239 protein-coding genes, 3 pseudogenes, 3 riboswitches and 1 other annotated feature (2 of these 246 cut by a window edge) are annotated in these 230,686 nt (G+C 36.1%); of the genes and pseudogenes, 190 read left to right on the forward strand and 52 right to left on the reverse strand.

The genetic code is table 11. The features are described 5' to 3' along the window. The 3 genes in view from nagA to EUC40_RS06795 are tightly spaced (at most 4 nt apart) and all read left to right on the forward strand, a layout consistent with a single transcriptional unit that may run on beyond the window. Positions 1–92, forward strand: partial view of an N-acetylglucosamine-6-phosphate deacetylase gene (nagA, locus tag EUC40_RS06785; protein ID WP_071713170.1) — the end only. 1,051 nt of this gene lie to the left of the window's left edge; the window shows 92 of its 1,143 coding nt (coding positions 1,052–1,143); its start codon lies off the left edge, out of view; it ends in the stop codon at positions 90–92. A 4-nt stretch (positions 93–96) separates the two neighbouring features. Then, positions 97–885: a glucosamine-6-phosphate deaminase gene (gene nagB, locus EUC40_RS06790; protein ID WP_001024203.1), complete on the forward strand. Its 789-nt coding sequence runs from the start codon at positions 97–99 to the stop codon at positions 883–885. Next, a complete protein-coding gene (locus EUC40_RS06795) occupies positions 815–1,546 on the forward strand; it encodes a GntR family transcriptional regulator (protein WP_071713118.1) in 732 nt (243 codons plus the stop codon). Before nagB ends, EUC40_RS06795 begins: the two co-directional genes overlap by 71 nt. A 73-nt stretch (positions 1,547–1,619) precedes the next feature. On the opposite strand, the gene EUC40_RS06800 is transcribed toward EUC40_RS06795, so the two are convergent. Next, positions 1,620–2,426 carry a Cof-type HAD-IIB family hydrolase gene (locus tag EUC40_RS06800; protein WP_071713119.1) on the reverse strand — a complete coding sequence of 269 codons (807 nt, stop codon included), beginning with the start codon at positions 2,424–2,426 and terminating at the stop codon, positions 1,620–1,622. A 165-nt stretch (positions 2,427–2,591) separates the two neighbouring features. Between EUC40_RS06800 and glcT the strand changes: the two genes are divergently transcribed. From glcT to ptsP, 4 genes are all read left to right on the forward strand, one after another. Beyond that, complete coding sequence (gene glcT / locus EUC40_RS06805) at positions 2,592–3,440, forward strand: glucose PTS transporter transcription antiterminator GlcT (protein ID WP_156574195.1); 849 nt, start codon at positions 2,592–2,594, stop codon at positions 3,438–3,440. A gap of 339 nt (positions 3,441–3,779) precedes the next feature. Next, positions 3,780–5,843, forward strand: a complete 2,064-nt coding sequence (ptsG, locus tag EUC40_RS06810) for a PTS glucose transporter subunit IIABC (protein ID WP_071713121.1) — start codon at positions 3,780–3,782, stop codon at positions 5,841–5,843. Between the two features lie 135 nt (positions 5,844–5,978). Beyond that, positions 5,979–6,242 (forward strand): phosphocarrier protein HPr, encoded by a 264-nt coding sequence (ptsH, locus tag EUC40_RS06815; RefSeq protein WP_000411080.1) that lies wholly within the window; start codon positions 5,979–5,981, stop codon positions 6,240–6,242. After that, complete coding sequence (gene ptsP, locus EUC40_RS06820) at positions 6,242–7,954, forward strand: phosphoenolpyruvate--protein phosphotransferase (protein ID WP_000174216.1); 1,713 nt, start codon at positions 6,242–6,244, stop codon at positions 7,952–7,954. The genes ptsH and ptsP overlap by 1 nt, the downstream gene beginning before the upstream one ends. A 97-nt stretch (positions 7,955–8,051) precedes the next feature. On the opposite strand, the gene EUC40_RS06825 is transcribed toward ptsP, so the two are convergent. The 3 genes from EUC40_RS06825 to EUC40_RS06835 form a co-directional block, all read right to left on the reverse strand. Continuing rightward, a complete protein-coding gene (locus EUC40_RS06825; protein WP_071713122.1) occupies positions 8,052–8,414 on the reverse strand; it encodes a DUF3915 domain-containing protein in 363 nt (120 codons plus the stop codon). A 193-nt stretch (positions 8,415–8,607) separates the two neighbouring features. After that, positions 8,608–8,826 (reverse strand): hypothetical protein, encoded by a 219-nt coding sequence (locus EUC40_RS06830; RefSeq protein WP_000100490.1) that lies wholly within the window; start codon positions 8,824–8,826, stop codon positions 8,608–8,610. Positions 8,827–9,144: 318 nt separating this feature from the next. After that, positions 9,145–9,762, reverse strand: a complete 618-nt coding sequence (locus EUC40_RS06835; protein ID WP_071713123.1) for a nitroreductase family protein — start codon at positions 9,760–9,762, stop codon at positions 9,145–9,147. Positions 9,763–10,065: 303 nt separating this feature from the next. Here EUC40_RS06835 and EUC40_RS06840 point away from each other — a divergent pair, with 303 nt between their 5' ends. The 4 genes from EUC40_RS06840 (at position 10,066) to EUC40_RS06855 (ending at position 13,802) form a co-directional block, all read left to right on the forward strand. After that, entirely contained in the window at positions 10,066–11,358 is a 1,293-nt protein-coding gene (locus EUC40_RS06840; RefSeq protein WP_156576918.1) for a GGDEF domain-containing protein, read from the forward strand. An 89-nt stretch (positions 11,359–11,447) separates the two neighbouring features. Next, positions 11,448–12,581 (forward strand): serine hydrolase domain-containing protein, encoded by a 1,134-nt coding sequence (locus EUC40_RS06845; protein WP_156574197.1) that lies wholly within the window; start codon positions 11,448–11,450, stop codon positions 12,579–12,581. A 4-nt stretch (positions 12,582–12,585) separates the two neighbouring features. Then, complete coding sequence (locus EUC40_RS06850) at positions 12,586–13,464, forward strand: NAD(P)-dependent oxidoreductase (protein WP_071713126.1); 879 nt, start codon at positions 12,586–12,588, stop codon at positions 13,462–13,464. Between the two features lie 5 nt (positions 13,465–13,469). Further along, a complete protein-coding gene (locus EUC40_RS06855; RefSeq protein WP_156574199.1) occupies positions 13,470–13,802 on the forward strand; it encodes a DUF3909 family protein in 333 nt (110 codons plus the stop codon). Positions 13,803–13,853: 51 nt separating this feature from the next. Here EUC40_RS06855 and EUC40_RS06860 read toward each other — a convergent pair whose 3' ends face one another. The 6 genes from EUC40_RS06860 to EUC40_RS06885 form a co-directional block, all read right to left on the reverse strand. Beyond that, entirely contained in the window at positions 13,854–14,129 is a 276-nt protein-coding gene (locus EUC40_RS06860; RefSeq protein WP_000025444.1) for a hypothetical protein, read from the reverse strand. Positions 14,130–14,424: 295 nt separating this feature from the next. Then, the gene (locus tag EUC40_RS06865) at positions 14,425–14,937 is read right to left on the reverse strand and encodes a 1,2-dihydroxy-3-keto-5-methylthiopentene dioxygenase (protein ID WP_000057320.1); all 513 of its coding nucleotides are present in this window, start codon (positions 14,935–14,937) and stop codon (positions 14,425–14,427) included. Then, positions 14,915–15,553 (reverse strand): methylthioribulose 1-phosphate dehydratase, encoded by a 639-nt coding sequence (locus EUC40_RS06870; protein ID WP_071713128.1) that lies wholly within the window; start codon positions 15,551–15,553, stop codon positions 14,915–14,917. Before EUC40_RS06870 ends, EUC40_RS06865 begins: the two co-directional genes overlap by 23 nt. After that, positions 15,550–16,209, reverse strand: a complete 660-nt coding sequence (locus tag EUC40_RS06875) for a 2-hydroxy-3-keto-5-methylthiopentenyl-1-phosphate phosphatase (protein ID WP_071713129.1) — start codon at positions 16,207–16,209, stop codon at positions 15,550–15,552. The genes EUC40_RS06870 and EUC40_RS06875 overlap by 4 nt, the downstream gene beginning before the upstream one ends. Continuing rightward, on the reverse strand, positions 16,206–17,450 hold the full coding sequence (gene mtnW / locus EUC40_RS06880) for a 2,3-diketo-5-methylthiopentyl-1-phosphate enolase (RefSeq protein ID WP_156574201.1): 1,245 nt from the start codon (positions 17,448–17,450) through the stop codon (positions 16,206–16,208). The genes EUC40_RS06875 and mtnW overlap by 4 nt, the downstream gene beginning before the upstream one ends. A gap of 64 nt (positions 17,451–17,514) precedes the next feature. Continuing rightward, a riboswitch (SAM riboswitch) is annotated at positions 17,515–17,620 on the reverse strand. Positions 17,621–17,672: 52 nt separating this feature from the next. Continuing rightward, positions 17,673–18,863 carry a pyridoxal phosphate-dependent aminotransferase gene (locus EUC40_RS06885; RefSeq protein WP_156574203.1) on the reverse strand — a complete coding sequence of 397 codons (1,191 nt, stop codon included), beginning with the start codon at positions 18,861–18,863 and terminating at the stop codon, positions 17,673–17,675. Positions 18,864–18,877: 14 nt separating this feature from the next. Between EUC40_RS06885 and EUC40_RS06890 the strand changes: the two genes are divergently transcribed. The 4 genes from EUC40_RS06890 to EUC40_RS06905 all read left to right on the forward strand — a co-directional run bounded on the left by EUC40_RS06890 (position 18,878) and on the right by EUC40_RS06905 (position 22,518). Further along, complete coding sequence (locus EUC40_RS06890; RefSeq protein ID WP_156576919.1) at positions 18,878–19,741, forward strand: carbon-nitrogen family hydrolase; 864 nt, start codon at positions 18,878–18,880, stop codon at positions 19,739–19,741. Between the two features lie 71 nt (positions 19,742–19,812). After that, a riboswitch (SAM riboswitch) is annotated at positions 19,813–19,957 on the forward strand. Between the two features lie 91 nt (positions 19,958–20,048). Next, on the forward strand, positions 20,049–21,230 hold the full coding sequence (gene mtnK / locus EUC40_RS06895; RefSeq protein ID WP_156574205.1) for an S-methyl-5-thioribose kinase: 1,182 nt from the start codon (positions 20,049–20,051) through the stop codon (positions 21,228–21,230). Continuing rightward, entirely contained in the window at positions 21,227–22,288 is a 1,062-nt protein-coding gene (gene mtnA / locus EUC40_RS06900) for an S-methyl-5-thioribose-1-phosphate isomerase (RefSeq protein WP_156574207.1), read from the forward strand. Before mtnK ends, mtnA begins: the two co-directional genes overlap by 4 nt. Before the next feature lie 68 nt (positions 22,289–22,356). Next, positions 22,357–22,518 (forward strand): YvrJ family protein, encoded by a 162-nt coding sequence (locus EUC40_RS06905; RefSeq protein WP_000393325.1) that lies wholly within the window; start codon positions 22,357–22,359, stop codon positions 22,516–22,518. A 30-nt stretch (positions 22,519–22,548) separates the two neighbouring features. On the opposite strand, the gene EUC40_RS06910 is transcribed toward EUC40_RS06905, so the two are convergent. Next, positions 22,549–23,325: a 3-hydroxybutyrate dehydrogenase gene (locus tag EUC40_RS06910; RefSeq protein WP_071713134.1), complete on the reverse strand. Its 777-nt coding sequence runs from the start codon at positions 23,323–23,325 to the stop codon at positions 22,549–22,551. Between the two features lie 194 nt (positions 23,326–23,519). Here EUC40_RS06910 and EUC40_RS06915 point away from each other — a divergent pair, with 194 nt between their 5' ends. The 4 genes and pseudogenes from EUC40_RS06915 to EUC40_RS27170 all read left to right on the forward strand — a co-directional run. After that, a complete protein-coding gene (locus tag EUC40_RS06915) occupies positions 23,520–23,852 on the forward strand; it encodes a PadR family transcriptional regulator (RefSeq protein WP_156574209.1) in 333 nt (110 codons plus the stop codon). Beyond that, entirely contained in the window at positions 23,852–24,619 is a 768-nt protein-coding gene (locus EUC40_RS06920) for a DUF1129 domain-containing protein (protein ID WP_156574211.1), read from the forward strand. Before EUC40_RS06915 ends, EUC40_RS06920 begins: the two co-directional genes overlap by 1 nt. Positions 24,620–24,632: 13 nt before the next feature. After that, a complete protein-coding gene (locus EUC40_RS06925) occupies positions 24,633–25,394 on the forward strand; it encodes a DUF1129 domain-containing protein (protein ID WP_071713136.1) in 762 nt (253 codons plus the stop codon). Positions 25,395–25,426: 32 nt separating this feature from the next. Next, a pseudogene (locus EUC40_RS27170) lies at positions 25,427–25,555 on the forward strand (DNA-binding protein); the annotation flags it as partial. A gap of 8 nt (positions 25,556–25,563) precedes the next feature. Here the strand turns inward: EUC40_RS27170 and EUC40_RS06930 are convergent. Further along, complete coding sequence (locus tag EUC40_RS06930; RefSeq protein ID WP_071713137.1) at positions 25,564–26,181, reverse strand: ImmA/IrrE family metallo-endopeptidase; 618 nt, start codon at positions 26,179–26,181, stop codon at positions 25,564–25,566. Positions 26,182–26,358: 177 nt separating this feature from the next. Between EUC40_RS06930 and EUC40_RS06935 the strand changes: the two genes are divergently transcribed. The 3 genes from EUC40_RS06935 to EUC40_RS06945 all read left to right on the forward strand — a co-directional run bounded on the left by EUC40_RS06935 (position 26,359) and on the right by EUC40_RS06945 (position 28,527). Next, positions 26,359–26,652, forward strand: a complete 294-nt coding sequence (locus EUC40_RS06935) for a DUF3928 family protein (protein ID WP_016111246.1) — start codon at positions 26,359–26,361, stop codon at positions 26,650–26,652. A 110-nt stretch (positions 26,653–26,762) separates the two neighbouring features. After that, a complete protein-coding gene (locus EUC40_RS06940) occupies positions 26,763–27,212 on the forward strand; it encodes an NUDIX hydrolase (RefSeq protein WP_071713138.1) in 450 nt (149 codons plus the stop codon). A 139-nt stretch (positions 27,213–27,351) separates the two neighbouring features. After that, positions 27,352–28,527, forward strand: a complete 1,176-nt coding sequence (locus tag EUC40_RS06945) for an acetyl-CoA C-acetyltransferase (protein ID WP_071713139.1) — start codon at positions 27,352–27,354, stop codon at positions 28,525–28,527. A gap of 30 nt (positions 28,528–28,557) precedes the next feature. Here the strand turns inward: EUC40_RS06945 and EUC40_RS06950 are convergent, their stop codons facing one another. Together EUC40_RS06950 and EUC40_RS06955 are read right to left on the reverse strand one after the other, a co-directional pair. Then, positions 28,558–29,310, reverse strand: coding sequence for an AAA family ATPase (locus tag EUC40_RS06950; protein WP_156574213.1), 753 nt, complete (start codon positions 29,308–29,310; stop codon positions 28,558–28,560). A 10-nt stretch (positions 29,311–29,320) separates the two neighbouring features. Next, the gene (locus EUC40_RS06955) at positions 29,321–29,590 is read right to left on the reverse strand and encodes a hypothetical protein (RefSeq protein ID WP_156574215.1); all 270 of its coding nucleotides are present in this window, start codon (positions 29,588–29,590) and stop codon (positions 29,321–29,323) included. Positions 29,591–29,737: 147 nt separating this feature from the next. Between EUC40_RS06955 and EUC40_RS06960 the strand changes: the two genes are divergently transcribed. Beyond that, positions 29,738–30,466: a DUF4184 family protein gene (locus tag EUC40_RS06960; protein ID WP_156574217.1), complete on the forward strand. Its 729-nt coding sequence runs from the start codon at positions 29,738–29,740 to the stop codon at positions 30,464–30,466. Positions 30,467–30,502: 36 nt separating this feature from the next. Continuing rightward, complete coding sequence (locus EUC40_RS06965; RefSeq protein WP_156574219.1) at positions 30,503–31,267, forward strand: hypothetical protein; 765 nt, start codon at positions 30,503–30,505, stop codon at positions 31,265–31,267. Positions 31,268–31,311: 44 nt separating this feature from the next. Here EUC40_RS06965 and EUC40_RS06970 read toward each other — a convergent pair whose 3' ends face one another. Then, the gene (locus tag EUC40_RS06970) at positions 31,312–31,743 is read right to left on the reverse strand and encodes a DUF3997 domain-containing protein (RefSeq protein WP_000758767.1); all 432 of its coding nucleotides are present in this window, start codon (positions 31,741–31,743) and stop codon (positions 31,312–31,314) included. 131 nt (positions 31,744–31,874) lie between these two features. On the opposite strand from EUC40_RS06970, the gene EUC40_RS06975 reads away from it, so the two are divergent. From EUC40_RS06975 to EUC40_RS06985, 3 genes are all read left to right on the forward strand, one after another. Beyond that, positions 31,875–32,330 (forward strand): RDD family protein, encoded by a 456-nt coding sequence (locus EUC40_RS06975; RefSeq protein WP_071713144.1) that lies wholly within the window; start codon positions 31,875–31,877, stop codon positions 32,328–32,330. Between the two features lie 175 nt (positions 32,331–32,505). After that, positions 32,506–32,604 carry a flagellar motor protein gene (locus EUC40_RS06980; protein WP_097904514.1) on the forward strand — a complete coding sequence of 33 codons (99 nt, stop codon included), beginning with the start codon at positions 32,506–32,508 and terminating at the stop codon, positions 32,602–32,604. Between the two features lie 64 nt (positions 32,605–32,668). Further along, positions 32,669–33,178, forward strand: coding sequence for an SDR family NAD(P)-dependent oxidoreductase (locus EUC40_RS06985; protein WP_071713145.1), 510 nt, complete (start codon positions 32,669–32,671; stop codon positions 33,176–33,178). Between the two features lie 66 nt (positions 33,179–33,244). Here the strand turns inward: EUC40_RS06985 and EUC40_RS06990 are convergent, their stop codons facing one another. Next, a complete protein-coding gene (locus tag EUC40_RS06990) occupies positions 33,245–34,345 on the reverse strand; it encodes an ABC transporter ATP-binding protein (RefSeq protein ID WP_156574221.1) in 1,101 nt (366 codons plus the stop codon). A gap of 263 nt (positions 34,346–34,608) precedes the next feature. On the opposite strand from EUC40_RS06990, the gene malL reads away from it, so the two are divergent. Continuing rightward, positions 34,609–36,285, forward strand: a complete 1,677-nt coding sequence (gene malL, locus EUC40_RS06995; RefSeq protein ID WP_156574223.1) for an oligo-1,6-glucosidase — start codon at positions 34,609–34,611, stop codon at positions 36,283–36,285. A gap of 40 nt (positions 36,286–36,325) precedes the next feature. On the opposite strand, the gene EUC40_RS07000 is transcribed toward malL, so the two are convergent. Beyond that, on the reverse strand, positions 36,326–38,086 hold the full coding sequence (locus tag EUC40_RS07000; RefSeq protein WP_156574225.1) for an alpha-glycosidase: 1,761 nt from the start codon (positions 38,084–38,086) through the stop codon (positions 36,326–36,328). A gap of 323 nt (positions 38,087–38,409) precedes the next feature. On the opposite strand from EUC40_RS07000, the gene EUC40_RS07005 reads away from it, so the two are divergent. From EUC40_RS07005 to malR, 4 genes are all read left to right on the forward strand, one after another. Next, positions 38,410–39,669: an extracellular solute-binding protein gene (locus EUC40_RS07005; protein WP_071713148.1), complete on the forward strand. Its 1,260-nt coding sequence runs from the start codon at positions 38,410–38,412 to the stop codon at positions 39,667–39,669. 64 nt (positions 39,670–39,733) lie between these two features. Continuing rightward, positions 39,734–41,035 (forward strand): maltosaccharide ABC transporter permease MalC, encoded by a 1,302-nt coding sequence (gene malC / locus EUC40_RS07010; protein WP_071713149.1) that lies wholly within the window; start codon positions 39,734–39,736, stop codon positions 41,033–41,035. Next, a complete protein-coding gene (malD, locus tag EUC40_RS07015) occupies positions 41,036–41,878 on the forward strand; it encodes a maltosaccharide ABC transporter permease MalD (protein ID WP_001022602.1) in 843 nt (280 codons plus the stop codon). Positions 41,879–42,158: 280 nt separating this feature from the next. Then, positions 42,159–43,190 (forward strand): maltose operon transcriptional repressor MalR, encoded by a 1,032-nt coding sequence (gene malR / locus EUC40_RS07020; protein ID WP_156574227.1) that lies wholly within the window; start codon positions 42,159–42,161, stop codon positions 43,188–43,190. A gap of 4 nt (positions 43,191–43,194) precedes the next feature. On the opposite strand, the gene EUC40_RS07025 is transcribed toward malR, so the two are convergent. Together EUC40_RS07025 and EUC40_RS07030 are read right to left on the reverse strand one after the other, a co-directional pair. Next, positions 43,195–44,358, reverse strand: a complete 1,164-nt coding sequence (locus tag EUC40_RS07025) for an aminotransferase A (protein WP_000434551.1) — start codon at positions 44,356–44,358, stop codon at positions 43,195–43,197. Between the two features lie 121 nt (positions 44,359–44,479). After that, positions 44,480–44,680: a hypothetical protein gene (locus EUC40_RS07030; RefSeq protein WP_000929277.1), complete on the reverse strand. Its 201-nt coding sequence runs from the start codon at positions 44,678–44,680 to the stop codon at positions 44,480–44,482. Between the two features lie 310 nt (positions 44,681–44,990). Here EUC40_RS07030 and kinB point away from each other — a divergent pair, with 310 nt between their 5' ends. Further along, positions 44,991–46,265, forward strand: coding sequence for a sporulation sensor histidine kinase KinB (gene kinB, locus EUC40_RS07035; RefSeq protein WP_071713151.1), 1,275 nt, complete (start codon positions 44,991–44,993; stop codon positions 46,263–46,265). Between the two features lie 43 nt (positions 46,266–46,308). On the opposite strand, the gene EUC40_RS07040 is transcribed toward kinB, so the two are convergent. Beyond that, a complete protein-coding gene (locus tag EUC40_RS07040; protein WP_156574229.1) occupies positions 46,309–47,058 on the reverse strand; it encodes a DUF3967 domain-containing protein in 750 nt (249 codons plus the stop codon). A 236-nt stretch (positions 47,059–47,294) separates the two neighbouring features. On the opposite strand from EUC40_RS07040, the gene nucA reads away from it, so the two are divergent. Then, on the forward strand, positions 47,295–47,729 hold the full coding sequence (nucA, locus tag EUC40_RS07045; protein WP_071713153.1) for a DNA-entry nuclease: 435 nt from the start codon (positions 47,295–47,297) through the stop codon (positions 47,727–47,729). A 35-nt stretch (positions 47,730–47,764) separates the two neighbouring features. Then, the gene (gene comJ, locus EUC40_RS07050) at positions 47,765–48,154 is read left to right on the forward strand and encodes a competence protein ComJ (RefSeq protein WP_000424011.1); all 390 of its coding nucleotides are present in this window, start codon (positions 47,765–47,767) and stop codon (positions 48,152–48,154) included. A 38-nt stretch (positions 48,155–48,192) separates the two neighbouring features. On the opposite strand, the gene metE is transcribed toward comJ, so the two are convergent. The 3 genes from metE to EUC40_RS07065 form a co-directional block, all read right to left on the reverse strand. Beyond that, on the reverse strand, positions 48,193–50,481 hold the full coding sequence (gene metE, locus EUC40_RS07055) for a 5-methyltetrahydropteroyltriglutamate--homocysteine S-methyltransferase (protein WP_071713155.1): 2,289 nt from the start codon (positions 50,479–50,481) through the stop codon (positions 48,193–48,195). Between the two features lie 131 nt (positions 50,482–50,612). After that, a riboswitch (cobalamin riboswitch) is annotated at positions 50,613–50,800 on the reverse strand. Positions 50,801–51,003: 203 nt separating this feature from the next. After that, positions 51,004–51,561, reverse strand: coding sequence for a PadR family transcriptional regulator (locus EUC40_RS07060; protein WP_000062056.1), 558 nt, complete (start codon positions 51,559–51,561; stop codon positions 51,004–51,006). A 154-nt stretch (positions 51,562–51,715) separates the two neighbouring features. Next, positions 51,716–53,257 (reverse strand): MDR family MFS transporter, encoded by a 1,542-nt coding sequence (locus tag EUC40_RS07065; RefSeq protein ID WP_156574231.1) that lies wholly within the window; start codon positions 53,255–53,257, stop codon positions 51,716–51,718. A gap of 431 nt (positions 53,258–53,688) precedes the next feature. On the opposite strand from EUC40_RS07065, the gene EUC40_RS07070 reads away from it, so the two are divergent. Continuing rightward, positions 53,689–54,189 (forward strand): hypothetical protein, encoded by a 501-nt coding sequence (locus EUC40_RS07070; protein WP_000707102.1) that lies wholly within the window; start codon positions 53,689–53,691, stop codon positions 54,187–54,189. Between the two features lie 31 nt (positions 54,190–54,220). Here the strand turns inward: EUC40_RS07070 and EUC40_RS07075 are convergent, their stop codons facing one another. Beyond that, positions 54,221–54,454 carry an SPP1 phage holin family protein gene (locus EUC40_RS07075; protein ID WP_071713158.1) on the reverse strand — a complete coding sequence of 78 codons (234 nt, stop codon included), beginning with the start codon at positions 54,452–54,454 and terminating at the stop codon, positions 54,221–54,223. Positions 54,455–54,618: 164 nt separating this feature from the next. On the opposite strand from EUC40_RS07075, the gene EUC40_RS07080 reads away from it, so the two are divergent. Beyond that, a complete protein-coding gene (locus EUC40_RS07080; RefSeq protein ID WP_156574233.1) occupies positions 54,619–55,272 on the forward strand; it encodes a diguanylate cyclase domain-containing protein in 654 nt (217 codons plus the stop codon). A 653-nt stretch (positions 55,273–55,925) separates the two neighbouring features. Further along, a complete protein-coding gene (locus EUC40_RS07085; protein WP_156574235.1) occupies positions 55,926–56,588 on the forward strand; it encodes a YkyA family protein in 663 nt (220 codons plus the stop codon). Between the two features lie 31 nt (positions 56,589–56,619). Here the strand turns inward: EUC40_RS07085 and EUC40_RS07090 are convergent, their stop codons facing one another. Continuing rightward, a complete protein-coding gene (locus tag EUC40_RS07090; protein WP_000804868.1) occupies positions 56,620–57,078 on the reverse strand; it encodes a YkyB family protein in 459 nt (152 codons plus the stop codon). A gap of 167 nt (positions 57,079–57,245) precedes the next feature. Here EUC40_RS07090 and EUC40_RS07095 point away from each other — a divergent pair, with 167 nt between their 5' ends. Together EUC40_RS07095 and EUC40_RS07100 are read left to right on the forward strand one after the other, a co-directional pair. Continuing rightward, a complete protein-coding gene (locus tag EUC40_RS07095) occupies positions 57,246–58,793 on the forward strand; it encodes a Ppx/GppA family phosphatase (RefSeq protein WP_244322182.1) in 1,548 nt (515 codons plus the stop codon). A 105-nt stretch (positions 58,794–58,898) separates the two neighbouring features. Further along, positions 58,899–61,007, forward strand: a complete 2,109-nt coding sequence (locus tag EUC40_RS07100; RefSeq protein ID WP_156574239.1) for a polyphosphate kinase — start codon at positions 58,899–58,901, stop codon at positions 61,005–61,007. Between the two features lie 166 nt (positions 61,008–61,173). Here the strand turns inward: EUC40_RS07100 and EUC40_RS07105 are convergent, their stop codons facing one another. Together EUC40_RS07105 and EUC40_RS07110 are read right to left on the reverse strand one after the other, a co-directional pair. Further along, positions 61,174–61,401 carry a hypothetical protein gene (locus EUC40_RS07105; RefSeq protein ID WP_156574241.1) on the reverse strand — a complete coding sequence of 76 codons (228 nt, stop codon included), beginning with the start codon at positions 61,399–61,401 and terminating at the stop codon, positions 61,174–61,176. 97 nt (positions 61,402–61,498) lie between these two features. Beyond that, on the reverse strand, positions 61,499–62,356 hold the full coding sequence (locus EUC40_RS07110) for a metallophosphoesterase (RefSeq protein WP_098662734.1): 858 nt from the start codon (positions 62,354–62,356) through the stop codon (positions 61,499–61,501). 245 nt (positions 62,357–62,601) lie between these two features. Here EUC40_RS07110 and fadH point away from each other — a divergent pair, with 245 nt between their 5' ends. The 4 genes from fadH (at position 62,602) to EUC40_RS07125 (ending at position 65,511) form a co-directional block, all read left to right on the forward strand. Further along, positions 62,602–63,366: a 2,4-dienoyl-CoA reductase gene (fadH, locus tag EUC40_RS07115; RefSeq protein WP_000660911.1), complete on the forward strand. Its 765-nt coding sequence runs from the start codon at positions 62,602–62,604 to the stop codon at positions 63,364–63,366. 255 nt (positions 63,367–63,621) lie between these two features. After that, on the forward strand, positions 63,622–64,839 hold the full coding sequence (locus EUC40_RS07120) for an EAL domain-containing protein (RefSeq protein ID WP_071713163.1): 1,218 nt from the start codon (positions 63,622–63,624) through the stop codon (positions 64,837–64,839). Continuing rightward, the gene (locus EUC40_RS26895; protein ID WP_000544074.1) at positions 64,839–64,967 is read left to right on the forward strand and encodes a hypothetical protein; all 129 of its coding nucleotides are present in this window, start codon (positions 64,839–64,841) and stop codon (positions 64,965–64,967) included. The genes EUC40_RS07120 and EUC40_RS26895 overlap by 1 nt, the downstream gene beginning before the upstream one ends. Positions 64,968–65,022: 55 nt before the next feature. Next, positions 65,023–65,511 (forward strand): DUF3993 domain-containing protein, encoded by a 489-nt coding sequence (locus EUC40_RS07125; RefSeq protein WP_001233799.1) that lies wholly within the window; start codon positions 65,023–65,025, stop codon positions 65,509–65,511. A gap of 26 nt (positions 65,512–65,537) precedes the next feature. On the opposite strand, the gene EUC40_RS07130 is transcribed toward EUC40_RS07125, so the two are convergent. Further along, positions 65,538–65,774: a glutaredoxin family protein gene (locus EUC40_RS07130; protein WP_000717876.1), complete on the reverse strand. Its 237-nt coding sequence runs from the start codon at positions 65,772–65,774 to the stop codon at positions 65,538–65,540. A gap of 233 nt (positions 65,775–66,007) precedes the next feature. On the opposite strand from EUC40_RS07130, the gene EUC40_RS07135 reads away from it, so the two are divergent. The 10 genes from EUC40_RS07135 (at position 66,008) to EUC40_RS07175 (ending at position 73,065) form a co-directional block, all read left to right on the forward strand. Then, positions 66,008–66,244 carry a YkuJ family protein gene (locus tag EUC40_RS07135; protein WP_000055151.1) on the forward strand — a complete coding sequence of 79 codons (237 nt, stop codon included), beginning with the start codon at positions 66,008–66,010 and terminating at the stop codon, positions 66,242–66,244. Between the two features lie 215 nt (positions 66,245–66,459). Then, positions 66,460–66,609, forward strand: coding sequence for a hypothetical protein (locus tag EUC40_RS26900; RefSeq protein ID WP_000440535.1), 150 nt, complete (start codon positions 66,460–66,462; stop codon positions 66,607–66,609). A 74-nt stretch (positions 66,610–66,683) separates the two neighbouring features. After that, the gene (locus EUC40_RS07140) at positions 66,684–67,202 is read left to right on the forward strand and encodes a ribonuclease H-like YkuK family protein (RefSeq protein ID WP_000348523.1); all 519 of its coding nucleotides are present in this window, start codon (positions 66,684–66,686) and stop codon (positions 67,200–67,202) included. A gap of 118 nt (positions 67,203–67,320) precedes the next feature. Continuing rightward, the gene (abbA, locus tag EUC40_RS07145; RefSeq protein ID WP_071713164.1) at positions 67,321–67,512 is read left to right on the forward strand and encodes an antirepressor AbbA; all 192 of its coding nucleotides are present in this window, start codon (positions 67,321–67,323) and stop codon (positions 67,510–67,512) included. A 169-nt stretch (positions 67,513–67,681) separates the two neighbouring features. Further along, positions 67,682–68,125 (forward strand): cyclic-di-AMP-binding protein CbpB, encoded by a 444-nt coding sequence (gene cbpB, locus EUC40_RS07150; protein ID WP_000623574.1) that lies wholly within the window; start codon positions 67,682–67,684, stop codon positions 68,123–68,125. A 175-nt stretch (positions 68,126–68,300) separates the two neighbouring features. Continuing rightward, positions 68,301–69,185 carry a transcriptional regulator CcpC gene (locus tag EUC40_RS07155; protein ID WP_002019148.1) on the forward strand — a complete coding sequence of 295 codons (885 nt, stop codon included), beginning with the start codon at positions 68,301–68,303 and terminating at the stop codon, positions 69,183–69,185. 71 nt (positions 69,186–69,256) lie between these two features. Beyond that, positions 69,257–69,979, forward strand: coding sequence for a 2,3,4,5-tetrahydropyridine-2,6-dicarboxylate N-acetyltransferase (gene dapD / locus EUC40_RS07160; protein ID WP_000783241.1), 723 nt, complete (start codon positions 69,257–69,259; stop codon positions 69,977–69,979). Positions 69,980–70,041: 62 nt separating this feature from the next. Further along, complete coding sequence (locus EUC40_RS07165; RefSeq protein WP_071713165.1) at positions 70,042–71,172, forward strand: N-acetyldiaminopimelate deacetylase; 1,131 nt, start codon at positions 70,042–70,044, stop codon at positions 71,170–71,172. Positions 71,173–71,449: 277 nt separating this feature from the next. Then, on the forward strand, positions 71,450–72,316 hold the full coding sequence (locus EUC40_RS07170; RefSeq protein ID WP_098662732.1) for a cytochrome C oxidase assembly protein: 867 nt from the start codon (positions 71,450–71,452) through the stop codon (positions 72,314–72,316). Positions 72,317–72,399: 83 nt separating this feature from the next. Then, a complete protein-coding gene (locus EUC40_RS07175; protein WP_001290442.1) occupies positions 72,400–73,065 on the forward strand; it encodes a potassium channel family protein in 666 nt (221 codons plus the stop codon). Positions 73,066–73,103: 38 nt separating this feature from the next. Here EUC40_RS07175 and rnjA read toward each other — a convergent pair whose 3' ends face one another. Together rnjA and EUC40_RS07185 are read right to left on the reverse strand one after the other, a co-directional pair. Then, complete coding sequence (rnjA, locus tag EUC40_RS07180; RefSeq protein ID WP_000670370.1) at positions 73,104–74,771, reverse strand: ribonuclease J1; 1,668 nt, start codon at positions 74,769–74,771, stop codon at positions 73,104–73,106. Positions 74,772–74,775: 4 nt separating this feature from the next. Then, entirely contained in the window at positions 74,776–74,988 is a 213-nt protein-coding gene (locus EUC40_RS07185; RefSeq protein ID WP_000576441.1) for a DNA-dependent RNA polymerase subunit epsilon, read from the reverse strand. 545 nt (positions 74,989–75,533) lie between these two features. On the opposite strand from EUC40_RS07185, the gene EUC40_RS07190 reads away from it, so the two are divergent. Next, complete coding sequence (locus EUC40_RS07190) at positions 75,534–76,307, forward strand: Cof-type HAD-IIB family hydrolase (protein ID WP_000998287.1); 774 nt, start codon at positions 75,534–75,536, stop codon at positions 76,305–76,307. A gap of 214 nt (positions 76,308–76,521) precedes the next feature. Here the strand turns inward: EUC40_RS07190 and def (EUC40_RS07195) are convergent, their stop codons facing one another. Together def (EUC40_RS07195) and EUC40_RS07200 are read right to left on the reverse strand one after the other, a co-directional pair. After that, entirely contained in the window at positions 76,522–77,076 is a 555-nt protein-coding gene (gene def / locus EUC40_RS07195; protein WP_151624439.1) for a peptide deformylase, read from the reverse strand. Between the two features lie 166 nt (positions 77,077–77,242). Further along, complete coding sequence (locus EUC40_RS07200; protein ID WP_000274562.1) at positions 77,243–77,389, reverse strand: YjcZ family sporulation protein; 147 nt, start codon at positions 77,387–77,389, stop codon at positions 77,243–77,245. A gap of 513 nt (positions 77,390–77,902) precedes the next feature. Between EUC40_RS07200 and pdhA the strand changes: the two genes are divergently transcribed. From pdhA to EUC40_RS07225, 5 genes are all read left to right on the forward strand, one after another. Then, on the forward strand, positions 77,903–79,018 hold the full coding sequence (pdhA, locus tag EUC40_RS07205) for a pyruvate dehydrogenase E1 component subunit alpha (protein ID WP_000536893.1): 1,116 nt from the start codon (positions 77,903–77,905) through the stop codon (positions 79,016–79,018). Positions 79,019–79,021: 3 nt separating this feature from the next. After that, positions 79,022–79,999, forward strand: coding sequence for a pyruvate dehydrogenase complex E1 component subunit beta (gene pdhB / locus EUC40_RS07210; RefSeq protein WP_000068165.1), 978 nt, complete (start codon positions 79,022–79,024; stop codon positions 79,997–79,999). A gap of 93 nt (positions 80,000–80,092) precedes the next feature. Further along, positions 80,093–81,382, forward strand: a complete 1,290-nt coding sequence (gene pdhC, locus EUC40_RS07215; protein ID WP_000863413.1) for a pyruvate dehydrogenase complex dihydrolipoyllysine-residue acetyltransferase — start codon at positions 80,093–80,095, stop codon at positions 81,380–81,382. Between the two features lie 5 nt (positions 81,383–81,387). Then, the gene (lpdA, locus tag EUC40_RS07220) at positions 81,388–82,800 is read left to right on the forward strand and encodes a dihydrolipoyl dehydrogenase (RefSeq protein WP_000260106.1); all 1,413 of its coding nucleotides are present in this window, start codon (positions 81,388–81,390) and stop codon (positions 82,798–82,800) included. A 408-nt stretch (positions 82,801–83,208) separates the two neighbouring features. Further along, complete coding sequence (locus EUC40_RS07225) at positions 83,209–83,436, forward strand: hypothetical protein (RefSeq protein ID WP_000858996.1); 228 nt, start codon at positions 83,209–83,211, stop codon at positions 83,434–83,436. A 1-nt stretch (position 83,437) separates the two neighbouring features. Here the strand turns inward: EUC40_RS07225 and EUC40_RS07230 are convergent, their stop codons facing one another. Further along, entirely contained in the window at positions 83,438–83,830 is a 393-nt protein-coding gene (locus EUC40_RS07230; RefSeq protein WP_001163320.1) for a DUF1885 family protein, read from the reverse strand. A gap of 133 nt (positions 83,831–83,963) precedes the next feature. Here EUC40_RS07230 and EUC40_RS07235 point away from each other — a divergent pair, with 133 nt between their 5' ends. The 4 genes from EUC40_RS07235 (at position 83,964) to EUC40_RS07250 (ending at position 84,946) form a co-directional block, all read left to right on the forward strand. Further along, positions 83,964–84,260 carry a DUF3055 domain-containing protein gene (locus tag EUC40_RS07235; protein ID WP_000462035.1) on the forward strand — a complete coding sequence of 99 codons (297 nt, stop codon included), beginning with the start codon at positions 83,964–83,966 and terminating at the stop codon, positions 84,258–84,260. A 195-nt stretch (positions 84,261–84,455) separates the two neighbouring features. After that, on the forward strand, positions 84,456–84,584 hold the full coding sequence (locus EUC40_RS07240) for a GapA-binding peptide SR1P (protein WP_000536778.1): 129 nt from the start codon (positions 84,456–84,458) through the stop codon (positions 84,582–84,584). 59 nt (positions 84,585–84,643) lie between these two features. After that, positions 84,644–84,772, forward strand: coding sequence for a GapA-binding peptide SR1P (locus tag EUC40_RS07245; protein WP_000536789.1), 129 nt, complete (start codon positions 84,644–84,646; stop codon positions 84,770–84,772). A 45-nt stretch (positions 84,773–84,817) separates the two neighbouring features. After that, positions 84,818–84,946: a GapA-binding peptide SR1P gene (locus tag EUC40_RS07250; protein WP_000536786.1), complete on the forward strand. Its 129-nt coding sequence runs from the start codon at positions 84,818–84,820 to the stop codon at positions 84,944–84,946. A 37-nt stretch (positions 84,947–84,983) separates the two neighbouring features. On the opposite strand, the gene EUC40_RS07255 is transcribed toward EUC40_RS07250, so the two are convergent. Together EUC40_RS07255 and speA are read right to left on the reverse strand one after the other, a co-directional pair. After that, positions 84,984–85,814: a protein-glutamine gamma-glutamyltransferase gene (locus EUC40_RS07255; RefSeq protein WP_151624433.1), complete on the reverse strand. Its 831-nt coding sequence runs from the start codon at positions 85,812–85,814 to the stop codon at positions 84,984–84,986. A gap of 486 nt (positions 85,815–86,300) precedes the next feature. Continuing rightward, positions 86,301–87,773 carry an arginine decarboxylase gene (gene speA, locus EUC40_RS07260; RefSeq protein ID WP_000084893.1) on the reverse strand — a complete coding sequence of 491 codons (1,473 nt, stop codon included), beginning with the start codon at positions 87,771–87,773 and terminating at the stop codon, positions 86,301–86,303. A 368-nt stretch (positions 87,774–88,141) separates the two neighbouring features. Between speA and EUC40_RS07265 the strand changes: the two genes are divergently transcribed. After that, on the forward strand, positions 88,142–88,411 hold the full coding sequence (locus EUC40_RS07265; protein ID WP_000456542.1) for a UPF0223 family protein: 270 nt from the start codon (positions 88,142–88,144) through the stop codon (positions 88,409–88,411). Positions 88,412–88,492: 81 nt separating this feature from the next. On the opposite strand, the gene EUC40_RS07270 is transcribed toward EUC40_RS07265, so the two are convergent. Then, a complete protein-coding gene (locus EUC40_RS07270; protein ID WP_000175086.1) occupies positions 88,493–89,119 on the reverse strand; it encodes a YktB family protein in 627 nt (208 codons plus the stop codon). Between the two features lie 206 nt (positions 89,120–89,325). Here EUC40_RS07270 and EUC40_RS07275 point away from each other — a divergent pair, with 206 nt between their 5' ends. Both EUC40_RS07275 and EUC40_RS07280 read left to right on the forward strand, forming a co-directional pair. Further along, positions 89,326–89,514 carry a hypothetical protein gene (locus EUC40_RS07275; protein ID WP_001250164.1) on the forward strand — a complete coding sequence of 63 codons (189 nt, stop codon included), beginning with the start codon at positions 89,326–89,328 and terminating at the stop codon, positions 89,512–89,514. 88 nt (positions 89,515–89,602) lie between these two features. Beyond that, on the forward strand, positions 89,603–90,394 hold the full coding sequence (locus EUC40_RS07280; RefSeq protein WP_156574243.1) for an inositol monophosphatase family protein: 792 nt from the start codon (positions 89,603–89,605) through the stop codon (positions 90,392–90,394). A gap of 45 nt (positions 90,395–90,439) precedes the next feature. Here EUC40_RS07280 and EUC40_RS07285 read toward each other — a convergent pair whose 3' ends face one another. Beyond that, on the reverse strand, positions 90,440–90,619 hold the full coding sequence (locus tag EUC40_RS07285) for a DUF5325 family protein (RefSeq protein ID WP_000400129.1): 180 nt from the start codon (positions 90,617–90,619) through the stop codon (positions 90,440–90,442). Between the two features lie 140 nt (positions 90,620–90,759). Between EUC40_RS07285 and typA the strand changes: the two genes are divergently transcribed. The 3 genes and pseudogenes from typA (at position 90,760) to EUC40_RS07300 (ending at position 93,346) form a co-directional block, all read left to right on the forward strand. Further along, positions 90,760–92,604 (forward strand): translational GTPase TypA, encoded by a 1,845-nt coding sequence (typA, locus tag EUC40_RS07290; protein WP_000914755.1) that lies wholly within the window; start codon positions 90,760–90,762, stop codon positions 92,602–92,604. Between the two features lie 150 nt (positions 92,605–92,754). After that, positions 92,755–93,055: pseudogene (locus EUC40_RS07295) on the forward strand (YlaH-like family protein). A gap of 15 nt (positions 93,056–93,070) precedes the next feature. Next, the gene (locus EUC40_RS07300; RefSeq protein WP_001258131.1) at positions 93,071–93,346 is read left to right on the forward strand and encodes a hypothetical protein; all 276 of its coding nucleotides are present in this window, start codon (positions 93,071–93,073) and stop codon (positions 93,344–93,346) included. Between the two features lie 35 nt (positions 93,347–93,381). Here EUC40_RS07300 and EUC40_RS07305 read toward each other — a convergent pair whose 3' ends face one another. Next, the gene (locus EUC40_RS07305) at positions 93,382–93,582 is read right to left on the reverse strand and encodes a YlaI family protein (RefSeq protein ID WP_001995040.1); all 201 of its coding nucleotides are present in this window, start codon (positions 93,580–93,582) and stop codon (positions 93,382–93,384) included. A gap of 145 nt (positions 93,583–93,727) precedes the next feature. Here EUC40_RS07305 and EUC40_RS07310 point away from each other — a divergent pair, with 145 nt between their 5' ends. Together EUC40_RS07310 and EUC40_RS07315 are read left to right on the forward strand one after the other, a co-directional pair. Then, positions 93,728–94,183, forward strand: a complete 456-nt coding sequence (locus EUC40_RS07310) for a pyridoxamine 5'-phosphate oxidase family protein (RefSeq protein WP_000024585.1) — start codon at positions 93,728–93,730, stop codon at positions 94,181–94,183. A gap of 246 nt (positions 94,184–94,429) precedes the next feature. Further along, the gene (locus EUC40_RS07315; protein WP_000358078.1) at positions 94,430–95,758 is read left to right on the forward strand and encodes a PhoH family protein; all 1,329 of its coding nucleotides are present in this window, start codon (positions 94,430–94,432) and stop codon (positions 95,756–95,758) included. Positions 95,759–95,795: 37 nt separating this feature from the next. On the opposite strand, the gene EUC40_RS07320 is transcribed toward EUC40_RS07315, so the two are convergent. Next, entirely contained in the window at positions 95,796–96,293 is a 498-nt protein-coding gene (locus EUC40_RS07320; RefSeq protein ID WP_001289787.1) for a molybdopterin-binding protein, read from the reverse strand. Positions 96,294–96,448: 155 nt separating this feature from the next. Between EUC40_RS07320 and EUC40_RS07325 the strand changes: the two genes are divergently transcribed. The 3 genes from EUC40_RS07325 to pyc all read left to right on the forward strand — a co-directional run bounded on the left by EUC40_RS07325 (position 96,449) and on the right by pyc (position 101,823). Beyond that, the gene (locus EUC40_RS07325) at positions 96,449–96,736 is read left to right on the forward strand and encodes an Fpa/YlaN family protein (protein WP_000135694.1); all 288 of its coding nucleotides are present in this window, start codon (positions 96,449–96,451) and stop codon (positions 96,734–96,736) included. Positions 96,737–96,861: 125 nt separating this feature from the next. Further along, positions 96,862–98,043: a putative lipid II flippase FtsW gene (gene ftsW, locus EUC40_RS07330; protein WP_156574245.1), complete on the forward strand. Its 1,182-nt coding sequence runs from the start codon at positions 96,862–96,864 to the stop codon at positions 98,041–98,043. Positions 98,044–98,376: 333 nt separating this feature from the next. Further along, a complete protein-coding gene (pyc, locus tag EUC40_RS07335) occupies positions 98,377–101,823 on the forward strand; it encodes a pyruvate carboxylase (protein ID WP_156574247.1) in 3,447 nt (1,148 codons plus the stop codon). A gap of 80 nt (positions 101,824–101,903) precedes the next feature. Here pyc and ctaA read toward each other — a convergent pair whose 3' ends face one another. Beyond that, positions 101,904–102,836, reverse strand: a complete 933-nt coding sequence (gene ctaA, locus EUC40_RS07340) for a heme A synthase (RefSeq protein WP_071713177.1) — start codon at positions 102,834–102,836, stop codon at positions 101,904–101,906. A 498-nt stretch (positions 102,837–103,334) separates the two neighbouring features. Between ctaA and ctaB the strand changes: the two genes are divergently transcribed. The 6 genes from ctaB to ctaG all read left to right on the forward strand — a co-directional run bounded on the left by ctaB (position 103,335) and on the right by ctaG (position 109,252). Further along, complete coding sequence (gene ctaB, locus EUC40_RS07345; RefSeq protein WP_001015062.1) at positions 103,335–104,258, forward strand: protoheme IX farnesyltransferase; 924 nt, start codon at positions 103,335–103,337, stop codon at positions 104,256–104,258. Between the two features lie 93 nt (positions 104,259–104,351). Further along, positions 104,352–105,401 (forward strand): cytochrome c oxidase subunit II, encoded by a 1,050-nt coding sequence (gene coxB / locus EUC40_RS07350; RefSeq protein WP_156574250.1) that lies wholly within the window; start codon positions 104,352–104,354, stop codon positions 105,399–105,401. Positions 105,402–105,461: 60 nt separating this feature from the next. Then, entirely contained in the window at positions 105,462–107,297 is a 1,836-nt protein-coding gene (gene ctaD / locus EUC40_RS07355) for a cytochrome c oxidase subunit I (RefSeq protein ID WP_187130300.1), read from the forward strand. Beyond that, complete coding sequence (gene ctaE, locus EUC40_RS07360; RefSeq protein WP_000557856.1) at positions 107,297–107,920, forward strand: cytochrome c oxidase subunit III; 624 nt, start codon at positions 107,297–107,299, stop codon at positions 107,918–107,920. Before ctaD ends, ctaE begins: the two co-directional genes overlap by 1 nt. A 3-nt stretch (positions 107,921–107,923) precedes the next feature. Continuing rightward, positions 107,924–108,256 (forward strand): cytochrome c oxidase subunit IVB, encoded by a 333-nt coding sequence (gene ctaF, locus EUC40_RS07365; RefSeq protein ID WP_000985701.1) that lies wholly within the window; start codon positions 107,924–107,926, stop codon positions 108,254–108,256. Positions 108,257–108,346: 90 nt separating this feature from the next. After that, complete coding sequence (gene ctaG, locus EUC40_RS07370; RefSeq protein ID WP_156574254.1) at positions 108,347–109,252, forward strand: cytochrome c oxidase assembly factor CtaG; 906 nt, start codon at positions 108,347–108,349, stop codon at positions 109,250–109,252. A gap of 89 nt (positions 109,253–109,341) precedes the next feature. On the opposite strand, the gene EUC40_RS07375 is transcribed toward ctaG, so the two are convergent. Then, positions 109,342–109,707, reverse strand: a complete 366-nt coding sequence (locus EUC40_RS07375; protein ID WP_071713180.1) for a YugN family protein — start codon at positions 109,705–109,707, stop codon at positions 109,342–109,344. Positions 109,708–109,912: 205 nt separating this feature from the next. On the opposite strand from EUC40_RS07375, the gene EUC40_RS07380 reads away from it, so the two are divergent. The 6 genes from EUC40_RS07380 to EUC40_RS07405 all read left to right on the forward strand — a co-directional run bounded on the left by EUC40_RS07380 (position 109,913) and on the right by EUC40_RS07405 (position 113,455). Beyond that, entirely contained in the window at positions 109,913–110,947 is a 1,035-nt protein-coding gene (locus tag EUC40_RS07380) for a CAP domain-containing protein (protein ID WP_071713181.1), read from the forward strand. Positions 110,948–111,144: 197 nt separating this feature from the next. After that, positions 111,145–111,588 carry a YlbD family protein gene (ylbD, locus tag EUC40_RS07385; protein WP_071713182.1) on the forward strand — a complete coding sequence of 148 codons (444 nt, stop codon included), beginning with the start codon at positions 111,145–111,147 and terminating at the stop codon, positions 111,586–111,588. Between the two features lie 11 nt (positions 111,589–111,599). After that, the gene (locus EUC40_RS07390; protein ID WP_001255876.1) at positions 111,600–111,845 is read left to right on the forward strand and encodes a YlbE-like family protein; all 246 of its coding nucleotides are present in this window, start codon (positions 111,600–111,602) and stop codon (positions 111,843–111,845) included. 76 nt (positions 111,846–111,921) lie between these two features. Beyond that, positions 111,922–112,494: a histidine phosphatase family protein gene (locus EUC40_RS07395; RefSeq protein ID WP_000134954.1), complete on the forward strand. Its 573-nt coding sequence runs from the start codon at positions 111,922–111,924 to the stop codon at positions 112,492–112,494. A 114-nt stretch (positions 112,495–112,608) separates the two neighbouring features. Then, entirely contained in the window at positions 112,609–113,061 is a 453-nt protein-coding gene (locus EUC40_RS07400; RefSeq protein WP_000634352.1) for a YlbF/YmcA family competence regulator, read from the forward strand. Between the two features lie 127 nt (positions 113,062–113,188). After that, entirely contained in the window at positions 113,189–113,455 is a 267-nt protein-coding gene (locus tag EUC40_RS07405) for a YlbG family protein (RefSeq protein WP_002093356.1), read from the forward strand. Between the two features lie 55 nt (positions 113,456–113,510). On the opposite strand, the gene EUC40_RS07410 is transcribed toward EUC40_RS07405, so the two are convergent. After that, positions 113,511–113,900, reverse strand: coding sequence for a DUF7147 family protein (locus EUC40_RS07410; RefSeq protein WP_156574256.1), 390 nt, complete (start codon positions 113,898–113,900; stop codon positions 113,511–113,513). Positions 113,901–114,348: 448 nt separating this feature from the next. Here EUC40_RS07410 and rsmD point away from each other — a divergent pair, with 448 nt between their 5' ends. Then, positions 114,349–114,915, forward strand: coding sequence for a 16S rRNA (guanine(966)-N(2))-methyltransferase RsmD (rsmD, locus tag EUC40_RS07420; protein WP_071713185.1), 567 nt, complete (start codon positions 114,349–114,351; stop codon positions 114,913–114,915). After that, positions 114,912–115,403 (forward strand): pantetheine-phosphate adenylyltransferase, encoded by a 492-nt coding sequence (coaD, locus tag EUC40_RS07425; RefSeq protein WP_000200601.1) that lies wholly within the window; start codon positions 114,912–114,914, stop codon positions 115,401–115,403. The genes rsmD and coaD overlap by 4 nt, the downstream gene beginning before the upstream one ends. Here the strand turns inward: coaD and ylbJ are convergent. Further along, positions 115,395–116,624 (reverse strand): sporulation integral membrane protein YlbJ, encoded by a 1,230-nt coding sequence (gene ylbJ / locus EUC40_RS07430; protein ID WP_156574260.1) that lies wholly within the window; start codon positions 116,622–116,624, stop codon positions 115,395–115,397. The two genes, coaD and ylbJ, sit on opposite strands and share 9 nt — an antisense overlap. 113 nt (positions 116,625–116,737) lie before the next feature. On the opposite strand from ylbJ, the gene EUC40_RS07435 reads away from it, so the two are divergent. Beyond that, a complete protein-coding gene (locus tag EUC40_RS07435; RefSeq protein ID WP_000662600.1) occupies positions 116,738–117,529 on the forward strand; it encodes a patatin-like phospholipase family protein in 792 nt (263 codons plus the stop codon). Then, the gene (locus tag EUC40_RS07440; protein ID WP_156574262.1) at positions 117,522–118,547 is read left to right on the forward strand and encodes a SepM family pheromone-processing serine protease; all 1,026 of its coding nucleotides are present in this window, start codon (positions 117,522–117,524) and stop codon (positions 118,545–118,547) included. Before EUC40_RS07435 ends, EUC40_RS07440 begins: the two co-directional genes overlap by 8 nt. A gap of 26 nt (positions 118,548–118,573) precedes the next feature. Here the strand turns inward: EUC40_RS07440 and EUC40_RS07445 are convergent, their stop codons facing one another. Continuing rightward, positions 118,574–119,755, reverse strand: a complete 1,182-nt coding sequence (locus tag EUC40_RS07445; protein WP_244322183.1) for a nucleotidyltransferase — start codon at positions 119,753–119,755, stop codon at positions 118,574–118,576. Between the two features lie 213 nt (positions 119,756–119,968). Between EUC40_RS07445 and EUC40_RS07450 the strand changes: the two genes are divergently transcribed. The 3 genes from EUC40_RS07450 (at position 119,969) to EUC40_RS07460 (ending at position 121,340) form a co-directional block, all read left to right on the forward strand. Then, positions 119,969–120,469, forward strand: a complete 501-nt coding sequence (locus tag EUC40_RS07450) for a YceD family protein (RefSeq protein WP_000872143.1) — start codon at positions 119,969–119,971, stop codon at positions 120,467–120,469. 61 nt (positions 120,470–120,530) lie between these two features. After that, positions 120,531–120,704 carry a 50S ribosomal protein L32 gene (gene rpmF / locus EUC40_RS07455; RefSeq protein ID WP_001984764.1) on the forward strand — a complete coding sequence of 58 codons (174 nt, stop codon included), beginning with the start codon at positions 120,531–120,533 and terminating at the stop codon, positions 120,702–120,704. Between the two features lie 129 nt (positions 120,705–120,833). Continuing rightward, the gene (locus EUC40_RS07460) at positions 120,834–121,340 is read left to right on the forward strand and encodes an RsfA family transcriptional regulator (RefSeq protein ID WP_000246477.1); all 507 of its coding nucleotides are present in this window, start codon (positions 120,834–120,836) and stop codon (positions 121,338–121,340) included. 33 nt (positions 121,341–121,373) lie between these two features. Here EUC40_RS07460 and EUC40_RS07465 read toward each other — a convergent pair whose 3' ends face one another. Beyond that, positions 121,374–121,847, reverse strand: coding sequence for an N-acetyltransferase (locus EUC40_RS07465; protein WP_000506705.1), 474 nt, complete (start codon positions 121,845–121,847; stop codon positions 121,374–121,376). A 299-nt stretch (positions 121,848–122,146) separates the two neighbouring features. Here EUC40_RS07465 and panE point away from each other — a divergent pair, with 299 nt between their 5' ends. The 39 genes from panE (at position 122,147) to pyrE (ending at position 165,791) form a co-directional block, all read left to right on the forward strand. After that, a complete protein-coding gene (gene panE, locus EUC40_RS07470; protein ID WP_156574267.1) occupies positions 122,147–123,037 on the forward strand; it encodes a 2-dehydropantoate 2-reductase in 891 nt (296 codons plus the stop codon). A 79-nt stretch (positions 123,038–123,116) separates the two neighbouring features. Continuing rightward, the gene (gene bshC, locus EUC40_RS07475; RefSeq protein WP_156574269.1) at positions 123,117–124,733 is read left to right on the forward strand and encodes a bacillithiol biosynthesis cysteine-adding enzyme BshC; all 1,617 of its coding nucleotides are present in this window, start codon (positions 123,117–123,119) and stop codon (positions 124,731–124,733) included. 368 nt (positions 124,734–125,101) lie between these two features. Continuing rightward, positions 125,102–126,034: a 16S rRNA (cytosine(1402)-N(4))-methyltransferase RsmH gene (gene rsmH / locus EUC40_RS07480; RefSeq protein WP_071713190.1), complete on the forward strand. Its 933-nt coding sequence runs from the start codon at positions 125,102–125,104 to the stop codon at positions 126,032–126,034. A 15-nt stretch (positions 126,035–126,049) separates the two neighbouring features. After that, entirely contained in the window at positions 126,050–126,412 is a 363-nt protein-coding gene (ftsL, locus tag EUC40_RS07485; protein WP_000067084.1) for a cell division protein FtsL, read from the forward strand. A gap of 21 nt (positions 126,413–126,433) precedes the next feature. Then, positions 126,434–128,584, forward strand: a complete 2,151-nt coding sequence (locus EUC40_RS07490; RefSeq protein WP_455424246.1) for a penicillin-binding protein — start codon at positions 126,434–126,436, stop codon at positions 128,582–128,584. Positions 128,585–128,665: 81 nt separating this feature from the next. Then, on the forward strand, positions 128,666–130,582 hold the full coding sequence (locus EUC40_RS07495; protein WP_001266242.1) for a stage V sporulation protein D: 1,917 nt from the start codon (positions 128,666–128,668) through the stop codon (positions 130,580–130,582). 207 nt (positions 130,583–130,789) lie between these two features. After that, entirely contained in the window at positions 130,790–132,265 is a 1,476-nt protein-coding gene (murE, locus tag EUC40_RS07500; RefSeq protein ID WP_071713192.1) for a UDP-N-acetylmuramoyl-L-alanyl-D-glutamate--2,6-diaminopimelate ligase, read from the forward strand. A 22-nt stretch (positions 132,266–132,287) separates the two neighbouring features. Then, the gene (gene mraY / locus EUC40_RS07505; protein WP_071713193.1) at positions 132,288–133,262 is read left to right on the forward strand and encodes a phospho-N-acetylmuramoyl-pentapeptide-transferase; all 975 of its coding nucleotides are present in this window, start codon (positions 132,288–132,290) and stop codon (positions 133,260–133,262) included. Beyond that, on the forward strand, positions 133,263–134,615 hold the full coding sequence (gene murD / locus EUC40_RS07510) for a UDP-N-acetylmuramoyl-L-alanine--D-glutamate ligase (protein ID WP_071713194.1): 1,353 nt from the start codon (positions 133,263–133,265) through the stop codon (positions 134,613–134,615). A 90-nt stretch (positions 134,616–134,705) separates the two neighbouring features. Further along, positions 134,706–135,797 carry a stage V sporulation protein E gene (spoVE, locus tag EUC40_RS07515; protein ID WP_000749496.1) on the forward strand — a complete coding sequence of 364 codons (1,092 nt, stop codon included), beginning with the start codon at positions 134,706–134,708 and terminating at the stop codon, positions 135,795–135,797. Positions 135,798–135,900: 103 nt separating this feature from the next. Continuing rightward, the gene (gene murG / locus EUC40_RS07520; protein WP_156574273.1) at positions 135,901–136,995 is read left to right on the forward strand and encodes an undecaprenyldiphospho-muramoylpentapeptide beta-N-acetylglucosaminyltransferase; all 1,095 of its coding nucleotides are present in this window, start codon (positions 135,901–135,903) and stop codon (positions 136,993–136,995) included. 61 nt (positions 136,996–137,056) lie between these two features. After that, entirely contained in the window at positions 137,057–137,962 is a 906-nt protein-coding gene (gene murB / locus EUC40_RS07525) for a UDP-N-acetylmuramate dehydrogenase (protein WP_071713195.1), read from the forward strand. A 98-nt stretch (positions 137,963–138,060) separates the two neighbouring features. Further along, complete coding sequence (gene divIB / locus EUC40_RS07530; protein ID WP_000798220.1) at positions 138,061–138,837, forward strand: cell division protein DivIB; 777 nt, start codon at positions 138,061–138,063, stop codon at positions 138,835–138,837. 399 nt (positions 138,838–139,236) lie between these two features. Continuing rightward, entirely contained in the window at positions 139,237–140,538 is a 1,302-nt protein-coding gene (gene ftsA, locus EUC40_RS07535; protein WP_097904423.1) for a cell division protein FtsA, read from the forward strand. 39 nt (positions 140,539–140,577) lie between these two features. After that, complete coding sequence (gene ftsZ / locus EUC40_RS07540) at positions 140,578–141,729, forward strand: cell division protein FtsZ (RefSeq protein ID WP_000888989.1); 1,152 nt, start codon at positions 140,578–140,580, stop codon at positions 141,727–141,729. Between the two features lie 347 nt (positions 141,730–142,076). Further along, complete coding sequence (gene spoIIGA, locus EUC40_RS07545) at positions 142,077–142,994, forward strand: sigma-E processing peptidase SpoIIGA (RefSeq protein WP_156574276.1); 918 nt, start codon at positions 142,077–142,079, stop codon at positions 142,992–142,994. Positions 142,995–143,013: 19 nt separating this feature from the next. Next, on the forward strand, positions 143,014–143,733 hold the full coding sequence (gene sigE / locus EUC40_RS07550) for an RNA polymerase sporulation sigma factor SigE (protein WP_000976947.1): 720 nt from the start codon (positions 143,014–143,016) through the stop codon (positions 143,731–143,733). A 157-nt stretch (positions 143,734–143,890) separates the two neighbouring features. Then, positions 143,891–144,670, forward strand: a complete 780-nt coding sequence (gene sigG / locus EUC40_RS07555; protein WP_000197755.1) for an RNA polymerase sporulation sigma factor SigG — start codon at positions 143,891–143,893, stop codon at positions 144,668–144,670. Between the two features lie 151 nt (positions 144,671–144,821). Further along, positions 144,822–145,106: a YlmC/YmxH family sporulation protein gene (locus EUC40_RS07560; RefSeq protein WP_151624387.1), complete on the forward strand. Its 285-nt coding sequence runs from the start codon at positions 144,822–144,824 to the stop codon at positions 145,104–145,106. A 117-nt stretch (positions 145,107–145,223) separates the two neighbouring features. Next, positions 145,224–146,042 (forward strand): peptidoglycan editing factor PgeF, encoded by an 819-nt coding sequence (gene pgeF, locus EUC40_RS07565; protein WP_156574278.1) that lies wholly within the window; start codon positions 145,224–145,226, stop codon positions 146,040–146,042. Continuing rightward, positions 146,039–146,713, forward strand: coding sequence for a YggS family pyridoxal phosphate-dependent enzyme (locus EUC40_RS07570; protein ID WP_156574280.1), 675 nt, complete (start codon positions 146,039–146,041; stop codon positions 146,711–146,713). Before pgeF ends, EUC40_RS07570 begins: the two co-directional genes overlap by 4 nt. 19 nt (positions 146,714–146,732) lie before the next feature. Further along, positions 146,733–147,203, forward strand: a complete 471-nt coding sequence (locus EUC40_RS07575; RefSeq protein ID WP_000119137.1) for a cell division protein SepF — start codon at positions 146,733–146,735, stop codon at positions 147,201–147,203. Positions 147,204–147,209: 6 nt separating this feature from the next. Beyond that, positions 147,210–147,473, forward strand: a complete 264-nt coding sequence (locus EUC40_RS07580; protein WP_000214325.1) for a YggT family protein — start codon at positions 147,210–147,212, stop codon at positions 147,471–147,473. A 15-nt stretch (positions 147,474–147,488) separates the two neighbouring features. Continuing rightward, positions 147,489–148,256, forward strand: coding sequence for a YlmH family RNA-binding protein (locus EUC40_RS07585; RefSeq protein ID WP_156574282.1), 768 nt, complete (start codon positions 147,489–147,491; stop codon positions 148,254–148,256). 89 nt (positions 148,257–148,345) lie between these two features. Further along, on the forward strand, positions 148,346–148,852 hold the full coding sequence (gene divIVA / locus EUC40_RS07590) for a septum site-determining protein DivIVA (protein ID WP_001131611.1): 507 nt from the start codon (positions 148,346–148,348) through the stop codon (positions 148,850–148,852). 51 nt (positions 148,853–148,903) lie between these two features. Next, positions 148,904–149,127, forward strand: a binding site (T-box leader). 71 nt (positions 149,128–149,198) lie between these two features. Next, positions 149,199–151,964 carry an isoleucine--tRNA ligase gene (ileS2, locus tag EUC40_RS07595; protein ID WP_156574284.1) on the forward strand — a complete coding sequence of 922 codons (2,766 nt, stop codon included), beginning with the start codon at positions 149,199–149,201 and terminating at the stop codon, positions 151,962–151,964. A 155-nt stretch (positions 151,965–152,119) separates the two neighbouring features. Next, a complete protein-coding gene (locus EUC40_RS07600; RefSeq protein WP_001002953.1) occupies positions 152,120–152,449 on the forward strand; it encodes a TraR/DksA C4-type zinc finger protein in 330 nt (109 codons plus the stop codon). Between the two features lie 124 nt (positions 152,450–152,573). Further along, a complete protein-coding gene (gene lspA / locus EUC40_RS07605) occupies positions 152,574–153,032 on the forward strand; it encodes a lipoprotein signal peptidase LspA (RefSeq protein ID WP_000642182.1) in 459 nt (152 codons plus the stop codon). A gap of 4 nt (positions 153,033–153,036) precedes the next feature. Further along, positions 153,037–153,945 carry an RluA family pseudouridine synthase gene (locus tag EUC40_RS07610; RefSeq protein WP_071713205.1) on the forward strand — a complete coding sequence of 303 codons (909 nt, stop codon included), beginning with the start codon at positions 153,037–153,039 and terminating at the stop codon, positions 153,943–153,945. Between the two features lie 203 nt (positions 153,946–154,148). Next, positions 154,149–154,691, forward strand: coding sequence for a bifunctional pyrimidine operon transcriptional regulator/uracil phosphoribosyltransferase (gene pyrR / locus EUC40_RS07615; RefSeq protein ID WP_001156489.1), 543 nt, complete (start codon positions 154,149–154,151; stop codon positions 154,689–154,691). Between the two features lie 145 nt (positions 154,692–154,836). Beyond that, the gene (uraA, locus tag EUC40_RS07620) at positions 154,837–156,129 is read left to right on the forward strand and encodes a uracil permease (protein ID WP_071713206.1); all 1,293 of its coding nucleotides are present in this window, start codon (positions 154,837–154,839) and stop codon (positions 156,127–156,129) included. 148 nt (positions 156,130–156,277) lie between these two features. Then, a complete protein-coding gene (gene pyrB / locus EUC40_RS07625) occupies positions 156,278–157,192 on the forward strand; it encodes an aspartate carbamoyltransferase (RefSeq protein ID WP_000018850.1) in 915 nt (304 codons plus the stop codon). Then, a complete protein-coding gene (pyrC, locus tag EUC40_RS07630) occupies positions 157,176–158,462 on the forward strand; it encodes a dihydroorotase (RefSeq protein ID WP_071713208.1) in 1,287 nt (428 codons plus the stop codon). The genes pyrB and pyrC overlap by 17 nt, the downstream gene beginning before the upstream one ends. Further along, positions 158,459–159,556, forward strand: a complete 1,098-nt coding sequence (locus tag EUC40_RS07635; RefSeq protein ID WP_000828670.1) for a carbamoyl phosphate synthase small subunit — start codon at positions 158,459–158,461, stop codon at positions 159,554–159,556. The genes pyrC and EUC40_RS07635 overlap by 4 nt, the downstream gene beginning before the upstream one ends. After that, positions 159,541–162,759, forward strand: a complete 3,219-nt coding sequence (gene carB, locus EUC40_RS07640) for a carbamoyl-phosphate synthase large subunit (RefSeq protein ID WP_071713209.1) — start codon at positions 159,541–159,543, stop codon at positions 162,757–162,759. Before EUC40_RS07635 ends, carB begins: the two co-directional genes overlap by 16 nt. Next, positions 162,756–163,535, forward strand: a complete 780-nt coding sequence (pyrK, locus tag EUC40_RS07645; protein WP_000983359.1) for a dihydroorotate oxidase B electron transfer subunit — start codon at positions 162,756–162,758, stop codon at positions 163,533–163,535. Before carB ends, pyrK begins: the two co-directional genes overlap by 4 nt. Next, positions 163,532–164,461: a dihydroorotate oxidase B catalytic subunit gene (gene pyrD / locus EUC40_RS07650; RefSeq protein ID WP_001081057.1), complete on the forward strand. Its 930-nt coding sequence runs from the start codon at positions 163,532–163,534 to the stop codon at positions 164,459–164,461. Before pyrK ends, pyrD begins: the two co-directional genes overlap by 4 nt. Further along, the gene (gene pyrF, locus EUC40_RS07655; protein ID WP_000083493.1) at positions 164,446–165,162 is read left to right on the forward strand and encodes an orotidine-5'-phosphate decarboxylase; all 717 of its coding nucleotides are present in this window, start codon (positions 164,446–164,448) and stop codon (positions 165,160–165,162) included. Before pyrD ends, pyrF begins: the two co-directional genes overlap by 16 nt. Further along, positions 165,159–165,791, forward strand: coding sequence for an orotate phosphoribosyltransferase (gene pyrE, locus EUC40_RS07660; RefSeq protein WP_000711449.1), 633 nt, complete (start codon positions 165,159–165,161; stop codon positions 165,789–165,791). Before pyrF ends, pyrE begins: the two co-directional genes overlap by 4 nt. A gap of 38 nt (positions 165,792–165,829) precedes the next feature. Here pyrE and EUC40_RS07665 read toward each other — a convergent pair whose 3' ends face one another. From EUC40_RS07665 to EUC40_RS07675, 3 genes are all read right to left on the reverse strand, one after another. Further along, the gene (locus EUC40_RS07665; RefSeq protein ID WP_156574286.1) at positions 165,830–166,507 is read right to left on the reverse strand and encodes an HAD family hydrolase; all 678 of its coding nucleotides are present in this window, start codon (positions 166,505–166,507) and stop codon (positions 165,830–165,832) included. A gap of 22 nt (positions 166,508–166,529) precedes the next feature. Continuing rightward, positions 166,530–166,784, reverse strand: coding sequence for a YbeF family protein (locus EUC40_RS07670; protein WP_156574288.1), 255 nt, complete (start codon positions 166,782–166,784; stop codon positions 166,530–166,532). A gap of 167 nt (positions 166,785–166,951) precedes the next feature. Beyond that, positions 166,952–168,337: a hypothetical protein gene (locus EUC40_RS07675; RefSeq protein ID WP_156574290.1), complete on the reverse strand. Its 1,386-nt coding sequence runs from the start codon at positions 168,335–168,337 to the stop codon at positions 166,952–166,954. 181 nt (positions 168,338–168,518) lie between these two features. On the opposite strand from EUC40_RS07675, the pseudogene EUC40_RS07680 reads away from it, so the two are divergent. Further along, positions 168,519–168,884 (forward strand): annotated as a pseudogene (locus EUC40_RS07680) (YoqO family protein); the annotation flags it as partial. 34 nt (positions 168,885–168,918) lie between these two features. Here the strand turns inward: EUC40_RS07680 and EUC40_RS07685 are convergent. The 3 genes from EUC40_RS07685 to EUC40_RS07695 form a co-directional block, all read right to left on the reverse strand. Next, complete coding sequence (locus EUC40_RS07685; RefSeq protein WP_156574292.1) at positions 168,919–169,443, reverse strand: DinB family protein; 525 nt, start codon at positions 169,441–169,443, stop codon at positions 168,919–168,921. Between the two features lie 84 nt (positions 169,444–169,527). Beyond that, the gene (locus EUC40_RS07690) at positions 169,528–170,598 is read right to left on the reverse strand and encodes a M24 family metallopeptidase (protein WP_071713215.1); all 1,071 of its coding nucleotides are present in this window, start codon (positions 170,596–170,598) and stop codon (positions 169,528–169,530) included. A gap of 328 nt (positions 170,599–170,926) precedes the next feature. Next, the gene (locus EUC40_RS07695; protein WP_156574294.1) at positions 170,927–172,636 is read right to left on the reverse strand and encodes an Rqc2 family fibronectin-binding protein; all 1,710 of its coding nucleotides are present in this window, start codon (positions 172,634–172,636) and stop codon (positions 170,927–170,929) included. Between the two features lie 105 nt (positions 172,637–172,741). Here EUC40_RS07695 and EUC40_RS07700 point away from each other — a divergent pair, with 105 nt between their 5' ends. The 17 genes from EUC40_RS07700 to spoVM all read left to right on the forward strand — a co-directional run bounded on the left by EUC40_RS07700 (position 172,742) and on the right by spoVM (position 190,732). Further along, positions 172,742–175,465, forward strand: coding sequence for a calcium-translocating P-type ATPase, SERCA-type (locus EUC40_RS07700; RefSeq protein WP_156574296.1), 2,724 nt, complete (start codon positions 172,742–172,744; stop codon positions 175,463–175,465). Positions 175,466–175,564: 99 nt separating this feature from the next. Further along, a complete protein-coding gene (locus EUC40_RS07705) occupies positions 175,565–176,440 on the forward strand; it encodes a YicC/YloC family endoribonuclease (protein ID WP_156574298.1) in 876 nt (291 codons plus the stop codon). A gap of 67 nt (positions 176,441–176,507) precedes the next feature. Then, on the forward strand, positions 176,508–176,771 hold the full coding sequence (gene remA, locus EUC40_RS07710) for an extracellular matrix/biofilm regulator RemA (RefSeq protein ID WP_001251456.1): 264 nt from the start codon (positions 176,508–176,510) through the stop codon (positions 176,769–176,771). A 13-nt stretch (positions 176,772–176,784) separates the two neighbouring features. Further along, positions 176,785–177,402: a guanylate kinase gene (gene gmk / locus EUC40_RS07715; RefSeq protein ID WP_002019101.1), complete on the forward strand. Its 618-nt coding sequence runs from the start codon at positions 176,785–176,787 to the stop codon at positions 177,400–177,402. A 2-nt stretch (positions 177,403–177,404) separates the two neighbouring features. Beyond that, entirely contained in the window at positions 177,405–177,617 is a 213-nt protein-coding gene (gene rpoZ / locus EUC40_RS07720) for a DNA-directed RNA polymerase subunit omega (protein ID WP_000933966.1), read from the forward strand. A 171-nt stretch (positions 177,618–177,788) separates the two neighbouring features. Continuing rightward, complete coding sequence (gene coaBC / locus EUC40_RS07725) at positions 177,789–178,994, forward strand: bifunctional phosphopantothenoylcysteine decarboxylase/phosphopantothenate--cysteine ligase CoaBC (protein WP_000911763.1); 1,206 nt, start codon at positions 177,789–177,791, stop codon at positions 178,992–178,994. Further along, positions 178,991–181,396: a primosomal protein N' gene (priA, locus tag EUC40_RS07730; RefSeq protein WP_156574300.1), complete on the forward strand. Its 2,406-nt coding sequence runs from the start codon at positions 178,991–178,993 to the stop codon at positions 181,394–181,396. Before coaBC ends, priA begins: the two co-directional genes overlap by 4 nt. Before the next feature lie 11 nt (positions 181,397–181,407). After that, positions 181,408–181,878, forward strand: coding sequence for a peptide deformylase (gene def / locus EUC40_RS07735; protein ID WP_000279467.1), 471 nt, complete (start codon positions 181,408–181,410; stop codon positions 181,876–181,878). Positions 181,879–181,900: 22 nt separating this feature from the next. Next, on the forward strand, positions 181,901–182,845 hold the full coding sequence (fmt, locus tag EUC40_RS07740) for a methionyl-tRNA formyltransferase (protein WP_000978791.1): 945 nt from the start codon (positions 181,901–181,903) through the stop codon (positions 182,843–182,845). Then, positions 182,842–184,176, forward strand: coding sequence for a 16S rRNA (cytosine(967)-C(5))-methyltransferase RsmB (rsmB, locus tag EUC40_RS07745; protein ID WP_071713219.1), 1,335 nt, complete (start codon positions 182,842–182,844; stop codon positions 184,174–184,176). The genes fmt and rsmB overlap by 4 nt, the downstream gene beginning before the upstream one ends. 4 nt (positions 184,177–184,180) lie before the next feature. Further along, positions 184,181–185,269, forward strand: coding sequence for a dual-specificity RNA methyltransferase RlmN (rlmN, locus tag EUC40_RS07750; protein WP_000450551.1), 1,089 nt, complete (start codon positions 184,181–184,183; stop codon positions 185,267–185,269). Positions 185,270–185,273: 4 nt separating this feature from the next. Continuing rightward, complete coding sequence (locus EUC40_RS07755; protein WP_000648687.1) at positions 185,274–186,026, forward strand: Stp1/IreP family PP2C-type Ser/Thr phosphatase; 753 nt, start codon at positions 185,274–185,276, stop codon at positions 186,024–186,026. An 8-nt stretch (positions 186,027–186,034) separates the two neighbouring features. After that, a complete protein-coding gene (gene prkC / locus EUC40_RS07760) occupies positions 186,035–188,008 on the forward strand; it encodes a serine/threonine protein kinase PrkC (protein ID WP_071713220.1) in 1,974 nt (657 codons plus the stop codon). A gap of 269 nt (positions 188,009–188,277) precedes the next feature. After that, positions 188,278–189,159, forward strand: a complete 882-nt coding sequence (gene rsgA, locus EUC40_RS07765; protein WP_156574302.1) for a ribosome small subunit-dependent GTPase A — start codon at positions 188,278–188,280, stop codon at positions 189,157–189,159. A 2-nt stretch (positions 189,160–189,161) separates the two neighbouring features. Continuing rightward, entirely contained in the window at positions 189,162–189,806 is a 645-nt protein-coding gene (gene rpe, locus EUC40_RS07770) for a ribulose-phosphate 3-epimerase (RefSeq protein ID WP_071713222.1), read from the forward strand. 98 nt (positions 189,807–189,904) lie between these two features. Continuing rightward, a complete protein-coding gene (locus EUC40_RS07775; RefSeq protein ID WP_156574304.1) occupies positions 189,905–190,585 on the forward strand; it encodes a thiamine diphosphokinase in 681 nt (226 codons plus the stop codon). A 66-nt stretch (positions 190,586–190,651) separates the two neighbouring features. Further along, positions 190,652–190,732 carry a stage V sporulation protein SpoVM gene (gene spoVM / locus EUC40_RS07780; RefSeq protein ID WP_001213599.1) on the forward strand — a complete coding sequence of 27 codons (81 nt, stop codon included), beginning with the start codon at positions 190,652–190,654 and terminating at the stop codon, positions 190,730–190,732. Between the two features lie 73 nt (positions 190,733–190,805). Here spoVM and rpmB read toward each other — a convergent pair whose 3' ends face one another. Next, on the reverse strand, positions 190,806–190,994 hold the full coding sequence (rpmB, locus tag EUC40_RS07785; protein WP_000124776.1) for a 50S ribosomal protein L28: 189 nt from the start codon (positions 190,992–190,994) through the stop codon (positions 190,806–190,808). Between the two features lie 375 nt (positions 190,995–191,369). On the opposite strand from rpmB, the gene EUC40_RS07790 reads away from it, so the two are divergent. The 39 genes from EUC40_RS07790 to EUC40_RS07980 all read left to right on the forward strand — a co-directional run. After that, positions 191,370–191,732 carry an Asp23/Gls24 family envelope stress response protein gene (locus tag EUC40_RS07790; protein WP_000021109.1) on the forward strand — a complete coding sequence of 121 codons (363 nt, stop codon included), beginning with the start codon at positions 191,370–191,372 and terminating at the stop codon, positions 191,730–191,732. A 22-nt stretch (positions 191,733–191,754) separates the two neighbouring features. Beyond that, positions 191,755–193,431, forward strand: a complete 1,677-nt coding sequence (locus EUC40_RS07795; RefSeq protein WP_071713224.1) for a DAK2 domain-containing protein — start codon at positions 191,755–191,757, stop codon at positions 193,429–193,431. 291 nt (positions 193,432–193,722) lie between these two features. Then, entirely contained in the window at positions 193,723–195,771 is a 2,049-nt protein-coding gene (gene recG / locus EUC40_RS07800; RefSeq protein WP_071713225.1) for an ATP-dependent DNA helicase RecG, read from the forward strand. An 88-nt stretch (positions 195,772–195,859) separates the two neighbouring features. Next, positions 195,860–196,453, forward strand: coding sequence for a transcription factor FapR (gene fapR / locus EUC40_RS07805; RefSeq protein ID WP_000747352.1), 594 nt, complete (start codon positions 195,860–195,862; stop codon positions 196,451–196,453). Next, positions 196,450–197,442, forward strand: coding sequence for a phosphate acyltransferase PlsX (gene plsX, locus EUC40_RS07810; protein ID WP_000684089.1), 993 nt, complete (start codon positions 196,450–196,452; stop codon positions 197,440–197,442). Before fapR ends, plsX begins: the two co-directional genes overlap by 4 nt. Before the next feature lie 14 nt (positions 197,443–197,456). After that, entirely contained in the window at positions 197,457–198,401 is a 945-nt protein-coding gene (fabD, locus tag EUC40_RS07815; protein WP_088230135.1) for an ACP S-malonyltransferase, read from the forward strand. Beyond that, positions 198,401–199,141, forward strand: coding sequence for a 3-oxoacyl-[acyl-carrier-protein] reductase (gene fabG, locus EUC40_RS07820; RefSeq protein WP_071713227.1), 741 nt, complete (start codon positions 198,401–198,403; stop codon positions 199,139–199,141). Before fabD ends, fabG begins: the two co-directional genes overlap by 1 nt. A 69-nt stretch (positions 199,142–199,210) precedes the next feature. Beyond that, entirely contained in the window at positions 199,211–199,444 is a 234-nt protein-coding gene (gene acpP, locus EUC40_RS07825; RefSeq protein WP_000786062.1) for an acyl carrier protein, read from the forward strand. 58 nt (positions 199,445–199,502) lie between these two features. Next, the gene (gene rncS / locus EUC40_RS07830; RefSeq protein WP_001146870.1) at positions 199,503–200,240 is read left to right on the forward strand and encodes a ribonuclease III; all 738 of its coding nucleotides are present in this window, start codon (positions 199,503–199,505) and stop codon (positions 200,238–200,240) included. Positions 200,241–200,387: 147 nt separating this feature from the next. Further along, a complete protein-coding gene (smc, locus tag EUC40_RS07835) occupies positions 200,388–203,957 on the forward strand; it encodes a chromosome segregation protein SMC (protein WP_071713228.1) in 3,570 nt (1,189 codons plus the stop codon). A gap of 14 nt (positions 203,958–203,971) precedes the next feature. Further along, positions 203,972–204,961, forward strand: a complete 990-nt coding sequence (gene ftsY, locus EUC40_RS07840; protein WP_000007653.1) for a signal recognition particle-docking protein FtsY — start codon at positions 203,972–203,974, stop codon at positions 204,959–204,961. 133 nt (positions 204,962–205,094) lie between these two features. Continuing rightward, the gene (locus tag EUC40_RS07845; protein ID WP_000891061.1) at positions 205,095–205,427 is read left to right on the forward strand and encodes a putative DNA-binding protein; all 333 of its coding nucleotides are present in this window, start codon (positions 205,095–205,097) and stop codon (positions 205,425–205,427) included. Positions 205,428–205,439: 12 nt separating this feature from the next. Continuing rightward, positions 205,440–206,789: a signal recognition particle protein gene (gene ffh, locus EUC40_RS07850; protein ID WP_000863460.1), complete on the forward strand. Its 1,350-nt coding sequence runs from the start codon at positions 205,440–205,442 to the stop codon at positions 206,787–206,789. 100 nt (positions 206,790–206,889) lie between these two features. Further along, complete coding sequence (rpsP, locus tag EUC40_RS07855; protein WP_000268750.1) at positions 206,890–207,162, forward strand: 30S ribosomal protein S16; 273 nt, start codon at positions 206,890–206,892, stop codon at positions 207,160–207,162. Positions 207,163–207,176: 14 nt separating this feature from the next. Then, complete coding sequence (locus EUC40_RS07860; RefSeq protein ID WP_000737393.1) at positions 207,177–207,404, forward strand: KH domain-containing protein; 228 nt, start codon at positions 207,177–207,179, stop codon at positions 207,402–207,404. 120 nt (positions 207,405–207,524) lie between these two features. Beyond that, positions 207,525–208,040 carry a ribosome maturation factor RimM gene (gene rimM / locus EUC40_RS07865; RefSeq protein WP_156574306.1) on the forward strand — a complete coding sequence of 172 codons (516 nt, stop codon included), beginning with the start codon at positions 207,525–207,527 and terminating at the stop codon, positions 208,038–208,040. Further along, entirely contained in the window at positions 208,040–208,774 is a 735-nt protein-coding gene (gene trmD / locus EUC40_RS07870; RefSeq protein ID WP_071713229.1) for a tRNA (guanosine(37)-N1)-methyltransferase TrmD, read from the forward strand. The genes rimM and trmD overlap by 1 nt, the downstream gene beginning before the upstream one ends. Positions 208,775–208,920: 146 nt before the next feature. Continuing rightward, positions 208,921–209,265, forward strand: a complete 345-nt coding sequence (rplS, locus tag EUC40_RS07875; protein WP_001186515.1) for a 50S ribosomal protein L19 — start codon at positions 208,921–208,923, stop codon at positions 209,263–209,265. 101 nt (positions 209,266–209,366) lie between these two features. Further along, positions 209,367–209,918 carry a signal peptidase I gene (gene lepB, locus EUC40_RS07880; protein ID WP_071713230.1) on the forward strand — a complete coding sequence of 184 codons (552 nt, stop codon included), beginning with the start codon at positions 209,367–209,369 and terminating at the stop codon, positions 209,916–209,918. Positions 209,919–209,943: 25 nt separating this feature from the next. Beyond that, positions 209,944–210,834, forward strand: coding sequence for a ribosome biogenesis GTPase YlqF (gene ylqF / locus EUC40_RS07885; RefSeq protein WP_000236694.1), 891 nt, complete (start codon positions 209,944–209,946; stop codon positions 210,832–210,834). 55 nt (positions 210,835–210,889) lie between these two features. Further along, complete coding sequence (locus EUC40_RS07890) at positions 210,890–211,663, forward strand: ribonuclease HII (RefSeq protein WP_156574308.1); 774 nt, start codon at positions 210,890–210,892, stop codon at positions 211,661–211,663. A 193-nt stretch (positions 211,664–211,856) separates the two neighbouring features. After that, positions 211,857–213,017: an ADP-forming succinate--CoA ligase subunit beta gene (gene sucC, locus EUC40_RS07895; RefSeq protein ID WP_001020788.1), complete on the forward strand. Its 1,161-nt coding sequence runs from the start codon at positions 211,857–211,859 to the stop codon at positions 213,015–213,017. Between the two features lie 19 nt (positions 213,018–213,036). Next, positions 213,037–213,939 carry a succinate--CoA ligase subunit alpha gene (gene sucD / locus EUC40_RS07900; RefSeq protein WP_000115179.1) on the forward strand — a complete coding sequence of 301 codons (903 nt, stop codon included), beginning with the start codon at positions 213,037–213,039 and terminating at the stop codon, positions 213,937–213,939. A gap of 87 nt (positions 213,940–214,026) precedes the next feature. Further along, complete coding sequence (gene dprA, locus EUC40_RS07905) at positions 214,027–214,896, forward strand: DNA-processing protein DprA (protein WP_156574310.1); 870 nt, start codon at positions 214,027–214,029, stop codon at positions 214,894–214,896. Positions 214,897–215,040: 144 nt separating this feature from the next. Then, entirely contained in the window at positions 215,041–217,119 is a 2,079-nt protein-coding gene (gene topA / locus EUC40_RS07910; protein ID WP_071713233.1) for a type I DNA topoisomerase, read from the forward strand. A gap of 50 nt (positions 217,120–217,169) precedes the next feature. Beyond that, positions 217,170–218,474 (forward strand): FADH(2)-oxidizing methylenetetrahydrofolate--tRNA-(uracil(54)-C(5))-methyltransferase TrmFO, encoded by a 1,305-nt coding sequence (trmFO, locus tag EUC40_RS07915; protein WP_000213004.1) that lies wholly within the window; start codon positions 217,170–217,172, stop codon positions 218,472–218,474. Positions 218,475–218,539: 65 nt separating this feature from the next. Further along, positions 218,540–219,439 carry a tyrosine recombinase XerC gene (xerC, locus tag EUC40_RS07920; protein WP_071713234.1) on the forward strand — a complete coding sequence of 300 codons (900 nt, stop codon included), beginning with the start codon at positions 218,540–218,542 and terminating at the stop codon, positions 219,437–219,439. A 42-nt stretch (positions 219,440–219,481) separates the two neighbouring features. Beyond that, on the forward strand, positions 219,482–220,024 hold the full coding sequence (gene hslV, locus EUC40_RS07925; RefSeq protein ID WP_000526272.1) for an ATP-dependent protease proteolytic subunit HslV: 543 nt from the start codon (positions 219,482–219,484) through the stop codon (positions 220,022–220,024). Positions 220,025–220,046: 22 nt separating this feature from the next. Continuing rightward, complete coding sequence (gene hslU, locus EUC40_RS07930) at positions 220,047–221,438, forward strand: ATP-dependent protease ATPase subunit HslU (protein ID WP_071713235.1); 1,392 nt, start codon at positions 220,047–220,049, stop codon at positions 221,436–221,438. Positions 221,439–221,515: 77 nt separating this feature from the next. Beyond that, complete coding sequence (gene codY / locus EUC40_RS07935) at positions 221,516–222,295, forward strand: GTP-sensing pleiotropic transcriptional regulator CodY (RefSeq protein ID WP_000421290.1); 780 nt, start codon at positions 221,516–221,518, stop codon at positions 222,293–222,295. A 349-nt stretch (positions 222,296–222,644) separates the two neighbouring features. After that, entirely contained in the window at positions 222,645–223,346 is a 702-nt protein-coding gene (gene rpsB, locus EUC40_RS07940) for a 30S ribosomal protein S2 (RefSeq protein WP_000111485.1), read from the forward strand. Between the two features lie 103 nt (positions 223,347–223,449). Then, positions 223,450–224,337, forward strand: coding sequence for a translation elongation factor Ts (tsf, locus tag EUC40_RS07945; RefSeq protein WP_001018582.1), 888 nt, complete (start codon positions 223,450–223,452; stop codon positions 224,335–224,337). A gap of 66 nt (positions 224,338–224,403) precedes the next feature. Continuing rightward, positions 224,404–225,126 carry a UMP kinase gene (pyrH, locus tag EUC40_RS07950; protein ID WP_000042664.1) on the forward strand — a complete coding sequence of 241 codons (723 nt, stop codon included), beginning with the start codon at positions 224,404–224,406 and terminating at the stop codon, positions 225,124–225,126. Between the two features lie 2 nt (positions 225,127–225,128). Beyond that, the gene (gene frr, locus EUC40_RS07955) at positions 225,129–225,686 is read left to right on the forward strand and encodes a ribosome recycling factor (protein ID WP_000531503.1); all 558 of its coding nucleotides are present in this window, start codon (positions 225,129–225,131) and stop codon (positions 225,684–225,686) included. 85 nt (positions 225,687–225,771) lie between these two features. Next, complete coding sequence (gene uppS / locus EUC40_RS07960; protein WP_000971299.1) at positions 225,772–226,548, forward strand: undecaprenyl pyrophosphate synthase; 777 nt, start codon at positions 225,772–225,774, stop codon at positions 226,546–226,548. A 17-nt stretch (positions 226,549–226,565) separates the two neighbouring features. Then, on the forward strand, positions 226,566–227,357 hold the full coding sequence (gene cdsA / locus EUC40_RS07965) for a phosphatidate cytidylyltransferase (protein WP_000813585.1): 792 nt from the start codon (positions 226,566–226,568) through the stop codon (positions 227,355–227,357). Positions 227,358–227,380: 23 nt separating this feature from the next. Beyond that, positions 227,381–228,523 (forward strand): 1-deoxy-D-xylulose-5-phosphate reductoisomerase, encoded by a 1,143-nt coding sequence (gene dxr, locus EUC40_RS07970; protein WP_000790362.1) that lies wholly within the window; start codon positions 227,381–227,383, stop codon positions 228,521–228,523. 16 nt (positions 228,524–228,539) lie between these two features. Continuing rightward, the gene (gene rseP / locus EUC40_RS07975) at positions 228,540–229,796 is read left to right on the forward strand and encodes an RIP metalloprotease RseP (RefSeq protein WP_001090247.1); all 1,257 of its coding nucleotides are present in this window, start codon (positions 228,540–228,542) and stop codon (positions 229,794–229,796) included. Between the two features lie 109 nt (positions 229,797–229,905). Then, positions 229,906–230,686, forward strand: partial view of a proline--tRNA ligase gene (locus EUC40_RS07980; protein WP_071713237.1) — the 5' end (the start) only. Its footprint extends 920 nt past the window's final position; only the first 781 of its 1,701 coding nucleotides appear in the window; its start codon is at positions 229,906–229,908; its stop codon lies beyond the right edge, outside the window.

Below are 230,686 nucleotides of genomic sequence, written 5' to 3' on the forward strand. Positions count from 1 at the left end.
TAGGAAAAGATGCAGACTTTGTTGTGATGAATGAAGATTTACATGTATATGATACGGTTCGTTTAGGAATTCATATGAAGGAAGGGAAGTAATTAAATGAATATTCTTGTTGTAAAAACTCCAGAAGAATTAGCAGAAGCAGGTTATAAATTAATTGAAGAAGTTGTAAAAACAAAAGAAAATCCAACATTAGGAATGGCTACAGGAAGCTCTCCATTAGGTATTTATGCAGAAATGCGAAAAAATAAACTTGATACAAGCCATACAACCACTGTAAACTTAGATGAGTACGTAAATTTACCACATGAAGATAAAAACAGCTATCACTATTTCATGCAAGAACAGTTGTTTGATCATCTTCCATTTAAACAAACTTATGTACCAAACGGGATGGCAAGTGATTTAGAGGAAGAGTGCAAACGTTACGAGAGCATTCTAGCTGCTAACCCAGTTGACCTACAGATTCTTGGAATCGGTGAAAACGGTCACATCGGATTTAACGAGCCAGGAACATCGTTTAATTCTCCAACGAACATTGTTGAATTAACAGAATCTACACGCCAAGCAAACCTTCGTTTCTTCGAAAAAGAAGAAGATGTGCCAACTCATGCGATTACAATGGGAATCGGAAGTATTATGAAAGCGAAACAAATTCTACTTGTTGCTATGGGTTCTAAAAAGGCGGAAGCTGTTAAAGAGTTATTACAAGGCGAATATAATGAAGCGTGTCCTGCTACAGTTTTACAACGTCATCCGAATGTAACCGTAATTGCTGATCAAGAAGCTCTATCTTTATGCAGTGAGGCGATTGCTGATGAACATCGACAAGTATTCACCATTTCCGATCTATTATCAGATTCAAGAGTGGGTGAAACAGCTAATTGAGGACGGCGAATGGAAGCCGGGAGATAAAATCCCATCTGAGAATGAACTTTGTGATAAGTTCGAAGTGAGTCGTATGACAATCAGACAGGCGATTAATAATTTAGTGGAACAAGGCTATTTATATCGGAAGCGTGGAATTGGAACGTTTGTCCAACTTCCGAAAGTAGAGCAAAAATTGCAAGGAATGACGGGATTCACAGAAGATATGATTTCTCGCGGGATGAACCCAAGTAGTCAATTACTTAGTTTCCGCCTAGTTCCAGCTACTGCGAAAATAGCAGACCGGCTTAGAATACAGGAGGGAGAATCGGTTTATGAAGTAAGGCGTATTCGCTTAGCTGATGATGAGCCGATTGCTTTTGAGACGACATATTTGTCGCCAGCTCTTGTAAAGGATATTAACGAAGAAATATTGCAACAATCTTTATATGAACATTTAGAGAAAAAACTGGGCTTTAAGCTTGTTAGCGCTACTCAATCAATTGAAGCTTCAATTGCAACGGATAGTGAAGCAGAACATCTGCATATTCCTAAAAAGGCGCCTGTACTTGTAATGCGTCAATGGTCATATTCAGAAGGTGAGATACCGTTAGAGTATGTGAAATGTATTTATCGTGGGGATCGTTATAAATTTATTACAAACATCGCACGTAACAAATAATATATTTCAGTTTGTGAAGTACAGTAAATTTAAAATTGTTAAACATGTAAAGAAATAAAAATACGACTCATCCTTATAAGGAGTGAGTCGTATTTTTATTATGAGCAATCACGTGGTTAACGGCATCTTTAACCGCATCTACTACATAGTGAGCGTGTTTTTTTACTGCGTCATCTGCTTGAGACATAGCAAAACTGTGAGGAGTTAAAGAAAACATTGGAATATCATTATAAGAATCGCCTATGCAAGCAACTTCCTCTGGTTGTAATTGAAATTCTTTTAATAAAACAGAAATAGCAGAACCTTTACTAATATTTGGTGGCATTACATCTAAACATTGTTCTGCGGAAATGAACGTACTAACTTTTCCATGGAATTTTTCATCAATCTTTTTCTGAAGGAGTTGTAAGCTTTCTTTTGTTCCTCCAACAGAAATTTTATTTGGAAAAATTGTATCATCTATTTTCTGTAATAAATTAGGTTCTTCAACAGAAGTCATAGTTACTTGTTGTTCAAGTTCATGAATAAACGGTGTTTTTTCTTCAATGTAATAATTATGCTCATCACTTACATAACGGAAATAAGGATCTTCATTTGTCATTGCTAGCAAATCAGGTAAAATACTCGAATCGAATGTTGCAGATAATAGTTGCTTATTTTCGTACGTATATACGAAAACACCATTTACACTAATGCGATGGAAATTTGTATTTACAGCTTGCATTAAATTTGCAATTTCATTATCAAGTCGGCCAGAAGCGAAACAAAGAATCACATTTTGCTCAGCTAGACTACGAAGTGCAACGATATCTTGCTCGTCAATTAGCCCTCCGTGTTGCATCATTGTACCATCGATATCACTCACAAACATTTTTATCATATTGCGGTCTCCTTTCTATGTACAGTTGCCCTTACATTATACGCATCATGTACAAACATGTCTAAAAAATGAATTTTTATTAAATGGTAGATGTTTTACATTGACGACAAATAAGAATGTTCTGTAACATAAAAGCAGGCTATTTAAGTACGAGGGTGGTGTTATATGAGTAATTATCTAGAAATTAAAAAAGTTTTAAATAACAATGTTATCATTGCTAGCCATCCCGAACACGAGGAAGTAGTGGTGATTGGTAAAGGGATTGGCTTTGGGAAAAAAGCGAAAGATCTATTGGAGCAAGAACAAATTGAAAAAATGTTTGTTTTAAAAAATGAACGTGATCGTGAACAATATAAATTGTTAGTACCGCATGTGAGTGAAAAATTAATTGAACTAATGAACGACATTATGTTTTATATTCAAGAAAAGGCAAAGTCGCCATTAAATGAACATATTCACATCGCTTTAACAGATCATATTTCTTTTGCGATTAAGCGGTTAAAACAAGGACTCACAATTGATAATCCTTTTTTAGTTGAAACGAAAATGCTATATCCAGAGGAATATGAAATCGCTGAAGGTGTTGTAGACCTTTTAAATTCTCGTTTGCAAATTACATTGCCAGAAGGAGAAATTGGTTTTATTGCACTTCATATTTACAGTTCACTTACAAATTCAGATTTATCTTCAGTTAATCAAAACTCTCGTCTCATTGCACAGCTTGTATCTTTAATTGAGACAAACTTACAAATTACATTAGATCAAGAAAGTATTCATTATTTACGCCTTATTCGTCATTTGCAATATGCTATTGAACGAGTGAAAAAAGGGGAAAAGGTAGAGGAGTCACAAAGTTTTGCAGATTTATTAAAAGCAGAATATCCAATCTGTTATAATTTAGCTTGGAAGCTAGTTAAGGTCATGCAAAAAGAATTACGACTGCCTGTATATGAAGCAGAGAGTATATACTTAACGATGCACTTGCAACGATTAGTGAAAGTGGAGCATGTGTAAAAAGACATATATTCTTGTCTAAAATGAAAACGTTAGAAAAAATCATTGAATCGCTTACAATAGTTATGTATAATAACTATTGCAAAGTTATACAATTTTCGACAAACACATTAAGGTGAGTAACGAAAACGTTTGCCTTAATTATAGTGAAATTATACGTAAACCTATTTTTGACACGTGTTACTGATTCGATCAGGCATGAGTGGAGAAAAGTAAGGAATGTAAGCTAGAGAAAGGGATATACTACCCTTTGTATAGCTATCGTTCTATCTTTTTTTCCTCATGCCTTTTTGGCGTTTGTCGAAAAGTATCAATATAGATAAGAGAGGAAGGGTTTCCATGTTTAAGAAGATCTTTGGTGTTCTTCAAAAAGTCGGAAAAGCGCTTATGCTTCCAGTAGCGATTTTACCGGCAGCAGGTATTTTACTTGGATTTGGTAATGCGTTTCAAAATCCACAGTTAACAAATGTTATTCCTGCTTTAAAAGCAGATTGGTTCGTAATGGTTGCCAAAATTATGGAACAATCTGGTGATATTATTTTCGCTAACCTTGCATTATTATTCGCAGTTGGGGTAGCAATTGGTTTAGCTGGTGGAGACGGAGTAGCAGGTTTAGCAGCGTTCGTCGGCTACTTAATTATGAACAAAACGATGAGTGTGTTCTTAGAAGTAGATAAGTTAGTGAAAGTAACAAGTTCTGGAGCAGATCCAGTGAAGATTGGATTTGCCGATCCTGCATATGCCAATGTATTAGGAATTCCAACACTGCAAACAGGAGTATTTGGTGGTATTATCGTCGGTATAGTAGCGGCATATTGTTACAATAAATACTTCAATATTGAATTACCATCATACTTAGGTTTCTTTGCAGGTAAGCGTTTCGTACCGATCGCAACTGCAACATTCTCATTAGTAGTCGGTATTATCATGTGTTTCGTTTGGCCATACATTCAAGGTGGCTTAAATACGTTCTCACATCAAATGATTGATGCAAATAGAACGTTAGCAGCATTTATTTTCGGTTTAATTGAACGTTCATTAATTCCATTTGGACTACATCACATTTTCTATTCACCATTCTGGTTCGAATTCGGTCAGTATACAAATGCAGCTGGCGAATTAATCCGTGGTGACCAAAAAATCTTTATGGCACAGTTAAAAGATGGTGTAGAATTAACAGCAGGTACATTTACAACTGGTAAGTATCCGTTCATGATGTTCGGTCTTCCAGCAGCAGCTTTAGCAATGTACCATGAAGCACGTCCAGAAAACAAAAAATTAGCAGCTGGTATTTTAGGTTCTGCTGCATTAACATCTTTCTTAACAGGTATTACAGAGCCACTTGAATTTTCATTCTTATTCGTAGCACCAGTACTATTCGGAATTCACGCGGTATTCGCTGGTCTATCATTTATGACAATGCAAATTTTAGGTGTTAAAATTGGTATGACATTCTCTGGTGGTTTAATCGACTTTATGTTATTCGGTGTACTACCAGGCCGTACAGCATGGTGGTGGGTAATTATTGTTGGTCTTGTACTAGCAGTTATTTACTACTTCGGATTCCGCTTTGCAATCCGTAAATGGGATTTAAAAACACCTGGTCGTGAAGTAGCAAATGCAAATGACGGCGCAGGAAAAACAGAAGCTGGTGAACTTCCTCGTGAAGTATTAGTGGCACTTGGTGGTAAAGAAAACATTGCTTCTTTAGACGCTTGTATTACTCGTTTACGTGTTCAAGTTAACGAACAAAAGAATGTAAACAAAGATCGTTTAAAAGAGCTTGGAGCAGCTGGTGTACTTGAAGTTGGAAATAACATTCAAGCAATCTTTGGACCGAAATCTGACACATTAAAATCACAAATTCATGATATTATGTCAGGTCGTACACCTCATGTTGAAAAAGAAGAGCCTGTAAAAGTAGAGGAAGCTCCTCAAAAAGTTGATGAAAACGAAACAATCGTTTCACCAATTGAAGGAAAAATCTTACCGATTACAGAAGTACCTGATCAAGTATTCTCAGGAAAAATGATGGGAGACGGATTCGCAATTGAACCAACGGAAGGAACAGTAGTTTCTCCAGTTAACGGTGAGATTGTTAACGTATTCCCTACAAAGCATGCGATTGGTATTCAATCTGAAGGCGGAAAAGAAATTTTAATCCACTTCGGTATTGATACTGTAAAATTAAATGGTGAAGGTTTTGAAGCACTTGTAGCACAAGGTGATAAAGTGAAACAAGGACAACCATTATTAAAAGTGGATCTTGCATTTGTAAAAGAAAATGCACCATCTATCATTACACCTATTGTCTTTACGAATTTAGAACAAGGACAACAAGTTGAATTGAAAAAAGATGGAAATGTTAAGAAGGGCGAAAACGCTATTATTGACATTCAGTAGGAATTTGACGCAAAATGTTTATAATTATAATAGGCGATGTGGTTGACCGAACATCGCCTATTATATACAATAGATGATGTAGTACTCACGTCTATACAACTAAAAAAATACGTAATTTAAAGGAGATAAATTATCATGGAAAAAATCTTTAAAGTAACTAGCGACTCAGGAATTCATGCTCGTCCAGCAACTCTACTTGTAAACACTGCAAGCAAATTTGGTTCTGACATTAACTTAGAGTATAACGGAAAGAACGTTAACTTAAAATCAATCATGGGCGTTATGTCTTTAGGCATTCAACAAAACGCAGAAATTAAAATCACTGCAAATGGTGATGATGCAGCTCAAGCACTAGCAGCTATCGAAGAAACTATGAAAAACGAAGGATTAGGAGAATAATGACTCTTAACATTCAAGGGATCGCTGCATCAAGTGGGATTGCGATTGCAAAGGCTTTCAGACTTGAGAATCCTGAATTTAACATTGAAAAGAAATCAATTACAAACGAAGCTGCAGAAATTGCACGCTTAGACGCTGCGCTTGAGAAAGCAAAAACTGAATTAGAAGCTATTAAGGACCACGCTTTTGCTGAGCTAGGTGCTGATAAAGCTGCGATCTTTGAAGCACATTTATTAGTGTTAAATGATCCAGAATTAGTAAACCCAGTAAAAGATAAAGTAAATAGTGAAAAAGTAAATGCTGAATTTGCAATGGATGAAGTTGCATCAATGTTCATTTCTATGTTTGAGAACATGGATAACGAATATATGAAAGAACGTGCTGCGGACATTCGTGACGTAACAAAACGCGTTCTTGCACATTTACTAGGAATTAACTTCTCAAATCCTGGTACAATTTCTGAAGAAGTAATCATTATTGCTGAAGATTTAACACCATCTGATACAGCTCAGTTAAACCGTAAGTATGCAAAAGGTTTCACAACTGATATCGGTGGACGTACATCTCACTCTGCAATTATGGCTCGTTCTATGGAAATTCCTGCTGTTGTTGGTACGAAAGTTGTTATGGAGAAAATCCAAAACGGCGATATCGTTATCATTGACGGTTTAGATGGAGAAGTAATTGTAAACCCATCTGAAGAAACTCTTCGTTCTTTTGAAGAAAAGAAAGCGAAATTTGAAGAGCAAAAAACTGAATGGGCTAAATTAAAAGACCAAGCTACTGTAACAAGCGATGGACATCACGTTGAGCTTGTTGCAAATATCGGAACACCAAATGATGTACAAGGTATTATCGATAATGGCGGAGAAGGCGTTGGTTTATACCGTACAGAATTCTTATACATGGGCCGTGACAATCTTCCAACAGAAGAAGAACAGTTCGAAGCGTATAAAGCAGTTCTTGAAGGTGTAAAAGAAGGTCAACCAGTCGTTGTTCGTACACTTGACATCGGTGGAGATAAAGAGCTTCCATACTTACATTTACCAAAAGAAATGAACCCATTCTTAGGATACCGTGCAATTCGCTTATGTCTTGATGAGCAAGATGTGTTCCGTACACAACTTCGTGCATTACTTCGTGCTAGCGTATACGGTAACTTAAAAATTATGTTCCCAATGATTGCAACTCTTGATGAGTTCCGTCAAGCGAAAGCAATCTTATTAGAAGAGAAAGCGAAACTTGTAGAAGCGGGTACTACTGTTTCTGATTCTATTGAAGTTGGTATGATGGTTGAAATCCCAGCTTCAGCAGTATTAGCGGATCAATTCGCAAAAGAAGTTGATTTCTTCTCTATCGGAACGAATGATTTAATCCAGTATACAATGGCTGCAGACCGTATGAACGAACAAGTATCTTACTTATACCAACCATATAACCCATCAATTTTACGTCTTGTAAAAATGGTTATCGATGCTGCTCATAAAGAAGGCAAATGGGCTGGTATGTGTGGTGAGATGGCGGGAGATTCACTTGCTATCCCATTATTATTAGGATTAGGTTTAGATGAGTTCAGTATGAGTGCAACATCTATTCTTCCTGCAAGAACACAACTAAGCAAGTTGTCAAAAGCAGAAATGGAAACATTAGCAGAAAAAGCATTAATGATGTCAACTGCTGAAGAAGTTGTTGAACTAGTTAAAAGCATATAATCAATAAAAAAACCTGAGTCGATTTGAAATCGGTCTCAGGTTTTTTCTATGAGAAAAGTAAATCTTATTTTCTTACTATAGAGGATAAGGGACAGAATTAGATAGCGATAGCAACGATGTCAGTTGGGCATACACGTAAAATACCAGTAAAAGTATTTCGATTTTGGTTGTTCTTATCGTCTTTATTGTTATCTTTGTTATCGTTATTACGAGCTAAAGCAGAGAAAAGAGCAACACCGTTAGCGAAACCTTCAAAAATTACATTGTTGAAAGTGCCGTTACCTCTAATGCTTAAAAGAGAAAGCTCTGTTCCAACTGAAATGCTAGCAAGTACGTTACATACAGCTGGTTGTTGTGGTCTAACTACTTCTTTCTCTTTCTCTTTCTCATGATGTCTGCACTCTCTTTCATGATGATGACAGTCTCTAAAGTTATCACAGCATCCAAATGATCCAAACATAATCCTCATCACCCCCTTCACACTTATAATCTATGTAAGTTCGGTAGTGAGTGACTGGACAGAGAGTGGAATTTTTTCTAGGGTATTTTCTCATTTTAAAAGACTAGCTGGGTATTTAGTACGGAATGATGTTTAAAATAGGACAAATATCATAAAAAAAGTGTAAAGACCACCAAAATGAATGAATTAGTCTTTACACTTTTTTGCTTTTATATAAAACGATAATATATACAGGAAGAGCTAACAGTAATGGTGCAATGGATCGAGCAGTATGTTTTTCTGCTTCTAATTGGAACGCTTCTTCTTTTGGGAATTGTAACACTGATATGTTTGCAGCATCGCCAATAAAATATAGAAGTAGTACAGTCACTATGTAACTTAAAAGTGCGATAAAGCTTCCGTATGAACTCAATGAAAATCCCTCTCTTGTTATCTATTTGTTATCATTGTATCATAATTGTAACAAAAACACACGGTTATATTTCATTGTTTTAACAAATTTCGACATGAAACGCCATATATGTATATAAGAATGGCGTAAGTTTTACTGTTTCTATATGTGTAGATGCTGAATAATCCATATTAATATTACGGATGTGTAACAGAATATAAAAAAACGAAGGTAATGAAATTACCTTCGTTTTTATCCCGCTATTTGTTGGGAGATAACTGTCCGATTAGTGAAGGCTAATAATTAGTAGGGAACCCCACTGATTAAAGTTTCACTTTATTATTTCGCCCATTCACTCACTTGTTCTACGCTCATTCGTGGGGCAGGATGGCCTTTTAAAGTTGATTCACCAATTGTAATAAGCATAATTGGTACGTATCGAGATGAAACATTGAATTCTTCTGTAAGTGCTTGAGGATTGAACCCACCAATAGCACAAGTATCCCAGCCAGTTGCTTTAGCTGCAAGCATAAGTTGCATTGCTGCTAAAGATGCGTTTGAAAAGGCAGCATCTCTTGGGAATTGTTCACGAGCATATGCAGATTCAATATTATTAGCTAAACGTTCTTTTGCTTCTTCTTTCATAAACCCTTGTTCTACAATTGGACCATATACTGGTTCAACATTTTTATAAGCTTCTAAATCACCTAAAATGGCAACTACTGCAGAAGCATCAAGAATTTGTTGTTGGTTATAAGCAACTGGGTGCAATCGTTTTTGTACATCTTCGCCTTGGAAAACGAGGAATTTCCAGTGTTGTAAATTCCAAGCAGAAGGTGCTTGGGCAGCTGCTTTTAAAATTTCGTGTAACTCTGAAGATGAAATTTCTTTTTCAGGATTGAATGCACGTGTAGATGTGCGTTCATATAGAACGTTAAAAAAGTTGTCGTTTGTCATTATATATCCTCCGAATTATATATCAAATATATTCTACTTACATTTTGTAAGTTATCGAACTTAAGAATATAATATCTGTATTTTAATTGTCAAGTTTTAAAGGGTAAGCTAGGGCATTCATACAAACGATACAATTCCAATAATCATACACTAAAAAAGGAATTTGTAGAGTCAAAAAAGAAAAGAGAACATTCTCAATTAGCTTGTTAACGTGTATCCCTCATTAATTAATATGTTTGGTATTATAAAATATTTGTGAGGAATTCAGTAGAACAAGATATATGAAGTGAGTGAAGACTAGTGATGAACATACTACATTTTTTATTAGAGAATACGGTTTTCCAAAATGTATTACAAGATCTTCAGTTAAATGTCCTTTATATAGAAAATGGGTGCACACATCAACAAACGATAGAAAATATCCATCCAAAATGTATGTTTATAGCAAATAGTTTTGAAGAAGGAGAAGTATTGTTTCATAAGACTAGGCCGCATATTGTAATTATGTATGTAACGGATTTTTCTCAAATAAAATATATAAAGAATATGTATAATCCGCATAGTACATTCATTGTCATTTGGGATCAACAGATAACAAGCGAGTTTGCAGAGGTGCTTACGTTAGGAATACGTAATATCGTGATAGCCCCTGTGACTCCACAAATGGTGTTAGAGGAAGTAAATAAGAGTTTGTATCAGCTTTCTTTAGTACGACAAGTAAGTTTGCAACAAGAACTACTTCAAACGATGTTTGATTTTCAAAATGACCTATTATTCATAGTAGAAGACGATGAGATTGTTGATTGTAATACGAATTTTTTAGCATTTTTCGGATATGAAAATTTGTTTGCCTATCGTGAGCAACATTTAGTATTTGCTGAACATTTTATTAGAGAAAATGGATACTATTCGACGACTCATGATATAACATGGCTAGATGATACATTATCATATGATAGAAGAATTAAGATGTCCAATTATGAAGGGATCGTATCAACTTTTTTATTACGTGCGACACCATTGCCAGAAGATTTATCGAGATTTATTGTAAAGTGTACAGAGATTACAGAATTAGATGAAATCTATCAAGAACAAGAAAGGCTTGCTATGATAGATTCGTTAACAGAAATTTATAATCGTTTGAAATTCCAACAAATACTAGAGGCAGAATGGGATAATGCGATGCGTAACAATGAAAACATAGCACTTATTTTATTTGATATAGATAATTTTAAAAAAGTAAATGACACGTATGGTCATGATTTTGGTGATTTAGCATTAATTCAGCTTGCAGAGCTTATGAAATCTAAAGTGGAGCATCAACATGTATTTGCAAGGTGGGGTGGCGAAGAATTTATTATATTAGTGACAGATACAGTAGAAAAAGAAGCATTTCAAGTTGCGGAGTCACTACGATTTTTCATTGAAACAAAGCAATTCTCTGGAATTTCGAAATTAACAGCGAGTTTTGGAGTTGCGTTATATGAAAAAGGGATTACAAAGGAAGAATTAATGCAAAGAGCGGATATTGCATTATATGAAGCGAAAAAAAATGGAAAAAATCAAGTATGTGTGTATAGAAAAGAAAAAATGTAATTTTTCGCAACAAATTGTTGCGATTTTTTTTTATTGTTTGATAATAGAATATGGGGGCACTTTGAACGAAGGAATTATGGAGGAACAACATGATAAAAAAAATAATGATAATGGCCTCACTGTCTGCTGTAGTTTGTGGTGGAGTATACTATTTTCTCTATAATCCCAATATAAAGGAAAGCACTTTATTAACCACTAAGGTGAATCCTACTATTGAATCAGAAGTACAAGAGAATATAGAAGAAAAAGAACAACAAATTGATTATGCCAGTATATCTCAAAAGTTAGATCAGTATTTAATAGGAAAGCAATTTAATGGAACAGTTTTAGTAACTGATAAAGAGCGTGTTATATTGAATAAAGGATATGGATATGCTGATATTCAAAATAAAATACAGAATACGCCTCAAACAAAATATCGTATCGGTTCTATTACGAAAACAGTTGTTGCTACATCTATTTTACAGCTGCAGGAACAAGGAAAGTTAAATATTCAAGATAATGTAAACAAATATATACCTTCTTTTCCAGCAGATAAAAATATCACTTTATATCATTTGTTAACGCACACATCAGGTTTACCAGAAAAAGGGGAAGGGAAAGTGAATGCGTCTTCCCGTATAAACTTAGTAAATTGGATTGGAAGTCAAAAATTAGCGTTTCAGCCAGGGGAGGGTTGGAGATATACAGATTATAATTATATGGTGCTTGCCTATATTATAGAAAGCATATCAAAAAAAACTTTAGGAGATTACATAAAAGAAAATATATTTACTAAAGCCGAAATGCATGAATCTGGTATGGGAAATACGACTCCAGGTGATCAGCATTTTACTAAAGGGTATGTAAAGAAAGACAATGTACTTGAACCTGCACAAAAATTATCAATGGATTGGTTATATGGTTGTGGTGAGATGTATACGACAGTTGGAGATATGAAGAAATTAGACGAAGCGATTATAAATGGGAAACTTCTCTCTGAACAAAGTATACAAGCGATGTTTTCACCTTCAGCAGAACGGAAATATGCATTTAGCTTTTATATATATCCGGATTATTTTCATAATCATGGTGTACTATCTGGTTGGAATACTTTCAATAATTTTAATAAAGAAAAAGGGACTTTTGTTATTTTATTTTCAAATGTGAAAAATAGTATGGATGATGATTTTAATAAAGAGTTTCGGAAGATGGTAAGTGATTTATTAGAGCAAAGGGGATAAGAATATGGAAAACAAAATTTTATCAATAGGTTTTATCGGTATTGGTGTAATGGGAAAAAGTATGGTTCATCATTTAATGCAAGAAGGTCATACAGTATATGTATACAATAGAACAAAAGCGAAGACAGATTCTTTAGTGCAAGATGGTGCTAATTGGTGTGATACACCGAAAGAGTTAGTGAAGCAAGTTGATGTTGTAATGACTATGGTTGGATATCCACATGATGTAGAAGAAGTATATTTTGGGATAGATGGAATTTTAGAGAATGCAAATGAAGGCACGATAGCAATTGATTTTACAACATCTACTCCAACATTGGCAAAACGTATCAATGAAGTTGGTAAAAGAAAGAATGTATATACACTGGATGCACCTGTATCTGGAGGAGATGTTGGTGCTAAAGAGGCTAGACTCGCAATTATGGTCGGTGGAGAGAAAGAAATATATGATAGATGTTTACCATTATTTGAAAAACTAGGAACAAATATTCAGTTGCAAGGGCCAGCTGGTAGTGGACAACATACAAAAATGTGTAATCAAATTGCGATTGCTTCTAACATGATAGGAGTATGTGAGGCTGTTGCTTACGCGAAAAGGGCTGGACTAGATCCAGATAAAGTATTAGAGAGCATTTCAACGGGTGCAGCAGGTAGTTGGTCATTAAGTAATTTAGCTCCTCGCATGTTAAAGGGAGATTTTGAACCAGGATTTTATGTGAAACATTTTATGAAAGATATGAAGATTGCTTTAGATGAGGCTGAAAAATTACAATTACCAGTACCAGGTTTAAGCTTGGCGAAGGAATTGTATGATGAGTTAATTAAAGATGGAGAAGAGGATAGTGGAACACAAGTGTTATACAAAAAATACATCAGGGGGTAAACAAGATGGACCTTCAAAAGTTTGACGAAATTATTGATACTGTGCAGCGAACAACTTGTGTGCCGATTAATGATAAGCAAAAAGAAGCTTTTAAACAAAAATATGATTTTGAACCAAATTTCGAATATGGAAGAGATGAGAAGAGCCATTATGTTATACGAACTTCGAAAAAGATGTTAGAGGAAATGGAGTTTTATTTGGCACTGAAATATGATCGGGATGGTATTTCCCTTTATATGCATGCTGAGATTGAAGGGACATGTTATGTATCCGTTAGCTATAGTGAAGATGCACTTCATTTACAAGAATTATTTCAATTCCTAGAAGAAAATAAATAAAAGTCCTCATTTGAGGACTTTTATTTATTTAGATATATTTAATTTTTATCATTATAAGTTGGAAGCCCGGCGGCATCGCTCAATCGGGAATGGAATCACTTGCGCGAGGTGATTAGGACCAAATTGTTTTGTACGAGCATGGCGTAATATATAAAATGCACACAGAATTGAAACAGGAATAGCTCCGAATAAACCAAAAAATAAAGCGCTTACACAAGATGCCACAAAACCTAAAACGCCAACTTCTAATTCTTCCATAATAGCTCCTAAAATAACAGGAATAGCTCCGCATGAAACTCCTAGTATAAGTGCGATAAGTATACTCATGATTATCCCCCTCTGTTTGCAATATTATTTTCCTTATTAGTAATTGTAGTATATCACACATAAAACAGAATTTTCAGAAAAAGTTCAAAAAAAGTTCAATAAATGTTCGAAAAGTGTTAAAAAATCGAAGAGGGTAATTCCACCTTAAAAAGGAAAGAAAGAGATTTTTGAGTGAATAAAAAATCAGACTTATTTCAAAAAATGAAATAAGTCTGTTCTATAGGAGGATGTATATATGTAGAGTGAATAAAAGGTTGGAAAAGGGGGTCCATGTCCTTTTATTCAACTAGCTACCTTAATAGATTGGAACCCAGCCTTCAGTTGTAACAAAAATACGGATAGCTACAACTTGGCGATCATCTTGCAAGGTAAAATAATGTCTTGCATTTTCAGGAACAGAGATTAGATCGCCTGGCTCAAGTTCAACGTCAAAGAATATCCCATCTTTGCCTTCAATAGCAAAGATGCCATGACCACTGACAATAAAGCGGACTTCATCATCAGTATGATGGTGTTCTTTTTGGAAATTAATTAACAATTCGTCAAGGTTGGGTGTACTACTTGAAAGTGAAATTACATCATGTGCTTTATAACCTCGACGCGCTGAAACATCAGCGATTTCTTTTGAAAACACTGCTAATATTTCAGCTTTGTTTTCATCTGTTAACGAATAATTTTCATTTAAATGAGTAGGAAGTTTAGAAATATTCCATTTCTCATATAAAACGCCTTCTTCTTGTAGAAATTTTGATACTTCCACCTCATTTTCAATGCGAGTATTTACTTCATGAATACGAATTTGCGCCATTAGAAACGCCTCCTTGAATTGATAATAGTTTTATATGAAATTGGAATAAAAACTCATAAGCTTCTAATCTTTTCTTTGCATCAAAGCTATCTCGACCCCATACGGTAATACCATGATTACGGATTAATACTGCTCCCGAATCTCCTTGTATATGCTTTCGGAAATTTTCTCCGAGCGTTGGGATATGGGCATGGTTTTCGATAATAGGAATGTGAATTGTTGCACCTTCTTCCCAAATATCAAGGGCTTTAATAATTTCTTGATTTTGAAGTGTGACTGCATCACTATATAAATTTGTGATGACATTGTTATCAGTTGTATGAACATGAAGTACGCACCCGGCATTCGTATTGTTATAAATATGTGTATGCAATATTGTTTCTGCTGAAGGGCGTAATTCGGTATCTAATACGGGAACCCCTAGATGATCTACTAACAGAAAATCATCTGGAGTAGTTTTTGTTTTGTCTTTACCGCTTGCGGTAATAAGAAAAGTAAGTGGCTCATGACTAACTTTTATAGAAATATTCCCACTTGTTGCTGGAAACCAATTTCGTGTTGTTAACTCTTTTTTAATCTCGCTTAAGTCATACCATTGACGAAAAAGTTGTTTCATAATTTCACCTCCAACAAATGTTTTAATTCAGCTAGAACATCGTGAAATGTTCCAAAGGGTGTATAAGCAATATGATTTTCTTCACACTTTGTAATAAGGAAGTCGCGAGCAAACACTTTATCAGCTTGTTTCGCTGCTTGTAAATCAGTAATAGAATCTCCAATTACAATGTGAAAATCATTTGTATCACTTAATTTACGGATTAGTGACGATTTACATAACCCGCAATGGTTTTGACAATGCTCATCACAAGGATGAGGCCAATTAACTGTAATAAATTCTGCTGAAAAGTCTGTTTCATTACAGTAAATTTGCTCTTTTGGAATGATCCCTTGTAAGAGTGGATAGACGAAAAAATCCATCCCACCTGATATAACGTAAAAAGAAATATTATTTTCATTTACAAATTGTATAAATTCATGAAATCCAGTACGAATTTCGGCAGTTTCTATTAAAAACTGAATTATTTCATTCTGCAAATTAGTAGGTAGCAATTGAAATAATTGAGAAACACCTTCTTGAATAGTAAGCTCTTGTGATAAAATTCTATTCTTTACTTCTTCTGCTTCTGGTGGTGCGAATTTTTCCATAATGGACATGATATTATCGTTATTTGTAATCGTACCATCGAAATCACAAAACACTTGAATACTCATAATTTCACCTCATGTGAGGGATTTCCCCATATTTGTAGTGCGCTATGCAAATTTATGTCGTCTACTTCATGGAGTGGTTTTCCTTGCAAAGTAGCTTCAATTGCAGTACGGAATGCTATCCCGCCGCCTTGCGCTCCATTTGGATGTCCGTGTATCCCGCCGCCAGCATTAATAACAACATCTTTACCAAAATCCCGTAGAATAAAGGGAACGAAACCAGGATGAATGCCAGCAGACGGAACAGAAAAACTCTTCTTGAAAAATGCATCATCTTCAGTTAAATGTTTTGAGATGGCAAGAGCTTCTTCTTTTTCTAGCGCAACACTTCCATATGGAGATGGGAATAATGAAAAATCAGCCCCAGCATAACGAAGCAGCTTTCCAAGTAATAATGGAGATGAGATTCCATATAACTGTGAGGCTGAATAAGCACCACTTACAGCAGGGTGTGCCATAATAGGAACTGAAATTTCATCATCTTCTGCAAGTGATTGCAGTACATCTAGTCCATAAGCGAATGCGTTAAATAATAGAATATCAGCCCCAGCTTGCACTGCGCGTTTCGCATTTTCTTTTAAGTCAAAAGTTCGTCCTGTTAAATTTACGGCATATAGCGTTTTATGGCCGTATGTTTCATATACGGATTGTAAAACTTCTTTTCCAGATACAATTCGCTTCGTTAGTGGTGTTAATGCATTCTCAAATAAAATTTCATCATCTTTTACGATATCCACACCACCACTTGCTTGATCACGTAATTGAGTTTTTAAATATCCAATATTTCGCCCAATCATGCCTTTAAAAATACTCATTAAAAGAGGACGGTCATACACTTGTAAAAGGTTTCGAATACCATCTATACCGAACTTAGGACCAGGAAAATGCTTTTTTAACTCATCTGAAAAAGTTAAATCAATCAATTTCACTTCACCATCAAGTGATAGTTTTCCGAATGTAGTTGTTAAAATCGCTGGTAAGTCTGGACTGAAATTTAATAACGGGTATTCGATTTTAATAACCCCGCGTTTTACTTTTTTACCTAGATACGAATTGATATGTTCTTGTTCATCTAATTCCTCAACATGAATGACATTGCCTTTATGCTGCTTTAATTGTTCTTGTAATAAGTGTGGCAAATGAGTCCAAGAGCCAATTGTTAAACCGAGTGCAATTTGCTCAGCTTTTTTTTCTAAGTTATGTGAACCATCATGGATTAAATACGTCGCTATTATTCCGCTCATTGTTATAACCTCCTAGTTAAATAAAAAAACCTCTCAGCTAAGGAGAGGTTTTTTTACAACCAGCTCCTTATCTGTCAGCATAATGCTGCGAGAATTAGCACCGTGTCTACGATTGTAGATCGGTTGCCGGGTTTCGTCGGGCTCGTCCCTCCACCTGCTCTTGATAAGAAGTATTTAGAAATGTTTAAATTTTTAAGATAACTGAATTTTGTCAGATATTTTTTATGTTGTCAATGGCTTTTTGAAAAAATTTAATTTATCAATTCGATTAATGGCTTCTCGTAATCTATCTTCTGTATGCAAGAGACCAACGCGGACATACCCTTCGCCGTGCTCGCCAAACCCAATACCAGGAGCAACTGCGACGTGTGCTTTTTCTAGTAAAATATCAGAAAATTGCTCAGATGTGTAACCTTCTGGTACAGGAAGCCATGCAAAGAATGATCCGGTTGGAATATCTACATTCCAACCAATTGAGTGACAAGCTGAAATAAGAGCGTTTCTCCGGGATTCGTAACTATTTACAAGATCTACTACACAAGACTGTGAACTTAATAGTGCTTCACGAGCAGCATCTTGAACTGCACCAAAAATACTAACATACATATGATCTTGTAATAAGTTAATTGTTTCGATAACACTTTCATTCCCTACTGCAAAAGCAATACGCCATCCAGCCATATTGAAAGTTTTTGATAAAGTATAAATTTCAATTCCTGTATCTTTGGCACCGTCTGCTTGTAAGAAACTAACCGGCTTTTGATCATCAAACCCAATAGCGCCGTAAGCAAAATCATGAACAACTAATATATTATGTTTATTAGCAAAATGAATGGTTTCATCAAAAAAATCTTTTGATGCAGTAGCACCAGTAGGATTGTTTGGATAGTTTAAAAACATTAACTTTGCACGCTCAGCGATAGTATCATCAATTTTCGTGTAATCTGGTAAAAATTTATTTTCTGCAATAAGCGGCATTGTTTTAAATTGTGCTTTTGCTAAAGCAACTCCTGATAAATAATCTGGATAGCCTGGATCTGGAACGAGAATAGTATCACCAGGGTTTGTAAAACACATTGGTAATTCTACTAATCCAGCCTTTCCACCAAACAAAATAGCAACTTCAGTTTTTGGATTTACTACTACATCATATTCACGTTGATAGAATGTTGCCACGGCTTCTTTTAAGCTCTCGTGTCCGCGAAATGGCGGATATTTATGATGAATGGTCTTTTCTGCAGCATCTTGTAAAGCTTTTACGATATGCTGCGGGGTTGGTTGATCTGGATTACCTTGACCTAGATTAATAACATCGTGACCAGCTGCAACGACCTTGTTAACTTTTGCAACAAGTGAAGCGAAAAATTGTGTAGGCAATGATGTTACTATCTCAGAAGGTTGAAATAATTTCATACTTTCCACCTCTTTTGAAAGTTGTTACAATTCTAGTGACAAATGATATAATCTTTCCAGTATTTTGTAAAGAAAAAAATGAGAATGGGGCTGACAAAATGAAAGTCGCATGTATTCAAATGGATATTGTCTTTGGAGATGTAGAAAAAAATATTGAAAACGCTAAAAATAAAATAAGTGAAGCGATGAAGGAAAGACCAGATGTTATCGTCTTACCAGAACTATGGACGACAGGATATGATTTAACGAGACTTTCTGAAATTGCAGATAAGGACGGAGTAGAAACGAAAGAAACGTTGAAAAAATGGTCGAAACAATATGGGGTACATATTGTTGGTGGTTCCATAGCGAAGCAAACAGAACAAGGTGTTACAAATACAATGTATGTTGTAAACAAAGAAGGAGATCTAGTCAATGAATATAGTAAAGTGCATTTATTTCAGCTGATGGATGAACATAAATATTTAGTCGCTGGAAATAGTACAGGCGAATTTAAGCTAGATGATGTAGAATGCGCCGGCACAATTTGTTATGATATTCGTTTTCCAGAGTGGATGCGCGTTCATACTGTTCGAGGGGCAGAAGTTTTATTTGTTGTAGCAGAATGGCCATTAGTACGTTTAGCACATTGGCGCTTGCTGCTGCAAGCAAGAGCAGTTGAAAACCAATGTTATGTTGTTGCGTGTAATCGGGCAGGAAAAGATCCGAATAATGAATTTGCAGGTCATTCTTTAATTGTGGATCCTTGGGGTGAAGTTGTGGTAGAGGCAAATCAAGAGGAATCCATTTTGTTTGGAGAGCTTACATTCGAGAAAATTCAAGAGGTTCGTAAAGGGATTCCAGTTTTTGCGGATCGTCGTCCAGAATTATATAAATAAAATATTGACAAGTGATTTTTATTCTTGGTATAGTCTTCAACATAAAGTTAAAAATTCAAAAAATTATACAACTCTTATCAAGAGCAGGTGGAGGGATTTGGCCCGATGAAGCCCAGCAACCGACCGTAATACCATTGTGAAATGGGGCGTATATTTACGACGCCAAAAGGCACGGTGCTAATTCCAGCAGAAAGTATACTTTCTGGTAGATAAGAGGGGAGAAGATAAACTTCAAACCTCTTTCTTTGTGGAAAGAGGTTTTTCTTATGCTAGAAAAACCTCTGAATTAAAAAAGGGGGAGAAAACGATGGGATATTATTCATTAACAGAAGTAACTGCTGTACAATATGCGAAAGAACATGGCTATTTTGAAAAGAAAGCGAATGTAGTTTGTCATGAAATTGGAGATGGAAATTTAAATTACGTGTTCAAATTAGATGATGGAGTGAAGTCGATTATAATAAAACAAGCGTTGCCATATGCGAAAGTAGTTGGTGAGAGCTGGCCATTGTCTATAAAAAGAGCAACGATTGAAAGTAAGGCACTGCAAATTTTTGCGAAGTATGTGCCTGAATATGTGCCGGTAGTGTATAGTCATGATGAAGAATTAGCGGTAACAGTCATAGAAGATTTATCACGGCTAACAATTACAAGAAAAGGATTAATAGATGGAGAGGAGTATCCACTTTTATCCCAACATATTGGTCGTTTTCTAGCAAATGTTTTGTTTTATACTTCAGATTTCGGGTTAGAGTCAGAAGAAAAAAGGATACTAGAAGGTGCATTTGTAAATCCAGACCTTTGTAAAATTACAGAAGATTTAGTGTTTACAGATCCGTTTGGCCATTACGATACAAATGATTATGAGCCGGAGTTACAACTAACTGTTGATGAACTTTGGAGTGATAAAACTTTAAAACTAAAAGTAGCGCAATATAAATATAAATTTTTAACGAGAAAAGAAGCGCTTATTCATGGTGATTTACATACTGGTAGTATTTTTTCATCACCTTCTGAGACGAAAGTGATTGATCCAGAATTTGCAACATACGGTCCATTTGGATTTGACATTGGTCAATTTATTGCAAATTTATTAGTAAATGCTCTATCTAGAGAAGAAGAAAAGAGAAGTGTACTATTTTTCCATATAGAAAAGACATGGAGTTATTTTGTAGAAACTTTTACGAAGTTATGGATTGGAGAAGGCGTAGAAGCATATACGAAAGAAAAACAGTGGATACCGATTATTTTGCAAAATATCTTTACTGATGCTGTCGGATTTGCAGGATGTGAGATTATCCGAAGAACAATTGGCTTAGCACATGTAGCTGATTTAGATGAAATAGCAAATAAAGAAACGAGAATTCAAGCTAAGAAACAAGCGCTATCCTTAGGTAAAGAACTAATAAAATATGAATCTAAGAGCGCTGATATTCAACTGTTTCGAACATTATTTCAGCAGACAGTTTCTGGAGGAGTAAAAGCATGAGTACAATTGTTACTATTCCGAGATCTGTCAGTTGGAAAGGTGATGCAATTGCAGTATTAAATCAAACAAAGTTGCCGCATAGCACAGAATACAAAACGTTAACGACGATTGAAGAGGTTTGGAAAAGTATTGTAATGCTAGAAGTACGCGGAGCACCTGCAATTGGAATTGTAGCTGCATTTGGCTTGGCGCTTGCATCAAAAAAATATAACACTATGCATTTGGAAGAATTTCAAAAGAAATTTAATAGAGATTGTAATTATTTAGGAACATCACGCCCGACGGCAGTGAATTTATTTTGGGCAATCGATCGTATGAGAGAATCTATTCGAGAGATTACTACAATAAAAGAAGCGCAAAAAATATTAGAAGAAGAAGCACTTCTCATTCAGCAAGAAGATGAAGCGGTATGCCGGAGCATTGGGGAATATGCGTTAACATGTTTTACAGACGGTGATAACATTTTAACAATTTGTAACGCTGGAAGTATCGCAACTGCTAGATATGGTACTGCATTAGCACCGTTTTATATTGGGAAAGAAAAAGGTGTACGTTTACATGCGTATGCGTGTGAAACGAGACCCGTTTTACAAGGTGGACGTTTAACGACTTGGGAGTTGAAGCAAGCGGAAATTGATGTAACGCTTATTACAGATAATACGGCAGCTCATGCAATCCGTACGAAAGAAATTAATGCGATTATCGTAGGAGCAGATCGAATTGTGGCAAATGGAGATACCGCAAATAAAATCGGAACAATGAATTTAGCTATATTAGCAAAGTATTTCGATATCCCATTTTATGTTGCAGCTCCGTTATCTACATTTGATATTAAGAAAGAAACTGGAACTGAAATTGTTATTGAAGAGAGAGATGAAACAGAAGTTACGAAAATCTTTGGGAAACAAGTAGCACCAATTGGAGTTGATGTTTATAATCCTGCATTTGATGTAACGCCGAATGAATTAATTACAGGTATTATTACTGAGAAAGGTATTATACGTGGAGATTATAAGAGAGAAATTGCATCATTGTTTGAAAAACAAGCTAATATATAATAGCTTGTTTTTTTTATGCCTAAATTGACTAGTCTCTCTTATTTATATAATGAAAGGGGGAGAAAAAGATGGAAGAGTGGATCAAGATGATAGGTAATGTAGGGTTTCCGATTGTTGTAACATTATATTTACTCCATCGAATTGAAAGTAAATTAGATGGGATAACTGTTGCAATAGAGAAACTGCCACAGCAATTACTAAAGTACGACGATCCTCGTGATAAAAAATAAAGTTTGCTCTTCGTGAGCAAACTTTATTTTTTATTGAGCAGTATAACCACCATCGATAACGACAGCTTGGCCAGTTATACCTTTAGCTTTTTCGCTCGCTAAGAATATAGCATAATCAGCAATTTCTTGTACTTGTAATAAGCGTTTTTGTGGTACAAGTGGATAAATAACATCTTCTAAAACATTTTCAAGTGGTACATTTCGTGTAGTAGCTAAGTCTTGTAGTTGATTACGTACAAGAGGGGTATCGACATAACCAGGGCAAAGGGCATTTACAGTAATACCATCGGTAGCACCTTCTAAAGCTGCCACTTTTGTTAATCCAATTACACCATGTTTGGCGCTATTGTAGGCGGATTTTCCTGCAAATCCAACAAGGCCATTAATGGAAGCAACATTAATAATTCGGCCATACTTTTGCTTTTTCATAATCGGAAAGGCATGTTTAATGGCGATAAATGGAGCGATTTGCATGATTTTAATGAGTAGCTCGAATTTTTCGGTTGGAAACTCTTCAATCGGTGAAACATGTTGCATTCCTGCGTTGTTAATTAATATGTCTAATGAACCGAAATGAGTAACTGTTTGAGAAATTGCTGCTGCAATTTCTTCCTCAGATGTAACATCACATTTTAAACCAATTGCTTGAAATCCCTCTTTTTGTAATTTTTCAGCAGCTTCTTTCGCACGCTCTTCAAGTCGGTCACTAATAACAACTTTTGCGCCTTCTTTTGCAAAAGCATTCCCCATTTCATAACCAATACCACTCGCGGCACCTGTTAAAAAGACAACTCGATTTGTAACCATGACGAAAAACATCCCTTCATAATAAAGTTTGCATATTGCTCTATTTAGAGAGGATATAATAAAATTCCTGCAAACATTTGGAAAAATATCGTTAGCTATCTTGTTTTGCAAAATAGTCTCTGCTATACTATGTTGTAAAGCAAGATACTTACGCTTATCTATCTTGTAAAACAAGGTAGCAGGAGGATTTTAATATGTCGACAAGTCAAATGCTGAAAGGAATTCTAGAAGGGTGCTTACTTGCTATTATTTCTGAAGGTGAAATATACGGTTATGAAATGAGTGAAAAGCTAGCGAAGCATGGCTTTACAATGGCGAGTGAGGGAAGTATTTATCCGTTATTGATACGTATGCAAAAGGAAGGATTAATAACAAGTGTAATGAAGGAATCTCCATCTGGCCCAAAGCGAAAATACTATACATTAACAGAAAAAGGCGAAGAAGCACTAAATGAATTTATGGATCGCTGGGAAGCGATGCAAAGTAGTGTAGAGCGTCTACTTGAGGGGAAGGGGAGAAGAAAATAATGCTATCAAATGAAGCACGAAAGTTTTTATTAGATATGAGATTATTTTTGGCGGCAAAGAGCGTGAAAGAAAGTGATATTGAAAATTTTATAGAAGATGCAGAACTCCATTTAATTGAGGGGGAGAGTGATGGGAAAAGCGTAGAAGAAATTTTCGGAAGCTCACCGAAAGAATATGCAAATGAACTTGTAAAAGTAATGGAAAGAGATAGACAAGAAACGTGGAAGCAAATTGGCTTTACGGTAATGAATATCGTATCGTTTTGGATCATTGCTTCTATCTTAATAGTGAATAACGGATTATTACAGATGTCGCTTATTCAGTGCGTTGGGTATAGTTTGTCATTGATTTTGGTTGTTATGGGTCCTAATTTTCTACTTCGCAAAATGACCTTCGTAACAAGTTTTACAAAAACATGGTTTTCTATGTGGTTTTTAGTTATGATCGCGCCAATGTTTTTAATGGGGGTTGTTACGATATTAGATGTGATCTATCCTACCAAAATGTTTACATTCACCGAGTTGCAAAGTTATATGTTAGCTGGTGGGATTTTTGGTATCACAGTAGCTATAAATATGTATTTTGAAGGGTGGTTTAAAAACTTATATTTAATTATTCCACTTTCTATAATGTTCATATTTAAAGCATTTACATCGGAAGATCTTATGCCAATGCTATTTCAAATTATATGTTTATACGGAAGTTTATTTATTTTAATTTTTATTGAAATTATGATGAAGACGAATAGAAGAGAAACGGTTAAATAAGGGAGGGGTTATAATGAAGGTTTCTAAAGAAGGCGAAAAGTTTTTAATCGATACGAAAGTGTATTTAATAACAAAAGGGATTAAAGAAGAAGATGTGGATGCCTTTTTAGAAGATGCAGAACTTCATTTAATAGAAGGTGAGAAAGAAGGAAAGACGGTAAAGGATATATTTGGTGATTCACCAAAAGAGTATGCGGAAGAGTTGGCGAAAGAGATGGAGAAGGATAAAAGCGGGAGTATAAAGAGCATTTTAGGAATGATAATTGGGATAGGTGGATATTGGTTACTTACAAATATTTTATTTGAAAGTCCTAATCATGAATTTGTATTAACGAATGTGCAGTTGATTGGATATCCAATTGTATTAATGGTTACTGTTGCAGGAATTATATTTGCTTTTAAAATGTCATCATTTAAGAGCAAAATAAAAGAATTTAGCATTATTTATGTAGCAGCTTTGCTACCGATTTTATTACTAGTATTATTAATGTTTATGAATAAATGGTACGGGACACCTGTATTACAATTAACTACTATGCAAAGTTATATATTAGCTGGAACTATCTTAATTGTGCTGTTAGTTGCTGAAGCATTTATACTTGGATGGATTGGAATATTAGCTGTTATCATACCGCTATTAATTATGTTTGTATTTAAGGAATTAGGGAAACAAAACCCATATTGGGGAATGCTAGAGCCTTTACTTCTGTATGGAAGTTTATATGTATTAATGCGATGGTCTTTCAAAAATGAAGAACGAAAAAGTGTAAACTAGGAGTTCCATAGAAAAAGGCTGCCTTGAATATACAAAAATTATTTCCAAAGAAATACTATATTTTGATTTTTAGAAGGATTACATTTATGTTTAGTTGGTTATTTGTATTTCTAGCAGCCGGGAATGGGTTTATTGATTTAATAAGGTGTTTTAAACAGTAACATGACAGTTACTGTTTTTTTCTTTGTAATAAAGAGCTTTGTAAAGAGAGTGCTTTTTGTTCGTTCGTTAATAGGGACTGAATATGGACATTTTCAGGGCGAGGTACGATCGGATACATAAGATTTGCTGGAGAAGGGTGGTGCTCCGAACCGGTTGGAGAATGAGGATCTGCGTGAGTAAGTTTTCCGTGAACACGTCTTGTAAATAAAATATGACCGATTTCGTGAGCGAGCGTATATATATTTTTCATAGGAGCAGCTGAATTTGTTAAAACGATATAACCAGTAAGTTGCTGTTGTTTTGCTAAAGAGTAAGCACAGGCAATTACTGCTGTTTCTTTGAAATAATCACTGCCAATATAACAAATGTAAAGGTCGCATTCAGGAGCTTCATTTACACACGTTTGGAAAAAGGATGCTAATTTTTCCTGACTTTGAATAGAATTTTTATAACTAATTTCACGGTCAGAAAAACGGAAAAGTTCATTTAAAATAATTACTTCTTTAATTTGAAAAGTAATCGGATGCCAAACTGATTCTGCAACTGCTAAATCTTTTGCAATGCGGTCATCAGAAATATCGGCGCCTGGAGTAATGCAAATACATATATTGACGTATGGATCCATAAGGAACACCTCAACTGAAAAAATTCTTCCTATAATATATGTGTGAAAAAGGTGCTATGTATGGATAAATGCCTTCTTTATTACATGAATATATAGATGACAAGTCGAAAAAAATTCATAGTTCGATAACATGGTGTGGTCGCCTTTTTGATATAGTAAAGGAAAGGGGGAGAATATATGTATACATTAAAAATCGTTTCAGACAGAGAAGCGCTATATCAATTTGCGAGTTATGTAAGAGTTGTACAAGGGATTGAAGATGTATATGTAGAGGTGGGAGAACCTTTATATGAACATCCATTAATGAAGTTTTATGTACATATTAAGCTGAAGGAAACATATGAGCAGCATAAAGCGTTACAGGAAATAGCAAGATTAGTAGAGTTGGGTCGTTTTACATATGTCCATTATCGTAATGATGAAATTGAGGAAGCTTTTGAAGCTGTAAAATATGAAAGTTTTAAGAAATAAAAGATGAAAAAAGGGGGCAAAAGCTTCCTTTTTTTTCTTTAAAATTACATCAACAAAAGGAGAGAAATTTTGTTATGATAAGGGAGGGTGAGGAAAGGAGAGTTTACATATTGGGGTATATTGAAGATTTACGCAAAGTCGTTGGTACAAGGCCGCTTATTCTAGTAGGGTCAGCAATTATTATATTAAATGATAATCAAGAAGTATTGCTTCAATATCGTTCAGATACATATGATTGGGGTGTGCCCGGTGGAGCGATGGAGCTTGGAGAAACGACAGAAGAAACTGCTCGTAGAGAACTATTCGAGGAAACGGGACTAACTGCAAAAATAATGCAATTTCTGGGTGTCTTATCAGGAAAGGAAGTATATTTCCGTTATCCAAATGGGGATGAAATTTTTAATGTCATTCATCTGTATCAGGGGCATCATGTGAGTGGTGAATTGAAGCTCGATCATGAAGGGTTACAACTTCAATATTTTCCAGTAGATAAGTTACCAAAATTGAATGAAACGACAGAGAAAATTTTACAAAAGTTTTTATATGCATTAACAGAATAGAAGGTTAATTCCTTCTATTTTTATTATATTAAATATTTTGATTTTTTAGTATGTTTATAGTATGATAGTTGTAGACATACATCTTATGGAATTTCACCTAAAAACTGACTAGTGTACATAAGAGAGGGGCAAGTTTAAAATGCATAATGTTGTTATTACAGCTGCAGTTCGTTCGCCAATTGGAACTTTTGGGGGAGCGCTAAAAAATGTAACGCCAGTAGAATTAGCTGTTCCTGTACTTCAGGAAGCTGTAAAACGAGGCGGGGTAGAACCACATGAAGTTGATGAAGTAATTTTAGGTCATTGTATTCAAAGAACTGATGAAGCAAATACGGCGAGAACGGCTGCATTAGCGGCAGGATTTCCTGACACAGTTACGGGGTATACAATCCAACGCCAATGTTCTTCAGGTATGCAAGCAATTATGTCAGCTGCAATGCAAATTCAATTAGGTGTAAGTGATATTGTTGTTGCAGGTGGAGTAGAAGCGATGAGTTCGAGCCCTTATGCATTAAAACAGCACCGCTGGGGACAACGTCTACAACACGGAGAAATTCGTGATACGGTGTGGGAAATATTAGAAGATCCATTGCATCATATTATGATGGGTGAAACAGCGGAAAATTTAGTTGAACAATATGAAATTACAAGAGAGGAACAAGATGAAGTTGCGCTTCGTAGTCACACACTAGCACTACAAGCAATCGAGTCTGGATACTTTGACGATCAAATTGTTCCTATTACAATAAAAGAGCGTAGAAAAGAAGTTGTATTTTCGAAAGATGAACATCCACGTGCAGATATTACAGCGGAAAAATTAGCAGGATTAAAACCAGCATTCCGTAAAGATGGATCTGTAACTGCAGGAAATGCATCTGGCCTGAATGACGGAAGTGCAGTTCTAGTATTAATGAGCGAAGAAAAAGCGAAAGAAAAAGGCTTACAACCGTTAGCTAGAATTGTTGGATATTCAGTAGCTGGAGTAGACCCGAAAATTATGGGTATTGGACCAGCACCAGCAATCCGAAAAGGCTTAGAAAAAGTAGATTGGTCATTAGAAGATGCAGATTTACTTGAAATTAATGAAGCTTTCGCAGCACAATATTTAGCTGTAGAAAAAGAATTAGGTTTAGATCGTGAGAAAGTGAATGTAAACGGTAGTGGTGTAGGACTTGGGCATCCAATTGGTTGTACAGGAGCTCGTATTACGGTAAGTTTAATTCACGAATTAAAGCGACGCGGCTTAGAAAAAGGAATTGCTTCTCTATGCGTCGGCGGCGGTATTGGGGTAGCATTATTTATAGAAGCACTATAAAAAAGAGGCAGCAATCGCTGCTTCTTTTTTTTACGATTCAAATAGATGATGGAATAATCGATTACGATTTTCAAAGAAAAGTTTCGTCGTTTGATAATGCTCGGTTTCTTCTAATCTGGATTCGTGAATCCCCTCTTGTGTTAAAGAGTATATAGTGGATTCAGGGTAAGCCATTAAAATAGGAGAATGCGTCGCAATAACAAATTGTGAACCTTGTTCCGCTAGCTCATGCATTCGAATGAGCATGGAAAGTTGTCTCATTGGTGATAGAGCGGCCTCAGGCTCATCTAAAATGTATAAGCCTTGTCCTGAAAAACGATTCATAAATAATGAGAAGAACGATTCACCGTGTGATTGTTTGTGTAATGAGATACCACCATAGGAATCAATAACTGGATTTCCACGTGCTTCTGGAGCAGCATCTATTTCATCAATATAAGAAGCGACGTTATAAAATGATTCAGCGCGAAGAAAGAAACCGTCGTTGGGTGTATTGAAACTTTTGGAAATTCGAAGGTATTCATGTAAAGATGAGTGTGAATCGTTTGTGCTAAAGCGGAAGTTTTTTGTTCCGCCTTCTGCATTAAAACCTAAAGCGATTGCAATTGCTTCAAGTAATGTTGATTTACCCGTTCCGTTTTCGCCAATAATGAATGTTACATTTGGATGGAAAGCTAGTGATTGTAATGTTCGGATAGCGGGTAAGCAGTAAGGATATGCGGAAAAACTAGGGATATTTTCTTTTTTTAATGTGACATTTTTTAAAAAGGGTACGTCAATCAATATATAAACCTCAATTCATAACGGATTTTGATTCTAACAAAGCAGCAAATACAAGGCTGAGACAACTTGCTAATAGTATTGTATACTGAAGTGCGCCAAAACCGAGACCTTCCCAACCGAAAGAAGTCTTCGTCCACATAAAAATGAAAAGAAAGCTCATAAAGCCAACGAGAGTGGGCGTATATTTTATAATCTTTAAATGCTTCCATAGAAAAAATCCAATGTATGTACTTAAAAACAAGGTAAACAGAATAAGAAAAAAGACAAGTGTTAATGACACGTGAGCCCCTCCTTATTTTCTGAATATTTATGTGGATTATAACATGTAAACTATCATATTCCAATGTGAAAATAAATATTGCATGAAGAGCAATTCTCTCGTTATGATAGATGGTATTCTATTGAAAATATGAAAAGGAGTAAGCATATGCCGTTTACATTCGCACATCCAGCAGCGGTGCTTCCTTTTGCGAAAAAGCATTCTACATATATTTCAGTAACTGCTCTTATATTAGGTAGTATGGCGCCTGATTTTGAATATTTTTTACATTTTAGACCGTATGGTGTTCTTGGGCATACATGGCTTGGTTTTTTATATTTAAATATGCCGCTTGTCTTTTTGTTTGCATACATATATCATCACATTTTAAAAAAGCCTTTTATAACACATTTACCTAAGCCATTTGCTGGTTACTATATATATGCAGTTGATGATAGATGGGTACTTCATACGTGGAAAGGTTTTTTTGTATTTTGCTATTCCGCATTATTTGGTATGCTCACACATGTAGTTTGGGATGCGTTTACTCATAAGACAGGCTATTTTGTTATGAAAATACCATTGTTGCAACGAGAATTGCATAGTATCCCAGTTTATAAATATATGCAGCATGGGAGTACATGTATTGGTTTTCTATTACTAGTATGCGTATTTGGGAAGTATAAAAATGAAATGGGGAAAGATCTTATTGTAGCTTCGGAAAAAAGAAAGTATTGGATTTCAGTAATTGTTGTGGCAGCTATTATATTTATTGTGCACGCGTTAGTAGATCCCTATTTTCATATTTTCCAAATTGGAGGTATAATAGTATCTGGACTGACAAGTTCATTTTGTGGACTTCTCATTGTTTCTATAGTTTACAAAGCAAGGGACTAATTTATATTCATGAATGATAGCGTTAGGAGAAATTAAATGATGAAAGCATGGAAAAGTATTTTTGTTTTATGTAGTTTTCTTCTTATGTTAAGTGGTTGCTTCCATCAAGAAGAAAAGAAAGCTGAACCCAAGAAGAAAGAAGCTATTCCTGAAACGAAAGAATATGGTGGACGTGAGCTAAACAAAGTAGGACAAAAAGTGAAAGAAACAGGATGGGGTACTTTCAAGTTAGAACAGATGCATTCTGTTAATCAAACATTTGAAGTAGCGCCCATGAAAATTCACGTGCAAGATGTGAAAGTAATCTCTTTATCACAGATGAGTGACGATGCAAAAAATACGTTGAAAGCATATACGGCATTAACTCCTGAAGAAGTAAAGCGTAGATTAGGCGATAAAGTAAGTCAAGATGATGCAGAATTATATGCATCGCTAAGTGGAACAGAGATTAGTGATACGATTCGTTACGTTGAGATTACATATAAAGTGGAAAATAGCGGGAATAAAAATATGCAATTTTTCTCTATGAATGATGTTACGATTAATGATAAACAACATTTTAAAGTAGCGACGCAAAACTTTTTATATGATGAAGATACGCTCGTTGGTACAAAAAATGTATCTAGAGAAGACTATAAGCCTGGTGAAACAAGAGATGGAATTATCGGTTTAATACTTGATGATGGAAAAGAAAAGGTGAAGGATGTTAAGTTTACAACGGATGATTTAATTGCAGGAGATACAGAGACACAGGATGTTGTTAAAGAATCACAAACTTTTACTATCTCACTTTCTGAGTAAGTTTTTTTTCAAAATGTAAGTAAAAACAGTCAGCATTCAAAACATTATGCTGACTGTTTTTTTATTTCTTTTATGTATGAATCTACATTTTGAAAAGGTACCTTAATTTTAAACGCATCTTTTTGTTCGTTAAATTGTTTTTCATTATAGGGACCAAAACGCTTATTGTGTTTTACGTCAATAATCCAATAATGTTCACTTTTTTTATTTGCAATCGCCCCATCAGGATTATTTGGATCGGACTTTTCCTCAGTTTGTTTTGCAATAATGTATTTATCATCCCAACCAATGTCTGTAATTTTTGCAGGGATGTATTGTGTGGCATATACAGCATCTTGCGTCGGGAAAAGCTCAAAGGCATTTGCAGAAGTACGTATGAGTTCGTATTCATCGTTAATCGTATAAGTTAAGTGGCTTGTATTCCCTGCACAACCAGCTAATAGGAAGGCGAAGAATAGGATTATCCATTTTTTCAATATGGGAACCTCCTTTACAATGCTGTTGTAACACATTGTACAAGAAAAGTAAGAGAAACGCTAGTTTACAATGTTTTTTAGAAGTGGTACGATGAAACGGGTAAAAAAGGATATGAAGGAGTCGACATAAAATGAAGTTAAAGATGCATCGTCCAGCGCTTGTAATGAATCGCATAGGTGCTTCCCTAATTGACATGTTTTTAATCTCGGTTATGTATGGTGCAGTAGTAGCTGTTATGACCGGAAACTATAGTGCTATTTTTAATCGTTTTAATATAAGTTTTGGTGACTACAAATATGATCTTACAGTAGTTTTCATATTGATGGCCCTATATTTTATTTTGTTACCTTTTATTTGGAATGGTACTACACTTGGTAAAAAAATAACGAGAACAAAATTAATTTCATTGACGAGTGAAAAGTTAACGCTACAAACATTAATTATACGATTTTTTGTATTGTTATTACCAAACATATTGCTACTTGGAATTCCGATATTATGTAACGTATATATGATGTTATTCCGTAAAGATAATTGTGGTTTTCAGGATTTAATTACAAAAACGAAAGTGATAAGTCTTGTATAGTAAAAAGAGACCTTTTATGTATAAAAAGGTCTCTTTTTACTATACAAATATATTTTAAAGGATATATTTGTAAGGAAAAGTTAATCCATATCATTTTTGATTTTAATAGATTGAAAATTAAGAAAATGTTATAATGATTAAAATAATATCTTTATATAATAAGGGGGAAATTGAAATGACTGGAGGTAGCATAATCTTTTGGGGGATTTTAATTTTCATCGGTTTAGTTTTCGATCAGCGTAATAGTAAGAAAAAAGAAGGAGTAAAAAAGTAATCGCTTACAAATGAATAAGCAACTTTTCTTGCTTGCAGACTAATCTCATAAAGCAGTATACTGAATGACGGTAAGACTTAAAGAAGGGGTAATGAAAATGAAGCTTGCAGGAAAAGTTGCCATCGTAACTGGCGGTGGCATCGGTATTGGACGTAATACAGCTCTTTTGTTGGCTAAACAAGGCGCAAAGGTAATTGTGACGGACATTGATCAAGAAAGTGGACAAGCAACAGTGGAGGAAATTACGAATCTAGGCGGAGAAGCACTTTTTGTATCCTATGATATGGAAAAGCAAGGAGATTGGCAACGTGTAATCAGCATTACTTTGAATGCATTCAGTCGCATTGATATGCTTTTTCAAAATGCTGGTTTATATAAAATAGATTCTATATTTTCACGCCAACAAGAGAACGATTCCAATGTACTTTGTATTAATGACGTATGGATAGAGATAAAACAATTAACGTCATCTTTTATGAAACAGCAAGAAGAAGTGGTGCTGAGTGACTTACCGATTTTCGGTATTATTGGCACGAAAGGACAATCATTTCATACAGTAGAAGCCCTCGTATAATAATGAAAACCGCCCTCAATATATGTGGACGGTTTTTTTGTATGTTATATTGTAGAAAATTATTTTTTAACGAATACGTTGTTCGGTTTGGCTATCAAAGAAATGCGCTTTATTCATATCAAATGCTAGTTTAATTTGGTCACCAGGTGAGAATGTATGTCTTGCATCAACACGTGCTGCAAAATCTTGATTTCCAAGTTTCATATATAAAATAGATTCAGCACCTAACAATTCAGCAACTTCGATTTTTGTTGTAAAGGCAGTAGATTGTGAAGCTTCTAAAAACAATAGTTCATCATGAATATCTTCAGGACGAATACCTAAAACAATGTCTTTATTTATATAGCCTTGTTCACGTAACATCTTCATTTTTCCTTCAGTTACTTTGACCTTTATTGCATTGTCTATAACGAAATCGGTTTCAGTTAATTTACCACGGAAGAAATTCATCGCTGGAGAGCCGATAAATCCGCCAACAAAAATGTTTTCAGGTGTTTCATATACTTCTTTTGGAGTACCGATTTGTTGAATCTTTCCGTCTTTCATAACCACAAGACGAGAAGCCATTGTCATTGCTTCAGTTTGATCATGCGTTACATAAATTGTTGTCGTTCCAAGGCGGTGGTGTAACTTAGAAATTTCTGAGCGCATTGCAACACGGAGTTTTGCATCTAAGTTAGATAAAGGCTCATCCATTAAGAAAACTTTCGCATCTCGAACAATCGCTCTACCTAATGCAACACGTTGACGTTGGCCACCTGATAATGCTTTCGGTTTTCTATCTAAATATTGTTCAAGCCCTAAAATTCGTGCTGCATCTTTCACACGACGATCGATTTCATCTTTTGGTATTTTTCGAAGTTTTAATCCAAATGCCATATTATCATATACACTCATATGTGGATAAAGGGCATAGTTTTGGAAGACCATTGCGATATCACGATCTTTTGGAGGAACATCATTCATTAGCTTACCATCAATTGAAAATTCTCCTTTTGAAATATCTTCAAGTCCAGCTACCATTCGTAAAGTAGTAGATTTTCCGCATCCAGAAGGACCAACAAATACGATAAACTCTTTATCTTGAATGTGTAAATTAAAATCTGTTACAGCTGTTACGTTATTATCATATATTTTATAAATGTTTTCTAATTTCAGTTCTGCCATGGTATTTCCCCCTAGAAATAATTATGCAAACGTTTTCTTTGAATTCATTATAAACTAATAGATTCAAAAAATAAATAAAAAAATAAAACGTTTTCATTTATTCGAGTAATATTAGTAGTTTTCTCATTATTTCTTAGGAAAAGAAGAATAAAAATTGTAAGCGCTATTTTAAATTAGGATAGAATCTGTTATCATTCATTAATGAAAACGTTTGCGCCTTGAGAAGAATAAAGATTATAATATAGATGAAATGGGGTAGCGTAATGGAAAAACAATGGTGGAAAGAAAGTGTAGTATATCAAATTTATCCTCGCAGCTTTATGGATAGTAACGGTGATGGTATAGGTGATCTTCGTGGTATTATTTCAAAGCTAGATTATTTAAAAGAATTAGGAATTAATGTAATTTGGTTGTCGCCGGTTTATGAATCTCCAAATGATGATAATGGTTATGATATAAGTGATTACTGTAAAATAATGAATGAGTTCGGAACAATGGAAGATTGGGATGAGCTATTACATGAAATGCATGAACGTAATATGAAACTTATGATGGACTTAGTTGTTAATCATACTTCTGATGAACATAATTGGTTTATTGAATCACGTAAATCAAAAGATAATAAATATAGAGATTACTATATGTGGCGTCCTGGAAAAGATGGGAAAGAGCCGAATAACTGGGGAGCAGCTTTTAGTGGATCTGCATGGCAATATGATGAAATAACAGATGAATATTATTTACATCTGTTTTCTAAAAAACAACCAGATTTAAATTGGGATAATGAAGAAGTAAGACAAGATGTTTATGAAATGATGAAGTTTTGGTTAGAAAAAGGAATTGATGGATTCCGTATGGATGTTATTAATTTCATTTCTAAAGAAGAAGGTTTACCAACTGTTGAAACGGATGAAGAAGGGTATGTTTCAGGACATAAGCATTTTATGAACGGCCCAAATATTCATAAATATTTGCATGAAATGAATGAAGAAGTATTGTCTCATTATGATATTATGACAGTTGGTGAGATGCCAGGTGTAACAACGGAAGAAGCCAAATTGTATACAGGGGAAGACCGTAAAGAATTACAAATGGTATTCCAATTTGAACATATGGATTTAGATTCAGGAGAAGGCGGGAAATGGGATGTAAAACCATGTTCACTTCTTACTTTAAAAGAGAATCTAACAAAGTGGCAAAAAGCATTAGAGCATACAGGATGGAATAGCCTTTATTGGAATAACCATGATCAGCCTCGTGTTGTATCCCGTTTTGGTAATGATGGAATGTACCGCATTGAATCAGCAAAAATGTTAGCGACGGTGCTTCATATGATGAAGGGAACACCATATATTTATCAAGGAGAAGAAATCGGAATGACGAACGTTCGATTTGAATCAATTGATGAATATCGAGATATTGAAACGTTAAATATGTACAATGAAAAAGTGGTCGACCGTGGTGAAGATAAAGAAAAAGTAATGGAATCTATTTATATAAAAGGCCGAGATAACGCTAGAACTCCAATGCAGTGGGATGGTAAGAAACATGCTGGATTTACAACAGGTGAACCATGGCTTGCGGTAAACCCTAATTACAAAGAGATTAATGTGGAGCATGCAATACAAGATGAAAACTCAATTTTTTATTACTATAAAAAATTAATTGAGCTACGTAAAAATAATGAGATTATTGTGTATGGATCATATGATTTAATATTAGAAAATAATCCATCTATTTTTGCGTATGTAAGAACATATGGAGCCGAAAAACTTCTTGTTATTGCAAACTTTACTGCGGATGAAAGTGTATTTAAATTGCCTGAGGATATTAGTTATAGTGAAGTAGAGTTATTAATACACAATTACGACGCGGAAAGCGAATCGATAGATAATATTACATTACGCCCATATGAAGCGATGGTATTTAAATTAAAATAAGAAAAATCCTTATGCCACATCTTGGCATAAGGATTTTTTATTACCATTTTAAGATTGAGAATCCATATGGGGGAAGTGTAACTTGTAATACACTTGCTTCCGCTGAAAATTCTTCTTTTGTATATATATTGACTATTTTCTTCCCTGTAATATGAATAGGGAGTGAAGTTGTAACTTCATCATTAGTAGGATTTAAAACGAAGAAGATAGTTTCATCTTCATATGTTTTCGTATAGGAAATATAATTATGTTCATCATTTGCTTCGATGAATTGGAAAGTACCATGTCCACCAAATGCTTTATATTGCTTTCGTAATGAAATTAATGTTTGTATATGTGTAAATAATAGATGATCTTGTTCTTTCGTATCCCAAATCATACATTTGCGGCAATCTGGGTCCATACCGCCATCCATACCAATTTCGTCTCCATAATAAATACAAGGAGAGCCGATGAAAGAAAGATGGAATACATAAAGTAACTTTAACTTATTTTTATCTCCGTTACACGTTGTCAATATTCTTGGTGTATCATGACTGTCTAATAAATGAAACGCTGCTTCATTTACATTCATAGAGTAGGAATGTAGAGATTCTGTAATTTGTTTCATAAATTCATTTGCCTTAATCGAATCGTTAGCAAAGTAAGACAGTAGAGCGTTTGTAACAGGGTAGCTCATTACAGCGTCAAATTGATCTCCTTGGAGCCATGGAAGTGCATCGTGCCAAATTTCTCCTAAAATATATACGTCAGGGTTTAATGCTTTTATCTCACTTCGAAATTCTCTCCAAAAGCTGTGGTCGACTTCATTTGCTACATCAAGGCGCCAACCGTCTATATTAAATTCTCTTACCCAATAACGCCCTACTTCAAGTAAGTATTCTTTTACATCAGGGTGTGCTGTGTTTAATTTCGGCATATACGGTGTAAACGCGAAAGTATCATAATTAGGAAGTGGTTCGGTAATAATCGGGAATTCATGAATGTGGAACCACTCTTTATAAGCAGAATTATCTCCGTTTTCGAGTACGTCTTGGAATTTATCGAAAAAGTATCCGCTATGATTAAATACAGCATCAAGCATTACTTTTATACCGTGTGTATGACATGCCTGAACGAGTTCTTTGAATGTTTCTTTTGTGCCAAATTGCGGATCGATTTCCATGTAGTCAATTGTGTCATATTTATGGTTTGAATGTGCTTTGAAAATAGGTGTGAAATATATTCCTGAAATGCCAAGCTTAACAAGGTAATCAAGGTTTTGAATAATACCAGCAAAATCTCCACCGAAAAAATTAGTTGGAGTCGGTTCAGCGTTGCCCCAAGGAAGGGTATTTTCTGGATTTAGTGTACGATCGCCATTCGCGAACCGTTCTGGGAAGATTTGATACCAAACAGTATCTTTAATCCAGGAAGGTGCTTGAAATACATCATTTGCATGAATGAATGGAAAACAGAAAAAGTTACCAACGTCATCATTTGGAATACTGGAAAAAAATCCTCGCTCTGCATAAATAAGCGTTTCTGTCTCCATTTTTAATTCAAATCCATAACGTAAGCGCTTAAATTTCGGCTCGATGGAAATGGACCAATAATCAAACAATGCAGTAGAACCAGTTTTTTTCATCGGTGTACTGGATGTAATCCACTTCCCGTCTTTCCATTCATAAGGATCACCGTAAATAAGAGTGGAGCTTTGAAGATCGTCTTTTTTAGTACGTATTCGGATGTGAATCGTTTTTTCATCGTAAGCGTATGCATAATTATCTTTTGGCCTATGATAAACGGCTTCTTTAAGCATATAGAAAATCCCCCTTTAATATCTCCATGCATATTGTTCCCTTAAGTATAATAATAAAGTCTATGTTGCAAACGATTGCTTTTTGCATAGCTTTAATATTGCTTATAAGAGTAGTATTCATTTTATATAAAGTCAATGTATAAAGCGTATAGTAATAATATTTTTAAATTAATATTTGCAAAATGAATAAAAGAATGTATAATGATAGACAAATAGCGCAAACGTTTTCATAGATTGATATATCGTTTGCGCTTCTATTAAACTATTCAATGCAAACGTTTTCAATTATTAAGGTACATATACAACTTAGGGAGGTTTTTGGGATGAAGAAAGCATTATCATTATTAACAGTTTCAGCATTATCAATTGGTATGTTATCTGCATGTGGACCGAAAGATTCAGGGAAAAAAGAAGAAAGTAAAGCAAAGAAAGATTACGATCTTCTCGTTTGGGAAGATGATAAAAAAGGTGTTGGTTTAGAACCAGCAGTGAAAAGCTTTGAGGAAAAATATAAAGTAAAAGTAAAAGTTGTTGAAATGCAAATGACAGATCAAGTGAAGAAGTTACGCCTTGATGGACCAGCGGGGACTGGACCAGATGTTGTAACATTGCCACATGATCAAATCGGAAACGCAGTAACAGAAGGTTTACTTTCTGAAGTGAAAGCTGATGATGCTGTAAAGAGTAAATTTACTGACTCATCAATAGCAGCACAGACATATAACGGAAAATTATATGGTTTACCAAAAGCAATTGAGACACCAATCTTTATTTACAATAAAAAATTAATGCCAAAAGCACCAGAAACGATGGACGAGCTGTTTAACTTCTCAAAAGAATTTACGAAGGATGGCAAGTACGGATTTTTAACACTAGGAGATAACTTCTACTTTGCGAATGCATTTATGGCAGGTATGGGTGGTTATGTGTTTGGTGAAAAAGATGGAAAGCCAAATGCAAGTGATGTTGGATTAAATAATAGCGGAGCAGTACAAGGGGCGGAATACCTTCAAAAATGGTACAAAGAAAAGTTATTCCCGAAAGGTATTATTGGTGAATCTGGTGGACCTGCTGCTGATGGACTATTTAACGAAGGAAAAGCAGCATCTATCATGAACGGTCCGTGGGCGTTCCAAGCAATGGAAAAGAACGGAATTGATTATGGTGTTGCTCCAATGCCGAAATTACCAAATGGTCAACCAATGAAAACGTTTGTTGGGGTTAAAGGATGGCATGTAACAAGTTTCTCTAAACAAAATGATTTAGCTACAAAGTTCACTGAATGGGTAACGAATGAAGAAAACGCAAAAATTCGATTTGAGAAAACAAAAGAAATTCCTCCAGTAAAATCAGTAATGGAAGATCCAATTATTAAAGATAATGAAGCTGCAAAAGCAGTTGCAACGCAATCTGAAAATGGAATTCCAATGCCAAACATTCCAGAAATGCAAGAAGTATGGAAACCAGCTGGAGATGCGCTTCAATTAGTTGTTACGGAGAAAGAGGCACCAAAAGCAGCACTTGATAATGCAGTGAAGCAAATTAAAGGTAATATTGAGGCAAATCATAGTAAGCAAAAATAAGGTGAAATTCGTGCCTCTAACATGAGAGGCACGAATTCTCTCCCAGAAAAAAGGGGGAAGGAACATGCAAACATCTATGGAACCAGCAAACGGCTTAAATGGTTCAAAGCATAGGAAAATGGCAACCATGTTATCAATCATTCCAGGCATGGGCCAAATGTATAATAAACAATTTGTAAAAGGTCTTATTTTTCTAGTATTAACAGGTTCATTTATTGTAGCCTTTGCTGATTTATTAAATATGGGATTATGGGGAATTGTAACGCTTGGTACAGAAGTTCCACGTGACCATTCTGTCTTTCTATTAGTAGAAGGAATCTTGGCACTCATCGTCATCGTGTTTGGACTTGGAATATATGCATTTAATTTATATGATGCATACCAAAACGGAAAGAAACGTGATATAGGAACACCGTTAAACTCTGTAAAAGAGCAATACCGTAATTTACTAGATCAAGGTTTTCCATATTTAATGGTTTCACCAGGTTTTCTATTACTTATCTTTGTAGTTGTATTTCCAATCATCTTCGTAATTTTAATTGGATTTACGAACTATGATTTATATCATTCTCCTCCAGCTAAATTAGTAGATTGGGTAGGGTTTAAAAACTTTATTGATATCTTTACATTACCGATGTGGAGAGAGACGTTTTTAAGTGTATTTTCTTGGACTGTCATTTGGACATTCGTTGCAACGACATTACAAGTTGCGCTTGGTATTTTCTTAGCGATTATCGTAAACCAGCCTGGTATTAAAGGAAAGGCGATCATTCGAACGATTTTCATTTTACCGTGGGCGGTTCCGGCATTCGTATCTATTCTTGTTTTCTCTGGTATGTTTAATGAAACATTTGGAGCAATTAACAATCAAGTATTAGCTTTATTTGGAATTGAAAAGATCGCTTGGATGACAGATCCATTTTGGGCGAAGATTGCTTTAATTATGATTCAAACATGGCTTGGATTCCCATTCGTCTTTGCAATGACGACAGGTATACTGCAATCGATTCCAGGAGAATTATATGAAGCAGCTACAGTAGATGGAGCTACAGCTTGGCAACAATTCCGTAAAATTACATTGCCACTTGTTTTATATGCAACAGCACCAATATTAATTACGCAATATACGTTTAACTTTAATAACTTTAGTATCATCTATCTATTTAACGGCGGAGGTCCTGCTGTAGCTGGACAAGACGCAGGTGGAACAGATATTTTAATTTCATGGATTTATAAGTTAACGATGACTTCGGCGCAGTACGGTAAAGCAGCAGCTCTTACAATGATATTATCGTTAATCGTTATTACAGTTGCGTTATGGCAATTTAAGAGAACAAAATCATTCCAAGAAGAGGATATGATGTAAATGAATATTAAAAGACAAAAGATGTTACGTCTCTCATTAAGTTATCTCGTTATTTTCATAATGTGTGCCATCATTTTCTATCCATTATTATGGATTATTGGCTCATCGTTTAATCCGGGTGATAGTTTATCAGGATCAAGTATTATTCCGCAAAATGCAACGTTAGATCATTATCGTAAGTTGTTAGATTTAGAGAATAGTAATTATTTACTATGGTATAAAAACACATTAAAAGTAAGTGTTTTAACGATGATTTTCTCAGTGTTAGCAATTAGTTTTACTGCTTATGCATTTTCGAGATACCGTTTTGTTGGAAGAAAAAATGGTTTATTAACATTTTTAATTCTGCAAATGATTCCAAACTTTGCAGCGTTAATCGCTTTATACGTATTAGCACAGTTAACAGGATTAATTGATACGCACCTTGCATTAATTTTAATTTATGTGGGCGGGGCAATCCCGATGAATACATGGCTTATGAAAGGATATTTTGATACGATTCCGAAAGAATTGGATGAATCAGCTCGTATGGATGGGGCAGGACATTTCCGTATTTTTTGGCAAATCATTATGCCACTTGCAAAGCCAATCGTAGCAGTTGTAGCGTTATTCACTTTTATCGGTCCATTTACAGATTTCATTTTAGCGAGTATTATTTTGCGCACACCAGAAAATTATACTTTAGCAGTTGGTCTATATGAAATGGTAGCGAAGAAATTTGGTAATGAATTTACAACGTTCGCAGCGGGTTCAGTATTAATTGCAATCCCAATTTCAATTTTATTCCTATCACTACAAAAATACTTTATCTCTGGTTTAACTGCTGGGGGTACGAAAGGATGAAAAATGGGACATTACGTCCCATTTTTCTTTTCATCTCCCTATAAAAAGTTTTATAGGGAGATGAAAAGAGATTTGACATCACATGTGAAAAGAAGTGAAATAAATAGTATATTATAGTATAGGAAAAAAGAGCTATATCCCTTACAATACATGGAGAGGGAGAATATGATAGGTTTTGCAAGATAGAATCAATGAAAGTTTATGACTTCTCCTATTACTTGCAACGGGTGCAAGATGAAAATATATATAATGGCAGAGAAGTGAAAGGAGGGGGATTTTTATGACAGTTACAATTAAAGATGTGGCGAAGAAGGCGAATGTAGCACCATCTACCGTTTCTCGTGTAATTGCTGATAATCCAAGTATAAGTGAAAAAACAAAGCGTCGTGTTCGGAAAGTAATGAGTGAACTAGGGTATCATCCAAATTTAAACGCAAGAAACCTAGCTAACCAAACAACGAAAACACTTGGGCTTGTTATGCCAAGTTCTGCAAGTAAAGCTTTTCAAAATCCGTTTTTCCCAGAAGTTATAAGAGGAATTAGTTCATTTGCACATGTAGAAGGGTATGCGCTTTATATGTCGACAGGTGAAACGGAAGATGAAATTTTTAATGGTGTTGTAAAGATGGTACAGGGACGCCAAATTGGTGGCATTATTCTTTTATATTCAAGAGAGAATGATCGGATCATTCAATATTTGCATAAACAAAATTTCCCGTTCGTATTAATTGGGAAACCATATGATCGTAAAGAAGAAATTACATATGTAGATAATGATAATTATACTGCTGCCAGAGAAGTGGCAGAATATTTAATTTCATTAGGGCATAAGCAAATTGCGTTCATTGGTGGGGGATCAGATTTACTTGTAACGAGAGATCGTTTGGCTGGTATGAGTGATGCTTTAAAACTAGCAGACATTGTATTACCGAAAGAATATATTTTACATTTTGATTTCTCAAGGGAAAGTGGTCAACAAGCGGTCGAGGAATTAATGGGACTGAAGCAACCGCCGACGGCGATTATGGCGACGGACGATTTAATTGGATTAGGTGTGTTAAGTGCTCTTTCTAAAAAAGGATTCGTTGTACCGAAGGATGTTTCTATTGTAAGCTTTAATAATGCTTTATTATCAGAAATTGCGAGCCCTCCACTTTCGACAGTTGATGTGAATATATATCAGCTAGGATATGAAGCAGCAAAAGCTTTAGTTGATAAAGTAGAGAATGCTGAATCAACTGCAAAATGTATCATTATTCCGCATAAATTACTGAAGCGTCAAACTTGTGATCAGTATGCAACAAAAAGCTAAGAGTTTAACTCTTAGCTTTTTGTTGTAGAAAGGCCTCTAATCGATCGCAGCCTTCTTTTAAAGTTTCGATACTATATGCATAGGACAAGCGAATGTAGCCTTCACCATATTCAGAAAATGCTGTTCCAGGAACGACGGCTAGCCCAGCTTCTTTTACAAGGTCAAGCGCAAAATCGAATGATGAAGTTGTTAGATGGCCAACATAGGGGAATAAGTAAAATGCACCTGTTGGCTTTTCAACCTTTAATCCCATTTGAATGAGTCTGTTATATACGTAATCACGGCGTTTTTTGTACTGATGGCGCATCATTTTTGGTGCATCTTTAGCAGCTGTTAATGCTTCGATTGCAGCATATTGAGCGATTGAAGTCGCGCACGTTACATTGTATTGATGAACTTTTAAAATGTGCCCAGCTAAATAGTTTGGCGCGAATAGAAGGCCGATGCGCCAGCCGGTCATAGAATGGGATTTTGATAAACCGTTAATAACAATGGTTTTCTCGCGCATTTCTGGGAAATGAGCAATAGATGTATGCTTTTGTCCATATACAAGTTCGCTATAAATTTCATCAGAAAGGACGAAAATATTTTTATCTTTTAAAACATCTACAATATCTTTTAGTTCTTCTTTTGATAATGTTACACCAGTTGGGTTAGAAGGATACGGCAAAACAACACATCTTGTTTTGTCTGTAATAGCATTTTCTAGTGCTTCGGCAGTTAAACGGAAGCCGGTTTCACGAACATCTATAAAAATAGGCGTTGCACCACATAATCGAATAATGGGCTCGTATCCTGGATAAATAGGGGCAGGTAAAATTACTTCCGTCCCTGGTTCTAAAATTGTTCGGAACGCAACATCAATTGCTTCACTAGCACCGATTGTAACGATGGTTTCGTTTTCAGGTGAATAATGTAAATCGTAGTTATCTTGTAAGAAGCTACAAGCTGCCTTGCGTAATTCTAGTAACCCAGCGTTATGTGTATAGCTTGTATAATTTTCTGTAATGGCCCGTTTTGCCGCTTCTTTTACGAGAGAAGGTGTAGGAAAATCAGGTTGCCCAATTGTTAAAGAGATAAGATTATCATAGTTTTGAATCAGATTAGAGAATTGACGGATTCCAGAAATTTGGATATCCTTCACTCTAGGATTAATGAATTGTTCCATTGTATCTCCCTTTCTTCCGTTTGAAAATTAAGTTCATTTTATCATATTTTTTATGATTACGCTTTGTATATGTTATGTAGAAAGGGAGAGAAAAGAGAAAAAAGCCGCTGTAAGCGACTTTTTAATATCCGTATTCCCAATCTATTTCATCTTCATTCCAAAGCACAGAGGATACTTTGCCAAGGTGAACAACTGATTCGTTCACAGCACATGTGCAATTTTCATCTCCTGCTTTATGCTGTAACTCTTCATATACTGATTTTTCAACATTTTCTAGAACAACCAAATTTTCTTCTTTTAAAACAAGCGTAGTACCCGCCATATTTATCTTCCTCCTACTAAAGTAATGATCACTTATTTGTAAACATAGATAGTATGGATTATATGCTGTATTTTGCTATAGTTGTCCGTATCATGAAGTATTTTTATATTTTCTTTGTAATCCGTATTCATTGTATACTGCCCGAAGGAAATTTGGTACAGGGTTTACAATCATTTCGAAAATCTGTAACAATTATTATGTGCTGTTAACAAAGAATTAACAAATATGTTAAGAAAAATCAAAATTTTAAAACAAATCAACTTATAAAATGATATAATCATATCAAAATACATATAGGGGATGAGAGGCTATGGAGCTTATCCGTGATTTAATGATTCAAATTGCCATCATTATATTACCGTTATTTTTATATGAAGCTATTCGTTTAAATCGTTATCAAGAAATGCCTCCGAAGCCGAACCGCTACTTTATTATGTTTTTATCTAGCGTGACACTTGTTCTTTCCATGACATACTCTATTTGTTTTGGCAACGTTTGCGGGTATAACTTTCATCCAATCCCAATTGTTAGTGGTTTTTTATATGGTGGGATTGTTGGTTTAATTCCAGCCATTATTTTTGTTGCATATGAATGGGTACTAAAGGGAATGAATATTCTCCCGGTCGTAGAAGTTATGTTTCTATCGATAGTGCCATTATTCTTATCCAAGAAGTGGTCTCTTTTTTCAAGAGACAAGAAGCTAATTTTAGCATTTATGATTTCATCATTTTACGTACTTGTATCTTTATTATTTGGTATGGTGAATGTACTGTTAGAGACAGGTTTTACACCATATGTTTCTCAACTATATAACGGATTTATATTTGCTTCGCTTATTATGGTTATGACTATGGTATTTCAAGTGTACTTAACGGAATATTTAAATGAAAACGCATTATTACGTACAGAGATGCAAAAATCGGAAAAGCTTAATATTGTTAGTGAGTTAGCAGCAAGTGTTGCACATGAAGTTCGAAATCCGCTCACTGTTGTCCGTGGATTTATCCAATTGTTAGAAAGCACAGAAGATGTGAAGAATAAGGATTATATGCGTCTCGTGTTAGCTGAATTGGATCGGGCGGAGCAAATTATTTCAGATTATTTGAATTTAGCAAGGCCGCAAATTGAGAAAAAAGAACATATTTGTTTATCCGCGCAATTAATAGAAATGACCACCCTTATGTCATCATTTGCAGCGATGCAAGGTGTATATTTACAAGTTGAGATTTCTGAGAGCCTTTATACGATCGGTGATAAGACAAAATTGAAACAAGCTATTATGAATGTTGTTAAAAATGGTATTGAAGCAATTCAAGGAAATAAAGGATATTTAAAGGTAACGGCTATTCAAAAAGATGAAACAATTGTAATAAGAGTTAAAGATAGTGGTGTTGGAATGACAAAAGAACAGTTAGCAAGACTTGGACAACCATATTATTCTTTAAAAGAAAAAGGGACAGGATTAGGACTTATGGTAACATTTAGTATTTTACAAGCGCATAATGGTACACTGGAATATAAAAGCGAAAGTGGAAAGGGAACTGAAGCGATTATTATATTGCCAGCTGTAAGAAATAAGGAATAAAAGTTACCGATGGAAGGTAACTTTTTATTTTATATAGGAAATTTTATTCATTTGTTTTTTCTTGTTTTGTTCGGCTAAATAAACTTTTAAATGATTGAAAGAAACTTTGTTCTTTTGATGCGGCGACTAATCTTTTTGTCTCTTGAATTTCACGGATAACTTGCATAAGTTGTGCATCGCGGTTGCTGTCTTTATTATAAATTTGATTTACTAGTTTGTTCATTTTTTCTTCTTGTTTGGATTCACGTTTATACATATGATTCATTAATAAGTCCATCTTTTCTTTTTGAAGTTCATCTGTTTGAGCGGCATGATCAACTAATTCTTGTAACATTTTTTCTTGAGAACCTTCTTTTACATAAACTTGTTGCATCAATTCATCTAACTTTTCATCTTTCAAACGATTTTGTGTAATAAGGGTAGAATTTTGATGAATAATTGCTTCATTTAATTGAGCGAGCATTTCTAGTTTTAACATGAATTCTTCAAAGTTACGCCCATCTTCTTTTTCTGTTGATTGTACTTCTTGTTTCTCTTGAATAATAGGTACCGGTGGAGCTTCTTTCTCTTTTAAAATAATAGGTATTGTTTCTGAAATATCTTCTTGTAATGTAGCGGCTCTTTCATGTATAGATTTTAATAGTTTTAAATCAGCCAATTTATAAATACGAGCATCAGCTGTTTTGGAAATCATATAACCATGTTCCTCTAACAGTTGACTATATTTGCGGACTATATGTTTTGGGATGCCTGTTTTATTCGTGACATCTTTCGTTTTATAGGTAGCTTCCATGATATTTCCTCCCCAAAAAGTATCGTATATATCATTTCAATCTTTTATGATGACTTCCTTTGAAAAAGAATGTCGGAAGGTTATTAGTTTTCTACAGCATTAGTGAAAAGATGAAGAAAAATGAGAGTTTTTGGCGGAATAGCGAAGAAGAGCTAAGATAATGTCTGAAAACATATACAGGAGAAGTTTGTTATAATAACTGAGGAAAAGAAACTGGTAGAATCACGGAGGTATACATGAAGCAATTAAAAGGTATTATCATTTCAATTATTGCAATTCTTTCTATTGTAGTAGCGGTTTATGAAGTACTTGTTCCAGAGGAAACAAGTATCAAAAAAACAAATGCGTATGATCAAGTTCTAGAATTTCCGAAAGAGCGATATCCAGAGACAGGGAAACATATTACGAATGCTATAAAAGAAGGACATTCAGAAGTTTGTACAATTGACCGCGGTGGTGCTGCAGATAGAAGAAAATTATCGTTAGCACCATATCCATCAAAAAAAGGGTATGACCGCGATGAATGGCCAATGGCAATGTGTAAAGAGGGCGGCAAAGGAGCCCATATTGAATATATAAGTCCAGCAGATAACCGTGGAGCAGGTTCTTGGGTAGGAAATAAGTTAGATAAATACCCAGATGGTACGCGTGTGAAATTTGACGTGAAGTAGCAGTTGCATATTTCATAATGAAGGAGAAGGGAACTATGGAGTTAACAATTTCTTATTCGCAATTAATGTTGATGAACTATGACGGTGATCAGCCTTACGTTGACTGGACGGATGCTGATTTTGAAAGAGGTTATGCGAAGGCGGATGGAGCTGTTATTTTTGAGGCACTCTCTGATTATACTTGTGAAGTAAAAGTGACCCCAGGGAAACATATTGAGAAAGAAGAAGTGATTAGAACGGTTACAGTTCCTTTTTCAGTTGAAAATGAATGTATCGTTGTAACAAGTATTCTTTCAAATAAATTTCAAATCCCTATTCCAAATGGTGAGTATACAGTTGTATTACAGGCAACGCCTCTTGAAGAACCAACGGATGATGAATTATATAAAATACAATACGAATTCTTTTTTGAAAGTAAAGAATAAAAAATGGGTTATCCTGAGAAAAGGATAACCCATTTTTGTTATGCGTTTGTTTTTAACAAGGAACGAGCATCTTTTGCTGCTTGCACCATGTGCTCTAAAGCCGGAATAACTTCTTCTGTTCTTCTCGTTTTTAAACCGCAGTCAGGATTAATCCAGAAATATTTAGGATCGCATACTTCTAAAGATTGTTCTACGATTTTATACATTTCATCTTTACTCGGTACACGTGGGCTATGAATATCATATACACCTAGACCGATGCCTTTTTCATATGTTGTATGTTTTAATGTATCAATAAATTCACCGTGACTTCTTGATGTTTCGATAGAAATCACATCTGCATCTAATGCGCGAATCGCATCAACAATATCTTCAAAGTTACTGTAACACATATGCGTATGAATTTGTGTTTCATTTGCTACAGAAGAAGTTGCTAAAAGGAAGGATTGTACTGCCCATGTAATATAAGCGTCCCAATCTTTTTCTTTTAGTGGCATTCCTTCACGAAGTGCTGGCTCATCGACTTGAATTACTCGAATTCCGGAAGATTCAAGTAGTTCAATTTCATGACGAAGAGCTAATGCAATTTGATACGAAACTTCTTTTCTTGGAATGTCATTTCGAACGAAGGACCAATTTAAAATCGTAACAGGTCCAGTTAACATTCCTTTTACAACTTTCTCTGTTAAGCTTTGTGCATAAACAGTTTCCTTAATAGTCATTCCATTAATAAAGGCTACATCACCATAAATAACAGGTGGTTTTACGCAGCGGGAACCATATGATTGTACCCAACCGTTTTTAGTGAATGAGAAACCAGCAAGGCGCTCACCAAAATATTCGACCATGTCAGTTCTTTCAAATTCACCATGTACAAGGACATCAAGACCAATTTCTTCTTGGTAACGAATCCATTTTTCTGTCTCTTTTTCAATAAATTGTTCATATTGTTCATTTGAAATAATACCGTTACGCCATTCTTTTCGCGTTTGACGAACTTCAGTTGTTTGCGGGAAGCTACCGATAGTCGTTGTTGGTAACAATGGTAACTTCAGGGCAACTTGTTGTAATTCGTATCGTTTTTCAAATGGAAGAGGACGTGAAAAATCTTCTTCTTTTAGTGCTGTTCTTGCTGCTTTGACATCTTCTCGGTTACGTGCAGCAGATGAACGAATTGTATGATGTACGTTTCGATATGTTTCCAACTCATTACTAATGCTTTCTGTACCTTGAGTCAGAGCGGAATGGATAAGAACTAACTCTTCTAATTTTTGATTTGCAAATGCCAACGCATCAAATAGCTCAGTCGATAAGTGAGTTTCTTCTGTTTTATCGATTGGTGTATGCAATAAGCTACAAGAAGGCTGAACGATGAAATCTTTCGTTAGGACTTGTTTTTGTAACGTTGTAAATAACGTAAGAACTTCATCAAGATCAGCTCTCCAAATGTTACGGCCATCTATACAACCAACAGCTAAAGTTTTATCAGCTGGGAATCCATATTTTGAAATAGCATTTAGATTACCTTCTTTACCATGAACGAAATCTAATCCAATACCTGATACTGGGAATGTAATAATTTCTTCATAGTTTTCTTCTACACTATCAAAATATGTTTGTAAAAGAAGAGTCGCATTTGGAACTTCTTTACGAATAGCTTCATAAATTTCTTTTGCTTGTTGAACTTCTTCTTTCGTTAAAGAAGCGAAAATCGGTTCATCAACTTGAATGATTTGTGCACCTGCTGCATGTAGTTCTGAAAGAAGTTGTACGTACGGTGCAACTAATTGTTTTAAAATAGTAGCAAATTGATCTTGTTTATAACCTTTTGCTAATTTTAAGAAAGTATATGGACCTAAAATAACAGGCTTTCCATCTACACCTAATTCTTGTTTTGCCTCTTCGTATAAGCGAAGTGGACGATTGTCTTTTAATGAGATTTTTAATCCCTCTTCATATTCTGGAACTATATAATGATAGTTTGTGTTAAACCATTTTGTCATTTCAGAAGCGACATGATCTTTAGACCCACGTGCCATTGCAAAATATACATCAAGATAAGATGTAAACTCAGAAAAACGTGATGGGATAAATCCTAACATATAAGCAGTATCCAGAACGTGATCATAATATGTAAAATCGCCGATTGGAATTAGTTCAATTCCTTTTTCTTGCTGTACTTTTACGTGCTGAAGGCGAATTTCTTTCATTGTTGTTAAAAATTGTTCTTCATTGATTTTATTGGACCAAAAAGCTTCTAGTGTTTTTTTCCACTCACGCTGTAGTCCAATACGTGGATAACCTAAGTTACTTGTTTGAATAGCCATTTTATTAAATTCCTCCCTAATTGAAAGTAAGCATTTCCGTTTACTAGGAAATACTTATAACAAAAAGCATAAAGGCATAGAAAAATAAGCCTTCCTTTTTGTTTAACACCTCATCATCATCCGTGAATCTATCAGTGTTGTTAAAATAGGCAGGTCTCCTGACTTATGCTTCCTATAATTTCTTTCACCTTCCCGTTTTCACAGTGGCAACAAAAAGAAATCTCGGCATTTACAGTGGCGGGACCGTGTTGGAGTTTCACCAATCTTCCCTTTTAAACACGAAACGAAATGTTCGTGTACCTATTTTCCTTTTGAAAGGAATTTAACAAGCGATATGATATTGAAACAAATTCTAACACAATTTTTGGAATTTTGTCTACTGTTTTAAAATAAGAAAATTTCAAAGTTTTTATTTCTTATTATTTTAAATATTCTAAAATTAAACGAGGTAAATGGAGGTATAAAAATTGAAATGAAATTTGGATTAAGCCTATAAAGAAGAAGCAAATCTTCTTTATAGGCTTAACTTCTATCTATATCAATTTCTGAAAGGCGTCCTGCAATCGCATCTGTAAGGAGGGTGTTTAACCATTGCAATTCAACTGTAATATGTTCAATAACGCTTTGCAAAATATAGCGCTGTGCACGTGGGATGTGTCCTTTGCTACTATCATATATAGTTTGCATGTTATGTAAATATTGAATGGTATCATTTTTCTTTTTTTCTAAGATAGGAACTAACTCTTGGTCATCACCAAATTGAGCGAAAGAGAGTGCTGAATAAATCGGTTTATATATTTGGTTTTTGGCTTCGAATTGTTTTAATAGTAACGTATGAAATAACTGTTTACCCGTTTCTGTTATATGAAAGATTGTTTTATCTGGTCTATTCGTATCTCGAACAATAGTTGTAATACGAATTGCATCTTGTTTTTCTAATTGCTCGAAGGCGTAGTAGAGTGAACCTTTTGCATATTTAATATAACAATCCATTTGTCTTTCTTTCATTATATGCTGCACTTCATATGGATGTTTATCCCCCTCGAGCAGCAAGCCGAGAATGACTAATTTCATACTCATGCTGTCTCAACTCCTATATAGAAACTTTATTACTTTTTGTAAAGGCTACTAACCAGTGGGTGTGAAAAAAACGGCTGATTAAAGTTTTATTTGTATACATATTATAAACGGCATATCCTTTTACATAAAGGATATGCCGTTACTTTTTTCTAGACTAACTTACTTGTTTTTGTTTTTGTTTCGTTTTTGGTCCTGTAAAGAGGCGTTCATTTCCCATTAGTAAAATACAAATAATACTTAGTACAGCTGGGATAAGCGCCCAGAAGAATGTACTTGCAATGGATGTAGCGAGCGCTTCTTTAATGCCAGTTAATATTTCAGCTGGTATTTTATCGGTAGCACCTGGCGATAATAAGAAGCTTGTGTCGCCACCCTTTGGGGCTAATTTTGCTAGTTCAGCAGGGAACACAGTGTTTAGTTTATCTGTAAAAATATGATTTTGAATTGTGCCGAAAATCGTTACACCAAGAGTCATGCCGAGTGAACGGAAGAATGAATTTGTTGATGTAGCAGAACCACGGTCTCTCATTTCTAATTTGTGGATAGAAGACATACTTAAAACTGAAAACGAGAAACCAACACCAATTCCAGCGAGAACCATAAATAGCGTTACGAGTACACGTGGTGTGTCCATTGTTAAAGTACTTAGTAAATAAATACCAAGAACGAAGAAAACTCCAGATGCCATCATAATGTTACGATAACTTGTTCGAGAAGCTAACTGTCCGCCAGTTTGACTTCCAATTACAGAGCCAACCATCATAGGTGTTAAAATTAATCCAGCATTTGAGGCTGAACCACCGAGAACACCTTGAACGAAGATAGGAATATACACGGTACAGATGATAAAAGCGGCACCGTAGAAAAAGGCAACGCCTTGGCTAGCTGCGAATAAAGGTTTTTTAAATAAATGGAAAGAAATGATAGGCTCAGTCGCTTTTCGTTCTACGAAGAAGAAAATAATAAGCATAACAACAACAGTAGTAAATAAACCGATAATTACAGTGGAATCCCATGCATATTCTTTACCACCAAGTTCTAATGCAAACATTAAGCAAACGATACTAACGACAAGTGTAATAGCACCAGCCCAGTCAATTTTTTGTTTTCTAAATTCTAGAGATTCGCTGTAGTATTTAGTAATGAAGAAGAAGGAGATAAGCCCTAATGGAATATTAATATAGAAGACCCAATGCCAACTTATATAGTCTGTAATATAAGCACCTAATAAAGGTCCAAATACACTAGATGTTCCAAAAACGGCACCGAATAATCCTGTCATTTTCCCGCGTTTTTCAGGTGGGAATATGTCGTACATAATTGTAAAAGCGATAGGCATAAGAGCACCACCACCAATACCTTGAATAGCTCTATAAATACTTAGTTGCTCAATACTTGAAGCTGTCCCGCAAAGTGCAGAGCCGAATAAGAATAGAATAAGTCCACCAATATAAAAGCGTTTCCGTCCGTACATGTCAGAAAGTTTTCCGAAAATCGGCATCCCTGCCATTGTTGCCACCATGTATGCCGATGTAACCCAAACGAACTTATCAAATCCACCTAGGTCCCCGACAATCGTTGCCATTGCTGTCGCAACGATTGTATTATCCATTGCTGCCATTAAAATACCAAGTAGTAAACCAGCAACAACAAATTTTGTATGGTTGGATTCTTTTTTTGATAGTTGTGTTTCCAAATATAACCCTCCTTTAATAATAAGTAAACTACATTAAGTTTTGAATGTAGCACATAAAAATCTAAAGTATAGTCTCTCCTGAATCCTCTTACATAAGTACATTGCCATGCATAAAGAATATTATAGTCAAATTTGACTAAAAGGCAAACTTTTTCTTCCGTCAAAATATTTTTTGTATGGGCAGAAAAAGAGAGGCAATACTTAATATTGTTGTAAAGTCAATGAAGGAAATTGTAAAAAAATATTTTAGTAAGAAGACCCTCTGTTAACAGAGGAAAAATGGTTTTTTCTTTATATTGTCGAATAGGATAAAAGGAAGAGAAATATTAAATATCCTTTGTAACAAATTTTGATAATTTTGGTAGTTTATTGTGTAGGAGGCGGAATAAGGTTGTATGGATGATACATCTGAAATGAGGTGAATATATATTATGAAAATATGGGAACGAATTTCGGATCAAAGAAGATGTTCGATACCGCTACAACCAGTATTGTGGATTGATGGTTCAAAGAAGGAAAACGAATTTCCTAATGTAGCAGTAACATTACAAATTCGTAGTATGTATAAAGAAAAATTTTCATATGAACTGACCTATGATGTAAATGACATACTTATTATTCAAATTGTAGTTGAAAATAAAGGACTTGAAATGATTTCGCGAGTTGTTGTAAGTCATATGATTCGAGATTATTTTGTATATATTCCAAATTCCTTAAAGGTTGATAAGGGGATGAGTGAGTTTTTATTCCAGCTCGTAAGGTGGCGAATCGATAATTTATTACCGAATGAGAAGGTGGAATTAATTTGTAAAATAAAAGCAAACAAAGCTACAGCTCTCAAAAATGCATTCTTTCAGGCTACATACACATTTCAATATGAAGGAGTATCGTATGGCCCACTGCAAACGAATGAAGTTGTTGTGCGCCAATGACGAAAAGGAACCTATGTGAAAGGTTCCTTTTTTAGTGAAGGTTGTGTTTTTTGAGTATTTTCTTTTGTTCCATACCTTTTTTTCCTACATAGTTATTTTTATAGCAAAAGTATAGAATAAATAAAAATGAAACAACATTGACAATAGCGTCGATTTGATCGTTGGTAATAAAGTTGAATCCGAAAGAGGTAAATAGTAATTTTAATGATAACAGAAACCCTGCTAGTAAACGCATAGCATCTAATAGATTGTCCTTTTGTAGCATATAGGCCACTCCTTTCTAATAACGATATATAGTATATATATGAAATAGAATAGGGAAGGTATACAAGATTAAGTGGAAATGTACACCTAATATGTACATTTTTTATTTTGTAGAAAAACATTATTGTTATAGAAACATATATTGGTATAGAAGGGAGGAAAAGTATGAAACATAAAGGGAAAATTAGTGGATTATTACTTGGGAATACAGTGGCAGTTACAGAATGGATTGCACTTCAGGATGTAATTACAAAACTGGATTCGCGATCATTTTATACCGTCTTTATTATTTATATATTGCAAATGATACTAAGTTGTTATTTTGGATATTGGTACGATAAAAGAGCGAGTGGGCGTCTGAATACGGAAGTAGGAGGCATGGCAAGCAACGATTTTGTTGTTGATTTTTTTGGGAAAGTAGCTGCTTTATCTGAACGGGATTCTCGAAATATTACAGTGTATATTCTTTCTATCAAAGGATGGGATGAATTAAAAGACACTGTACAAGAAAAAAAATTGGAAGCATTGGTACAAAAATTGGAGTGTACCATTGTAAAGACGATTCGGAAAGGTGATGTTGTTACGAAGTGGGATGAAAATAAGTATGTGATTGTAGCGATTGATAATGGTCACGAAAAATCAACAATAACAAATCGATTGATGGAAAATATTGAAAGCGAAATTGAAAATGACTTACTCAGTGTGACGCTATTATTTGGAGCTGCTAGCTATCCAGTAGAAGGGAAAACTTTTGAAGAATTGTTAAGAAAGGCGCAAAATCAATTGTATCATTATAGAAATTTACAAGGAAATGAGTGAAACTTTGATTTAAAGAAGTATGATATAAAGAAGTTTTGATTGTAACATTTTTTTGACTTTTATTACAAAAAGAACTTTTCTTGTAATAAAAGTCTTTAAAAATATATGAAATAAGCATATAATTATAATGGATGTGTCAATGCATTTTGCACAATGTGTTTCATTTTAAAAGTGTAGAGGAAAGCATGCTCTACACTTTTCCTTTTTAGGAAATAAAAAGAATATTTGTAAGTTGTTGCGATGTAGCATTTGTACTGTGTAAAATGAACAGAAGGATTATTTGATAGAAAACGGGAAAGGGAATGATAGAATGATAGACGTGAGAGACCAACGATCATCTTTTATCAGGTGAATTATTACTGTTGTTCTTCAAATTATTATAAGTATGATGAATTTCGTTGTACTTACATGTAATACATAGTGTAATGAGTTTTTAAAAGTACAAAGTAAATTGTTACTTAAAGATGGATAAGAAGCTGCTAGATATTTCAAAGAGAATGACATGAAACGTAATTTCAAGTAATACATGTGTACAAACATTATAAACAATACCAATGATCTTTGTAAAAAAGATGCGAGTGTGAAGTGTATAACAGAGTACATACATTTCATAGTTCTTTTACACGATGATCGTTTATTAGTAGGAGGAAAAGATGTTGAAATATAGTAAATTAGCAATTGTAACTGCATTATCAATGATTTTACTAGCCGGTTGTTTCGGACCGAAACCAGAAGAGGAATTATATGTTGCATTTGAAAATGCTGCAAAGCAAGAAAAAACAATGTTTGAAGATGCAAAAAAACTTGAGACTTTAGAAAAAGAAGGACAAGAGCTATATAACCAGATTGTTCAAGAGGGAAAAGATAATAATCAGGCCGTTAAGGAAAAGCTGAATCAAGCAGTGAAAAATACAGCTGAAAGAGAAAAAGTGCTTACAAAAGAAAAAGAGGCTTTAAATAAAGCACAAGAAGAAGTGAAATCTGCTGATAAGTATGTGAAGAAGATTGAAGATAAGAAATTGAAAGATCAAGCGGATAAAGTGAAAAATACGTATGAAAAACGACATGATTCATTTAACAAGATGTATGACAGCTATAATAAATCTTTAAAACAAGAAAAAGAATTATATACAATGTTACAAGATAAGGGTGCAAAATTAAAAGATATTAGTGAGAAAGTAAAGACTGTAAATCAATCTTATAAAGATATTGAATTAGAAAAAGATAAGTTTAATGGATTTACAAAATCTTACAACGAAGAAAAAATAGCTTTTTATAAAGAAGCAAATATTAAAATTAAAGAAGAAAAAAAATAAAACAGTTTGGCCTTGCGTAGGCCAAACTGTTTTATTTTTTTGTATAGGTACGGCTATACCATGGAACAGGTTCACTTAATTTTTTTTCTTGTTTTAGTGCTTCAGGACCAATATAATCTTGAAGTGTTTTTTTTGCTACTGTTAAAGATAAGGTTGTTTTCGGGTTTCGATAGGAGGATTCAAGATGACCAAGATGTGGTAGGATTCGAAAATCTTCTTTCGTAGGAGGGATATGGAAAAAATAATCGCCTAAACGTATAAGAACATCAGATTGTTGTTGGCTAAAACGTGGATTTCTAGAAAAATGTAGTCCTTCTTTAATCGCTTTTTTTTCAGTAATTAAACGTTCTAAAGCCGTCTTTTTTAACCAGTATAAATATTTAGGATTAGTTGCAGCTTTAGCATGACGATTCACAACGAAAATAGATTGAGCTAGTCGATTAATAGAATGTTGGTTTTGTAATTGAGATTGTGGTTGTGAAGGTTTCATATTGAATCTCCTTTCAATTTTTCATTATTATACCATAAATAAATAGGTTTTTATTATATGCAAAAAGTGATTGTATATATTTTCAATATTAAAGCAATATTGTTACAAAAAACAACTATTTTGTATAATAGTAATAGAATGTGTTTTAGAAATTTGATAATGAAAGAGTGAGAAGTTTGAAAGAAATATTAAAACAACAGTATGCCATTATAGATATTGGATCCAATACAATGCGTTTAGTTATTTATGAAAAGCAAAACGGGGGTTTTTATAAAGAGATAGAAAATACGAAAGTTGTTGCTCGGTTAAGGAATTACTTAGTCGACGGTGTGCTCATTGAAGAAGGAATAGAAGTATTGTTACAAACATTATTTCAATTTCAAGAAAGTACGCGATTCCATCAGTTGCATCATGTGCTTTGTGTTGCAACAGCAACAATTAGACAGGCTGAGAATCAATATGAAATTAAAAAACTTGTTGAGGGACAAACAGACTTCACTCTTAGAGTGTTATCAGAATATGAAGAAGCACGTTACGGCTATTTAGCAGTTATGAATTCAACTTCATTCACTGAAGGAATTACAGTAGATATTGGTGGGGGGAGTACTGAAGTTACATATTTCCGAAACAGAGAGATTTTAGAGTACCATAGTTTTCCTTTTGGGGCACTGTCTTTAAAGCAACACTTTATTAAAGGGGATATTCCTACTGAAGATGAGCTAGAGAAGATTCAAACGTATTTAGAATATCAATTTCAGACATTACCGTGGTTAATCAATAAAAAATTGCCTCTTATTGCAATTGGCGGTAGTGCAAGAAATATGGTGAAAATCCATCAAAATTTAAGTTGTTACCCTATAGCAGGATTACATTTATACAAAATGAAGGAAGAAGATATTAAAAATGTAAAAGATGAATTGGAGAAACTATCGTTCGTAGAACTACAAAAGTTGGAAGGTTTAGCAAAAGATAGAGCGGATACAATTGTACCAGCGGTCGAGGTATTCCATACACTTGTTAATGTTATAGAGGCACCAGCATTTGTATTAAGTAGAAAGGGATTAAGAGAAGGTGTTTTCTATGAAGAATTAACGAAAGATTTAGGGATTTCATACTATCCAAACGTAGTTGAAGAAAATTTACATTTACTATCACATGAGTATGAGATGGACATGGAGTTTGTTATTCAACTCATTAAACATGGAAGAATGATTTGTCAACAGATTGAAGGAGTAGGTCTTATTTCCATGTCAGAAAAAGACTGGGAAGTATTCCATCAAGCAGCGAAAGTATTTAATATAGGAAAATACATAGACGATGAAGCGAGCCGTTTACATACGTTTTATTTGTTAGCGAATAAAACGATTGACGGCATGATGCATAAAGATCGAGTGAGATTAGCGCTTATTGCATCTTATAAATCAAAAATGTTATTTAAACAACATTTATCTCCATTTGAAGGTTGGTTTGATAAAGGTGAACAAAAAAAGATTCGTCTATTAGGAGCTGTTTTACAGTTTTCAGCTGCGTTAAATGTAAGACAAAGGTTGCTTGTTGATACGATATTTATAACAGAAAACAAAGAAGGACTAACATTTAGAATTTTATGTGAGGAATCGGCATTAGCAGAAAAAGTGCAAGCTGAAAAGCAAAAAAAGCAGCTAGAACGAGTGTTGAAAACGAACATTAATTTATTATTTGAAGTAAAACGTTAAGTTGTACGGATGTCTTTACAAAAAATTTACACTTTGTAATATTGTAATTTGCTAAAATGAAAGTAACTAAATTATAGTAAAAAAGTTTCAGGGGAAGTGAAGAGAATGGAATTGTTAAAGGGGAATATAGTAAATTTAAATGATACAGCTTATTACAACAATCGTGAGTTAAGTTGGCTAGCATTTAATGAACGTGTATTACAAGAAGCGCAAGATGAAAATAATCCGCTCTTGGAAAGGTTAAAGTTTATTAGTATTTTCAGTTCGAATTTAGATGAATTTTTTATGGTACGCGTAGCAGGATTGAAAGATCAAGTGAGTGCGGGTTTTAATCAACCAGAAAATAAAGCAGGATTAACACCGAAAAAGCAGTTAAATAAAATTGCAATAAAAGCGCATGAACTAATGACTATTCAATATAACACGTTTAAAAATTATGTATTGCCAGCACTTGAATTAGAAGGAATCGAGCGTTTAACATTCCATGATTTGACGAAAGAGCAGAGAGAATTTATAGAAGAGTACTTTGATGAGCAAATTTTCCCAGTGTTAACTCCTGTAGCTATCGATGCATATCGTCCATTTCCAATGTTACTAAACAAAAGTTTGAACTTAGCGACTATTTTATATGATGAGAAGCAAGTGGAGGAAGAAAACCGTACGAAACTAGGGATTGTACAAGTACCTTCATTACTTGAACGCTTCATATTTTTACCGAGTGAAGGTCAAAAACATAAATTTATTTTATTAGAAGATGTCATTAGTGGTTTTACACATAAATTATTCACTGGGTATAAAGTGTCACCTGTTACTCGCTTCCGTATTACACGAAATGCGGATTTAACAATTCATGAAGAAGGTGCACGCGATTTATTGAAAGTCATTGAAAAAGAATTGAAAAAGCGTAAATGGGGAGCTGCTGTTCGTTTAGAGGTTGGCAAAGAACATATTGATGAAAGAGTATTGGCGTTATTGTATGAGGTGTTGGAAGTAAGAGATGAAGATGTATACATGATGGATGGACCGTTAGATTTAACATGTTTATTCTCTTTATATAAAAAATTAGCACCTTTATATGAACATCTCGTTTATCCGGCTCTTATTCCGCAACCACCTCAAGATTTAGGTGATGAAGAGGATGTATTTGAAAAAGCAATCGAGCATGATATTTTATTGCACCATCCTTTCGAATCGTTTCAGCCAGTTGTTGATTTTGTTCGTGATGCGGCAGAAGATGCCAATGTACTTGCAATCAAACAAACACTATATCGTGTAAGTGGTGATTCTCCAATTATTCAGGCGCTAAAGGTAGCGGCTGAAAAAGGAAAACAAGTGACGGTGTTGGTCGAATTAAAGGCAAGGTTTGATGAAGAAAATAATGTTCATTGGGCAAAAGAATTGGAACAGGCAGGATGTCATGTTATTTACGGTGTAAGTCACCTGAAAACACATAGTAAAATTACGCTAGTTGTACGAAGAAAAAACGGAAAAATCGAAAGGTTCGTACATCTTGGAACTGGAAATTATAATGATGCAACAGCGAAGCTATATACTGATTTTGGCTATATTACATCACGAAAAGATTTTGGAGTCGATGCAACAAATTTCTTTAATTATTTGAGCGGTTATACAACGAAACCGCATTTTCATCATTTATCGGTTGCACCATTTGATATAAGAGAGCAATTTATGGATTTAATAGATGAAGAAATTCGTTATCATAGGCAATATGGAAATGGCTATATTATTGCTAAGATGAATTCATTAACAGATAAACCATTAATAAAAAAAATGTATGAAGCATCACAAGCGGGAGTAAAGGTAGAGCTTATCGTTCGAGGAACATGTTGCCTAAGGCCTGGTATTCCAAATGTAAGTGAAAATATTCGTGTAGTTAGTGTTGTGGGCAGATATTTAGAACATAGCCGTATTTACTATTTCCATCATAATGGAGAGGAGAAAATATATTTATCTTCAGCTGATTGGATGACACGTAATATGGAGAAAAGAGTAGAAATATCCTTCCCAATTTTAGATATTGAAATGAAAGCAAGAATTAAGGCGATTTTACAGCTTACTTTAGCTGATAATGTGAAAACGCGTGAACAAAATAAAGACGGTGATTACTATTATATTATTAATGGTAGTACTGAAGAAATTGATAGCCAAGTGAAGTTGTTTAAGATGGCATATCAAAATACAGACGCTGAATAATGAGAACAAATGAAAAAACCTCTTGTAAAAGAGGTTTTTTCATTTGTTCTCTACTTATTATACGTTCTCAAAATAGAAGAATGAGTAGAGAGAATAGTTTTTATTGTAAGCATGTAAATGGATTGGCTAAGAGAGAAAATACCATTGGTAGAATTGTTGTAGTACATTAATAATAGTATGGTGATTGGCAAGGTCCACCGTAACAAGGATAAGGTGCTGGTGGTGGGTAAGGTGGTGGATAAAACGGTCTAGGGCCGAAAGCCAATGCGCCGCCGAGCAATCCACCAGCAATTCCAGCTAGAAAGGGGACGCCAAAAAACGGAAAGAAGCGTGAGTCGCCTACTGGACCAATAGGTGCTGAACGGACTGGGATTGGCTGATAATATGGATACATGAACAAACCTCCTTTATTGGACTCACTTTTATCATATGGTAAACGAAACATGGATGAGCGCGTACAAGAAAGGATATGTAAGAAAATAGGCGAATTGTTACGAATGTTGTAGTGTGAAGATCGTAATTTCAGGTTTTGACATAAATCTAAATGGAACGCGAGTTCTCCCTAAGCCGCGATTAACATAGAGAGTTAAATCTTGAATTGCATAGAAACCTTCAATATAGTGTTCTGCAAGCGCCGGGGTAATGATAGCGCCTAGAAAAGGAATTTGTACTTGTCCACCATGACTATGACCAGACAGTTGTAAGTTGATTGGATATGTTGCGATTTGCGGCGCGATATCGGGTTCATGAACAAGAACAATATTATAAATATTTTGCCGAGCATGCTGCAAAGTTTCCGCTATTTTTGGTTTACCCAGTAGTATATCATCAAGCCCCAAAATAGAAATTTCACTATTATCAAGTAAACGAATTCGTTTTTCTTTATTTTGCAATAGTTCAAATCCAGATTCACGCATGATGTGATCGTAGTACTCAGTTCCATATCCACCGTGATCGTGGTTTCCATAAATAGCAAATTTACCGAAAGGGGCTTTTATATTTTTTAAAAGGGCTGCAACGAAAGGAGTATCAGTATACGTTTGATAATTATCAATGAGATCACCAGTAAAAAGGACAATATCTGGATTTTCAGCATTAATTTTAGAAACGATTTGAGATAAATGTTGGAGAGAGAAATAGTATCCGAGATGTAAATCGCTAAATTGAAGAATTTTCATGCCATGAAAACTTTTTGGTATGAGCTGTGATGTAAGTGTGTGCCGTGTGAAAGAGAGCCAGTGGGGCTCTATATATTTAGCATAATAGTATCCGATACTAGCGCTTATAAATGAATATAGACAAGTGCGTATTCCGGTTTTTAAAAAATTTCTTCTTGTAATTGGCTTCATAAAAATATGAGTACACCTATTTGACTTATATTCTGTGTTTTCGTTTCGTATACAGGCTACTCAAATCTCCTTTCAGTTTTTTAAAAATATATTTTATCTAATAAAAAAGTAGTATAGATTACGGAAAAAAATGAATGAAAAGAAACCTCTTTACGTTAAAATATCAGAAAACTTTAAAAATATAAAGATTTCTATCAAATAAAGTGATAAAATGAATGTGTATTCATTTTTGGGAGGGGATGTATGTGAAAGAAAAGGTAGTTATTATAACAGGTGGATCTAGTGGAATGGGAAAAGGAATGGCAACTCGTTTTGCAAAAGAAGGGGCACGAGTTGTTATTACAGGGCGTACAAAGGAAAAATTAGAGGAAACAAAGTTAGAAATTGAACAGTTTCCGGGGCAAGTATTACCTGTGCAAATGGATGTGAGAAATATTGATGACATTCAGAAAATGATTGAACATATTGATGAGAAGTTTGGTCGAATTGACATTTTAATAAATAATGCAGCTGGAAACTTTATTTGTCCAGCAGAAGATCTATCTGTGAATGGCTGGAATGCGGTCATTAATATTGTGTTAAATGGCACATTTTATTGTAGTCAATCTGTCGGGAAGTATTGGATTGAGAAAGGCATAAAAGGCAATATCATTAATATGGTAGCAACATATGCATGGGATGCAGGTCCAGGAGTTATTCATTCAGCTGCAGCGAAGGCTGGCGTATTAGCAATGACGAAAACACTTGCGGTCGAGTGGGGACGTAAATATGGAATACGAGTTAATGCTATCGCGCCAGGACCGATTGAGCGTACGGGCGGTGCCGATAAATTATGGATTTCAGAAGAAATGGCTAAGCGAACACTACAAAGTGTTCCACTTGGAAGACTAGGTACGCCAGAAGAGATTGCAGGTCTAGCTTATTATTTATGTTCAGATGAAGCTGCGTACATAAATGGTACTTGTATGACAATGGATGGAGGACAACACTTGCATCAATATCCATTTTAAAAGGGATGACTAAATGAATGTTTGATTCATCTTTTTGTATTTAAATGTGACAAAAATGTGACATGTGAAAGAAAGGTGTTTACAAGAGGTCATATATACGGTATATTTAAGACCTCTTTTTTCTTCATAGTAGAATTGCTAATTCCCCTTAGCATTTTACCCCTCTAATCCCTTCAGGAAAACTGAAGGGATTTTTTATTATTTTTCCGTAAATATCGTGTTATAATTTTTGAAAAGTAAAGGGAGGGAAGCACGTTGATAGATGCATTAGATGTAATGAGTAACTTGGATAAAGTCCTTCCTTATTATCAAGCTATTTTTAGTGCTGATGAGCATACAGTAATTGGATATGAAGTAGTAGGACGTATTCAAACAGAAGAGGGTATACAAAGTTTAGCGTCTTTCTTTCATGATGATTCTATTCCAGGCGAGTTTCAGCTGGAAGCAGATAATATCATAGTAGAGAAAGCTTTGGATCGTTATTTGGAAAGCGATCAACAATTATTATTATTTATACATCGGAATGCTAACGTATTAATGAATGATGAGGATGAAAGTTTACTTCAACTTTTATTAATGTATGAAAAGCAAGGTTTAAATTTGAAACGCATTGTTTTAGAGATTACAGAACATGAATGTAAAGAAGATATAGAGCAATTTAATCATTTGCTTATGTATTATCGTACATATGGTATTCAAATTTCGATAAATAAGGTCGGAACGGGTACAAGTAATTTAGAACGGATTAGCGTATTAGCACCGGATATTTTAAAAGTAGATTTAACAAACTTGAGGCAAACTGCACTTTTACAATCTTATCAAGATATTTTATATTCTTTATCATTACTCGCTAGAAGAATTGGTGCGACATTGTTATATGAAGAAATAGATGCTTTTTATCAATTACAATATGCTTGGAAAAACGGAGGTAGATATTACCAAGGTGATTATTTGAAAGAATGTTTACCTGATTTTATTGAAACGAATGTTTTAAAAGAGCGACTTGGTAATGAATGCCATCAGTTTATTCAACATGAGAAGAAGAAGCTGCAAAAAATTTATAATTTAACAGAGATGTTACGTGATCGAATTGGTGATGTTCTATCTAAACAAAAAAAGAATGAAGATATAAATGATTGGTTATTACAATTTAGCCAAAGCGTGTCACAGTGTAGTTTCCGTATATTTATTTGTAATGAAGATGGTTTTCAACAATCAGGTAATGTGATGAAAAAAGATGGAGAATGGATTGTGATGCCAGAGTATTACATGAAGAACTGGAGTTGGCGCCCGTATTTTCTAGAGAACATTATGAAAATGCGTTTTGAGAATAAGGCAAGGCTCTCGGATTTATATGCCGATATCGAAACCGGTGAAATGGTACGAACATTCTCTTTCCCAATTGATGATGAAAACTTTTTATTTATAGATTTATCGTATGAATATTTATATGAAGAAGATGTTTTGTTTTAATGCACGAAGAAATTCGTGCATTTTTTTGTTTGTTTTTATCAGAAATTGGTAATAGTGAAAATGGTGATGAAAATGCTGTCTATCGTTGTAAAGATTTTACGAACGAAACCATCCCTTTCTTTGCATAATCATTGTTACAATGAATACTACAAAGACAAGTTCTTTTAAAAGGAAGGTGAAAAAATGAGGAAATATGGAATATGGTTTGTTCTATTTGTATGTGTTGCTTTTCTAGTTGGTTATAGTGTGACAACCGTATTAGGAAAAGAGGAGTTGAAAGTTGATCGGAAAGAAGTGTTTACGACGATACAAAAAGGTTATGAGACCCAATTTTCAATTCGTGGGAAGCATTTGCCTGTGAACAAGATGATAGAGACATTATCACCGTATTTTACAGATAATTTCCTTCAAGTATTTACAGATGAAAATAGTAGAAGTGAAAAGCAAAGTGGTGAATATTTACTTCCAGCAAAAGAAGCGCCGTTTTCTTTTAATTCAGAAACGAAAATGTCATATGATGAAGAACACAAAAATTTATACGTATATGAGCGGGCGAAAAGTGGTCAATACCAAATCGTAACATTGCAAAGAGATCAAGGGAAATGGAAACTAGCAGGATATCATGAAAGTCAGGAACTTTTAACTGAAATAAAAAGGCTACAGCAATTATAAAAATAGGAATAGGTATTTACCTATTCCTATTCTATATTGAGTAGCTGTTGTAATTTTTCGATTTGAAACCCTGCAACAACTTCCCCGTCAATTACAACTGTTGGAGTTGAATAGGAGTCATAGTCGTATAAAAGGCGGTCGCGAGCAGCAGCGTCTTTTTTTACGTTGAATTCTTCATATGCAACGTTGTTATGCTTTAAAAATTCTTTCACAATGACACATGGCGGACAATCAGGTTGTGTGTAAACCTCAATTTTTTTCATTGTAATTCCTCCTTTTTTCTGTTTTTTATTATATTCTTCCAGTATAAAAATCGCAATAAAGAAGGGAAAATATGTTCTTTCTGTTTTTTCCTTCGAATTTCGACAAATTTTTAGTTGAGTTTCTGGCCAATAACCTTTATCCTAGAGTGTGGAACATTTTTTCTGTTATGACGGATAGAATGAGTATAGCTGTAAAACCTATTGGTAGGAAGATCAGAGAAAGGAGAGATTTCATGTCTCTACTCCAAGGAATTTTAACTCGACTTGTTAGTCTACAAGAACAAGCTGAAAGCGGTGAAGTAGCACAACGCTATTTTGAAGTGAACGGTGAGCGCAAATGTAGCGTGAAATTTTTCGATAAAAGTGAAATGTATGAGTTAGAAGTGTATCAACAAGGTGAAAAACCTCAAGTGTATCAATTCGATAATATCGACATGGTTGCAATTGAGATTTACGATATCATTTCTTGATACATATAAAAAAGGTACTGCCATAAGGCAGTACCTTTTTTAGTTCTAATACTTTCCGGCATATATGTATAGGAATTTTTCATTTATCCTACAATGGTAGTAAAGTGAAAATTTAATTGGTGGGGGTGTTTATTATCCGCTGATTATTAAGCTACACAAATCAGGAGTCCTACCACCCACAAATAGCTTGATAAAATAATTAGGAGGTGTGTTATGTGGAACGTTTACCAGTTGTGATTTGTCCTAATTGCCACAATTCTGCTGAGATTATTCATGTATTAACAGCTCAATCTAATCAAAATGTAATTTATACGTGCCAAGTATGTCATTGTGTAATTCGGAATATTGAAACGAATAAAGGATAGGGAGTTATAATTTTTGTTTTTGTCCCATACAATGAGAATACGAAAAGTCTGTCTAATTGAAAGGACGTGACTATGTGGACGGTGAACATACATTTTATAATGTTTCAGAGAGACATTTGAATTTTGATATGGTCTTTAACCGTATTTGTAGTTTCATTGAAAGGGATCCACGAAATTTATATCGATTATCCATTGGGACAGACTCACAAGCACATCAAAAGGATACAAGATTTATTACGGCAATTCATATTCATCGTGTTGGAAAAGGAGCTTGGGGTTGCTTACACCATAAATCAGTAAAAGATAAACCAGCAACTTTACGTGAGAAAATATATTTAGAAACGCAGTTTAGTCAAGAAATTGCATGCCTATTTACTCCTAACCACATACAAACAATATGGGATTTATTGCATCCGCACGCGCAAGATGGGGCAGGGTTTATAATGGAAATTCATTTAGACATCGGGAATGATGGTTTAACAAAAGAATTTATTTTAGATATGACAGCGAAAATTCAAGCGATGGGATTGACTGCAAAAATTAAGCCGGATGCTTATGCGGCGTTTAGTTATGCCAATCGATATACGAAATAATTTCTATATATTTTCGATTTTTATATGTCTTTTACTAAAAACTGAATATTACATCTATTAAATAGGCTAGAAATTTTATATAATGAAAGTAACGATGCGAGTATAAGGAGAGGGGCATATGCAAAAGGAGTTTGTTTTAACGAAAGAAGAAGAAAATTTGTTATTAGATATTCTATTTCAGCAAAATTATGCGAGTGAAATTTTAGCTGTGGAACTTACAGATATTGAGAGTGGTTTGAAAAAGACAGATGTGACGCAATATAAAAAAATCACAAGGCTATTTTACAGATTAAAAAATAAAGGGTATTAAGCGCTACCGAAATGGTAGTCTTTTTTTGTGTTGTATGCTAAAATAGCCGTGTAATTGTATTTTTATTGAAATAAAGCTAAGGACAAAATAATAATATGAAAACGCTGTCATAAAATGTGAATAGAGTCGGTGAATATAAGCAGGAAAAAGGGAAAATGGGGGATGTAATATGATAAGTATTCCGAAAGATGAGTTTCAACAAATTCTTGTGAAGGATTTAATGATTTCATCAGAAAAAGTAGCACATGTCCAAATTGGGAATGGTTTAGAGCATGCTTTACTTGTTCTTGTGAAATCTGGATATTCGGCGATACCTGTTTTAGACCCAATGTATAAACTGCATGGGTTGATTAGTACTGCTATGATTTTAGACGGTATGTTAGGATTAGAGCGCATTGAGTTTGAAAGACTTGATGATATGAAAGTAGAACAAGTGATGAAGGAAGATATTCCAGTTCTTAAGTTAGAAGATTCATTTGCAAAAGCTTTAGAAATGACAATTGATCATCCTTTTATTTGCGCTGTCAATGAAGATGGCTATTTTGAAGGGATTTTAACACGCCGGGCTATTTTGAAATTGTTGAATAAAAAAGTGAGACAACATAATCGATAACATGAGAAAAGTGACTTCATAGAAACAGAGAAGTCACTTTTTTTCGTGCATATCAGTTGTGTATGTATTATATTTAAAAGGATAAAAACATAAGAAAAGTTAGGACGGAAAAATTGTTTTTCGGTATAAAAGTATTTAGTTAAATTAAGATGAAAAGCTTATTGAAATAAGGTGTATGGAAGCTAAGGAAAGAGGGAGAAAGTTGCAAATTGATGATTTTCAAATGATGGTTGTGTTAGCTCAGGAATCAAATATGAGAAAAGCGGCGGAACGTTTATTTGTTTCCCAACCTGCGCTTAGTCAACGATTACAATCTATGGAGAAACAATGGGGAATGAAGTTTTTTATTCGCTCACAAAAAGGATTGACAATTACACCTGAAGGGGAAAAAGTCGCAAATTATGCAAAGGAAATGTTGCAAAGGGAAGAGGATATTAAAAGCGAGCTTGCTGTTTTTAGAACAGAAACTCACGGAACGTTAAAAATAGCTGTTGCATCAGTTATTGGTCAATATTGGCTCCCTCCTGTTTTGAAAAAGTTTGTGCACAAATATCCTTCTGTGAAGATATCGCTGTTTACTGGCTGGAGTAGTGAAGTGCAAAAGCAATTTTATGAAGGTGACGTTCATGTTGCTATATTAAGGGGATCGCAGGAGTATAAAGGACAAAAGACACAATTATTTGAAGATGAATTATATTTAGTCGACAAAGAAATAAAAGATATTTCGATGTTGAAAGAAACAAATAGACCATTTATTCAATTTAAAAGTGATTCGACTTATTATGGACAAATACAAAATTGGTGGTATGGACTATTTTCTAATCCACCTAAGCGAACAATTGTAGTTGACCAAATTGAGACGTGCAAACAACTTGTTTTAAATGGTATAGGTTATGCTCTATTACCTTCTACTGTTTTAAAAGAAGTACAGGAAAATATGTATAAAACACCTGTTCAATTAACGAGAGAAACATGGTTATTAACGAGTGAATCGGCAAGACAGTTGAAGCAAGTACAAGCATTTTTAGAAATTATAGAAGAAATTCAAATGGAAAAATAGGATTATTATCTTGCTACTCGCTCTATCGTTTGGTAGAGTAACAGTATAAATGGATTTAGGAGGCAACAAGAATGAAAATGATGGACGCTAACGAAATTATTTCGTTTATTCAAAAAAGTGAAAAGAAAACTCCTGTAAAGGTATACATAAAAGGGGATTTAAAAGAAGTAACATTCCCTGAAACAGTACAAGCATTTGTAAATAAAAAATCCGGTGTATTATTTGGAGAATGGTCTGAAATTAAGACAATTCTTGATGAAAATAACAAGCACATTGTAGACTATGTTGTTGAAAATGACCGTCGCAATTCTGCAATTCCAATGCTTGATTTAAAAGGTATTAAAGCTCGTATTGAGCCAGGCGCGATCATTCGTGATCACGTTGAAATCGGCGACAACGCTGTTATTATGATGAATGCAACAATTAACATCGGTGCTGTAATTGGTGAAGGTTCTATGATCGACATGAACGCAGTACTTGGTGGACGTGCAACTGTCGGTAAAAATTGTCACGTAGGTGCAGGTGCTGTACTTGCAGGTGTAATTGAGCCACCTTCTGCAAAACCAGTTATCGTTGAAGATGATGTTGTAATTGGTGCAAACGTTGTTGTATTAGAAGGAGTTACAGTAGGTAAGGGTGCAGTTGTAGCAGCAGGAGCTGTTGTAACAGAAGATGTACCTCCATATACAGTTGTTGCAGGTACTCCAGCACGTGTAATTAAAGAAATTGATGAGAAGACAAAAGCAAAAACTGAAATTAAACAAGAACTTCGTCAATTAAACCCAGAGAAATAAAAACAAAAAAAGCGTAAGAGCATAAACGGGCTCTTACGCTTTTTATAGATAGAGGTGCAAAAATGACAAAGAGCAAATTCGTCCAAATTCGTAGAGATTTACATAAAATACCGGAGATTGGATTTAAAGAGTGGAAAACACAACAGTATATTTTAGATTATATAGGAACGCTTTCGGATGAATATGTAGAAGTAAAAGTATGGAAAACGGGTGTCATTGTTAAAGTAAATGGGAAAAATCCAGAAAAAATTATAGGCTATCGTGCAGATATAGACGGTTTACCAATTACTGAGGAAACTGGATATGAGTTTGCTTCTGTTCATGATGGAATGATGCATGCATGTGGGCATGATTTGCATACAACAATCGGTTTAGGACTTCTAACAGCAGCTGTAACGGAAAGAATAGATGATGACCTTGTATTCCTATTCCAGCCGGCAGAAGAAGGTCCAGGGGGGGCTCTCCCTATGTTAGAAAGTGAAGAGTTAAGGGAATGGAAACCGAATATTATTCTCGGCCTTCATATTGCACCTGAATACGCTGTAGGAACAATTGCTACAAAAGAAGGGCTGTTGTTTGCCAATACATCTGAGTTATATGTGGATTTAAAAGGGAAAGGTGGACATGCGGCTTATCCGCATACTGCAAATGATATGATTGTTGCAGCAAGTCACCTTGTTACACAGCTTCAATCCGTTATTAGTCGTAATGTGAATCCTCTTGATAGTGCGGTAATTACAATTGGGAAAATAACAGGCGGTACAGTTCAAAATATTATAGCAGAAAAGTCTCGGTTAGAAGGAACGATCCGAACGTTATCAGTGGAATCAATGAGTCGTGTTAAAAGTAGGATTGAGGCAATTGTTGCAGGTATAGAAGCTTCCTTCCAATGTGAAGCGGTTATTGACTACGGAGCGATGTATCATCAAGTGTATAATCACGAAGAGTTAACAAGGGAGTTTATGCAATTTGTACGTGAACAAACGGATATGAATGTTATTACATGTACTGAGGCAATGACAGGTGAAGATTTTGGTTATATGCTTCAAGAGATTCCTGGATTCATGTTTTGGCTTGGGGTAAATTCAGAATATGGTTTACATCACGCGAAATTAAAACCAGATGAAGAAGCGATTGAAAAGGCGATTGTGTGTATAGACCAATATGTAAAGTGGAAAGGGAATAGAAATTAACTCCCGCCTTTTTAGGGGACAAAGGCACTTTTGTTATAAGGTGTAAGCACAGCTTATATAGAGTGATTTTAGACATTAGTATACAAAATGAAGGAATGAAAATTCTTTCTTAAAAAGTTTAATTAGTTGTCTTAATAATGAGCAGGGTGAGCCGCTGCTCATTATTAATTATTGCTAATAGGAAAGAGAATTATTTAACTAACTTATATATGTTTACTTTTACTATGAAAAATGTGTAAAATCAATGTGAAACATAGAAAAAAGGGTGGGGAATTACGTGCAAATTAGCAGTGCAATGTTATGTTTTGTCTTATATGCATACGTTATTATTGCGGCGGTTTATTTTGGGATAAGTTTTTATGCCTACCGTTTAGTAGATAATAATGAATATGACGAAACATATAAATGGGTGAAGAGGTATTTATCACCTGTACTAGAAATTATGAATGGGTTTGTGCTCTTTTTATTTATTGGATTAATTGCTTTCTCAACGAGTTTAGTAGGGAATAAAACTACGCTATTTGTATTAGGTATTATTATTTTTATGTTGTTAGGAATCCGGATTGGTAATACAGTGTTTTGGAATGAAAGAAAAATAGATGGTTGGACGGGAATGTTAATCCCGTGTATGCTAGCTGCAATCGTGACGAACATAGAACATGAGTATTATCAATTACACTTTTGGCTTATTATCGTTTTAACAATTCTTTCTGTTTTGTACATAAGTACAGTAGTATTAACATACATTGCACATGAAAAAGGAGATGTTAAAGGGACTCGTTTCTTTAGAGGACGGGCATTATTTTGGAGTGTGCCAACGATGGCTGTTATAGGAATTATTGCGATATTAGTAAATGGATATCAATTTTCTGATTGGCAAATGTTTTTAGAAAATTGGTGGATTTTTATCGTTTCATTTATTGCTTTTTTAGGTGCAACGCATTATTTATTCCATCAACATCATTACAAATGGGCACTGTTATTTGCATTTACACAGCTTCTATTCGCTTTTTTCGGCCAAGAAACATTATTATTCGTTTTTGAAACATTTAGTTCATTTGGAAATATATTTGTATTTGGCATGTTGCTTGTTGGTATTTCCTTTTATTTACAACAATATTTTTATATGCAAAAACAAAAATAGGAACTATCTACAGGTTTTTGTGGCGCATATAAAGTATGCTACAATGAAAATACATAGTACTTGAAGTTATTGGAGGAATTCCTGTGAGTGAGAAAGAAAAAGAATTTGCTGTCATTGGACTTGGGCGTTTTGGTGGAAGTATTTGTCGGGAACTAGCTCAATTAGGTATGGAAGTAATGGCAATTGATTCAGATGAGGATAAAATTAATGAGTTTGCAAATATAGCCTCGCATGCTGTAATTGCAGATTCAACAGATGAGATGGTATTAAAAAGCCTTGGTATTCGTAATTTTGATCATGTAGTCGTTGCTATTGGAGATAATTTAAATTCAAGTATTTTAACAACATTGATTTTGAAAGAGTTAGGTGTAAAAAATATTACTGTAAAAGCTCAAAATGATTATCATGAAAAAGTGTTAAGTAAAATAGGTGCCGACCACATTGTGCATCCAGAGCGTGATATGGGAAAAAGGATTGCTAATAATATTGCATCAAGTAATGTATTAGACTATCTTGAACTTTCCGATGAGCATAGTATTGTAGAAATCATTGCAAATAAAAAAATTGATGGTCATTCTTTAATTGAATTAGATATTCGTGCGAAGTTTGGATTGAATATTGTAGCAATTAAACGTGGTAAAGAAGTTATTGTATCTCCTCGAGCTACGGAAAATATTCAAGCGGGAGATATATTAATTGTAATTGGTCATGACGATGAAGTAGATCGTTTTAAACATTTTTTAAGATAAATGAAAAGGACAATACCATGAAGGTATTGTCCTTTTTCTTATATTTCCATAATGATTGGTAAAATCATTGGGCGACGTTTCGTTTTCTCATATAGGAATGGTGCCAATGTGTCTGTAATTTCATTTTTAATTTCAGACCATTGTGTTGTTTTACGTTCCATTACTTTTTCTAAATGAGTTGTAATTAATGTTTGAGCGTCGTTGATTAAATCACTGCTTTCGCGCATATAAACGAAACCACGTGAAATGATATCAGGTCCGGCTGCAACTTTAAATTCTTTCATATCAATGCTTACAACTACAATAACAAGCCCTTCTTCAGAAAGGATACGACGATCGCGTAATACGATATTACCGATATCTCCAATACCATTTCCATCGATATAAACAGAACCAGATGGTATTTTACCAGCTACGCTTGCTTCATCTGAACGTAAGGCAAGAACATCTCCATTATCCATGATGAAACAGTTCTCTTCTGGAATACCGCAATCATTCGCTAATTTCATATGCATACGTTGCATACGATATTCACCATGAATTGGCATGAAATACTTCGGTTTAATTAGACGTAGCATTAGTTTTTGCTCTTCTTGTCCGCCGTGTCCACTCGTATGAATGTTTGACAGCTTACCATGAATTACGTCAGCACCAGCGCGATACAACATGTTAATTGTACGGCTTACGCTAATTGTATTACCAGGGATTGGTGAAGAAGAGAAAACAACTGTATCGCCAGGAATAATTTGAATTTGACGATGTGTACCATTAGCGATACGTGAAAGTGCTGCCATTGGCTCACCTTGACTACCTGTACATAAAATAACAACTTTATTAGCTGGTAGTCGGTTTAATTGAGCTGTATCTATAAATGTATCTTTCGGACAGCGAATATAACCGAGATTTTGTCCGATTTCTATCGCTGCTTCCATACTGCGACCAAATACAGCCACTTTCCGATTGTTTTCAACAGCTGCTTCAACAACTTGTTGCAAGCGATGGATATTTGATGCAAAGGTTGCGAAGATAATACGACCTTCTACTTTGCGGAAAATATCTTGAATACTATCACCAACGCGGCGCTCAGACATAGTAAAGTTTGGAACTTCACTATTTGTACTGTCGGATAAGAGACAAAGTACACCGTCTTTTCCGATTTCAGCCATCTTTGTTAAGTCCGCAGGTTCACCGACTGGTGTGAAATCAAATTTGAAATCACCAGTATGAACAACTTGTCCTTGAGGTGTTTTCACAACAACTCCGTACGAATCTGGGATACTGTGAGTTGTACGGAAGAAGGAAACAGATGTCTTTTTAAATTTAATAACATCATCTTCTTGAATTTCATAAAGTTTTGCTTTACGAAGTAATCCGTGCTCTTCTAATTTGTTTTTGATTAGTGCAATTGCTAATTTTCCGCCATAAATCGGAATGTTCACTTGACGTAATAAGTAAGGAATACCACCGATATGATCTTCGTGACCATGTGTAATGAATAATCCTTTAATTTTATCTTCGTTTCGCACAAAATAAGTGTAATCTGGTATTACATAATCGATTCCGAGGAGTTCGTCTTCTGGAAACTTAATTCCAGCGTCAATAATAATAATTTCATCTTGAAATTGAACAGCATATGTATTTTTACCGATTTCACCAAGTCCACCTAAAGCAAAAACGGCAGCTTGATCATTCTTTAGAAATTTCATATGACTATACGATTTCCGCTAATGTTAAATCAGCGTTTTCCTTTTCATATTCAAGATGAGCACCAGTAACAGACTGAACGAACTCGATATTATATGCGAACTTATTTAATTTTTTACGAACATCCTTCTCAGACGTAGCCTCTAAATATAAAACTTTTGTATTTTCACGTACTGGAACCTCAGTCATTTTTTCTTGATAAAATACTTTAAAAATCATTTGGAAAACCTCTCCTTGTCTATGTTTTGCATTATCTGTTACTTATTATAAAGCAAACAGTCACGATTTTCATGTTTTTTCGAATGAGAATGAAGAAAAAGCCCGAAATGGGCACAATTTAAGCGATTGTCTTTTTGCGGACTAGATCATTTAAATAACGCTTGAGCTTTTTCTTCAGCTTCTTCAGCATGATTACTCCTTCCTTCCCTTATTTTAAACATGCATATTACTAGTAAAAACTCCGCCTCTGACATAAGAAAGAGAACAAAAGTTAATTGTGAATCTTGTCCTTTCTCATACAGTGAAAAGTATTCTATAGTAACGATTAGTAGCCGCTAGTTATAGGTATAGTATGAGAAAGAATAGAAAAGAAAATTCATACGAACAAGTATCACATTTTTACTAATATATATATGCAGGTTTCATTAATAAGGTTAGAAAGTGAACGCTTTCTTCACAGATGTTTAATATGTTATACTTTTTTTTGGAATTTGAAAAGTGATAATCAAAATAGGAGTATAGAGTGCCAGAAAGGATTTTGACAAATGAATGATAAAATTGTCTTTTTTGATATTGATGGAACATTATTAGATCACGATAAAAAAATACCGCAATCTACACGAGATGCAGTAAGACAGTTACAAGAAAAAGGTGTGCATGTAGCAATTGCAACAGGGCGTGCGCCATTTATGTTTGAAGATATTCGCAAGGAACTCAATATACATAATTATGTTAGTTTTAATGGTCAGTATGTTGTATTTGAAGATGAAGTAATATTTAATAATCCGTTACATTCAGCTGCCTTGCATAAGTTTACTCAGTTTGCAAAAGAAGAAGGGTATCCACTCGTATATCTTGATCATCAAGATATGAGAGCATCAGTGGAATATCATGATTATGTGAAAGAAGGATTCGGAAGCTTAAATTTTGAGCATCCAGCATATGAACCGGATTTTTATGAGAAACGTAATATTTATCAAACACTTCTTTTCTGCGAAGTAAATGAAGAGGAAAAGTTTATTAATCAGTACCCAGATTTTCATTTTATTCGTTGGCATGCGTATTCAATGGATATTATTCCAAATGGTGGTTCTAAGGCAAAAGGAATTGAGAAATTTATTGAGAAATTAGGGTTTAACCGTGAACAAGTGTATGCATTTGGAGATGGATTAAATGATTTGGAAATGATTGAAGCAGTTGGGACAGGTATTGTGATGGGAAATGGTCATGAAGATCTGAAAAAACTTGCGAATTATGTAACAAAGGATGTTAGTGAAGACGGTATATATCATGGATTAAAATGGGCTGAATTGCTATAAGTGAATATGGAACCCATTTCATACAATAAAAAGGCGGAAGTTTAACTTCCGCCTTTTTATCCTGCTATTTGCGGCCAGAAAGACGCCCACCTAAAAATTCGGTACGTGCGAGAAAGCTAGGAGGGGGATTAACGGCCCATAAAAGTTCGATTGGTACGGGCTAATAATCAGAGTGGATGGACACCTCTCTCTGATTAAAGTTTCACCTTAATTATTATCGCTCCAAAGGTTTGGACTCATCGGGAGCGGCAAATGGATTCTCTTTATTAATATGGTCATAGAACATAACCCCATTTAAATGGTCGATTTCATGCTGGAATACGATTGCTGGCAAACCTTTTAAACGTAATTTAACTTCTTCTCCGTTAATAGATGTTGCTTTCACTGTAATCCTTGTGTAACGAGGGACATAGCCTGGTACGTCGCGGTCTACAGAAAGACAGCCTTCCCCATTTTGTAAATATGTACGTTCAACAGAATGACTAATAATTTTCGGGTTAAATAATGCATGGCTATATAACGTACCGTTCGTATCAGTTACATGAACCGCAATCATTTTCTTTGAAATCCCGATTTGCGGAGCTGCTAATCCGATTCCAGGGCGTAGACTATATTTTTCAGCCATTTCAGGATCTTGGCTATTTATTACAAATTCAATCATTTCTTTAAGGGTATTTGTATCTTCTTCACTCGCAGGTATGGATACCTCTTCTGCAACATTGCGCAAAATAGGATTTCCTTCGCGAATTACATCATTCATTGTAAGCATATGTAATCTCTCCTTTCCCCTTTAGTCTACCAAAGGAGATGAAAAAAGTCATCGACAAGTGAGAGGATCCTTTTGGAAATCGTTTTACTATAGGTGAGTTATGTATGTGATAAAAAGAAAAGACGGCAAAGCCGTCTGTTTCTTTCCATAGTTGTTTCATTTTACATTAGCGAATGCAAGCAGCACCAACGATAATTAAAAGGATAAACAACACAACGATTAAGGCAAAGCCGCGTCCAGACCCGCCACAAGAACCGCCATAACCGTAGGAAGGATATGAACAAGTTGGATAGCAATATGAGTATCCGTACATGAGATGACCTCCTTTATCATTTCCCGCTAATACTGCGGTTACTACAATGTATGGAGGGAAGAGTAGAAATGTATAGGTATTTACCTATAAAAGGAAGAAGAGTTTGTATATTTTTGCTAAGAAGAGAGAAAAATTAAAGAGAATTAAATCGTTTACATATTATTCTAAGAGAAAAAACAAGTTAAAAAGGGAATAATATAACAGTAGGTTAATGCTTACTAATACAGATGTGAAAAATAAAAACACGTTTGTGGAGAAGAAACCTGCAGATTATTTATAAAAAAACGTATTCAAAGTAATTGACATCGTAATTAGAATAGTTGTAAACTAAAAAACGTGATCAAGATTGTATTAATATGTTTCTGAAAAAACATTAGTACAGATTGTTAGGTACACAAAATTATTCTCAACCGACAAATAAATTTGTTGGTTTACATTGTTGCGTTTTCGTTTTAGCTAACAGCTAGTGAAAGCGTTTCAGAATATGGTTCAAGAGAGGAAGAGGTGAACGGAATGGGTACTAAAACAAAAAAGACCCTATTTAATGTTGATGAGCAAATGAAAGCTATCGCAGCTCAATTTGAAACATTACAAATTTTAAATGAAAAAGGCGAAGTTGTGAATGAAGCAGCTATGCCTGAATTATCTGATGATCAATTAAAAGAATTAATGCGCCGTATGGTGTATACTCGCGTACTAGATCAACGTTCTATTTCTTTAAACCGTCAAGGACGTTTAGGTTTCTACGCACCAACAGCTGGACAAGAGGCTTCTCAGTTAGCAAGTCATTTCGCACTTGAAGCAGAAGATTTCATCTTACCAGGATATCGTGATGTGCCACAATTAGTATGGCACGGTTTACCATTATACCAAGCATTCTTATTCTCTCGTGGACATTTCATGGGTAACCAAATGCCTGAGAATGTAAATGCACTTGCTCCACAAATCATTATCGGTGCGCAAATCATCCAAACTGCTGGTGTTGCGTTAGGTATGAAACTACGTGGTAAAAAATCTGTTGCAATTACTTACACTGGTGACGGTGGTGCTTCACAAGGTGACTTCTACGAAGGTATGAACTTTGCGGGTGCATTCAAAGCTCCAGCAATCTTCGTTGTACAAAACAACCGTTATGCAATCTCTACTCCAGTAGAAAAGCAATCTGCAGCTAAAACTGTAGCTCAAAAAGCAGTAGCAGCAGGTATTTACGGAATTCAAGTAGACGGTATGGATCCATTAGCTGTATACGCAGCAACTGCTTTCGCTCGTGAGCGCGCAGTAAATGGCGAAGGTCCTACTTTAATCGAGACTTTAACATTCCGTTACGGTCCACATACAATGGCTGGTGATGACCCAACTCGTTACCGTACAAAAGATATCGAAAACGAATGGGAACAAAAAGATCCAATCGTACGTTTCCGTGCTTTCTTAGAAAACAAAGGCCTATGGTCTCAAGAAGTTGAAGAGAAAGTAATCGAAGAAGCGAAAGAAGATATCAAACAAGCAATCGCTAAGGCTGACCAAGCTCCAAAACAAAAAGTTACTGATTTAATGGAAATCATGTACGAAAAAATGCCTTACAACTTAGCTGAACAATATGAAATTTACAAAGAAAAGGAGTCGAAGTAAGCCATGGCTCAAATGACAATGATTCAAGCAATCACTGATGCTTTACGCGTTGAAATGAAAAATGATCCTAACGTACTTGTGTTTGGTGAAGACGTTGGTGTAAACGGCGGTGTATTCCGTGCTACTGAAGGTTTACAAGCTGAATTCGGTGAAGACCGTGTAATGGATACTCCACTTGCAGAGTCTGGTATCGGTGGACTTGCAGTTGGACTTGCACTTGAAGGATTCCGTCCAGTTCCTGAAATCCAATTCTTCGGTTTCGTTTATGAAGTAATGGATTCAATCTCTGGTCAATTAGCTCGTATGCGTTACCGTTCTGGTGGACGTTGGACTGCTCCAGTAACAGTTCGTTCTCCATTCGGTGGTGGTGTTCATACTCCTGAACTACATGCTGATAGCTTAGAAGGATTAGTGGCTCAACAACCTGGTCTAAAAGTTGTTATCCCATCTACTCCATACGATGCAAAAGGTCTTTTAATCTCTGCGATTCGTGACAACGATCCAGTTATCTACTTAGAGCATATGAAATTGTACCGTTCATTCCGTCAAGATGTACCAGAAGGCGACTACACAATTGATTTAGGCAAAGCTGATATCAAGCGTGAAGGTACAGACGTATCTGTTATCGCTTACGGTGCTATGGTTCATGCTGCATTAAAAGCTGCTGAAGAACTTGAAAAAGAAGGTATCTCTTTAGAGGTTGTTGACTTACGTACAGTTCAACCATTAGATATCGAAACAATCATCGCTTCTGTTGAAAAAACAGGCCGCGTAGTTGTAGTTCAAGAAGCTCAAAAACAAGCTGGTATTGCAGCAAACGTTGTAGCGGAAATTAACGACCGTGCAATCTTAAACTTAGAAGCTCCAGTTGTACGTGTTGCAGCTGCTGATACAGTATTCCCATTCTCTCAAGCTGAGAGCGTATGGTTACCAAACCACAAAGATATTGTTGAAGCTGTTAACAAAGTAATGAACTTCTAATTTTTAGCTTTTCATGTGCAAAAGAAATCAGCACATGCTGGTTTCTTTTGTACATATTCTATAATAATGAAATGAATCAGGGGGCTGAATTCCGTGGCATTTGAATTTAAACTACCAGATATCGGTGAAGGTATCCACGAAGGTGAAATCGTAAAATGGTTTATTAAACCAGGCGATGAAGTAAATGAAGACGATGTACTTCTTGAAGTACAAAATGATAAAGCAGTAGTAGAAATCCCTTCTCCTGTTAAAGGTAAAGTACTTGAAGTACTTGTAGAAGAAGGAACAGTTGCAATTGTAGGAGATACATTAATTAAATTTGATGCTCCTGGATACGAAAACCTTAAATTTAAAGGTGACGACCATGATGAAGCTCCAAAAGCTGAAGAAGCAGCAGTAGAAGCTCCAGCAGCGGAAGCTACTCCAGCAGCAACTGCAGAAGTAGTAAATGAGCGCGTAATCGCTATGCCATCTGTTCGTAAATATGCTCGTGAAAAAGGTGTAGACATTCATAAAGTAGCTGGTTCTGGTAAGAACGGCCGCGTTGTGAAAGCTGACATCGATGCATTTGCAAATGGTGGACAAACAGTAGCAGCAACTGAGGCTCCAGCAGCAGTAGAAGCTACTCCAGCAGCAGCAAAAGAAGAAGCACCAAAAGCACAACCAATCCCAGCTGGTGAATATCCAGAAACTCGTGAGAAAATGAGTGGTATCCGTAAAGCGATTGCGAAAGCAATGGTTAACTCTAAACATACAGCTCCTCACGTAACATTAATGGATGAAGTTGATGTAACTGAGCTTGTTGCTCACCGTAAGAAGTTCAAAGCAGTAGCAGCTGACAAAGGTATTAAATTAACTTACCTTCCATACGTTGTAAAAGCTTTAACATCTGCATTACGTGAATTCCCAATGTTGAATACTGCTTTAGACGATGCTTCTCAAGAAATCGTTCACAAACATTACTTCAACATCGGTATCGCAGCTGATACAGACAAAGGTCTATTAGTACCAGTTGTTAAAGATACAGATCGCAAGTCAATCTTCACTATTTCTAACGAGATCAATGATCTTGCTGGTAAAGCACGTGAAGGTCGTCTAGCTCCTGCTGAAATGAAAGGTGCTTCTTGCACAATTACAAACATTGGTTCTGCAGGTGGACAATGGTTCACTCCGGTTATCAACCACCCAGAAGTAGCAATCCTTGGTATCGGCCGTATCGCTGAAAAACCAGTTGTGAAAAACGGTGAGATTGTTGCAGCTCCAGTATTAGCATTATCTCTAAGCTTTGACCATCGTTTAATTGACGGCGCAACTGCTCAAAAAGCATTAAACCAAATTAAACGTCTATTGAATGACCCACAATTATTAGTAATGGAGGCGTAATAACAATGGTAGTAGGAGATTTCCCAATTGAATTAGATACAGTCGTTGTTGGTGCAGGTCCTGGTGGATACGTTGCGGCAATTCGTGCAGCACAATTAGGTCAAAAGGTAGCAATCATCGAAAAAGCTAACCTTGGTGGCGTATGCTTAAACGTTGGATGTATTCCTTCAAAAGCGTTAATCAATGCAGGTCATCGTTATGAGAATGCAATGCATTCTGATGACATGGGTATCACTGCAGAGAACGTAAAAGTTGACTTTACAAAAGTTCAAGAATGGAAAAACGGCGTAGTTAAGAAATTAACTGGCGGTGTTGAAGGCCTTCTTAAAGGTAACAAAGTTGAAATCATTCGCGGTGAAGCTTACTTCGTAGATGCTAACACTTTACGCGTAATGACTGAAGATGCAGCTCAAACTTACACGTTTAAAAATGCTGTTCTTGCAACTGGTTCTACACCAATCGAAATTCCTGGATTCAAATACTCTAAACGTGTTATCAACTCTACAGGCGCTTTAAGCTTACCTGAAATTCCTAAAAAACTTGTTGTAATCGGCGGCGGTTACATCGGTATGGAATTAGGTACTGCATATGCTAACTTCGGTACAGAAGTTACTGTAGTAGAAGCTGGCGACGAAATTCTAGCTGGTTTCGAAAAAGCTATGAGCTCTGTTGTTAAACGTGCTCTTCAGAAAAAAGGCAACGTAAATATCCATACAAAAGCTATGGCTAAAGGCGTTGAAGAAACAGAAACTGGCGTAAAAGTTAGCTTCGAAGTTAAAGGTGAAATCCAAACTGTAGAAGCAGATTACGTATTAGTAACTGTAGGTCGTCGTCCAAACACTCAAGAAATCGGTCTTGAGCAAGTTGGAGTTAAAATGACTGACCGCGGCATCATCGAAATCGATGAGCAATGTCGTACAAATGTATCAAACATCTATGCAATCGGTGATATCGTTCCTGGACCACCATTAGCTCACAAAGCTTCTTACGAAGGTAAAGTAGCTGTTGAAGCAATTAGTGGCCATGCATCAGCAATCGATTACATCGGAATTCCTGCAGTATGCTTCACTGATCCAGAATTAGCATCTGTTGGTTACACTAAGAAACAAGCAGAAGAAGCAGGAATGACTGTAGCTGTATCTAAATTCCCATTCGCTGCAAACGGTCGTGCGTTATCATTAAACAGCACTGACGGTTTCCTACAACTTGTAACACGTAAAGAAGATGGTCTTCTTGTAGGTGCTCAAGTTGCAGGTGCAGGTGCTTCTGATATTATCTCTGAGATTGGTTTAGCTATCGAAGCTGGAATGACAGCTGAAGATATCGCTCAAACAATCCATGCTCACCCAACATTAGGTGAAATCACAATGGAAGCAGCTGAAGTTGCTCTTGGAATGCCAATTCACATTGTAAAATAAATAATGAAAAAAAGCGTCTCTTAAATTTTAGAGACGCTTTTTTTATTTTCTATCTTAAATGGATATATTTCTTTACTTGCACTAGTGTTCTTGCAACGAAATAGAACAATAGCGGCATTTAGTTCTTTAAGAGCCTTTATAAGGTTATTAATTTCTGCAAAACGTAGATTAATAAAAGTGTTTGTTTGAATTCTTGTGCGAATAAAGGATAAGTTGCATTTACATAAGAATCTTTAATAATGACAACATGCAGTTTGTTTTGCATATAAATAGTTATGAGCCTAAAAAATACTAGAAGAATAGAGAATAAAAGTCTTAAATAATTGATACACATAGAAGCATATTTTGAAATATAGAGAGGATCAGGCTGAATTATATAATAGAAGGGATATATGAGGAGGTAACGCTATGAAAACTACGCTAGTTTCATTTTTGCACCTAGTTTTATGGAGTGGATTTTCAGCAGTGTTATTATTATCAAGTCGTGATAAACTTCATTATAAAATTTTTCTTTTTCTCATATTTGTTTACTTAGCGTATGTAATAGCGTATTTCATACTAAGTGCAAGGAGAAAAGCGATATTTCTTACTTGCACAAATAGTATGGTTTTTTTAATCATTTATTTTTGTTTTTAAATTAACGTTTATAGAAATACATTGTTCTTCCATTAAATAATTGTAACTCTCCTTCTAATTTCTTCGCTAGAAAACGACTAAATTCATTTGCTTTACCTTTATCGCCAAATGTTGCTGTAGTAGGTAAAGAAATTTGAATGAAAGACTGCTCTTTTTCTATTCCAATTCCTACATAAATCGAATCATATCGATCGTGACTCGATTGGAGTTTTAACGTTGTCATTGATGTATCTAATATTTCATAAGGAAAAGCTGTATTTGTATAAGCATAATTAATTTGATCGCCAGTCCTGGCAGTGACGGTTTTATAGTTATCAAAAAGGTGTTTTACATCCTCTATTGAAACAGATTGTTGATTGGAATTAGGTACAAGCGTAATAAAGGCATGTTGCATATAAGTTCCCCCCTAATTTAGTAGAATACTATCATTCTACATCCTACTGAATTTTTTGACAATTAAAAGGAGTATTACTTTTTTTGTTTAATATAGTATGAGTAGGATAGGTGATCTAGAAAGGTGGAAGCCGATGTTTGAAAAATTGTATGATGAGCATGAAAGTGTGAAGGTACGATTTTTGGGGTTTATGACACATGATACGCGTTATGATTTTGGGGTTATTTATACAAATATGTTTTTTGGGAAGCCACTCATTGTTTGTATGCAGACGGGAAGGTCTACTTTGCTTGGACAAGATGATGTGGAGAATGTTCAATATATGCAGGAAATTTTTAAGTTAGGGTCGGAAGAGGAAGCGATGGAGTTAGCTCAGTTTTTCAAATTTCTTGTTCCGTCTACTTCTTTACATGCGGAGTATGAAGAATAATTAACGAGAAACAGTCGTACGTATGATTATGGCTGTTTTTTTGTTTGAATATCGCATACTAATTAAATTTAAAAATATTTAATGTGTTATACTAAAAACCTATTGACGTAAAAAGTATAACATATTAAAATAAAGACAGAAAGTTAAGCGGTTACAAAAAGTTTTTGGGATTATAAACTTAGGGGGAAATGGAAAATGGGAACAATCGTATGTCAAGATTGTGAAGGTACAATTGCACACTTCGAGGATGAGAAAGTAACGGTACTTTACGGGAAATGTGGATCTTGCGGATGTGATCACACAGAGCATACAAAAGCCCAATAATTGATAAGAAATGGACAGCTAAAAGTTTTTAGGACCATAAACTTAGGGGGAAATGAAACATGGGAACAATCGTATGTCAAGTATGCGAAGGAACAATCGCGCATTTTGAAGATGAGAAAACGACAGTACTTTATGGGAAATGTGGTACAAATTGTGATTGTGCTAGTAGAGATAACGCGAAAGCTTAATGATAAATAAGTAGATTACTATTAAAACTCAGGGGGAAATGAAACATGGGAACAATCGTATGCCAAGTATGTGAAGGAACAATTGCACATTTTGAAGATGAAAAATCAACAGTATTATATGGGAAATGTGGATCTCATTGCGAGTGTAACCATAAAGAACATAAAAAAGCTTAATAATAAGAAAGAGCGCCTACATATGTAGGCGCTCTTTTTAATAAATTGTAGTTGTATGGCCAACTGTTGCAACGATGGCATCATCTCTAATTGGAATAAACCCTATGGCTGTTTGTGGTGTGTTTGGAGAAGCGTAGTGACTCATTAGACGGCTATCAATACGAGTAATCGTATCAGTCAAAAAAGCTGAAATAAAAGCGTAAGGGACTCTTCGTTCATTTAATGAGTAGATAATTTCTTCTTTTGTTTTTACACCTACGCCATGTCCGTAAAAAAAGAAGTTTCCTAGATAGATTGTATTTTCTCCTTGCCACTCGATCGTAGCTGGATTCACTTGTGGATTTTTAAAATAAACGAGATCGCCTGGAACAAGATCGCCCCCTGTTTTTGTTATGAGCTTTAAATCTTGATCGTAGTCCCATGTATAAAGTAAAAGGTTAGCAAATAGGCGGTTGAAAGTTTCTTCCTCATATAATGATAGTAAAGCTTTGTAAAAAATAATTATCATAGCGGTTGCGCATTCAGTTCCATATAGTTTACCGTTTTTGAAAATATCTTGGATGGCAATAGAAGGTGGAATGTTTGGGAGGAGCTGGAATCCTCCTAGTGATGTTCTTTTCCAAAACTGGGGGTTGCAAAAAGATTGTTGGAACGTACGAAATTGAAATCCACTTTGAAAAAGTTCTAATGCAGAGATAATAATATTAACGCGCAAATTTAAATCAAAGCTGAGTTCATCAGCTGTTCGGAAGGAATAAACTTCTTGATTTCCCGCCATTATGGATAAAATTTGTTGCTTCTCAGCTGCAAATGGCTCATATTCATTTGTGATATACGGGTGTACAATAGAACGGCCTATTACAATCATAATGGTATCCCCACCTATATGTTACAGATTTCGCGATACAGGAAAGCCCAATATAGGACTTTAGTAGGATGAAAGTATCGCTTGTTTATAGAAAAATATTTATATATTCGGTACATATTAACTATAGACAAATACAAGTCTTTAAAACGCCAATATGTTCTTTGAAAAAAGATATCGTAGGAAGCTCGATAGTCGGATTCAAGTTATCGGTAAAATGATATGTGTCGTCAAGAACAAGACGCTAAAACACCTGAACACGAATCTGTACGGTATTGTGATAGAACGGTAGCTCACGAACCTATAAAGGCGTGTCGTGAGAGTAGTGATGGCACACCGCAATCTTGCACGTCAGCGATACTAGAAATGGACATCGCCTTTGGTAGCAAGAATCCCACTAACGTTAGTCAGCTTGCCCTAGGAAGGGTGGGAGTGTCAAATTCTTTAATATCGTATGAAAAAAAGAAAAAAAGGTGAAAGAAAAGCCTATCAAATGATAGGCTTGTACTCTTTAATGACACGTAATGTTTGCAATGTCATATCTTCAGGACCTTGTACAGGTAAACCTGCTTCTAAATTTTTACGAATATACTCTAAGTTATCTTGTGTAATAATTTCCCCCGGAGTAAAGATTGGAATCCCTGGTGGATAAACCATAACAAAATCAGCTATAATACGACCCGCTGCATTTTCAAATGGAATGACTTCTGTTTCTGAATAAAAAGCATCTCGAGGAGAAAGTGCTAGCACCGGTATTTCCGGAATTTCTACTTGTACTTGAACACCTTTATCTGCCCTATTACTAAATGTTGCTGCTAAATCTTGTAATGCTGTAATAAGTGTATTTGTTTCACTTTCTGTATCTCCAAAAGTGATAAGGCATAGTATGTTGTATAAATCTGAGAGTTCTACTTCAATGTTATAGTGCTCTCTAAGCCATACTTCAGCCTGATGGCCGGTAATACCTAAATCTTTTACAGATACAATTATCTTTGTAGGATCATAGTTAAAAGTAGCGTCTGTACCTAACATTTCTTTTCCAGGACAGTAAAGATGCTCAATAGCATTTATAGCATCACGAACATGTTCAGCTAATTGTATTGTTTGTTCTATAAGCGCTTTTCCTTCTGTAGCGAGACGTTTTCTAGCAACATCAAGTGATGCTAACAAAATGTAAGAAGTTGATGTAGTCGTAAGCATGCTAATAATAGATTGGACATGTTTTACGTTCACAAGGCCTTCCTTCACATTAAGAATAGAACTTTGAGTTAAAGAACCTCCTAATTTGTGAACACTTGTTGCTGCCATGTCTGCACCGGCTTGCATCGCTGACATTGGCAATTCATCATGGAAATGAATATGAACACCATGAGCTTCATCGACTAGTACAGGGATATCGTATGAATGTGCTAATTGTACAATCTGTTCTAAGTCTGCAGCAAAGCCGAAGTATGTTGGATTAATAACAAGTAAGCCTTTCGCATCTGAGTGCTCTTCAAGTGCCTTTTTGACAGATTGAATTGTGATTCCGTGTGAAATTCCAAGTTTTGGATCGATCTCAGGATGCATGAAAATCGGTTTTGCACCTGAGAAAATAATCGCTGACATTACTGATTTATGCACGTTCCGTGGTACTAGGATTTTGTCACCAGGACCGCAAACGCTCATCACCATTGTCATAATTGCGCCACTTGTACCTTGAATAGAAAAGAAAGTATGATCTGCACCAAATGCAGCGGCGGCTAAATCCTGTGCTTCTTTAATCATACCTTTTGGATGATGTAAATCATCGAGCGGCGCAATATTAATTAAATCAATTGCTAATGCATTATGCCCAATAAATTCGCGAAATGTAGGATCCATGCCTTGTCCTTTTTTGTGGCCAGGAATATGGAATTGAATTGGATTTCGCTTACTGTGCTCAACTAAAGCGGTAAACAATGGTGTTTCGTATTGGGACAATCTATACACCCCTTCTTCTTCATAATATTTAGTATAATTTGTTTTATATAATCCTGTTCTAAAAAAGCTAAGTTCTTTTTCAGAGTAAGGCTTGTTTTTCTGCCATTCCAAAAAGCTTTTTTGAGATGGTAGGTTCACTTTATTTTCTATAAAACAAAAGCATTATATCACCAATAATTATAGATGTATAGAAAAAAATATTTTTAAGGTGAGTATGTTTAAAAGTTAGGTTCAATGAATGAATAGAGGGAGACAATTCCATTAAAATGAATAAATAGTGTATAATGCAAAGTGTCTATAGGGAAGAAGAAAAAAATCTCTTCAAGATAGCATATTGAAATAAGAAGAAATGATAAATGAGGTGCAAAATGGAATATCAATATCCGTTAGATTATGATTGGTCAAATGAGGAAATGGTTGCAATTGTGAAGTTTTATGAAGCAATTGAGAAAGCATATGAAAAAGGAATTATGAGAGAGGAATTAATGGGATTGTATCGTCGTTTTAAAGAGATTGTTCCATCGAAAGCAGAAGAAAAGAAAATCGATAAAGAGTTTCAAGAAGTAAGTGGATATTCTATATATCGTGCCATTCAAAGGGCTAAAGAAGTCGAAGAACAAAAGCTTGTGAAAATGTAAAAAATATTTTGAAAAATAAAAACTGAAGTGATATAATGTGATAACAACTAAAAACGGACAATATAAATTGTCCGTTTTCTACTATCGATTACAAAGTGCATATAAAGGAAGGAGTGATTGCATCGTAGATTCAATCTTAGCAAGGAATTGTTCGTTGGTCATTGCTGAAAACTCCTCTGGTGATATATGAATACCAACTAATAATTCTGCTTTTTTCACAGTAGCTAAACGTTCAATCATCTTTTGTAAGTCTTCTGTTTCAAGTGTTTTATGTAATTTTACACTCGGTTTAGTATGGTCAATGGACCAAACGAAATTATTTGGAATATTTGTTTTTAAATCATTTAAATGTTCTAAGAAGGCGTGAGCCGTCTCCACTTTTTGTGGACACTCATAGATTAAACCAAAGTATATGAAGGCATGAGTACCCCATAATCCAATTTGGAAATGTGGTAACATTTTATATCCGCGTTTATTTGTTGAAAAAGCAACCCAAGTATCATTTGGTGGATTGACTTTACGACGTGCGTGTTTTGCTACATGATAGAAAAAGTTTTCATCAGTTTGTTTGGATAAATACTCTGCAAACTGTTCCCCTAAAGCTTCTAGCTTAGGATGAATATTCGTTTTAATTGCACTCATTCGTTCTTCGAGACCATCAACTGTAAAGACCTCAAAATCAGTTGATTTGAATGTTTGTAGTGTCATGATTGTTCCTCCAACTCCTATTTTGCTTTTATTTTAGCATAGCTTGTACTATTCATAAAAAAAACAGCACAAAAAAATTTAAATAAAAAAATATAATTTTGTTGCATAGATGATTTATCCAACATAGTATAGTATAAAACAAAAAATCAGAAAATTGAATTAATTCTAGTCCGAGGGCAGACGAATATTGGGAGGAGGCAAATAATATGAGACAGGTGATTAATGCGTTAAAGAGAACAGATGCTGAAAAGAGGATTCCGGTGCTACGTTTGGAGCTAGATTATGAATTAGCAACATTATATGATGCGATGATGGAAGACGATAAGCAGAAAAAAGAAGAGTGTGTACAAAAGTTAGAAGTGTTAAGACTTGAAATGATTCGTTTAGAAGCGTAATAATAGTATATGTATAAAAAATTAGTTGGTGCGAACCTTATAAAGGGTTCGTTTTTTCTGTGAACAGTAAAGATCGGAGTGTTTAAACATGCACGAGGTATGGAAAGACATTGATACACACGCGAAACAATGGATTCGAGACGCAGGAGAGCGTTTAATGTTATCGATGAAAAAAGCACTTATTATAGAAACAAAATCAAATGCAGCAGATTTAGTAACAAATATGGATCGAGAAACGGAGCAGTATTTAATTGGGAAAATTAAAGAAACATACCCGGAACATTATATTTTAGGCGAAGAAGGTTACGGAGATGAGGTTACTTCATCTGATGGGGTTGTTTGGTTAATTGATCCAATTGATGGTACGATGAACTTTGTTCATCAAAAAAGAAATTTCGCAATCTCAATTGGGATTTATGAGAACGGTATCGGAAAAATTGGCCTAATCTATGATCCAGTGCATGATGAATTATATCATGCTGTACAGGGGGAAGGGGCTTTTTGTAATGATGTATCTATTCCCATGTTGGAAGAGGGTACAGTAGAACAAGGAATCATTGCTCTAAATGCAATTTGGCTTACTGACAACCAATTGCTTAATATGGAAAAAATGATGAAGCTTGTTAAGAAAGCGAGAGGTACGAGGTCATATGGTTGCGCAGCATTAGAAATGGTATATGTTGCAACGGGCAGAATAGATGCATATATAACACCGAGGTTATCACCATGGGATTTTGGTGGGGGGCAAATAATAGTAGAGGAAGTTGGAGGAAAGGTGACAACATTCTCCGGAACTCCACTTTCTATCGTAGAGAAGAGCAACGTGTTAGTTGGAAAGCCGGGCGTATATGAAGAAATATTACCATTCGTATCGCAATAACAAAAAAAGTAAGAGGCTATTAAAGGAGCTTCTTACTTTTTAACGTTATTGCGATTTACGCATTTTTCTTTTTGTTACAAAACCGTATCCAACTGTAACAAATGTGCCGATAATGCAAATGATAATACCGATGGGACTATTTTCAGCAACCATAATACCGATACCGATTAAGAAAATAACACCGATAATTGCAGTTAATAAAAAGCGATATTGAATGTGTTCCATTTCTTCACCCTCCAATCTCATTTTACTTTCACAAAAGTAAGAATACAACTATATTTTCATTCTTGATTTTATTTTGATTGCCATTGTATCCCCTTCGCTCTTATAATAGAGAAGGATTAAAAAGACATTAGGAGTTGGACATGTTGAAAAAACGACAAGATTTACGAAATATAGCAATTATTGCCCACGTTGACCATGGTAAAACAACACTTGTTGACCAGTTATTACGTCAAGCGGGGACGTTCCGTGCGAATGAACATATTGAAGAACGCGCAATGGACTCAAACGATCTAGAAAGAGAACGTGGTATTACAATTTTAGCGAAGAATACTGCGATTCACTATGAAGATAAAAGAATTAACATTTTAGATACACCTGGTCACGCTGACTTCGGTGGAGAAGTAGAACGTATCATGAAAATGGTTGATGGTGTTCTACTTGTTGTTGATGCATATGAAGGTTGTATGCCACAAACACGATTTGTTTTAAAGAAAGCTCTTGAGCAAAACTTAACTCCAATCGTTGTTGTAAACAAAATTGACCGTGACTTCGCTCGCCCTGATGAAGTAGTTGATGAAGTAGTTGACTTATTCATCGAACTTGGTGCAAACGAAGATCAATTAGAGTTCCCAGTTGTATTTGCATCAGCAATGAACGGAACAGCAAGCTTAGATTCAAATCCAGCAAATCAAGAAGAGAATATGAAATCATTGTTTGACACAATTATTGAACATATTCCAGCACCAGTTGATAACAGCGAAGAGCCACTTCAATTCCAAGTAGCACTTCTTGATTATAATGACTATGTTGGTCGTATCGGGGTTGGACGCGTATTCCGTGGTACAATGAAAGTAGGACAACAAGTTGCATTAATGAAAGTTGACGGAACTGTAAAACAATTCCGTGTAACGAAATTATTTGGTTACATTGGATTAAAACGTCAAGAAATTGAAGAAGCAAAAGCTGGAGATTTAGTAGCTGTTTCAGGTATGGAAGACATTAACGTAGGTGAAACAGTATGTCCGGTTGAGCATGAAGAGGCTTTACCATTATTACGTATTGATGAGCCAACACTACAAATGACATTCCTTGTAAATAACAGCCCATTTGCAGGTCGTGAAGGTAAATTCATTACATCTCGTAAAATTGAAGAGCGTCTTCGTTCACAATTAGAAACAGATGTAAGTTTACGTGTAGATAATACAGATTCTCCTGATGCGTGGATTGTATCTGGACGTGGGGAATTACATTTATCTATCCTAATTGAAAACATGCGTCGTGAAGGTTATGAACTACAAGTATCTAAGCCTGAAGTAATTATTAAAGAAGTTGATGGCGTAAGATGTGAGCCTGTAGAGCGCGTGCAAATCGATGTACCTGAAGAATACACTGGTTCTATTATGGAATCTATGGGTGCACGTAAAGGTGAAATGTTAGATATGGTGAATAACGGAAACGGTCAAGTTCGCCTTACTTTCATGGTTCCAGCACGTGGTTTAATTGGTTACACAACAGAATTCTTAACATTAACTCGTGGTTACGGTATTTTAAACCATACATTCGATTGCTACCAACCAGTACACGCTGGACAAGTTGGTGGACGTCGCCAAGGTGTTCTAGTTTCACTTGAAACAGGAAAAGCATCACAATACGGTATTATGCAAGTTGAAGACCGTGGTGTAATTTTCGTTGAACCAGGTACAGAAGTATATGCTGGTATGATTGTCGGAGAACACACTCGTGAGAACGACTTAACAGTTAACGTTGTGAAAATGAAACAACAAACTAACATTCGTTCTGCGACGAAAGATCAAACTTCAACAATGAAAAAACCACGCTTAATGACTTTAGAAGAGTCATTAGAGTACTTAAACGATGATGAGTTCTGTGAAGTAACTCCAGAATCAATTCGTTTACGTAAAAAGATTCTTGATAAGAGCGAGCGCGAAAGAGCTGCTAAGAAAAAGAAATCTGTAGAAGCGTAAAATATTCGAACAGCTACCTTTAATTAGGGTAGCTGTTTTTTTATGTTTATTTTTTAGAATATTTACTCTTTTTTGTAGACAGTATTTTTTTCACGGGTTACTCTTGTATTAAGTACATAAATGAATTTTTTTGAGAAGGGGGGAGAAATAGTGTTAGAAAGAATGTCGTTTTTTGCGAAATTATGTAAAGTTGATGTAAATCCAGAACTAGGGATGTGGTTATTGTATGGCATTATTATTATATTAAGTGCACTTGTGTATAATTTAGGATTTGCAAGGAAATTATCGATAATAAAAAATATAGTGATATATATCGTTAGCGATTGGATGTACGGTTTTAACTTTCTTTGCAGTTTTTTTACCTGTTGGTGAAGGACTTGTTGTGGCGGCAATTGTACTTGGGATGTATAGACTGCGTTTACGCCAAGCGAAGCAACAAAAAGCAGGATGAGAAGGGAGTGTTTTCATGCGTTCAGTACAAGATGCGCTATATAATTGGTTAACAATTAAAACAGTTGCGGAAGCACGTCCAGATGATCGCGCTGCAGAAGAAACGTATTTGTTATTTCAAAATATGATATATGAAGAATACAAATTAAGAAATGTAGCAGTTCAGAAGAACGAGGAAATGTATTTGATTACATATGAATTGAATGAGGAAAGAAAATCTGCGAGATTTCCGTTAGAAGCTATTGATTGTTTTCTGGATCAGATGAATCGTGAACCTGAAAAATATAAATAAGTCCTTATCTATGTGATTAAGGACTTATTTATATTTTACCAATCGTCTTCTACCTTTTTATCACGGTATAGTCGGAAATTACCACTTGCATGACGTTCCATTGTACGTTCTGCAATTCGTTCCGAACATTCCATGCACATATATGTATGAATAGGGCGATTACGCAGTTTTTTTGCCATAGGATTTTCATCATCTAACATATCTTTTTTATCACAAATCATACATTTGACTCTCATTTCGTCACCTCAATACGGATTCTATCAGTATAAGTATATCATGGAAGTGTAATGTTTTTGAATAATAGCAGGAAAAAATAATATTTTCGCAATTCGAAAAATAAGTTATGATAAGGATATACTAAGTATATTTGGAGGTGGAAATATGGCGAATGTAGTAGAGCCTACATTAACAGATGATTTAGTACAAACATTACGTAAAGAATGCATTGTTATGGTAGCAACAACAGATTTCGAAAAACAAGTCCCTAACGTAAGTGCTATTTCTTGGGTGTATGCAGTGAGTGAAACTAGTATTCGATTTGCGGTAGATCAACGTTCACGTATTGTGGAAAATATAAGGCACAATACAGGAGTAGTATTGACTATAATGGCGAATGGATCCGTATTTTCCATAAGTGGTGCAGGTGAAATTTTGACAGATAGAATGGAAGGCATTCCTCTAAAATTAACTGTAATAGAAGTAAATGTGCAAGAAGTACGTGATGTTATGTTTTATGGAGCAAAACTTGCAATTGAACCAACATATGAAAAAACATACGATCTTCGGGCAGCGAAAAAACTGGATAACCAAGTGTTGATAGGGATGAAAGAATTATAAATGAGATGAATAAGAAGATGGCTCATTAACTTTTGGAAGCAGTTATTGTGATTTAACGTTAATAATTAAAATTAAAAGTAATATATTGAATAGAAATGAATAAAAAATAAAGAAAAGGTTTAATTGCTATAAGTTTCGATTCTACCTCGTTTATACGGTACATATAATTATAACAATGGTTCGTCCATATTTTATGGATGAAACCCTTGTTCTACAAATTTAAAAGTGGAGTCAGGGGGTAACAGGTTGGATAAAATTTATGTGTTAGATACGAATGTACTTTTGCAGGATCCTTTATCTATTTTTTCGTTTGCAACCAATGAAGTAGTGATTCCAGCAGTTGTATTAGAAGAGGTTGATTCGAAGAAACGTTATATGGACGAAGTAGGACGAAATGCTCGTTATGTATCTAAGTTAATAGATAAATTTCGCGAAATAGGAAAGCTGCATGAAAGTATTCCGCTAGAAAACGGCGGTACATTTCGTATTGAATTAAATCATCGTTCATTTGTTCAACTCCAAGATATTTTTGTAGAAAAAACAAATGATAATCGAATTTTGGCAGTAGCAAAAAATCTATCTTTAGAAGAACAAGAAAAAGAGGACGGGAAGTCTGTTATTTTAGTAAGTAAAGATGTGCTCGTCAGGGTAAAAGCTGATGCAATTGGATTGAAGGCTGAAGATTATTTAAGTGATCGCGTAATTGAAGTGGATAATATATACTCAGGATTTTTAGAAGGATATATATCAAAAGAACAATTGGATTATTTTTATGAAAAAGGGGAATTACCTTTATCTGAAATTGCAAATCATCCTTTTTATCCAAATCAGTTTGTAGTAATGAAAGATGCACTAGGGGGTTCTAGTTCTGCACTTGGAATTGTGGATCACTTAGGTAAGAAGGTGAAGAAACTTATTTTTCACAATGAACAAGTATGGGGAATACGACCACGAAACGTGCAACAAATAATGGGATTAGAATTGTTGCTTCGTGAAGATATTCCGCTTGTAACGTTAACAGGGAAAGCTGGTACAGGAAAAACGTTACTTGCGTTAGCTTCGGGATTAATGCAAACGGAGGATTTAGGATTATACAAAAAATTACTTGTTGCAAGACCAATTGTTCCAGTCGGAAAAGATATCGGTTATTTACCAGGAGAAAAAGAAGAGAAGTTAAGACCATGGATGCAGCCGATTTTTGATAATCTAGAGTATTTATTTAATACGAAAAAGCCAGGAGAGTTAGATGCTATTTTAGCTGGAATGGGTTCGATTGAAGTAGAAGCCCTTACTTATATACGCGGCAGAAGTATTCCGGACCAATTCATTATTATTGATGAGGCTCAAAATTTAACGAAGCATGAAGTGAAGACGATATTAACGAGAGTAGGAGAGAAAAGCAAAATTGTATTAATGGGAGATCCCCAGCAAATCGATCATCCGTATTTAGATGAATATAATAACGGTTTAACATACGTTGTGGAGAAATTTAAAGAGCAACGTATTAGTGGTCATGTAAAGTTCGTTAAAGGAGAGCGTTCTAATTTAGCTCAATTAGCAGCGGATTTATTATAAAAAGGAGTGAGCCTTAGCTCACTCCTTTTTATACACTTTAAATAATTGTAAATTTACGGATGTTACGGATTGGATTTTGTCTATTAGATCCATCATTGTAATATAAATGGACAGGTCCATCCTCTTTTAATGGTTTTCCTTCTTTTGAAAAACCAAGAATAGCCTTTTTGACAGTTTCTAATGGAAGCGTTATTGTATGGTCGACTGTTTCAATCTCGACTTGCGTAGCGTCATTTGAAATTTCGGCGTTAGCAAGAAAAGGTTGAAATGGTATACCGAACGTTCCAGTAATTAGCTGTTCTTTTTTATATTTCTTTACACTTTGTTGTATCGGCGGGAAGGCCGCACCATCGCGGATTTCACGATCCCAATGCTCTGAAGTATGTTTTAAGTATGTTTCTAATTCGGATGACTCTTCTCTAGTTTCATCAAAGTAAGTTGTCAAATCTACTTTTCGATCATCAAAAATCCAAACAGTTGGATCAATAGTGATTGGAAAACGTACTTTTCCATTAATAAATAAAATTTCGCTCATTGTTGTTCCCCCATTTGTGTTATACTCCCACTTTTCAGTATAATAGTATTAGACACTGTTGTCACAAAAAATGTTTCTATTGCAATTTATTAAAACTATCGCTAATATTAATAGATAGGATAGAGGAGAGTAGGACGGAAACGGAGGGAATCAATTTGGCGTCTGAGACAGTAGCAAATCATCAGGAAAAGGCACTAGCCCTTCTACAAGCGGATGCAGAGAAGATTTTAAGACTTATTAAGGTGCAAATGGACCATCTTACAATGCCGCAATGTCCATTATATGAAGAAGTGTTAGACACACAAATGTTTGGACTATCCCGCGAGGTCGATTTTGCAGTTCGCCTTGGTCTTATTGCAGAAGAACAAGGGAAAGCAATGTTAGGTGAGCTCGAACGTGAGTTATCTGCACTTCATGAAGCGTTTACAAACAAACAACAATAACGGGTTCAAATAAGGGGGCTCAAACTAAATTAGTTTGAGCTTTTTATTTGTATAATAAAGCAGGAAGAACCTATATACATATGGAATACAACAATAATTAAATTGAAACAGAGAGAGGAAATGAAATGAAAAAAGTATGGAAATCAATGGATTATTCATTGTTACTTCCTCTTGTTATCTTATGTGTGCTGGGAGTTATAATGGTATATAGTTCGAGTTCCATTGTTGCGATTTCGTCAAGATATAACTGGCCGGCAGATTACTTTTTTAAAAAACAATTATTTGCCCTTGCTATTGGGACAGTAATGTTAGCGATTATCGTTGCCATTCCTTATACAATTTGGAGAAAACGAATAGTTTTGATTGCGATGGGAATGGGGAGTATTGTTTTATTATTAGCAGCCTTGATTTTCGGTAAGGACATTAATGGCGCAAAAGGATGGATATTAGGTATACAACCAGCTGAGTTTGTGAAAATAGCGGTTATTATTACGCTAGCAAACTTTTTTGCGAAGAAGCAAGAGATGCAAACGCCTTTTTTTCAAGGGATTATTCCCCCACTAGGTTTTGTCGGTGGAACAATAGTAATCATTTTACTTCAAAATGACTTAGGAACCGATATACTAATATGTGGAACTATACTGATTATGTTCTTTTGTTCAGGAGTTAATGTTAACTTGTGGATAAAAAGATTCCTTTTAACGTCTATAATATGGATACCTGCGTTATATTTTATTGGAAATTACAAGCTAAGTCCGTACCAAAAAGCTCGCTTTTCAGTTTTTCTCGATCCGTTTAACGATCCTCAAAATGATGGATTTCAATTAGTAAATTCATTTATTGGAATTGCTTCAGGTGGATTAAATGGTAGAGGGTTAGGGAATAGTGTGCAGAAGTATGGATACTTACCAGAGCCTCAAACCGATTTTATTATGGCGATTATATCTGAAGAACTAGGCTTTATAGGTGTGGCTATCATTTTAATCTGTTTATTACTCATAATAATTCGTTCATTTAGAGTGGCGCAAAAGTGTAAAGATCCATTTGGAAGTTTAATTGCAATCGGTATCGCAAGTTTAATTGGAATACAAACTTTTGTTAATGTTGGCGGTATGTCTGGATTAATACCGCTTACCGGAGTACCTTTGCCGTTTATTAGTTATGGCGGGAGTTCCTTGTTAGCTAATTTACTTGCGATGGGGATATTACTCAATATTGCTAGTCATGTAAAACGACAAGAGAAACAACAGAATGAGTTAATGAAAGAAAAAGGACAAGGTGGACCACATCTTGTAGTTGTAAAATAAAAACACATTGTGCTTTAGAGCGCGATGTGTTTTTTTATTTGTTAGTAACTTTTAATATGATATATTATTTCGTTTTTATGTATAAAAATATATCACATTTGATTAAATGTGATATACAATTAAGTTGTTAGAAAAGTAAGAGGTATGCTATACTATTTTTGTGAAACAAATTGATCAGAAAACTTATCATTTGTTAAAAAATAAGGTATGATGGATAAAAATAAAGTGAAGCTTTCTAAGTATAATATAATGTAGAAAGTGAAGAACTTCACGCTCTTTAGAGTGTGTATATATTTTATCTCTAGAGTGGTAGGAAAGTAGAGGGGGAAAATCATGACAAAGCTGCAACGTATTCAAAAAGTATTGGTAGCTAACCGTGGAGAGATTGCAATTCGTGTGTTTCGAGCTTGTTCGGAACTTGGATTAAAAACAGTTGCAATCTATTCGAAAGAGGATAGTGGTTCTTATCATCGCTATAAAGCCGATGAGTCCTATTTAGTTGGGGAAGGGAAAAAGCCAATTGATGCTTATCTAGATATTGAGGGCATTATTGAGATTGCGAAAAGTAATCATGTAGATGCAATCCACCCTGGATATGGTTTCTTGTCAGAAAATATCCAATTCGCAAAACGTTGTGAAGAAGAAGGGATTATCTTTATCGGTCCAAAAAGTAAGCATTTAGATATGTTTGGAGATAAAGTGAAAGCAAGAACACAAGCGCAGCTAGCAAAAATCCCAGTTATTCCTGGTAGTGATGGTCCAGTAAATTCACTAGAAGAAGTCGCTGAATTTGCTGAAAAGTATGATTACCCGATTATTATTAAAGCATCCCTTGGCGGTGGCGGTCGTGGTATGCGTATTGTACGTACAAGTGAAGAATTAAGAGAATCGTATAATCGAGCGAAGTCAGAAGCGAAAGCAGCCTTTGGTAATGATGAAGTGTACGTTGAGAAATTCGTTGAAAAACCTAAACATATAGAAGTGCAAATTTTAGCAGATGAAGAGGGCAATGTTGTTCATTTATATGAGCGTGACTGTTCTGTACAACGTCGCCATCAAAAAGTTGTCGAAATCGCACCAAGCGTGTCGCTTCCAGATGATTTGCGTCAACGTATTTGTGAAGCTGCTGTTAAGTTAACGAAAAATGTAAACTATTTAAATGCAGGAACGGTAGAATTCCTTGTAAAAGGTGATGAGTTTTACTTCATTGAAGTAAACCCACGTGTTCAAGTTGAACATACGATTACAGAGATGATTACAGGAGTCGATATCGTTCAATCGCAAATTTTAATAGCTGATGGGCATGCGTTACATAGTAAGATAGTAGGTGTACCTAAACAAGAGGAAGTGGTTGTACATGGATTTGCAATTCAATCTCGTGTAACGACTGAGGATCCACTAAATAATTTCATGCCAGATACAGGGAAGATAATGGCGTACCGATCAGGTGGTGGTTTTGGTGTGCGTCTTGATACAGGTAATAGTTTCCAAGGTGCAGTTATTACACCTTACTATGATTCTTTACTTGTAAAAGTTACAACTTGGGCACTTACTTTTGAACAAGCTGCTGCAAAAATGGAACGTAACTTAAAAGAATTCCGTATTCGTGGTATTAAAACAAATATTCCATTCCTAGAGAATGTAGTAAAACATAAAAACTTTTTATCAGGAGAATATGATACTTCGTTTATTGATGTGTCACCTGAACTATTCCTGTTCCCGAAACGTAAAGACCGCGGAACAAAAATGTTAAATTACATTGGTTCAGTAACAGTAAACGGATTCCCTGGAGTAGGGAAAAAAGAGAAGCCGATTTTCCCTGATGCTCGTATACCGAGTGTAAAACACTCAGAGCCAATCCAAAATGGAACGAAACAAATTTTGGATGAGCGTGGAGCGGATGGATTAGTAAAGTGGGTACAAGATCAAAAACGTGTGCTTTTAACAGATACAACATTCCGAGATGCGCATCAGTCCTTACTTGCAACTCGTATTCGTACGAAAGATTTACATCAAATTGCAGAGCCAACAGCGAGAATGTTACCGAACTTATTCTCAGCGGAAATGTGGGGCGGTGCAACGTTCGATGTCGCATATCGTTTCTTAAAAGAAGATCCATGGGAACGATTACTAGATCTTCGTGAAAAAATGCCTAACGTTTTATTCCAAATGTTACTTCGTTCTTCAAATGCAGTTGGATACAAAAACTATCCAGATAATTTAATTCAAAAATTTGTAGAATGTTCTGCTCAAGCTGGAATTGATGTGTTCCGAATTTTTGATAGTTTAAACTGGGTAGAAGGTATGCGAGTTGCGATTGACGCTGTCCGAGATACTGGTAAAATTGCAGAAGCGACAATGTGTTACACAGGGGATATTCATGATCCATTACGTAGCAAGTATGATCTGAATTATTATAAAAACTTAGCAAAAGAGTTAGAAGCATCAGGAGCTCATATATTAGGAATCAAAGATATGGCAGGTTTATTAAAACCTAACGCGGCATATGATTTAGTTTCTGCATTAAAAGAGACAGTATCGATTCCAATCCACCTGCACACACATGATACGAGTGGAAATGGTATATTAACGTATACGAAGGCAATTGAAGCAGGTGTTGACATTGTCGATGTGGCAGTGAGTTCTATGGCTGGTCAAACGTCACAACCAAGTGCGAACACGCTGTACTATGCATTAGGCGGAAACGAAAGACAGCCAGATGTTAATATAGATTCATTAGAAAAACTATCTCATTATTGGGAAGATGTACGTAAATACTATGCACCGTTTGAAAGTGGTATGAATGCACCACACACAGAGGTATATATGCATGAAATGCCAGGTGGACAGTATAGTAACCTTCAACAACAAGCGAAAGCAGTTGGTTTAGGTGATCGCTTTGATGAAGTGAAAGTAATGTATCGCCGTGTGAATGATATGTTTGGAGATATTGTAAAAGTAACACCATCATCTAAAGTTGTCGGTGATATGGCATTATTTATGGTTCAAAATCACCTGACAGAACAAGACGTTTTAGAGCGTGGACATTCTATGGACTTCCCAGGATCTGTTGTTGAAATGTTCTCAGGCGATTTAGGACAACCATACGGTGGTTTCCCGAAAGAATTACAAGAAATTATTTTAAAAGGGAAAAAGCCTTTAACAGTAAGACCGGGTGAATTACTAGAGCCAGTAGATTTTGACGCTTTAAAAGAAGAGTTATTCCATAAACTTGGACGCGAAGTAACGATTTTTGATGTAGTTGCATATGCATTATATCCAAAAGTATTTATGGACTACGAAAAAGTTGCAGAGCTTTATGGCAATGTATCTGTGCTGGATACACCGACATTCTTCTATGGTATGAGACTTGGTGAAGAAATTGATGTGGAAATTGAACAAGGTAAAACATTAATGGTTAAACTCGTATCAATCGGAGAACCTCAGCCGGATGGAAATCGTATTCTTTACTTGGAATTTAACGGTCAACCACGTGAAATTGTTGTGAGAGATGAAAGTGTGAAAGCAACAGTTGCCCAACGTATGAAAGGAAACCGTGAAAATCCAAATCATATTAGTGCAACAATGCCAGGAACGGTTATTAAAGTAGTTGTAAAAGAAGGCGATGAAGTGAGAAAAGGCGATTCTATGGCAATTACGGAAGCGATGAAAATGGAAACGACAGTTCAAGCACCGTTCAATGGTAAGGTGAAAAAAGTATATGTAAATGATGGAGACGCAATTCAAACAGGTGACTTACTGATTGAATTAGATCATTAAAATAAAAAAGAGCTGTGAAAACAGCTCTTTTTTATTACAAAAAATACCTTGCCGAATGGGCAAGGTATTTAAATTTTAATTTATTTTGTTTGTTTAGTTGATGTGGCTTCTTTTGCATTGACCTTACTTCTTGTACCCAACATAACTAAATAGCATAATACAGCAAACAAGCAAGAAATGAATAGGGAATGTAATAATGCCATTGCTAAACTAGCATTTGTAAATACAACTAAAATCCCAACAATAGCTTGAAGTGTTACAAGGATAAAGGAAATAATCCATCCCCAGTATACTACGCGTTGTTGTTTGTATTGACGAATAGCAATAATCATCGCGTATAGTATCCAAACGAAAATTAACATTGCTGCAACTCTATGCCCCATTTGAACCCACTCATGTAGTTGAGTTGGCATAGGTCTATTTTTGCTACATAAAGGGAAGTCTGGACAGGCTAAGCTAGCTCGTTCATGACGTACTAAAGCTCCTGTGTAGACAACGAGATAACAGTAAATTGTTACACCATAAATATGAAATTTCATTTTTTTGTCCATAATAAGTGAACGTGCATCAAATTTCTGATCAATTTCAAAAATAAGACATGATAATAAAATAACAGAAGCAAATGAAATTAAGGAAATACCAAAATGGATAGCAAGTACTGCTGGCATTTGTCCCCAAACAACTGCTGCGGCTCCCATTAATGCTTGTGCAACTAAAAATACGAAGGATAAAATTGCTAACGTTTTTGTTTCACGCACATGTTTATAATATTTCCAGGACAAAATACAAAGGAGAGTGACAAGAATTCCTGCTGATCCTGATGTAAGGCGGTGACTTAGTTCAATAATAGTTTCCATTGATAAATTAGATGGAACAAATTCACCGTTACAAAGTGGCCATGATTTACCGCAACCTTGGCCAGAACCTGTTTTTGTAACTAAAGCGCCTCCTAATAAAACTATTAATAAATCAAGGCTTGTAATGACTGCTAACCATTTAATAAAGCGTTGCAATCTCTTTCACCATCTTTCTGCTATGAAGTTATTGCGAAATATTTTCATTCCATTATGTATAGAATAAAACGCGCTAGTTCCTATGATATATAAAAAATAATAAAATAGCAAAGAAATGGAGGGGGAAGGAGGGAGAGAGAAAACAGTTGTAAAAATAGGATATAAAAGGTAAATTTTAGGTGAAAAAATAGGCTATTTTGAAAAGAAATGGGGAGAATACGTGTTAAATAAGACAAAATAGTTTATTATAGAAGGTAACATCATGTTATGATAAGGATAAGTAAGAATAAATTTTTTTATGTTCGACACAAAAAGTTCATGTTTTCTTCACAAAATGTTCGGGAAATATGATTTAATATATTGGAGTATGGGCGTAGATTAGTAGTAGAATGGGTTAACAATATTTCTACTGTAATAATATTGCTATATAGAAGCGAATTATTTCATTCGAAATAGGCGCAAAAAGAAAGATGAAAGTTTTAAGAGGGGGTTAAAGTGATGAACCATGCAACAAGTGAGCTGCATGATGAGTCAGCTGTAACAAGTGTACCGGAAACAACTCGGCTACAAGATTTATCAGCGCTCGTTAAAATGGGGATTGTAAACTCAAATACACTTACTGTATTTACAGGATTTTGGTTGGCGTTACATTTTAATGGATTAAGTGTAATGGACAATCTGGATAAGTTATTCTTTACAATCGTTGGTTCTGGATTAATTATGGCAGGGGTATGTTGTTTAAATAATTATATTGATCGAGATATCGATCCGTTAATGGAAAGAACAAAAACCCGTCCAACGGTTACTGGAAAGTATAAACCAGGATTCGCACTTACATTTGGACTAGTTATATTACTTCTTGGGTTTGTATTTTTATTATTAACAACACCGATGGCAGTATTAATGGGATTTATTGGTGCTTTCACATATGTTGTCTTATATACTTTATGGACAAAGAGAAAGTACACACTAAATACTGTTGTAGGTAGTATATCTGGAGCAGTTCCACCTTTAATTGGATGGGCAGCAATTGATCCATCTTTAGGCCATCCAATTGCTTGGATGTTATTTTTAATTATGTTTATTTGGCAAATCCCACATTTCCTTGCGTTAGCGATGAAACGTGTTGATGAATATCGAAATGCAGGAATCCCAATGCTTCCTGTAGTTCATGGATTTGAAATTACGAAACGCCAAATTATGATTTGGACAGTATGTTTATTACCACTACCATTTTATATGAGTGGACTTGGGATAACATTTATGGTAATCGCAACATTGCTTAACATCGGATGGATCGTTTTAGGGTTTTATGGCTTCCGTAAGCAAGATGACATCAAATGGTCCGTACAAATGTTTGTTTATTCCCTAAATTATTTAACAATCTTATTTGTTTCAATGATTGTAGTTACATTCTTCTAAGACAACGACATAATTGGATTTCTTTACGTTGAGATTTACTTTACTTAACTATAAAGTACAATCTAATTCACAAGGAAAGTGGGGGTTGTTTGTATGAAGAAACAGTGGCGACTGCTTTCGTTCGTTTCACTGCTGGCTTTACTGTTAGGGGGATGCGGTAAAGCCTTTCAATCTACTTTAATTCCGCAAGGAGAAGTAGCAAAAATGCAATATGATCTGCTTTTACTAGCAAGTGCAATCATGGTAGGAGTAGTACTAGTAGTTACTATTATTTTCTTATATGTAATTGTGCGTTTCCGACAAAAGAAAGGTCAGGAAGATTTTATTCCAGAGCAAGTTGAAGGGAATCACAAGCTAGAAATTATATGGACAGTTATTCCGATTATACTTTTATTAATCTTAGCTGTTCCGACGGTTACATATACATTCAAACTTGCTGATGTAAGTGCGATGGAGAAAAAGAATATTGATAAAGATACTATCGTTGTTGATGTAACAGCGAATCTTTATTGGTGGGAATTTTCTTATAAATCAGAAAAAATAGTAACTTCTCAAGATTTAGTCATCCCCACAGGTAAGAAAGTGTATTTGAATTTGAAGGGTGCCGATATTAAACATTCATTTTGGGTTCCATCTTTAGCAGGGAAAATGGATACAAATACAGATAATGTAAACAAAATGTGGTTAAAGGCAGACAAATCGGGCACTTATAATGGTTTTTGTACAGAATTTTGCGGCCCATCACATTCTTTAATGCAATTTAAAGTGAAAGCTTTAGATGAAAGCGAGTACAAAAAATGGCTTGCTGATATGAAGGAGATTGATGGGAAGAAAGAAGTAGCTTCAACAAAGGCACAAGAAGGCCAAGAAATATTTAATAAAAGCTGTATTGGTTGTCACGCAGTTGGATCTAATGATAGTAGACCACCTTCCGCTCGTATCGCACCGAACTTAGCAAACTTTGCTGATCGCGATACAGTTGCCGGTATTGCCGAAAACAATGAAGAGAACTTAAAAAAATGGCTGAAAGATCCTGAAAATATGAAACCAGGAAATAAAATGACTGGTAAATATGGCAACTTAACGGATGATCAAATTGATGCATTAAATGCATACTTACAGACGTTAAAAGTTGAAAAGTAAAGAGGGATTATTCGCGAAGGGGAGGTTGAAAACGTGAGTTCTGTAGCAAAAAAACAGGGGATGGGTGCTGTCATATGGGATTATTTAACGACAGTAGACCATAAAAAGATTGCCATTCTCTATTTAATTGCAGGTGGATTGTTTTTTATAGTAGGCGGAATAGAAGCCTTGTTTATTCGCCTTCAATTAGCGATTCCTAACAATGCTTTTCTTGTTGGGGATGCTTATAATCAAGTATTAACGATGCACGGTACAACAATGATTTTCCTCGCAGCTATGCCACTCGTGTTTGCATTTATGAACGCCGCCGTACCACTTCAAATTGGTGCGCGTGATGTAGCGTTCCCGTTTTTGAATTCACTCGGATTTTGGTTATTTTTCTTTGGTGGAGTATTTTTAAATTTAAGTTGGTTTTTAGGTGGAGCACCAGATGCAGGTTGGACTTCTTATGCATCTTTAGCTTTAGCTTCTAAAGGTCATGGTGTTGATTTTTATGTACTCGGTTTACAAATATCTGGTATTGGTACATTAATTGGTGGTATTAACTTCCTTGTTACAATTATTAATATGCGTGCGCCAGGAATGACATATATGCGTATGCCGATGTTTACATGGACAACATTTGTAACATCTTCACTTATATTATTTGCGTTTCCACCATTAACTGTAGGATTAGGACTTTTAATGTTAGATCGTTTATTTGGCACAAGTTTCTTTAATCCAGCCTTAGGCGGGAATACAATTATATGGGAGCATTTATTCTGGATCTTTGGTCATCCGGAAGTATACATTCTTATACTCCCAGCTTTCGGAATATTCTCAGAAATCTTCGCTACATTTTCGAAAAAACGATTATTTGGTTATTCGTCAATGGTGTTTGCGACAGTATTAATTGGATTCTTAGGATTTATGGTATGGGCGCATCATATGTTTACAGTTGGTCTTGGGCCAGTTGCAAATGCTATTTTCTCAGTTGCAACAATGGCGATTGCGGTTCCGACCGGTATTAAAATATTCAACTGGCTCTTTACAATGTGGGGCGGAAGTATTCGTTTTACGACACCGATGATGTGGGCAGTAGCTTTTATTCCATCATTCGTAATGGGAGGAGTTACAGGTGTTATGCTAGCATCTGCACCAGCTGATTATCAATTTCATGATAATTATTTCGTGGTAGCTCACTTTCATTATGTAATCGTCGGCGGTGTTGTATTTGGTTTACTTGCAGGAGCTCATTATTATTGGCCACTGATGTTTAATAAAGTATTGAATGAAACGTTAGGAAAGATAACATTTTGGCTATTCTTTATCGGTTTCCATTTAACGTTCTTCATTCAGCATTTCCTTGGTTTGATTGGTATGCCGCGTCGTTATTACACATATCTTGAAGGTCAAGGGTTGGAAATGGGGAATATGATTAGTTCTATTGGAGCGGTGTTTATGGCTCTTGGAACGATTGTTCTTCTATTCAATGTAATTAAAACAACAGTATCAAAAGAAAAGGCTGGTCGTGATCCATGGGATGCACGTACATTAGAATGGACAATGCCAGCACCTACACCGGAATATAACTTTAAACAATTGCCATTTGTTCGCGGGTTAGATCCGTTTTGGATTGAAAAACGTGAAGGGAATAAAGAGATGACAGCGGCGGAACCAGTTGGGGATATTCATATGCCAAATCCATCATTTTCACCATTTATCATTTCTTTAGGATTGTTTATAGCGGCATTCGGTGCAATGTATATGCAGGGTGGAAAAGATAAGTTCTGGTTATTAGTAGCAATTATTGGTTTAATCATTACATTCGGTACAATGTTCCTACGTTCAGTAATCGATGATCATGGATATCATATTCATAAGGAAGATTTAGAGGATAAGGGGGGCAAGGCATAATGCATGTAGATGAAAAATTAACGAATGAAACATTTCCAGCAGAGCCTGAAAAAGCAACCCTTGAGGGGAAAAATAAGTTTGTCGGTTTTTGGTTATTTCTTGGAGGCGAAACGGTGTTGTTCGCTTCCTTGTTTGGCACATATTTGGCACTAAAAAACTCTACAAATGGTGGAGCAACATCTCAAGAGATGTTCCAAATGCCACTCGTTTTTATTATGACGATGCTTTTATTAACGAGTAGTTTAACGAGTGTATATGCGATGTATCATATGAAGAACTTTAACTTCAAGAAAATGCAACTATGGTTACTTATAACAGTGTTACTTGGTTTAGGCTTTTTGGGATTTGAAATATATGAGTTTTATCATTATACGCATGAATTTAAGCATACTATGAGAAGTAGTGCATTTGGTTCTGCATTTTATGCTCTTGTTGGTACACACGGGCTCCACGTATTGTTTGGATTGTGTTGGATATTAACTTTAATCTTCAGAAATGCGAAGCGAGGCTTAAATCTATACAATGCACCAAAGTTTTACGTTGCATCAATCTATTGGCACTTTATTGATGTAGTTTGGGTGTTTATTTTCACTGTAGTATATTTGATGGGAATGGTGGGATAAACAATGGCAATAAAGCAAACGAATAACCCTAAGGTCGATCTTGTTTATCGAAAGAGGAAAAGTGCAGAGGAAATGAAGCACCAAGTTATTACATTTGCATTAATGATATTTTTGACATTAGTAGCGTTTGTAGCGGTAGCATACCCGAAAACGTTTAGTCCAATTTTCTCTGTCCCGTTTATTTTACTATTAGCAGTGGTTCAAGTAATTTTTCAATTGTACTACTTTATGCATATGAGTCATAAAGGGCATGAAGCAGCAAGTTTCTTTCTCTATTCTGGCTTGCTAATAGGGCTAATTACAATATTAGCTTTTATGACAATTGTATGGCTTTAAACAGTAAGACATAGGGGACGTGTGCTATCACAGTCCCCTATTCACGTTAAGTGAAAGGAGAAAACAGTTTTCAGAAGGTAGGTGTGGGAAATGGATAACTTATGGATATTCGGTTTTCAAGCTTTATGGAGTCCTGTATTTATGATGTTTATGATTTCGATTTTGATTGGGTACTTTCTAATTATCGGGCCGTATAGAGAGCGATTTGAAAATGCGACTAAAGTAAGTAAAAAACAGATTTTCTATTTTACGATTGGAATTATTCTTTTGTATTTTGTAAAGGGGGGACCAATCGATTTAATAGGACATATTGTATTCAGTGCACATATGTTTGAAATGGCGATTATGTATATCGCAGTACCACCTTTATTACTACTTGGTATACCAATTTGGTTATATCGTTATATTACTTCTTTTAAGTTTGTTCAAATTATGTTGAAAATCTTTGCAAAACCACTTATTGCTTTGTTTGTATTTAATGGCTTATTTTCTTTTTATCATTTGCCAGTTGTATTTGATACTGTAAAGCAGAGTCAAGTTTTACATCCTATTTGCCTAGCTATTTTGTTTTTTACAGCAATGATGATGTGGTGGCCGATGCTAAATCCATTACCAGAATATCAGACGTTAAGTGATATAAAGAAACTGGGTTACATGTTTGCTAACGGTATACTATTAACGCCAGCTTGCGCATTGATCATTTTTGCGACTGCTCCATTATTTGCAACGTATACGGATTCAGCTGCTTGGATGAAAGCGATGGAATTATGTGTACCAGCAGGAACTTTATCTGATTTAAATATAACTGGACCAGAATTTTTACACTGGATGCCAGTAGTACAAGATCAACAAACTGGCGGTATCATTATGAAAATTGTCCAGGAAATAGTGTACGGTACGATTATTGGCTATGTATTCTTTAGATGGGCACGCAGGGAACGCGAAAAGGATAAAGAGCAGTTGCAACAAATACCACCGTATTTGCAGACGAAATAAAGTGAAGGCTAATAATCAGTCGGGAGTCTACTGTCCGGCGAATAGAGTAACCAAAAACGAGTGCATCAGTAGGATGCACTCGTTTTTGGTTACTCTATAATTTGAAATTCTTTTAATTCTTTTTCGACATTTTGAAGGAGTTGTTCACTTTTTTGGAGTACATTCGTTGGGAAAGTCTCATCATCACCATATTCAACGCCATGAGGATAATAATGCTTTCCTAATAAGGGAGGAAGTAGTTTTACTTCAGCATGTCTGCTGCCGATGTCACCTTCAATAGCAATACCTTGTACTCGCAAATAATAAACATCCGTTAATATCTCAAATTTATAATCGTATGTAACCCGTTCATAATCCCACTGTCCAGCAAGTACAAAATGGTTATTTTCCATAATTTCAGTTAAAAGTGTTAAATCAACGACTGCCCCGTTAAATTTCGTATTTGTAAATTGCATAGTATACCTCCTTTTTTAATATTACATCATTATTTTTATAATAGTATGAATAATAAGAAAGTGCAATTCATATTGAGAGAAAAGGGATAATCCAGACTTTTTTCACGAAAATATGATATAGTGAGAAGAGTACGGTACACACAAAAAGGAAAGAAAAGGATTTGTGTATATCTCAATTTTATGTTTTGTGCAGGAGGTATATCGTTTGAAGAAATTATTGCGTATCGTAATGATTACATTTTTAATTTTAGCTGTTGATTTATACGGGAAATTACTCGTTTCACAATATATATTAACCCCATCTCAATCCAAGCAAGAAAATAAAATTGTGAAAAAGAAAAAACAAGTAAATGAAGACTCTTCGGATACTGTTTTAAATATGATTGGTGGGGACTCTGAAAATTTATTAGCAAAATGGGGCGAACCATCCCGAATAGAGCCATCTGCTTACGGATATGAATGGTGGATATACAATCAAGATTTAGCTCAATATGTTCAATTTGGAGTTGCTGAACGTAAAATTGTAACGGCGTACGTTGCTGGTGAACAAGTTAAGGTGACGCCTTATTATATAAATGAAAAGTATGAAGAAGTATATAAAAAGAATCCGCTCTCACATGAGATTTCATTAAAAAGAGGGAAGAATAATTATCAATTTGAGTTATCTGATACCGAAGTAATGGAACAACCGTTAATACCTGTAGAAGATGGATGGGCACAATTATATTTTGATCATTTTACACATGAGCTTGTTGGTGTTCGTTATATGGATGATGAAACGTTATTACGTCAAAGACCGTATCAACTTGTTTATTCAGGTGAATTACTGGCAGAACAACCATTGACGCCAGAAAAAATGAAGCAAGTAGAGAATGGGAATATGCAACAAATTTTTGATTTAACAAATATTATTCGAAGTCGTCATGAATTGCCGTTGTTAACGTGGGATCAACCAACAGCAGAAGTTGCTATTGGTCACAGTAAGGATATGAAGGATAATAATTATTTTTCACACGACTCACCGACATTAGGTACATTAGGGGATCGTTTGCAGCGCGGGAAAGTAGGGTTTCAACTTGCTGGTGAGAATATAGCGGCGCAACATAGTGATGGAATTGCGGCGGTACAGGGTTGGTTAAATAGTGAGGGTCATAGAAAAAATTTATTGAATGAACAATTTACTGGATTAGGTGTTGGGGTATATGATAAATTTTATACACAAAACTTTATCCGAAAATAAAGTGAAACCGTAAGCGGTAGGCTTTTATTAATAGTGACACTCTCGGCTAATTCCCTCGCATTTATTGGATTGTAAGGTGGGTATCATCCTGCAAACAAATAGCGAGATAAAAAGGTGCATGAATCGTCTAAAAATAGGCGAACCATGCGCCTTTTTTTTCTTACAATATAGTAGATACACATGAAGAGGTGAGGATTATGCCAACAACAAAAGGGCCGTTACATCCATCGGTTCAACAGTTTAAAGAGTTTGTAAACCATCACCCTAAAATGGTGCACGAGGTTAGAAATGGTGAAAAAACTTGGCAACAGTTTTATGAAGAATGGTACTTACTTGGTGAAGAAGATCCGATATGGGCAACTTATAGACCTGATGGAGCGCCTGCATTTTCTTCAGCAAAAAAAAATGAGAAAGTAAAAGAAAAAGATGATCGAACTGAAGAGGAAAAAACTGCCGATGTGATGGGGCAAATGCTTTCTTTCTTTAAAAAGCTAGATGTGGAACAAATGCAACATCATTTAGCCAATGTGACGAGTGCTATTGGTAGCGTGCAACAAGTTATTCAACAGTTTCAAGGAAAGCGCGAGCAGCAAGAGCAAAGTACTTCAGAAAATAATCCATTTTTCTTTCAGAAGGATTAGGGGGAAAGATGATGAGATCAGAACTTATGGAGTTTATAAAAGCTGATGAGGATTTATCTCGCTATATTAGGGAACAACCGTACTGGTATAGAAAATTAACACGAAACCCTGAAGAAAAAGAGGCTTTTGAGTTGGCGGCGATGCAGCATTTCAAAAAAACGATACCTGATAAAGTAGAAAAATTTCAAAATCAATTGGCGGTTGCTTCAATCATGATTGATATGTTTCAGTATATGAAGCAGCAAAATGCGACATAATTGGAAGGGAAAACTATGTCCGTCATGCAGAACTTTTGTTACAATAGAAACGGATTATTTAAAAAGGAGTTGCAGCATGACGGAAATTTGTTTAGTACGACATGGACAAACTGATTGGAATTTTCAAGAGATTATTCAGGGGCGTGAAGATATTCCGCTTAATAAAGTTGGGAAGAAGCAAGCGAGTCAAAGTGCAGCTGCTTTACAAGCGGAATCGTGGGATCTAATTATTAGTAGCCCGTTAATTAGAGCGCAAGAAACGGCTAATGAAATCGCAGAGGCAGCTGGATTACAGTCGATTTTATTAGATGAGCGATTTGTTGAGCGGAATTTTGGTGAAGCTTCTGGGCAGCCGGTTGCGACTGTTAGAGAGTTGATTGCAGAAGGTAAAGTAGAGGGTATGGAGCAAGATGAAGAAATTGTAGCCCGTTGCTTTACTGCTTTAAAAGATGTTGCAGCAACTCATTCTGGCAAACGTATTATCATTGTTGCTCATTCCCATGCGATAAAAGCAATTTTACATGCAATTGAACCAGATGAAATTACGTTCAAGACCCCATTAAAAAATGCATGTATTAGTTATGTGAAAGAAAATAGTGGACAATGGGATGTTCTTAAATATAATATTGCAGAACATATTAATGTATAAGTGTATTTGAGATTGTATAAAATCAGTTAGAGTTATATCTTTCTTTTAAGTGAGGCACTTCAATTAGTAGTTCTATTCTAAATGTGGTATGATGAATACTCGGAGGTGTCTCTCATGATTGTAGCGACGCTGGAAAGCGTATTGATATTAGATAAGGCAGAGCAGCTTGCAAAAGCGATTATCTGTTCAGATATAGCAGAAGATTATCGTAAGTGTTATAAAGAATTGCATGAAGATATGGAAGTTCAGGCGTTAATTCAGCAATTTACAGCGATGAAAGAACGATATGAGGAAGTGCAGCGTTTTGGTAAATACCATCCTGACTATACTTTCGTTTCAACGAAAATGAGGGAATTAAAGCGTTCTGTAGACTTACATGATAAGATTGCAGCCTTTAAACGAGTAGAAACTGCTTTGCAAAAATTATTAGATGAAGTTAGTGTTGCAATCGGCTCTGAGGTGTCTTCTTCCGTTAAAGTTCCAACAGGAAATCCATTTTTTGATGTTGGTGGCTGTAGTGGCGGTTGCGGTACTGGTGGCGGTTGTGGTTGCAAAAAAACGGGGTGATTTACCCCGTTTTTTAGAATATGGAAGAAAACGTATACAGAGTTTGTTCTATAATGTCATAAATTTCTGATTGGTTTTCATAGAATATAAAAATTTAAGTTTTTAAAAGGAGAAGATGGAGAAGATTATGTTCGGGCAACGACAAAGTATGATTGTTTATTTACACTCATTGAAACATGCCAAGATTTTGAGGAAATATGGTAACATACATTACATATCAAAGCGTTTGAAATATGCAGTTGTATATTGTGATATGGAACAAATTGAGCATATGATGCATAAGTTGAACAAACTTCCTTTTGTGAAAAAGATAGAACAGTCGTACCGCCCGTTTTTAAAAACAGAATTTGAAAATTCTCGTCCAGATCGGGCAAAAGAATACGATTATAGTTAATGCAAAAAATCCCCTGCTACGTTTAGCAGGGGATTTTTTCGTTTGAAATAAAATGTTATTTCATTGGAGGAATGAAATTGTTCATTCGTAAAATACCAATTAAATGATTGAAAAATAGTTCTTTTTCTGGGAAAGTTGAGGACGGTTTTACAGTAAATGTAGTCACTTTTTTTCCTAGTTGTTCTGCCATTTCTTCGAATAAAATGACACGTTTACTTTTCTTATTTTCAAGCATAGGAATGCCTTCACGACATATGTATAATGGTTGGAAATCACCAGCAGTAGTTGGTTTTAATATTACAACAAGTGAACAAACTTTTTTTTCATTTTTTATCGTTTCGAATTGTAACATGTGGGTTATACGTTCTTGATTTGCTTTGGCAATTTCAAGTAATTCATATAAATCAGAGTAGCCTTCTCCGAGTTCAATAAAGCGTTGAATCATATTTTTTCCTCCTCTTTCTTTTACTGTACCATCTCACTTTTTAAATGAAAAGTAGACAAATAAAAAAAACCCTGCAAAGCAGGGCCCTTCTTATACTAGTATGTACTAGTAAGAAGGCAAAGGGAGAGGAGAAACCGGAGGAAGAACTTATGGGGAAACGTAAGTCTTCTCCGCGGTTGGCAACAACATCGAAGGTGATGTTGTTATAATTATTTATGTCCAATCTAAATGAAGATATACATCAATGAAAATAAATTTTATGTTGGGCTTTTTATTTTTCTTTTTTTTAATTTATGATAGGATAAAAAAGATAAAGTGGAATTAATATACATAATGGATTCGTGTTAGCGAATGGTGAGATGAATACATAAAAAATGCGAGCGGTTACTGAATTGAGAAGGATTTTCTATAATTGCTCGATAGATTGAAATAAAGGTAGTGACAACAGATGAGAGTAGTTTCAGGTAAATGTAAAGGACACCCACTTAAAGCGGTGCCTGGTAATACAACACGTCCAACGACAGATAAAGTGAAAGAGTCTATTTTTAATATGATAGGGCCGTATTTTGATGGCGGCATTGCTCTTGATTTATTTGGTGGTAGTGGTGGCCTTGGAATTGAGGCTATAAGTAGAGGGATTGATAAAGCGATTTTTGTTGATCGAGATAGTAAAGCAATAAAAGTAATCCATCAAAATTTAGAAAGTTGTAGAATACAGGAACAAGCTGAAGTATATCGGAATGATGCAGAGCGTGCGGTAAAGGCGCTTATAAAACGCGAAATGTCATTTGATCTTATACTAATTGATCCGCCATATAAAGAGCAAAAAATTGTATCTTTAATTAGTGTGATGGATCAACATGGATTGTTACATAGTGATGGATTAATTATGGCAGAGCATGGTAATGATGTAGTTTTACCTGATTCCATAGGGGGGCTTGCCAAAGTGCGGGCTGAGAATTATGGTATTACGGCGATATCGATTTATAAGTATGAAGGTGAGGGGACGGAATGACAAGTATAGCTATTTCTTCAGGAAGTTTTGATCCAATTACCCTAGGGCATCTGGATATTATTAAAAGGGGAGCAAAAGTATTTGATGAGGTATATGTAGTTGTTTTAAACAACTCATCAAAAAAACCGTTCTTTTCAGTCGAAGAGCGCTTAGAATTAATTCGTGAAGCAACAAAGGATATCCCGAATGTGAAAGTAGATTCACATAGTGGATTATTGGTGGAGTATGCAAAAATGCGTAATGCAAACGCGATATTACGTGGTTTACGAGCGGTATCTGATTTTGAATACGAGATGCAAATCACTTCTATGAATCGAAAATTAGATGAAAACATTGAAACCTTCTTTATTATGACGAACAACCAATATTCATTTTTAAGCTCGAGTATTGTGAAAGAAGTTGCGAGATATGGAGGAAGTGTAGTAGATCTTGTACCACCTATTGTAGAGCGCGCTTTAAAAGAAAAGTTTCAAACCCCGTTAAAGTGAACGGGGTTTTTCTTTATTGTTGCGAAAAAATAATAAGATAACGTATACATATAAACAAAATAATGTGAATATCGGTCCGTATTGTACGAAAGATGTCCAAATTTCATGCAGTATAGAAGAATGATTTGATAAAAATACGGGAATATCTTTTTGCATGGGTGAGAAAGAATTGACTTTTTCGTAAAATGGTTTCCAAAATATAAAAGTAAACATAGGAGCGAGAATGCTTTGAATAATCCGTGCGAAAAAATATGGTTTAAATCGGATGTCAGTTTCAGCTAATATGCTAGCAACTTGTGCCTGAATAGAAAGACCGCTAAACGCTAAAATGAAGCTTGTTACCATAGCTTGTTGCAGAAGAGGTGTTTCATTTATTTGACTAATCATTTGGCTTCCAAGTGTCATTTCAAAAATGCCAGATAATATCGGAATACTAAATTCGGTAGTTAGTTGGAAGAATGATAAAATATGTTGCATAATAAAAGAAAGGGCTGTTGTAATATGAAATGCAGTAATCATTTTATTTAAAACAGAGAATAAAATAATAAATCCACCAATCATAAGTAGCGTTTGAATAGAAGAAACGATAGCGTCCCCAAGTAATTTTCCTATTGGTCTTTTTTCTTGCATGCGTGTCTGGTGAAGAAGTGAAAAAGGGTTTTGAAAAGGCCGTTTTTTAGTAGTGTGTTTATCATTTGTTTTAGTGGTGTTATTACCGTAAAAACGCATCAGTAACCCGACGGCAAAGTTACTTAAATAATGTGCGGCAGCTAATACGATTCCTAATTTCGGATTATTGAAAAAACCGATAGAAACGGCTCCGAAAATAAAAAGTGGATTAGAAGAGTTAGTAAAAGATACGAGGCGTTCTGCTTCGATTTGTGTGAGTTGATTGCTTTTGCGTAGTCTAGCGCTTAATTTAGCGCCAGCAGGAAAACCTGAAGCCATTCCCATTGCCCAAACAAATCCGCCTATTCCTGGAACGCGAAACAGTGGTCGCATAAGTGGTTCTAATATAACACCGATAAATTTTACAACACCAATACTAATTAGAAGTTCCGCAATGATGAAAAACGGTAATAGAGAAGGGAATACAACTTCCCACCATATATTTAACCCTCGAATGGAAGCTTGCAAAGCAGCTTGGGGGTGGAGTACAAGAGAAAAGGTTAAAAACAGTGTTGATATGGTAAGTAAAGCCGTTTTCCATTTTTCATACATGTAAGTAAATCCCCCTTTGTCCCAAAAAACGTTCATTTCAGTATACGTGGATACGTGGTGAATTTAGACCATAAGTATGAAAAAGGAATGAAAAAAGTTAAAGGGTGAGAAAAATGAAAGAACCGAAAATTGGTTTAGCGCTTGGATCTGGGGGAGCGAAAGGATTTGCTCATATTGGCGTTATAAAAGTTTTGAGGGAAAATGGTATACCGATTCATATGATTGCGGGAAGTAGCATGGGAGCTTTAATAGGTACATTTTATGCAGCTGGCAGTAACGTTGAAAGGCTGTATAAAATGGCGACTGTTTTCAAGAGGAAATATTATTTAGACTTCACGGTTCCGAAAATGGGATTTATTGCTGGAAAACGTGTCAAAGATATGATTAAAATGTTTACATATAATAAAAATTTAGAAGAGTTAGATATCCCGACAGCTGTTGTGGCTACTGACATCTTGAAAGGGGAAAAGGTAGTTTTTACAAGTGGTCCTGTTGCAGATGCAGTGAGGGCTAGCATATCGGTGCCTGGGGTGTTTGTACCAGAAAAAGTAGATGGGCGATTATTAGTGGATGGCGGAGTTATTGATCGTATTCCAGTATCGGTTGTGAAGGAGTTAGGCGCTGATATTGTTATTGCTGTTGATGTATCTCCGATTAAGGTGAATGGTGAGGTTACGTCTATTTATGATGTGATTATGCAGAGTATTGAAATTATGCAACATGAGCTTGTGATGAATCGGCAAATTGCATCAGATTTAATGATGCGACCAGCTGTGGAACAATTTAGTTCACGTGCTTTTACAAACATTGAAGACATTATTCAAGTCGGAGAAGTAGAAGCGGAAAAACATGTTTCAAATATTTATTTATTAATTGAGCAGTGGAAGGAGAAACATAATGTTTAAGCGTTTTCGGTTTATATATGCAATTTTAATAGGTGTAATATTGGCGATGTTACTTGTTTACGTACGTTTGCCGTATTATGTAACAAAACCAGGAATGGCTGCAAAATTAGAGCCGTATGTTCAAGTTGAGGGTGGAACAAAAGAATCTGGTGATTTTATGCTTGTAACGGTTTCAATGGGGCCGGCAAATGTTGTGAATTTAATAGCAGCGCAGTTTAACAAATATACACATGTATCGAAGGCGGAAGAAATATTACAAAGAGGCGAGAGTGATGAAGAATATCAATTCCGCCAAAATTATGCAATGAAAGATTCGCAAAATGCAGCGATTTACAATGCTTATAAACGTGCAAATCGTTCTGTTTCTTTTGAAAATAAAGGTGTTTTAGTAGCGGGAGTGTCGAAGGGAATGCCGTCGGAAGGAAAGCTTAAGCTTGGGGATGTCATCATAGCTGTTGATGGAAAAACATTCGAAAAGACGGAGCAATTTATTGAGTATATGACTGGAAAAAAAGAGGGCGATACAGTAAGTATTGAGTACAAGAGAAGTGGAAAGCAACTTAAAGAAAATTTAAATGTTAAGACAATCCCAAATGGGAATGGGCGTGTTGGTATAGGTGTCTCTATTGTGACGGAACGAGAATTAGTAGTAGATCCGAAAGTGAAAATTGACTCGCATGAAATAGGGGGGCCATCAGCAGGTTTAATGTTTACATTAGAAATATATAATCAACTTGTAGAAGAAGATTTAACAAAAGGGCACGAGATTGCTGGAACGGGTACAATCAATGAAAAAGGCGAAATTGGCCCAATTGGTGGTATTCAGCAAAAAGTGGTAGCTGCTAGTGATGCTGGTGCTGAAGTGTTCTTTGCGCCAAATGAAAAAGGTGCGGAGAAATCGAATTATAAAGATGCACTTGAGGCGGCGAAAGATATTAAAACAAAAATGAAAATTGTACCAGTTGACACGTTGGATGATGCATTAACGTATTTAGAAAAAATGGATGATAAAAAATAAACCTCTCTGAAAAAGAGAGGTTTTTCTTATAGAAATGTTGCAGTTGTTTCATCGTAACGAATTGGATGGTGTGTTACGTCTTGTTTTAGTAGTTGTGTCCGTAATGGTTCTTGCATGATGGAGAAATAGACAGAATTTGCTTTTCGCTCTATATCTAAAGTGGGGTGATTAAAAGTTTTTGTATGAGTAAGGATTGGAAGTTCTATTTTTTTCTTGTTTTTTGAAAGGTAAGTTTGTCCTTTTTGTGACATGCCAAGTAGGCGGATATAAGGTGCATGCTGTTCTATATTTGCATTATGCATTTCTTCTTTTGTTGTGTTGGTTAAAATGTGTGTGCAAGCTCTTTGTAATCTAGTCCATGTATAACGTTTAGTTTTTAATGCCTCCATGAATGAATAGAAAGAGGAACTGTTTTGTATTTTTGATAAAATGCGATGCTCTAAGCCTTCTTCTATTTCATATATATGTTGTAAGTCCTTGGGAGACATCGTCATGAGTTTGTATTTAAAAAATGAGAAATATTGTTCCCAATTATGTAATACCCCATAGCTTTGTTTGTAATTTGCTAAAAGTGAAGCGGTTGCTTTTGGGATGAAGGGCTCAATTGCTGTAAATGAACTATTCTCGTTAAAGAGCTGTTTACGAATACTGGTTGCGCTTGCGATATGTTGATCAGTAAATGTTTCATCATGATAATGAGAGGCAAATCTTTTTATCGTTTGAGCTTGCATAGAACTATTTTGCGAGAGAATTGCTTTCATGTATTGGAAGCCTAAAATGTTATTTGGCTGAGACATGTCTATGTTTTTTTCGGATGGTAAAATATGCAGGAAGGCTTCAGATGTAGCTTTTGCGTAACTATTACCTGTTTTCATAAATTGTTTAACAAGTCGATTGAAAGTTTCTTCTTCATTTTTTTGTACAGAGATGGTATTATAAAAATTTTCGATTATTCCATCTTCACTACCGAAACAAATTTCAGAAACATGTAAGGCGTTTAAAATGGAAATAGCGCCATTTGCAAATGTTTCAGCCTTTTGTGTGGCGAAAGCGTATGGAAGCTCTACAATAAGGTCTACGCCGCTTTCTAACGCCATTTTGGTGCGGTACCATTTAGATAGGAGTGCCGGCTCACCACGCTGTAAAAAAGGGCCACTCATAACGGCAATTGTAATATCAGAGTGTGTTAACTTTTTTGTTTGTTGCACATGATAATCATGACCGTTATGAAAAGGGTTATATTCAACAACAATACCACTGGCTTTTATGGTAATCTCTCCTTTCGATGTAGCATCTTTTTGAAAAACATGATACTCTATATATTATTTACTATGATGACTTCATTATAGTGTAAAGAAAAAACATTGACAAATATAAAATGGCTAGCTATAATTTTGTTTGTTGCCTTGAGGTGATATGATATGAAATGGTCCATCCATCAATTGAATAAATTGAGAAATAAAGGATTGACATTGGATGAGATGGTAGATGTAAGTGAGCTAAAAGAGGTCGAGAAAGATATTCGTGAAATTAATCCTGTTCATGTAACAGGAAGAGTTGATTTTGGCTCCGGTAAGTTTACGTTTCATCTACATATAACTGGAAGCATGGTTTTACCGTGTTCTCGCTCTTTAGTAGATGTGACATTACCATTTGACATTAAAACAACTGAGGTGTTCCAAACTTCACAAGAAGATTTTGAAACAGAAGCTGAAATTCATTGTTTAGAAGGAGAAGTACTTGACTTACTGCCCGTAATCAAGGAAAATATACTTTTGGAGATTCCAATGCAAATTTTCAGTGATGATGTTTCTGGTGGAGCACCGACGCAAGGTCAAGACTGGCAAGTGATTTCGGAAGAAAACAAAGAAAAGCCTGTTGATCCAAGATTGGCAGGACTTGCAAAGTTTTTTGACAAATAATCGGAAGACTGGTTCAGGCCTTCATATGAAAATAACTATTTCTTTTAAGGAGGTGGGAAGAATGGCTGTACCTTTTAGAAGAACTTCTAAAACAGTAAAAAGAAAGCGTCGTACGCATTTCAAATTATCAGTACCTGGTATGGTAGAGTGCCCAAGCTGTGGTGAAGCGAAATTAGCTCACCGTGTATGTAAAGCATGCGGTACTTACAAAGGTAAAGAAGTAATCAGCAAGTAATTGCGGGAAAATAAACGTAGAAGATATCTTCTGCGTTTATTTTTTTTGTCTAATTCTTTAGTTGGTGTATTCTATCTTTTCTAGTAACTGCATATGTTTAATAAAAAATGCATAGGGAGGACTAGAGAGATGGCGACAACAAGACAAGATGCTTGGACTGATGATGAAGATTTGCTTCTGGCAGAAGTAGTACTCCGGCATATTCGAGAAGGTGGAACACAGCTTTCTGCCTTTAAAGAAGTGGGAAGACATTTGTCTCGTACACCAGCAGCATGTGGGTTTAGATGGAATTCTTATGTTAGAAAGCAATATAAAGAACGTATTGAAGAAGCGAAGCAATTGCGTAAAGTAGAGAATTATGAAGTGAAAGAAACGAAGGTATTAGAGCCTACGTCAATTACATTGAATGATGTTATTGATTTCTTGCAAAATTATAAAGATGAAAATTCTTTAATGGTGCTGCAACAACAAATTGAATCGTTACAAACAGAGAGAGAGCGTCTTTTGGAGCGATTATCAGTATATGAGGAAGAATATAGGACATTACTTGATTATATCGATCAAAAAAGAAGTGTAATGGTTGCGGAAAGAAATAGCGCTCGTTCCAATGGAAAATTAGAGAAATTAAAGAAATAAAAAAACAGCTGCTATGTAGCTGTTTTTTTATTTTTAAGCAGATTCTTCATTTGTAACCGCATTCAAATTTGTTTCTGGGTGCCAAACATAAAAATCACCATCAGGTACTGATACAGGTTGGAAATTTAATTTATCCCAAAAACCAGCTGAGTGGATACGTGCAATTGTTTTAACTGGGAATTGCAGTTGTTTCGCATAATTTACAAGCATTTCTCCATATCCTTGTTTTTGGAAAGTCGGTAACACTTCAAGTTTATAGAGTTCTAGGTAAGTACCTGTAATTTCAAAGGGCTCTCCGCCGTTTCTTTTCATGTATAAGCTCATACGTGCAATTAATGATCCACCATAATAGATACCGTAAAATGGAGATTCACTATCATTTTCAATAATGTTTGCTTGTAATTCTTCTAACATGGATAGTTCTTGAGCTCCGCAACCTTTAAATTTTTTAAATTCATCTAATGTTTTATAATTGATGAGCAAACGCTCAACTTTTGGGAATCCCATTACATCACGTCCTTTTCTTATGTTATTGAATACAGAAAAGTAAAAATATTTATAATAATATTATAACTCATTTTTTGATTTTTATGAAGAAGATAGTATATTTCTTTTATTATTTTTTTGAGGATTTGCTAAACTAAGAGTAGAAGCGTATTAATAGGTAGTATATACATAGTGAAAGAAGAGGTTGCATTTATTTGCCGGGAAACAGTGAAATCATTAGTTGTATTAGTGTAATTTAGGAAGATATAAAGGGGGGAGGGCAAGGGAACTTATGTAACTTGTTCATAGGAGTTCCTTGTGTGAAGATGAAAATTGGGATTGTAGGACCGGGTGCTATCGGTCTATTGTATACATTTTATTTACAAAAAAGTAATCAAGATGTTACGTTGTTTACAAGAACGGCTAAACAGGCTGAGGAATTGAATATAACGGGTGTAACTTGTATTAGGGATGGGGTATATGAAACGGTATTCCCATCGGTTTTACCAATAGAGAGTATGCCAAAGCAGAAATTAGACTTTATATTTATTGCCGTAAAGCAATATCATATAACTGACATATTATCTTTTGTGCAGGGAGAATCATCATTAATCTTTTTACAAAACGGAATGTCACATTTGCATGCTATGCAGAAAATAGGGAATGAGAATATAGCTGTTGGGATTGTAGAACATGGTGCGAAAAAAGAAGGGATGCATACAGTTCATCATACAGGAATAGGTGTTACAAAGTTTGGTATAGTGCGCGGTCAATCTATATATTTTGAAAAAATATTTGATTGTTTTTCCTCTCCTCATTTTCCTCTTCAAATAGCATCTGATTGGAAGGACGTTATGCACAAAAAATTAGTAGTTAATGTATGTATTAATCCGTTGACGGCGTTATTACGAGTTCAGAATGGAGAGTTGATTTCTAATCCGTTTTTTTATCAAATGATGGAGCAAGTATTTCAGGAAGCGGTTTTTCTTGTGAAAGAAGAAAAAGAAATTGTATGGCAGATGGTACGACATGTATGTGAAAGAACGTCTCGTAATACATCATCTATGTTGGCGGATGTGAGAGCGAATAGACAAACGGAAATCAATGCGATAATTGGATATGTATTAGAAGAAGCTAAGAAACAACAAAGACCAGTTCCGACACTACAATTTTTGTTCGATGCAATAAAAGGATTAGAAGTAAAAGTATAAGTGTTATTCTTTGCTTTTACGTGAAACATTGACTACAATGTGGATTGGTGAGAGAACAGGATACGAAAGGAAGAATTATATGGAGATAAAAGAAATCTCTGTTCCGCAACAAGGTGTTGTAGCGGACTATATGAACGGTGAGAAAGAGATACAGTCGTGTTTTGATTATATGTTAACAGAAGATGCTTTTAAACAGCGTTTACATGATTTGCGTGAGAGAGAGTTTTTCCGTCAAGATTTAGTAGCGCATTTATTAGAATATAATACAAAATTACAAGCGGGAGAAACTACAATTCAAAATGTAAAAGCGCTTGGAGATGAAAATACATATGTTGTTATAGCTGGACAACAAGCAGGGCTATTAACTGGGCCGCTTTATACAATTCATAAAATTATTTCAATTTTACAGCTTGCGAAGGAAAAGGAAGAAAGTTTAGGTGTTAAAGTTGTTCCTGTTTTCTGGATTGCTGGTGAAGACCATGATATGGATGAAATTAATCATACTTTCGTAATGAAGAATAAAAACATTAAAAAGACTATTTTTCATGATCGTAATCCGAAAAAGGCGAGTGCTTCAGAGTCGGAAATTTCTGTGGAAGACTGTAGAAAGTGGATTGAAGAGATTTTTAAAACGTATCCCGAAACGAATTTTACTAAGGATGTATTACAATTTATTGATGATGCTTTGGAAAAATCGAATACGTATGTAGATTTCTTTGGTTACCTTATTACTAAAATGTTCATTAGCTCTGGTTTAATTCTCGTTGATTCACATCATCCTGAATTGAGAAAATTAGAAGTGCCGTTCTTTAAACAAATTATAGGTAAGTATAAAGAAGTGCAGGAGGGGCTTCATAATCAACAGGAAGTAATTAAAGAATTAGGATATAAACCGATTATTGAAACAAAGAATAATGCGGTGCATATATTCATGGAAATTGATAATGAGCGAGTACTACTTGAAGAGAATAAAGGGAAATTTGTTGGGAAAGATGGAGCGTATTCCCTTTCTTATGAAGAATTAATCGAAGAGATGGAAAGAAATCCAGAACGTTTTAGTAATAATGTTGTAACACGCCCGCTTATGCAAGAGTATGTATTTCCTACGCTTGCGTTTATTGGAGGTCCAGGAGAATTAGCCTACTGGAGTGAATTGCAACAAGTATTTCATACTGTCGGTTTCCGAATGCCGCCTGTCGTTCCACGTATTACAATTTCTTATTTGGAGAGAGATATAGCGACAGATGTGAAAGATTTACAATTACAAGAGAGTGATCCATTTGTAAAGAATGTAGATAAACTTCGTGAGAACTGGTTGTCTAATCAAATAGAGGAACCGATAGATGAGCGATTTGTAGGTGCGAAAAAAGAAATAATGGATATTCACGCATCATTACAGCAGTTTGTGAAGAAGATAGATCCAGGATTAAGTGAATTTGCAGGAAAAAATGAATTGAAAATAAATGAACAAATTGAACTGTTGGAAAGAATGTTGAAAAAGAATGTTGAGAAAAAACATGAGGTTCAGCTAAATAAATTCCGTCATATACAATGTGCACTTCGTCCGCTAGGAGCGCCGCAAGAGCGCGTTTGGAATGTGTGCTATTATTTAAATCAGTTCGGTTTAGATTTTGTTGAGCGAGTAATGGAAAACTCATTTTCTTGGGATGGAAAACATCATGTTATAAAACTATAGAATCTTGCTCTTCGGAGCAGGATTTTATTTTTGTCTCGTTGAATTTACTGTGAAGTATAATTTTTCTGAATTATCAATTTTAAAACAATGAAGATTGTATGTAGGCAGGATACTTAAATATATGACAAAATAGCACAAAATGTAAACGTATTATTATCTTTTTCGACAGTTTTTTATTTAAATTCCCGCAAAAGATGATAAAATTTAGTATATAATAAAAGAAAATAGCGATTTGTATAGTATGCTGCCTTTGTAGGCAAGTTAAATGAGTCGTTCTTTAGTAGTATTTCGTTCTCTAATCGTGAAATAAGCGTGTAGAGGAAGGAATGCATTCAACATAATTAATTGGAAAAAGAGTAGGTGCAACAATGTTTAAACACGTAACAGTACTTTTGAAAGAAACGGTAGACGGCTTAGATATAAAGCCAGGTGGTACATATGTAGATTGTACACTGGGGGGAGGAGGACATAGTTCTTATCTATTATCCCAATTAACTGATGGCGGGAAATTAATAGCTTTTGATCAAGATGAGATAGCGATTCAAAATGCGAAAGAAAAATTTGCTTCATATGGTGAGCAGTTTGTAACAGTAAAGAGCAATTTCCGTTATTTATCTGAAAAACTACAGGAATTAGGTATAACAGAAGTAGATGGTATTTTATTCGATTTAGGTGTTTCATCTCCACAATTAGACACACCAGAGCGTGGCTTTAGTTACCATCATGATGCACCGTTAGATATGCGGATGGATCAAGATGCCCCATTAACAGCATATGATGTTGTAAACAGCTGGTCATATGAACAACTCGTAAGAATTTTCTTCCAGTATGGTGAAGAGAAATTTTCAAAACAAATAGCAAGGAAAATTGAAGCGTATCGTGAGAATAAAGCTATTGAAACGACTGGAGAGTTAGTAGAACTAATTAAAGAGGGTATCCCGGCTCCTGCACGTAGAACTGGTGGACATCCTGCGAAACGTGTGTTCCAGGCGATTCGTATTGCTGTAAATGATGAATTGAAAGTATTTGAAGAAGCTTTAGAATCTGCAATTAGTATGGTCAAGCCAGGTGGAAGAATCAGTGTTATAACATTCCATTCTTTAGAAGACCGTATTTGTAAAACAACGTTTAAGCGAAATAGTACAACGCCACAATTGCCGCCAGGATTACCAATTATTCCTGAGGAATTCAAACCAAAATTAAAACTTATTACAAGAAAGCCGATTTTACCTTCTGATATAGAGCTAGAAGAAAATAATCGAGCGCGTTCTGCGAAGTTGAGGATCGCTGAAAAACGATAAAAAGGGGAGAGAGGTATGAGTAACTTAGCTGTAAAGTATAAGCAACAAGCGCAAGAAGAGGTCCAGATTCAAACACCCCCACAGCAGATGGTTCAACCAAAAGTTAAAGCAAAAATTACAAGAATTGAAAAACTGTTATATGTAGCGTTTATTGGCTTTTTATTGTATGCCTGCGTAGCGTTTATTGGAAATAAAGCGGGCCTGTATCAAGTTAATGTAGAAGCAGCGACAATAGAAGAAAAAATTGTGAAGCAGCAAAAAGAAAATCAAGAGTTACAGGCTGAAGTAGAGAAGTTAAGTCGTTATGAGCGAATCGCTGAAGTTGCAAAAAAACACGGGCTAGAAATTAATGCAAATAATGTGAAGGGCCTCAAGTAAGGCAATAGGTGTGAAGGAAAGATGAAGAGTAATATGACTAAATTTCATACCAATAAGGGAGCAGGGTATTTTATGATATTATTCCTCCTGCTCTTTTTGCTGTTATTAGCCCGATTTTTTTACATACAAGCGACAGGAACTGTGCATAACCAAGATTTGGATACACTTGCTAAGCAAAAACATAGCAAAACAGGAGTCCTCGAAGCGAATCGAGGAACAATTTATGATCAAAACGGTCATGTGTTAGCGCAAGACGCAAATTCGTATAAACTTGTAGCAGAATTAAAAGGTGCTAATCCTGTTAAGGATAAAGAGGATACCGCAAAGAAAATTGCGGGAGTACTCGGAAAAGGTGAAGAAGATATTTTAGCTGCATTAAATAAAGAAGGTAGAAGTCAAGTTGAATTCGGAACGCTAGGTAAGGATCTGGCGAAAGAGCAGAAGGAACAAATAGAAGCGTTGAAGTTGCCTGGAATATCCTTCATTACAGAAAATGCCAGAGTATATCCAAATGGTGATTTTGCATCTTACGTTATAGGTCATGCGAAACCAAATGATAAAGGAACTTCGGTAGGTCAATTTGGCTTAGAACAAAGTTTGGATAAATATTTAAGTGCTTCTAATGGGAAAGTAGCTTATACAGGTGATCGTAAAGGTGTATCTCTCGATGGCGGAAAAGTTAACGTAGAGGCTCCTAAAAATGGAGATAACGTGTATTTAACAATGGATCAACGTATTCAAAGTTATTTAGAAGATGCGATGAAAGCTGCGAGTAAGCATTATGAGCCAGAAAGTTTAATAGGGATTGTTGCGGATCCGAAAACCGGAAAAATATTAGGGATGTCTAGTAAACCTAGTTATGATCCAAATGAGCGTCAAATTAAATATTTCTTTAATGATGCGATTGCAAATGCATTTGAACCTGGATCAACAATGAAGATTTTCACATTAGCGGCCGCTATTAATGAAGGTGTGTACAAAGGACAAGATTATTATCAATCTGGTACATACCAAGTTGGTAATCGGAAAATAAAAGATCATAACGGTGGTGCTGGTTGGGGCTCTATTACGTTTGATGAAGGGGTAGAGCGCTCTTCAAACGTAGCATTTGCTATTTTAGGTGATCAAAAGCTTGGTCCGGAACGTTTTCGTAAATATATCCATGCTTTCGGATTAGATGAAAAAACGAATATTGATTTACCTGGTGAAGGTTCAAATACAATTTTATTCGATCAGCAAATACAGCAAGTAACAACAGCATTTGGACAAGGTTCTACTGTAACGCCTATTCAACTTGTACAAGCTGCAACAGCTATTGCAAATGATGGGAAAATGATGAAACCTTATACAATTGATAAAATTGTAGATCCGATAACAGGGAAAGTAAAATTAGAACATAAACCAGAAGAAGTAGGAAAGCCTGTTACAAAAGAAACAGCAGCGCAAGTAAGGCAGTTATTAGAACGCGTTGTTACATCACCTAAAGGAACAGGAACCGCATATAAAGTTGATGGGTATTCAGTGGGTGGTAAAACTGGGACAGCACAAATTCCCGATGGAAAAGGTGGATATATGACAGGAAGAGAGAATTATATATTCTCATTCTTAGGTATGGCACCGATGGACGACCCACAACTTGTTGTGTATGTGGCTGTTAAACAGCCGAAGTTAAAAGATGATGAAAATGGCGCACAGCCTTTAGCTGATATCTTTAAATATGTAACAAAAAATAGTTTAGAGTATTTAAAGATTAAGCCGAATGAAGTGAAAGATCCAAAAAAATATTTGAAAGAGCAACAAACAGCAGTTCCAGATGTAACTGGAAAAACGATGGCAGAAGCAGGGAAAGCAATCGATAAAGCAAAACTCCGTCCAATCGTATTAGGTGAAGGAAAAGTACAGCAACAAGTACCAAAAGCGACTGAACAAACATTAAGAGGAGATCGGGTCTTCTTAGTGGGAGATAAGCCTACAATGCCGAATATACAAGGTTGGGCACTGCGTGATGTTATGAATTTAGCAAAAACATTACAGCTTAATTTAAAACCTTCTGGCACTGGGTACGTAACCGAACAAAGTGTAGCAGAAGGAACATTATTGCAACCGGGTACAGAATTAGGTGTTACACTCGTACCACCACTCGAACCGCAACAAGAAGCAGAAAAACCGTAATGGTAAGAAGCGAAAAGTTCTAATTAAATAAGTACAAGCATATATTGGAACAAGCTAGGCGTAAAGGAGGCTTGTTCCAATATGCGTGTATCAAATGTAACAGTTAGAAAACGACTTATTTTTATACTTATATCGGGTATACTTATTTTCACTATCATTGATATTCGTCTTGGATATGTGCAGTTTTTTCTTGGAAATATGTTAACGGATCGTGCGAAGGATTCATGGAGTCGTAATATTACTTTTGAACCTGAACGGGGGAAGATTTTAGACCGAAATGGTGTGGAACTTGCCACGAATAAAAGTGCCCCAACTGTCTTTGTTGTACCAAGGCAAATTGAAAAACCAGCAGAGACTGCAGAGAAACTAGCTGCAGTATTAGGTGTGGAAAAAGATGAGATTTATAAGAGAGTTACAAAAAAAGAGTCAATTGTAAGGTTAGACAAAGGCGGAAGGAAAATATCACATGACAAAGCGAAAGAGGTACGAGGATTAAGTTTGAAAGGTGTGTATATCGCAGAGGATTCGATCCGGTACTATCCATTTGGAAACTTTTTATCACATGTATTAGGGTTTGCAGGTAGTGATAACCAAGGTCTCATGGGACTAGAAAAATATTATGATAAAGAGCTAAATGGTGATAAAGGTCATGTGCGCTTTTTTGCAGATGCGAAAGGACAGAGAATGCCTAACGTTGGTGATGATTTCAAAAAACCAGAAGCTGGATTGAATTTGGGGCTAACAATTGATGCACGAATTACGAGAATTATGGAAAGAGAAATGAATATTGCAGAGTCAACGTATAATCCAGACGGTATGATTGCAATTGCAATGAATCCGAAAAATGGTGAAATTTTAGGTATGTCAAGCCGGCCGAGTTTTGATCCAGCAGATTTTCAAAGTGTCTCTCCTGAGGTATATAACAGAAACTTACCTGTATGGAGTACATATGAGCCTGGTTCAACATTTAAGATCATTACGTTAGCCGCAGCTTTGAATGAAAATTTAGTAGACTTAGAGAAAGATACGTTTTATGATGATGGAGCGGCTGAAGTTGGTGGAGCTAGATTGAAGTGTTGGAAAGCAGGAGGTCATGGTAGCCAAACGTTTTTAGAAGTAGTTCAAAACTCTTGTAACCCAGGATTTATTGAACTAGGTGATCGTCTTGGTAAAGACCGATTGTTTAAATACATTCGTAATTTCGGCTTTGGACAGAAAACAGGCATTGATTTGCAAGGCGAAGGTAGCGGGATTTTATTTAATTTAGATAAAGTCGGTCCAGTCGAGCAAGCAACGACTTCGTTCGGTCAAGGTGTTTCTGTTACACCAATACAGCAAGTAGCAGCAGTAGCTGCAGCTGTAAATGGCGGAACGTTGTATCAACCGTATATAGCTAAGGAATTTATCGATCCAAAAAATAATCAAGTTGTCAGTAAAAAGACACCTGTTGAGAAAAGGAAAGTTATTTCCAAGGAAACTTCAGAAAAAGTTCGTTACGCATTAGAGAATGTTGTAGCGAAAGGGTCTGGTAAAGGTGCATATATTGATGGATATCGCGTAGGTGGGAAAACAGGAACTGCTCAAAAGGTAAAGGATGGAAAATATTTAGAAAATAACTATATTGTATCCTTTATTGGTTTTGCTCCAGCAGATGATCCGCAAATTGTTGTCTATGTTGCTGTTGATAATCCAAAAGGAGTCACGCAGTTTGGTGGAGTAGTAGCGGCTCCAATTGTTGGGAATATCCTTCGAGATGCACTTCCTGTTATGGGAGTGAAACCGAGAAAAGAACAAGTTGAGAGAGAATATAAATGGGGCGATACACCAACTGTGGAAGTCCCGAATTTAATTGGTATGAAAAAGAAAGATTTACAGACGCAGCTTGTCGATTTGAAGCTTGATATAAGTGGTGATGGAGAGAAAGTAATTAAACAATCACCAGAAGCTGGGGCTAAAGTAAAAGAAGGTTCGAAAATTAGAATTTACTTCGGGAATTAAAGGTAACATAGTACGTTTTATGGTACAATTGGTGGAAGTGAGTTCTTTATAGAAGAGTTACTTAATTTGAGGCCGTAAGAGTCTCAGTTATAAATAGGTCTATTTATTAGACGCAGTAGCACTTACCTCCTATTTTACATAATTAGGAGGTAGCGTGTTGCTTATTGAAAAAGAGATAAATACACAATGTAGAGAGGGTTTAGTGAAATGAAGTTGCATACACTTGTATCATGTTTGCATGATTTTCCAGTTGTTCCAAAAGAAAATCCAGAAATCACATCTATAGAAGCTGATTCACGTAAAGTGAAAGAGGGAAGCTTATTTGTATGTATGAAAGGATATACGGTTGATAGCCATGATTTTGCTAAGCAAGCAGCGGCACAAGGAGCGGCTGCTATTGTTGCGGAAAGACCAATTGATGTTGACGTTCCAGTTGTACTTGTGAAAAACACTTTTCGTTCGTTAGCGGTTTTAGCTGATTATTTTTATGGTCAACCAACACACAAGTTACATTTAATCGGAATTACAGGTACAAATGGAAAGACAACAACATCGCATATTATGGATGAGATTATGCGCGCACATGGTCATAAAACGGGGCTAATTGGAACGATTAATATGAAAATCGGTGATGAAACATTTGAGGTGAAAAATACAACGCCAGATGCACTAACACTTCAACAGACATTTTCAAAAATGGTTGAATACGGTGTGGATAGCACAGTAATGGAAGTTTCGTCACATGCTTTAGATCTTGGTCGTGTACACGGATGTGATTACGATGTAGCGGTGTTTACAAATTTAACACAAGATCATTTAGACTATCATAAAACGATGGAAGAATATAAACATGCAAAAGGATTGCTATTTGCACAACTTGGCAATAGTTATAATCATAATCGTGAAAAATACGCGGTACTGAATAACGATGATGCTGTAACAGCGGAATATATGAGAAGTACTGCAGCAACTGTTGTAACGTATGGAATTGATACAACAAGTGATATTATGGCAAAAGATATCGTTATGACAAGTGGTGGAACTACGTTCACGCTTGTAACACCGTATGAAAGTGTAAATGTTACGATGAAATTGATTGGGAAATTTAATGTATATAACGTACTAGCGGCAACAGCGGCAGGACTTGTTTCTGGTGTAAGTTTAGAAACTGTCATTGATGTGATAAAGAAACTAGCTGGAGTTCCAGGACGTTTTGAAGTAGTTGATGGTGGACAAAATTATACAGTTATTGTTGATTATGCACATACACCAGATAGCTTAGAGAATGTATTGAAAACAGCAAAACAATTTGCAAAAGGTGACGTATATTGCATCGTCGGTTGTGGCGGTGATAGAGATCGAACGAAGAGACCAATCATGGCAAGTGTTGCAACAAAATATGCAACTCACGCAATTTACACTTCAGATAATCCAAGAAGTGAAGAGCCAGGAGCTATTTTAGATGATATGGTACAGGGTGCAAATGGGAATAATTATGAAGTGATTATTGATAGAAAAGAAGCGATATACCATGCAATTTCTAACGCGAAAGCTGAAGATATCATCATCATTGCTGGTAAGGGTCATGAAACGTATCAAATTATTGGTAAAGATGTTCATCATTTTGACGATCGTGAAGTCGCTAAAGAAGCAATTACAGAGCGTTTAAACAACGAAGAGTAACAACGTGAGAGGAGGACTACATGTGCTTGAGCAAGGTTTATTAGTAACGGCTGGGGTAGCATTCTTAATTTCTGTTGCCCTATCGCCATTGTTTATTCCATTTTTAAGAAAATTAAAGTTCGGACAGAGTATTCGTGATGAGGGACCAAAGTCACATCAAAAAAAATCAGGGACACCGACAATGGGTGGTATTGTCATATATGTATCTATGATGGTAACTTCACTTATTATGGCGATTAAGTTTAATCATTTAGGTGCAGAGGTATCGTTATTACTATTAGTGACGTTTGGTTACGGACTGATTGGATTTTTAGATGACTACATAAAGGTAGTTAAGAAAAGAAATCTTGGGTTAACATCAAAACAAAAATTAGTAGGTCAGCTTGTTATTGCTATTGCGTTCTTTTTAATTGGAAAAGGGCAAGCGTTTCACACATACATTATGATTCCGGGAACGGATGTTAAGTTTGAATTAGGTTGGGCGTATTTTGTACTTGTACTATTTATGCTTATTGGTGGATCAAATGCAGTTAACTTAACTGACGGTTTAGATGGTTTATTATCAGGAACAGCTGCTATTGCATTTGGGGCGTTTAGTATTATTGCTGTAGCACAAGAGCAATTTGGAGTAGCAATATTCTGTATGGCGGTTGTAGGAGCTGTACTTGGATTTCTAGTGTTCAATGCGAATCCAGCAAAAGTATTTATGGGAGACACAGGTTCCTTAGCTTTAGGTGGTGCCATCGCAGCTGTAGCAATTTTATTAAAACAAGAATTGCTACTTGTAATTATTGGCGGCGTATTCGTAGCGGAAACTTTATCTGTTATTATTCAAGTTATTTCGTTTAAAACAACAGGAAAACGTGTCTTTAAAATGAGTCCATTACATCACCATTATGAATTATGTGGTTGGTCAGAGTGGCGCGTCGTGGTAACGTTTTGGTCTGTAGGATTTTTATTAGCTGTGTTAGGAATTTATATCGGGGTGTGGATGTAATTGAAAACTGTAACTGAATTTCAAAATAAAAATATTCTTGTACTAGGCATTGCAAAAAGTGGTTATGCAGCAGCTACCTTGTTACAAAAATTAGGGGCAAATGTTATTGTAAATGACGGAAAGCCTTTAGCAGAAAATGTACTTGCTGCAGAATTGCAAGCGAAAGGAATGGACGTTGTATGTGGCGGTCATCCTTTAGAATTGTTAGAGAGAAATATCTCACTTGTTGTAAAAAATCCGGGGATTCCGTATTCTAATCCAATATTAGTTGCTGCGAAAGAAAAGCAAATTCCAATAGTGACAGAAGTGGAATTAGCATATCGTATTTCAGAAGCTCCATTTGTTGGAATTACGGGATCTAACGGTAAAACGACAACGACAATGCTTACATTTGAAATGTTAAAAGAAGGACAAAAGCATCCTGTTATTGCAGGAAACATAGGAACTGTAGCTTGTGAAGTAGCGCAGGATGCAAAAGAAAATGAAGTTGTAGTTACAGAACTTTCATCGTTCCAATTGATGGGAGTAGAATCATTCCAGCCTAAAATTGCTGCGTTTTTAAACTTATTTGAAGCCCACTTAGATTATCATGGGACGAAGAAGGAATATGGTTTAGCAAAAGCAAATATTTTTAAAAACCAAACAGAAAACGATTATAGTGTAATAAATGCAGATGATGCAGATGTGATGGCCTTATCTGTGAATACTAAAGGACAAAAAGTATTGTTTTCGACAACGAAAGAAATTGAAGATGGTGCGTATATAAAAGACAATGCTCTTTATTTTAAAGGGGAAAAAGTTGTTGAAGTAAGTGATATCGTTTTACCAGGTCAGCATAATTTAGAAAATATTTTAGCTGCGATGAGTATTGCGAAATTGTTAGGTGTTTCTAACGAAGCGATTACGGTAGTGTTAAAACGTTTTACAGGTGTAAAACATCGTTTAGAATATGTAACAACTCTTAACAATCGTAAGTTTTATAATGACTCGAAAGCGACGAATATGCTAGCAACTGAGAAAGCATTATCTGCGTTTGCACAACCGATTGTGTTACTAGCAGGTGGGCTTGATCGTGGAAATGAATTCGATGATTTAATTCCATATTTCAAAAATGTAAAAGCGATTGTAACATTTGGACAAACAGCACCAAAATTAGTAAGGGCAGCAGGGAAAGCCGGATTAGATATAATTGAAAGTGTCGATACTTTAGAAGAAGCAGTTGTGAAAGCTTATGCTCATTCTACAGACGGCGATGTTATTCTTCTTTCTCCAGCATGTGCAAGCTGGGATCAATTTAAAACATTTGAAGAAAGAGGAGACATTTTTATACAAGCTGTGCATAAACTTATATAAAGTAAATCAAAACATCAGTAGGCTAACACCTACTGATGTTTTGTTACATAGGGCAAAAGGTTCTGCCTAAAGAGGTGGTGTTTATGGGTAATGAAGAAATCGCCTGATTTTATTCTCATCATCGTTACACTTTCGTTGTTGACAATCGGAATGATTATGGTTTACAGTGCGAGTGCAGTTTGGGCCTCTTATAAAATGGGGGACTCATTCTTTTTTGCAAAAAGACAATTACTGTTTGCAGGTCTTGGTGTAGTGGCTATGTTTTTGATTATGAAAATTGATTATTGGGTGTGGCGTACGTATTCAAAAGTAATTTTGCTAGTTTGTTTCATTCTTCTTATTCTCGTTCTTATTCCAGGAGTTGGTCTTGTTCGAGGGGGAGCACGAAGTTGGATTGGAATCGGAGCATTTTCGATTCAACCGTCAGAGTTTATGAAGTTTGCGATGATAATTTTCTTGGCAAAATTTTTAGCGGAACGGCAAAAATTAATTACATCTTTTAAACGTGGTTTATTACCGGCTCTTAGTTTTGTGTTTCTTGCTTTTGGGATGATTATGTTACAGCCAGACCTTGGTACAGGGACGGTAATGGTTGGGACATGTATCATTATGATATTTATTTCGGGAGCAAGGGTCTTTCACTTTGCAATGTTTGGTTTGCTTGGTGTAGCAGGATTTGTAGGGTTAATTGTATCAGCACCGTATCGAATGAAACGCATTACATCATATTTAGATCCGTGGTCAGATCCGCTTGGAAGTGGATTTCAAATTATCCAATCATTACTCGCAATTGGACCTGGTGGATTATTCGGGCTTGGACTTGGACAAAGTAGACAAAAATTTCTTTATTTACCTGAACCACAAACAGACTTTATATTTGCAATCTTATCCGAGGAATTAGGTTTTATTGGTGGTTCATTTGTGTTATTATTATTTAGTCTATTATTATGGCGCGGGATTCGTATCGCATTAGGAGCGCCAGATTTATATGGTACGTTTTTAGCAGTAGGTATTGTGGCGATGATTGCGATTCAAGTAATGATTAATGTTGGTGTTGTAACAGGACTGATGCCTGTTACGGGTATTACTTTGCCGTTTTTAAGTTATGGTGGATCAAGTTTAACATTAATGTTAATGGCGGTAGGTGTATTATTAAATATAAGTCGCCATTCTCGCTACTAAACCCTGTTTATAAGACAGGGTTTTTCGTATGTGCGTGAAAATACAATATGTATATAGAAATAAATACGATTGAAATAAGAAATGAGAAGCGGAGGAGTTAGTAGTGCGTGTATTAGTAAGTGGTGGGGGTACTGGAGGTCATATTTATCCGGCTCTTGCTTTAATTAGAGAAATAAAAAAGTTAAATCCAGAAGCAAGGTTTTTATATATTGGTACAGAAAATGGATTGGAGAGTACAATTGTTCCAAAAGCAGGTATACCGTTTCAGTCTATTGTTATAAGTGGATTTAAAAGAAAAATATCGTTAGATAATGTGAAAACAGTAATGCGTTTCCTAAAGGGTGTACAAGATAGTAAACGATATATCCGTCGTTTTAATCCGGACATTGTGATTGGAACGGGTGGATATGTATGTGGCCCAGTTGTGTATGCTGCAGCAAAATTAGGTATTCCAACTATTGTACATGAACAGAATAGTGTACCAGGTGTAACGAACAAATTTTTAAGTCGTTATGTTGATAAAGTTGCTGTTTGTTTTGAAGCAGCGACAGAACATTTTCCACAGTCAAAAGTGGTTATGACAGGTAATCCACGAGCTTCAGAAGTAATGGATCAAAATGGAATGAAAGGAAAGCGTTCAGTAGGTTTATCTCTTCCTAAAAAATCCGTACTTATTTTCGGAGGGAGTCGTGGGGCTAGACCGATTAACGACGCCTTTGTAGAGGCGATAGAACAATTTGGGAATAAAAGCTACGAAATTTTGTATGTAACAGGTGAAGTACATTATGACAAAGTGATGGAAGCGGTGAAGCAAAAGGGGAATCCAGATAATGTTATCATTAAACCTTTTATTCATAACATGCCAGAAGTACTTACAGGTGTAGATCTTGTTGTTTCAAGAGCGGGGGCAACAACACTTGCAGAATTAACAGCGTTAGGTAAGCCAAGTGTGTTAATTCCGAGTCCATACGTAACAAATAACCATCAGGAAAAAAATGCACGTTCAGTTGTTGATAAAGGAGCAGCAAAAATGCTACTTGAAAAAGATTTAACGTCTGAAACGCTAATTCGTGATATTGATGAGATTTTATTAGATGCACAAACATTACAAAATATGAAGCTAGCTGCTAAGCAATTAGGTATTCCAAATGCGGCAAATAAGTTGTACGAAGTAATGAATAAGCTTGTGAAAAAATAACGTTAGGTGAACGCCCTGCATACTACTGTAATAAGGAGACTTAATATGGGGGAGATCGTTTATGGAACAATTAGTAAATGAGCTTATAAAAGCAAATGTTGGTCGAGTATTAGTTAACGAACCGTTAGCGCGTTACACTACTATGAAAATAGGTGGACCAGCTGATATTTTAATTGTGCCAAAGCATGTTACCAGTATTGAGAAGACATTGCAGCTAGTAAAGCAATATAAAACAAAGTGGACTGTAATTGGTCGAGGTTCAAACCTTCTCGTATCTGATAAAGGGATAGAAGGTGTCGTTATTCGTTTAGGAGAAGGATTAGACCACTTAGAGGTCGAAAACCATAGAGTAAGAGTTGGTGGTGGATATCCCCTTATTAAATTGTCAACTTTACTTAGTCGCCAAGGGTTAGCTGGACTGGAATTTGCAAGTGGTATTCCAGGGAGTGTTGGTGGCGCAGTGTATATGAATGCAGGTGCACATAAATCAGATATATCAAATGTGTTATCAAAGGCTCTTATTCTATTTGAAAACGGAACAATTGAGTGGTTGATGAATAGAGAAATGGAATTTTCTTATCGTACATCTGTATTACAAACGAAACGTCCTGGTATTGTTTTGGAAGCGGAGTTTCAATTACAGGTAGGAAAGCGTGAGGAAATTGTAAGAAACATGCAAAAGAATAAAGATTACCGCCGCGAAACACAGCCGTGGAATCATCCTTGTGCAGGAAGTGTATTTCGAAATCCCCTCCCAGAATTTGCAGGAAATTTAGTAGAAAAAGCGGGGCTTCGTGGTTATCAAATAGGTGGAGCCCAAATTTCTGAAATGCACGGGAATTTTATTGTTAATACTGGAGGGGCATCAGCGCAAGATGTATTATCCTTAATCGCATTGATAAAACATACGATTAAGGATAAATTCGGTATAGATATGCATACAGAAGTAGAAATCATTGGAAGATAACGGTTATTCGTTCCGCTCATTATCATTTATGTTATAATAAGAAGATAAGAACGGCATGAGGAACATGCCGTTCTTTATGTTACATAGGGGGATCGTACATGAAAAATAGTAAAGTGATTAAACTACAAGATCGTGTACCAAAGTTGAAAAATCAAAAGAAAAAAAACAAAAACAAAAAAAATGTTAATCATCGATTGATTTTATACATATCAATTTTATTTTTATTAGTACTCTTTTTAATTTATTTTCGGTCTCCGCTTAGTAATATAAAAAAGATAAGTGTACTTGGAAATCATTATATGACAGATGAACAAGTGATGAAGGAATCAGGTGTGACATATGATACAAGTTATTTCCGAGTGACAGCACATAAAGCAGAAGAAAACTTAACGAAACGAAAAGAAATTAAAGCAGTAAATGTAAAAAAACGTTTTCCGAACAAAATTGATGTTCATATTGAAGAGTATGTAACGATTGGTTATATAAACAAAGATGGAAAATTACAACCGTTGTTGGAAAATGGGAAAACACTTGATGTACTCCCGAACGGAAAACTTCCTGTTGCAGCACCGATTTTTGAACCTTTTAAAGAGGAAAAAATGAAAGAGTTAATTGCTGAGTTAGAAAAATTAACACCGACTATTTTAAGATCCATTTCTGAAATCCGTTATTCACCTACAAATGCGAATGAAGACCATCTTACTTTATATATGAATGAAGGGTATGAAGTGAGCACTACCATTCAAAATTTCGCAAAGCGTATGGAGGCTTATCCTCTTATTTTAAAAACAATTGAACCAGGTAAGAAGGTATTAATTGACTTAGAAGTAGGAGCATATACGAAAGAGTTAGGAGCAGAAGAAAAAAAAGAATAGAACGGTAGTTTTCGCTACGTTATTATAGAAAAACGAAACAGATGTTCTATTGTAAGCATATGAATTTACAAGAATGGTTCATTTGATGAAAAATATGTAAAAATTCGTAGATTCATACTAGGATTGGTACAAGTTTCACTTTTCTATGAGTACATCTTAGTGTAGACTTATACTTGGCGGTAATCTTTACACTTGAAATAGAATTATTTCAAGATAAGCAGTTATTCACAGTTTACTGCGATATTCTTAAATGAATGTTAAATAAAAATAAGAAAAATATAGGGTTAAAAAAGGGAAACGTATAAAGACGTTGAATATTTTTCTTATAAATAGTAAAGTTGCGATTGTTGTTCCATATATTGAGTTGTATGGTATAAATAAAGAAGGAGGTGCCAAAGAATGAACAGCAATGAAATATATGTTAGTCTTGACATCGGTACATCCAATGTTAAAGTCATCATTGGTGAAATGGTTAATGACAGCTTAAACATTATTGGTGTTGGAAATGTAAAATCAAATGGTTTAAAGAAGGGATCGATAGTTGATATAGACGAGACTGTTCGATCAATTAAAAAAGCAATTGAACAAGCTGAGCGCATGGTGGGAATCCACATTGAGCAAGTTGTAGTAGGTGTCAATGCAAACCAGGTACAGCTACTTCCTTGTCACGGAGTAGTCGCTGTTTCAAATGAAGATCGTGAAATCGGGAATGAAGATGTCTTACGCGTTCTAGATGCAGCACAAGTTGTGTCAATTGCTCCTGAACGTGAGTTTATTGATGTGGTACCTCGACAGTTCATCGTAGACGGTCTTGACGAGATTAACGATCCACGCGGGATGATCGGTGTAAGATTAGAAATGGAAGGTACACTTATTACAGGCTCGAGAACTTTACTACATAACCTACTTCGTTGTGTAGAAAAAGCAGGTCTTGAAATTGTTGATATTTGTCTTCAACCGTTAGCAGCTGCGACAGTTGCTATATCTTCAGATGAAAAAAATAGAGGTGTAGCCCTTGTTGATATTGGGGGAGGTTCTACAACGTTATCTATTTTTAAAGATGGAGAGTTACAAGCGACGAGCGTATTGCCATTAGGTGGGGACCATATAACGAAGGATATTGCGATTGGATTGAAAACTTCAACAGAAAATGCAGATCAAATTAAGTTGAAATATGGACATGCTTTTTATGATACAGCATCTGAAGAAGAAATGTTTACGGTTCCTATCATGGGAAGTGATCAAACAGAACAGTATTCACAATTGGAATTATCTGACATTATCGAGGCTCGTGTAGAGGAAATTTTAATGTTTGTTCAAGAAGAAGTACGTAAGTTAGGAATCAAACAAGTTGCTTCTGGTTATGTACTAACTGGCGGAATTGCTTCTATGCCAGGTGTTCTTGATCTTGCATATGATATTTTACATGAAAATGTTCGTATAGCGACTCCTGATTATATTGGTGTGCGTGAGCCTCAATATACAATTGGAGTTGGATTAATTAAACACTCTTATCAAAAAGCTAAATTACGTGGAAAAAACGTGCAGGAAAAGCAAGAGCATTTTGAACCAGTACCTGCACCAATGCCGGTACAACAGCAACCTGCGAAACAAAAAACTCGTAATCAAAACAATAATAATCAAAATGATGACCGTATGATGTCAAAAGTAAAACGTGTATTCCGTTATTTATGGGATTAAAATTGGACACGAAAAATGAGGTTCTAGGGGGATTTCGACATGTTAGAGTTTGATACTACTCAAGATCAATTAGCGAATATAAAAGTTATCGGTGTCGGCGGTGGCGGAAACAATGCTGTAAACCGTATGATTGAACACGGTGTACAAGGTGTAGACTTTATCGCTGTGAATACTGATGCACAAGCATTAAATCTATCAAAAGCTGAAACAAAAATGCAAATTGGTGGAAAATTAACGCGCGGACTTGGTGCAGGCGCAAACCCTGAAGTAGGGAAAAAAGCTGCAGAAGAAAGTAAAGAGCAAATCCAAGAAGCACTTCGTGGTGCGGATATGGTCTTCGTAACAGCTGGTATGGGCGGCGGAACTGGAACTGGTGCAGCTCCAGTTGTTGCTCAAGTTGCAAAAGAACTAGGCGCATTAACAGTTGGTGTTGTAACACGTCCATTTACATTTGAAGGCCGTAAGCGCGCAACGCAAGCAGCATCTGGTATTGCAGCATTTAAAGAAAATGTAGATACGTTAATTGTAATTCCAAACGATCGCTTATTAGAGATTGTTGATAAAAATACGCCGATGTTAGAAGCGTTCCGTGAAGCGGATAACGTATTACGTCAAGGTGTTCAAGGTATTTCTGATTTAATTGCAACACCAGGTTTAATTAACTTAGACTTTGCAGACGTAAAGACAATTATGTCTAATAGAGGTTCTGCTTTAATGGGTATCGGTTCTGGTAATGGGGAAAATCGTGCTGCTGAAGCTGCGAAAAAAGCGATTTCTAGTCCATTATTAGAAACATCTATTGATGGAGCTCAAGGTGTTATTATGAACATTACGGGTGGAGCTAACTTAAGCTTATATGAAGTACAAGAAGCGGCAGATATTGTAGCTTCGGCTTCTGATCCAGAAGTAAATATGATCTTCGGTTCTGTTATTAATGAAGGATTAAAAGATGATATCGTTGTAACTGTAATTGCAACTGGTTTTGATGACAGCATTGCAACTCAACCACCAAAACCAATTATTCGTCCGACTTCGAATCACACGCAACAGCAACAACCAGTAGCTCAACCTTCAAAACAACGTGAAGTAAAACGTGAAATGAAGCGTGAAGAGCCGGTTGTACATGAGCGCCATTCAGACTCAGATGACATCGATATTCCAGCATTTTTACGTAACCGTCGTAGACGATAAAAGAAAAGGAGCTTTCATGCTCCTTTTTTGTTTTCTAAATGGAAAAGATCTGCTAAGCAGGTCTTTTTTTATTTCGTATATTTCAATTTACTGCGCATTAACTACCTGTGAAATTCGTTTTTTACATATCATTAATTCCAGTTTTGCTTTATAGCCGTAGTTATAGTTCAGTTAATCTGTTTATAAAAAATAAAAGTGTATCACGCTATGAAACTATACTTTTATTTTTTACCGACAGATTATGTCTAGAAATCACAAAATAACAAAAAAACACCTCCGCAAATTGACACACTTTCCTATTGGATATGCATTATACTAGTCTCAACTTAAAAAAAGAGGTGAATTGTTTGGTTGTTTACGCCGACATTGTTTGGTTGTTAAACGCCTGCATTGATTTTCTTTTACTTTTATTAACAGCTACCGTGTTAAAAAAGAAGATCAAGAGATGGAGGCTTGTGTTAGGGGCATTTATAGGTTCAACCATTGTTATTTTTGCCTTTACTCCTTTTGCTTCTATGATGACACATCCTATTATGAAACTACTGTACTCGTTACTTATTGTGTATACAGCATTTGGGTTTACAACGTTTAGAAATTATACACAAACTGTTTTAACTTTTTACTTTGTCACCTTTATGGTTGGCGGAGGATTAATTGGAACGCATTTCTTTTTGCAAACAAATGAAATGGTAAATGGATTGGTTCAATCTCAATCCATTTCTTACGGCGATCCAATTAGTTGGTTATTTGTTATTTTTGGTTTTCCAGTAATCTATTATTTTTCTAAAAAGCGTATTGAAAGCGTAGAGGTTACGAAAATACACTACGATCAAATCGTAAAAGTGAAAATTCAATTAGCTGAAGAAGAATTAGAACTAGCAGGTTTAATTGACAGTGGGAATCAACTGTACGACCCATTAACAAAAACACCCGTTATGATTATGCATATTTCATCATTAGAACATTGTTTGCCAGCTTGGTTAACAGAACAAATTTATTCCAAAACAGAAATTCCTCAAATACCAGAAAATGATTCTGGATGGGCGACAAAATTACGTTTAATTCCTTTTCGCGCAGTTGGAGTAGAGAGTCAATTTTTATGGGCAATTAAGCCGAATAGTGTGCAAGTTGATCATGAAGGCAGCACTATTGTTGTAAACAAAGTATTAATTGGGTTAAATACACAACAACTGTCTACTAATGGAGAGTATCAATGCATTGTACACCCAAAAATGTTGATTTCGCAAAAGATGGTAATTGCTTAATTATGAGAGGCGGGATAATATGATGAAATTAAAATTTTATTTAGTATACCTTTGGTATAAAGTATTGCTGAAATTAGGAATTAAGACCGATGAAATTTATTACATCGGTGGAAGTGAAGCGCTACCGCCACCGTTAACGAAAGAAGAAGAAGAAGTTCTTTTGAATAAATTGCCAAAGGGAGATCAGGCAGCAAGATCATTACTTATAGAACGTAATTTACGGCTAGTTGTATATATAGCAAGAAAGTTTGAAAATACAGGGATAAATATTGAAGATTTGATTAGCATAGGAACAATCGGCCTTATTAAAGCGGTAAATACATTTAATCCAGAAAAGAAAATAAAATTAGCAACATATGCATCGCGTTGTATAGAAAATGAAATTTTAATGCATTTGCGTCGGAATAATAAAAATCGTTCAGAAGTCTCTTTTGATGAGCCGCTTAACATTGATTGGGATGGGAATGAACTGTTGTTATCCGATGTATTAGGTACAGATGATGATATTATTACAAAAGATTTAGAGGCTACTGTAGATCGTCACCTTCTAATGAAAGCATTGCATCAATTAAATGATCGGGAAAAACAAATTATGGAGCTCCGGTTCGGGCTTGCTGGAGAAGAAGAAAAGACACAAAAAGATGTGGCAGATATGCTTGGAATTTCACAGTCATACATTTCGCGTTTAGAAAAAAGAATCATAAAAAGATTACGAAAAGAATTTAATAAAATGGTGTAGAGAATAAGACCAGCCTTTATCTAGGCTGGTCTTATTCTGTTTAGTTGTACAAGAAAAGGTAACTAAAATGAAAAGTGAAGAAAAAACCACATGCATAAAATCCCCTTCAAAGGAAATACTTTACACTGTACAGCAACTCCCGATAGGAGGGAACACTTTGACGAGAAACAAAGTAGAAATTTGCGGTGTTGATACAGCTAAACTTCCAGTACTAAAAAATGAAGAGATGCGTAAATTATTTCGTGAAATGCAAAGTGGAGAGATAAGCGCAAGAGAGAAATTAGTGAATGGAAACTTACGTCTTGTACTGAGCGTCATCCAAAGATTTAATAACAGAGGAGAGTATGTTGACGATTTATTTCAAGTTGGTTGCATCGGACTTATGAAATCGATTGATAACTTTGATTTAGGCCAAAATGTAAAATTTTCAACGTATGCTGTGCCGATGATTATTGGGGAAATACGCAGATATTTGCGTGATAACAATCCGATTCGCGTATCTCGCTCGTTACGAGATATTGCGTATAAAGCGTTGCAAGTAAGAGAAAAATTGATTGCAGAAAATTCAAAAGAACCAACAGCGATGGATATTGCAAAAGTTCTTGAAGTGACCCATGAAGAAATTGTTTTTGCTTTAGATGCGATTCAAGATCCGGTTTCATTATTTGAGCCGATTTATAACGATGGGGGAGATCCTATCTTTGTTATGGATCAGTTAAGTGATGAAAAACAAAAGGACGAGCAGTGGGTCGAAGAATTAGCGTTAAAAGAAGGAATGAAGCGTTTAAATGATCGAGAGAAAATGATTATTCGAAAGCGTTTCTTTCAAGGAAAGACACAAATGGAAGTTGCAGAAGAAATTGGGATTTCTCAAGCTCAAGTATCACGCTTAGAGAAATCAGCTATTAAACAAATGAATAAGACGATTCAAGGATAAGGTCTCACCATTTATGGTGAGACCTTTTTATTTGCGCTCATAGTAGGGAGACGGTGTTCATATAATGAAAAATAATATGGATTTTAGTAGAGGGTGCATACTGTTAATTTGAGAAACATCATTTTTAAATTTGTCATATATAAGGGGGAGGATGAAAGTGATACGAATTTCGGAGTTGCAGATGAAGGATGTTATAAACATTTCAGATGGAAAAAGGTTAGGGAATATTGGAGATATTGAAATTGATATAAACACAGGAAAGGTGCAGTCTATTATCATTACAAAACAGGCACGCATGCTTGGTATTTTTGGAAAGGACGTAGAAATTGTAATTCCATGGGAGGAAATTATGAAAATTGGGGAAGATGTCATACTTGTAAGAGTAAATCCTGTTAATTCTGTAACAGAATCAATACAAACACCGACAATTTCATAAAGAATATTACAAATTCCTCTTTTTTTTCTGTTGGCATTATGAAAAAATAAAAGTATGGTAAAATAGACAGGAAGTACCATGCTTTTTTATATTATTTTAATTAAAAGGAGCCGCTTTATGATAGAACCATTTAAATATGTGGACGGTATACTGTATTTACAAGCGTGGAAAGAACTTGGAAACATTACTGCTGGATTTACGACAAAAGATGGTGGGATAAGTACGGGCTCCTTTCATGCGATGAATTTAGGATTACATGTGAATGATATTGCGGAGAACGTTCATGAAAACAGACGCATTTTAGCAAATAAGTTACAAAAACCATTGGAAAATTGGATTTGCTCTGAACAAGTTCATGATCACCATGTTGAAAAAGTAGGACAACAAGAAAAAGGAAGAGGTGTCTATTCATATGAGGATGGCATTTCAAAAACAGATGGCATTTATACGACTAGTAACGATGTTCTTTTAACGTCTTGTTACGCGGATTGTGTTCCGCTCTATTTTTATGCACCATCACATGGTATGATAGGACTTGCGCATGCTGGATGGAAAGGGACTGTAAAAGAGATTGCAAATGAAATGATTCAAAAATGGAATGCAGAAGGGATTTCAAGTGATGAAATTCATGTTGCGATTGGACCGGCAATAGGGTCTTGTTGTTATGTTGTTGATGATAGAGTATTAACTGCAGCACAGCAAGTAGTAAACGGGTCTGTCCCCTATAAAAAAATTTCTGATGGGCAGTACGCAATTAATTTAAAAGAAATTAATCGTATATTATGTGTACAAGCAGGTATAAAAGAAGAGCATATTGTAATGTCATCTCTTTGTACAAACTGTGAAGAACAACTATTTTTCTCTCATCGTCGTGATCAAGGAAAGACAGGGAGAATGTTGAGTTTCATAGGTTTTAAGGAGGAAGGAAGAAAATGACAGTACAAGAAAATTTAGTGATTGTAAACGAAGCTATTAAAGAAACTTGCGCACGAGCTGGACGTTCGTTGCAAGATATTAAACTCGTTGCAGTTACAAAAACTGTAGGAATTGAAAAAACAAACGAAGTAATTGAAGCTGGAATTATTGATTTAGGTGAAAATAGAAATGAAGGTTTCATACAGAAATATGAGCATTTTGGCTCAAAAGTTAATTGGCATTTTATTGGCTCATTACAAACGAGAAAAGTAAAAGAAATCATTAATGAAATTGATTATTTACATTCATTAGATCGTCTTTCTTTGGCGAAAGAAATTCAAAAACGTGCCGATAAGAAAGTGAAATGCTTTCTTCAAGTGAAAACCTCACCTGAAGAATCGAAGCAAGGGTTGGCAATAGAAGAGACGATATCTTTTATTCAAAGTTTGCAAGAACTGGATAAGATTGAAGTGGTCGGACTAATGACGATGGCGCCATTTACGGAAGAAGAGGAAGAGGTTCGTCGCTGCTTTAAAAAGTTACGTGTGCTACAAACAGAGGTGCAGGGGCTAGGATTGTCATATGCACCATGTAAAGAGTTATCAATGGGGATGTCCAATGACTACACGATTGCAATTGAAGAAGGTGCTACATATATTCGTTTGGGAACGATTTTAGTAGGAAAAGCGTAAAAGGAAGGAGAATCTTATTATGAGTTGGTCAAAAGTAAAATACTTCTTTTTTGATACACCAGAAGAAAAAGAAGCAGCTCAATATAGCTATGAAAAGGAGCAAACAGACATGAAGAAGCAGCAAGATCCGCCAGAACAACAAGATGTTACGTTTCCAAAAGCGCAACCGAAACAAAATGTTGTGAGCATTGAAACGGCAAAGCAATCTTCAAAAGTTGTTTTATTAGAACCACGCACATATTCGGAAGCGCAAGGGATTGCGGACCATTTAAAAGGTAGACGAGCTGTTGTAATTAATTTACAAAGAATGTCTACTGATCAAGCGGTACGTATCGTTGACTTTTTAAGTGGTACTGTATACGCTATAGGCGGGGACATTCAAAAAATAGGACCGAAAACATTTATGTGTACACCTGAAAATGTAGATATTGTTGGTGCAATTTCAGAGTTATTCGGTGAAGAAGAAGAAACAAATATAAAGAGGTGGTAATACGCCATGACAACAGTTTTAATGGTGTTAAGTTATGCTTTCGAGATTTACTCGTGGGCACTTATTATTTACATTCTCCTATCATGGTTTCCTGGTGCAAAGGAATCATCTTTTGGAGATTTCCTGTCACGAATTTGTGAACCGTATTTAGAACCATTCCGCAGATTTATTCCGCCGCTTGGTATGATTGATATTTCTCCACTCGTTGCGATTTTTGCGTTAAAACTTGCTAAAAGTGGTTTGTTCAGTTTGTTTGGCTATTTCTTATAATAAGAGGTTACATACATGAGCATTTACGAACATTTCAGACCAGATGAAGAGGTCTTTGTGGATAAAGTGTTAGAGTGGAAGCGAACGGCGGAGTACCATCAAGTGAAATTAACAGATTTCCTTGATCCAAGACAGCAACAAATTGTTTCTATGGTAATTGGACAAGGAGATGTTGCTGTGCAATTCGATGGTGCAACGCCTCACGCGGAGCGTAAAAGAGCAATTATTTATCCAGATTATCTAGAATTAAATGAAGAAGAGTTTCAATTAGAAGTATTAGAAATTGACTATCCTTCCAAGTTTTATACGCTAGAGCATCGGCAAATATTAGGTACATTCATGTCTCTTGGTTTAACGAGAGAAAAATGTGGTGATATTTTGCTTCAAGAAAATCGTGCCCAAATTATAGTTGCGAAAGAAATCGTATCGTACATTGAGATGAACTTACAATCAATAGGGAAAGTAAAAGTCTCCTTATCATCAATACAAGGAGAACAAATTCTGCAGATGCATGAAACGTGGGGAGAGAAATCTGGAACGGTTTCTTCACTTCGTTTAGATGTTATGCTAGCTGAAATGTTACATTTATCCAGACAGAAAGTACAACCTTTAATAAAAAATGGTTTAGTGAAAGTCAATTGGAAAACAGTGGAGCAAACTTCTTATGAATGTTATCCAGGAGATGTTTTTTCTGTAAGAGGATACGGACGAAGTAAATTATTTTCTGTAGAAGGTAAAACAAAACGCGACAAATGGAGAATTTTGTATGGTATACTAAAATGATTGGTTTTTTAGAAGGAAATCCTCCTATTTTGTCGAAGAAAAGATATAATTGAAAGAGGAAATTTAGATAACTACTTGGAGGTGGCGTTGTGCCGTTAACACCATTAGACATTCATAACAAAGAATTTGGTCGCGGATTCCGTGGCTATGATGAAGATCAAGTAAACGAGTTTCTTGATCAAATTATCAAAGATTATGAATTAGTCATTCGTGAGAAAAAAGCTTTAGAAGAAAAGGTTGCGCAATTAGAAGGAAAGTTAGATCATTTCTCTAATATTGAAGATACGTTAAACAAATCGATTGTTGTAGCACAAGAAGCAGCGGAAGAAGTAAAACGTAATGCGCAAAAAGAAGCGAAATTAATTGTACGTGAAGCTGAAAAGAATGCAGATCGTATTATTAACGAAGCTTTAGTAAAATCAAGAAAAGTTGCCTTTGATATTGAAGAGCTGAAGAAACAAGCAAAAGTATTCCGAACTCGTTTCCGTATGCTGTTAGAAACACAGCTTGAAATGTTAAACAACGATGATTGGGATAAGTTAATTGAGTTAGAAGACGAAGTGGACGAGCTGTTGAAAAAAGAAGAAACAGTGTAAGCTTGACGTTTTTCTCATTATTACATATAATTTTAAACAACATATTTATTAAGAAAAACGAAGATAGGGATAAGTACCTTTTCACACCTTATATAGCGAACTGAGGATGGTGTAAGCTCAGGATAAGGAGATAATGGGAATATCACCCTGGAGTTCCGCGCTGAACAAATAGAGTAAGCGTAGGCGTATATTCGCGTTAAGAATATAAAGAGGATCTTATACATACGTATATGGTCTACTAGGGTGGTACCGCGGGAGACTTTCTCGTCCCTTTTGGGGATGAGAAGGTCTCTTTTTTATTCCGTTTTTTAAGTATTTCTTTTATACATGTAAGGAGGAATTGAGCATGGAGTACAAAAATACATTACTGATGCCAAAAACAGAGTTCCCAATGCGTGGGAATTTACCAAAGCGTGAGCCTGCAATGCAAGAAAAATGGGCTGAAATGAACATTTATGAAAAAGTGCAAGAGCATACAAAAGGTCGTCCTTTATTCGTATTGCATGATGGACCTCCATATGCGAATGGTGACATTCATATGGGACATGCATTAAATAAAGTATTGAAAGACTTTATTGTTCGCTATAAATCAATGACTGGTTTCAGTGCACCATATGTACCAGGTTGGGATACGCACGGTTTACCAATTGAGCAAGCTTTAACAAATAAAGGTGTAAAACGTAAAGAAATGACGGTTGCTGAGTTCCGTAAGTTATGTGCAGAGTACGCATATGAGCAAGTAGAGCGTCAACGTGAACAATTTAAGCGTCTAGGTGTACGTGCAGATTGGGATAATCCATATATTACTTTAGAGCCAGCTTATGAAGCACAACAAATTAAAGTGTTTGGTGACATGGCGAAAAAAGGTTATATCTATAAAGGACAAAAGCCAGTTTACTGGTCTCCAACGAGTGAATCAGCTTTAGCAGAAGCTGAAATTGAATATCAAGATAAAAAATCAGCATCTATTTACGTAGCATTCCCTGTTAAAGATGGAAAAAACGTATTAGAAGGTGATGAGAAATTCATTATCTGGACAACAACACCTTGGACGTTACCTGCAAACTTAGGTATTTCTGTTCATCCAGAACTTGAATATAGCATTGTAAAAGTAAATGATGAGAAATATATCATCGCTTCGGAGCTGTTTGAGACAGTTGCAAAAACGTTAGAATGGGAAAATGCTGAAGTTGTGAAAACGGTAAAAGGTAGCGAACTTGAGTATACAGTTGCAAAACATCCATTCTACGATCGTGATTCATTAGTTATGCTAGGAGATCATGTAACAACAGATGCAGGTACAGGTTGTGTTCATACAGCACCTGGACACGGGGAAGATGACTTCGTTGTTGGTAAAAAGTATGGATTAGAAGTACTTTGCCCAGTTGATGATAAAGGTGTATTAACGAATGAAGCACCTGGATTTGAAGGCTTATTCTATGATAAAGCTAACAAGCCAATTACAGAAAAATTAGAAGAAGTAGGCGCGTTATTGAAACTAACATTCATTACGCATTCATACCCACATGATTGGAGAACGAAAAAACCAATTATTTTCCGTGCGACAGCACAATGGTTTGCATCTATTGAAGCATTCCGTAAAGAGTTATTAGAAGCTGTTGCGCAAACAAAATGGGTGCCAGCATGGGGAGAAACTCGTCTTCATAATATGGTTCGTGACCGTGGTGATTGGTGTATTTCTCGTCAGCGTGCATGGGGTGTGCCAATTCCTGTATTCTATGCAGAGAATGGGGATCCAATTATTACGGATGAAACAATTAACCATGTAGCAGATTTATTCCGTGAGCACGGTTCTAACGTATGGTTCGAGCGTGAAGCGAAAGATCTATTACCAGAAGGATTTACACATCCAGGTAGCCCGAATGGCGAATTCCGTAAAGAAACAGACATCATGGATGTATGGTTCGACTCAGGTTCTTCTCACCAAGCGGTATTAGAAGAGCGCGATGACTTACAACGTCCAGCTGATTTATATTTAGAAGGATCTGACCAATATCGTGGTTGGTTTAACTCTTCATTATCAACAGCAGTTGCTGTAACAGGTAAAGCTCCATATAAAGGCGTACTAAGCCATGGTTTCGTATTAGATGGTGAAGGACGTAAAATGAGTAAGTCGATTGGAAACATCGTCGTACCGAAGAAAATTATGGATCAATTAGGTGGAGACATCTTACGCTTATGGGTATCTTCTGTTGACTATCAATCTGACGTACGTATTTCAGATGATATTTTAAAACAAGTAGCAGAAGTGTATCGTAAAATCCGTAACACATTCCGTTTCTTATTAGGAAACTTAGATGACTTTAAGCCAAGTGAAAATACAGTAGCGGTAGCTGAACTTCGTGAAGTAGATCGTTATATGTTAGTGAAATTAAATGACTTAATTACAAAAGTAAAAGAAGCATATGAGACATACGACTTCGCTGCTGTGTATCATGCAATTCACAACTTCTGTACAATTGATTTAAGTTCATTCTATTTAGACTTTGCAAAAGACATTTTATACATTGAAGGTGCAAACCATGCAGATCGTCGTGCAATTCAAACTGTATTATATGATGTTCTTGTTGCACTGACGAAACTTGTAACACCAATCTTACCGCATACAGCTGATGAAGTATGGCCATATGTTCCGGGTGTAACTGAAGAAAGCGTACAATTAACTGATATGCCAGAAGCTGCAGAAATAGATGGTGCGGAAGCATTAAAAACAAAATGGGATGCATTTATGACATTACGTGATGATGTATTAAAGGCGTTAGAAGTAGCGCGTAATGAAAAAGTCATCGGTAAGTCATTAAATGCAAGCATTACACTATATCCAACTGCAGAAATGAAAGCTATGTTAGAGTCTATTAGCGAAGACTTAAAGCAATTATTCATCGTTTCTGAGTATAAGCTTGGTGGTCTAATGGAAGAAGCTCCAGCAGATGCGCCAAAATATGAGCATACAGCGGTTGTTGTTGCTCAAGCAACTGGTGAAACATGTGAACGTTGTTGGGTAGTTTCAGAAACAATTGGTAAAGATGCTGAACATGAGACATTATGTGAGCGTTGTGCAACAGTTGTTAAAGAAAACTATGTAAAATAATAAGGGATGACTGCACGTAAAGTGCAGTCATTTTTTCGTTAACAGTATATTGAAATAACTTTCACTCTCTTTCCTATGAAGGAAAAATGTGTGTGAGGTAAGCAAATTGATTTCGGACACACTAACTGTACATTACAGCTAGGAGGAATGTACACGTGAATGAAATCTACATGGAAATAAAAGAAGAATTGCAATTGATGAGAAAAGAGTTGCAAGAGAGACTAGCTAAAGAAGTAATGCATAAATACGATATGGAGTTTAGTGGGGAGCTCGGATATGAAATTCAGGAAGAGATAAAGAAAAAATTGCTCTTACATGATATGAAAGAGGACTTAAAGGATGTAGAACGTGCATTATTTAAAATGGAAATAGATATGTACGGTATTTGTGAAGAAACGGGGAGAGTAATTTCGGTAAAACAAATGAAAACAATGCCCACTGCCCGTACGATTCATGAATTTTTCTATGAAAAGGTAAATGTATGAATACGCACAACGATATTATATTACCTTTTTTTAATTTATTTTATTCTTCTATAAAGGTTCATTGTGAAAAGGTAGCAGCTATGCTAAAATTTTGAGGTACACTGTCTTTGTGGGGGAAATGAAAATGATATATTATGTAATAGCGTTATTTGTCATTGCCATCGATCAAATATCGAAGTGGCTAATTGTAAAGAACATGGAATTGGGTACAAGCATTCCGATTATCGATAATGTATTATACATAACATCACATCGAAATAGAGGAGCTGCCTGGGGTATTTTAGAAAATAAAATGTGGTTTTTCTACATTATTACAGTCGTTTTCGTAGTGTTTATCGTATTTTATATGAAAAAGTATGCGAAGACAGACAAGCTTCTAGGTATTTCATTAGGTCTAATTTTAGGCGGAGCAATTGGCAATTTTATTGATCGTGTATTTAGACAAGAAGTAGTGGATTTCATTCACGTGTATATTTTCTCGTATAACTATCCAGTATTCAATATAGCTGACTCAGCATTATGTATTGGAGTTGTATTAATTATTATTCAAACAGTATTAGAAGGAAAGAAAACGAAGGAGTAATTGAATGAGTGAAGTAGTACAAGTAACAGTAGCAGAAGAACAAAAGAGCGAGCGAATTGATAAATTCGTTGCAGAAATAAACAGTGAATGGTCACGTTCACAAGTGCAGCAATGGATTAAAGATGCTGTTGTAACAGTAAATGGGAAAGTGGTTAAAGGGAATTATAAAGTTAAAGCAAATGATGAAATTACAGTAACGATTCCTGAACCAGAAGCATTAGATATTCAACCAGAAGATATGAATTTAGAAATTTATTATGAAGATGCAGATGTACTTGTTGTAAATAAGCCACGTGGTATGGTTGTACATCCAGCGCCAGGGCATACAAGCGGTACGCTTGTAAACGGACTTATGCACCATTGTACAGATTTATCAGGTATTAACGGTGTAATGCGCCCTGGTATTGTGCATCGTATTGATAAAGATACATCTGGCCTATTAATGGTTGCAAAAAATGATATGGCACACGAGTCACTTGTAAATCAACTTGTAGCAAAAACAGTAACAAGACGTTACAAAGCGATTGTGCACGGTGTTATTCCGCATGATAAGGGAACTATCGATGCACCAATTGGCCGTGATAAGAAAGAGCGTCAAAGTATGACAGTTGATGAAAATGGTAAGAACGCTGTTACTCACTTCCAAGTGTTAGAGCGCTTCAAAGATTTCACACTTGTAGAATGTCGTTTAGAAACGGGACGTACGCACCAAATTCGTGTTCATATGAAATATATTGGCTATCCACTTGCGGGAGATCCAAAGTATGGACCAAAGAAAACATTAGATATGAATGGACAAGCACTTCATGCAGGTATTTTAGGATTTGACCATCCTCGTACTGGTGAATATATTCAGTTTGAAGCACCTATTCCAGAAGTGTTTGAAGATGCATTAAATATTTTACGAAAATAGTATTGACAAATCACACGAAAACTGAGATACTGACAACAGTTAAATAATGATCCTTTAACACAGCCCCGTGAGGTTGAGAAGGTAACGGTTTGAAATACTTAGGGTATGCTGTACCCTTTTTTCAAAAGTCCTCTCGCACACGCTGAGAGGACTTTTTTTATACCATTCCTCTCATGCAAGAAAAAAGCTTGGAGGTGTAGAACATGCAGGAAAAAGCTGTCGTTTTAGATGACCAAATGATTCGCCGCGCTTTAACACGAATTAGTCATGAAATCGTGGAACGAAATAAAGGTGTCGATAATTGTGTTCTTGTCGGAATTAAAACACGTGGAATTTTTATTGCACAACGTTTGGCAGAACGAATTGGTCAAATTGAAGGAAAAGAAATGGAAGTAGGCGAGTTAGATATTACGTTATATCGTGATGATTTAACACTACAATCAAAACATAAAGAACCACTTGTAAAAGGTTCTGATATTCCTGTAGATATTACGAAGAAAAAAGTTATCCTTGTGGATGATGTATTATACACAGGAAGAACAGTTCGAGCGGCGATGGATGCTCTAATGGATTTAGGTAGACCATCACAAATTCAATTAGCTGTTCTTGTTGATAGAGGTCATCGTGAACTACCAATTCGCGCTGATTATGTAGGAAAGAACATTCCAACATCAAGTGAAGAACGTATTGAAGTTGATTTGCAAGAGACAGATCAACAAGATCGAGTAAGTATATATGATAAGTAAGCCCTTTTAAATGTAGTCCTGTGAGGCTGCCAAAGGGTCTTGGCTTTCATATGTCAAATTTGGCATACGAAAGTATAGGACTCTTTGTGCACAGGCGCAAAGAGTTTTTTTATTGTAAAGATTGCAACTGAAGGAGGATGTAACAATGGAACAAAAGCCAGTGTTAGACGTTAATGAAGTACCGAAACCGGGAAAATGGTTATTTTTAAGTATACAACATTTGTTCGCGATGTTTGGATCAACAGTGCTTGTTCCGTTTTTAACAGGATTGAATCCATCAGTAGCATTAATATCAAGTGGATTAGGAACGTTAGCGTTTCTTCTTATAACGAAAGGTCAAGTACCTGCCTATCTAGGATCATCATTCGCCTTTATCGCACCGATTATAACAGCGAAAACAGCAGGTGGACCGGGAGCAGCAATGCTTGGTGGTTTACTTGCAGGACTTGTATACCTGTTAATTTCAATCGGAATTAAGAAGTCTGGATCAGCGTGGATTATGAAATTACTTCCACCAATCGTAGTCGGTCCGGTTGTAATGGTAATCGGTTTAGCTTTAGCACACACTGCAGTAAATATGGCGATGAACGGTGCAGATGGCAAGTATAGCTTTACACACTTTTCAGTAGCATTAGTAACATTAGCAATTACAATCATTTGCTCCATATTCGGGAGAGGGTTCTTCAGTATCATACCAGTTTTACTTGGAATCATCGGAGGTTACATCTTTGCTTACTTCCAAGGGCTAGTTGATTTAAAGCCGGTGGCTGAGGCAAAATGGTTTGTCATACCAGATTTCACAGTACCATTTGTAACATACACACCAGAGTTTTCATGGAAGATTGTACTCTTAATGGTACCAGTTGCACTCGTAACAATTTCAGAACATATCGGACATCAAATTGTATTAGGAAATGTTATAAAAAGAGATTTAATTGAAAAACCAGGTTTACACCGTTCAATCTTTGGTGATGGAGTGGCAACATTGATCGCATCACTAATCGGTGGACCACCGAATACAACGTATGGTGAAAACATCGGTGTGCTAGCAATTACGAGAGCGTACAGTGTATACTTATTCATCGGTTCAGCAGTGTTCGCAATCACATTCGGATTTATCGGTAAGATTTCTGCACTGATTCATTCGATCCCAACACCAGTTATGGGCGGGGTATCAATCTTACTATTCGGTGTAATCGCATCAAGCGGATTACGCATGATGGTAGATGATAAAACAGATTTAAGTGACAAACGAAACTTAATGATTGCATCAGTAATACTAGTAATCGGTATTGGTGGAGCGGTACTTCACGTAGGGGATTCATTCCAAGTAGAAGGAATGGCGCTTGCAGCGATTGTAGGTGTACTGTTAAATCTACTACTACCAGAAACAAAACAAGAAAAACATACAAAACAATCTAAGCAGATTGCTTCATAAAAATAACCTTTTAATTCAGTCCTGTGAGACAGAAAAGGGTGGCTTCTTCCTTGCACCCTAGTCTTACATGACTAGGGTATTTTTATACAAAGGTTGTTATAAATATACAAAAGTGGTAACATAAAAATCAGAAAGATGAGGGATGACGATGAGCCATTTGTTAACGATGAGTGAATTATCGGAAGTAGAAATTTCAGAAATCCTAAAAGACGCAGAAGATTTTGCGAATGGAAAAGAGAGCAAAACGACAGAGCAAACTTTTGTTGCAAACTTGTTCTTTGAAAATAGTACGAGAACGAGATTTAGCTTTGAAGTTGCTGAGAAGAGATTAGGACTTGATGTTTTAAACTTTTCAGCTGATGCATCTAGCGTACAAAAAGGGGAAACTTTATACGATACGATAAGAACACTAGAATCAATCGGAACAAAAGCAGTGGTCATCCGCCATGAGCAAGATCGCTACTTCGATGAACTAAAAGATCAGGTGAATATCCCAATCTTAAACGCTGGAGATGGATGTGGAAACCACCCAACGCAGTGTCTACTCGACCTTCTTACAATTAAACAAGAGTTTGGAAGATTTGAAGGTTTGAAGATTGCAATAGTAGGAGATGTTCGTCACAGCCGAGTAGCACGTTCTAATGCAGAAGCATTAACGAAGCTGGGTGCAACAATTTACTTTGCAAGTCCAGAAGAGTGGAAAGATGAAGACAACACATTTGGAACATACAAACCATTAGATGAACTTGTTCCGGAAGTGGATGTAATGATGTTACTTCGTGTGCAACATGAGCGCCATGATCATTATGAAACAGACATTATGAAAGAATATCATGAGAAACACGGATTAACAGTGGAAAGAGAAAAGCGTATGAAAGAAGGAAGCATTATTATGCATCCAGCTCCTGTAAACCGAGATGTTGAAATTGCAAGTGAACTTGTTGAGTGTGAGCGTTCACGCATATTTAAACAAATGGAAAATGGAGTTTACGTAAGAATGGCTGTACTAAAACGCGCCTTACCAAATGTATTAGGAGGAATGAAACATGAATTACTTGTTTAAAAATGGTCGTTATATGAATGAAGAAGGAAAAATCGTAGCAACAGATCTTCTCGTACAAGACGGTAAAATCGCTAAGGTAGCAGAAAATATTACGGCAGATAATGCTGAAGTAATCGATGTGAACGGAAAGTTAATCGCACCTGGATTAGTAGATGTACACGTACATCTTCGTGAACCAGGTGGTGAACATAAAGAAACAATTGAAACAGGTACACTAGCAGCGGCAAAAGGTGGATTCACTACAATTTGTGCAATGCCAAATACACGCCCAGTACCAGATTGCAGAGAACATATGGAAGACTTGCAAAATCGTATTAAAGAAAAAGCGCATGTCAACGTACTACCATATGGAGCAATTACAGTACGTCAAGCGGGTTCTGAAATGACAGATTTCGAAACGTTAAAAGAACTTGGAGCATTTGCTTTCACTGATGACGGTGTAGGCGTACAAGATGCTAGCATGATGTTAGCTGCTATGAAGCGTGCAGCAAAACTGAATATGGCAGTAGTTGCACACTGTGAAGAGAATACACTTATTAATAAAGGTTGTGTACATGAAGGGAAGTTTTCTGAGAAACACGGATTAAACGGTATCCCATCAGTATGTGAATCTGTACATATTGCAAGGGATATACTGCTTGCTGAAGCGGCAGATTGTCACTATCACGTATGTCACGTAAGTACGAAAGGGTCTGTACGTGTAATCCGTGATGCGAAACGCGCTGGAATTAAAGTAACAGCAGAAGTAACACCTCATCACCTAGTGTTATGTGAGGATGATATCCCATCAGCTGATCCTAACTTCAAAATGAACCCACCGCTTCGTGGAAAAGAAGACCACGCAGCACTAATTGAAGGTTTATTAGATGGAACAATTGATATGATCGCAACTGATCATGCACCGCATACAGCGGAAGAGAAAGCACAAGGAATTGAAAGAGCACCATTCGGAATTACTGGTTTTGAAACAGCATTCCCACTTCTATACACAAACCTTGTGAAAAAAGGAATTATTACATTAGAGCAGTTAATTCAATATTTAACAGAAAAGCCAGCTGATACATTCGGCTTAGAAGCAGGTCGCCTGAAAGAAGGTAGAACAGCTGATATTACAATCATTGATTTAGAACAAGAAGAAGAGATTGATCCAACAACATTCTTATCAAAAGGAAAAAACACACCATTCGCAGGTTGGAAATGCCAAGGATGGCCGGTAATGACAATCGTTGGTGGTAAGATCGCATGGCAAAAGGAGAGTGCATTAGTATGAAAAGACAACTTATCTTAGAAGATGGAACAGTATTAATTGGAAAAGGTTTCGGAGGAGAAATCGAAAAGTCAGGTGAGGTTGTATTTACAACAGGAATGACTGGATATCAAGAAACATTATCTGATCCATCATATTGCGGTCAAATCGTAACATTCACGTACCCATTAATCGGAAACTACGGCATTAACCGTGACGATTTCGAATCGATTCACCCATCTGTAAATGGTTTAATCGTAAACGAGATTTGTGATCATCCATCAAACTTCCGTAATGAAATTTCGTTAAATGATTACTTAAAAGAAAGAAACATCCCGGGATTAGCAGGAATTGATACGAGAAAATTAACGAGAAAAATTCGCCAATACGGTACATTACGCGGACGCCTTTGTAACATGGATGCAGATGTAGAATACATCGTGAGCCAATTAAAAGCGACAGTATTTACAGATCACGTGAAACGCGTATCAACGAAAGATCCATACCCAAGTCCAGGACGCGGACACCGAGTTGTACTTGTAGACTTCGGAATGAAACATGGTATTTTACGAGAATTAAATAAGCGTGACTGTGATGTAATTGTAGTTCCTTATAACACAACAGCAGAAGAAATTTTACGCCTTAGTCCAGATGGAATTATGTTAAGTAACGGACCTGGGGATCCAAAAGATGTACCAGAAGCAATTGAAATGTTAAAAGACATTATCGGTAAAGTTCCTTTATTCGGAATTTGCCTAGGACATCAATTGTTCGCTCTAGCATCTGGTGCGAATACAAGTAAGTTGAAATTCGGTCACCGTGGTTTAAACCATCCAGTAAAAAATCTTGCAACTGGAAAAGTAGCAATTACATCTCAAAACCATGGTTACGCAGTAGAAGAAGAATCAGTTGAAAATACAGAGCTTGAAATTACACATGTTGCTTTAAATGATGGAACAGTAGAAGGTCTTCGTCACAAGAAGTTCCCAGCATTTACAGTACAATACCATCCAGAAGCTTCAGCAGGACCAGAAGATGCAAATGATTTATTCGAAGATTTCTTAGCAATGATTGAAAACTTCAAGAAAGAAGGGGAAGAGTTATGCCAAAACGCCTAGACATTAACACAATTTTAGTAATCGGATCAGGACCAATTGTAATTGGGCAAGCAGCGGAGTTTGACTACTCTGGTACACAAGCTTGTCAATCTCTAAGAGAAGAAGGTTACAAAGTAATCCTTGTTAACTCTAACCCAGCAACAATTATGACAGATACTGCAACGGCAGATAAAGTATATATAGAACCATTAACATTAGAATTCGTAAGCCGTATTATTCGTAAAGAACGTCCAGATGCAATCTTACCAACATTAGGTGGTCAAACAGGCTTAAATATGGCTGTTGAACTTGCGAAATCAGGCATACTTGAAGAATGTGGAGTGGAAATTTTAGGAACGAAATTATCAGCTATCGAGCAAGCGGAGGATCGCGATTTATTCCGTACATTAATGCAGGATTTAAATGAACCAATTCCATCTAGTACGATCATTCATACGCTGGAAGAAGCACATGAATTTGTAAAAGAAATTGGTTATCCAGTTATTGTTCGCCCAGCATTTACAATGGGAGGAACAGGTGGCGGAATCTGTAGTAATGAAGAAGAACTAATTGAAATCGTATCAGGTGGATTAAAACATAGTCCAGTAACACAATGTTTATTAGAAAAGAGCATTGCTGGTTGTAAGGAAATTGAATATGAAGTAATGCGTGATTCGAATGATAACGCGATTGTAGTATGTAACATGGAAAACATCGATCCAGTTGGGGTTCACACAGGTGATTCTATCGTAGTAGCACCGAGCCAAACATTAAGCGACCGTGAATATCAAATGTTACGAAACACTTCATTAAGAATTATTCGTGCATTAGGAATTGAAGGTGGATGTAACGTTCAGCTTGCACTTGATCCACATAGCTTCCAATACTATGTAATCGAAGTAAACCCACGTGTAAGTCGTTCATCTGCACTAGCATCTAAAGCAACTGGATATCCAATTGCGAAGCTAGCGGCAAAAATTGCAGTCGGTTTAACATTAGATGAAATTATAAATCCAGTAACACAAAAAACATACGCTTGCTTTGAGCCAGCATTAGACTATGTGGTTTCAAAAATTCCACGTTGGCCATTTGATAAGTTTGAATCAGCAAACAGAACACTTGGTACACAAATGAAGGCGACTGGTGAAGTTATGTCAATCGGACGTAACTTAGAGCAATCTTTATTAAAAGCGGTTCGTTCTTTAGAGCTTGGCGTTTATCACTTAGAGTTAGATCATTTAAAAGAGCTTGATAAAGAGACAATGAAAAAACGCATTATAAAAGCTGATGATGAGCGACTGTTTATTGTAGCAGAAGCAATTCGTCAAGGCGTAACGAAAGAAGAAATCAATGATTGGTGTGAAATGGACTTCTTCTTCTTACAAAAAGTTGAAAACATCGTAAACATGGAACGCGAAGTAAAAGAAAATGTAGGAAATATGGAAGTATTACAATCAGCGAAAGAAATGGGCTTCAGTGATCATTACATCGCCAATGCTTGGAACAAAACAGAGCGTGAAATTTACGATATGCGTAAAGAAAGCAATATAACTCCTGTTTATAAAATGGTAGATACTTGTGCGGCAGAGTTCGAATCTGCAACACCATATTACTACAGCACATACGGTGACGAGAATGAATCGGTTATAACAGATCGTAAGAGTGTGGTTGTACTAGGGTCTGGTCCAATCCGTATCGGTCAAGGTGTTGAGTTTGACTATGCAACAGTTCACTCTGTATGGGCAATAAAAGAAGCTGGATATGAGGCAATCATTGTTAATAACAACCCAGAAACAGTTTCAACAGACTTCAGTATTTCTGACAAATTATACTTTGAACCATTAACGATTGAAGATGTAATGCACATTATCGATTTAGAAAAGCCAGAAGGTGTTATCGTTCAGTTCGGTGGACAAACGGCAATTAACTTAGCTGCTAAATTAGAAGCACATGGTGTGAAAATCTTAGGAACATCACTTGAAGATTTAGACCGTGCGGAAGATCGTGATAAATTCGAAGCTGCTTTAACAAAGCTTGGTATCCCGCAACCAGTTGGTAAAACAGCAACGACTGTAGAACAAGCGGTAGCAATCGCTGAAGAAATTGGTTACCCAGTATTAGTAAGACCATCTTACGTACTAGGTGGACGTGCGATGGAAATCGTATATCGTCAAGAAGAACTGCTGCACTACATGAAAAATGCAGTTAAAGTTCATGCAGATCATCCGGTATTAATCGACCGTTACATGGTTGGTAAAGAAATTGAAGTAGATGCAATTTCAGATGGTGAGAATGTATTCATTCCAGGTATTATGGAACATATTGAACGCGCTGGAGTTCACTCTGGTGATTCAATTGGAGTATATCCACCACAAAGTTTATCTGAAAAACTAAAAGAACAAATCATTGAACATACAATTGCACTTGGAAAAGGATTAAACATTGTTGGATTACTAAATATCCAGTTTGTAGTATTCAAAGATCAAGTGTACGTAATTGAAGTAAACCCACGTGCGAGCCGTACAGTACCGTTCTTAAGTAAAATTACAGGCGTACCGATGGCGAATGTTGCAACGAAAGTTATTTTAGGTCAAAACCTAGTAGAGCAAGGATACGGAACGGGCTATCACCCAGAAGAGAAAGAAGTATATGTAAAAGCTCCAGTATTCTCATTTGCGAAACTACGTTCAGTTGATACAACATTAGGACCTGAAATGAAATCAACAGGTGAAGTAATGGGTAAAGACTTAACGCTTGAAAAAGCATTATACAAAGGTCTAGTTGCTTCTGGAATTAACATTCCAACGCACGGATCAGTAATCATCACAGTAGCGGATAAAGATAAAGAAGAGGCAATGGAAATTGCAAAACGCTTCCACGAAATTGGTTATAACTTATTAGCAACAGCTGGAACAGCACAATCGTTAGCAGAGCAAAATATTCCAGTGCAAGTTGTAAACAAAATTGATTCTGAAGACTACAACTTACTTGATATTATCCGTCAAGGAAAAGCACAGTTTGTAATCAATACATTAACAAAAGGAAAACAACCAGCGCGTGATGGTTTCCGCATTCGCCGTGAATCAGTAGAAAATGGTGTGGCTTGCTTAACATCACTTGATACAACAAGAGCAATCTTACGAGTATTAGAATCTATGACATTCTCAGCTCATTCAATGAAAGAAATTACGCAAACAAAGCGTCACGAGGTGGTACATGCATGATGCAAAAGCAAAATATGATCGTCGTTAATCAAAAAGAAATCGCAAAAAACATTTACGAGTTAGTGCTTCAAGGAACGTTAGTACAGCAAATGAACGAACCAGGGCAGTTTGTACACATTAAGGTAGCAGAGGGCATTGCGCCCCTTCTGCGCCGCCCGATTAGTATTTGTAATGTAGATCAAGAGAAGAACGAATTTACAATGCTATATCGTGCGGAAGGACAAGGGACAAAAACATTAGCAACTAGAAAACAAGGTGAAATGGTAGATGTACTAGGACCACTAGGGCATGGTTTTCCTGTAGAAGAAGCGGAAGCTGGTCAAACAGCTTTACTAGTAGGCGGGGGAATTGGTGTACCACCACTTTATGAGCTATCACAGCGCCTCGTTGCAAAAGGTGTACGTGTGATTCACATCTTAGGTTTTCAAACGAAAGATGTTGTTTTCTATGAAGAAAAATTTGCAGAACTTGGTGATACGTACGTTGCGACAGTAGACGGTACACACGGTACAAAAGGATTTGTCACAGATGTAATTGATAATTACGGAATTGACTTTGATATTCTTTATTCATGTGGTCCGTTAGCGATGCTTCGTGCATTAGAAGGACGTTACAAAGAGAAAAAAGCCTATATTTCATTAGAAGAACGTATGGGCTGTGGTATTGGAGCTTGTTTCGCATGTGTATGCCACTTACAAGAAGATCCAAGTGGACATTCTTACAAGAAGGTGTGTAGCGACGGGCCAGTATTTCCAATCGGGGAGGTTGTACTATGAACAGATTGCAAGTTGAATTACCAGGATTATCATTAAAAAATCCAATTATACCGGCATCTGGATGCTTTGGATTTGGTCGTGAATATGCACAGTTTTACGATTTAAGTGTACTAGGATCAATCATGATTAAAGCGACGACAGAACAACCACGTTATGGAAATCCGACACCTCGTGTTGCTGAAACGCCAGGCGGCATGTTAAATGCAATCGGACTTCAAAACCCAGGATTAGAAAAAGTAATGAATTCTGAATTACCATGGTTAGAACAATTTGACCTTCCAATTATTGCGAACGTTGCGGGCTCACAAGCTGAGGATTACGTAGCGGTTGCAAAGGAAATTTCTAAAGCGCCTAATGTACATGCACTAGAATTAAATATTTCTTGTCCGAACGTAAAAACAGGTGGTATCGCCTTTGGTACAAATCCTGAAATTGCTGCTGATTTAACGAAGCGAGTAAAAGAGGTTTCTGAAGTACCTGTATACGTGAAGTTGTCACCGAATGTGGCAAACATTGTGGAAATTGCAAAAGCGATTGAAAATGCAGGTGCAGATGGTTTAACGATGATTAATACATTGCTTGGTATGCGTCTAGATTTAAAAACAGCAAAACCAATTTTAGCAAACCGTACAGGTGGATTATCAGGTCCTGCGATTAAGCCAGTAGCAATTCGTATGGTACATGAAGTAAGTCAAGCGGTTAACATTCCAATTATCGGAATGGGCGGTATTGAAACAGCGGAAGATGTAATTGAATTCTTCTACGCTGGCGCAAGCGCAGTTGCAGTAGGTACAGCGAACTTTATCGATCCGTTCGTATGTCCGACAATTATTGAAGAGTTACCAGCATTACTAGATGAATTAGGATTTGATCACATTTCGGAATGTCAAGGAAGGAGCTGGAAGCAAACATGTCACAGTCGTTAATCGTTGCACTAGATTTTCCAGGGAAACAAGATGTAGAACAATTCTTGCGCCACTTTGAAGGGGAAGAGTTATTTGTCAAAGTTGGTATGGAGTTATTTTATAAAGAAGGCCCTGCAATTATTACGTACTTAAAAGAAAAAGGACATAAGATCTTTCTAGATTTAAAACTTCATGATATTCCGAATACAGTAAAAAGCGCTATGCGTAGCCTAGCTAGTCTAGATGTAGATATGGTAAATGTTCATGCTGCTGGGGGAAGCAGCATGATGAAAGCTGCGATTGAGGGATTAGAGGAAGGTAAGCAAGAAGGAAAAGAGAGACCGATTTGTATTGCAGTTACACAACTAACAAGCACTTCGGAAGCTATGATGAAAAAAGAGATCGGCATTGAGAAAACGTTAGAAGAAGCGGTTGCTCATTATGCAAAATTAACGAAAGAAAGTGGACTTGATGGCGTTGTTTGCTCAACGCTTGAAGTTCCAAAATTACGTGAAGTATGCGGAGATGAATTTGTAACAGTAACACCGGGGATTCGTCTTGCAAGCGATGATGTAAATGACCAGGTGCGCGTAGCAACACCGAAACGTGCGAGGGAACTTGGCTCAAGCTACATCGTAGTTGGACGTAGTATTACAAAAGCAGAAAATCCGCTTGAAGCGTATAAAACAGTAAAACAACAGTGGGAAGGTGTAACAGTATGAAAAAAGAAATCGCATCGCATTTATTAGAAATTGGAGCAGTATTTTTACAACCGAATGATCCATTCACTTGGTCTTCAGGTATGAAATCACCAATTTATTGTGATAACCGTTTAACTTTATCTTATCCAAAAGTACGTCAAGCGATTGCAGCTGGATTAGAAGAGTTAATTAAAGAGCACTTCCCAACTGTAGAAGTTATTGCAGGAACAGCAACTGCTGGTATTGCGCACGCTGCATGGGTAAGCGATCGTATGGATTTACCAATGTGCTACGTACGTAGTAAAGCAAAAGGCCACGGTAAAGGGAATCAAATTGAAGGAAAAGCTGAAAAAGGTCAAAAAGTAGTAGTAGTAGAAGACTTAATTTCAACTGGCGGTAGTGCAATTACATGTGTAGAAGCACTTCGTGAAGCTGGCTGTGAAGTATTAGGAATCGTATCAATCTTCACATACGAGTTAGAAGCAGGAAAAGAAAAACTAGAAGCAGCTAACGTAGCATCATATTCTTTAAGTGATTACAGTGCATTAACTGAAGTTGCAGCAGAAAAAGGTATGATTGGACAAGCTGAAACGAAAAAATTACAAGAGTGGCGTAAAAATCCAGCTAACGAAGCTTGGATCACAGCGTAACACGAAAAAAGACGACCGCGGGGGAACGCGGTCGTCTTTTATATTATTGTTAAAACTTCATGTAAAGAACATATAGTAGGAATATCGTACTTGAGTTGCGAGTTATCCCGATTTAACCATATCCCTTGCATTCCAGCTGCTGTACTACTAATCGCATCAGTCTCTAATCGATCGCCAATATAATAGCAATCTTTCATTTCAAGATTCGATTGTAATACGGATCGGTGAAACATTTCAGGGTCTGGTTTTGATATACCAAGTTCACTAGAAGTAAATATATATTTGAAATATTGTAGAATGTTTAGGGCAGTTAATTTTTCGACTTGTTGTTCATAGTTACCATTACTAATGATACCTAATGAGTGCCCCCCTTGCTGCAAGGTCTGTAATGTATAGTGTACATCTTCAAACGCGGTCCAGTTGTTCTTATATAGTTCTATATATTGCTTGAATTTGTGCTGAGATTCCCAAGGTGATAAGTTTACTCCGTATGCTTTAAATAAATGATACATTCGCATCCTTTGTTGTTCTTCAAAAGATAATTCCTTGGATAAAAATTTGTTGAAATATTTCTCGGATAATTCATGCCATAGCTTCATAGCCTCTAATTCGTTTCCTGAAAAAATATCATTATACTTTTGGAAGAAATGTGAGATACCATTTTTCTCAGCAGTGTCGTAATCAAGTAAAGTTCCATCAATATCAAAGAAAATCATATGGCAATCTCCTTGCTAACAACTATTTAGCGTTTTCCGCAACTTCATATCCTCTTACAAATAATAGCGTCATATAAGAAACGATAAATGAAAAGCTGCTGTACATGCCAACCCAAAAGAAAAATTTTGGAGTAAAGGCGATCACACCTATTATTAAAAAACTAGCAAACGTTACAAGCGGCATTACGTAATACGTTTTCGTTCTACGTGTTCCAATAACAGAAACGATAAAGATAAGTAATGGACAAATTAATAAGACGAAAATCAATTTATTCATAGGTATGTCCCCTTTTCTAATTGCAGTAATCTGTTTCTCGTAAATGTTTTGAAATAATTACTCTCCTAATATAATTTCGCTAAGTAATAACGAATCCCTCTTGAAAACAAGTAATTCATGATGAATTTTACAAGTAAAAAACGTAAGCAAGAGAACACTTGCTTACGTTATAGGATAAGCATCGCAACGATAGTGGTGATAATTAAACCGATAACAACCGGTAAAAAGTTTCGGCGTGCAAGTTCAAATGGGTCGACTTTACAAATCGCAGCGGCAGGAATAAGTGCCCAAGGAATTAATGTTCCGCCCCCAGTCCATATGGCAGCGATTTGTCCGAGTGCTGTTAAGGTAGCTGTTCCATGCCCAAGTGCTGTTCCGAAAAGATTGGCAATCGATCCAGCAAGTGATATACCGGAAAAGCCAGATCCATCTAAGCCTGTTATGACACCAACAATAGTTAAAGTTCCCGCCGATACATATTGATTTAAAGGAACAGTTTGAGATAAGGCGATTCCTAAGTCATTAATGATGCCGTGTGAACCTTTCGGTAAATAGTCTCCAATAATTTTTATAAAGCCACTATCCCCTAAATAAAAAAGTGCAGCAATTGGAATAACTGGACCGAAAATTTTAAATCCAAATTGGAGCCCTTCTATAAAATAATCGGTCGTTTTATTTAGTCCCTTACCTTTGTAGGCGATGAGAGAAATGATGATGATCATAATAACAGTCGTCCCGCCGATAAGTGCAGTGGCATCGCTTCCTTGTAGTTTAAATTGAATCATGCAAAGGATATCAAGGATATAGACGATAGGGATACATATAGCGAGCCATTTCTTTATGCGAGGAGATAATAAAATAGTAGTTTTAGATGATTCAGTTGATGAAACAGAGTCTTGTAACGATAGTCCAGTATGAAATTCTTTTCGCAAGAAGAAAAAAGCGACGGAAGTTGTAACAACGCCCATAACGATAACGAGGGGAACACTTGCAGATACGACGCTGGAAACAGGGAGACCAGCAGCATCCGCTGTTAATTTCGGAGCGCCCTGAATAACGAAGTCACCTGACAAGGCGATGCCGTGTCCAAATAAGTTCATAGCAATGGCAACACCAATTGGCGGAAGACCGACGCGTACAGCGACTGGTAATAAAATAGCTCCCATTAAAGCGACAGCTGGAGAAGGCCAAAAGAAGAAAGAAATTGTCATCATTAAAAGACCGATAATCCAGTAGGCGAGGGTAGGGGTACGAATCATTTTTGTAAATGGTGAAATCATCGTATCATTTATGCCGGTATGAACGAGTAGGTTACTCATGGATACGATAATGGAGATGATTAATATAGTTGGTAATAGCTCAGTAATGGCATAAATGAAACTTTGGAAAATCCCGCTAATGGCAAGAGGGATAGAACTTGTTGCAGTTAATGCTAATAAAAAGATAAAAACGATACAAATAATCGTCGTATCTTTCCTGAGAATAAAGAAGGTAATAATAGTGAGTAAACAAAGAACATAGAGAGCGTGTAATAGCGTTAATTCAACTCCCATAACAGTCACATCCTTTAGGCATTCGTGTAGTGTATTGTATGAAAGCAATGAAAGTATGTGAGTATAGGGAAAAGAAAAAAATGAAATTTCATGTACTGTAATGGTAAGGAATAAAAATGGATGATACAATACAATTAATCCTAAAAATGGAATTTAAAGAGAAGTAGAATGGGGAGTACGAATGAAAGAGAAAATAGGCTATTATGGTGTGCTCGTTTGTTTACTATTATCAGTTATTTCAGGACAATTTCTTAAAAGTGAATGGGTACCAGTTATATTATGTATAGGAGTATTGATTTTTGCACCTATGTATCGCTGGGATGAATGGAAAGCGTATAGCCGAAAAAAGAAAATTGTTTTCAGCATCGAGTTTGTCATTATAATTAGCACGATACCGTTTTTGTTATTGAGAGGAAATGAGATAATAGATGAAATTGTAATGTTTCAAGGGTGGTTATTTATTGCGAAATTGCTATATTTAATATGCATTTTAATGTTGGTAGCGGTAGTCACTAAAACAGTAAACGAAAAGCTATTCGTTAATGATAAAAGAAAATGCCACCTTATTCGGTGGCATTTTCTCATTTTACTGCATGAGCTTTTTGCATCTTTTTAATTAAACGAATTTGTCCGCGATGATTGATTTCATCTTCAAAAACGTGAAACCACTTAAAATAGTTATTTGCTGGTTTGTCATACCAAAAGTCTGTCGTTTTAAATAACCATTCATCAGGTAACGATTGAAAAGTCTCGATGGTTTTGGAACGTACTTCTTGTAATGTATTTATGTAAAATTCAATAGCGTTTCCTTTTATTTTCTCACGTCCAAGATCACCTAACTCAATACCAGGTAACCAACGTTCTAATTCAGCCTCCGTTGGTTCACGGTCTTCAAAAGTATGAATCTGGTAGTAAAATTCAATAGCGGCCATATGGTACAATAACATACCAATAGAATTTGCTTCCTCATCATATAAATAATCCAGTTCTTCAACTGTTAAGTCTTCCACTGCTTGCATCGTTGTGTAACGAGCGTAATTCATCATGGAAACAAGTTTTGAAAATTCAGGCTGTAAACTATCTATTTTCTCAATTACAAAATTCAATTAAAATTCCCCCTCTTTTAAACAAATACTCCAGATAAGGGATTCTATATGTAAAGAAAAAATCCTGTAAAAAATTTGATAATATTAACAAGGAATAACAATTAGCTCTCTATTTGATTTTGTAATAACTTCATATCCGTCTTTTGTAATGACGATATCGTCTTCAATTCTACAACCGCCCCAGTTCGGTATGTAAATACCTGGTTCAACTGTAACAACCATACCTTCTTTTAATGTAGCCTTACTTTCTTGGGATAGACGAAGAGGTTCATGTATTTCTAAGCCAAGACCATGACCAGTAGAATGACCAAAATATTGACCATATCCACAATCTGTAATGTAGTTTCTTGTTACATCATCGATACTTTTCGCAGTTTCTCCAGGCTTAATTGCTTCCGTTCCACGTTTTAATGCTTCGCGTACAACAGTGTATATTTTTTTGAATTCTTCTGATGGTTCCCCGATTGCTACAGTACGTGTTATATCGGAACAATATCCGTCGTAAAGTGCACCGAAATCTAATGTGACAATGTCACCTCGCTCGATTATTTTATTTGATGCAACGCCATGAGGAAGAGAAGAACGAACACCAGAAGCTACAATAATTTGAAATGATGAGGATGTAGCTCCTTTTTTTCGCATGAAAAATTCTAACTCATCTCGTACATCAGTTTCACTTATTCCTGGTTTTAGAAACGTAAGGATATGATGAAATGCTTCGTCCGCAATATTAGCTGCGATTTTCATTGTTTCTATTTCAGGCATGTCTTTAATAAGACGAATATTTTCAATGATTTCGCACACTTGAACCATTTCTACATGTACGTATTTTTGTAAGTTTTTATATTGTTGTAATGTCATGTTGTTTTCTTCAATTCCAAGTTTTTGTATGTTTAATTTCGATACTTGATTTGCGATTTCTTTTTCTAAATTTCCTTTATGCATAATAATTTCAGCATCTTTTATTTGTGATTTCGCTTGATCTACATAGCGAAAATCAGTTATAAAAACAGCTTTATCCGCAGCAATTAAAACGACGCCAGCACTACCTGTAAATTCTGTTGCATATTGGCGATTTTCTTTTTTGGTAATAAGTAATCCGTCAATTTCATAGTTTTGTAGTTGGTTTTGGATTTTATTAATTTTTAAAGTCATGTTAATTCCCCCTATTCACAGTATTAAATAAAGCAAATAGCGTGCCAAAATATAAATTGTAGAGAAAATAAAAAATAGCCAGCTATTTGTGAGAGGTAGGGTACTTATAACATTTAGATCGCTTTAATAGTGAGTAGTGGATAAAATACATTGATTTGAGGGGCACTGTATGTACATACTGTAAAAAAATTTATACAGATGTGGAATAGCACTGTCAATTTGTTTTGAAAATATATAAAATGACAAACGAAAGATGTTATGAATTAGTTAATGGGTATAGGAACGAATAAAAAAATGCGCTGCATACAAGCAACGCATTTTTTTTTATTTACGCTTTTAATTTCATTACAGTGTCAGCATCAGGTGTTACATATACGGTTTGCTGATTGTCGTACGTAACAAAACCAAGTTTTGCACCACTCGGTTTTTTCACATGGCGTATTTTTGTGAAATCAACAGGTACAGAGCTAGACTCTTTTGCTTTACTGTAATAAGCGGCAATTTTTGCAGCTTCTAGTAAAGTGTCTTCAGCTGGTTCTAAAGAACGAATGACAACGTGAGAGCCTGGTATGTCTTTCGTATGTAACCAAATTTCATCACGACGGGCAAATTTCGTTGTTAAATAATCATTTTGCTTATTGTTTTTACCGACGAAAATTTCAGTGCCGTCACTAGCCAAGTATTTATCCAATACTGGTTTAGTTGGTTTTTTCTTTGCGTTTTTCGTTTTACGATTGCGCATATAACCTTCTTCAGCTAATTCCTCGCGAATTTCTTCAATATCTTTTGAAGAAGCAGCTTCCATTTGTTGAAGTAAGCTATCAAAATAAAGAATTTCTTCATTTGTTTTTTCGATTTGTTCTTCTACAACAACAACTGAATTTTTTGCTTTTTGGTACTTCTGGAAATAGCGTTGTGCATTGTCAGATGGTGTTTTTAAAGGATCTAATGTGATCTTTACAGTTCCGCCATTTTCATCGTAATAGTTAACGACTTCAATATCTTTATCACCTTTTTTTAAAGCATACATATTGGCTGTAAGTAGCTCTCCAAAAAGTTGATATTTATCTGCTTTTGCAGCATCCTGTAACGTCTTTTCAAGTTTAATAAGTTTTTTCTCATTTTTATTTTTTTCGTTTTGCATAAAGCGCTCTAAATCATGAGCTTGTTGTTTTACACGGTCACGCTCTGCTTTACCGAAGAAGAAGCGATCTAACAATTCACTTACGGATGAGAATGTTTTCTCTTCTCCTTGCAAGTATGTCAGAGGGAAAAGATAAAAGAATTCTTTTCCGTTTGCAGTAATCATTGCTGGTGTATATGTATGAGTGAGTAATGGTTTTTGTATGGAGAAAAACGCTTCAGATAAAGCTTTTTCATTTACCATACCTGCTGTTTTCACTACTTCTTTTGCGAATAACGGCGATATTCCAGTAAAAGTCCCGACAAGCTGTTTATCCATATTTCCAGATAGAAAGTCTAGCGGTCTAATAAATTCATCATCCGTTTCAATCTGAAGTGGATTAATTTTATGTTGTGCGGGCGGTGCAACGTATTCAGCACCAGCATATACCGTTCGATGACGGTTTACGGCTAACGAAACGTGTTTTAAGCTATCTAAAATAACGTTCGTTTTCGTATCTAATAAGATGATGTTACTGTGTCGTCCCATTATTTCAATTACTAGTGTTTTTAGTGATTCATCACCAATTTCATTTCTGCTGCGCACTGTGATTTGAATAATACGTTCTAAATCAATTTGTTCAATTTTTTCAATGAACCCACCTTCTAAATGCTTACGGAGAAGCATACAGAACATTGGTGGAAGTGCAGGTGAATCGTAATTTTGATTTGTTAAGTGTAAACGTGCATATGTCGGATGAGCGGAAAGAATCAGTTTTTGATTTTTTCCGTTTGCTCGAATATGTAATAAAATTTCGTATTTTGAAGGTTGATATATTTTTGAAATTCTTCCCGTGTAAAGAGAATTTGCAATTTCATGCGTAATCGCTCTTGTAAATAATCCATCGAATGCCATGAGTGAACACTCCTTTCTAACTAAAAGTTAATTATAGCATTTTTTTGGACGAGGCTGAATAAGCTTTCAATAGAGTATGTCTGGAATTAGGAGGTCGATAGCAGGATGAACTGGTATGGAATGCGGGCGCATGAAGTAGAAGAAAGAACGAATACAAATGTGAAGGTTGGACTTACGGAGACAGAAGCAGAGGGCCGAATCAAAAAATTTGGTACAAATGAATTAGATGAAGCAAAAAGGCCTTCGGCACTAATGGTATTTTTAGCGCAATTTAAAGATTTTATGGTACTTGTTTTGTTTGGTGCAACAATAGTTTCTGCTTATTTAGGTGAATATATTGATTCTATCGCAATTGTTGCCATTGTTATTATCAATGGAATTCTAGGTTTTTTTCAAGAGAGAAAGGCCGAAAAATCATTGGAAGCCCTAAAGGAGTTAGCCGCCCCGCAAGTTACTGTGATGCGGAATGGAAAATGGGTAAAGGCGCCATCTAAAGCGCTTGTTTTAGGTGATGTTATTAAATTTTCCAGTGGAGATCGTATTGGGGCTGATGTACGTCTCGTTGAGGCATCGAGTTTATATATTGAAGAGTCTGCTTTGACAGGAGAGTCAGTACCAGTGCAAAAAAAGGTAGAAGCATTGCAAGGGCAAGATGTTGCAATTGGAGATCAAAAAAATATGGCTTTTATGGGTACGATGATTACGAGAGGATCTGGAACAGGGGTTGTTGTAGCGACTGGTATGAATACAGCGATGGGCCAAATTGCAAATATGTTGCAAAATGCAGAGCAAATGGAAACACCACTGCAAAGAAGATTAGAGCAACTCGGAAAAATATTAATTATTGTGGCTCTTATTTTGACAGCGCTCGTTGTATTAGCTGGTGTGTATCAAGGGAATGAAGTATATCATATGTTTTTAGCGGGCGTGTCGCTAGCTGTTGCTGCTATTCCAGAAGGATTACCAGCAATCGTTACAGTAGCTTTATCGCTTGGTGTACAGCGCATGATAAAAAAGAGAGCAATTGTAAGGAAGTTACCAGCTGTAGAAACGTTAGGCTGTGCTTCTGTCATATGCTCTGATAAAACGGGAACAATGACGCAAAACAAAATGATGGTAACACATATGTGGTCAGGTGGAGAGTTATGGAAAGTGACGGGGCAAGGATACGAACCTAATGGATCTTTTATGAAAGGTGAAAAAGAAGTTGATCCAGCTAGGACAAAATCACTTTATCAATTACTTACATTTGGTTCACTATGTAACAATGCAAATATTATTCAAAAGAAAAAGGCGTATGTATTAGATGGAGATCCAACAGAAGGAGCGCTTGTAGCTGCAGCAATGAAAGCAGGGATAACGCGTGAAGCACTGAAAGGGAAATTTGAAATTATTCGTGAATTTCCATTTGATTCGACCCGAAAAATGATGAGTGTAATTGTGCGAGATCGAGAAGGGAAAAAGTTTGTGGTGACAAAAGGGGCGCCAGATGTCCTTTTGCAAATGAGCCAAACGATCTTATGGGCGGATAGGCAGCAACCATTAAGTGAGTTGTATAGAAAGGAAGTACAGGCGGCTATTCATAGTTTAGGCAGTCAAGCACTTCGAACAATTGCAGTTGCATTCAAGCCATTAAAAGCAACTGATTCTATTGAACATGAAAGAGACGTTGAAAAAGATTTTATGTTAGTTGGTATACAAGGAATGATTGATCCGCCAAGACCAGAGGTAGAACAGGCGGTAAAAGAGTGTAAAGAAGCCGGTATTCGAACAGTGATGATTACAGGAGATCATAAAGTGACAGCAATGGCGATTGCAGAACAATTAGGAGTTTTACCAACTGGTGGACGCGTTGTTGAAGGAGTAGAACTTGCGAATATGAATGTAGAGGAATTAGAAAATGTAGTAGAAGATACGTATGTATTTGCTCGTGTATCACCTGAACATAAATTAAAAATTGTTAAGGCACTGCAAAATAAAGGGCATATAGTAGCGATGACAGGTGATGGAGTGAACGATGCCCCAGCCATAAAAACAGCGGATATTGGGATAGCGATGGGAATTACAGGGACAGATGTTGCGAAAGAAGCATCTTCACTCGTTCTGCTAGATGATAATTTTGCTACGATAAAATCAGCAATTAAAGAAGGTAGAAATATATACGAGAACATACGTAAGTTTATCCGATACTTATTAGCATCAAATGTTGGAGAAATCTTAGTTATGTTATTTGCAATGTTACTTGCGTTACCATTACCGATGGTTCCAATTCAAATTTTATGGGTGAATTTAGTGACTGACGGTTTACCAGCGATGGCATTAGGTCTGGATAAAGCTGAAGGAGATGTGATGAAGAGAACGCCGCGCCATCCGAAAGAGGGAGTATTTGCTAGAGGGCTTGCTTGGAAAATTGTAAGCCGAGGATTTCTTATCGGGGCAGTGACGTTAGTGGCGTTTATTATTGCGTATAATCAACACCCAAATGAACTGAAATATGCACAAACCGTGGCATTTGCGACGTTGGTACTTGCGCAGCTTATTCATGTATTTGATTGCCGTAGTGAACATTCGGTCTTCCACCGCAATCCATTTGGGAACGTGTATTTAGTAGGAGCGGTTATCATTTCTTTACTGTTAATGCTAGTAGTTATATATTATCCACCGCTACAACCGATTTTTAGCACAATGCCAATACAAGCAAGAGATTGGTTGTTAATTGGAGGGTTGTCATCAATTCCGACTTTCTTACTAGTGGGATCTTTATTAACAGGGAAAAAAAGGGAGAAGAAAAAACCAATATTATATAAGAAGGGATTAAACTTGAAATAGTCAATGTTATGAAAATGTGATATAATTTACAGAAGGTAGTAGAGCCTTGTCTCTATTACCTTTTTCATTGAGTTATTTCATGGCTTGGATGTGATAAAAATGATTTGTAGCATGACAGGATTTGGTAGAGCGAAAGTTGAAAATGATACTTTTCAAATTACAGTAGAAATGAAATCGGTGAACCACCGTTTTCTAGAGATGAGTATTCGACTTCCGAAGCAAATGATGGTATTTGAAGACAAACTTCGTAAAATAATTGCAGAACAAGTTCGACGTGGGCGCATTGAAGTGTCTATTAGTATAACGGGTGAAGGGCTTGTTGAAAGAAAATTAAGTGTGAATTGGTCGCTTCTTGAGCAGTACCAATCGATTATGAAAGATATAAAAGGAAAGTTTCAATTACAAGATTCTATTACACTTGAGCAATTGATGGCAATGCCAGAAGTAACAGCAATTGAAGAAATAGAAAAAGTAAATGAACAATTCGAAAACAGTTTATATGAGGCTGTTCGCCAAGCTACTCATATGTTAAAAACGATGAGAGTTGGCGAAGGAGAACGATTACATAAAGATATAGCGTATCGTTTGCAAGAGATTGACAATTGTGTAAACGCAATTATTCCACATGCACCGATGGTTACACAAAAATATCGTGAACGATTAGAGAATCGCTTAAAAGAATTACATAATCAAGATCTGGATGAACAAAGATTGCTAACAGAAGTTGCAATGTTTGCAGAGCGTTGTGATATTCATGAGGAATTAGTTCGTTTGCAAAGTCATTTAGATCAATTTCGTGAAACACTGCAAATTGAGGAACCAGTTGGAAGGAAAATGGACTTCATCGTGCAAGAGATGCATAGAGAAATTAATACGATTGGTTCTAAGGCAAATGACCTAACAATTTCAAAATATGTGGTAGAAATGAAAAATAACCTTGAAAAAATTCGTGAACAAGTACAAAATATTGAGTAGCTTTCAAAAAATATATAAAGTTATACGTGGTGGAGAAATCGGATAGACTTACTAGGAGGCGCAAACTATGGCCATGCGGTTTTTAAATATTGGATACGGAAACATTGTATCTGCTCATCGAATTATTGCTATTGTAAGTCCGGAGTCAGCTCCTATTAAACGAACAGTACAGGAAGCACGTGAACATAATGCTTTACTTGATGCTACGTATGGGAGAAAAACAAGGGCGGTTATTGTTATGGATGATGGGCATGTTGTATTAAGTCCAATTCAACCAGAGACGATTGCACATCGTTTGAATAATAAAGAAGATTTAAGTGAGGAAGGGTAGGTTTTACATATTTATGAGAAGTAGAAGAGGATTGCTCATCGTTCTTTCAGGACCTTCTGGGGTTGGAAAAGGAACGGTTCGAAAAGAGCTGTTTAGCCATGAGGATACACGTTTTCAGTACTCTATTTCAGTAACGACACGTAAGCCACGTGAAGGTGAAGTAGACGGTGTGGATTATTTCTTTAAAGAGAGAGAAGAATTCGAGGAAATGATCCGTAATGAAAAATTACTTGAATGGGCTGAGTTCGTAGGTAATTATTACGGAACACCGATTGACTATGTTGAAAAAACATTACAAGAAGGAAAAGACGTATTCTTAGAAATTGAAGTGCAAGGAGCAATTCAAGTTAAGAAAGCTTTCCCGGAAGGTGTATTTATTTTCTTAGCACCTCCAAGTTTATCTGAGCTAAAGAACCGAATTGTCGGTCGTGGTACAGAAACTGAAGATGTTATTGAAAATCGTTTAACTGTAGCGAAAGAGGAAATCGAAATGATGGACGCTTACGACTATGTAGTAGAAAACGACCGAGTTGAATTAGCTTGTGAAAGAATTAAAGCAATTGTGGTTGGCGAACATTGCCGCCGCGAAAGAGTAGCAAAATATTATAAAGAAATGACGGAGGGTCTATAATTATGTTAAATCCATCAATTGATTCATTATTAACAAAAATCGATTCTAAATATACACTTGTAACAGTGGCTGCAAAGCGTGCGCGTGAAATGCAACTTGCTAATAACTGTGTGATTGAACAACCTGTTTCTCATAAATGTGTAGGTAAAGCATTAGAAGAAATCGATGCAGAAGTGTTAAGCTACGTACCAAGTGAAGATGGAGTAGCTGAATAAGACTTTGCCTTCGACAATTTAAAACATAGACTTTATAATTTTCTATGTAACGGTAACAACCTATTTACAAGTAGGTTGTTATTTTTTTACGATAGGATGAAATATTGGTACTGACGAGCTGAAAATTCTATTTCGGTATTATAAGTTTGAAAAAGAAAGAGGACGAGTCATATGCTAAAAGGGAAAAAGATACTTCTATGTGTAACAGGAGGCATCGCGGTTTTTAAAGCGGCTGGGTTAACGAGTAAATTGACACAAGCTGGTGCTATTGTAAAAGTAATGATGAGTGAGTCGGCAATGAAGTTTGTTACGCCTCTTACATTTCAAGCACTTTCTCGCCATGATGTATATACAGATACATTTGATGAGAAAGACTCAGCTGTTATTGCGCATATCGACTTAGCAGATTGGGCAGATGTAGTACTTGTTGCACCTGCTACAGCCAATTGTATTGGAAAGTTAGCTAACGGTATTGCAGATGATATGATTACAACTACTTTGTTAGCTACTACAGCCCCAGTGTGGATTGCACCTGCTATGAATGTGCATATGTATGAAAATAAAATTGTTCAAAAAAATATGATGACGTTAAAAGAGTTAGGATATACATTTATTGAGCCTGGAGAAGGCTTTTTAGCGTGTGGTTATGTAGCGAAGGGAAGATTAGAAGAACCTGAAGCAATTATTGCACGGTTAGAGGAGGCTTTCTCGGAAAAAAAGCCATTGCAAGGAAAAAGAATATTAATAACTGCTGGCCCGACACGCGAAAAGATTGATCCAGTTCGTTTTATGACGAATTTTTCTTCTGGGAAAATGGGATATGCCATTGCAGAGGAGGCAGCAAAATTAGGTGCTGATGTCATACTTGTTTCAGGACCGACAGCATTAAATATGCCATTACATGTAACAACGATACAAGTGGAATCTGCACAAGATATGTTAGAAGCGGTTCTTCAACATTATCAAAATGTAGATGTTGTCATTAAAACAGCAGCAGTTGCAGATTATCGTCCGAAATATGTTCACGATAATAAAATGAAAAAGAAAAATGGCGATGCTGTAATTGAACTCGAGAGAACAGTAGATATTTTAAAAACGTTAGGTGAGATGAAGGACAAACAGTTACTTATCGGTTTTGCGGCTGAAACGACAAACGTAGAGGAATACGCAACGAAAAAATTACGTGAGAAAAATGCGAATATGATTGTTGCGAATGATGTAAAGGCGCAAGGAGCTGGATTTGGTACAGATACGAATATTGTAACAATGTATAGAAAAGATGGAGAAGTTATTGAGTTGCCACTTTTAACGAAGAAAGAGGTTGCTCGTGAAATATTAAAGCAAATCGAAATGATGTTGGAAGATGATCGTTTATGAAATTTGCAAGTGTAATTGTTGATGTACCTGCTCGTCAGACAGATCGCCCATTTGATTATATTATCCCTAAAAAATGGGAAGATATTGTCCAGACAGGAATGCGTGTAGTTGTTCCGTTCGGCCCGAGGAAATTGCAAGGATTTATTATTGGGATTAAAGATTCTGTTGACGTAGAAAGTAAGAAACTAAAAACAATCCATGAAATATTAGACGTAACACCGGTTTTAAATGAGGAATTATTAAAGCTTGGGTATTGGCTTACAAGTGAAACGTTATGTTATATGATTTCAGCTTTCCAAGTAATGCTTCCGACGGCGATTAAAGCAACGTATAAAAAGCGTCTGCAACTTCGTGAAAAAGAAACAGTAGCATCTGAAATATTGTTTTTATTTCAGGACAAGGAAGCGATAGATTGGGAAGCGATTGAGACGCAGCCACAGTTATACCGCACTATTCAACAAGAAATTAAAAATGGCACGATTGAAGTTGTATATCAAGTGAAGGATAAAGTGCAGAAGAAGAAACAAAGGGTAGTTCAGCCAGAGTTGCCAGAAGATAAATTGGAATTAGCGGCATTTGAACTGAAAAGTAAAAAACAACAAGATGTACTCTATTATTTTGTGGAAAATTATAAAAGTGTACCGTTGAAAGTGATAACAGAAGAATTACAAATAACAGATGCCCCAATAAAAGCACTTGTTAAAAAGGGGCTAATCTCAGAAAAGTATGTGGAAGTATACCGAAATCCGTATGACGATGATGATTTTGAACAAACGAAACCATTTCCACTTACTGAGGAACAAAAACAAGTCATTACACCGATTTTATCATCAATTACAAATGAAACTTACAATCCATTTTTACTATATGGTGTTACAGGAAGTGGAAAGACAGAAGTGTACTTACAATCCATAGCAGCAGTACTCGAGAAGGGGAAAGAAGCTATTGTACTTGTTCCTGAAATTGCGCTAACGCCTCAAATGGTAGATCGTTTTAAGGGCAGATTTGGCTCACAAGTTGCAGTTCTTCATAGTGCGCTGTCTGTTGGAGAAAAATATGATGAATGGCGTAAGATTTTAAGGAAAGAAGTGAAGGTCGTAGTTGGTGCGCGTTCAGCTGTTTTTGCGCCTTTTGAAAATTTAGGAATTATTATTATCGATGAAGAACATGAATCGAGTTATAAGCAAGAAGATAATCCGCGGTATCATGCAAGAGATGTAGCTGTGTGGAGAGGACAATATCATAAATGTCCTATCGTTCTTGGTAGTGCAACGCCGACGCTTGAATCGTTTGCAAGAGCAAAGAAAGGTGTTTATGAACTACTAACGATGGAAAAACGCATGAATGAACAAGCTTTACCAACTGTAGAGATTGTTGATATGCGTGAAGAACTTCGTGATGGGAACCGATCAATGTTTTCCAAGGCATTGCATGAAAAAATAGCAGATCGATTAGAAAAAAAAGAACAAATGGTACTCTTTTTAAATAGAAGAGGTCATTCTACATTTGTTATGTGTCGTGATTGCGGCTATGTTGTACAATGTCCGCATTGTGATATTTCGCTGACATATCATAAAATGAACCATCGTTTAAAATGTCATTATTGCAGTTACGAAGAGAATATGCCATCTGCGTGCCCCGCTTGTCAAAGTACATATATTCGTTTCTTTGGTACAGGTACACAAAAGGTAGAAGAAGAAATTACAAAACTATTTCCAGAGGCACGAGTCATTCGAATGGATGTAGATACGACAAGTCGTAAAGGGATGCATGAAAAGTTATTAAAGGCGTTTGGGGAAGAAAAAGCAGATATATTACTTGGAACACAAATGATTGCTAAAGGATTAGACTTTCCGAAAGTAACGCTTGTTGGGGTGTTAACTGCAGATACAATGCTTCATTTACCTGATTTTCGGGCGAGTGAAAAGACTTATCAGTTATTGACGCAAGTAAGTGGACGAGCAGGCCGACATGAATTGCCAGGGGAAGTTATCATTCAAACGTATACGCCAGAACATTACAGTATAGAGTTAGCAAAGAACCAACAATATGATGTGTTCTTTGACCAAGAAATGCAAATGAGACGAACGAGACAATATCCACCTTATTACTATGTTGTACTTGTGACAGTATCTCACCCAGAATTATTAAAGGCAGTGCAAGTGACGGAAAAAATTGCCGGTCAATTGCGAATGCATTGCACACAGCAGACGATGGTATTAGGACCAGTTGCTTCAGCAATTCCAAGGATAAAAGATAGATATCGTTATCAATGCATGATAAAATACAAACGGGAACCAAACTTAAAGAACGTGCTCAAAATGGTAAATGAACATTATCAAGCAGAAATGCAAAAAGAGCTACAAATCTCAATTGATTTTAATCCAACAATGTTAATGTAGCGGAGGGAAATATGGCAGTTTTAGAAATAGTAAAGCATCCAAATGAAGTGTTAGAAACACCATGTGAAAGAGTAATTAACTTTGATAAAAAGTTGGTGAAATTGTTAAAAGATATGCATGAAACAATGTTAATTGCGGATGGAGTTGGTTTAGCTGCGCCTCAAGTAGGGGTAAGCTTGCAAGTAGCGGTAGTTGATATTGGTGATGATACGGGAAAAATCGAGTTAATCAATCCAGCCATCCTGGAAAAACGTGGTGAACAAGTAGGTCCCGAAGGCTGTTTAAGCTTCCCGGGACTTTATGGTGAAGTAGAGCGTGCCGATTATATTAAAGTAAGAGCGCAAAATCGTCGTGGTAAAGTATTTTTATTAGAAGCGGAAGGTTTTTTAGCGCGTGCCATTCAACATGAAATCGATCATTTACACGGTGTATTATTTACATCTAAAGTGACGAGATATTACGAAGAAAATGAATTAGAATAGGCATTAAAGGAGCGGTTTTTGAATGATGAAAGTTGTATTTATGGGAACACCGGACTTTTCAGTGCCGGTGCTTCGTCGTCTTATCGAAGATGGTTATGATGTAGTAGGTGTTGTGACACAACCCGATCGTCCAGTAGGTAGAAAAAAAGTATTAACGCCTACACCTGTTAAAGTTGAAGCAGAAAAACACGGTATTCCAGTGTTACAACCGTTAAAAATTCGTGAAAAAGACGAATATGAAAAAGTATTGGCACTAGAACCAGATTTAATTGTAACAGCTGCTTTCGGTCAAATTGTACCAAATGAAATTTTAGAGTCACCAAAGTATGGATGTATTAATGTCCATGCCTCTTTACTTCCAGAACTTCGTGGTGGTGCACCGATTCATTATGCAATTATGGAAGGTAAGGAAAAAACGGGCATTACAATTATGTATATGGTAGAAAAATTGGATGCTGGTGATATCTTAACGCAAGTGGAAGTGGAAATTGACGAGCGTGAAACGACAGGTTCATTATTTGATAAGTTAAGTGAGGCTGGGGCACACCTTCTATCTAAAACAGTACCGTTATTAATTCAAGGTAAGTTAGAACCAATTAAACAAAACGAAGAAGAAGTAACGTTTGCATATAATATAAAACGTGAGCAAGAGAAAATTGATTGGACAAAAACAGGTGAGGAAGTATACAATCACATTCGCGGATTGAATCCATGGCCAGTTGCTTATACGACTTTAGCAGGACAAGTTGTTAAAGTATGGTGGGGAGAAAAAGTACCCGTAACTGAAGTGGCTGAAGCAGGTACGATTGTTGCGATCGAAGAAGATGGTTTTGTTGTAGCAACTAGTAATGAAACGGGTGTTAAAATTACTGAGTTGCAACCTTCTGGTAAAAAGCGTATGAGTTGTTCGCAATTTTTACGTGGTACAAAACCTGAAATTGGAACGAAGTTAGGAGAAAATGAATGAGACAAAATGTTCGTGAGTTAGCTCTTGATGGTTTAATTCAAGTAGAAAAAAGTGGTGCATATAGCAACTTACTTTTAAATAATCTAATCGAAAAAAGTTCAATTGATAGAAAAGATATTGGTTTATTAACTGAAATTGTATACGGGACGATTCAACGTCGTGATACATTAGATTATTATTTACAACCTTTTTTAAAAAAGAAGGTTGAGGCGTGGGTAAGGGTATTGCTTCGCTTATCGTTATATCAAATGATTTATTTAGACCGAGTGCCAGAAAGAGCGGCTATTCATGAAGCGGTTGAGATTGCAAAGCGTCGTGGGCATAAAGGGATTGCTGGTATGGTGAACGGTGTATTACGTTCGATTCAAAGGGAAGGTGTACCTTCTGTAGATGAAATCAAGGATCCAGTAGAACGTCTTGCAATTGCAACGAGTCATCCAGTTTGGCTTGTCCAAGAGTGGGCTTCGGAATATGATTTAGAAACTGCAGGGAAAATGTGTGAAGTAAACATGTTACCGCCTGTACCAACAGCACGTGTAAATGTTGATAAAGTAACAGTAGAAGAAGCGATTGAGTTATTGGCAAGTGAAGGTATAGAAGCAAAACGTGGTGATTTGTCAGATGATGCGATTCAAATTGAAAGAGGGAATGTAGCGCATACAGATGCGTTCAAAAAAGGTTTTCTTTCTATTCAAGATGAAAGCTCTATGCTTGTAGCACGTGCTTTAGAACCGAATGAGGGAGATGTAGTTCTAGATAGTTGTGCTGCTCCGGGTGGAAAAACAACGCATATCGCAGAGCGACTAAAAGGAACCGGTAAGGTCATGTCTCTTGATTTACATGCACACAAAGTGCGTTTAATTAAACAACAAGCAGATCGACTTGGTCTAGAAAATATAGAAACAAAGGCATTAGATGCTAGAAAAGTGCAAGAGCACTTTGCAAATGAAACGTTTGATAAAATATTAGTAGATGCACCATGTTCTGGATTTGGTGTAATTAGACGTAAACCTGATATTAAGTTGGGTAAAGATAAAGGCGATAGTGAAAGATTATCGACGATTCAACTTGCCATACTAGAAAAAATAGCACCGTTATTAAAACAAGGTGGTCGCCTTGTTTATAGTACGTGTACAATTGAAAAAATAGAAAATGAACAAGTAATAGAGCGATTTTTACAAGAGAATCCTGAATTTGAGTGGGATACTACGATAAAAGAGCGTATGCCAGAAAAGTTAAGTCCGTATATTGATGAAGGTCAAGTACAAATTTTACCGCATTATTTTGCAACAGATGGCTTTTATATTGCTTGTTTAAGGAAGAAGGTGTAGCATCATGGAAACGACTGTAAGAAAACAAAAGAAAAATGTAGAAACGAAAAAACCATCAATTTACTCATTACAACTTCATGAAATGCAAGATTGGTTAAAGGAACAAGGTGAACCAAAGTTCCGTGCTGGACAAATTTTTGACTGGTTATATAAAAAACGTGTAAAAAATTATGAGGATATGTCAAACCTTTCTAAAGGATTGCGTGATAAATTGTCGAATTCCTTTGATATTACTACATTAAACACGTTAGTAAAACAAACGTCTTCGGATGGGACAATTAAATTCTTATTCCAGTTATATGATGGATATTCTATTGAAACGGTATTAATGCGACATGAATATGGAAATTCCATTTGCGTAACAACGCAAGTTGGTTGTCGTATTGGATGTACGTTCTGTGCTTCTACACTTGGTGGATTAAAACGAAACCTAGAAGCTGGAGAAATCGTAGCGCAAGTAGTAGAAGTACAGCGTGCGCTTGATGAAACATCCGAACGTGTAAGTTCTCTTGTTGTTATGGGAATTGGAGAACCATTTGATAACTACGATAATTTAATGGGCTTTTTACGCATCACTAACCATGAAAAAGGCCTTCATATCGGTGCGAGACATATGACAGTTTCGACGAGTGGAATTATCCCGAAAATTTATAAGTTCGCTGAAGAAGATTTACAAATTAATTTTGCGATTTCATTGCATGCTCCAAATTCAGAGTTACGTTCAAAATTAATGCCGATTAACCGTGCTTATAAGCTACCTGATTTAATGGAAGCTATTAAATACTATGTAAATAGAACAGGGCGTCGTATTACATTTGAATATGGATTATTTGGAGGAGAAAACGACCAAGTTGAGCACGCTGAAGAACTTGCTGCGCTCTTAAAAGGTGTAAAATGTCATGTGAACTTAATTCCGGTAAACTACGTACCTGAACGTGATTATGTACGAACACCACGTGAGCAAATTTTCTTATTTGAAAAGACGCTAAAAGATCGTGGAGTGAATGTAACGATTCGCCGTGAACAAGGTCATGATATTGATGCTGCCTGCGGTCAGTTGCGTGCGAAGGAGCGCAAAGAAGAGACGAGGTGACGAGATGAAAGCCGTGTTTCTATCAGATAAAGGAAAAGTTCGTCAACATAATGAAGATAGTGCAGGAGTTTTTCACAATTTAGATGGAAATATTTTAGCGGTAGTAGCAGATGGAATGGGGGGGCATCGAGCTGGTGATGTAGCTAGCTCGATGGCCATTCAATTATTCCATGATTATTGGAAGCAAACGCATAATATAAATGAGCCGAAAAAAGTAGAAGAGTGGTTACATACTAGTGTTGGAATTATTAATGAACGTATTTATGAATATTCTAAACAACATATAGAATGTAATGGCATGGGAACAACAGTTATCATAGCAATTTGTACGCCTAATTTTGTAACAATTGGCCATATAGGAGATAGTCGTTGTTATATGGTATCAGAGGGAGAGATATCGCTTGTAACGGAAGATCATTCTCTTGTAAATGAACTTGTGAGACATGGTGAAATTTCAAGGGAAGATGCAGAATATCACCCGAAAAAGAATGTTTTGTTAAGAGCATTGGGAACAGAAGAGAAAGTCGGATTAGATGTTAAAACATTGGTGTTAGAGGAAGATGATCAGTTACTTCTTTGCTCTGATGGATTATCTAATAAAGTTTCCATTGCTGATATGAAACAAATTTTACAGTTAAATGAACAACTTGAAGTTAAGGGACAACGTCTCATTCAATTGGCGAATGATCGTGGCGGAGAAGATAATATCACCCTTGTTCTTATTGATTATGCGGATTCGACAAACGAAAGTAGGTGAAGTGCAACGTGCTGATTGGAAAACGCTTAAATGACCGTTATAAGCTGCTAAAAATGATTGGTGGCGGAGGAATGGCCAATGTATATTTAGCTCATGATGACATACTCGGCCGGGATGTAGCGGTAAAAATATTAAGACTCGACTATTCAAACAATGAAGAGTTTATTAAACGTTTCCATCGAGAAGCGCAATCTGTTACAACGTTGTCGCATCCAAATATTGTGAATATGTATGATGTTGGGGAAGAGGATGGTATATATTATCTTGTAATGGAATATGTACCTGGACAAACATTGAAGCAATACATAATAGAGCGAGGGATGTTACCTATAGGAGAAGCTCTTGATATAATGGAGCAGTTAACATCCGCCATGGCACACGCCCATCATTTTGAAATTGTGCATCGTGATATAAAACCGCATAATATTTTAATTCGAGCTGATGGAATAATAAAAGTAACAGATTTTGGAATTGCGACGGCTACAAGTGCAACAACAATTACACATACAAATTCAGTACTCGGTTCGGTGCATTACTTATCACCAGAACAAGCACGCGGCGGGATAGCAAATAAACAATCAGATATTTATTCCCTAGGAATTGTTATGTTTGAGTTGTTAACAGGAAGACAACCGTTTTCTGGCGAATCTGCTGTTGCTATAGCTTTAAAACATTTACAAAGTGAAATTCCGTCTCCGAAAAGATGGAATGAAAATATTCCGCAAAGTGTCGAAAATATTATATTAAAGGCAACTGCGAAAGATCCGTTTCATCGATATCAATCTGCTAATGCGATGAAACGAGATATTGAAACTGCACTATATCCAGAGAGGATAAATGAGCAACCATTTTACATACCGGAAGATATGGAAGCGACAAAAGCGATTCCAATTATTCAACAGGAACAATTATTCGAAAATGTAACTGATGAAACAATTGTCTTAAAGGGAAGCAAAGTGGATGAACAGACAAGAAAAGAAGATGCAGATTTAAATAAGAAGAAAAAACGAAGTAGTAAATGGCTCAAAATTTTAATTACAACATTTTTACTTTTAGCGATTGGAATAACGTTAGCGCTTACTGTTATTCCCGGATTCTTTATTCCAAAAGATGTAAAGGTCCCTGATGTGGCTGGTATGAAGTATACGACAGCAGTAAATACATTAGTTGAAAAGGGTTTTGAGGTTACGGAACCTAATATTGTATATACAGATGATGTTGAATCCGGGGATGTCATAAAAACAGACCCTGTGGCAGGAAGAGTTGTAAAAGAAAACTCTAAAATTACTATCTATCAATCAGGTGGAAAAAAGAAAAGTAAGATGAGTGATCTCACAGGAAAAGATTTTGAGAGTATAAGGTCTGAATTAGAAGAAAAATATAAACATGTTACAATAAATTATATTGAAAATGATAGGCCAAAAGGTGAAATCGTTGAGCAAATTCCGACGCCGGATCAAATGGTAGTAGAGGCGGAACAAGAACTGAAAATTTGGGTAAGTAAAGGTCCTTATCAAATTAGACCAGGTGATTTTTCGGGATGGACTGAAAATAGCGTAAATGGTTATTTGAATGAGAGAAAACTAACTCCAGATATAAAACGAGAGTATTCCGATACTGTTGATAAAGGACTTGTAATTTCACAATCTCCAAAACCAGGAACACCGTTAAAAGAAGGAGATAAAGTGACGGTTATCATCTCAGAGGGTCCTAAGCCGAAAGTAACGAAAACAGTGAAAGTGGATAATATTTCTATTCCGTATGAATCTTCTATAATAGGTGAGAAAAAACCGCAAACGATAGAAATTTATAAAGAAGATATGCAACAAAAAATGGATAGACCAATTGAAACTAGAACGATTACAGAGTCGGCAACAATTTCTTTAGAATTTATTATCCAAGAAGGTACAAAGGGACACTATAAAATCGTAAGAGATGGAGTTACGATTATTGACAATGAAGTACCATATCCAACTCAATAATAGTGGCCGTTATCGCTTTCTATACAGAAATATGATGTATTACTCTTGCCTGTTATGCTATCTACAACGTGGATGGTATAACAGGCAAAAATATATGATTCAAAAAGCTATAAAGATGATACTGTTATAAATAATATGTCGAATTTGATGGTAGATTAAATATAGTAACCTTGGTGTAGATTTGATGGGTTTGAAATGATTATTTAAAGAATTCTAATCCATTCAATATTAATGACAGCTTCACTTTATACAAAATAAAGGAGAATTATATGCCAGAAGGAAAAATTATAAAAGCTCTAAGTGGGTTTTATTATGTGCAGCATGAAGAAGGAATTACACAATGTCGCGGGCGTGGTGTATTTAGAAAGAATAAAATTACGCCACTTGTAGGAGACCAAGTTGTCTTTCAAGCAGATAATCCGAGTGAAGGATACGTGCTTGAAGTATTTGATCGAAAAAACGAACTTGTTAGACCTCCTATTGCTAATGTTGACCAAGCGATTCTTGTTTTCTCCGCAGTAGAACCAGATTTTAATCCCGGATTGTTAGATCGATTTTTAGTGCTGATTGAATATCATAACATTAAGCCGATTATTTGTATTAGTAAGATGGATTTAGTGGATGAAAAAATGAGAGAGACTGTTGAATTGTATGCAAATGACTATCGTGAAATGGGATATGATGTATTATTTACTTCTATAAATACATCGGAAAGTATTGATATTTTAAAACCATTTTTAGAAGGTTGTGTTTCTGTCGTTGCAGGGCAATCTGGTGTTGGAAAATCTTCTATGCTTAACGTTTTACGTCCAGAGTTAGAACTGAAAACGAATGATATTTCCTCCCATTTAGGGCGCGGGAAACATACGACAAGACACGTGGAATTAATTGCGATTGGAAGTGGACTAGTTGCAGATACACCTGGTTTTAGTTCACTTGATTTCATAGATATAGAAGTAGAAGATCTTACATATTGTTTTCCAGAGTTGAAAGAAGCGAGCCAATACTGTAAATTTAGAGGGTGTACACATCTTTCTGAACCGAAATGTGCTGTAAAGGCAGCTGTTGAAGAGGGGAAGATTACAGAATATCGTTATAAGAATTACAAACAATTCGTAGAAGAAATTAGAGAGAGAAAGCCGAGGTATTAGTTATGATTAAAATTGCACCATCGATCTTATCAGCAGATTTTTCAAAATTAGGGGAAGAGATTAAAGATGTAGAAAAAGGCGGAGCAGATTACATTCACGTCGATGTAATGGATGGACATTTCGTACCAAACATTACAATTGGACCATTAATTGTAGAAGCTATTCGTCCAATTACATCGTTACCGCTAGATGTACATTTAATGATTGAAAATCCTGATAATTATATCCCGACTTTTGCAAAAGCGGGAGCGGATATTATTACTGTTCATGTAGAAGCTTGTCCTCATCTGCATCGTACAATTCAGTTAATTAAATCTCATGGCATTAAGGCGGGAGTTGTATTAAATCCGCATACGCCAGTTTCAACTATTGAGCATGTATTAGAAGATATCGATATGGTATTACTTATGACAGTAAACCCTGGATTTGGTGGACAGAAATTTATCCATTCTGTATTACCGAAAATTAAACAAGTTGCAGAAATGGTTAAAGAGCGCAATTTAGAAGTAGAAATTGAAGTTGATGGTGGTGTGAACGCTGAAACAGCAAGACTTTGTATTGAAGCAGGAGCAAATGTACTTGTAGCTGGATCAGCAGTATACAATCAAAAAGACCGCGGTGAAGCAATTCGTGTCATTCGTGGATAATGAATGAACGAGTCTGTATCCTAGTGAAGCTTTTAGTTCAGTAAGCTTTCACTATTTACAAAGGGTAGAGAAAAATATGTAAAAAGGCAATCTACCGAATGGCAGATTGCCTTTTTACAATAGAAGGGGAAGAAAAAATGATTATTCATATTTTAGCAGGAGGCCCTGCAGAATATTGTGCAGATTTTTCGCGATATGAAAATGAGCAAGTAGTGTGGGCGGCGGTTGATAGAGGCGTGTATCGTTTATTAAAAAGAGGTATTACTCCTGCTGTTGCGTTTGGAGATTACGATTCAGTAACAGAAGAAGAATTAGTATGGATGGGACAGCAAACGAGTGAATTACATATTGTTCCGCGGGAAAAAGATCAAACGGATTTAGAAATTGCAATTAACTGGGCGTTAGAACAGAAACCGGCATTAATTCGTATTTTTGGTGCTACGGGCGGAAGGCTTGATCACGGTTTAGCAAATATACAGATGCTTTTAAGAGGGTTAAAAGTAGAGGTAGAAATGTGCATTGTAGACAATAAAAATGAAATAACAGTTAAAGAAGTGGGGACACATACAATTGAAGTGAATAAAAATTTCCCTTATGTATCTTTTGTGCCGGTTACTGAAATAGTGGAAGGGATTACATTGCTTGGGTTTAAGTATCCTCTTACGAATAAAACAATAGAGTGGGGATCTACACTTTGTATTAGTAATGAACTCGTTGAGGAAAAAGGTACTTTTTCATTTACTTCTGGCATATTAATGGTGATAAGAAGCACTGATTGAAGAAACAATTTTGCTCCTTACATCATATAGTGAACAAGTGGAGTAATGGGGATTAGGAGGGAAACCATGAGATTTTATACAATTAAGTTACCTAAATTTCTTGGTGGAATTGTTCGTGCCATGTTAAATACCTTCAAAAAGGATTGAAAAAAGCACCTATTACCGGTGCTTTTTCCATTGGTATAGTAAAAAAAGAGCCTAGCGGCTCTTTTTTTTATTATTAAACACGTTCGATTTTGCCAGATTTTAATGCTCTAGCAGAAACGTAAACACGTTGAACTTTTCCGTCGATGCGTACGCGAACTTTTTGAAGGTTAGCGCCCCATTTACGTTTTGTAGCGTTCATTGCGTGAGAACGAGAGTTACCAGAACGAGCTTTTCTTCCAGTGATAGCACAAACACGAGCCATTTATATTTCCCTCCCTTGATACCTTACCATACGTAATTTTTCAATGTTAGTCTTTTTTGCGATGCTAAAAACACTACTATAATTTAACACAACTAAAAAGAGAATGCAACACCGTAGAAAAAAGAAATCAAGAAAAATTACTTGACACTATATGTCGATGATGAAAAGTTGAAATCAAGAAAAATTGCTTGACATATTATAGTGGTACATGTTGTATAATAACAATGGACTATTTTGCTCATCATAAAAAATGTGATTTAAAACATAAAATATGAGAGTGAAAAGAAAGAACGATGGAATTTTCTTTAAAAAGATTATATGATAGTAACTAAAGTAGTCTAGCTCACTTTCACCATTTATGAAGGGGGAAACGAGATGTCAATTGAAATTAAAACTAAGTATGGTCAAATTGATATTAGTACAGATGTAATTGCAACAATTGCTGGAGGTGCCGCAGTAGATTGCTACGGTATCGTAGGTATGGCATCAAAAAATCAGTTAAAAGATGGTTTAACAGACATTTTACGAAAAGAAAACTTCACTAGAGGTGTTATTGTTCGTAAAGATGAAGATGAAGTACATATTGATATGTATATTATTGTGAGCTATGGTACGAAAATTTCAGAAGTAGCACATAACGTGCAGACGAAAGTGAAATATACATTAGATCAAACTGTAGGACTAGCAGTAGATTCTGTAAACATCTACGTACAAGGAGTTAAAGTAATAAACTTGTAATGTGCATTAAGGAGGAAAATCTGTGTCAATTCAAAAAATTGATGGAAAACGTTTATCACAAATGATCATGCAAGGAGCGAATAATTTAACAAATAATGTTCAGCTTGTTGATGCATTAAACGTATTTCCAGTTCCAGATGGCGATACCGGTACAAACATGAACTTATCTATGACTTCAGGCGCACGTGAAGTGAAAGCAAATCCTTCACAGCACGCTGGTAAAGTCGGTGTAAGTTTAGCCAAAGGATTATTAATGGGAGCTCGTGGTAACTCTGGGGTTATTCTATCTCAGTTATTCCGTGGTTTCTCTAAATCCATTGAACAAAAAGAAGAATTAACAACAGTTGATTTTGCTGCAGCTTTAGATGCTGGGGTAGAAGCGGCTTACAAAGCGGTTATGAAACCGATTGAAGGAACGATTTTAACGGTTGCAAGAGAAACGGGTAAATATGCAGTAACAGTTGCGAAAAAACAGCGCGACTTTGTTTTGTTTATGGAAGACGTTGTGAAAGAAGCGAATGCATCGTTAAATCGTACGCCAGATTTATTACCTGTATTAAAACAAGTTGGCGTTGTAGATAGCGGTGGTAAAGGTCTTGTTGTTGTATACGAAGGATTTTTAGCTGACTTAAAAGGAGAAACGATTTCTTCTAATGTGTCTGCCCAACCATCTATGAATGACATGGTACGCGCAGAACATCACCGTAGTGTACAAAGCCAATTGAGTACAGAAGATATAAAGTATGGATATTGTACGGAATTCATGGTGAAATTAGAGCCTGAAAAAATGAAAGAACATAATTTCTCTGAACAAAAATTCCGTGAAGATATTAGTGTATACGGAGATTCACTACTTGTTGTATCAGATGATGAGGTTGTTAAGGTTCATATTCATGCGGAACATCCTGGAGATCCTATGAATTATGGACAACGTTATGGTAGCTTAATTAAGATTAAAGTAGAAAATATGCGTGAACAGCATACTGCTTTATTAGATGAACCTACTATGATGCCTGAGCAACCAAGCCAATCGAAAGAGAAGCAACCGTACGGTATTGTAACTGTAGCTATGGGATCTGGTATTAAAACTTTATTTGAGAGCATTGGTGCGACGAAAGTTATCGAAGGTGGCCAAACGATGAATCCAAGTACGGAGGATATCGTGAAGGCGATTGAAGAAGCAAATGCTGAAAAGATTATCATCTTGCCAAATAACGGTAATATCGTGATGGCGGCAGAACAAGCAGCGTCAGTAGTGGATCAAGAAGTTATTGTTGTTCGTTCTAAAACAGTTCCTCAAGGTATGGCTGCAATGTTAGCATTTAATCCAGTTGGAACATTAGAAGAGAATGAAGAAAACATGAAAGAAGCTTTATCTCATGTGAAAACAGGTCAAATTACGTATGCGGTTCGTGATACTGAAATTGACGGTGTAGCAATTCAAAAAGATGATTTCATGTGTATTGCAGATGGAAAAATCGTATCAACAAATGCTGAAAAAGTAGGGGCTGCAAAGCAATTACTAGAAGCGCTTATTGATGAAGATTCTGAAATCGTAACGATTCTACAAGGTGAAGATGCAACTGACGAAGAAGTAGCTGAGTTAGTTGAATTTGTAGAAGAGAATTTTGAAGATGCAGAAGTAGAAGTGCATGCTGGGAACCAACCAGTGTACTCTTTCATCTTCTCTGTAGAATAAGAAAAGATTCGTTTTGAAAATAAATGGATTCCTTACTTGCTAATGAATACGAAGTAGTAATATGAAGTTTGTTACTAGTTGGTGTTCAAAGGGCTAGCATATTGAAGATAAAAAAGAGCCTTGCTGCTAATAGTGAGGCTCTTTTCTTTCGTGTTGTTTATGAGGGATTTGAGTAGTTTCTCTTAGAATGCCTATGATAGAATATATAGGGTGAAAGAGAGCGATTGCAGATGTTAATGAATACGCAGGTAAAGTGCAACAAAGAAAATAATGTGACGGGGTGTGAGAATTTTGAATGAAGGTGTACAAGTTCCTGTTACAGATGTAAAGGGAATCGGTGGAGAAACATCTGAATTACTACACGAGATGGGAATTTTCACAGTTTCTCATCTATTAGAACATTTTCCGTACCGTTATGAAGACTATGCGATGAAAGATCTTGCTGAAGTAAAGCATGATGAGCGTGTAACAGTGGAGGGGAAAGTTCATAGTGCTCCTTTACTGCAATATTACGGGAAAAAGAAGTCACGCCTTACAGTTCGTGTCCTTGTCGGTCGTTATTTAATTACTGCTGTATGTTTTAATAGACCGTACTATAAGCAAAAGTTAAAGTTAGATGAGGCAGTAACGATTACTGGTAAATGGGATCAGCATCGTCAAACGATTGCGGTATCAGAACTTCATTTTGGACCGGTAGTACGTCAACAAGAAGTAGAGCCTGTATACTCAGTAAAAGGGAAACTTACAGTGAAACAGATGCGTCGTTTTATTGCCCAAGCGTTAAAGGAGTATGGGGACTCTATAGTCGAAGTGTTACCTGATGGTTTGTTAAGTCGATATAAATTATTACCACGCTATGAAGCGCTCAGGGCCTTGCATTTTCCAGTAGGGCAGGAAGATTTAAAACAAGCACGCCGCCGTTTTGTCTATGAAGAGTTTTTCCTATTTCAATTAAAAATGCAAACGTTACGGAAAATGGAGAGAGAAAATTCGAAAGGGACGAAAAAAGAAATTCCTTCAGCGGAATTACAAGAGTTTATCGATACACTTCCGTTCCCGTTAACTGGTGCGCAGCGCCGAGTTGTAGATGAAATTATGAAAGATATGACATCTCCCTATCGGATGAATCGTCTGCTGCAAGGTGATGTAGGTTCAGGGAAAACGGTCGTTGCTGCAATCGGTCTGTATGCAGCGAAATTAGCGCATTATCAAGGTGCTTTAATGGTTCCAACAGAAATTTTAGCAGAACAACATTATCAATCGCTCGCGGAGACGTTTTCTCATTTTGGTATGAAGGTTGAATTGCTAACAAGTTCTGTTAAAGGTGTGAGACGTCGAGAGATTTTGGCGAAATTAGAACAAGGGGAAATAGATATCCTTGTCGGAACACACGCTTTAATTCAAGATGAAGTTATATTTCATAGGTTAGGTCTCGTTATTACTGATGAACAACATCGATTTGGTGTAGCGCAGCGCCGGGTTTTACGGGAGAAAGGTGAAAGTCCAGATGTATTATTTATGACAGCCACTCCAATTCCACGTACGTTAGCGATAACTGCATTTGGAGAGATGGATGTATCTATAATCGATGAGATGCCGGCGGGTAGAAAGGTAATTGAAACATACTGGGCAAAACATGATATGTTAGATCGCGTTCTCGGTTTTGTGGAGAAAGAGATAAAAAAGGGAAGACAAGCATATGTTATTTGTCCTCTTATTGAAGAATCTGAGAAACTCGATGTTCAAAATGCTATCGACTTACATAGTATGCTAACTCATCATTATCAAGGGAAGTGTCAGGTTGGATTAATGCATGGGAGATTATCCTCTCAGGAAAAAGAAGAGATAATGGGACAATTTAGTGAAAATAAAGTGCAAATTCTTGTATCAACAACAGTTGTTGAAGTAGGTGTTAACGTACCGAATGCGACTGTTATGGTCATTTATGACGCAGAGCGTTTCGGTTTATCGCAGCTCCATCAGCTGAGGGGGCGTGTTGGACGTGGTAGTGAGCAATCGTATTGTTTATTAATCGCAGATCCGAAATCAGAAACGGGAAAAGAAAGAATGCGCATTATGACTGAAACAAATGATGGATTTGTATTGTCGGAAAAAGATTTAGAATTACGAGGTCCAGGGGATTTCTTTGGAAGTAAGCAAAGTGGTTTACCAGAATTTAAGGTTGCTGATATGGTACATGATTATCGGGCGTTAGAAACAGCGAGACAAGATGCGGCGATACTAGTAGATTCAGAAGCGTTTTGGCACAACGATCAGTATGCTGCCTTGCGCACGTATCTTGATGGGACAGGTGTGTTCCAAGGAGAGAAGCTCGATTAAAGGGAGTCAACAAAAATTTTTGTTGCATTCTACTTTTAATGATTATATACTACTGTTAGTACCTAGTCATAAAAACGGATGGTGCGGTATGAAAAAAAGAAGAAGTAAAAAAGAAAGACAAGAATTATTACAACAAACAATCGAAACGAATCCTTTTATAACGGATGAAGATTTAGCTGAAAAATTTCAGGTTAGTATACAAACGGTTCGTCTGGATCGAATGGAATTATCTATTCCTGAATTAAGAGAGAGAATTAAGCATGTAGCTACAAAGCAACATGAAGAAGATGTGAAATCTTTACCGTTAGAAGAGGTTGTCGGCGAAATTATCGATATAGAATTAGATAGACATGCAATTTCTATCTTTGAAGTTAAGGTAGAGCATGTATTTAAAAGAAATCAAATTGCCCGTGGGCATCATTTGTTTGCACAAGCAAACTCACTAGCTGTTGCGGTTATTGATGAAGAATTAGCTTTAACTGCAAAGTCTACCATTCGATACATTCGTCCTGTAAAATTAGGAGAGCGTGTTGTTGCAAAAGCGCGCGTTGAAGATGTAGAGAATGATAAAGGACGGACGGTTGTCAAAGTGCGCAGCTTTGTTGGAGAAGAACTTGTTTTTACAGGCACTTTTGAAATGTATCGATCTAGTAATTATAGTGAGGAAGGTAACAACTTATGAAAATCGCAATAGATGCAATGGGTGGCGATCATGCTCCGAAGGCTGTCGTATTAGGGGCAATGAAAGCTATTAAGGAATATTCAGATTTACATATTACGTTAGTAGGAAAAGAGGCAGAAATTCGTCAACACTTAACTAGTGAAGAGCGAATTACGATTCTTCATACAGACGAAAAAATTGAATCGACAGATGAACCAGTAAGAGCGGTTCGTCGAAAAAAACAAGCTTCAATGGTACTTGCAGCAGAGCAAGTGAAAAATGGTGAAGCAGATGCTTGTATATCAGCAGGTAGTACAGGAGCTTTAATGGCGGCTGGATTATTTGTTGTCGGTCGTATGGAAGGGATTGAACGACCAGCATTATCACCAACAATGCCAACTGTTGATGGAAAAGGTTTTGTTATGCTAGATGTTGGAGCGAACGTTGATGCAAAACCAATTCATCTATATCAGTACGCGGTAATGGGATCTGTTTACGCTGAGAAAGTAAGAGGGATTAAAAATCCTCGCGTTGGACTATTAAACGTTGGAACAGAGGACGGAAAAGGTAACGAGCTTTCTAAACAAGTCTTTGCAATGCTTAAAGACGCACCAATTAATTTCGTTGGGAACGTAGAATCAAGAGATTTATTGCAAGGTGTAGCAGATGTTGTTGTGTGCGATGGTTTTACAGGTAATGTAGCACTGAAGTCACTAGAAGGAACAGCTCTTGCATTATTCTCTATGTTAAAAGAGCAATTAATGAGTTCGTTTACAAGTAAATTAGCAGCAGCGGTATTAAAACCAAAACTTATGGTATTAAAAGATAAAATGGATTATTCGGAGTATGGCGGAGCGGCATTATTTGGATTGAAAGCTCCTGTCATTAAGGCTCATGGTTCTTCTAATGACCAATCGATATTCAGTGCGATTCGTCAAACGAGAGAAATGGTAGCGAAAGAAGTTATTCCTACAATTTCAAGTGTAATGGAGAAAGAGCCACTCCAATAAGAGGAGGATTTGAAATGGGAAAACTAGCATTTCTTTTTCCGGGCCAAGGTTCACAGGCAGTTGGAATGGGTAGACAGTTAGCGGATAATAATAAAGAGGTTGCGAAAGTTTTTGAAAAAGCAGATGAGGTGTTACAGGATTCACTTTCAGAAGTGATTTTTGAAGGACCGCAGGAAAAGCTAACATTAACGACAAATGCGCAGCCGGCATTATTAACAACGAGTTATGCAATTTTGACAGCTTTGAAAGAGTACGGTATTACACCTGATTTTGTAGCAGGACACAGTTTAGGTGAATATAGCGCTCTTGTGGCAGCTGGTGCATTAACTTTTGAAGATGCTGTATATGCTGTAAGGAAACGCGGGGAATATATGGAAGAGGCTGTTCCAGGCGGGGAAGGTGCGATGGCAGCTATTTTAGGTGCTGACCCAGATATGTTGAAACGAGTTACTGAAGAAGTAACAAGTGAAGGATATGCAGTGCAAATCGCTAATATGAATAGCACGAAGCAAATTGTGATTTCTGGAACGAAGCAAGGAGTAGAGATTGCTTCTCAAAGAGCGAAAGAAAATGGCGCGAAGAGAGCGATTCCGCTTAAAGTAAGTGGACCGTTCCACTCTTCACTTATGAAACCAGCAGCTGAAAAATTCCAAAGTGTTTTAAATGAAATTACAATTCAAGATACGAATATTCCAGTTATCGCGAATGTTACAGCGGACGTTATTACACGTGGTGCAGATATTCAAGAAAAGCTAATCGAACAGCTTTATTCGCCTGTATTATGGTATCCATCTGTGGAATATATGGTGAATCAAGGGGTAGATACATTTATTGAAATTGGACCTGGGAAAGTGCTTGCTGGACTTATGAAGTCGATTGATTCATCAGTGAAAGCATATGCGATATACGATGAAGAGACATTAAAAGATACCATTTCAAATTTGAGAGGAGAAAACTGATGTTAAAAGGGAAAGTAGCATTAGTAACCGGTGCTTCACGCGGGATTGGCCGTGCGATTGCAATAGATTTAGCGAAACAAGGGGCAAATGTAGTAGTAAATTATGCTGGTAATGAGCAAAAGGCAAATGAAGTAGTTGATGAAATAAAGAAATTAGGTTCGGATGCAATTGCAGTAAGAGCAGATGTTGCAAATGCAGAAGACGTTACGAATATGGTAAAACAAACGGTAGATACATTTGGACAAGTTGATATTCTTGTAAATAATGCAGGTGTAACGAAAGATAATTTATTAATGCGTATGAAAGAAGAAGAATGGGATACAGTTATTAATACAAACTTAAAAGGTGTATTTTTATGTACGAAGGCAGTATCTCGATATATGATGCGTCAACGTCATGGACGTATTATTAATATCGCTTCTGTTGTTGGTGTAACAGGGAATCCAGGACAAGCAAACTATGTTGCTGCTAAAGCAGGTGTAATTGGATTAACAAAAACATCGGCAAAAGAGTTAGCGAGTCGAAATATTACAGTAAATGCAATTGCTCCTGGGTTTATTGCGACTGATATGACCGATGTACTGGATGAAAATATAAAAGCCGAAATGTTAAAATTAATTCCTGCAGCTCAGTTTGGTGAAGCGCAAGATATCGCAAATACTGTCACATTTTTCGCTTCTGATCAAAGTAAATATGTGACAGGCCAAACGTTAAATGTTGATGGCGGAATGGTAATGTAATAAAAGAATCGATTTCAACTAGTTTTTTTTGCTAATATTTAATATAATATTTGAGGGGAGGTGAATGGAATGGCAGATGTTTTAGAGCGTGTAACAAAAATCATCGTTGATCGTTTAGGTGTAGAAGAAACTGAAGTAGTACCAGCTGCGAGCTTTAAAGAAGATTTAGGCGCAGACTCCCTAGATGTAGTAGAACTTGTAATGCAATTGGAAGATGAATTCGAAATGGAAATTTCTGATGAAGATGCTGAAAAGATTGCTACTGTTGGCGATGCTGTGACTTACATAGAGAGTCATCTATAATGCTTAAGTGAAGTCCCGTTTTTTAGCGGGGCTTCTCGGCTTATATCTGGAGGGACCTATGCCGTACCGAAAACATAGAGAAAAAAAATACGAAACAAAATATCGTGAAGCGTTTAAAGTATTTCAAGAAGAGATAGGTATTACGTTTACAGATGAAAAATTATTGATTCAAGCATTTACGCATTCATCGTATGTGAATGAGCATCGAAAAAAACCGCATGAGGACAATGAGCGTCTCGAATTTCTTGGTGATGCTGTATTGGAACTCACTGTATCACAGTATCTGTTTCAAAAATATCCGACAATGAGCGAAGGAGAGTTAACAAAATTACGTGCAGCTATTGTATGTGAGCCATCTCTTGTTCGTTTTGCAAACGAGTTGTCATTTGGTAGCCTTGTTTTATTAGGAAAAGGTGAGGAAATGACGGGTGGACGTGAACGACCAGCTTTATTAGCGGATGTCTTTGAAGCGTTTATTGGAGCCCTTTACCTTGATCAAGGGCTAGAAACAGTTTGGGGATTCTTAAAAGAAGTTGTATATCCGAAAATTAATGAAGGTGCTTTTTCTCATGTGATGGATTATAAGAGTCAATTACAAGAATTGATTCAGCGTGATGGTAGTGGCAATATTGAATACCAAATTCTGCAAGAAAAAGGACCGGCTCACAATCGAGAATTTGTGTCACGTGTTACGTTAAATAACGTGGCATTAGGTCTTGGTAGTGGGAAGTCGAAAAAAGAAGCAGAGCAACAAGCTGCTGCAGAAGCGTTGAAAAAATTAAAAGAACAACTATAAGGAATCCCCCTTTGAATGAGGGGGATTCCTTATGCATAGAATGAAACTTTCTTTTTGTTTGTAAATAAAAGGGAGGGAAATCCGTATAATGGCCCGTTTGTATGCAGACGGCATTTATAACAACGGAGAATAGGAGGAAGGCCTTTCGTGTTTTTAAAGAGATTAGAAATAGCAGGATTTAAATCTTTTGCTGAGCGTGTATCTGTCGATTTCGTTCCAGGTGTAACTTCTGTAGTAGGACCTAATGGGAGTGGAAAAAGTAATATTACGGATGCAATTCGCTGGGTACTTGGTGAACAATCTGCAAAATCATTACGTGGTGCAAAGATGGAGGATATTATTTTTGCGGGCAGTGATACGAGAAGAGCAGTTAATGTTGCTGAAGTAACAATAACTTTAAATAATGAAGATCAACGTTTGCCGATTGAATATAATGAGGTATGTGTAACGCGCCGTGTATCTCGTTCGGGAGATAGTGATTTTTATATTAATAAACAATCATGTAGATTAAAAGATATTATTGATTTATTTATGGACTCTGGTATGGGAAGAGAAGCTTTTTCGATTATTAGCCAGGGGAAAGTTGAAGAGATTTTAAGTAGTAAATCAGAAGAGCGTCGCGGTGTATTTGAGGAAGCTGCAGGTGTGCTGAAATACAAACTTCGTAAAAAGAAAGCTGAAGGCAAATTAGCAGACACACAAGAAAACTTAAATCGTGTACAAGATATAATTCACGAATTAAGTAGTCAAGTAGAACCTTTAGAAAGACAAGCCTCTATTGCGAAAGATTATCTCGAGAAAAAAGAAGAATTAGAGAAAGTAGAAGCAGCACTTATTGTACATGAAATTGAAGAATTACATGAGAAATGGGAAGCGCTTCGAAATCAGTTTGGGCATAATAAAAACGAAGAAGCTAAAATGTCAACGAATTTACAAAAAGGTGAAGAAGAGCTTGAGGAATTACGAGGACAATTACAAGCGGTAGATGAGTCTGTAGATTCCTTACAAGAGGTACTGCTTCTTTCTAGTAAAGAGCTAGAAAAACTAGAAGGACAGCGTGAGTTATTAAAAGAGAGAAAGCAAAATGCAACAACGCATTGTGCGCAACTCGAACAGTTAATTGTTGAATTAACAGAAAAAGCTAAAAGTTATGATGGTGAAATTGAATCGAGTACAGAAGTTTTGATGCAATTTGTAGATCAAGTAAAAGAGTTAGAGAAAAAATTGCATGATAATGAGCTATTGCTTGCAACTTTCGCTGACAATTTAGAGGAACAAATTGAGAATTTAAAAGGTGATTATATTGAACTTTTAAATCACCAAGCTAGTCATCGTAATGAGTTATCTATGATTGAAGAACAATCTAAACAGCAAAGCTCTAAAAATGAACGTCTTGATGAAGAAAACGCGAAATATGTAGAGATGCGTATGGAAATTACAGCGAAAAAGACGAAACTTGTAGAAAGTTACGAACAAGTGAAAGAAAAAGTAGCTGGTATTCTTTCGAACATACAGAAGACGGAAACGGCGCTAGGGAAATGTAAGGCGCAGTATAGTGAAAATGAAACGAAACTATATCAAGCGTATCAATTTGTACAACAGGCACGTTCTCGAAAAGAAATGTTAGAAGAGATGCAAGAAGATTACTCTGGTTTCTATCAAGGGGTACGTGAAGTATTAAAAGCTAGAGAGAATAGATTGCAAGGTGTCGAGGGAGCTGTTGCAGAACTTCTGACTGTACCGAAAGAATATGAAATCGCGATGGAAATCGCTTTAGGTGCAGCTATGCAACATATCGTAGTGCAAACTGAAGAACATGCTCGTAATGCGATTTCGTTTTTAAAGCAAAATAAACATGGACGAGCAACGTTTTTACCACAAGCTGTTATTAAAAGTAGATCGTTATCATTTGAGCAATTACGTATCGTAAATCAACACCCATCGTTTGTTGGTGTGGCGGCAGAACTTGTTCAGTACAACAATAAATATGAAAATGTAGTTTCGAATTTATTAGGTACGGTTATTGTTGCGAAAGATTTACGCGGAGCAAATGAGTTAGCGAAACAACTACAATACCGTTATCGCATTGTAACGATCGAAGGTGATGTAGTGAACCCTGGGGGTTCTATGACGGGTGGAGCGGTAAAACAAGCGAAATCTTCTTTATTGGGACGCCAACGTGAACTGGAAGAGTGGACTAACAAGTTAACTGATATGGAAGAAAAAACAACGAAGTTAGAAAACTTTGTTAAAGCAGTAAAACAAGAAATTCAAGAAAAAGAAGTGAAAATACGCGAACTAAGACAAGGTGTAGAAGCTGAGCGTGTAGATGAGCAGAGATTAAGAGAAGAAATTAATCGTTTAGAATTAGAAGAACATCGTATTAACGATCGCTTATCTATTTATGATTTAGAGATTGAAGGATTCTTACAAGATCGAGTGAAAATGCAAGGGCGTAAAGAGGAATTAGAAGGAATTTTAACGAATCTTCAAGCTGATATTACTGAGTTAGATAGTAAAATTACCGCTTTAACAAAACAAAAAAGTGAGCAACATTCTTCGAAAGAAAAAGTTCAAAAAGAAATGACTGAGTTAAAAGTGTTAGCGGCTGAAAAGCAACAGCGCTTATCTAATCAAAAAGAAAAAGTTGAACGATTGACGAAAGAAAAAGAAGAAACGGATGCGACACTTGTCAAAACGAAAGAGGATTTAGCGTTCTTAAAACAAGAAATGACATCGAATTCAAGTGGTGAAGAGCAAATTACGAATATGATTGAGAAGAAAGCATATGATCGTAATCAAACTTCAGAGTTGATCCGCTCTCGTCGTGAACAACGTGTATCGTTACAAGAGAGAGTAGAACATTTAGAGCGTAATTTGAAAGAAACAACAGGTAAACATAAATACATTCTTGAGATGTTGAAAGATCAAGAAGTAAAAATAAATCGACTTGATGTAGAGTTAGAAAATAGATTACAACATTTACGTGAAACATATACGATTTCATTTGAAGCGGCAAAACTGAAGTATACAATGATGATGCCTGCTGAGGATGCACGTAAAAAGGTGAAGCTAATTAAACTATCCATCGAAGAGCTAGGTACAGTAAACTTAGGGGCGATTGATGAGTATGAGCGTGTAGCAGAGCGTCATACATTCTTACTAGAGCAAAAAGATGATCTAGAAGAAGCGAAAACAACATTGCACCAACTTATTACTGAAATGGATGAAGAAATGAAAAAACGCTTTTCTACTACATTTGAAGGAATTCGAATGGAGTTTCAATCGGTATTCTCTGAATTATTTGGAGGCGGTAGAGCGGATTTAGTAATGACGAATCCAGATGACTTATTAAATACGGGTATTGATATTGTAGCGCAACCGCCAGGGAAGAAACTGCAGAACTTAGGTTTACTTTCAGGTGGAGAGCGTGCTTTAACAGCAATTGCGCTTTTATTTGGTATTTTAAAAGTGCGCCCAGTACCATTCTGTGTACTAGATGAGGTAGAGGCGGCTCTAGATGAGGCAAATGTTGCCCGCTTTGCACAGTATTTAAAGAAGTTTAGTGATGAGACGCAGTTTATTGTAATTACACATAGAAAAGGTACAATGGAAGAGTCTGACGTATTGTATGGTGTAACAATGCAAGAATCAGGGGTATCTAAACTTGTTTCGGTTCGCTTAGATGATGGAGAAGAACTAGTGGCAAGTAAATAGGAAGGATGGGAAGTATGAGCTTTTTTAAAAAATTAAAAGAAAAAATTTCTAAACAAACAGATACGGTAACAGAGAAGTTTAAACAAGGTTTGGAAAAAACAAGAAATTCATTTGCCGATAAAGTAAATGATTTAGTGTATCGTTATCGCAAAATAGACGAAGATTTCTTTGAGGAATTAGAAGAAATCTTAATTAGTGCCGATGTCGGAGTTTCGACAGTAATGGAATTAATTGATCAGTTGAAAGAAGAAGTACAACGTCGTAACATTCAAGATCCGAAAGAAGTACAGGCTGTTATTTCAGAAAAGTTAGTAGGAATTTATAAAGGTGACAGTGATTTTAGTAATGAAGTTAATATACAAGAAGATCAATTAACAGTTGTTTTATTTGTTGGTGTTAACGGTGTAGGGAAAACAACGACAATTGGTAAGTTAGCACATAAATTTAAATCAGAAGGAAAGTCTGTCTTATTAGCGGCAGGAGATACATTCCGTGCTGGAGCGATTGAACAATTAGAAGTATGGGGCGATCGCGTTGGTGTAGAAGTGATTAAACAAGGATCAGGGTCTGATCCAGCAGCGGTTATGTATGATGCTGTTCAAGCTGCAAAAGCACGTAAAGTAGACGTATTACTATGTGATACAGCAGGACGTTTACAAAATAAAGTGAACTTAATGAAAGAGTTAGAGAAAGTAAAGCGTGTAATCGAGCGCGAAGTACCAGGAGCTCCTCATGAAGTATTACTTGTTATTGATGCAACAACAGGGCAAAACGGTTTAAGTCAAGCGAAAACATTCCGTGAAGCAACGAATGTTACTGGTATTGTTTTAACGAAGTTAGATGGAACTGCTAAAGGTGGTATTGTACTAGCGATTCGTAACGAAATGGATGTACCGGTGAAATTCGTTGGATTAGGAGAGCAAATGGATGATCTGCAACAGTTCGATCCGGAACAATATGTGTATGGTTTATTTGCGAACTTAGTAGAAACAGAAGAAGTATAAGCGAAAGAAGCGGTATTTTCCGCTTCTTTTTCTATAAAAAAATGTGATGTTAAGAAAAAAACTTGACACTCTTTTGTACTCCATGTAAACTAATTCATGTAAAGGGAAATCACTTAACAAAGGATGATCCAACATGCTCGAAAAAACAACGAGAATGAACTATTTATTTGATTTTTATCAATCGTTGTTAACGCAAAAACAAAGAAGTTATATGTCGCTTTATTATCTAGATGATTTATCTCTTGGTGAAATTGCGGAAGAATTTGATGTAAGTCGCCAAGCCGTGTATGATAACATTAAACGGACTGAAGCGATGCTTGAAGAATATGAAGATAAATTAGTATTACTTCAAAAGTTTCAAGAGCGACAGCGACTTGTTGCAAAGCTAAAACAGCTAATCAGCGAAGAAGAGCATGTGAATGAAGAAATGAAACAAGTTGTTGAAGCTATCGAAAAATTAGATTAGGAGGGCGGCAATATGGCATTTGAAGGATTAGCCGACCGACTTCAACAGACAATGCAAAAAATCCGCGGCAAAGGAAAAGTTTCTGAAGCCGATGTGAAAGAAATGATGAGAGAAGTTCGTCTAGCTCTTTTAGAAGCGGACGTTAACTTTAAAGTAGTAAAAGATTTTGTAAAGCGTGTGTCTGAACGTGCTGTCGGACAAGATGTAATGAAAAGTTTGACACCTGGACAACAAGTAATTAAAGTCGTACAGGAAGAACTTACAGAACTTATGGGCGGAGAGCAAAGCAAAATTGCTGTTGCTAATAAGCCACCGACTGTTATAATGATGGTTGGTCTGCAAGGTGCGGGTAAAACAACGACGACAGGTAAGCTTGCGAATTTGCTTCGTAAAAAGCATAATCGTAAACCGATGCTTGTTGCAGCTGATATTTATCGTCCAGCAGCTATTAAACAGCTTGAAACATTAGGGAAGCAATTGGACATGCCTGTATTCTCTTTAGGAGATCAAGTAAGTCCTGTTGAAATTGCGAAACAAGCGATTGCAAAAGCAAAAGAAGATCATCACGATTATGTTTTAATCGATACAGCAGGTCGCCTGCATATTGATGAAGAACTAATGGATGAATTAGCGAAAGTGAAAGAAGTTGCGAAACCGGATGAAATTTTCCTTGTTGTCGATGCGATGACGGGACAAGACGCGGTAAATGTTGCACAAAGTTTCCATGAACAGTTAGGTTTAACAGGTGTTGTATTAACGAAATTAGACGGTGATACGCGCGGTGGTGCTGCATTATCTATTAAAGCTGTAACAAACACACCAATTAAATTTGCTGGTATGGGTGAAAAACTAGATGCGATTGAAGCGTTCCATCCAGAACGTATGGCATCCCGTATTTTAGGGATGGGAGACGTCTTAACATTAATTGAAAAAGCGCAAGCTACAGTTGATGAAGAGAAAGCAAAAGAACTTGAGCAAAAAATGCGTACGCTTTCGTTTACGCTTGACGATTTCCTAGAACAACTTGGACAAGTGCGTCAACTTGGACCGCTTGACGAATTGTTAGGAATGCTTCCTGGTGCAAATAAAATTAAAGGGCTGAAAAATGCGCAAGTTGATGAAAAACAAATTGGGCATATTGAAGCAATTATTCGTTCTATGACTAAATTAGAGCGAGAACAACCGGAAATAATCAATGCTAGTCGTAAAAAACGCATTGCCAAAGGTAGCGGTACAACGGTACAAGAAATCAATCGTTTAATCAAGCAATTTGATGATATGAAAAAGATGATGAAAACGATGACTGGAATGCAAAAAGGTAAGAAAAAAGGACTAGGTGGATTGAAGTTTCCATTCATGTAAGGAAAAAAGATGGCTCTGTTAAGAAAAAATACTTTACAAAGCAATAGTCTTTTTGCTAATATAATTATCTGTGTGAAATAAATTCGGAGGTGCTTTATAAATGGCAGTTAAAATTCGTTTAAAACGTATGGGAGCTAAAAAAACTCCTTTCTATCGTGTAGTTGTTGCAGATTCTCGTTCTCCTCGTGACGGACGTTTCATTGAGGAAATCGGTACTTACAATCCGGTTGCTCAACCAGCTGAAGTTAAGATCAACGAAGAAGCAGCATTAAAATGGTTAGGAAATGGTGCTAAACCATCTGATACAGTTCGTAACTTATTCTCTAACCAAGGTATCATGGAGAAATTCCACTTATCTAAACAAGGTAAGTAATTGAGGCAATGACTATGAAGAAGTTAGTCGAGACGATTGTCAAGCCTCTTGTCGATCATCCTGAAGATGTAAAAGTTACACAGGAACTTTGCAACGGAGAGATAAAGTATCGATTAACTGTACATCCTGAGGATGTTGGAAAAGTCATTGGAAAGCAAGGGCGAGTTGCGAAAGCGATTCGAATGCTCTTGTATTCAGTGGGACATCATAATGATGAAAAAGTAACACTGGAAATTCAATAAACGTAAAAAGGGCGAGGAGTTATTCCTCTCCCTTTTTTAACATTTAAAGAGAGATTGCATGTTCCATATGTGAAATGGAGATGCTTAATTTATATAGAAACCAGGGGTGACATACTATTTATGACAAAATGGTTTAACGTAGGGAAAATTGTAAATACGCATGGCGTAAGAGGAGAAATCCGAGTTATTTCTCGTACTGATTTTCCGGAAGAGCGATATAAAGTAGGAAACACGTTATACATATCGAATGAAAAAGGTACAGACTATCTTCCGGTAAAGGTAACTTCTCATCGTCAACATAAGACATTTGATTTATTAACACTTGAAGGATACAACAATGTAGATGAAGTTGAGAAACTTAAAGGTTCTTTAATAAAAGTACCAGAAGAGCAGTTAGGCGAATTAGCTGAAGGTGAATACTACTACCATGAAATTATCGGTTGCAGTGTTGTGACAGAAGAAGGAGAATCGCTAGGGACAATCAAAGAGATTCTATCTCCTGGTGCAAATGATGTTTGGGTAATTAAACGTCCAAAGGGTCAAGACCTTTTAATTCCTTATATCGATGACGTTGTACTTCAAGTTAATATCGAAAATAAATTAGTAACCATTCATGTAATGGAAGGATTGCTATAATGAAAATTGATATTTTAACGTTGTTTCCAGATATGTTTACGGGTGTGTTTGGATCTTCAATTTTAAAGAAAGCACAAGAAAAAGAAGCTGTAGAGCTTCGTGTTGTCAATTTCCGTGATTATACGACTAGTAAGCATAATAGTGTAGATGACTATCCGTATGGTGGAGGCGCTGGGATGGTGTTAACGCCGCAACCTATCTTTGATGCGGTGGAAGATTTAACGAAAGAAACAGAGCGTAAGCCGAGAGTTGTCTTAATGTGTCCGCAAGGAGAAAGGTTTACTCAGAAGAAAGCGGAAGAGCTTGCAGAGGAAGAACATCTAATCTTTGTATGTGGGCATTATGAAGGATATGACGAACGAATTCGTGAACATCTCGTAACAGATGAAATTTCTATTGGTGATTACGTATTAACTGGCGGAGAATTGGCCTCTATGGTTATTACTGATAGTGTCGTACGTCTATTGCCAGGAGTACTAGGAAACCATGCCTCGCAAGTGGAGGATTCGTTTAGTACAGGTTTGTTAGAACATCCGCATTATACACGTCCAGCTGATTTTCGTGGGATGAAGGTGCCGGATGTACTAATGTCAGGAAATCATAAAAATATTGATGAATGGCGCCATAAAGAGTCCTTGCGTCGTACGTATACACGTAGACCGGACTTACTGGAAGAACGAGAATTATCTAAACAAGAAAAGAAATGGCTAGAACAAATTAAAGAAGGCCGATAAGGGCTTGATATATTTTCTATTGCAACAGTCCTAGCAATATGCTATTATAACATTTGTGCTACTGAAATCAGTAGCCGTATTAACGATGTTCCGCTGTAATTTATTAAGACTTTATAAGAGCATCTGTTTAAAGGAGAGAATTTAATATGCAACAATTAATCGCAGAAATTACAAAAGGCCAATTAAAAACTGACCTTCCTTCATTCCGTCCTGGAGACACTTTACGTGTACACGTAAAAGTAGTTGAGGGAACTCGTGAAAGAATTCAGCTTTTCGAAGGTGTTGTAATTAAACGTCGTGGTGGCGGAATCAGTGAAACATTCACAGTTCGTAAAATTTCTTACGGTGTAGGTGTTGAGCGTACATTCCCAATTCACACGCCAAGAATCGCGAAAATCGAAGTACTTCGCCGTGGTAAAGTACGTCGTGCTAAGTTATACTACTTACGTAACCTTCGCGGTAAAAAAGCACGTATTAAAGAAATTCGATAAGACATGTATGGGAGCTTGTAAATGCGCAAGCTCCCTTTTTCCAATCTATATAAAATTTTGATATAATACGAGCAGCTTACATAACCGTGGAGGGGAAATACATGAAGAAAGAAAAGAGTTCACTTTGGGAATGGATCAAGGCAATTTTGATTGCTGTTGTATTAGCGGGCGTTATTAGACAGTTTTTCTTTGCACCAATTCTCGTAGATGGAGTATCGATGGCATCTACTTTACACGATCGTGATCGAATGATTGTCAATAAAATTGGTTATCACATAGGAGATCCGAAACGATTTGATATTATCGTATTCCGAGCAACGGAAGATAAGGACTATATTAAGCGTATTATTGGCCTACCAGGCGATGAAATAGAGTATCGTAATGATAAACTATATGTTAACGGAAAGGCTTATGAGGAGCCGTATTTAGACAAGCAGAAAAAACAAATTGCTGACGGACCGCTGACATATGATTTTACTCTTGAAGAAATGACAGGGAAGAAAACTGTTCCAGAAGGTCAATTATTTGTTTTGGGCGATAATCGTCGTTTTAGTAAAGATAGCCGTTCAATTGGAACTATTTCAATGGATCAAGTGATTGGTAAAGCAAATATGCTATATTGGCCGTTAAAAGATGCTCGTATTGTGAAATAAAAGAAAAGAAAAAGAAGGTGGCAACATGGTAATTCAATGGTTCCCGGGACATATGGCAAAGGCTAGACGCCAAGTAACAGAAAAATTAAAGTTAATTGATGTTGTAATTGAGCTTGTAGATGCTCGATTACCTTTATCATCTCGAAATCCAATGATCGATGAGATTATTACGCATAAACCGAGGCTTGTTGTTTTAAATAAAGCAGATATGGCAGATGATCGTTTAACGAAACAATGGATCGCATATTTTAAAGAAAAAGGTCATATGGCAATTTCGATTAACGCACAAGCTGGACAAGGTATGAAGGAAATTGCAGCGGCTTGTAAAGTGTTGGTTAAAGAAAAGTTTGATAAAATGGTTGCTAAAGGTATTAGACCGAGGGCGATTCGTGCATTGATTGTAGGGATACCGAATGTTGGTAAATCTACGTTGATTAATAAATTGGCAAAGAAAAATATTGCTAAAACAGGTGATCGTCCAGGTGTGACAACAGCTCAACAATGGATTAAAGTTGGGAAGGAAATGGAATTGTTAGATACGCCAGGTATTCTATGGCCTAAATTTGAAGATGAGTTAGTGGGTCTTCGTTTAGCGACAACGGGTGCAATTAAAGATTCCATTTTAAATTTGCAAGATGTAGCTGTTTACGCATTCCGTTTTATGGAGAAGCATTACCCAGAACGTTTGAAAGAGCGCTATAATTTAAATGACATTCCAGAAGATATTGTGGAGTTATTCGATGCAGTTGGAAAAAATAGAGGCTGTTTAATGGGCGGCGGAATGATTGATTATGATAAAACATCTGAGCTTGTGCTTCGTGAGCTTCGTGGTGGCAAACTTGGAAAAATGACGTTTGAAACACCAGAAGAGTTTGCAGAGCAGATAGAAGATGTAGAAAAAATAGAAGAAGTATAAGACGTGCGTTTGTGCGTCTTTTCTTTTTGGATACATTTAAAGGGAGTGTAAAAGGATGCAAAAAATGACTATACAAGAAGCGGAAAATATACTGCAAGAAATTACAAGTGAAGAAGATGAGCATTTTCAATCGCTATTGAAGGATGAGCGAAAAGGGGTTCAAAAACTAATTTTGAAGTGGTATAAACAAAAAGAATTAGCACAAAAGGAAAGAGAAAAATTTCTGGAAATGTCAAAGTACGAAAATGCATTACGTGAAAAAGGTCTCGCATATATCGCAGGTATTGATGAAGTGGGGCGTGGACCGTTAGCTGGGCCTGTTGTGACAGCGGCTGTTGTCCTTCCGGAAGATTTTTATATTCCAGGTTTAAATGACTCGAAAAAGCTGAGTGAGGCGAAGCGAGAGCGTTTTTATGATGAAATCAAAGCGCAAGCCATTGCAATTGGAGTTGGAATTGTATCACCACAAGTTATTGATGAAATAAATATTTATCAAGCGACGAAACAAGCGATGTTAGAGGCTGTTGCGAATTTATCTTGTACACCACAATATTTATTAATCGATGCGATGAAACTCCCTACACCAATTCCGCAAACATCGATCATTAAAGGTGATGCTAAAAGTATTTCTATTTCAGCTGCATCTATTATTGCGAAAGTAACGAGAGATCGTATGATGAAAGAGCTTGGAGGGAAGTATCCTGCATATGGATTTGAACAACATATGGGATATGGAACAAAACAACATTTAGAAGCGATTGAAGCACATGGAGTGCTAGAGGAACATCGAAAATCGTTTGCACCTATTAAAGATATGATTCAAAAATAAGCTGCGAAAACGCAGCTTATTTTTTATTTTGACATATAAACATTACTATTTTCAAAAAAGAATAAAGCGATTTCAGTTTTCTGACACTTTATTGTAGACAGCGTGCCAATCATCTTATACAATGGCAATGTAATGTTTTTTAAACATTAAAAAACTTTTCGAGTAAAACAGGAAAACAGGGGAGGATGGGACCATGAATATCCATGAGTACCAAGGTAAGGCAGTCCTTAGAAGCTATGGGGTTAGCGTTCCGAACGGGAAGGTTGCATTTACAGTAGAAGAAGCTGTAGAAGCAGCGAAAGAATTAGGAACGGATGTATGTGTAGTAAAAGCACAAATTCACGCTGGTGGACGCGGCAAAGCTGGCGGAGTAAAAGTTGCAAAAAATTTAGATGAAGTTCGTACATATGCAGAAAGCATTTTAGGAACTACACTTGTAACACATCAAACAGGTCCTGAAGGTAAGGAAGTAAAACGCTTACTTATCGAAGAAGGTTGCGATATTAAAAAAGAATATTATGTAGGTCTTGTGTTAGATCGTGCAACTTCTCAAGTTGTTTTAATGGCGTCTGAAGAAGGCGGAACAGAAATTGAGGAAGTAGCAGAAAAAACACCTGAAAAAATCTTTAAAGAATATATTGATCCAGCAGTCGGCTTACAAGGCTTCCAAGCGCGCCGAATCGCATTTAACATCAATATTCCAAAAGAGCTTGTAGGACAAGCTGTGAAGTTTATGATGGGCTTATACCGTGCGTTTATCGAAAAGGATTGCTCTATCGCTGAGATTAATCCACTTGTTACAACAGGTGACGGTAAAGTTATGGCATTAGATGCGAAATTAAACTTTGATTCTAATGCTTTATATCGCCATAAAGACATTTTAGAACTTCGTGATCTTGAAGAAGAAGATGCAAAAGAAATTGAAGCTTCTAAATATGACTTAAACTACATTCCTTTAGATGGAAATATCGGTTGTATGGTTAATGGTGCAGGTTTAGCGATGGCTACAATGGATATCATTAAACATTACCATGGTGATCCAGCTAACTTCTTAGATGTTGGTGGCGGTGCGACAGCTGAAAAAGTTACAGAAGCATTCAAAATTATCCTTTCTGACAAAAATGTAAAAGGTATCTTCGTTAATATTTTTGGTGGCATCATGAAGTGTGATGTTATTGCAGAAGGTGTTATTGAAGCGACGAAGCAAGTTGGCCTTGAGTTGCCTTTAGTTGTACGTCTTGAAGGTACAAACGTAGAGTTAGGTAAGAAAATTTTAAATGAGTCTGGATTAAATATTGTTGCAGCAGAATCTATGGCAGATGGTGCACAAAAAATTGTTTCACTAGTGGGCTAATAGAAAGCGGGGGAGAAAAATGAGCGTATTAGTTAATAAAGATACAAAAGTTATTGTTCAAGGTATTACAGGTTCTCAAGGGTTATTCCACACAAAACAAATGATTGAATACGGTACGAAAATTGTCGGTGGTGTAACACCAGGTAAAGGTGGCACTGATATTGAAGGTGTACCAGTATTTGATACAGTAGAAGATGCAGTGAAGGCAACAGGCGCAAACGCTTCAGTTGTATACGTTCCACCCGCTTTTGCGGCTGATGCAATTATGGAAGCGGTTGATGCAGAAATTGATTTAGTAGTATGTATTACTGAAGGAATTCCTGTATTAGATATGGTAAACGTAAAGAGATATATGGCGGGTAAACATACACGTTTACTTGGACCGAACTGCCCAGGTGTTATTACGCCTGATGAATGTAAAATCGGTATTATGCCAGGATACATTCATAAAAAAGGTCATGTAGGTATCGTATCTCGCTCTGGTACATTAACGTATGAGGCTGTACATCAGTTAACACAAGAAGGTATTGGTCAATCTACTGCTGTAGGTATCGGCGGAGACCCTGTTAACGGTACAGACTTTATTGATGCGTTAAAAGCATTTAATGAAGATGAAGAAACACATGCTGTAATTATGATTGGTGAAATCGGCGGTACAGCGGAAGAAGAAGCAGCTGAATGGGTAAAAGCTAATATGACAAAACCTGTTGTAGGCTTCATTGGTGGCCAAACTGCGCCTGAAGGCAAACGTATGGGCCATGCTGGAGCAATCATTTCTGGTGGTAAAGGAACTGCTGCAGAAAAGATTAAAACAATGGAAGCTTGTGGTATTAAAGTAGCAGAAACACCAGCTGTTATGGGTGAAACATTAATCTCTGTATTAAAAGAAAAGGGATTATTTGAGACTTGTAAAAACTATTAAACTTTTTGAAAGACACCTTCTTATTAGAGGTGTCTTTTTATAGTTCTTCTGTTTACATAATAAAAATTATGGGTAAGGAGAAGTGAGATGAAACGAGAACGATTATTGCATCTTCATTACATGCTAGCAGACCATTGGAAGGCGATAGAAAGGTTACTATATATCGATCCAGAATTGAAAAAAATATACACTTTTAATTCAAAACAAATGGAACACTACACAGGAATATCCTCGAAAAAATCTTCAGAATTAGTAAATTTTCTTCAAACTTCAAATCTACCGCAATATATATCTTATTTAGAAAAAAATCGAGTCTTTTATTTGACTATATGGGATGAAGATTATCCACAATTATTACGTGAAATACAAGATCCTCCCTTTGTTTTATATGGAAAAGGAGAAAAGAATTTCCTCAAAAAAACAAATAAACTAGCGATTGTTGGAACGAGAGAGCCGACTTTATATGGTCATGAGAGTTTAAAGTTTATTGTACATCCATTATTAGACAGAGGGTGGCTTATCGTCAGCGGGTTTGCAAGGGGGATAGATACAATCTCTCATGAAATTACAGTAAAGCAGTATTGCCCGACTATTGCGGTATTGGGACACGGATTATCTTATATGTATCCGAAAGAAAATAGACATTTATATGAGGCCTGGAAGGAATATATATTGTTATTAACAGAGTATCCGCCGCACTATGCACCGAAAAAATGGTATTTTCCAAAAAGGAACCGGATTATTAGTGGTTTAAGTAAAGGGGTTTTAGTTGTAGAAGCGAAATCGAGAAGTGGAACACTTATTACTGCGGACCTTGCGTTAGAGCAAAATAGAGAGGTATTTGCGCTTCCTGGACCTATATTTATAGAGGGTGCATCGGGAACAAATCATCTTATTCAACAAGGTGCAAAACTAGTAAGAAATGCAGAAGATATCTTAGAAGAGATTTTAAATTAACCTTATATTTTTATGTTTTTATTAAACAATTATTGACAAATGGTAGATTGGCACTGTATGGTATATTCATTCTTGATTGACAAAAACAAGAGAAATCAATAAGATTAATGAAGACTTGAATCCACCTCTTAAGGAGGCACTAGCATGTCAGATTACCTCGTAATCGTGGAGTCGCCTTCTAAGGCGAAGACCATTGAGAAATATTTAGGAAAAAAATACAAAGTTGTCGCGTCTATGGGACACGTTCGCGATTTGCCAAAAAGTCAAATGGGGATAGAAGTAAAGAATAACTTCACCCCGAAGTATATTACCATTCGTGGTAAAGGTCCCGTCTTAAAAGATTTAAAATCAGCGGCAAAAAAAGCAAAGAAAGTCTATCTCGCGGCCGATCCAGACCGCGAAGGGGAAGCAATTGCTTGGCATTTAGCAAATACGCTAAATGTGGACGTTGAATCAGATTGCCGAGTTGTGTTTAATGAGATTACAAAAGATGCAATCAAAGAATCATTTAAACATCCGCGTGCGATTAATATGGATTTAGTAGATGCACAACAAGCAAGACGTATACTTGATCGCCTTGTTGGTTACAATATTAGTCCTTTATTATGGAAGAAAGTAAAAAAAGGATTAAGTGCAGGACGCGTACAATCTGTAGCAGTTCGTTTAATTATCGAACGTGAAAGAGAAATTGAAAGCTTTGAACCTGAAGAATTCTGGACAATTAAGACAGAATTTGTGAAAGGGAAAGACACATTTGAAGCAAGTTTTTACGGTGTAGATGGTGAGAAAGTTCAATTAACGAATGAAACGCAAGTGAATGAAATAATTGAACAGATGAAAGATAATGCGTTTTCAGTTGAAAATGTAACGAGAAAAGAGCGCAAACGTAATCCTGCATTACCATTTACAACATCTTCCTTGCAACAAGAAGCTGCACGTAAGTTAAATATGCGAGCAAAGAAAACAATGATGCTTGCACAGCAATTGTATGAAGGGATAGATCTTGGAAAGCAAGGGACTGTAGGTCTTATTACGTATATGAGAACTGACTCAACACGTATCTCAGAAACAGCTCAAACAGAGGCTCGTGCTTACATCACTGAGGCGTTCGGTACGGAATACATAGGAACAGAAAAGAAGAAGGAAACGAAAAAATCAAATGCGCAAGATGCGCATGAGGCGATTCGTCCTACTTCGGTAATGAGAAAGCCAGAGGAACTAAAAAGTTTCTTAAGCCGTGACCAACTTCGGTTGTATAAATTGATTTGGGAGCGATTTGTTGCAAGTCAAATGGCGTCTGCTATAATGGATACTGTGACAGCGAGACTCATTAATAACAATGTTCAGTTCCGTGCTAGTGGATCGGTTGTAAAGTTCCCAGGATTTATGAAGGTGTATGTAGAGTCGAAAGATGATGGGGCTGAAGAAAAGGATAAGATGTTGCCGCCTTTAGAAGTAGGGGAAACTGTATTTTCTAAGGACTTAGAACCAAAGCAGCATTTTACACAACCTCCGCCGCGTTATACAGAAGCTCGTTTAGTAAGAACACTTGAAGAACTTGGAATTGGAAGACCATCTACGTATGTGCCAACACTTGAAACGATTCAAAAACGTGGATATGTAGGTTTGGATAATAAACGCTTCGTTCCAACTGAACTTGGTGAAATAGTAATTGAACTCATTTTAGAGTTTTTCCCGGAAATTATTAACATTGAATTTACTGCCAATATGGAGCAGAGCCTTGATGAAGTAGAAGAAGGAAATGCGAATTGGGTAAAAATTGTTGATGATTTCTACGTAGGCTTTGAACCGCGTCTAGAAAAAGCGGAAAAAGAAATGCGTGAAGTGGAAATTAAAGATGAACCAGCTGGGGAAGACTGTGAATTGTGTGATCACCCAATGGTCTTTAAAATGGGTAAATACGGGAAATTTATGGCTTGCTCGAATTTCCCAGATTGTCGTAATACAAAACCGATTGTGAAAGAAATCGGTGTTACTTGTCCGAAGTGTGATAAAGGTCAAATTATTGAACGCCGTAGTAATAAAAAGAAACGTCTTTTCTATGGGTGCGGTACGTATCCAGAATGCGACTTTGTATCTTGGGATAAGCCGATTGGCCGTAAGTGTCCGAAGTGCGAAGGTATGCTTGTAGAGAAAAAGTTGAAAAAAGGCGTGCAAGTACAATGTATTTCGTGCGATTATGAAGAAGAACAACAAATGTGAGCGTAACTGCTCACATTTTTTTCGGGAAGAAAAGGAAAGGTGATATATATATGACAACACAAGTAGTAAACGTCATTGGCGCAGGTCTTGCAGGAAGTGAAGCAGCTTACCAAATTGCAAAACGCGGCGTTCAAGTTAGATTATACGAAATGAGACCAGTAAGGCAAACACCGGCTCACCACACAGATAAATTCGCTGAATTAGTATGTAGTAACTCACTTCGTGCAAACACATTAACAAATGCAGTTGGAGTTATTAAAGAAGAAATGCGTTTAATGGATTCAGTAATTATTCGTGCAGCCGATGAGTGTTCTGTACCAGCTGGAGGTGCTTTAGCTGTAGACCGTCATGAATTTGCGGCGAAAGTAACTGAATATGTGAAAAATCATCCAAACGTAACTGTTATGAATGAAGAAATCACTGAAATTCCAGAAGGACCAACTATTATTGCAACAGGTCCACTTACTTCTCCTGATCTTTCTGCACAATTAAAAGAACTAACAGGTGAAGATTATTTCTACTTCTATGATGCTGCAGCGCCAATCGTTGAAAAAGACAGCATTGATATGAATAAAGTATATTTAAAATCACGTTATGATAAAGGTGAAGCAGCATATTTAAACTGTCCAATGACAGAAGAAGAATTTGACCGTTTTTATGAAGCTTTAATTGCTGCTGAGACAGTGCCTTTAAAAGAATTTGAAAAAGAAATTTTCTTTGAAGGTTGTATGCCGGTAGAAGTTATGGCAAGTAGAGGAAGACAGACGCTAGTATTTGGACCGATGAAGCCTGTTGGATTAGAAGATCCGAAAACAGGAAAGACGCCATATGCTGTTGTTCAGTTACGTCAAGATGATGCAGCAGGAACGTTATACAATATTGTAGGTTTCCAAACGCATTTAAAGTGGGGACCACAAAAAGAAGTATTACAGCTAATTCCAGGGCTAGAAAACGCAGAGATTGTACGTTACGGTGTAATGCATCGTAATACGTTTATTAATTCACCTAACTTGCTTCGTCCAACATATCAATATAAACAACGTGATGATTTATTCTTCGCAGGTCAAATGACGGGTGTAGAGGGATATGTTGAATCGGCAGCGTCAGGGTTATTAGCGGGTATTAACGCTGCTCGACTTGTAAAAGGTGAAGAGCCAGTTGTATTACCACCTGTAACTGCAATGGGAAGTATGGCGAACTATATTACAGCGACAAATGCGAAAAACTTCCAGCCAATGAATGCAAACTTCGGTCTATTTGCACCGTTAGAGAAGAAAATTAAAAGAAAAGCAGAACGAAATGAAGCGTACGCTACACGCGCTTTAGAAACAATTCAAAATTTTGTAAATATTTAGTTAAATATCTTGCAAAGGCTACTAAGTTGTGATACGATTTAGTAGCCTTTATTGAGGTGAATTATGTGAATGTGGAGAATTTGTTACAATTATTCGTTGGATATTTACAAATTGAAAGAAATTATTCAAAATATACAATTGCAAGTTATCAAAATGATTTAGAACATTTTGTGCAATTTATGGAGCGAGAAGGTATATCCTCTTTTTTAGATGTTACATACGCGGATGTTCGTTTGTACTTAACGACGTTGCACGATGAAAAGTTAGCCCGTAAATCTGTCGCAAGAAAAGTATCAAGCTTACGAAGTTTATATCGTTTTTTGATGCGTGAAGGTTATCGGACAGATAACCCGTTTGCACTTGCGTCACTCCCCAAAAAAGAATTGTCAATCCCAAAGTTTTTATATGCTGAAGAATTAGAGGAATTATTCGAAGTTTCTGATACAGAGACACCGCTAGGTCAAAGGAATCAAGCATTATTAGAGTTGATGTATGGGACTGGGATCCGTGTGAGTGAATGTATCAATTTACAACTTACCGATATTGACTTCGCAGTGGGAACAATTTTAGTGATGGGAAAAGGAAAAAAACAAAGGTATATTCCGTTCGGAAGCTATGCACAAGATGCTTTAATTACTTATATAGAGAACGGGAGAAAACAGTTAGCGAACAAGACTGAAGAACACTCTCATATGGTATTTTTAAATGCGAAAGGAACGCCGCTAACGAGCCGTGGTGTACGTTATGTATTAAACGAACTCATTAAGAAGGCTTCATTGACAATGCGGATAAGTCCTCATATGTTAAGGCATACATTTGCTACACATATGTTAGATGAAGGGGCGGATTTACGTACTGTACAGGAGCTGTTAGGTCATGAAAATTTGTCGACGACACAAATTTACACGCATGTTTCTAAAGAAAGATTACGTTCTGTTTACATGAAGCATCACCCGCGGGCATAAATTGCTTTTAAAGCTATAAAAACATATAAAGGAGTTTTTTCTATGGGAAATTTCCACGCTACAACGATATTTGCAGTTCATCATAATGGAGAATGTGCAATGGCTGGAGATGGCCAGGTAACAATGGGAAATGCTGTTGTAATGAAACATACAGCTCGTAAAGTTCGCAAGCTTTTTCAAGGTAAAGTTTTAGCTGGTTTTGCAGGTTCAGTTGCTGACGCGTTCACTCTTTTCGAAATGTTTGAAGGGAAATTAGAAGAGTATAATGGCAACTTACAGCGTGCCGCTGTTGAAATGGCAAAACAATGGCGTGGCGATAAAATGTTACGTCAACTAGAAGCGATGCTCATTGTCATGGATAAAACAACTATGCTCCTTGTCTCAGGTACAGGAGAAGTGATTGAACCGGATGATGGTATTTTAGCAATTGGATCTGGTGGGAATTATGCGCTTTCAGCAGGTCGTGCTTTAAAGCAATATGCAAGTGAACACTTAACAGCGAAGCAAATTGCGAAAGCGAGTTTAGAGATTGCTGGCGATATTTGTGTTTATACAAACCACAATATAATTGTGGAAGAATTGTAGAATCGTAAGGGAGGCATTTTATATGCATTTACATTTTACTCCGCGTCAAATTGTGGAAAAATTAGATCAATACATTATCGGTCAAAAAGATGCGAAGAAAGCGGTTGCTGTAGCTTTAAGAAATCGATACCGCCGAAGTAAATTAGCTGAAGATTTACGTGATGAAATTGCGCCTAAAAATATTTTAATGATTGGACCGACAGGTGTTGGTAAAACAGAGGTAGCACGACGAATGGCGAAACTCGTTGGAGCACCTTTTATTAAGGTTGAAGCTACGAAATTTACAGAAGTTGGATATGTAGGTAGAGATGTAGAGTCGATGGTACGTGACCTTGTGGAAACGTCAGTTCGTATCGTGAAAGAAGAAATGGTAATTAAAGTACAGGACAAAGCAGAAGAGCAAGCGAACCAACGTCTTGTTGAAATTTTAGTGCCAAGTCCAGAGAAGCAATCTGGATTTAAAAACCCATTAGAAATGCTTTTTGGTGGGGCTCAAAATTCGAATCAAACATCTGATGTGCAAGAAGATGTTGAAATTGAAAAGAAACGTCAAGATGTGGAAAGAAAGCTTGCTGCAGGACTTCTTGAAGATGAAATCGTATCGATTGAAGTGACTGAACAACAGTCCTCCATGTTCGATATGTTACAAGGAACTGGTATGGAACAAATGGGAATGAATTTCCAAGATGCATTAGGAAGTTTTATGCCGAAAAAAACGAAAAAACGTAAACTTTCTGTAAAAGAAGCAAGAAAACTCTTGACAAATGAAGAGGCACAGCGCTTAATTGATATGGATGAAGTTACACAAGAGGCTGTTTATCGTGCTGAACAGCTCGGGATTATTTTTATCGATGAAATTGACAAAATTGCTGGTAAGCAGTCGAATAGCGTAGATGTATCACGTGAAGGCGTGCAACGTGACATTTTACCAATTGTAGAAGGATCGAATGTTGCGACAAAATACGGATCAGTAAAAACGGATTATATTTTATTCGTTGCAGCTGGAGCGTTTCATATGTCTAAACCGTCGGATTTAATTCCGGAATTGCAAGGGAGATTTCCGATTCGAGTAGAATTAACGAAATTATCGACAGATGATTTTGTGAAAATATTAATCGAGCCTGACAATGCGCTAATTAAACAATATATGGCATTATTAGCGACTGAAGGTATAGAAATTGAATTTTCAGACGAAGCTATTCGTAAGATTGCTGAGATTGCTTATCAAGTTAATCAGGATACAGATAATATTGGAGCAAGAAGACTTCATACGATTATGGAGAAGCTCCTTGAAGATTTATCGTTTGAAGCATCTGAAATTACGTTAGAGAAAATAACGATAACACCTCAATACGTTGAGGAGAAATTAGCAACAATTGCTAAAAATAAAGATGTGAGCCAGTTTATTTTGTAATAGTGTCATCAGGTGACTCGCCCTAGTTTCCAAGTGATGAAAAAATATGTGAGTAATATGTAGGAGGAACTTTTGAAATGGAATTATTAGCAAAAACGAGAAAATTAAATGCGTTATTACAGAGCGCAGCAGGGAAGCCTGTAAACTTTAGAGAAATGTCTGACACAATGTGTGAAGTAATTGAAGCGAACGTATTCGTAGTAAGTCGTCGTGGTAAATTACTAGGTTATGCGATTCACCAACAAATCGAGAATGAGCGTATGAAACAAATGCTTGCTGAGCGTCAATTCCCAGAAGAATATACGCAAAGCTTATTCAACATTACAGAAACATCTTCAAACTTAGATGTAAACAGTGCTTACACAGCATTCCCAGTAGAAAATAGAGAATTATTCGGTCAAGGTTTAACTACAATCGTACCGATCGTTGGTGGCGGTGAGCGTCTAGGTACATTAGTATTAGCTCGTCTTGGTCAAGAGTTCTTAGACGATGATTTAATCCTTGCTGAATACAGTTCAACTGTAGTAGGTATGGAAATCTTACGTGAAAAAGCAGAAGAAATCGAAGAGGAAGCACGTAGTAAAGCTGTTGTTCAAATGGCGATTAGCTCATTATCTTACAGTGAGTTAGAAGCAATCGAGCATATCTTCGAAGAATTAAATGGAACAGAAGGTTTACTTGTTGCAAGTAAAATTGCTGATCGCGTAGGAATTACTCGTTCTGTAATCGTAAATGCACTACGTAAATTAGAAAGTGCTGGTGTTATTGAATCTCGCTCTTTAGGTATGAAAGGAACATACATTAAAGTGCTAAACGACAAGTTTCTACAGGAACTTGCTAAATTAAAAACAAACTAATTTATAAAACTCTCCTCATTTTTTGAGGAGAGTTTTTGTGTATAAAAGATTGATGGTGTTTGTAAAAAGCGTCATAATCGTGTTCTTTGGAAAAGCTATGAATTGAATTTCATTTTTTTGCTTAAAAGAAATGCAGGTTGGTAATACTAGAATTCGAGTGTGAATAAAGAAAGTTTTACATTGTTCGCATTTTCGACTTGATTGTAATATTTCAGTATGATATAGTAAGCAGTGGTGTCAGTACAAAGTACACACGTTTACTGATTTAAGTGTTGGTGCTACGTTTGTAGTTTCGCTTAGAGATGAAGTAAACGGAGGATATCAAAAACCATTTAGGAGGAACTATATTATGTCAGTAATTTCTATGAAGCAATTGCTTGAAGCTGGTGTTCATTTCGGACATCAAACTCGTCGTTGGAACCCAAAAATGAAGCGTTACATTTTCACAGAGCGTAACGGTATCTACATCATCGACTTACAAAAAACTGTGAAAAAAGTTGAGGAAGCTTACAGAACGATGCGTGACATCGCTGCTGAAGGTGGAGACATCTTATTCGTAGGTACTAAAAAACAAGCACAAGAAGCTATTAAAGAAGAAGCAACTCGTGCTGGTATGTACTTCGTTAACCAACGTTGGTTAGGTGGAACTTTAACAAACTTCCAAACAATCCAAAAGCGTATCAAGCGTCTTAAAGACATCGAAAGAATGCAAGAAGATGGTACTTTCGAAGTACTACCTAAGAAAGAAGTTGTTCAACTTAAAAAAGAGTTAGAGCGTCTTGAGAAATTCTTAGGCGGTATTAAAGATATGAAAGGTCTTCCAAGTGCATTATTCGTAGTAGACCCTCGTAAAGAGCGTATTGCAGTTGCTGAAGCACGCAAATTACACATTCCAATCATCGGTATCGTTGATACAAACTGTGATCCAGACGAAATCGATCACGTTATCCCAGCAAACGATGATGCAATTCGTGCTGTAAAACTTCTTACATCTAAAATGGCAGACGCGATCCTTGAAGCAAAACAAGGTGAAGAAACTGTTACTGCGTAACAAATTTGGAAAGGTGATAAGGGGTTCGGCCTTTTATCACCTTTTTTAAGGTATAAACACCTTTATAAAAGGTATAAATACATATTTTAGGAGGATGAAAAGTATGGCAATCACTGCACAAATGGTAAAAGAATTACGTGAAAAAACTGGCGCAGGTATGATGGACTGCAAAAAAGCTTTAACAGAAACTAATGGCGACATGGAGAAGGCAATTGACTTCTTACGTGAAAAAGGTATTGCGAAAGCTGCTAAAAAAGCAGACCGCATTGCTGCTGAAGGTTTAACTTTCATCGAAACAAACGGTAACGACGGTTTAATCTTAGAATTAAACTCAGAAACTGATTTCGTTGCGAAAAACGAAGGTTTCCAAACATTAATTAAAGAATTAGCTGCTCACCTATTAACTAACAAACCAGCTAACGTTGAAGAAGCTATGGCTCAAACAATGGAAAATGGTAAAAAAGTTGAAGAGCACATCAATGAAGCAATCGCTAAAATTGGTGAAAAACTTACACTTCGTCGTTTCGAAATCGTAACAAAAACTGATGCAGATGCATTCGGTGCTTACCTACATATGGGTGGACGCATTGGTGTTCTAACAGTTCTTGAAGGTTCTACTGATGAAGCAGCTGCTAAAGATGTTGCAATGCACATCGCTGCAGTTAACCCTAAATACATCGACCGCGATGCTGTAACAGCTGAAGAAGTTGAGCATGAGCGTCAAGTATTAACACAACAAGCATTAAACGAAGGCAAGCCTGAAAAAATCGTTGCAAAAATGGTTGAAGGCCGTCTAGGCAAATTCTTCGAAGAGATTTGCTTACTTGACCAAGCATTCGTTAAAAACCCTGATATGAAAGTTCGTCAGTTCGTTGAGTCTAAAGGCGGAACATTAAAAGGATTCGTTCGCTACGCTGTTGGTGAAGGTATCGAAAAACGCGAAGACAACTTTGCTGAAGAAGTAATGAACCAAGTAAAAGGTAGCAACTAATACAGATTAGGGAACACTTTGTGTTCCCTTTTTTAAAATAAAGATGTAAGCAATTGGAGGTTCATTATGAGTAAACCGAAATATAATCGTGTCGTTTTAAAGCTAAGCGGAGAAGCTTTAGCTGGCGAACAAGGATTTGGAATTAACCCAGCTGTTATTAAATCAGTTGCGGAACAAGTGAAAGAAATTGCAGAACTTGATGTAGAGGTTGCTGTTGTTGTTGGTGGCGGGAACATTTGGCGTGGGAAAATTGGAAGTGAAATGGGCATGGATCGTGCAGGAGCAGATTACATGGGCATGTTAGCTACAGTTATGAATTCGTTAGCACTTCAAGATAGCTTGGAGAATATCGGAATCCAAACTCGCGTACAAACTTCAATTGAAATGCGTCAAGTGGCAGAACCTTACATTCGTCGTAAAGCAGTTCGTCACTTAGAGAAGAAACGTGTTGTAATCTTTGCAGCAGGTACAGGTAATCCTTACTTCTCTACAGATACAACGGCAGCATTACGCGCAGCTGAAATCGAAGCTGATGTTATCTTAATGGCGAAAAATAATGTGGATGGCGTATATAGTGCAGATCCATCTATTGATCCGACAGCTACGAAGTACGAAACACTTACTTACCTAGATGTATTAAAAGAAGGTTTAGGAGTAATGGATTCTACGGCTTCTTCTTTATGTATGGATAATGATATTCCATTAATTGTATTCTCGGTTATGGAAAAAGGTAATATTAAACGTGCCGTTTTAGGCGAAAATATCGGAACAGTTGTAAGGGGGAAATAAATATGGGACAACAAGTATTGAAGTCTTCAAATGAAAAAATGGAAAAAGCAGTTGCTGCTTATTCTCGTGAATTAGCAACAGTTCGTGCTGGCCGTGCAAGCGCGTCTGTATTAGATAAAGTACAAGTTGATTACTATGGTGCACCAACACCTGTTGTGCAATTAGCGAACATTACAGTTCCAGAAGCACGTTTACTAGTAATTCAACCTTATGATAAAACTTCTATCGGTGATATCGAAAAAGCAATTTTAAAAGCTGATTTAGGCTTAAACCCTTCTAATGATGGAACTGTAATTCGTATTGCATTCCCTGCATTAACAGAAGAGCGTCGTCGTGATCTTGTAAAAGTTGTCAAAAAATATGCTGAAGAAGCAAAAGTTGCTGTTCGTAACGTACGTCGTGACGGTAACGATGATCTTAAGAAGCTTGAAAAAGCTGGCGAGATTACAGAAGATGATTTAAGAGGATATACTGAAGATATCCAAAAAGAAACAGATAAATATATTGCAAAAGTTGACGAAATCGCAAAAAACAAAGAAAAAGAAATCATGGAAGTGTAATAGCGATACCTTCGCAAATATGACCCTCTTCTTAAGGGGGTCTTTTTACACTTTTAGGCATACGTCTGCTTGCTGGAGGGTATGAATGATGTTTAAAAACTTTCCTTTTTTTAAAGGTAAAAAGGACACATCGTTTGATCATCTCGTTGAAGAAGTGAAAAAAGGATACATCCCAGAACATATTGCTATCATTATGGATGGTAATGGAAGATGGGCAAAGAGGAGAGCAATGCCTCGTATTGCGGGACATCATGAAGGTATGCAAGTTGTAAAGAAAATTACAAAATTTGCAAGTAAACTTAATGTGAAAGTATTAACTCTCTATGCTTTTTCAACTGAGAACTGGAAAAGACCGAAAAAGGAAGTTGATTATTTAATGAAGCTTCCGGAAGAATTTTTAGGTACATTTTTACCAGAATTGATTGAAGAGAACGTACAAGTCCGAGTAATAGGGCAACAAGATCGTCTTCCTACGCATACACGCAGAGCGATGGAAAAAGCCATGGAAGATACGAAAGAGAATACGGGATTAATTCTTAATTTCGCGTTAAACTATGGAAGTCGAGATGAAATCGTTTCTGCTGTGCAACATATGATGAAAGATAGTGAGGAAGGAAAAGTTCGTGTTGAAGATGTAAGTGAAGAAATGCTTTCTTCCTACTTAATGACGAGTTCTTTACCTGACCCAGAGTTGTTAATCCGTACGAGCGGAGAGCTACGTATTAGTAATTTCATGTTATGGCAAATTGCATATTCGGAATTTTGGTTTACAGATGTGTATTGGCCAGATTTTACCGAGGAACATTTGCTAAATGCGATTACAGACTTTCAACATAGAGGGCGCAGATTCGGAGGCGTGTAGAAAGAGAGGGTTTGGTAGTGAAACAGAGAATTATTACTGGAGTGGTTGCTGCCGCGCTATTCATTCCCATCGTAATTTACGGTGGCGTGCCTTTTACGGTTTTAGTGTATGCACTTGCTTCTATAGGTTTATATGAATTAATTCGTATGAATAAGCTTACGCTTATTTCAGTACCAACAGTTTTAGCTGCAGTATTATTATGGATTATTTTAATTCCAAGTAGTGCATCAGAACTGTTTACATGGATTGGATTAGGTAAATTAGAAATCACATTTGTGATTGTTTTATTACTTTTATCATATACAGTCCTTTCCAAGAATACATTTACTTTTGACAATGCTTCATTTTTACTAATGGCAACAACATATGTTGCAATGGGATTCTTATATTTAAATGAAACGAGAATATTAGGAATTAAATATGTGTTTTGCGCATTATTTGTTATATGGGCTACTGATTCAGGCGCATATTTCGTAGGTAAAGCGTTAGGAAAAAGAAAATTATGGCCAGAAATTAGTCCAAATAAAACGATTGAAGGTTCATTAGGTGGCATCGTTTGTGGAATTGTTGTGGCACTTGTTTACAATATGTTCTTCCCAGTTGAGGCTAATGTAGGGATTTTAATTGTGTTGACAATTATCATTTCTATTTTTGGACAAATTGGTGATTTAGTACAATCTGCTTTTAAACGTCATTATGGCGTAAAAGATTCAGGTACAATTTTACCTGGACATGGTGGTATATTAGATCGAACAGATAGTTGGTTATTCGTTTTACCAATTCTCTACTTCTTATTACAATACAATTAATAAATGAACGAGGGGTTGGAGTCATGAAAAACATTAGTTTATTAGGTGCAAGCGGATCAATTGGTACACAAACTTTAGATGTATTACGCTCGCACCCAGACCAATTCCGTCTCGTTGCTTTTTCTGTAGGGAAAAATATTGACTACGCAGTAAAGGTCATTCAAGAATTTTCTCCGCAAATTGTCTCTGTGCAAAGAGAGGAAGATGTTTTAAAATTACAAGCTGTCTCTGGTAATACAAAAATTGTATATGGTAGTGAAGGACTTTTAGAAGTAGCACTACATCCAGATGCGGAGATAGTAGTAAATGCTGTTGTAGGTAGTGTAGGGTTGTTACCAACACTTCGTGCAATTGAGGCAAAAAAAACAATTGGAATTGCAAACAAAGAAACGTTAGTAACTGCAGGGCATCTTGTAATGGAAGCAGCGCGAAAACATAATGTTTCGTTACTTCCAGTAGACAGTGAACATTCAGCTATTTTTCAATGCTTGAATGGTGAAAATGAAAAAAGAATTTCTCGACTAATTATAACGGCTTCTGGTGGAAGTTTCCGTGATAAAACGAGAGATGAATTGCATCATGTGACCGTAGAAGATGCGCTTCGACATCCAAACTGGTCAATGGGTTCGAAAATTACAATTGATTCTGCTACAATGATGAATAAGGGACTAGAAGTAATTGAAGCACATTGGCTTTTTGGTATCCCGTATGAGCAAATCGATGTTGTTTTACATAAAGAAAGTATTATTCATTCTATGGTTGAATTTGAAGATCGTAGTGTAATGGCACAGCTTGGCTCACCTGATATGCGAGTACCAATTCAATACGCACTTACATATCCTGATCGATTACCTCTTTCAGATACAAAGCAGTTAAATTTATGGGAAATGGGAACATTGCATTTTGAGAAAATGAATCAAGAACGTTTCCGTTGCCTACGTTTTGCGTATGAAGCTGGAAAAACAGGTGGAAGTATGCCAGCTGTAATGAATGCAGCGAATGAAGTAGCTGTTGAAGCTTTTTTACAAAAGAGAATTGGTTTCTTAACAGTGGAAGACCTCATTGAAAAAGCAATGAACCATCACAATGTCATTGCACGTCCGAGCTTAGAGGAAATTCTGGAAATTGATGCAGCCACAAGACGGTTTGTGATGGAACAAATTTAGCAAAGGTGGTATGGAATTGAATACAGCGATTGCCTTTATATTAATTTTCGGTGCACTCGTATTTTTCCATGAGCTAGGGCATCTATATTTCGCAAAAAGAGCAGGTATTTTATGCCGTGAGTTTGCGATTGGTTTTGGTCCGAAAATATTCTCATTTGAAAAGAATGAAACGGTGTATACGATTCGATTACTGCCCCTTGGTGGCTATGTAAGAATGGCTGGCGAGGATGCAGATACGGTTGAGTTAAAGCCTGGGAAAAAGGTTGGCCTTGTATTAAATGAAAAAGACGAAGTTGTAAAATTAGTTTTTGATGGATATGAAAAGTATCCAAATGTTCGCGTTATTGAAGTGGAACAAGCTGAGTTAGAACATAATTTAACAATTTCGGGCTATGAAGAATACGAGGAGGAGCTTCAAACATTCCGAGTGAATGAAAAGGCTCGTATCATTACTGCTGGGGAAGAAATTCAAATTGCTCCGTACAATAGGCAGTTTGGCTCTAAGAAATTAGGTCAACGCGCTTTAACAATCTTTGCGGGTCCTGCAATGAACTTCATTTTAGCATTTGTTATTTTTGTGATTCTTGGATTTGTACAAGGGGTTCCCGTTGACAAACCAATGGTTGGAAAAGTGATGGAGAATAGTGCTGCAGAGCAAGCTGGATTAAAAGAAAACGATACAATTCAAGCAATTAATGGGAAAAACACAAGTACATGGAAAGATGTTGTTACCATTGTACGTGAAAACCCGAATAAAGAAATTACGTTACAAGTAAAACGTGATAGTGAACAGTTTAATGTGAAAGTAACGCCAACACTTGATAAAGAAGGTAAAGAAGAAGTTGGTAGAATTGGTGTTTACTCTCCTGTAGAGAAAACAGTGATGGGTTCTATTAAATCAGGTTTTGAACAAACTTATCAGTGGACGAAACTAATTTTTGAGTCTCTTGTGAAATTAGTAACTGGTCAATTCTCTATTAATGAGTTGTCAGGTCCAGTAGGAATTTATAATCTAACAGATCAAGTTGTAGATTATGGATTTACACGTGTATTAAGTTTAGCGGCAGTTTTAAGCATTAACCTTGGTTTATTTAATTTACTACCAGTTCCTGCTTTAGACGGTGGACGTTTGTTCTTCTTCTTAATTGAAGCATTACGAGGGAAACCAATTGACCGTCAAAAAGAAGGAATGGTTCACTTTATTGGCTTTGCATTATTAATGTTACTTATGTTAGTTGTAACATGGAATGACATTCGTAAGTTTTTCTTGTAAAATAAAGTGAAACTTATAATGAAATAGAGCTCGTAGAATAAAATCCCTCACCTAACTCGAGGTGAGGGGTTTTACTGCGTGTAAGAGTAAAATGAAGAGGTGCGAATAAATGAAACAAAGTATGGTATTCAGTCCTACATTACGTGAAGTTCCAGCTGATGCTGAAATTAAAAGTCATCAATTATTACTTCGCGCAGGTTTTATGCGTCAAAATGCTTCTGGTATTTATAGTTTTCTACCATTCGGTTTAAAAGTACTGCATAAGGTAGAACGTATCGTTCGAGAAGAAATGGAACGTGCAGGAGCTGTAGAATTATTAATGCCGGCTATGCAAGCAGCAGAACTATGGCAAGAATCAGGTCGTTGGTATTCTTACGGATCTGAATTAATGCGTATGAAAGATCGTAATGCTCGTGAATTTGCATTAGGAGCTACACACGAGGAAGTAATTACTGATCTTGTACGTGATGAAGTAAAATCATATAAAAAATTGCCGTTAACATTATATCAAATTCAAACGAAGTTCCGTGATGAACAAAGACCTCGTTTCGGTTTATTACGTGGAAGAGAGTTTCTAATGAAAGATGCATACTCTTTCCATGCTACACAAGAGAGCTTAGATGAAGTATACGATCGTTTATACAAAGCGTACTCTAATATTTTTGCTCGTTGTGGTTTGAATTTCCGTGCAGTCATTGCTGATTCTGGAGCAATGGGCGGAAAAGATACACATGAATTTATGGTATTATCTGAAGTCGGTGAAGATACTATTGCATACTCTGATACATCTAATTATGCAGCGAACATCGAAATGGCTCCTGTTGTAGCTACATATACGAAGAGTGACGAAGCAGAAAAAGCACTTGAAAAAGTAGCAACACCAGACCAAA

The sequence above is a fragment of the Bacillus luti genome (assembly GCF_009739945.1).
Taxonomy (GTDB): Bacteria; Bacillota; Bacilli; order Bacillales; family Bacillaceae_G; genus Bacillus_A; species Bacillus_A luti.

Bases quoted from the DNA above. Each gene is read 5' to 3' on its own strand.
- nagB (WP_001024203.1), top strand. From the start codon at position 97: ATGAATATTCTTGTTGTAAAAACTCCAGAAGAATTAGCAGAAGCAGGT.
- EUC40_RS06795 (WP_071713118.1), top strand. From the start codon at position 815: ATGAACATCGACAAGTATTCACCATTTCCGATCTATTATCAGATTCAA.
- EUC40_RS06800 (WP_071713119.1), bottom strand. From the start codon at position 2,426: ATGATAAAAATGTTTGTGAGTGATATCGATGGTACAATGATGCAACAC.
- glcT (WP_156574195.1), top strand. From the start codon at position 2,592: ATGAGTAATTATCTAGAAATTAAAAAAGTTTTAAATAACAATGTTATC.
- ptsG (WP_071713121.1), top strand. From the start codon at position 3,780: ATGTTTAAGAAGATCTTTGGTGTTCTTCAAAAAGTCGGAAAAGCGCTT.
- ptsH (WP_000411080.1), top strand. From the start codon at position 5,979: ATGGAAAAAATCTTTAAAGTAACTAGCGACTCAGGAATTCATGCTCGT.
- ptsP (WP_000174216.1), top strand. From the start codon at position 6,242: ATGACTCTTAACATTCAAGGGATCGCTGCATCAAGTGGGATTGCGATT.
- EUC40_RS06825 (WP_071713122.1), bottom strand. From the start codon at position 8,414: ATGTTTGGATCATTTGGATGCTGTGATAACTTTAGAGACTGTCATCAT.
- EUC40_RS06835 (WP_071713123.1), bottom strand. From the start codon at position 9,762: ATGACAAACGACAACTTTTTTAACGTTCTATATGAACGCACATCTACA.
- EUC40_RS06840 (WP_156576918.1), top strand. From the start codon at position 10,066: ATGAACATACTACATTTTTTATTAGAGAATACGGTTTTCCAAAATGTA.
- EUC40_RS06845 (WP_156574197.1), top strand. From the start codon at position 11,448: ATGATAAAAAAAATAATGATAATGGCCTCACTGTCTGCTGTAGTTTGT.
- EUC40_RS06850 (WP_071713126.1), top strand. From the start codon at position 12,586: ATGGAAAACAAAATTTTATCAATAGGTTTTATCGGTATTGGTGTAATG.
- EUC40_RS06855 (WP_156574199.1), top strand. From the start codon at position 13,470: ATGGACCTTCAAAAGTTTGACGAAATTATTGATACTGTGCAGCGAACA.
- EUC40_RS06860 (WP_000025444.1), bottom strand. From the start codon at position 14,129: ATGAGTATACTTATCGCACTTATACTAGGAGTTTCATGCGGAGCTATT.
- EUC40_RS06865 (WP_000057320.1), bottom strand. From the start codon at position 14,937: ATGGCGCAAATTCGTATTCATGAAGTAAATACTCGCATTGAAAATGAG.
- EUC40_RS06870 (WP_071713128.1), bottom strand. From the start codon at position 15,553: ATGAAACAACTTTTTCGTCAATGGTATGACTTAAGCGAGATTAAAAAA.
- EUC40_RS06875 (WP_071713129.1), bottom strand. From the start codon at position 16,209: ATGAGTATTCAAGTGTTTTGTGATTTCGATGGTACGATTACAAATAAC.
- mtnW (WP_156574201.1), bottom strand. From the start codon at position 17,450: ATGAGCGGAATAATAGCGACGTATTTAATCCATGATGGTTCACATAAC.
- EUC40_RS06885 (WP_156574203.1), bottom strand. From the start codon at position 18,863: ATGAAATTATTTCAACCTTCTGAGATAGTAACATCATTGCCTACACAA.
- mtnK (WP_156574205.1), top strand. From the start codon at position 20,049: ATGGGATATTATTCATTAACAGAAGTAACTGCTGTACAATATGCGAAA.
- mtnA (WP_156574207.1), top strand. From the start codon at position 21,227: ATGAGTACAATTGTTACTATTCCGAGATCTGTCAGTTGGAAAGGTGAT.
- EUC40_RS06905 (WP_000393325.1), top strand. From the start codon at position 22,357: ATGGAAGAGTGGATCAAGATGATAGGTAATGTAGGGTTTCCGATTGTT.
- EUC40_RS06910 (WP_071713134.1), bottom strand. From the start codon at position 23,325: ATGGTTACAAATCGAGTTGTCTTTTTAACAGGTGCCGCGAGTGGTATT.
- EUC40_RS06915 (WP_156574209.1), top strand. From the start codon at position 23,520: ATGTCGACAAGTCAAATGCTGAAAGGAATTCTAGAAGGGTGCTTACTT.
- EUC40_RS06920 (WP_156574211.1), top strand. From the start codon at position 23,852: ATGCTATCAAATGAAGCACGAAAGTTTTTATTAGATATGAGATTATTT.
- EUC40_RS06925 (WP_071713136.1), top strand. From the start codon at position 24,633: ATGAAGGTTTCTAAAGAAGGCGAAAAGTTTTTAATCGATACGAAAGTG.
- EUC40_RS06930 (WP_071713137.1), bottom strand. From the start codon at position 26,181: ATGGATCCATACGTCAATATATGTATTTGCATTACTCCAGGCGCCGAT.
- EUC40_RS06935 (WP_016111246.1), top strand. From the start codon at position 26,359: ATGTATACATTAAAAATCGTTTCAGACAGAGAAGCGCTATATCAATTT.
- EUC40_RS06945 (WP_071713139.1), top strand. From the start codon at position 27,352: ATGCATAATGTTGTTATTACAGCTGCAGTTCGTTCGCCAATTGGAACT.
- EUC40_RS06960 (WP_156574217.1), top strand. From the start codon at position 29,738: ATGCCGTTTACATTCGCACATCCAGCAGCGGTGCTTCCTTTTGCGAAA.
- EUC40_RS06965 (WP_156574219.1), top strand. From the start codon at position 30,503: ATGATGAAAGCATGGAAAAGTATTTTTGTTTTATGTAGTTTTCTTCTT.
- EUC40_RS06975 (WP_071713144.1), top strand. From the start codon at position 31,875: ATGAAGTTAAAGATGCATCGTCCAGCGCTTGTAATGAATCGCATAGGT.
- EUC40_RS06980 (WP_097904514.1), top strand. From the start codon at position 32,506: ATGACTGGAGGTAGCATAATCTTTTGGGGGATTTTAATTTTCATCGGT.
- EUC40_RS06985 (WP_071713145.1), top strand. From the start codon at position 32,669: ATGACGGTAAGACTTAAAGAAGGGGTAATGAAAATGAAGCTTGCAGGA.
- EUC40_RS06990 (WP_156574221.1), bottom strand. From the start codon at position 34,345: ATGGCAGAACTGAAATTAGAAAACATTTATAAAATATATGATAATAAC.
- malL (WP_156574223.1), top strand. From the start codon at position 34,609: ATGGAAAAACAATGGTGGAAAGAAAGTGTAGTATATCAAATTTATCCT.
- EUC40_RS07000 (WP_156574225.1), bottom strand. From the start codon at position 38,086: ATGCTTAAAGAAGCCGTTTATCATAGGCCAAAAGATAATTATGCATAC.
- EUC40_RS07005 (WP_071713148.1), top strand. From the start codon at position 38,410: ATGAAGAAAGCATTATCATTATTAACAGTTTCAGCATTATCAATTGGT.
- malC (WP_071713149.1), top strand. From the start codon at position 39,734: ATGCAAACATCTATGGAACCAGCAAACGGCTTAAATGGTTCAAAGCAT.
- malD (WP_001022602.1), top strand. From the start codon at position 41,036: ATGAATATTAAAAGACAAAAGATGTTACGTCTCTCATTAAGTTATCTC.
- malR (WP_156574227.1), top strand. From the start codon at position 42,159: ATGACAGTTACAATTAAAGATGTGGCGAAGAAGGCGAATGTAGCACCA.
- EUC40_RS07025 (WP_000434551.1), bottom strand. From the start codon at position 44,358: ATGGAACAATTCATTAATCCTAGAGTGAAGGATATCCAAATTTCTGGA.
- EUC40_RS07030 (WP_000929277.1), bottom strand. From the start codon at position 44,680: ATGGCGGGTACTACGCTTGTTTTAAAAGAAGAAAATTTGGTTGTTCTA.
- kinB (WP_071713151.1), top strand. From the start codon at position 44,991: ATGGAGCTTATCCGTGATTTAATGATTCAAATTGCCATCATTATATTA.
- EUC40_RS07040 (WP_156574229.1), bottom strand. From the start codon at position 47,058: ATGGAAGCTACCTATAAAACGAAAGATGTCACGAATAAAACAGGCATC.
- nucA (WP_071713153.1), top strand. From the start codon at position 47,295: ATGAAGCAATTAAAAGGTATTATCATTTCAATTATTGCAATTCTTTCT.
- comJ (WP_000424011.1), top strand. From the start codon at position 47,765: ATGGAGTTAACAATTTCTTATTCGCAATTAATGTTGATGAACTATGAC.
- metE (WP_071713155.1), bottom strand. From the start codon at position 50,481: ATGGCTATTCAAACAAGTAACTTAGGTTATCCACGTATTGGACTACAG.
- EUC40_RS07060 (WP_000062056.1), bottom strand. From the start codon at position 51,561: ATGAGTATGAAATTAGTCATTCTCGGCTTGCTGCTCGAGGGGGATAAA.
- EUC40_RS07070 (WP_000707102.1), top strand. From the start codon at position 53,689: ATGAAAATATGGGAACGAATTTCGGATCAAAGAAGATGTTCGATACCG.
- EUC40_RS07075 (WP_071713158.1), bottom strand. From the start codon at position 54,454: ATGCTACAAAAGGACAATCTATTAGATGCTATGCGTTTACTAGCAGGG.
- EUC40_RS07080 (WP_156574233.1), top strand. From the start codon at position 54,619: ATGAAACATAAAGGGAAAATTAGTGGATTATTACTTGGGAATACAGTG.
- EUC40_RS07085 (WP_156574235.1), top strand. From the start codon at position 55,926: ATGTTGAAATATAGTAAATTAGCAATTGTAACTGCATTATCAATGATT.
- EUC40_RS07090 (WP_000804868.1), bottom strand. From the start codon at position 57,078: ATGAAACCTTCACAACCACAATCTCAATTACAAAACCAACATTCTATT.
- EUC40_RS07100 (WP_156574239.1), top strand. From the start codon at position 58,899: ATGGAATTGTTAAAGGGGAATATAGTAAATTTAAATGATACAGCTTAT.
- EUC40_RS07105 (WP_156574241.1), bottom strand. From the start codon at position 61,401: ATGTATCCATATTATCAGCCAATCCCAGTCCGTTCAGCACCTATTGGT.
- EUC40_RS07110 (WP_098662734.1), bottom strand. From the start codon at position 62,356: ATGAAGCCAATTACAAGAAGAAATTTTTTAAAAACCGGAATACGCACT.
- EUC40_RS26895 (WP_000544074.1), top strand. From the start codon at position 64,839: ATGCACGAAGAAATTCGTGCATTTTTTTGTTTGTTTTTATCAGAAATT.
- EUC40_RS07125 (WP_001233799.1), top strand. From the start codon at position 65,023: ATGAGGAAATATGGAATATGGTTTGTTCTATTTGTATGTGTTGCTTTT.
- EUC40_RS07130 (WP_000717876.1), bottom strand. From the start codon at position 65,774: ATGAAAAAAATTGAGGTTTACACACAACCTGATTGTCCGCCATGTGTC.
- EUC40_RS07135 (WP_000055151.1), top strand. From the start codon at position 66,008: ATGTCTCTACTCCAAGGAATTTTAACTCGACTTGTTAGTCTACAAGAA.
- abbA (WP_071713164.1), top strand. From the start codon at position 67,321: ATGCAAAAGGAGTTTGTTTTAACGAAAGAAGAAGAAAATTTGTTATTA.
- cbpB (WP_000623574.1), top strand. From the start codon at position 67,682: ATGATAAGTATTCCGAAAGATGAGTTTCAACAAATTCTTGTGAAGGAT.
- EUC40_RS07155 (WP_002019148.1), top strand. From the start codon at position 68,301: ATGGAAGCTAAGGAAAGAGGGAGAAAGTTGCAAATTGATGATTTTCAA.
- dapD (WP_000783241.1), top strand. From the start codon at position 69,257: ATGAAAATGATGGACGCTAACGAAATTATTTCGTTTATTCAAAAAAGT.
- EUC40_RS07165 (WP_071713165.1), top strand. From the start codon at position 70,042: ATGACAAAGAGCAAATTCGTCCAAATTCGTAGAGATTTACATAAAATA.
- rnjA (WP_000670370.1), bottom strand. From the start codon at position 74,771: ATGAAATTTCTAAAGAATGATCAAGCTGCCGTTTTTGCTTTAGGTGGA.
- EUC40_RS07185 (WP_000576441.1), bottom strand. From the start codon at position 74,988: ATGATTTTTAAAGTATTTTATCAAGAAAAAATGACTGAGGTTCCAGTA.
- EUC40_RS07190 (WP_000998287.1), top strand. From the start codon at position 75,534: ATGAATGATAAAATTGTCTTTTTTGATATTGATGGAACATTATTAGAT.
- def (WP_151624439.1), bottom strand. From the start codon at position 77,076: ATGCTTACAATGAATGATGTAATTCGCGAAGGAAATCCTATTTTGCGC.
- EUC40_RS07200 (WP_000274562.1), bottom strand. From the start codon at position 77,389: ATGTACGGATACTCATATTGCTATCCAACTTGTTCATATCCTTCCTAC.
- pdhA (WP_000536893.1), top strand. From the start codon at position 77,903: ATGGGTACTAAAACAAAAAAGACCCTATTTAATGTTGATGAGCAAATG.
- pdhB (WP_000068165.1), top strand. From the start codon at position 79,022: ATGGCTCAAATGACAATGATTCAAGCAATCACTGATGCTTTACGCGTT.
- lpdA (WP_000260106.1), top strand. From the start codon at position 81,388: ATGGTAGTAGGAGATTTCCCAATTGAATTAGATACAGTCGTTGTTGGT.
- EUC40_RS07225 (WP_000858996.1), top strand. From the start codon at position 83,209: ATGAAAACTACGCTAGTTTCATTTTTGCACCTAGTTTTATGGAGTGGA.
- EUC40_RS07230 (WP_001163320.1), bottom strand. From the start codon at position 83,830: ATGCAACATGCCTTTATTACGCTTGTACCTAATTCCAATCAACAATCT.
- EUC40_RS07235 (WP_000462035.1), top strand. From the start codon at position 83,964: ATGTTTGAAAAATTGTATGATGAGCATGAAAGTGTGAAGGTACGATTT.
- EUC40_RS07240 (WP_000536778.1), top strand. From the start codon at position 84,456: ATGGGAACAATCGTATGTCAAGATTGTGAAGGTACAATTGCACACTTC.
- EUC40_RS07245 (WP_000536789.1), top strand. From the start codon at position 84,644: ATGGGAACAATCGTATGTCAAGTATGCGAAGGAACAATCGCGCATTTT.
- EUC40_RS07250 (WP_000536786.1), top strand. From the start codon at position 84,818: ATGGGAACAATCGTATGCCAAGTATGTGAAGGAACAATTGCACATTTT.
- EUC40_RS07255 (WP_151624433.1), bottom strand. From the start codon at position 85,814: ATGATTGTAATAGGCCGTTCTATTGTACACCCGTATATCACAAATGAA.
- EUC40_RS07265 (WP_000456542.1), top strand. From the start codon at position 88,142: ATGGAATATCAATATCCGTTAGATTATGATTGGTCAAATGAGGAAATG.
- EUC40_RS07270 (WP_000175086.1), bottom strand. From the start codon at position 89,119: ATGACACTACAAACATTCAAATCAACTGATTTTGAGGTCTTTACAGTT.
- EUC40_RS07275 (WP_001250164.1), top strand. From the start codon at position 89,326: ATGAGACAGGTGATTAATGCGTTAAAGAGAACAGATGCTGAAAAGAGG.
- EUC40_RS07280 (WP_156574243.1), top strand. From the start codon at position 89,603: ATGCACGAGGTATGGAAAGACATTGATACACACGCGAAACAATGGATT.
- EUC40_RS07285 (WP_000400129.1), bottom strand. From the start codon at position 90,619: ATGGAACACATTCAATATCGCTTTTTATTAACTGCAATTATCGGTGTT.
- typA (WP_000914755.1), top strand. From the start codon at position 90,760: ATGTTGAAAAAACGACAAGATTTACGAAATATAGCAATTATTGCCCAC.
- EUC40_RS07300 (WP_001258131.1), top strand. From the start codon at position 93,071: ATGCGTTCAGTACAAGATGCGCTATATAATTGGTTAACAATTAAAACA.
- EUC40_RS07305 (WP_001995040.1), bottom strand. From the start codon at position 93,582: ATGAGAGTCAAATGTATGATTTGTGATAAAAAAGATATGTTAGATGAT.
- EUC40_RS07310 (WP_000024585.1), top strand. From the start codon at position 93,728: ATGGCGAATGTAGTAGAGCCTACATTAACAGATGATTTAGTACAAACA.
- EUC40_RS07320 (WP_001289787.1), bottom strand. From the start codon at position 96,293: ATGAGCGAAATTTTATTTATTAATGGAAAAGTACGTTTTCCAATCACT.
- ftsW (WP_156574245.1), top strand. From the start codon at position 96,862: ATGAAAAAAGTATGGAAATCAATGGATTATTCATTGTTACTTCCTCTT.
- pyc (WP_156574247.1), top strand. From the start codon at position 98,377: ATGACAAAGCTGCAACGTATTCAAAAAGTATTGGTAGCTAACCGTGGA.
- ctaB (WP_001015062.1), top strand. From the start codon at position 103,335: ATGAACCATGCAACAAGTGAGCTGCATGATGAGTCAGCTGTAACAAGT.
- coxB (WP_156574250.1), top strand. From the start codon at position 104,352: ATGAAGAAACAGTGGCGACTGCTTTCGTTCGTTTCACTGCTGGCTTTA.
- ctaD (WP_187130300.1), top strand. From the start codon at position 105,462: ATGGGTGCTGTCATATGGGATTATTTAACGACAGTAGACCATAAAAAG.
- ctaE (WP_000557856.1), top strand. From the start codon at position 107,297: ATGCATGTAGATGAAAAATTAACGAATGAAACATTTCCAGCAGAGCCT.
- ctaF (WP_000985701.1), top strand. From the start codon at position 107,924: ATGGCAATAAAGCAAACGAATAACCCTAAGGTCGATCTTGTTTATCGA.
- ctaG (WP_156574254.1), top strand. From the start codon at position 108,347: ATGGATAACTTATGGATATTCGGTTTTCAAGCTTTATGGAGTCCTGTA.
- EUC40_RS07375 (WP_071713180.1), bottom strand. From the start codon at position 109,707: ATGCAATTTACAAATACGAAATTTAACGGGGCAGTCGTTGATTTAACA.
- ylbD (WP_071713182.1), top strand. From the start codon at position 111,145: ATGCCAACAACAAAAGGGCCGTTACATCCATCGGTTCAACAGTTTAAA.
- EUC40_RS07390 (WP_001255876.1), top strand. From the start codon at position 111,600: ATGAGATCAGAACTTATGGAGTTTATAAAAGCTGATGAGGATTTATCT.
- EUC40_RS07395 (WP_000134954.1), top strand. From the start codon at position 111,922: ATGACGGAAATTTGTTTAGTACGACATGGACAAACTGATTGGAATTTT.
- EUC40_RS07400 (WP_000634352.1), top strand. From the start codon at position 112,609: ATGATTGTAGCGACGCTGGAAAGCGTATTGATATTAGATAAGGCAGAG.
- EUC40_RS07405 (WP_002093356.1), top strand. From the start codon at position 113,189: ATGTTCGGGCAACGACAAAGTATGATTGTTTATTTACACTCATTGAAA.
- EUC40_RS07410 (WP_156574256.1), bottom strand. From the start codon at position 113,900: ATGATTCAACGCTTTATTGAACTCGGAGAAGGCTACTCTGATTTATAT.
- rsmD (WP_071713185.1), top strand. From the start codon at position 114,349: ATGAGAGTAGTTTCAGGTAAATGTAAAGGACACCCACTTAAAGCGGTG.
- coaD (WP_000200601.1), top strand. From the start codon at position 114,912: ATGACAAGTATAGCTATTTCTTCAGGAAGTTTTGATCCAATTACCCTA.
- ylbJ (WP_156574260.1), bottom strand. From the start codon at position 116,624: ATGTATGAAAAATGGAAAACGGCTTTACTTACCATATCAACACTGTTT.
- EUC40_RS07435 (WP_000662600.1), top strand. From the start codon at position 116,738: ATGAAAGAACCGAAAATTGGTTTAGCGCTTGGATCTGGGGGAGCGAAA.
- EUC40_RS07440 (WP_156574262.1), top strand. From the start codon at position 117,522: ATGTTTAAGCGTTTTCGGTTTATATATGCAATTTTAATAGGTGTAATA.
- EUC40_RS07450 (WP_000872143.1), top strand. From the start codon at position 119,969: ATGAAATGGTCCATCCATCAATTGAATAAATTGAGAAATAAAGGATTG.
- rpmF (WP_001984764.1), top strand. From the start codon at position 120,531: ATGGCTGTACCTTTTAGAAGAACTTCTAAAACAGTAAAAAGAAAGCGT.
- EUC40_RS07460 (WP_000246477.1), top strand. From the start codon at position 120,834: ATGGCGACAACAAGACAAGATGCTTGGACTGATGATGAAGATTTGCTT.
- EUC40_RS07465 (WP_000506705.1), bottom strand. From the start codon at position 121,847: ATGGGATTCCCAAAAGTTGAGCGTTTGCTCATCAATTATAAAACATTA.
- bshC (WP_156574269.1), top strand. From the start codon at position 123,117: ATGGAGATAAAAGAAATCTCTGTTCCGCAACAAGGTGTTGTAGCGGAC.
- rsmH (WP_071713190.1), top strand. From the start codon at position 125,102: ATGTTTAAACACGTAACAGTACTTTTGAAAGAAACGGTAGACGGCTTA.
- ftsL (WP_000067084.1), top strand. From the start codon at position 126,050: ATGAGTAACTTAGCTGTAAAGTATAAGCAACAAGCGCAAGAAGAGGTC.
- EUC40_RS07490 (WP_455424246.1), top strand. From the start codon at position 126,434: ATGAAGAGTAATATGACTAAATTTCATACCAATAAGGGAGCAGGGTAT.
- EUC40_RS07495 (WP_001266242.1), top strand. From the start codon at position 128,666: ATGCGTGTATCAAATGTAACAGTTAGAAAACGACTTATTTTTATACTT.
- murE (WP_071713192.1), top strand. From the start codon at position 130,790: ATGAAGTTGCATACACTTGTATCATGTTTGCATGATTTTCCAGTTGTT.
- spoVE (WP_000749496.1), top strand. From the start codon at position 134,706: ATGAAGAAATCGCCTGATTTTATTCTCATCATCGTTACACTTTCGTTG.
- murB (WP_071713195.1), top strand. From the start codon at position 137,057: ATGGAACAATTAGTAAATGAGCTTATAAAAGCAAATGTTGGTCGAGTA.
- divIB (WP_000798220.1), top strand. From the start codon at position 138,061: ATGAAAAATAGTAAAGTGATTAAACTACAAGATCGTGTACCAAAGTTG.
- ftsA (WP_097904423.1), top strand. From the start codon at position 139,237: ATGAACAGCAATGAAATATATGTTAGTCTTGACATCGGTACATCCAAT.
- ftsZ (WP_000888989.1), top strand. From the start codon at position 140,578: ATGTTAGAGTTTGATACTACTCAAGATCAATTAGCGAATATAAAAGTT.
- sigE (WP_000976947.1), top strand. From the start codon at position 143,014: ATGATGAAATTAAAATTTTATTTAGTATACCTTTGGTATAAAGTATTG.
- EUC40_RS07560 (WP_151624387.1), top strand. From the start codon at position 144,822: ATGAAAGTGATACGAATTTCGGAGTTGCAGATGAAGGATGTTATAAAC.
- pgeF (WP_156574278.1), top strand. From the start codon at position 145,224: ATGATAGAACCATTTAAATATGTGGACGGTATACTGTATTTACAAGCG.
- EUC40_RS07570 (WP_156574280.1), top strand. From the start codon at position 146,039: ATGACAGTACAAGAAAATTTAGTGATTGTAAACGAAGCTATTAAAGAA.
- EUC40_RS07575 (WP_000119137.1), top strand. From the start codon at position 146,733: ATGAGTTGGTCAAAAGTAAAATACTTCTTTTTTGATACACCAGAAGAA.
- EUC40_RS07580 (WP_000214325.1), top strand. From the start codon at position 147,210: ATGACAACAGTTTTAATGGTGTTAAGTTATGCTTTCGAGATTTACTCG.
- EUC40_RS07585 (WP_156574282.1), top strand. From the start codon at position 147,489: ATGAGCATTTACGAACATTTCAGACCAGATGAAGAGGTCTTTGTGGAT.
- ileS2 (WP_156574284.1), top strand. From the start codon at position 149,199: ATGGAGTACAAAAATACATTACTGATGCCAAAAACAGAGTTCCCAATG.
- lspA (WP_000642182.1), top strand. From the start codon at position 152,574: ATGATATATTATGTAATAGCGTTATTTGTCATTGCCATCGATCAAATA.
- EUC40_RS07610 (WP_071713205.1), top strand. From the start codon at position 153,037: ATGAGTGAAGTAGTACAAGTAACAGTAGCAGAAGAACAAAAGAGCGAG.
- pyrR (WP_001156489.1), top strand. From the start codon at position 154,149: ATGCAGGAAAAAGCTGTCGTTTTAGATGACCAAATGATTCGCCGCGCT.
- uraA (WP_071713206.1), top strand. From the start codon at position 154,837: ATGGAACAAAAGCCAGTGTTAGACGTTAATGAAGTACCGAAACCGGGA.
- pyrB (WP_000018850.1), top strand. From the start codon at position 156,278: ATGAGCCATTTGTTAACGATGAGTGAATTATCGGAAGTAGAAATTTCA.
- pyrC (WP_071713208.1), top strand. From the start codon at position 157,176: ATGAATTACTTGTTTAAAAATGGTCGTTATATGAATGAAGAAGGAAAA.
- EUC40_RS07635 (WP_000828670.1), top strand. From the start codon at position 158,459: ATGAAAAGACAACTTATCTTAGAAGATGGAACAGTATTAATTGGAAAA.
- carB (WP_071713209.1), top strand. From the start codon at position 159,541: ATGCCAAAACGCCTAGACATTAACACAATTTTAGTAATCGGATCAGGA.
- pyrK (WP_000983359.1), top strand. From the start codon at position 162,756: ATGATGCAAAAGCAAAATATGATCGTCGTTAATCAAAAAGAAATCGCA.
- pyrD (WP_001081057.1), top strand. From the start codon at position 163,532: ATGAACAGATTGCAAGTTGAATTACCAGGATTATCATTAAAAAATCCA.
- pyrF (WP_000083493.1), top strand. From the start codon at position 164,446: ATGTCACAGTCGTTAATCGTTGCACTAGATTTTCCAGGGAAACAAGAT.
- pyrE (WP_000711449.1), top strand. From the start codon at position 165,159: ATGAAAAAAGAAATCGCATCGCATTTATTAGAAATTGGAGCAGTATTT.
- EUC40_RS07665 (WP_156574286.1), bottom strand. From the start codon at position 166,507: ATGATTTTCTTTGATATTGATGGAACTTTACTTGATTACGACACTGCT.
- EUC40_RS07670 (WP_156574288.1), bottom strand. From the start codon at position 166,784: ATGAATAAATTGATTTTCGTCTTATTAATTTGTCCATTACTTATCTTT.
- EUC40_RS07675 (WP_156574290.1), bottom strand. From the start codon at position 168,337: ATGGGAGTTGAATTAACGCTATTACACGCTCTCTATGTTCTTTGTTTA.
- EUC40_RS07690 (WP_071713215.1), bottom strand. From the start codon at position 170,598: ATGACTTTAAAAATTAATAAAATCCAAAACCAACTACAAAACTATGAA.
- EUC40_RS07695 (WP_156574294.1), bottom strand. From the start codon at position 172,636: ATGGCATTCGATGGATTATTTACAAGAGCGATTACGCATGAAATTGCA.
- EUC40_RS07700 (WP_156574296.1), top strand. From the start codon at position 172,742: ATGAACTGGTATGGAATGCGGGCGCATGAAGTAGAAGAAAGAACGAAT.
- EUC40_RS07705 (WP_156574298.1), top strand. From the start codon at position 175,565: ATGATTTGTAGCATGACAGGATTTGGTAGAGCGAAAGTTGAAAATGAT.
- remA (WP_001251456.1), top strand. From the start codon at position 176,508: ATGGCCATGCGGTTTTTAAATATTGGATACGGAAACATTGTATCTGCT.
- gmk (WP_002019101.1), top strand. From the start codon at position 176,785: ATGAGAAGTAGAAGAGGATTGCTCATCGTTCTTTCAGGACCTTCTGGG.
- rpoZ (WP_000933966.1), top strand. From the start codon at position 177,405: ATGTTAAATCCATCAATTGATTCATTATTAACAAAAATCGATTCTAAA.
- coaBC (WP_000911763.1), top strand. From the start codon at position 177,789: ATGCTAAAAGGGAAAAAGATACTTCTATGTGTAACAGGAGGCATCGCG.
- priA (WP_156574300.1), top strand. From the start codon at position 178,991: ATGAAATTTGCAAGTGTAATTGTTGATGTACCTGCTCGTCAGACAGAT.
- def (WP_000279467.1), top strand. From the start codon at position 181,408: ATGGCAGTTTTAGAAATAGTAAAGCATCCAAATGAAGTGTTAGAAACA.
- fmt (WP_000978791.1), top strand. From the start codon at position 181,901: ATGATGAAAGTTGTATTTATGGGAACACCGGACTTTTCAGTGCCGGTG.
- rsmB (WP_071713219.1), top strand. From the start codon at position 182,842: ATGAGACAAAATGTTCGTGAGTTAGCTCTTGATGGTTTAATTCAAGTA.
- rlmN (WP_000450551.1), top strand. From the start codon at position 184,181: ATGGAAACGACTGTAAGAAAACAAAAGAAAAATGTAGAAACGAAAAAA.
- EUC40_RS07755 (WP_000648687.1), top strand. From the start codon at position 185,274: ATGAAAGCCGTGTTTCTATCAGATAAAGGAAAAGTTCGTCAACATAAT.
- rsgA (WP_156574302.1), top strand. From the start codon at position 188,278: ATGCCAGAAGGAAAAATTATAAAAGCTCTAAGTGGGTTTTATTATGTG.
- rpe (WP_071713222.1), top strand. From the start codon at position 189,162: ATGATTAAAATTGCACCATCGATCTTATCAGCAGATTTTTCAAAATTA.
- EUC40_RS07775 (WP_156574304.1), top strand. From the start codon at position 189,905: ATGGCAGATTGCCTTTTTACAATAGAAGGGGAAGAAAAAATGATTATT.
- spoVM (WP_001213599.1), top strand. From the start codon at position 190,652: ATGAGATTTTATACAATTAAGTTACCTAAATTTCTTGGTGGAATTGTT.
- rpmB (WP_000124776.1), bottom strand. From the start codon at position 190,994: ATGGCTCGTGTTTGTGCTATCACTGGAAGAAAAGCTCGTTCTGGTAAC.
- EUC40_RS07790 (WP_000021109.1), top strand. From the start codon at position 191,370: ATGTCAATTGAAATTAAAACTAAGTATGGTCAAATTGATATTAGTACA.
- fapR (WP_000747352.1), top strand. From the start codon at position 195,860: ATGAAAAAAAGAAGAAGTAAAAAAGAAAGACAAGAATTATTACAACAA.
- plsX (WP_000684089.1), top strand. From the start codon at position 196,450: ATGAAAATCGCAATAGATGCAATGGGTGGCGATCATGCTCCGAAGGCT.
- fabD (WP_088230135.1), top strand. From the start codon at position 197,457: ATGGGAAAACTAGCATTTCTTTTTCCGGGCCAAGGTTCACAGGCAGTT.
- fabG (WP_071713227.1), top strand. From the start codon at position 198,401: ATGTTAAAAGGGAAAGTAGCATTAGTAACCGGTGCTTCACGCGGGATT.
- acpP (WP_000786062.1), top strand. From the start codon at position 199,211: ATGGCAGATGTTTTAGAGCGTGTAACAAAAATCATCGTTGATCGTTTA.
- rncS (WP_001146870.1), top strand. From the start codon at position 199,503: ATGCCGTACCGAAAACATAGAGAAAAAAAATACGAAACAAAATATCGT.
- ftsY (WP_000007653.1), top strand. From the start codon at position 203,972: ATGAGCTTTTTTAAAAAATTAAAAGAAAAAATTTCTAAACAAACAGAT.
- EUC40_RS07845 (WP_000891061.1), top strand. From the start codon at position 205,095: ATGCTCGAAAAAACAACGAGAATGAACTATTTATTTGATTTTTATCAA.
- ffh (WP_000863460.1), top strand. From the start codon at position 205,440: ATGGCATTTGAAGGATTAGCCGACCGACTTCAACAGACAATGCAAAAA.
- rpsP (WP_000268750.1), top strand. From the start codon at position 206,890: ATGGCAGTTAAAATTCGTTTAAAACGTATGGGAGCTAAAAAAACTCCT.
- EUC40_RS07860 (WP_000737393.1), top strand. From the start codon at position 207,177: ATGAAGAAGTTAGTCGAGACGATTGTCAAGCCTCTTGTCGATCATCCT.
- rimM (WP_156574306.1), top strand. From the start codon at position 207,525: ATGACAAAATGGTTTAACGTAGGGAAAATTGTAAATACGCATGGCGTA.
- trmD (WP_071713229.1), top strand. From the start codon at position 208,040: ATGAAAATTGATATTTTAACGTTGTTTCCAGATATGTTTACGGGTGTG.
- rplS (WP_001186515.1), top strand. From the start codon at position 208,921: ATGCAACAATTAATCGCAGAAATTACAAAAGGCCAATTAAAAACTGAC.
- lepB (WP_071713230.1), top strand. From the start codon at position 209,367: ATGAAGAAAGAAAAGAGTTCACTTTGGGAATGGATCAAGGCAATTTTG.
- ylqF (WP_000236694.1), top strand. From the start codon at position 209,944: ATGGTAATTCAATGGTTCCCGGGACATATGGCAAAGGCTAGACGCCAA.
- EUC40_RS07890 (WP_156574308.1), top strand. From the start codon at position 210,890: ATGCAAAAAATGACTATACAAGAAGCGGAAAATATACTGCAAGAAATT.
- sucC (WP_001020788.1), top strand. From the start codon at position 211,857: ATGAATATCCATGAGTACCAAGGTAAGGCAGTCCTTAGAAGCTATGGG.
- sucD (WP_000115179.1), top strand. From the start codon at position 213,037: ATGAGCGTATTAGTTAATAAAGATACAAAAGTTATTGTTCAAGGTATT.
- dprA (WP_156574310.1), top strand. From the start codon at position 214,027: ATGAAACGAGAACGATTATTGCATCTTCATTACATGCTAGCAGACCAT.
- topA (WP_071713233.1), top strand. From the start codon at position 215,041: ATGTCAGATTACCTCGTAATCGTGGAGTCGCCTTCTAAGGCGAAGACC.
- trmFO (WP_000213004.1), top strand. From the start codon at position 217,170: ATGACAACACAAGTAGTAAACGTCATTGGCGCAGGTCTTGCAGGAAGT.
- hslV (WP_000526272.1), top strand. From the start codon at position 219,482: ATGGGAAATTTCCACGCTACAACGATATTTGCAGTTCATCATAATGGA.
- hslU (WP_071713235.1), top strand. From the start codon at position 220,047: ATGCATTTACATTTTACTCCGCGTCAAATTGTGGAAAAATTAGATCAA.
- codY (WP_000421290.1), top strand. From the start codon at position 221,516: ATGGAATTATTAGCAAAAACGAGAAAATTAAATGCGTTATTACAGAGC.
- rpsB (WP_000111485.1), top strand. From the start codon at position 222,645: ATGTCAGTAATTTCTATGAAGCAATTGCTTGAAGCTGGTGTTCATTTC.
- tsf (WP_001018582.1), top strand. From the start codon at position 223,450: ATGGCAATCACTGCACAAATGGTAAAAGAATTACGTGAAAAAACTGGC.
- pyrH (WP_000042664.1), top strand. From the start codon at position 224,404: ATGAGTAAACCGAAATATAATCGTGTCGTTTTAAAGCTAAGCGGAGAA.
- frr (WP_000531503.1), top strand. From the start codon at position 225,129: ATGGGACAACAAGTATTGAAGTCTTCAAATGAAAAAATGGAAAAAGCA.
- uppS (WP_000971299.1), top strand. From the start codon at position 225,772: ATGATGTTTAAAAACTTTCCTTTTTTTAAAGGTAAAAAGGACACATCG.
- dxr (WP_000790362.1), top strand. From the start codon at position 227,381: ATGAAAAACATTAGTTTATTAGGTGCAAGCGGATCAATTGGTACACAA.